Annotated in this window: 229 protein-coding genes, 5 tRNA genes and 16 pseudogenes (2 of these 250 cut by a window edge); 115 read left to right on the top strand and 135 right to left on the bottom strand. The window is 60.1% G+C overall.

The genetic code is table 11. The annotated features are described in order from the left end of the window. The 3 genes and pseudogenes from A4G99_RS15565 to A4G99_RS15575 all read right to left on the bottom strand — a co-directional run. Positions 1 to 153: the 5' portion of an acyl-CoA dehydrogenase family protein gene (locus A4G99_RS15565; RefSeq protein ID WP_066145569.1), read on the bottom strand. 972 nt of this gene lie to the left of the window's left edge; only the first 153 of its 1,125 coding nucleotides appear in the window; it begins with the start codon at positions 151 to 153; its stop codon lies beyond the left edge, outside the window. A gap of 173 nt (positions 154 to 326) precedes the next feature. Beyond that, positions 327 to 529, bottom strand: a pseudogene (locus A4G99_RS29875) (XapX domain-containing protein). Positions 530 to 598: 69 nt separating this feature from the next. Then, positions 599 to 784 carry a hypothetical protein gene (locus A4G99_RS15575; protein WP_066145572.1) on the bottom strand — a complete coding sequence of 62 codons (186 nt, stop codon included), beginning with the start codon at positions 782 to 784 and terminating at the stop codon, positions 599 to 601. A 291-nt stretch (positions 785 to 1,075) separates the two neighbouring features. Here A4G99_RS15575 and A4G99_RS15580 point away from each other — a divergent pair, with 291 nt between their 5' ends. Both A4G99_RS15580 and A4G99_RS15585 read left to right on the top strand, forming a co-directional pair. Continuing rightward, a complete protein-coding gene (locus A4G99_RS15580; protein ID WP_066145575.1) occupies positions 1,076 to 2,095 on the top strand; it encodes a DUF1616 domain-containing protein in 1,020 nt (339 codons plus the stop codon). After that, positions 2,095 to 2,676, top strand: coding sequence for a metal-dependent hydrolase (locus A4G99_RS15585; RefSeq protein ID WP_066145578.1), 582 nt, complete (start codon positions 2,095 to 2,097; stop codon positions 2,674 to 2,676). Before A4G99_RS15580 ends, A4G99_RS15585 begins: the two co-directional genes overlap by 1 nt. A 33-nt stretch (positions 2,677 to 2,709) precedes the next feature. On the opposite strand, the gene A4G99_RS15590 is transcribed toward A4G99_RS15585, so the two are convergent. From A4G99_RS15590 to A4G99_RS15600, 3 genes are read right to left on the bottom strand one after another with little or no spacing between them, the layout of a single operon-like run. Then, a complete protein-coding gene (locus A4G99_RS15590; protein ID WP_066145581.1) occupies positions 2,710 to 2,952 on the bottom strand; it encodes a zinc ribbon domain-containing protein in 243 nt (80 codons plus the stop codon). A 43-nt stretch (positions 2,953 to 2,995) separates the two neighbouring features. Further along, positions 2,996 to 4,012, bottom strand: coding sequence for a GNAT family N-acetyltransferase (locus tag A4G99_RS15595; protein ID WP_066145584.1), 1,017 nt, complete (start codon positions 4,010 to 4,012; stop codon positions 2,996 to 2,998). Next, the gene (locus A4G99_RS15600) at positions 4,009 to 5,622 is read right to left on the bottom strand and encodes an alkaline phosphatase family protein (protein ID WP_190303779.1); all 1,614 of its coding nucleotides are present in this window, start codon (positions 5,620 to 5,622) and stop codon (positions 4,009 to 4,011) included. The genes A4G99_RS15595 and A4G99_RS15600 overlap by 4 nt, the downstream gene beginning before the upstream one ends. Positions 5,623 to 6,213: 591 nt before the next feature. On the opposite strand from A4G99_RS15600, the gene A4G99_RS15605 reads away from it, so the two are divergent. Beyond that, positions 6,214 to 7,647: a hypothetical protein gene (locus A4G99_RS15605; RefSeq protein WP_066145590.1), complete on the top strand. Its 1,434-nt coding sequence runs from the start codon at positions 6,214 to 6,216 to the stop codon at positions 7,645 to 7,647. Beyond that, positions 7,647 to 7,856 carry a hypothetical protein gene (locus tag A4G99_RS15610; protein WP_066145593.1) on the top strand — a complete coding sequence of 70 codons (210 nt, stop codon included), beginning with the start codon at positions 7,647 to 7,649 and terminating at the stop codon, positions 7,854 to 7,856. The genes A4G99_RS15605 and A4G99_RS15610 overlap by 1 nt, the downstream gene beginning before the upstream one ends. Positions 7,857 to 7,896: 40 nt before the next feature. On the opposite strand, the gene A4G99_RS15615 is transcribed toward A4G99_RS15610, so the two are convergent. Next, positions 7,897 to 8,448, bottom strand: coding sequence for a hypothetical protein (locus A4G99_RS15615; protein WP_066145596.1), 552 nt, complete (start codon positions 8,446 to 8,448; stop codon positions 7,897 to 7,899). A 413-nt stretch (positions 8,449 to 8,861) separates the two neighbouring features. On the opposite strand from A4G99_RS15615, the gene A4G99_RS15620 reads away from it, so the two are divergent. From A4G99_RS15620 to A4G99_RS15650, 7 genes and pseudogenes are all read left to right on the top strand, one after another. Beyond that, a complete protein-coding gene (locus A4G99_RS15620; RefSeq protein ID WP_066145598.1) occupies positions 8,862 to 9,440 on the top strand; it encodes an acyltransferase in 579 nt (192 codons plus the stop codon). Then, on the top strand, positions 9,437 to 10,513 hold the full coding sequence (locus tag A4G99_RS15625) for a DegT/DnrJ/EryC1/StrS aminotransferase family protein (RefSeq protein ID WP_066145600.1): 1,077 nt from the start codon (positions 9,437 to 9,439) through the stop codon (positions 10,511 to 10,513). Before A4G99_RS15620 ends, A4G99_RS15625 begins: the two co-directional genes overlap by 4 nt. Next, a pseudogene (locus A4G99_RS15630) lies at positions 10,506 to 11,488 on the top strand (Gfo/Idh/MocA family oxidoreductase). Before A4G99_RS15625 ends, A4G99_RS15630 begins: the two are co-directional and overlap by 8 nt. Beyond that, positions 11,485 to 12,839: pseudogene (locus A4G99_RS15635) on the top strand (nucleotide sugar dehydrogenase). Before A4G99_RS15630 ends, A4G99_RS15635 begins: the two co-directional pseudogenes overlap by 4 nt. Next, on the top strand, positions 12,840 to 13,940 hold the full coding sequence (locus tag A4G99_RS15640; RefSeq protein ID WP_066145603.1) for a glycosyltransferase family 2 protein: 1,101 nt from the start codon (positions 12,840 to 12,842) through the stop codon (positions 13,938 to 13,940). It begins immediately after the preceding pseudogene. A 19-nt stretch (positions 13,941 to 13,959) separates the two neighbouring features. Further along, the gene (gene wecB, locus A4G99_RS15645; protein ID WP_066145606.1) at positions 13,960 to 15,021 is read left to right on the top strand and encodes a non-hydrolyzing UDP-N-acetylglucosamine 2-epimerase; all 1,062 of its coding nucleotides are present in this window, start codon (positions 13,960 to 13,962) and stop codon (positions 15,019 to 15,021) included. Next, on the top strand, positions 15,005 to 15,898 hold the full coding sequence (locus A4G99_RS15650; protein ID WP_066145611.1) for a polysaccharide deacetylase family protein: 894 nt from the start codon (positions 15,005 to 15,007) through the stop codon (positions 15,896 to 15,898). The genes wecB and A4G99_RS15650 overlap by 17 nt, the downstream gene beginning before the upstream one ends. Positions 15,899 to 16,046: 148 nt before the next feature. On the opposite strand, the gene A4G99_RS29880 is transcribed toward A4G99_RS15650, so the two are convergent. Next, on the bottom strand, positions 16,047 to 16,505 hold the full coding sequence (locus tag A4G99_RS29880; protein ID WP_190303780.1) for a helix-turn-helix domain-containing protein: 459 nt from the start codon (positions 16,503 to 16,505) through the stop codon (positions 16,047 to 16,049). A gap of 259 nt (positions 16,506 to 16,764) precedes the next feature. Between A4G99_RS29880 and A4G99_RS15660 the strand changes: the two genes are divergently transcribed. The 7 genes from A4G99_RS15660 to A4G99_RS15690 all read left to right on the top strand — a co-directional run bounded on the left by A4G99_RS15660 (position 16,765) and on the right by A4G99_RS15690 (position 25,833). Continuing rightward, complete coding sequence (locus tag A4G99_RS15660) at positions 16,765 to 17,739, top strand: aldo/keto reductase (RefSeq protein ID WP_066145618.1); 975 nt, start codon at positions 16,765 to 16,767, stop codon at positions 17,737 to 17,739. A gap of 105 nt (positions 17,740 to 17,844) precedes the next feature. Continuing rightward, positions 17,845 to 18,918: a GNAT family N-acetyltransferase gene (locus A4G99_RS15665; protein WP_066146640.1), complete on the top strand. Its 1,074-nt coding sequence runs from the start codon at positions 17,845 to 17,847 to the stop codon at positions 18,916 to 18,918. 2 nt (positions 18,919 to 18,920) lie between these two features. After that, positions 18,921 to 19,994: a DUF354 domain-containing protein gene (locus A4G99_RS15670; RefSeq protein ID WP_066145621.1), complete on the top strand. Its 1,074-nt coding sequence runs from the start codon at positions 18,921 to 18,923 to the stop codon at positions 19,992 to 19,994. A gap of 309 nt (positions 19,995 to 20,303) precedes the next feature. Further along, entirely contained in the window at positions 20,304 to 21,230 is a 927-nt protein-coding gene (locus A4G99_RS15675; RefSeq protein ID WP_066146644.1) for a glycosyltransferase, read from the top strand. Positions 21,231 to 21,343: 113 nt separating this feature from the next. Continuing rightward, a complete protein-coding gene (locus tag A4G99_RS15680; RefSeq protein ID WP_066145623.1) occupies positions 21,344 to 23,137 on the top strand; it encodes a hypothetical protein in 1,794 nt (597 codons plus the stop codon). A 31-nt stretch (positions 23,138 to 23,168) separates the two neighbouring features. Beyond that, positions 23,169 to 24,638: an oligosaccharide flippase family protein gene (locus A4G99_RS15685; RefSeq protein ID WP_066145626.1), complete on the top strand. Its 1,470-nt coding sequence runs from the start codon at positions 23,169 to 23,171 to the stop codon at positions 24,636 to 24,638. Between the two features lie 244 nt (positions 24,639 to 24,882). Beyond that, positions 24,883 to 25,833, top strand: a complete 951-nt coding sequence (locus A4G99_RS15690) for a nitronate monooxygenase family protein (protein ID WP_223301961.1) — start codon at positions 24,883 to 24,885, stop codon at positions 25,831 to 25,833. Positions 25,834 to 25,896: 63 nt separating this feature from the next. On the opposite strand, the gene A4G99_RS15695 is transcribed toward A4G99_RS15690, so the two are convergent. From A4G99_RS15695 to A4G99_RS15720, 6 genes are all read right to left on the bottom strand, one after another. Beyond that, positions 25,897 to 25,981: transfer RNA gene (locus A4G99_RS15695), tRNA-Ile, on the bottom strand. 63 nt (positions 25,982 to 26,044) lie between these two features. Further along, a complete protein-coding gene (locus A4G99_RS15700) occupies positions 26,045 to 26,995 on the bottom strand; it encodes an NAD-dependent epimerase/dehydratase family protein (protein WP_066145632.1) in 951 nt (316 codons plus the stop codon). After that, positions 26,992 to 28,578 (bottom strand): alkaline phosphatase family protein, encoded by a 1,587-nt coding sequence (locus A4G99_RS15705; protein WP_066145635.1) that lies wholly within the window; start codon positions 28,576 to 28,578, stop codon positions 26,992 to 26,994. Before A4G99_RS15705 ends, A4G99_RS15700 begins: the two co-directional genes overlap by 4 nt. 280 nt (positions 28,579 to 28,858) lie before the next feature. Continuing rightward, on the bottom strand, positions 28,859 to 29,818 hold the full coding sequence (locus A4G99_RS15710) for a polysaccharide deacetylase family protein (protein WP_066145638.1): 960 nt from the start codon (positions 29,816 to 29,818) through the stop codon (positions 28,859 to 28,861). An 88-nt stretch (positions 29,819 to 29,906) separates the two neighbouring features. Next, positions 29,907 to 31,727: a glutamine--fructose-6-phosphate transaminase (isomerizing) gene (gene glmS, locus A4G99_RS15715; protein WP_066145641.1), complete on the bottom strand. Its 1,821-nt coding sequence runs from the start codon at positions 31,725 to 31,727 to the stop codon at positions 29,907 to 29,909. 510 nt (positions 31,728 to 32,237) lie between these two features. After that, on the bottom strand, positions 32,238 to 32,621 hold the full coding sequence (locus A4G99_RS15720; protein WP_255359107.1) for a chemotaxis protein CheW: 384 nt from the start codon (positions 32,619 to 32,621) through the stop codon (positions 32,238 to 32,240). Between the two features lie 196 nt (positions 32,622 to 32,817). On the opposite strand from A4G99_RS15720, the gene A4G99_RS15725 reads away from it, so the two are divergent. The 7 genes from A4G99_RS15725 (at position 32,818) to A4G99_RS15750 (ending at position 39,133) form a co-directional block, all read left to right on the top strand. After that, positions 32,818 to 33,159, top strand: coding sequence for a helix-turn-helix domain-containing protein (locus A4G99_RS15725; RefSeq protein WP_066145644.1), 342 nt, complete (start codon positions 32,818 to 32,820; stop codon positions 33,157 to 33,159). A 454-nt stretch (positions 33,160 to 33,613) separates the two neighbouring features. Continuing rightward, positions 33,614 to 34,237, top strand: coding sequence for an archaellin/type IV pilin N-terminal domain-containing protein (locus A4G99_RS15730; protein ID WP_066145647.1), 624 nt, complete (start codon positions 33,614 to 33,616; stop codon positions 34,235 to 34,237). 5 nt (positions 34,238 to 34,242) lie between these two features. Continuing rightward, a complete protein-coding gene (locus tag A4G99_RS15735) occupies positions 34,243 to 34,872 on the top strand; it encodes an archaellin/type IV pilin N-terminal domain-containing protein (RefSeq protein WP_066145650.1) in 630 nt (209 codons plus the stop codon). 100 nt (positions 34,873 to 34,972) lie between these two features. Continuing rightward, the gene (locus tag A4G99_RS15740; protein ID WP_066145653.1) at positions 34,973 to 36,193 is read left to right on the top strand and encodes a HEAT repeat domain-containing protein; all 1,221 of its coding nucleotides are present in this window, start codon (positions 34,973 to 34,975) and stop codon (positions 36,191 to 36,193) included. Between the two features lie 94 nt (positions 36,194 to 36,287). Continuing rightward, a complete protein-coding gene (locus tag A4G99_RS15745) occupies positions 36,288 to 37,664 on the top strand; it encodes a PAS domain-containing protein (protein ID WP_223301919.1) in 1,377 nt (458 codons plus the stop codon). After that, the gene (locus tag A4G99_RS27395; protein WP_223301920.1) at positions 37,568 to 38,239 is read left to right on the top strand and encodes a methyl-accepting chemotaxis protein; all 672 of its coding nucleotides are present in this window, start codon (positions 37,568 to 37,570) and stop codon (positions 38,237 to 38,239) included. The genes A4G99_RS15745 and A4G99_RS27395 overlap by 97 nt, the downstream gene beginning before the upstream one ends. Before the next feature lie 27 nt (positions 38,240 to 38,266). Beyond that, positions 38,267 to 39,133, top strand: coding sequence for a CheF family chemotaxis protein (locus tag A4G99_RS15750; RefSeq protein WP_066145656.1), 867 nt, complete (start codon positions 38,267 to 38,269; stop codon positions 39,131 to 39,133). 30 nt (positions 39,134 to 39,163) lie between these two features. Here A4G99_RS15750 and A4G99_RS15755 read toward each other — a convergent pair whose 3' ends face one another. The 17 genes from A4G99_RS15755 to A4G99_RS15835 all read right to left on the bottom strand — a co-directional run bounded on the left by A4G99_RS15755 (position 39,164) and on the right by A4G99_RS15835 (position 55,163). After that, a complete protein-coding gene (locus A4G99_RS15755) occupies positions 39,164 to 39,700 on the bottom strand; it encodes a metallophosphoesterase family protein (protein ID WP_066145661.1) in 537 nt (178 codons plus the stop codon). Positions 39,701 to 39,777: 77 nt separating this feature from the next. Then, positions 39,778 to 40,647, bottom strand: a complete 870-nt coding sequence (locus A4G99_RS15760) for a CheF family chemotaxis protein (RefSeq protein WP_066145666.1) — start codon at positions 40,645 to 40,647, stop codon at positions 39,778 to 39,780. Between the two features lie 62 nt (positions 40,648 to 40,709). Beyond that, complete coding sequence (flaJ, locus tag A4G99_RS15765) at positions 40,710 to 42,440, bottom strand: archaellar assembly protein FlaJ (protein WP_066145671.1); 1,731 nt, start codon at positions 42,438 to 42,440, stop codon at positions 40,710 to 40,712. A gap of 1 nt (position 42,441) precedes the next feature. Further along, positions 42,442 to 44,256 (bottom strand): type II/IV secretion system ATPase subunit, encoded by a 1,815-nt coding sequence (locus tag A4G99_RS15770; protein WP_066145674.1) that lies wholly within the window; start codon positions 44,254 to 44,256, stop codon positions 42,442 to 42,444. A gap of 3 nt (positions 44,257 to 44,259) precedes the next feature. Further along, positions 44,260 to 45,027, bottom strand: a complete 768-nt coding sequence (locus A4G99_RS15775) for an ATPase domain-containing protein (protein ID WP_066145677.1) — start codon at positions 45,025 to 45,027, stop codon at positions 44,260 to 44,262. Further along, a complete protein-coding gene (locus A4G99_RS15780) occupies positions 45,024 to 45,482 on the bottom strand; it encodes a flagellar protein G (protein WP_066145680.1) in 459 nt (152 codons plus the stop codon). The genes A4G99_RS15775 and A4G99_RS15780 overlap by 4 nt, the downstream gene beginning before the upstream one ends. Next, positions 45,483 to 45,914 (bottom strand): fla cluster protein FlaF, encoded by a 432-nt coding sequence (locus A4G99_RS15785; RefSeq protein WP_066145683.1) that lies wholly within the window; start codon positions 45,912 to 45,914, stop codon positions 45,483 to 45,485. Further along, complete coding sequence (locus tag A4G99_RS15790; protein WP_066145686.1) at positions 45,898 to 47,196, bottom strand: FlaD/FlaE family flagellar protein; 1,299 nt, start codon at positions 47,194 to 47,196, stop codon at positions 45,898 to 45,900. The genes A4G99_RS15785 and A4G99_RS15790 overlap by 17 nt, the downstream gene beginning before the upstream one ends. Positions 47,197 to 47,342: 146 nt before the next feature. Further along, a complete protein-coding gene (locus A4G99_RS15795) occupies positions 47,343 to 48,149 on the bottom strand; it encodes a protein-glutamate O-methyltransferase CheR (protein WP_066145689.1) in 807 nt (268 codons plus the stop codon). After that, positions 48,146 to 48,649, bottom strand: coding sequence for a chemotaxis protein CheD (locus tag A4G99_RS15800; protein WP_066145692.1), 504 nt, complete (start codon positions 48,647 to 48,649; stop codon positions 48,146 to 48,148). Before A4G99_RS15800 ends, A4G99_RS15795 begins: the two co-directional genes overlap by 4 nt. Next, positions 48,646 to 49,767: a chemotaxis protein CheC gene (locus tag A4G99_RS15805; RefSeq protein ID WP_223301921.1), complete on the bottom strand. Its 1,122-nt coding sequence runs from the start codon at positions 49,765 to 49,767 to the stop codon at positions 48,646 to 48,648. Before A4G99_RS15805 ends, A4G99_RS15800 begins: the two co-directional genes overlap by 4 nt. A gap of 40 nt (positions 49,768 to 49,807) precedes the next feature. Next, complete coding sequence (locus tag A4G99_RS15810) at positions 49,808 to 50,404, bottom strand: chemotaxis protein CheC (RefSeq protein ID WP_066145698.1); 597 nt, start codon at positions 50,402 to 50,404, stop codon at positions 49,808 to 49,810. Continuing rightward, positions 50,404 to 52,422 carry a chemotaxis protein CheA gene (cheA, locus tag A4G99_RS15815; protein WP_066145701.1) on the bottom strand — a complete coding sequence of 673 codons (2,019 nt, stop codon included), beginning with the start codon at positions 52,420 to 52,422 and terminating at the stop codon, positions 50,404 to 50,406. Before cheA ends, A4G99_RS15810 begins: the two co-directional genes overlap by 1 nt. Before the next feature lie 6 nt (positions 52,423 to 52,428). Next, on the bottom strand, positions 52,429 to 53,466 hold the full coding sequence (cheB, locus tag A4G99_RS15820) for a chemotaxis-specific protein-glutamate methyltransferase CheB (RefSeq protein WP_066145704.1): 1,038 nt from the start codon (positions 53,464 to 53,466) through the stop codon (positions 52,429 to 52,431). Continuing rightward, positions 53,463 to 53,825: a chemotaxis protein CheY gene (gene cheY / locus A4G99_RS15825; RefSeq protein ID WP_066145707.1), complete on the bottom strand. Its 363-nt coding sequence runs from the start codon at positions 53,823 to 53,825 to the stop codon at positions 53,463 to 53,465. The genes cheB and cheY overlap by 4 nt, the downstream gene beginning before the upstream one ends. Before the next feature lie 85 nt (positions 53,826 to 53,910). Next, on the bottom strand, positions 53,911 to 54,399 hold the full coding sequence (locus tag A4G99_RS15830; protein ID WP_066145710.1) for a chemotaxis protein CheW: 489 nt from the start codon (positions 54,397 to 54,399) through the stop codon (positions 53,911 to 53,913). A 68-nt stretch (positions 54,400 to 54,467) separates the two neighbouring features. Then, complete coding sequence (locus tag A4G99_RS15835; RefSeq protein WP_066145713.1) at positions 54,468 to 55,163, bottom strand: hypothetical protein; 696 nt, start codon at positions 55,161 to 55,163, stop codon at positions 54,468 to 54,470. Positions 55,164 to 55,312: 149 nt separating this feature from the next. Here A4G99_RS15835 and A4G99_RS15840 point away from each other — a divergent pair, with 149 nt between their 5' ends. The 4 genes and pseudogenes from A4G99_RS15840 to A4G99_RS15850 all read left to right on the top strand — a co-directional run bounded on the left by A4G99_RS15840 (position 55,313) and on the right by A4G99_RS15850 (position 56,675). Beyond that, positions 55,313 to 55,534: a helix-turn-helix domain-containing protein gene (locus tag A4G99_RS15840; RefSeq protein ID WP_066145716.1), complete on the top strand. Its 222-nt coding sequence runs from the start codon at positions 55,313 to 55,315 to the stop codon at positions 55,532 to 55,534. A 184-nt stretch (positions 55,535 to 55,718) separates the two neighbouring features. Beyond that, on the top strand, positions 55,719 to 55,889 hold the full coding sequence (locus A4G99_RS26030; RefSeq protein WP_190303781.1) for a hypothetical protein: 171 nt from the start codon (positions 55,719 to 55,721) through the stop codon (positions 55,887 to 55,889). 41 nt (positions 55,890 to 55,930) lie between these two features. Continuing rightward, positions 55,931 to 56,379: pseudogene (gene bcp, locus A4G99_RS15845) on the top strand (thioredoxin-dependent thiol peroxidase). After that, complete coding sequence (locus A4G99_RS15850; RefSeq protein WP_066145719.1) at positions 56,376 to 56,675, top strand: hypothetical protein; 300 nt, start codon at positions 56,376 to 56,378, stop codon at positions 56,673 to 56,675. Before bcp ends, A4G99_RS15850 begins: the two are co-directional and overlap by 4 nt. Here the strand turns inward: A4G99_RS15850 and A4G99_RS26035 are convergent. The 8 genes from A4G99_RS26035 to A4G99_RS15885 form a co-directional block, all read right to left on the bottom strand. Continuing rightward, the gene (locus tag A4G99_RS26035) at positions 56,672 to 56,827 is read right to left on the bottom strand and encodes a hypothetical protein (protein WP_190303782.1); all 156 of its coding nucleotides are present in this window, start codon (positions 56,825 to 56,827) and stop codon (positions 56,672 to 56,674) included. The two genes, A4G99_RS15850 and A4G99_RS26035, sit on opposite strands and share 4 nt — an antisense overlap. 34 nt (positions 56,828 to 56,861) lie before the next feature. Beyond that, on the bottom strand, positions 56,862 to 57,212 hold the full coding sequence (locus A4G99_RS15855) for a YbjQ family protein (protein WP_066145722.1): 351 nt from the start codon (positions 57,210 to 57,212) through the stop codon (positions 56,862 to 56,864). Between the two features lie 37 nt (positions 57,213 to 57,249). Further along, positions 57,250 to 57,759 carry a macro domain-containing protein gene (locus A4G99_RS15860; RefSeq protein ID WP_066145725.1) on the bottom strand — a complete coding sequence of 170 codons (510 nt, stop codon included), beginning with the start codon at positions 57,757 to 57,759 and terminating at the stop codon, positions 57,250 to 57,252. 36 nt (positions 57,760 to 57,795) lie between these two features. Further along, positions 57,796 to 58,185 (bottom strand): hypothetical protein, encoded by a 390-nt coding sequence (locus A4G99_RS15865; RefSeq protein ID WP_223301922.1) that lies wholly within the window; start codon positions 58,183 to 58,185, stop codon positions 57,796 to 57,798. A 234-nt stretch (positions 58,186 to 58,419) separates the two neighbouring features. Continuing rightward, entirely contained in the window at positions 58,420 to 59,883 is a 1,464-nt protein-coding gene (gene dacB / locus A4G99_RS15870) for a D-alanyl-D-alanine carboxypeptidase/D-alanyl-D-alanine-endopeptidase (RefSeq protein WP_066145728.1), read from the bottom strand. A 326-nt stretch (positions 59,884 to 60,209) separates the two neighbouring features. After that, a tRNA-Thr gene (locus A4G99_RS15875) sits at positions 60,210 to 60,283 on the bottom strand. A 17-nt stretch (positions 60,284 to 60,300) separates the two neighbouring features. Next, positions 60,301 to 60,777, bottom strand: a complete 477-nt coding sequence (locus tag A4G99_RS15880) for an N-acetyltransferase (protein WP_066145731.1) — start codon at positions 60,775 to 60,777, stop codon at positions 60,301 to 60,303. Continuing rightward, positions 60,778 to 61,977, bottom strand: a complete 1,200-nt coding sequence (locus A4G99_RS15885) for a phosphoglycerate kinase (RefSeq protein ID WP_066145733.1) — start codon at positions 61,975 to 61,977, stop codon at positions 60,778 to 60,780. It abuts the gene before it with no gap. A gap of 210 nt (positions 61,978 to 62,187) precedes the next feature. On the opposite strand from A4G99_RS15885, the gene A4G99_RS15890 reads away from it, so the two are divergent. From A4G99_RS15890 to A4G99_RS15910, 5 genes are all read left to right on the top strand, one after another. Then, positions 62,188 to 63,303 carry a branched-chain amino acid ABC transporter permease gene (locus A4G99_RS15890; protein ID WP_066145736.1) on the top strand — a complete coding sequence of 372 codons (1,116 nt, stop codon included), beginning with the start codon at positions 62,188 to 62,190 and terminating at the stop codon, positions 63,301 to 63,303. Next, a complete protein-coding gene (locus A4G99_RS15895) occupies positions 63,300 to 64,658 on the top strand; it encodes a branched-chain amino acid ABC transporter permease (RefSeq protein WP_066145738.1) in 1,359 nt (452 codons plus the stop codon). Before A4G99_RS15890 ends, A4G99_RS15895 begins: the two co-directional genes overlap by 4 nt. Next, a complete protein-coding gene (locus A4G99_RS15900) occupies positions 64,655 to 65,497 on the top strand; it encodes an ABC transporter ATP-binding protein (RefSeq protein ID WP_066145741.1) in 843 nt (280 codons plus the stop codon). Before A4G99_RS15895 ends, A4G99_RS15900 begins: the two co-directional genes overlap by 4 nt. Beyond that, positions 65,497 to 66,204, top strand: a complete 708-nt coding sequence (locus tag A4G99_RS15905) for an ABC transporter ATP-binding protein (protein ID WP_066145744.1) — start codon at positions 65,497 to 65,499, stop codon at positions 66,202 to 66,204. The genes A4G99_RS15900 and A4G99_RS15905 overlap by 1 nt, the downstream gene beginning before the upstream one ends. A 99-nt stretch (positions 66,205 to 66,303) precedes the next feature. Continuing rightward, positions 66,304 to 67,209: a right-handed parallel beta-helix repeat-containing protein gene (locus A4G99_RS15910; protein WP_066145747.1), complete on the top strand. Its 906-nt coding sequence runs from the start codon at positions 66,304 to 66,306 to the stop codon at positions 67,207 to 67,209. On the opposite strand, the gene A4G99_RS15915 is transcribed toward A4G99_RS15910, so the two are convergent. The 4 genes from A4G99_RS15915 to A4G99_RS15930 all read right to left on the bottom strand — a co-directional run bounded on the left by A4G99_RS15915 (position 67,206) and on the right by A4G99_RS15930 (position 71,565). Beyond that, complete coding sequence (locus A4G99_RS15915; protein WP_066145750.1) at positions 67,206 to 68,477, bottom strand: ABC transporter substrate-binding protein; 1,272 nt, start codon at positions 68,475 to 68,477, stop codon at positions 67,206 to 67,208. The two genes, A4G99_RS15910 and A4G99_RS15915, sit on opposite strands and share 4 nt — an antisense overlap. Before the next feature lie 137 nt (positions 68,478 to 68,614). Further along, positions 68,615 to 69,967 (bottom strand): ABC transporter substrate-binding protein, encoded by a 1,353-nt coding sequence (locus A4G99_RS15920; protein ID WP_066145753.1) that lies wholly within the window; start codon positions 69,965 to 69,967, stop codon positions 68,615 to 68,617. Between the two features lie 140 nt (positions 69,968 to 70,107). Beyond that, entirely contained in the window at positions 70,108 to 70,668 is a 561-nt protein-coding gene (locus A4G99_RS15925; protein WP_066145755.1) for a cyclic nucleotide-binding/CBS domain-containing protein, read from the bottom strand. A gap of 138 nt (positions 70,669 to 70,806) precedes the next feature. Continuing rightward, positions 70,807 to 71,565, bottom strand: a complete 759-nt coding sequence (locus tag A4G99_RS15930) for a GTP cyclohydrolase III (protein ID WP_066145757.1) — start codon at positions 71,563 to 71,565, stop codon at positions 70,807 to 70,809. Between the two features lie 145 nt (positions 71,566 to 71,710). Between A4G99_RS15930 and udk the strand changes: the two genes are divergently transcribed. Continuing rightward, positions 71,711 to 72,514, top strand: coding sequence for a uridine kinase (udk, locus tag A4G99_RS15935; RefSeq protein ID WP_066145760.1), 804 nt, complete (start codon positions 71,711 to 71,713; stop codon positions 72,512 to 72,514). Between the two features lie 8 nt (positions 72,515 to 72,522). On the opposite strand, the gene A4G99_RS15940 is transcribed toward udk, so the two are convergent. Both A4G99_RS15940 and A4G99_RS15945 read right to left on the bottom strand, forming a co-directional pair. Next, a complete protein-coding gene (locus tag A4G99_RS15940; protein WP_066145763.1) occupies positions 72,523 to 72,843 on the bottom strand; it encodes a DUF5785 family protein in 321 nt (106 codons plus the stop codon). Positions 72,844 to 72,887: 44 nt separating this feature from the next. Further along, positions 72,888 to 73,538 carry a helix-turn-helix domain-containing protein gene (locus tag A4G99_RS15945; protein WP_066145766.1) on the bottom strand — a complete coding sequence of 217 codons (651 nt, stop codon included), beginning with the start codon at positions 73,536 to 73,538 and terminating at the stop codon, positions 72,888 to 72,890. Between the two features lie 184 nt (positions 73,539 to 73,722). On the opposite strand from A4G99_RS15945, the gene A4G99_RS15950 reads away from it, so the two are divergent. Beyond that, positions 73,723 to 74,673, top strand: a complete 951-nt coding sequence (locus A4G99_RS15950) for a malectin domain-containing carbohydrate-binding protein (RefSeq protein ID WP_082837877.1) — start codon at positions 73,723 to 73,725, stop codon at positions 74,671 to 74,673. Between the two features lie 455 nt (positions 74,674 to 75,128). Here A4G99_RS15950 and A4G99_RS15955 read toward each other — a convergent pair. After that, a tRNA-Ser gene (locus A4G99_RS15955) sits at positions 75,129 to 75,211 on the bottom strand. 898 nt (positions 75,212 to 76,109) lie between these two features. Between A4G99_RS15955 and nhaC the strand changes: the two genes are divergently transcribed. Beyond that, positions 76,110 to 77,561 carry a Na+/H+ antiporter NhaC gene (gene nhaC, locus A4G99_RS15960; RefSeq protein ID WP_066145772.1) on the top strand — a complete coding sequence of 484 codons (1,452 nt, stop codon included), beginning with the start codon at positions 76,110 to 76,112 and terminating at the stop codon, positions 77,559 to 77,561. Positions 77,562 to 77,587: 26 nt separating this feature from the next. Here nhaC and A4G99_RS15965 read toward each other — a convergent pair whose 3' ends face one another. Continuing rightward, positions 77,588 to 78,340, bottom strand: coding sequence for a DUF2064 domain-containing protein (locus tag A4G99_RS15965; protein WP_066146653.1), 753 nt, complete (start codon positions 78,338 to 78,340; stop codon positions 77,588 to 77,590). Between the two features lie 68 nt (positions 78,341 to 78,408). Between A4G99_RS15965 and A4G99_RS15970 the strand changes: the two genes are divergently transcribed. After that, complete coding sequence (locus A4G99_RS15970; protein ID WP_066145775.1) at positions 78,409 to 78,609, top strand: hypothetical protein; 201 nt, start codon at positions 78,409 to 78,411, stop codon at positions 78,607 to 78,609. Between the two features lie 32 nt (positions 78,610 to 78,641). Here A4G99_RS15970 and A4G99_RS15975 read toward each other — a convergent pair whose 3' ends face one another. The 4 genes and pseudogenes from A4G99_RS15975 to aroC all read right to left on the bottom strand — a co-directional run bounded on the left by A4G99_RS15975 (position 78,642) and on the right by aroC (position 82,220). Next, positions 78,642 to 79,271, bottom strand: coding sequence for a uracil-DNA glycosylase family protein (locus A4G99_RS15975; protein WP_066145778.1), 630 nt, complete (start codon positions 79,269 to 79,271; stop codon positions 78,642 to 78,644). A 31-nt stretch (positions 79,272 to 79,302) separates the two neighbouring features. Beyond that, positions 79,303 to 80,250, bottom strand: a complete 948-nt coding sequence (locus A4G99_RS15980; protein ID WP_066145781.1) for a hypothetical protein — start codon at positions 80,248 to 80,250, stop codon at positions 79,303 to 79,305. A 424-nt stretch (positions 80,251 to 80,674) separates the two neighbouring features. Beyond that, positions 80,675 to 81,019, bottom strand: a complete 345-nt coding sequence (locus A4G99_RS15985; protein WP_082837854.1) for a HalOD1 output domain-containing protein — start codon at positions 81,017 to 81,019, stop codon at positions 80,675 to 80,677. A gap of 56 nt (positions 81,020 to 81,075) precedes the next feature. After that, positions 81,076 to 82,220, bottom strand: a pseudogene (aroC, locus tag A4G99_RS29885) (chorismate synthase). A 103-nt stretch (positions 82,221 to 82,323) separates the two neighbouring features. Between aroC and A4G99_RS15995 the strand changes: the two are divergent. After that, complete coding sequence (locus A4G99_RS15995) at positions 82,324 to 82,860, top strand: hypothetical protein (protein ID WP_223301923.1); 537 nt, start codon at positions 82,324 to 82,326, stop codon at positions 82,858 to 82,860. On the opposite strand, the pseudogene aroA reads toward A4G99_RS15995, so the two are convergent. Both aroA and A4G99_RS16005 read right to left on the bottom strand, forming a co-directional pair. Then, a pseudogene (gene aroA, locus A4G99_RS16000) lies at positions 82,861 to 84,149 on the bottom strand (3-phosphoshikimate 1-carboxyvinyltransferase). Between the two features lie 93 nt (positions 84,150 to 84,242). Beyond that, entirely contained in the window at positions 84,243 to 84,695 is a 453-nt protein-coding gene (locus A4G99_RS16005; protein WP_066145784.1) for a universal stress protein, read from the bottom strand. A gap of 203 nt (positions 84,696 to 84,898) precedes the next feature. Here A4G99_RS16005 and A4G99_RS16010 point away from each other — a divergent pair, with 203 nt between their 5' ends. From A4G99_RS16010 to A4G99_RS16045, 8 genes and pseudogenes are all read left to right on the top strand, one after another. After that, complete coding sequence (locus A4G99_RS16010) at positions 84,899 to 85,285, top strand: hypothetical protein (protein WP_082837855.1); 387 nt, start codon at positions 84,899 to 84,901, stop codon at positions 85,283 to 85,285. A 113-nt stretch (positions 85,286 to 85,398) separates the two neighbouring features. Continuing rightward, a pseudogene (locus A4G99_RS16015) lies at positions 85,399 to 86,576 on the top strand (M24 family metallopeptidase). Between the two features lie 99 nt (positions 86,577 to 86,675). Continuing rightward, positions 86,676 to 87,907 (top strand): annotated as a pseudogene (locus A4G99_RS16020) (carboxylate--amine ligase). Positions 87,908 to 88,860: 953 nt separating this feature from the next. Beyond that, positions 88,861 to 90,213: an LLM class flavin-dependent oxidoreductase gene (locus A4G99_RS16025; RefSeq protein ID WP_066145787.1), complete on the top strand. Its 1,353-nt coding sequence runs from the start codon at positions 88,861 to 88,863 to the stop codon at positions 90,211 to 90,213. A 132-nt stretch (positions 90,214 to 90,345) separates the two neighbouring features. Further along, a complete protein-coding gene (locus A4G99_RS16030; protein ID WP_066145789.1) occupies positions 90,346 to 90,795 on the top strand; it encodes an ester cyclase in 450 nt (149 codons plus the stop codon). A gap of 161 nt (positions 90,796 to 90,956) precedes the next feature. After that, entirely contained in the window at positions 90,957 to 91,394 is a 438-nt protein-coding gene (locus A4G99_RS16035) for an ester cyclase (RefSeq protein ID WP_190303783.1), read from the top strand. 67 nt (positions 91,395 to 91,461) lie between these two features. Next, positions 91,462 to 92,183: pseudogene (locus A4G99_RS16040) on the top strand (prephenate dehydrogenase/arogenate dehydrogenase family protein); the annotation flags it as partial. Positions 92,184 to 92,229: 46 nt separating this feature from the next. Then, positions 92,230 to 93,984, top strand: coding sequence for a small ribosomal subunit Rsm22 family protein (locus A4G99_RS16045; RefSeq protein ID WP_066145792.1), 1,755 nt, complete (start codon positions 92,230 to 92,232; stop codon positions 93,982 to 93,984). Here A4G99_RS16045 and A4G99_RS16050 read toward each other — a convergent pair. Then, positions 93,981 to 94,193 (bottom strand): hypothetical protein, encoded by a 213-nt coding sequence (locus A4G99_RS16050; RefSeq protein WP_066145796.1) that lies wholly within the window; start codon positions 94,191 to 94,193, stop codon positions 93,981 to 93,983. The genes A4G99_RS16045 and A4G99_RS16050 overlap by 4 nt on opposite strands. Before the next feature lie 314 nt (positions 94,194 to 94,507). Between A4G99_RS16050 and surE the strand changes: the two genes are divergently transcribed. The 6 genes from surE (at position 94,508) to A4G99_RS16075 (ending at position 99,167) form a co-directional block, all read left to right on the top strand. Then, positions 94,508 to 95,284 carry a 5'/3'-nucleotidase SurE gene (gene surE / locus A4G99_RS16055; RefSeq protein WP_066145799.1) on the top strand — a complete coding sequence of 259 codons (777 nt, stop codon included), beginning with the start codon at positions 94,508 to 94,510 and terminating at the stop codon, positions 95,282 to 95,284. 59 nt (positions 95,285 to 95,343) lie between these two features. Next, positions 95,344 to 97,683 carry a bacterio-opsin activator domain-containing protein gene (locus tag A4G99_RS16060; RefSeq protein WP_066145802.1) on the top strand — a complete coding sequence of 780 codons (2,340 nt, stop codon included), beginning with the start codon at positions 95,344 to 95,346 and terminating at the stop codon, positions 97,681 to 97,683. Positions 97,684 to 97,781: 98 nt separating this feature from the next. Further along, a complete protein-coding gene (locus A4G99_RS16065) occupies positions 97,782 to 98,039 on the top strand; it encodes a HalOD1 output domain-containing protein (protein WP_066145805.1) in 258 nt (85 codons plus the stop codon). Positions 98,040 to 98,049: 10 nt separating this feature from the next. Beyond that, entirely contained in the window at positions 98,050 to 98,232 is a 183-nt protein-coding gene (locus tag A4G99_RS16070) for a hypothetical protein (protein WP_066145808.1), read from the top strand. 6 nt (positions 98,233 to 98,238) lie between these two features. Continuing rightward, positions 98,239 to 98,373 (top strand): hypothetical protein, encoded by a 135-nt coding sequence (locus A4G99_RS28830; protein WP_255359110.1) that lies wholly within the window; start codon positions 98,239 to 98,241, stop codon positions 98,371 to 98,373. Between the two features lie 65 nt (positions 98,374 to 98,438). Continuing rightward, positions 98,439 to 99,167, top strand: a complete 729-nt coding sequence (locus A4G99_RS16075) for a cupin domain-containing protein (protein ID WP_082837857.1) — start codon at positions 98,439 to 98,441, stop codon at positions 99,165 to 99,167. Between the two features lie 3 nt (positions 99,168 to 99,170). Here A4G99_RS16075 and A4G99_RS16080 read toward each other — a convergent pair whose 3' ends face one another. Continuing rightward, positions 99,171 to 99,701: a GrpB family protein gene (locus A4G99_RS16080; RefSeq protein WP_066145811.1), complete on the bottom strand. Its 531-nt coding sequence runs from the start codon at positions 99,699 to 99,701 to the stop codon at positions 99,171 to 99,173. A 105-nt stretch (positions 99,702 to 99,806) separates the two neighbouring features. On the opposite strand from A4G99_RS16080, the gene A4G99_RS16085 reads away from it, so the two are divergent. Then, a complete protein-coding gene (locus A4G99_RS16085; protein WP_066145813.1) occupies positions 99,807 to 100,073 on the top strand; it encodes a hypothetical protein in 267 nt (88 codons plus the stop codon). A gap of 28 nt (positions 100,074 to 100,101) precedes the next feature. On the opposite strand, the gene A4G99_RS16090 is transcribed toward A4G99_RS16085, so the two are convergent. The 4 genes and pseudogenes from A4G99_RS16090 to A4G99_RS16105 form a co-directional block, all read right to left on the bottom strand. Beyond that, on the bottom strand, positions 100,102 to 101,235 hold the full coding sequence (locus A4G99_RS16090) for an epoxide hydrolase family protein (protein ID WP_066145815.1): 1,134 nt from the start codon (positions 101,233 to 101,235) through the stop codon (positions 100,102 to 100,104). A 55-nt stretch (positions 101,236 to 101,290) separates the two neighbouring features. Next, the gene (locus A4G99_RS16095; RefSeq protein WP_066145818.1) at positions 101,291 to 101,563 is read right to left on the bottom strand and encodes a hypothetical protein; all 273 of its coding nucleotides are present in this window, start codon (positions 101,561 to 101,563) and stop codon (positions 101,291 to 101,293) included. Between the two features lie 71 nt (positions 101,564 to 101,634). Further along, entirely contained in the window at positions 101,635 to 102,411 is a 777-nt protein-coding gene (locus tag A4G99_RS16100; RefSeq protein ID WP_066146663.1) for a nucleoside phosphorylase, read from the bottom strand. Positions 102,412 to 102,543: 132 nt separating this feature from the next. Then, positions 102,544 to 104,368: pseudogene (locus A4G99_RS16105) on the bottom strand (acetyl-CoA carboxylase biotin carboxylase subunit). A 389-nt stretch (positions 104,369 to 104,757) separates the two neighbouring features. On the opposite strand from A4G99_RS16105, the gene A4G99_RS16110 reads away from it, so the two are divergent. Then, positions 104,758 to 105,579, top strand: coding sequence for a bifunctional 2-polyprenyl-6-hydroxyphenol methylase/3-demethylubiquinol 3-O-methyltransferase UbiG (locus A4G99_RS16110; RefSeq protein ID WP_066145821.1), 822 nt, complete (start codon positions 104,758 to 104,760; stop codon positions 105,577 to 105,579). A gap of 442 nt (positions 105,580 to 106,021) precedes the next feature. Here the strand turns inward: A4G99_RS16110 and A4G99_RS16115 are convergent, their stop codons facing one another. Next, a complete protein-coding gene (locus tag A4G99_RS16115) occupies positions 106,022 to 106,330 on the bottom strand; it encodes a HalOD1 output domain-containing protein (protein ID WP_066146666.1) in 309 nt (102 codons plus the stop codon). Positions 106,331 to 106,899: 569 nt separating this feature from the next. Here A4G99_RS16115 and A4G99_RS24455 point away from each other — a divergent pair. After that, positions 106,900 to 111,585 carry a GAF domain-containing protein gene (locus A4G99_RS24455; RefSeq protein WP_082837858.1) on the top strand — a complete coding sequence of 1,562 codons (4,686 nt, stop codon included), beginning with the start codon at positions 106,900 to 106,902 and terminating at the stop codon, positions 111,583 to 111,585. A gap of 342 nt (positions 111,586 to 111,927) precedes the next feature. Here A4G99_RS24455 and A4G99_RS26040 read toward each other — a convergent pair whose 3' ends face one another. The 10 genes and pseudogenes from A4G99_RS26040 to A4G99_RS16170 all read right to left on the bottom strand — a co-directional run bounded on the left by A4G99_RS26040 (position 111,928) and on the right by A4G99_RS16170 (position 122,335). Then, positions 111,928 to 112,167 carry a hypothetical protein gene (locus A4G99_RS26040; RefSeq protein WP_066145826.1) on the bottom strand — a complete coding sequence of 80 codons (240 nt, stop codon included), beginning with the start codon at positions 112,165 to 112,167 and terminating at the stop codon, positions 111,928 to 111,930. 28 nt (positions 112,168 to 112,195) lie between these two features. Further along, on the bottom strand, positions 112,196 to 112,510 hold the full coding sequence (locus A4G99_RS26045; protein WP_066145829.1) for a hypothetical protein: 315 nt from the start codon (positions 112,508 to 112,510) through the stop codon (positions 112,196 to 112,198). A gap of 519 nt (positions 112,511 to 113,029) precedes the next feature. Then, positions 113,030 to 114,568, bottom strand: a pseudogene (locus A4G99_RS16140) (acyl-CoA carboxylase subunit beta); the annotation flags it as partial. Positions 114,569 to 114,660: 92 nt separating this feature from the next. Beyond that, entirely contained in the window at positions 114,661 to 115,989 is a 1,329-nt protein-coding gene (locus A4G99_RS16145) for a sodium-dependent transporter (RefSeq protein ID WP_066145833.1), read from the bottom strand. Positions 115,990 to 116,196: 207 nt separating this feature from the next. Next, on the bottom strand, positions 116,197 to 117,504 hold the full coding sequence (locus tag A4G99_RS16150; protein WP_066145836.1) for a sodium-dependent transporter: 1,308 nt from the start codon (positions 117,502 to 117,504) through the stop codon (positions 116,197 to 116,199). 214 nt (positions 117,505 to 117,718) lie between these two features. Continuing rightward, positions 117,719 to 118,423, bottom strand: a complete 705-nt coding sequence (locus tag A4G99_RS16155) for an SDR family oxidoreductase (protein ID WP_066145839.1) — start codon at positions 118,421 to 118,423, stop codon at positions 117,719 to 117,721. A gap of 42 nt (positions 118,424 to 118,465) precedes the next feature. Continuing rightward, positions 118,466 to 119,206 (bottom strand): metallophosphoesterase, encoded by a 741-nt coding sequence (locus tag A4G99_RS16160; protein ID WP_066145842.1) that lies wholly within the window; start codon positions 119,204 to 119,206, stop codon positions 118,466 to 118,468. Continuing rightward, complete coding sequence (locus A4G99_RS27410) at positions 119,206 to 119,361, bottom strand: hypothetical protein (protein WP_223301927.1); 156 nt, start codon at positions 119,359 to 119,361, stop codon at positions 119,206 to 119,208. Before A4G99_RS27410 ends, A4G99_RS16160 begins: the two co-directional genes overlap by 1 nt. 17 nt (positions 119,362 to 119,378) lie before the next feature. Beyond that, on the bottom strand, positions 119,379 to 121,067 hold the full coding sequence (locus A4G99_RS16165; protein ID WP_223301928.1) for an RPA family protein: 1,689 nt from the start codon (positions 121,065 to 121,067) through the stop codon (positions 119,379 to 119,381). Further along, positions 121,064 to 122,335: a Single-stranded DNA binding protein gene (locus tag A4G99_RS16170; protein WP_066145845.1), complete on the bottom strand. Its 1,272-nt coding sequence runs from the start codon at positions 122,333 to 122,335 to the stop codon at positions 121,064 to 121,066. The genes A4G99_RS16165 and A4G99_RS16170 overlap by 4 nt, the downstream gene beginning before the upstream one ends. Positions 122,336 to 122,573: 238 nt before the next feature. On the opposite strand from A4G99_RS16170, the gene A4G99_RS16175 reads away from it, so the two are divergent. Beyond that, the gene (locus tag A4G99_RS16175) at positions 122,574 to 123,206 is read left to right on the top strand and encodes a 2,5-diamino-6-(ribosylamino)-4(3H)-pyrimidinone 5'-phosphate reductase (protein ID WP_066145847.1); all 633 of its coding nucleotides are present in this window, start codon (positions 122,574 to 122,576) and stop codon (positions 123,204 to 123,206) included. 10 nt (positions 123,207 to 123,216) lie between these two features. Here A4G99_RS16175 and asd read toward each other — a convergent pair whose 3' ends face one another. The 6 genes from asd to A4G99_RS16205 form a co-directional block, all read right to left on the bottom strand. After that, entirely contained in the window at positions 123,217 to 124,251 is a 1,035-nt protein-coding gene (gene asd, locus A4G99_RS16180; protein WP_066145850.1) for an aspartate-semialdehyde dehydrogenase, read from the bottom strand. 359 nt (positions 124,252 to 124,610) lie between these two features. Beyond that, positions 124,611 to 124,787, bottom strand: coding sequence for a 30S ribosomal protein S17e (locus A4G99_RS16185; protein WP_066145855.1), 177 nt, complete (start codon positions 124,785 to 124,787; stop codon positions 124,611 to 124,613). 77 nt (positions 124,788 to 124,864) lie between these two features. Further along, positions 124,865 to 125,143: an acylphosphatase gene (locus tag A4G99_RS16190; RefSeq protein ID WP_066146674.1), complete on the bottom strand. Its 279-nt coding sequence runs from the start codon at positions 125,141 to 125,143 to the stop codon at positions 124,865 to 124,867. Positions 125,144 to 125,185: 42 nt separating this feature from the next. After that, positions 125,186 to 125,374, bottom strand: coding sequence for a hypothetical protein (locus A4G99_RS16195; RefSeq protein WP_066145858.1), 189 nt, complete (start codon positions 125,372 to 125,374; stop codon positions 125,186 to 125,188). A 66-nt stretch (positions 125,375 to 125,440) separates the two neighbouring features. Continuing rightward, a complete protein-coding gene (locus A4G99_RS16200; RefSeq protein WP_066145861.1) occupies positions 125,441 to 126,319 on the bottom strand; it encodes a DNA-3-methyladenine glycosylase in 879 nt (292 codons plus the stop codon). 40 nt (positions 126,320 to 126,359) lie between these two features. After that, positions 126,360 to 127,397 (bottom strand): dipeptidase, encoded by a 1,038-nt coding sequence (locus tag A4G99_RS16205; protein WP_066145865.1) that lies wholly within the window; start codon positions 127,395 to 127,397, stop codon positions 126,360 to 126,362. A gap of 105 nt (positions 127,398 to 127,502) precedes the next feature. Here A4G99_RS16205 and A4G99_RS16210 point away from each other — a divergent pair, with 105 nt between their 5' ends. Together A4G99_RS16210 and A4G99_RS16215 are read left to right on the top strand one after the other, a co-directional pair. Beyond that, positions 127,503 to 127,964, top strand: coding sequence for a DUF555 domain-containing protein (locus A4G99_RS16210; protein ID WP_066145868.1), 462 nt, complete (start codon positions 127,503 to 127,505; stop codon positions 127,962 to 127,964). Between the two features lie 163 nt (positions 127,965 to 128,127). Beyond that, the gene (locus A4G99_RS16215) at positions 128,128 to 128,337 is read left to right on the top strand and encodes a ribbon-helix-helix domain-containing protein (protein WP_066145871.1); all 210 of its coding nucleotides are present in this window, start codon (positions 128,128 to 128,130) and stop codon (positions 128,335 to 128,337) included. Here A4G99_RS16215 and A4G99_RS16220 read toward each other — a convergent pair. Further along, entirely contained in the window at positions 128,329 to 128,739 is a 411-nt protein-coding gene (locus A4G99_RS16220; protein ID WP_066145874.1) for a hypothetical protein, read from the bottom strand. The two genes, A4G99_RS16215 and A4G99_RS16220, sit on opposite strands and share 9 nt — an antisense overlap. Positions 128,740 to 128,920: 181 nt before the next feature. On the opposite strand from A4G99_RS16220, the gene A4G99_RS28835 reads away from it, so the two are divergent. Then, positions 128,921 to 129,055, top strand: a complete 135-nt coding sequence (locus A4G99_RS28835) for a hypothetical protein (protein ID WP_255359111.1) — start codon at positions 128,921 to 128,923, stop codon at positions 129,053 to 129,055. Positions 129,056 to 129,061: 6 nt separating this feature from the next. On the opposite strand, the gene A4G99_RS29420 is transcribed toward A4G99_RS28835, so the two are convergent. From A4G99_RS29420 to A4G99_RS16245, 6 genes and pseudogenes are all read right to left on the bottom strand, one after another. Further along, positions 129,062 to 129,925: a hypothetical protein gene (locus A4G99_RS29420; protein ID WP_342764493.1), complete on the bottom strand. Its 864-nt coding sequence runs from the start codon at positions 129,923 to 129,925 to the stop codon at positions 129,062 to 129,064. Beyond that, complete coding sequence (locus A4G99_RS29425; protein WP_342764494.1) at positions 129,880 to 130,899, bottom strand: hypothetical protein; 1,020 nt, start codon at positions 130,897 to 130,899, stop codon at positions 129,880 to 129,882. Before A4G99_RS29425 ends, A4G99_RS29420 begins: the two co-directional genes overlap by 46 nt. Before the next feature lie 324 nt (positions 130,900 to 131,223). Then, complete coding sequence (locus A4G99_RS16230; RefSeq protein WP_066145876.1) at positions 131,224 to 131,898, bottom strand: hypothetical protein; 675 nt, start codon at positions 131,896 to 131,898, stop codon at positions 131,224 to 131,226. Between the two features lie 212 nt (positions 131,899 to 132,110). Continuing rightward, on the bottom strand, positions 132,111 to 132,911 hold the full coding sequence (locus A4G99_RS16235) for a winged helix-turn-helix domain-containing protein (protein WP_066145879.1): 801 nt from the start codon (positions 132,909 to 132,911) through the stop codon (positions 132,111 to 132,113). Positions 132,912 to 133,145: 234 nt separating this feature from the next. Next, positions 133,146 to 133,436 (bottom strand): DUF5779 family protein, encoded by a 291-nt coding sequence (locus tag A4G99_RS16240; RefSeq protein ID WP_066145881.1) that lies wholly within the window; start codon positions 133,434 to 133,436, stop codon positions 133,146 to 133,148. Positions 133,437 to 133,485: 49 nt separating this feature from the next. Further along, positions 133,486 to 133,937, bottom strand: a pseudogene (locus tag A4G99_RS16245) (ferritin-like domain-containing protein). Between the two features lie 331 nt (positions 133,938 to 134,268). On the opposite strand from A4G99_RS16245, the gene A4G99_RS26050 reads away from it, so the two are divergent. Then, positions 134,269 to 134,442 (top strand): hypothetical protein, encoded by a 174-nt coding sequence (locus A4G99_RS26050; protein WP_190303784.1) that lies wholly within the window; start codon positions 134,269 to 134,271, stop codon positions 134,440 to 134,442. A gap of 207 nt (positions 134,443 to 134,649) precedes the next feature. Here A4G99_RS26050 and A4G99_RS25235 read toward each other — a convergent pair whose 3' ends face one another. Continuing rightward, entirely contained in the window at positions 134,650 to 134,883 is a 234-nt protein-coding gene (locus A4G99_RS25235; RefSeq protein ID WP_049805629.1) for a hypothetical protein, read from the bottom strand. Positions 134,884 to 135,109: 226 nt separating this feature from the next. Here A4G99_RS25235 and A4G99_RS26055 point away from each other — a divergent pair, with 226 nt between their 5' ends. Continuing rightward, positions 135,110 to 135,265, top strand: a complete 156-nt coding sequence (locus tag A4G99_RS26055) for a hypothetical protein (RefSeq protein WP_190303785.1) — start codon at positions 135,110 to 135,112, stop codon at positions 135,263 to 135,265. Here the strand turns inward: A4G99_RS26055 and A4G99_RS16250 are convergent. The 3 genes from A4G99_RS16250 to A4G99_RS16260 all read right to left on the bottom strand — a co-directional run bounded on the left by A4G99_RS16250 (position 135,262) and on the right by A4G99_RS16260 (position 136,809). Further along, positions 135,262 to 135,864 carry a protein sorting system archaetidylserine decarboxylase gene (locus A4G99_RS16250; RefSeq protein ID WP_066145884.1) on the bottom strand — a complete coding sequence of 201 codons (603 nt, stop codon included), beginning with the start codon at positions 135,862 to 135,864 and terminating at the stop codon, positions 135,262 to 135,264. The genes A4G99_RS26055 and A4G99_RS16250 overlap by 4 nt on opposite strands. Positions 135,865 to 135,895: 31 nt before the next feature. Then, the gene (locus tag A4G99_RS16255; protein WP_066145888.1) at positions 135,896 to 136,342 is read right to left on the bottom strand and encodes a DUF5799 family protein; all 447 of its coding nucleotides are present in this window, start codon (positions 136,340 to 136,342) and stop codon (positions 135,896 to 135,898) included. A 191-nt stretch (positions 136,343 to 136,533) separates the two neighbouring features. Beyond that, entirely contained in the window at positions 136,534 to 136,809 is a 276-nt protein-coding gene (locus A4G99_RS16260) for a ribonuclease P protein component 4 (RefSeq protein WP_066145892.1), read from the bottom strand. A 165-nt stretch (positions 136,810 to 136,974) separates the two neighbouring features. On the opposite strand from A4G99_RS16260, the gene A4G99_RS16265 reads away from it, so the two are divergent. Together A4G99_RS16265 and A4G99_RS16270 are read left to right on the top strand one after the other, a co-directional pair. Next, entirely contained in the window at positions 136,975 to 138,021 is a 1,047-nt protein-coding gene (locus A4G99_RS16265) for a glycosyltransferase family 4 protein (protein WP_066145895.1), read from the top strand. 41 nt (positions 138,022 to 138,062) lie between these two features. Beyond that, positions 138,063 to 139,168, top strand: a pseudogene (locus A4G99_RS16270) (glycosyltransferase). Here the strand turns inward: A4G99_RS16270 and A4G99_RS16275 are convergent. Next, positions 139,165 to 139,989: an HD domain-containing protein gene (locus tag A4G99_RS16275; RefSeq protein WP_066145896.1), complete on the bottom strand. Its 825-nt coding sequence runs from the start codon at positions 139,987 to 139,989 to the stop codon at positions 139,165 to 139,167. The pseudogene A4G99_RS16270 and the gene A4G99_RS16275 sit on opposite strands and share 4 nt — an antisense overlap. Positions 139,990 to 140,339: 350 nt before the next feature. On the opposite strand from A4G99_RS16275, the gene A4G99_RS16280 reads away from it, so the two are divergent. The 6 genes from A4G99_RS16280 (at position 140,340) to A4G99_RS16305 (ending at position 142,767) form a co-directional block, all read left to right on the top strand. Then, positions 140,340 to 140,642: a twin-arginine translocase TatA/TatE family subunit gene (locus tag A4G99_RS16280; RefSeq protein ID WP_394337463.1), complete on the top strand. Its 303-nt coding sequence runs from the start codon at positions 140,340 to 140,342 to the stop codon at positions 140,640 to 140,642. Between the two features lie 24 nt (positions 140,643 to 140,666). Beyond that, a tRNA-Arg gene (locus tag A4G99_RS16285) sits at positions 140,667 to 140,739 on the top strand. Between the two features lie 103 nt (positions 140,740 to 140,842). Further along, positions 140,843 to 141,079, top strand: coding sequence for a hypothetical protein (locus tag A4G99_RS16290; protein WP_066145905.1), 237 nt, complete (start codon positions 140,843 to 140,845; stop codon positions 141,077 to 141,079). Positions 141,080 to 141,425: 346 nt separating this feature from the next. Then, complete coding sequence (locus tag A4G99_RS16295; RefSeq protein ID WP_190303786.1) at positions 141,426 to 141,602, top strand: FmdB family zinc ribbon protein; 177 nt, start codon at positions 141,426 to 141,428, stop codon at positions 141,600 to 141,602. A gap of 88 nt (positions 141,603 to 141,690) precedes the next feature. After that, positions 141,691 to 142,062, top strand: coding sequence for a hypothetical protein (locus A4G99_RS16300; RefSeq protein WP_066145912.1), 372 nt, complete (start codon positions 141,691 to 141,693; stop codon positions 142,060 to 142,062). Positions 142,063 to 142,152: 90 nt separating this feature from the next. Then, positions 142,153 to 142,767 (top strand): DUF106 domain-containing protein, encoded by a 615-nt coding sequence (locus A4G99_RS16305; RefSeq protein WP_066145916.1) that lies wholly within the window; start codon positions 142,153 to 142,155, stop codon positions 142,765 to 142,767. Between the two features lie 25 nt (positions 142,768 to 142,792). Here A4G99_RS16305 and A4G99_RS16310 read toward each other — a convergent pair whose 3' ends face one another. Then, the gene (locus tag A4G99_RS16310; RefSeq protein WP_066145919.1) at positions 142,793 to 143,836 is read right to left on the bottom strand and encodes an NAD(P)-dependent alcohol dehydrogenase; all 1,044 of its coding nucleotides are present in this window, start codon (positions 143,834 to 143,836) and stop codon (positions 142,793 to 142,795) included. Between the two features lie 129 nt (positions 143,837 to 143,965). On the opposite strand from A4G99_RS16310, the gene A4G99_RS16315 reads away from it, so the two are divergent. Further along, on the top strand, positions 143,966 to 145,048 hold the full coding sequence (locus A4G99_RS16315; RefSeq protein WP_066146677.1) for an amidohydrolase family protein: 1,083 nt from the start codon (positions 143,966 to 143,968) through the stop codon (positions 145,046 to 145,048). A gap of 73 nt (positions 145,049 to 145,121) precedes the next feature. Next, positions 145,122 to 145,856 (top strand): iron-sulfur cluster assembly protein, encoded by a 735-nt coding sequence (locus A4G99_RS16320; protein ID WP_066145922.1) that lies wholly within the window; start codon positions 145,122 to 145,124, stop codon positions 145,854 to 145,856. A 310-nt stretch (positions 145,857 to 146,166) separates the two neighbouring features. Here A4G99_RS16320 and A4G99_RS16325 read toward each other — a convergent pair whose 3' ends face one another. Then, on the bottom strand, positions 146,167 to 146,613 hold the full coding sequence (locus tag A4G99_RS16325; protein ID WP_066146680.1) for a methylated-DNA--[protein]-cysteine S-methyltransferase: 447 nt from the start codon (positions 146,611 to 146,613) through the stop codon (positions 146,167 to 146,169). A 433-nt stretch (positions 146,614 to 147,046) separates the two neighbouring features. On the opposite strand from A4G99_RS16325, the pseudogene A4G99_RS16330 reads away from it, so the two are divergent. From A4G99_RS16330 to A4G99_RS16345, 4 genes and pseudogenes are all read left to right on the top strand, one after another. Further along, positions 147,047 to 147,783 (top strand): annotated as a pseudogene (locus tag A4G99_RS16330) (family 16 glycosylhydrolase). Between the two features lie 151 nt (positions 147,784 to 147,934). Continuing rightward, positions 147,935 to 148,903: a hypothetical protein gene (locus A4G99_RS16335; RefSeq protein ID WP_066145925.1), complete on the top strand. Its 969-nt coding sequence runs from the start codon at positions 147,935 to 147,937 to the stop codon at positions 148,901 to 148,903. Positions 148,904 to 149,338: 435 nt separating this feature from the next. Next, positions 149,339 to 149,608 (top strand): winged-helix domain-containing protein, encoded by a 270-nt coding sequence (locus tag A4G99_RS16340; RefSeq protein ID WP_066145927.1) that lies wholly within the window; start codon positions 149,339 to 149,341, stop codon positions 149,606 to 149,608. 291 nt (positions 149,609 to 149,899) lie between these two features. After that, complete coding sequence (locus tag A4G99_RS16345; protein WP_066145929.1) at positions 149,900 to 150,910, top strand: site-specific integrase; 1,011 nt, start codon at positions 149,900 to 149,902, stop codon at positions 150,908 to 150,910. A gap of 23 nt (positions 150,911 to 150,933) precedes the next feature. On the opposite strand, the gene A4G99_RS16350 is transcribed toward A4G99_RS16345, so the two are convergent. Further along, entirely contained in the window at positions 150,934 to 151,716 is a 783-nt protein-coding gene (locus A4G99_RS16350) for a DUF4145 domain-containing protein (protein ID WP_150123130.1), read from the bottom strand. Between the two features lie 1,158 nt (positions 151,717 to 152,874). Between A4G99_RS16350 and A4G99_RS16360 the strand changes: the two genes are divergently transcribed. After that, positions 152,875 to 153,462, top strand: coding sequence for a hypothetical protein (locus A4G99_RS16360; protein ID WP_066145938.1), 588 nt, complete (start codon positions 152,875 to 152,877; stop codon positions 153,460 to 153,462). Positions 153,463 to 154,826: 1,364 nt separating this feature from the next. Here A4G99_RS16360 and A4G99_RS16365 read toward each other — a convergent pair. Beyond that, a complete protein-coding gene (locus tag A4G99_RS16365) occupies positions 154,827 to 155,600 on the bottom strand; it encodes a hypothetical protein (RefSeq protein ID WP_066145941.1) in 774 nt (257 codons plus the stop codon). A 150-nt stretch (positions 155,601 to 155,750) separates the two neighbouring features. Between A4G99_RS16365 and A4G99_RS25240 the strand changes: the two genes are divergently transcribed. Continuing rightward, entirely contained in the window at positions 155,751 to 156,218 is a 468-nt protein-coding gene (locus A4G99_RS25240) for a hypothetical protein (protein WP_190303787.1), read from the top strand. A gap of 495 nt (positions 156,219 to 156,713) precedes the next feature. Further along, positions 156,714 to 157,091 (top strand): hypothetical protein, encoded by a 378-nt coding sequence (locus tag A4G99_RS25245; RefSeq protein ID WP_150123132.1) that lies wholly within the window; start codon positions 156,714 to 156,716, stop codon positions 157,089 to 157,091. A gap of 47 nt (positions 157,092 to 157,138) precedes the next feature. Here the strand turns inward: A4G99_RS25245 and A4G99_RS16375 are convergent, their stop codons facing one another. Beyond that, a complete protein-coding gene (locus A4G99_RS16375) occupies positions 157,139 to 157,666 on the bottom strand; it encodes a hypothetical protein (protein WP_066145946.1) in 528 nt (175 codons plus the stop codon). A gap of 261 nt (positions 157,667 to 157,927) precedes the next feature. Here A4G99_RS16375 and A4G99_RS16380 point away from each other — a divergent pair, with 261 nt between their 5' ends. Then, the gene (locus A4G99_RS16380; RefSeq protein WP_150123133.1) at positions 157,928 to 158,368 is read left to right on the top strand and encodes a hypothetical protein; all 441 of its coding nucleotides are present in this window, start codon (positions 157,928 to 157,930) and stop codon (positions 158,366 to 158,368) included. A gap of 26 nt (positions 158,369 to 158,394) precedes the next feature. Here A4G99_RS16380 and A4G99_RS16385 read toward each other — a convergent pair whose 3' ends face one another. The 3 genes from A4G99_RS16385 to A4G99_RS16400 form a co-directional block, all read right to left on the bottom strand. Next, a complete protein-coding gene (locus A4G99_RS16385) occupies positions 158,395 to 159,612 on the bottom strand; it encodes a hypothetical protein (RefSeq protein WP_150123134.1) in 1,218 nt (405 codons plus the stop codon). A 2,049-nt stretch (positions 159,613 to 161,661) separates the two neighbouring features. Then, on the bottom strand, positions 161,662 to 162,168 hold the full coding sequence (locus A4G99_RS16390) for a hypothetical protein (protein ID WP_066145956.1): 507 nt from the start codon (positions 162,166 to 162,168) through the stop codon (positions 161,662 to 161,664). 693 nt (positions 162,169 to 162,861) lie between these two features. Beyond that, positions 162,862 to 162,933: transfer RNA gene (locus A4G99_RS16400), tRNA-Ala, on the bottom strand. Positions 162,934 to 163,657: 724 nt separating this feature from the next. Between A4G99_RS16400 and A4G99_RS16410 the strand changes: the two genes are divergently transcribed. From A4G99_RS16410 to A4G99_RS16425, 3 genes are all read left to right on the top strand, one after another. Beyond that, positions 163,658 to 164,122: a 30S ribosomal protein S15 gene (locus A4G99_RS16410; protein ID WP_066145966.1), complete on the top strand. Its 465-nt coding sequence runs from the start codon at positions 163,658 to 163,660 to the stop codon at positions 164,120 to 164,122. A gap of 1,210 nt (positions 164,123 to 165,332) precedes the next feature. Beyond that, entirely contained in the window at positions 165,333 to 165,572 is a 240-nt protein-coding gene (locus A4G99_RS16420) for a KEOPS complex subunit Pcc1 (RefSeq protein ID WP_066145968.1), read from the top strand. After that, entirely contained in the window at positions 165,565 to 166,200 is a 636-nt protein-coding gene (locus A4G99_RS16425; protein WP_066145971.1) for a 30S ribosomal protein S3ae, read from the top strand. Before A4G99_RS16420 ends, A4G99_RS16425 begins: the two co-directional genes overlap by 8 nt. Before the next feature lie 51 nt (positions 166,201 to 166,251). Here the strand turns inward: A4G99_RS16425 and A4G99_RS16430 are convergent, their stop codons facing one another. From A4G99_RS16430 to A4G99_RS16440, 3 genes are all read right to left on the bottom strand, one after another. Next, the gene (locus A4G99_RS16430; protein ID WP_066145974.1) at positions 166,252 to 166,689 is read right to left on the bottom strand and encodes a plastocyanin/azurin family copper-binding protein; all 438 of its coding nucleotides are present in this window, start codon (positions 166,687 to 166,689) and stop codon (positions 166,252 to 166,254) included. Positions 166,690 to 166,785: 96 nt separating this feature from the next. Next, on the bottom strand, positions 166,786 to 167,217 hold the full coding sequence (locus A4G99_RS16435) for an adenylyltransferase/cytidyltransferase family protein (RefSeq protein ID WP_066145977.1): 432 nt from the start codon (positions 167,215 to 167,217) through the stop codon (positions 166,786 to 166,788). Further along, positions 167,214 to 167,702 carry a Mov34/MPN/PAD-1 family protein gene (locus A4G99_RS16440; protein WP_066145980.1) on the bottom strand — a complete coding sequence of 163 codons (489 nt, stop codon included), beginning with the start codon at positions 167,700 to 167,702 and terminating at the stop codon, positions 167,214 to 167,216. The genes A4G99_RS16435 and A4G99_RS16440 overlap by 4 nt, the downstream gene beginning before the upstream one ends. A 128-nt stretch (positions 167,703 to 167,830) precedes the next feature. On the opposite strand from A4G99_RS16440, the gene A4G99_RS16445 reads away from it, so the two are divergent. Continuing rightward, entirely contained in the window at positions 167,831 to 169,747 is a 1,917-nt protein-coding gene (locus A4G99_RS16445) for a DHH family phosphoesterase (RefSeq protein ID WP_066145983.1), read from the top strand. Positions 169,748 to 169,771: 24 nt separating this feature from the next. Here A4G99_RS16445 and A4G99_RS16450 read toward each other — a convergent pair whose 3' ends face one another. Beyond that, positions 169,772 to 171,466: a phosphatidylserine/phosphatidylglycerophosphate/cardiolipin synthase family protein gene (locus tag A4G99_RS16450; RefSeq protein ID WP_223301929.1), complete on the bottom strand. Its 1,695-nt coding sequence runs from the start codon at positions 171,464 to 171,466 to the stop codon at positions 169,772 to 169,774. Between the two features lie 76 nt (positions 171,467 to 171,542). On the opposite strand from A4G99_RS16450, the gene A4G99_RS27415 reads away from it, so the two are divergent. After that, positions 171,543 to 171,788 (top strand): hypothetical protein, encoded by a 246-nt coding sequence (locus A4G99_RS27415; protein WP_223301930.1) that lies wholly within the window; start codon positions 171,543 to 171,545, stop codon positions 171,786 to 171,788. Here A4G99_RS27415 and A4G99_RS26060 read toward each other — a convergent pair. From A4G99_RS26060 to cofD, 7 genes and pseudogenes are all read right to left on the bottom strand, one after another. After that, positions 171,782 to 171,934, bottom strand: a complete 153-nt coding sequence (locus A4G99_RS26060) for a hypothetical protein (protein ID WP_190303788.1) — start codon at positions 171,932 to 171,934, stop codon at positions 171,782 to 171,784. The genes A4G99_RS27415 and A4G99_RS26060 overlap by 7 nt on opposite strands. Before the next feature lie 83 nt (positions 171,935 to 172,017). Further along, on the bottom strand, positions 172,018 to 173,292 hold the full coding sequence (locus A4G99_RS16460; protein ID WP_066145990.1) for a HEAT repeat domain-containing protein: 1,275 nt from the start codon (positions 173,290 to 173,292) through the stop codon (positions 172,018 to 172,020). A gap of 167 nt (positions 173,293 to 173,459) precedes the next feature. Beyond that, a complete protein-coding gene (locus A4G99_RS16465; RefSeq protein WP_066145993.1) occupies positions 173,460 to 174,182 on the bottom strand; it encodes a protein sorting system archaetidylserine synthase in 723 nt (240 codons plus the stop codon). 95 nt (positions 174,183 to 174,277) lie between these two features. Beyond that, entirely contained in the window at positions 174,278 to 174,853 is a 576-nt protein-coding gene (locus tag A4G99_RS16470) for a DUF447 domain-containing protein (protein WP_066145996.1), read from the bottom strand. Next, a complete protein-coding gene (locus tag A4G99_RS16475) occupies positions 174,850 to 175,686 on the bottom strand; it encodes a triphosphoribosyl-dephospho-CoA synthase (RefSeq protein WP_066145998.1) in 837 nt (278 codons plus the stop codon). Before A4G99_RS16475 ends, A4G99_RS16470 begins: the two co-directional genes overlap by 4 nt. After that, complete coding sequence (locus tag A4G99_RS16480) at positions 175,683 to 176,285, bottom strand: tRNA-dihydrouridine synthase (protein WP_223301931.1); 603 nt, start codon at positions 176,283 to 176,285, stop codon at positions 175,683 to 175,685. The genes A4G99_RS16475 and A4G99_RS16480 overlap by 4 nt, the downstream gene beginning before the upstream one ends. 150 nt (positions 176,286 to 176,435) lie before the next feature. Further along, positions 176,436 to 177,429, bottom strand: a pseudogene (gene cofD / locus A4G99_RS24470) (2-phospho-L-lactate transferase). Between the two features lie 75 nt (positions 177,430 to 177,504). On the opposite strand from cofD, the gene A4G99_RS16495 reads away from it, so the two are divergent. The 3 genes from A4G99_RS16495 to A4G99_RS16505 all read left to right on the top strand — a co-directional run bounded on the left by A4G99_RS16495 (position 177,505) and on the right by A4G99_RS16505 (position 180,454). Further along, the gene (locus A4G99_RS16495) at positions 177,505 to 178,734 is read left to right on the top strand and encodes an HD domain-containing protein (RefSeq protein ID WP_066146008.1); all 1,230 of its coding nucleotides are present in this window, start codon (positions 177,505 to 177,507) and stop codon (positions 178,732 to 178,734) included. Positions 178,735 to 178,870: 136 nt separating this feature from the next. Next, positions 178,871 to 179,884, top strand: a complete 1,014-nt coding sequence (locus A4G99_RS16500) for an amidohydrolase family protein (protein ID WP_066146011.1) — start codon at positions 178,871 to 178,873, stop codon at positions 179,882 to 179,884. An 84-nt stretch (positions 179,885 to 179,968) separates the two neighbouring features. Further along, positions 179,969 to 180,454, top strand: coding sequence for a universal stress protein (locus tag A4G99_RS16505; protein WP_066146014.1), 486 nt, complete (start codon positions 179,969 to 179,971; stop codon positions 180,452 to 180,454). A gap of 186 nt (positions 180,455 to 180,640) precedes the next feature. Here the strand turns inward: A4G99_RS16505 and A4G99_RS27420 are convergent, their stop codons facing one another. Further along, a complete protein-coding gene (locus A4G99_RS27420; RefSeq protein WP_223301932.1) occupies positions 180,641 to 181,027 on the bottom strand; it encodes a helix-turn-helix domain-containing protein in 387 nt (128 codons plus the stop codon). Between the two features lie 167 nt (positions 181,028 to 181,194). Between A4G99_RS27420 and A4G99_RS25250 the strand changes: the two genes are divergently transcribed. Then, a complete protein-coding gene (locus A4G99_RS25250; protein ID WP_223301933.1) occupies positions 181,195 to 181,356 on the top strand; it encodes a hypothetical protein in 162 nt (53 codons plus the stop codon). Between the two features lie 116 nt (positions 181,357 to 181,472). Continuing rightward, positions 181,473 to 182,405, top strand: a complete 933-nt coding sequence (locus tag A4G99_RS16515; protein WP_066146017.1) for an SDR family NAD(P)-dependent oxidoreductase — start codon at positions 181,473 to 181,475, stop codon at positions 182,403 to 182,405. A 100-nt stretch (positions 182,406 to 182,505) separates the two neighbouring features. Here A4G99_RS16515 and A4G99_RS27425 read toward each other — a convergent pair. Beyond that, positions 182,506 to 183,550, bottom strand: a pseudogene (locus A4G99_RS27425) (biotin--[acetyl-CoA-carboxylase] ligase). Between the two features lie 93 nt (positions 183,551 to 183,643). Between A4G99_RS27425 and A4G99_RS16525 the strand changes: the two are divergent. Then, the gene (locus A4G99_RS16525; protein WP_066146020.1) at positions 183,644 to 184,324 is read left to right on the top strand and encodes a carbonic anhydrase; all 681 of its coding nucleotides are present in this window, start codon (positions 183,644 to 183,646) and stop codon (positions 184,322 to 184,324) included. 215 nt (positions 184,325 to 184,539) lie between these two features. Here A4G99_RS16525 and A4G99_RS16530 read toward each other — a convergent pair whose 3' ends face one another. The 3 genes from A4G99_RS16530 to A4G99_RS16540 are packed head-to-tail and all read right to left on the bottom strand — an operon-like array spanning position 184,540 to position 186,437. Then, on the bottom strand, positions 184,540 to 184,884 hold the full coding sequence (locus A4G99_RS16530) for a HalOD1 output domain-containing protein (RefSeq protein WP_082837862.1): 345 nt from the start codon (positions 184,882 to 184,884) through the stop codon (positions 184,540 to 184,542). A gap of 43 nt (positions 184,885 to 184,927) precedes the next feature. After that, the gene (locus A4G99_RS16535; RefSeq protein ID WP_066146023.1) at positions 184,928 to 185,905 is read right to left on the bottom strand and encodes a bacterio-opsin activator domain-containing protein; all 978 of its coding nucleotides are present in this window, start codon (positions 185,903 to 185,905) and stop codon (positions 184,928 to 184,930) included. A gap of 40 nt (positions 185,906 to 185,945) precedes the next feature. Then, positions 185,946 to 186,437: a cupin domain-containing protein gene (locus A4G99_RS16540; RefSeq protein ID WP_066146025.1), complete on the bottom strand. Its 492-nt coding sequence runs from the start codon at positions 186,435 to 186,437 to the stop codon at positions 185,946 to 185,948. An 84-nt stretch (positions 186,438 to 186,521) separates the two neighbouring features. Here A4G99_RS16540 and A4G99_RS16545 point away from each other — a divergent pair, with 84 nt between their 5' ends. Together A4G99_RS16545 and A4G99_RS16550 are read left to right on the top strand one after the other, a co-directional pair. Next, complete coding sequence (locus A4G99_RS16545; protein WP_223301934.1) at positions 186,522 to 187,187, top strand: O-methyltransferase; 666 nt, start codon at positions 186,522 to 186,524, stop codon at positions 187,185 to 187,187. A 94-nt stretch (positions 187,188 to 187,281) separates the two neighbouring features. Continuing rightward, complete coding sequence (locus A4G99_RS16550; protein ID WP_223301935.1) at positions 187,282 to 187,905, top strand: GNAT family N-acetyltransferase; 624 nt, start codon at positions 187,282 to 187,284, stop codon at positions 187,903 to 187,905. Positions 187,906 to 187,951: 46 nt separating this feature from the next. Here the strand turns inward: A4G99_RS16550 and A4G99_RS16555 are convergent, their stop codons facing one another. The 3 genes from A4G99_RS16555 to A4G99_RS16565 all read right to left on the bottom strand — a co-directional run bounded on the left by A4G99_RS16555 (position 187,952) and on the right by A4G99_RS16565 (position 190,430). After that, a complete protein-coding gene (locus A4G99_RS16555; protein ID WP_066146028.1) occupies positions 187,952 to 188,584 on the bottom strand; it encodes a LysE family translocator in 633 nt (210 codons plus the stop codon). A 185-nt stretch (positions 188,585 to 188,769) separates the two neighbouring features. Then, a complete protein-coding gene (locus A4G99_RS16560; protein WP_223301936.1) occupies positions 188,770 to 189,372 on the bottom strand; it encodes a LysE family translocator in 603 nt (200 codons plus the stop codon). Between the two features lie 143 nt (positions 189,373 to 189,515). Beyond that, a complete protein-coding gene (locus A4G99_RS16565) occupies positions 189,516 to 190,430 on the bottom strand; it encodes a DNA-3-methyladenine glycosylase (protein ID WP_066146030.1) in 915 nt (304 codons plus the stop codon). Positions 190,431 to 190,733: 303 nt separating this feature from the next. Between A4G99_RS16565 and A4G99_RS16570 the strand changes: the two genes are divergently transcribed. The 3 genes from A4G99_RS16570 (at position 190,734) to A4G99_RS16580 (ending at position 192,174) form a co-directional block, all read left to right on the top strand. Beyond that, positions 190,734 to 190,979, top strand: coding sequence for an AbrB/MazE/SpoVT family DNA-binding domain-containing protein (locus tag A4G99_RS16570; protein WP_066146698.1), 246 nt, complete (start codon positions 190,734 to 190,736; stop codon positions 190,977 to 190,979). Beyond that, entirely contained in the window at positions 190,976 to 191,362 is a 387-nt protein-coding gene (locus A4G99_RS16575; protein WP_066146033.1) for a PIN domain-containing protein, read from the top strand. The genes A4G99_RS16570 and A4G99_RS16575 overlap by 4 nt, the downstream gene beginning before the upstream one ends. Before the next feature lie 302 nt (positions 191,363 to 191,664). After that, complete coding sequence (locus A4G99_RS16580) at positions 191,665 to 192,174, top strand: NUDIX domain-containing protein (protein WP_066146036.1); 510 nt, start codon at positions 191,665 to 191,667, stop codon at positions 192,172 to 192,174. Positions 192,175 to 192,276: 102 nt separating this feature from the next. Here A4G99_RS16580 and A4G99_RS28840 read toward each other — a convergent pair whose 3' ends face one another. The 4 genes from A4G99_RS28840 to A4G99_RS16595 form a co-directional block, all read right to left on the bottom strand. After that, positions 192,277 to 192,399, bottom strand: coding sequence for a hypothetical protein (locus A4G99_RS28840; RefSeq protein WP_255359112.1), 123 nt, complete (start codon positions 192,397 to 192,399; stop codon positions 192,277 to 192,279). Then, the gene (locus tag A4G99_RS16585; protein ID WP_150123137.1) at positions 192,396 to 192,635 is read right to left on the bottom strand and encodes a hypothetical protein; all 240 of its coding nucleotides are present in this window, start codon (positions 192,633 to 192,635) and stop codon (positions 192,396 to 192,398) included. The genes A4G99_RS28840 and A4G99_RS16585 overlap by 4 nt, the downstream gene beginning before the upstream one ends. A gap of 81 nt (positions 192,636 to 192,716) precedes the next feature. Beyond that, positions 192,717 to 192,983 carry a chorismate mutase gene (locus A4G99_RS16590; protein WP_066146042.1) on the bottom strand — a complete coding sequence of 89 codons (267 nt, stop codon included), beginning with the start codon at positions 192,981 to 192,983 and terminating at the stop codon, positions 192,717 to 192,719. Next, positions 192,980 to 193,825 carry a shikimate kinase gene (locus A4G99_RS16595; RefSeq protein WP_066146045.1) on the bottom strand — a complete coding sequence of 282 codons (846 nt, stop codon included), beginning with the start codon at positions 193,823 to 193,825 and terminating at the stop codon, positions 192,980 to 192,982. Before A4G99_RS16595 ends, A4G99_RS16590 begins: the two co-directional genes overlap by 4 nt. Before the next feature lie 102 nt (positions 193,826 to 193,927). On the opposite strand from A4G99_RS16595, the gene A4G99_RS16600 reads away from it, so the two are divergent. Together A4G99_RS16600 and A4G99_RS16605 are read left to right on the top strand one after the other, a co-directional pair. Then, positions 193,928 to 194,377 (top strand): DUF5796 family protein, encoded by a 450-nt coding sequence (locus A4G99_RS16600; protein WP_066146701.1) that lies wholly within the window; start codon positions 193,928 to 193,930, stop codon positions 194,375 to 194,377. Further along, positions 194,377 to 194,625, top strand: a complete 249-nt coding sequence (locus tag A4G99_RS16605) for a hypothetical protein (protein WP_066146048.1) — start codon at positions 194,377 to 194,379, stop codon at positions 194,623 to 194,625. The genes A4G99_RS16600 and A4G99_RS16605 overlap by 1 nt, the downstream gene beginning before the upstream one ends. Positions 194,626 to 194,659: 34 nt before the next feature. Here A4G99_RS16605 and A4G99_RS16610 read toward each other — a convergent pair whose 3' ends face one another. The 3 genes from A4G99_RS16610 to A4G99_RS28845 form a co-directional block, all read right to left on the bottom strand. Continuing rightward, positions 194,660 to 195,574, bottom strand: coding sequence for a cation diffusion facilitator family transporter (locus tag A4G99_RS16610; RefSeq protein ID WP_066146050.1), 915 nt, complete (start codon positions 195,572 to 195,574; stop codon positions 194,660 to 194,662). A 115-nt stretch (positions 195,575 to 195,689) separates the two neighbouring features. Further along, a complete protein-coding gene (locus tag A4G99_RS26075; RefSeq protein WP_190303790.1) occupies positions 195,690 to 195,833 on the bottom strand; it encodes a hypothetical protein in 144 nt (47 codons plus the stop codon). A gap of 74 nt (positions 195,834 to 195,907) precedes the next feature. After that, positions 195,908 to 196,042 carry a hypothetical protein gene (locus tag A4G99_RS28845; RefSeq protein ID WP_255359113.1) on the bottom strand — a complete coding sequence of 45 codons (135 nt, stop codon included), beginning with the start codon at positions 196,040 to 196,042 and terminating at the stop codon, positions 195,908 to 195,910. A 77-nt stretch (positions 196,043 to 196,119) separates the two neighbouring features. Between A4G99_RS28845 and A4G99_RS16615 the strand changes: the two genes are divergently transcribed. Next, the gene (locus A4G99_RS16615) at positions 196,120 to 198,264 is read left to right on the top strand and encodes a CDC48 family AAA ATPase (protein ID WP_066146052.1); all 2,145 of its coding nucleotides are present in this window, start codon (positions 196,120 to 196,122) and stop codon (positions 198,262 to 198,264) included. Between the two features lie 18 nt (positions 198,265 to 198,282). On the opposite strand, the gene A4G99_RS16620 is transcribed toward A4G99_RS16615, so the two are convergent. Further along, positions 198,283 to 200,181 (bottom strand): glycosyl hydrolase family 28 protein, encoded by a 1,899-nt coding sequence (locus A4G99_RS16620; protein WP_190303791.1) that lies wholly within the window; start codon positions 200,179 to 200,181, stop codon positions 198,283 to 198,285. Between the two features lie 128 nt (positions 200,182 to 200,309). Between A4G99_RS16620 and A4G99_RS16625 the strand changes: the two genes are divergently transcribed. Further along, entirely contained in the window at positions 200,310 to 200,885 is a 576-nt protein-coding gene (locus A4G99_RS16625) for a type 1 glutamine amidotransferase domain-containing protein (protein ID WP_223301937.1), read from the top strand. An 81-nt stretch (positions 200,886 to 200,966) separates the two neighbouring features. Here the strand turns inward: A4G99_RS16625 and A4G99_RS16630 are convergent, their stop codons facing one another. Further along, the gene (locus tag A4G99_RS16630; protein WP_066146059.1) at positions 200,967 to 201,992 is read right to left on the bottom strand and encodes a hypothetical protein; all 1,026 of its coding nucleotides are present in this window, start codon (positions 201,990 to 201,992) and stop codon (positions 200,967 to 200,969) included. Positions 201,993 to 202,096: 104 nt separating this feature from the next. Beyond that, complete coding sequence (locus tag A4G99_RS16635) at positions 202,097 to 202,738, bottom strand: peptidase (protein ID WP_066146062.1); 642 nt, start codon at positions 202,736 to 202,738, stop codon at positions 202,097 to 202,099. A gap of 129 nt (positions 202,739 to 202,867) precedes the next feature. Here A4G99_RS16635 and A4G99_RS16640 point away from each other — a divergent pair, with 129 nt between their 5' ends. Beyond that, entirely contained in the window at positions 202,868 to 203,941 is a 1,074-nt protein-coding gene (locus A4G99_RS16640) for a sodium:calcium antiporter (RefSeq protein WP_066146065.1), read from the top strand. A 17-nt stretch (positions 203,942 to 203,958) separates the two neighbouring features. On the opposite strand, the gene A4G99_RS16645 is transcribed toward A4G99_RS16640, so the two are convergent. From A4G99_RS16645 to A4G99_RS16655, 3 genes are all read right to left on the bottom strand, one after another. Next, positions 203,959 to 204,990: a sodium:phosphate symporter gene (locus A4G99_RS16645; RefSeq protein ID WP_223301938.1), complete on the bottom strand. Its 1,032-nt coding sequence runs from the start codon at positions 204,988 to 204,990 to the stop codon at positions 203,959 to 203,961. A 227-nt stretch (positions 204,991 to 205,217) separates the two neighbouring features. Next, the gene (locus A4G99_RS16650; RefSeq protein ID WP_066146068.1) at positions 205,218 to 208,055 is read right to left on the bottom strand and encodes a DEAD/DEAH box helicase; all 2,838 of its coding nucleotides are present in this window, start codon (positions 208,053 to 208,055) and stop codon (positions 205,218 to 205,220) included. A gap of 74 nt (positions 208,056 to 208,129) precedes the next feature. After that, complete coding sequence (locus A4G99_RS16655) at positions 208,130 to 209,086, bottom strand: NADPH:quinone reductase (protein WP_066146071.1); 957 nt, start codon at positions 209,084 to 209,086, stop codon at positions 208,130 to 208,132. A gap of 52 nt (positions 209,087 to 209,138) precedes the next feature. Here A4G99_RS16655 and A4G99_RS27430 point away from each other — a divergent pair, with 52 nt between their 5' ends. The 4 genes from A4G99_RS27430 (at position 209,139) to sucD (ending at position 211,980) form a co-directional block, all read left to right on the top strand. After that, entirely contained in the window at positions 209,139 to 209,318 is a 180-nt protein-coding gene (locus A4G99_RS27430) for a hypothetical protein (protein ID WP_223301939.1), read from the top strand. Continuing rightward, entirely contained in the window at positions 209,252 to 209,812 is a 561-nt protein-coding gene (locus tag A4G99_RS16660; protein WP_223301940.1) for a glycerophosphodiester phosphodiesterase, read from the top strand. The genes A4G99_RS27430 and A4G99_RS16660 overlap by 67 nt, the downstream gene beginning before the upstream one ends. Before the next feature lie 159 nt (positions 209,813 to 209,971). Continuing rightward, positions 209,972 to 211,114: an ADP-forming succinate--CoA ligase subunit beta gene (gene sucC / locus A4G99_RS16665; RefSeq protein ID WP_066146074.1), complete on the top strand. Its 1,143-nt coding sequence runs from the start codon at positions 209,972 to 209,974 to the stop codon at positions 211,112 to 211,114. Continuing rightward, a complete protein-coding gene (gene sucD / locus A4G99_RS16670) occupies positions 211,111 to 211,980 on the top strand; it encodes a succinate--CoA ligase subunit alpha (RefSeq protein WP_066146076.1) in 870 nt (289 codons plus the stop codon). The genes sucC and sucD overlap by 4 nt, the downstream gene beginning before the upstream one ends. A 94-nt stretch (positions 211,981 to 212,074) precedes the next feature. Here the strand turns inward: sucD and A4G99_RS25255 are convergent, their stop codons facing one another. Beyond that, complete coding sequence (locus A4G99_RS25255) at positions 212,075 to 212,845, bottom strand: hypothetical protein (RefSeq protein WP_150123138.1); 771 nt, start codon at positions 212,843 to 212,845, stop codon at positions 212,075 to 212,077. Between the two features lie 408 nt (positions 212,846 to 213,253). Here A4G99_RS25255 and A4G99_RS25260 point away from each other — a divergent pair, with 408 nt between their 5' ends. Continuing rightward, positions 213,254 to 214,027, top strand: coding sequence for a hypothetical protein (locus tag A4G99_RS25260; RefSeq protein ID WP_150123139.1), 774 nt, complete (start codon positions 213,254 to 213,256; stop codon positions 214,025 to 214,027). A gap of 566 nt (positions 214,028 to 214,593) precedes the next feature. After that, positions 214,594 to 214,779 carry a hypothetical protein gene (locus A4G99_RS16675; RefSeq protein WP_066146079.1) on the top strand — a complete coding sequence of 62 codons (186 nt, stop codon included), beginning with the start codon at positions 214,594 to 214,596 and terminating at the stop codon, positions 214,777 to 214,779. 528 nt (positions 214,780 to 215,307) lie between these two features. Here the strand turns inward: A4G99_RS16675 and A4G99_RS16680 are convergent. The 4 genes from A4G99_RS16680 to tfe are packed head-to-tail and all read right to left on the bottom strand — an operon-like array spanning position 215,308 to position 218,007. Then, a complete protein-coding gene (locus tag A4G99_RS16680) occupies positions 215,308 to 216,009 on the bottom strand; it encodes a molybdopterin-binding protein (RefSeq protein WP_066146082.1) in 702 nt (233 codons plus the stop codon). A 35-nt stretch (positions 216,010 to 216,044) separates the two neighbouring features. Then, positions 216,045 to 216,812 carry a DUF5803 family protein gene (locus tag A4G99_RS16685; RefSeq protein WP_066146086.1) on the bottom strand — a complete coding sequence of 256 codons (768 nt, stop codon included), beginning with the start codon at positions 216,810 to 216,812 and terminating at the stop codon, positions 216,045 to 216,047. Continuing rightward, entirely contained in the window at positions 216,809 to 217,480 is a 672-nt protein-coding gene (locus A4G99_RS16690; RefSeq protein ID WP_066146089.1) for a DUF2110 family protein, read from the bottom strand. Before A4G99_RS16690 ends, A4G99_RS16685 begins: the two co-directional genes overlap by 4 nt. Further along, entirely contained in the window at positions 217,480 to 218,007 is a 528-nt protein-coding gene (gene tfe / locus A4G99_RS16695) for a transcription factor E (RefSeq protein ID WP_066146092.1), read from the bottom strand. The genes A4G99_RS16690 and tfe overlap by 1 nt, the downstream gene beginning before the upstream one ends. Positions 218,008 to 218,269: 262 nt before the next feature. On the opposite strand from tfe, the gene A4G99_RS16700 reads away from it, so the two are divergent. Continuing rightward, complete coding sequence (locus tag A4G99_RS16700; protein WP_066146095.1) at positions 218,270 to 218,590, top strand: FUN14 domain-containing protein; 321 nt, start codon at positions 218,270 to 218,272, stop codon at positions 218,588 to 218,590. 3 nt (positions 218,591 to 218,593) lie between these two features. On the opposite strand, the gene gvpO (A4G99_RS16705) is transcribed toward A4G99_RS16700, so the two are convergent. Next, positions 218,594 to 219,094, bottom strand: coding sequence for a gas vesicle protein GvpO, halophile-type (gene gvpO, locus A4G99_RS16705; RefSeq protein ID WP_066146098.1), 501 nt, complete (start codon positions 219,092 to 219,094; stop codon positions 218,594 to 218,596). A gap of 17 nt (positions 219,095 to 219,111) precedes the next feature. Next, positions 219,112 to 219,375: a gas vesicle protein GvpA gene (gvpA, locus tag A4G99_RS16710; protein WP_066146101.1), complete on the bottom strand. Its 264-nt coding sequence runs from the start codon at positions 219,373 to 219,375 to the stop codon at positions 219,112 to 219,114. A gap of 154 nt (positions 219,376 to 219,529) precedes the next feature. Here gvpA and gvpO (A4G99_RS16715) point away from each other — a divergent pair, with 154 nt between their 5' ends. The 7 genes from gvpO (A4G99_RS16715) to gvpJ form a co-directional block, all read left to right on the top strand. Then, positions 219,530 to 220,009, top strand: a complete 480-nt coding sequence (gvpO, locus tag A4G99_RS16715) for a gas vesicle protein GvpO (protein ID WP_223301941.1) — start codon at positions 219,530 to 219,532, stop codon at positions 220,007 to 220,009. Between the two features lie 24 nt (positions 220,010 to 220,033). Then, positions 220,034 to 220,690, top strand: a complete 657-nt coding sequence (locus A4G99_RS16720) for a hypothetical protein (RefSeq protein WP_223301942.1) — start codon at positions 220,034 to 220,036, stop codon at positions 220,688 to 220,690. A 152-nt stretch (positions 220,691 to 220,842) separates the two neighbouring features. Beyond that, positions 220,843 to 221,469 carry a GvpL/GvpF family gas vesicle protein gene (locus A4G99_RS16725; RefSeq protein ID WP_066146106.1) on the top strand — a complete coding sequence of 209 codons (627 nt, stop codon included), beginning with the start codon at positions 220,843 to 220,845 and terminating at the stop codon, positions 221,467 to 221,469. Next, complete coding sequence (gene gvpG / locus A4G99_RS16730; protein WP_066146109.1) at positions 221,466 to 221,720, top strand: gas vesicle protein GvpG; 255 nt, start codon at positions 221,466 to 221,468, stop codon at positions 221,718 to 221,720. Before A4G99_RS16725 ends, gvpG begins: the two co-directional genes overlap by 4 nt. Next, positions 221,720 to 222,142 carry a gas vesicle protein GvpH gene (gene gvpH / locus A4G99_RS16735; RefSeq protein WP_066146112.1) on the top strand — a complete coding sequence of 141 codons (423 nt, stop codon included), beginning with the start codon at positions 221,720 to 221,722 and terminating at the stop codon, positions 222,140 to 222,142. Before gvpG ends, gvpH begins: the two co-directional genes overlap by 1 nt. Beyond that, complete coding sequence (locus A4G99_RS16740; protein ID WP_066146115.1) at positions 222,135 to 222,884, top strand: hypothetical protein; 750 nt, start codon at positions 222,135 to 222,137, stop codon at positions 222,882 to 222,884. The genes gvpH and A4G99_RS16740 overlap by 8 nt, the downstream gene beginning before the upstream one ends. Continuing rightward, positions 222,877 to 222,935 carry the start of a gas vesicle protein GvpJ gene (gene gvpJ / locus A4G99_RS16745; RefSeq protein WP_066146118.1) on the top strand. Its footprint extends 364 nt past the window's final position, so only the first 59 of its 423 coding nucleotides appear in the window; the start codon lies at positions 222,877 to 222,879; the stop codon falls past the right edge of the window. The genes A4G99_RS16740 and gvpJ overlap by 8 nt, the downstream gene beginning before the upstream one ends.

The following is a 222,935-nucleotide window of genomic DNA, read 5'->3' on the forward strand; positions in this document are numbered from 1 at the left end:
CATTCCCATCATGTCGAGTTCGGCGAGTCCGTCCCAGACGTCTTCGGGGAACTCCTGCTTCTCGTCGCACTCCCCTGCCGTCGGTCGGATCTCCTCCACGGCGAACTCCCGGACCACGTCCTGAATGGCCCGTTGTTCCGCTGAAAGGTTCATGATGGTTCTTCGAGTGCCGGAGGAAAAAGGTACACGTTCCGCGCTTTCGAGGACCGACCGGTTCGGTGGGATGGGGGGCTTCGGTTGGTGCTGTGAAGGTGGCGGTTACTGGAGCGAGGTTCACGAATCTCACGACCGTTCGAAGCTGACTCGGCTACGTACGCCGTTCGAGGTTATCCCGCGAATCCGAGCGTCGTGAGGACGAGAGTGAGACTCCAGCCTGTCGCATCGACGATTTTGTAGCCGAGGTAAATCCCGATGATGCCCATGATGCCCGGCAGTTCGGGTGGGGCGGGAATCGGAACGCCGACGAACTTGAACAGCGCGCGGTCAACAGACCGGTCAGCAACGCAAGCGCAGTGAGTGTGTAATCCATCGGGTAGGTACTCCGGAGAGTGCGGTGAAAAGTAGTTCGGACTGTGGCGTCGTTCGGGCGAGCTCGCCGTTAGCGACGCTGTGAGAGGGGTTGTGCTACCCCGAGCGGGACCGAGATCCACGCGTCGTCCCGCGTGATGTCCGCGATGATAGCCAACTTACCGCCGTCGTCGTCCTCGTCTACGGCGAACATGACTTCGCCGTCCGGAACCAGTGCATCCGAGTCGTCGGTTGAGCATGTCCAATTCAGAGTCAATCACCGTCGTTCACTTGCCTGCCGTTCGGCAAGTCTGGAGGCATATCTCTCCTTCTCCCCCTTTGTTATGGACCCCCTTCGGCGTTACAAGAACCCCTTACCGGGCCGGAAACCCGGTTTACGGCGAGTTGGACTGTCGGTATGGTCGGTACAACCGACCGGTGGGGCGGTACGCGCAGGATAACAAAGTACCATCCGGGAATACGCTGGTCACGGACTGATTTCCATGCCGCTTCTAGAACGACAGACGGCCCAGCATCGCGCGACGACCGCCAGCGAACAATTACGCGTATGAGCCACGAGACGAACGAATCGTGGTGGACACGGATCACGCGTCCCGTGTTGGAGTTTCCGATCGATTTGGCCATCCTCGGTATTGCAGTCATACTCCTCTCCCTCGCGCTGCTGCAACCGGGGGTGTACGGAACGCCACTCGCAGTCGCGTTGGGGATTCCACTCGTGTTCTTCGCTCCGGGGTACGCCCTCGTCGCGTTGTTGTTCCCGCAGGCCGGAAAACAAACGTCGAGATGGTCGAGTCCGGGGCGGTTCCGGCAGGACGGTGTGACGGCGGGTGAACGGTGTGCGCTCTCGTTCGGCGTCAGCGTGTCGTTGCTGACGACGCTCGGCGTCATCTTCTCGCTCGCTCAACTGTCGTTCGCGCCGCTGCACGTTCTCGGTGCGATCGTCGGGTTCACGCTCGTAGTCTCGCTTTTCGCTGTGATTCGGCGGTTCTACGTGCCGAAACAGAATCGACTGTCGATCTCGGTTCGGAGCGGTTCCGCTCGGTTGTATCGTGCGCTCTTCGACGAGGAATCGGCGACCGACGTGGTGCTCAACCTCGCGCTCATGCTCTCGGTCGTGATCGCACTGACGTCCGTCGGGTTCGCCGTCGCCGCCCCGCAGGACGGCGATCACTTCTCCAACCTCTCCCTGCTCACGAAGGGATCCGACGGGAAGTACGTCGCCGAGAACTACCCGGAGAACATCACGGCGGGCGAGTCCAAGCCCGTGTTCGTCGCCGTCAACAATCACGAGGATACAGCGGTTCACTACACCGTCGTCGTCGAACTCCAGCGCGTTGAACAGCAGTCGAACGGTGCGGGTCGCGTCACTAAACAGGAGGAGTTGGGGCGGTTCGACCATCGACTCAACGCGGGCGATACGTGGCGCTTCCGCCACGATATCGCGCCGACGATGACCGGGGAGGACCTCCGCGTCGAGTACCTGCTTTACAAGGGCACTCCGCCCGGCAATCCGACGGTGGACAACGCCGACCAACACGCCCAATTCTGGATCAACGTGACCGGATAATGTGGCCGTGGGAACACCTCGCGTTCGGCTACCTTGTGTACTCCTCGTATCGTCACTTCCGCACCGGGCGGCCGCCGAGGGGCGACGCCGTCATCGTCCTCGTCGTCGCGACACAACTGCCGGACCTCGTGGACAAACCGCTCGCGTGGACGCTTGCAATCCTCCCGAGCGGTCACTCACTGGCCCACTCGCTCGTCACGGCGGTTCCGCTGTCCGTGGCCGCGCTCGTGCTCGCACGTCGGGCGAACCGAACGGACATCGGCGTCGCGTTCACCGTGGGCTACCTCTCGCATCTCGCCGGGGACATCATCTATCCGCTGGCCATCGGCAAGGAGGCCTCGTTCTCCTTCCTGCTCTGGCCGCTCGTTCCCGTTCCCCCCGACAGTTCGAGTCTCGGCTTTCTGGCACGATTTCACGAGTACTTCGGCGACTACCTCGCACACCTCGGCGATCCGGCAGTTACCGGCTACATCGCGCTCGAACTCGGTCTCCTGCTCGGTGCGGCCTGCCTCTGGCTGTTCGACGGGTTACCGGGACTTCCGCGGGCAATCACCCGTTACGCACCCGTCGTCGGACGGTAACGGGCCGATAATCGGTGCGAATGCCGACGTGACTTATTTTCCGGAGAGAACCGTTCCGCAGTGATGACAGACGTCGTTCTCGCGTTCGTTTCTCGCGCCACACGATGGACAGTTGGTTTTCTTGGTCGGGTTCGCGCTCTCCCCGTCCGATCGTCCGGACGAGATGCCGACTCCGACCAATAGGACCCCCGCGACGATGATTCCAAGCGATCCGAACATCGAGCCGATGCCGAGGAAAATGAGTGTGAGGCCTCCGGCAACGAGAGTATTTTCCATACGTTCGGCAGCGAACCGTGGATAAAAAGTCTTGTCGTGTTTCTTACCGGAACCGCTTGTACACGTCGGACAGCAGGTTCATCATCCGCGTGCCGCGCTCCATGCTGTGATAGCGGACGAGTTCGGGGTTGAATTTCGCCTTGTAGCCACAGAGTCTGCGCTCGTTCGCGCCGACGAGGTCGTAGCGTTCGATTCCCTCGTCCATCGCGTCGCGCATGATGGCCCAGTCAACGAGGTCGTTGATGGGAACGTCGTGGTTGTGCTTCGCGCCGCCCTGCCAGCGGTACACGCGCTCGTCGTCGGCGAGGGCGATCATCCCGCCCGCGAACTCTCCGTCAACGTCACAGACGTACGGGCGAACCGCGCCCTCCGGCAGCCGTCGGTGGAGGTCCACGACGAACTCCGGGGAGAGGCTGTAGGGTTCGTCCTGTTCGTCGTGCCGGGCTTTCACCTGCCCGATTATCCGGCGGATCGCTTCCGGGCCGCGAACGTCGATCTCGTAGCGATTCTCGTCGGTTCGGGTGTTGCTCCGGGCGTCGCCGCTGAAACTGGCCAGCACGTCGTCCTCGCCGGGCGTGAGATCGACCTCGTAGGTGTGTCGCGGCTGGATTTCGAACTCGTTCCACTCGAACGGGCGGACGTCCGTGTAGCCCGCACCCGTGCGGACGTGGACGTACTTCGGCGCGAACTCGTGGTCGAGCCACTTGAGACAGCCGTCGATGAACCGGCGGTGTCGGCGTTCGGCTTTCCGCCGCTTCAGCTTCCCCATGTTCAGCAGGGCCGGGCCGAGGCTGGGGAGCCAGATGCCCGGCGGCGGCGAAAACACAGTCGTCATCCCGCCCTTCGATATCGTGAAGACGGGGAACAGTCCCACGGGTTCCTGTCCCTTGTACCCCATGAGGGGATGGAACTCCGAACCGGTGTGTTCGGCCTGCACTTCCAGCGACTCCAGTCGGTGGAAGACCGACCCCTGTGGCGACCGTTCGACGAGGTCGTTCCAGCGATCCAGATCGTTCGTCCGCTCTATCCTGATGCCGTCTTTTTCGATGGTAATACTCATTCGAGATATCCGAGGTCCGCAAGTCGCGTTTCCACGCGCTCGTCGTCCGTTTCGACCGTCTCGCCCGCTTCGAACGCGGGGTAGCTCTGCTGGCCGACCGATTCGACGACCGGGAGAACCCGGCCGTCCATCCGGTCGCTCGCCGGGAGTCCGAACGTCGCCAGAATCGTCGGTGCCACGTCGAAGAGATGGGCACCGGCACAGTTCGCGTCCGGGTCGATGCCGTCACCCGCCGCGGCGAAGATGCCGTCTCGCTTGTGGTTCCACGGCTCGCTCGGTTTGCCGAACTGCTGGCCCCTGAGTTGGGCCGAGAGGAACTGATCGAACTCCGCGGGGACACAGACGATGTCCACGGCGTCCGCGCTGTACGGCCCGGTGAAGTACTCCTCGCGCGGGGCGACCGTCTCGAACACGAGGTCGCCGTCCGGCGTCCTGACGTCGCGCAGTTTCTCGATTATCTCCGCGCGAACCCCTTCGTACTCGTCGGGAGAAACGACGCCGCTCGGGTCGCGTCCCTCGACGTTGAGTCGAACGCCGCACTCGATCCTGTCGCGCATGTACGCGACGGAGTTGGGGAAATCGACCTGTTCCGTTGCCGCGCGGATGAACTGCTCGGGGACGTGTTCCGCGACGACGGTGTCCAACCCGACGCGTTCGAGTACGGTTCCGATCCGTTGGCTCGTGATGCCGACCCGCGCGGCGAGCGCGAGTCCCCGTTCGGCCATCCCCTGCTCGTGGGAGGAACTCTCCTCGCCCTGCTGTAACTGGTTGCCCGCGATGGTTGACCACGAGGGCATGCCTTCGCCGCCGCGGGCGGTTTCGACGTAGCCCTCTTCGTGCAGGAAATCGTTGACGCGGAACTCGTAGCCGTTGTACTCGCCGATGCCGTGGTCGCTGGCGACGACGACGGTGTCCGGGTCACACGTATCGAGGATTTTCCCGACCTGCTCGTCCACCGCTTCGTACACTGCTCTGGCGACTGCCTCGTCGCCCGGGTGTTCGTGAAAGAGCGTGTCCGTGCTCTGGAACTGGACGAAGCCGAAGTCGGGGTCGAAGCGACCTACGAGATATCTAAATGCGTCACCGCGCATGCGTGCGAGGCGACGATACCATTCGACGGATTGCTCCTCCGGGAGGTTCCGCGGCGGATACACCCGGTAGCCGCCGATCTCGTCCCGAACTTCGTCGAGGAGTCCTTCGGGGTGACACGTCGGGTTTTCCGGTGCGGTGTACCCCGGCAGTATCGCGCCGTCGATTTCGCGCGGCGGGTGTGTGACGGGTGCGTTGACGACGACGCTCGACAAGTCGTGTTGGTCCAGTAGTTCCCAGAGCGTGTACTCGCGGACACGGCTGGCGTTCACCACGTCCCAATCGTAGCCGTCGAAGTGGAGAAAGCCGAACACGCCGTGCTTTCCGGGATTAACGCCGGTGTACAACGAGGGCCACGCGCTGGGGGTCCAGGGCGGTAGTTGCGATTCCAGTGGCCCGGTCGACCCCTCATCGAAGATCGAGGCGAGGTTCGGGAGCGCCCCCTTCTCGAACAGCGGTTCGAGGACGCTCCGACACCCCGCGTCGATTCCGACGAGGAGGGTCTGCATCTGACAGTCCATGCTGTTTTCGCGAACCCCTCGTTCGTCCTTTGTTATGCGTCAGTTTCCAGCCGTTTAGAGGGGTCGTACTGGCCGAATCTCCGTCAAACGTCGTCAGTCGGGGAGCGTGTGACTCAATACCACCTTTCTCCAGTTCGACGGCGATTACTCTCGATCCGGCATTTTAGCGGGAGTCCCTGGACGCGATACGCGTCCCATCGGCGGCCCAGCCGTTCTCTCGACGCAATCGACCATCAAATATTTCAAACGGCACAGTGGCCCCAAACCGATACATACATAAAATAGGAGAAAAACATTGAATCTGCAATGGCACGCGACACGACGACAGGCGAGCGATATCCTTCCTGAAAGGGCAGGTGTAGCATCGACGGTTACATCTTGACCGATGTCACGGATGCTCACTTCGCGACGAAACGTAATCGAAGTCATTCTCAGGGCCAAATGGACGACGACTCGGTGGTAATGTGGCGTTTCCATCGGAAATGACATCTTTCTCCCCTCGGATGCCTGTCATTAGATCGTCTTAAATAATGAGGATTGCATTGAGACGGGATCGTAATCTACTTAAATTGGTAATGCGGCATTGAAACCATGGCACGCGACGAAACGGCACGCGATTCGACAGACAGCGGTCTGTTAAACCGACGTTCGTATCTGAAATTCGCCGGAGCGACGGCAGCAGCCTTCGCTACGGCCGGGGTAGCGAACGCAGAAGACTATCGAACCATCACCGTCCCTGCTGGCCAACAGAAATCGATCCACGTTGGGGACGGAGTGACGTTCGAGAACGTCCTCATCGACATCACCGCATCCGGTGCTGGGGTGGCGATCACGACCAGCGGAAACGGATGGACGATTCGAAACGTCGGTATCAAAGGACAGCACAGCGGTGAGAGCTTCATGATCATGCCCGGCGTCGAATCGCCGGACGGTCACGGTCTCATCGAAAACGTCTACATGGGCGACGGTACCAAGGCAAGAAAACACGGCGGCGGGGTCTGGGTCAACGCCAACCTCCCTCACCGCGGTACCATCACCTTCCGCCGGACTCACATCGCGAACACGGTCAACAACGGCCTGTACGCCTCCGGTCCGGGTAGTAAAGGCGCGAACGGGATCACGAACGTCGAGGATTCGTACTTCCACTCGAACAACATCTCCAACATCCGCCTGAACGCGAAGGGCCCCCGAACCCCGTACGTCAAGAACACCGTGGTGAAGGTCGATGAAAGTACGCCCCCGTGTGGCGAGAACTGTTCGGCACCCGGTACGGTCAACAACCGCGGTGTCTGGTCCTGGTACGGTACGACGAAAGTCATCAACTCCGACATCCAGGGTGGATTGGTGACCGCACACGGCGGTAACGTGCAAACGGAAAACACCCGAACCGGCGACAACGCGGACCTGACGCCACCGAAAGGCGTCCCGATGACCGCGGAGCAGGCGGCGAGCGGTGCGGCCAAGAGTCACGGAAATCGCAAGCGAGCGGCGAAGAAAAAGCAGTCGAAAGCGAAGGGACTGCCGAACGTCATCAGCATTTCGAGCAACTCGTCCTCGAAGGCCGCGTCCTACGAGTTCGAGGTCGCCGGAAAGATCCGAAAATCGACCGATCACGGAGCCTCGAAGGACGACGACGACACGCTCAACAACGGTACCGCAACCGGCTCCGTCGCAGGCGGCACCGACAGCTACGAGTTCTCGGGCCCGCTCGTGAGCTTCAGTCTCGACGGCAAGGCGACGGTGTCCCTCAACGGCGAGCAGGTCACGGCGGGCAAACTCGGTCTGCCGAAAACAATCGTCATCGACGGCCACAAAACCGCCGGGTCGAGCAGCTACTCCTTCGACGTCGGCGGGTCGGTCGCCAAATCCGACGCCCTCGGTTCGATCAACAAGATGGACACCGTCGAAGGCACCCGCGTCACGGGGAAGGTCTTCAACGGTAAGGACGGCTATCGATTCTCGGGCGACTTGAAACGGCTCCAGGTCGACGGCAAGGCGCGCATCTCGATCGGAGCGGGGAAATAATGAGCCGGTCCCGCTGGGAGCGACTTCCCGCCAACCCCGACCTCGAAGGGGACCTCGGCTACGAAATCGACGAGTGGGACGTTATCCGCGCCCGCCGAGACGGGCGCGGCCGACTCATGTTCCTTCCGAAGGACAAGGACATGCTCCGCGACGATGCGTTCATCCTCGCTGACGCGGACGCCGTTTGTAACGTCGAAAAGAAGCAGTAGCTCCTCCATCGGACCCCTTCGAGGGCCGTTCTTCTTCCACCTACTGCCCTTCGGCCCGCCGCAGTTCGGGCGGCAATCCCTGCACGGTTCGCCGCCGATAGTAGAGATACTGGGCGATGGCCGAAACCCCGTACGCGACGAGAATGATGACGGCAGTGGCGATGCCGGAAATCAGCGTGAACGGGTATATTTCGAACCAGACGCCGAGCACGAGCAGGATGCTCCCGAGCGAGAGCGCGAGGTAGTATCTGTCCCACGGAATCTCGGGTCGAGAGACGTCGCCGAGGTACGTATCGAGTTCACGTGCGCGTCGCGAGAGGGAAATCTCGCCCTCGTCCCTGTCGTACTCCACGATTCCGGCGTCGTCGAGTTTGGGAAGATGGGTCTGATAGAGCGAGATGTAGACGCGCTTGCGCTGCTCGCTCGTCAACCCCGAGAGCGTGGTGTCGTTCTCCCACACTGCGACTTGATCGGTCAGGTCGGACAGCTCGACGATTCCACCCTCACGTCGCAGGTAGTAGAGCGCATAGCGTCGTCGTGGACTCTTGAGAACCTCGAACACCTGGTCCTGTGAGAGTCCGGAACTAGCCATCGTATGGGGAGAGAGGCCGCTCGCTCATCGAAACCAATACACCTCCGTTTGCGTACGCGACCAGCCTGTGGTCACGGCTTCCACCACCGCATACACCGGCAATCACCGCTTCCCCACTTTGTTACCACGGTGCTGTTCTCGGGTAACGTCGCCATACACCCCGTCCATTCGGCCGTATTCCTCGTTCCCGGTCGGGTAACGCCGATTTCGGCGGGTAAACGGCTCGTAGCGGGGCTAGTCCGGAGCTACCCGCCGCCAAGGAGCGTATAACAAAGAGGACAGGTAGGGCATGGGGAATAACGCCCAGTCCGTCGCACGCACGGCGGAATCGGGCGATTCATGACCCAAGCTATGAACTCACTACCATCCACTGACACGCCCTGTGATTCGTGTCCCCGCTGGGGTGGTCGGCCGTGACCGAACCACAGAGTCGAGACCGGACCATTCACCCGGATGCGACGGTTGGATACGCCTACACGGCGGATTCGACACCACCAACTATCGGTGACGGTGCGACCATCCGGTCCGGAACGGTTATCTACGACGACGTAACCATCGGGAGCGATTTCACGACCGGCCACGGTGCCCTCGTGCGGGAGAAGACGACCATCGGCGACGACGTTATCGTCGGCACGAACACGGTTATCGACGGGCAAACGACCATCGGCTCGCACGTGAGCATGCAGACGAACGTTTACGTCCCGACCAACACCACGGTCGGGAACCGAGTGTTCGTCGGACCGGCCGCGACGTTCACGAACGACCCGTATCCCATCCGCCAATCGACGGACCTCGAAGGGCCGACGCTCGAAGACGACGTTTCCATCGGCGCGAACGTAACCCTCCTCCCCGGCATCACCGTCGGCGAGGGGGCCTTCGTCGCCGCCGGTGCCGTCGTGACTGACGACGTGCCACCCGAAACGCTCGCCGTCGGTACGCCCGCCGAGATACGTCCGCTTCCGGAATCGCTCTCGGGAGGGAACGACATATGATTCCCATCGCGAACCCCGAACTGGGGCGCGAGGAAATCGAGGCGACCGTCGCCTGTATCGAGGAGGGGCAACTCGCCGACGGGCCGGAAGTACGCCGGTTCGAGGACGAGTTCGCCGCCTTCTGCGGGACGGAGTTCGGCGTCGCGACGAGCAACGGAACGACGGCCCTCCACGCCGCGTTCGAGGCCCTCGATATCGGCCCGGGTGACCGCGTGGTCACCTCGCCGTTCTCGTTCGTCGCCAGCGCGAACGCGATTCGGCTCGCCGGGGCGGAACCCGTCTTCGCCGACATCGACTCGGACACGTACACGCTCGATCCGTACGCGACCGAGCAGGCGGTCCGAAAACACGAGGCTGACGCGATTCTCGCGGTGCACCTCTACGGACTGGCGGCGGAGATGAACCATCTGCAGGACATCGCCGAAACGCACGACATTGCACTGATCGAGGACGCCGCACAGGCACACGGTGCCGAGTACGACGGCAGACCGGTCGGATCGTTCGGCGACGCGGCCTGTTTCTCCTTCTACCCGACGAAGAACATGACGACGGGGGAGGGGGGAATGGTGACGAGCGACCGCCGCGACGTGGCCGAACGCGCGGCGAGTTTCGTCAACCACGGTCGCACCGCGGACGGCGGCTACGACCACGTTCGTCTCGGTCACAACTTCCGGATGACGAGCATGGCCGCGGCCATCGGTCGGGTGCAGTTGTCGCGGCTTCCGAAGTACAACGAGGCGCGGCGGGCCAACGCGGCCTATCTCACCGACCGCCTCCGTGACGCGACCGTCAAACCGCCCGTCGAACCCGACGACTGTCGCCACGTCTATCACCAGTACACGATTCGCACGGAGGACAGAGATGGGTTGCAAAACCACCTCGAATCGCACGGCATCGGGACGGGCGTCTACTACCCGACGCCGATTCACGAACAACCAGCATACCAGCACGTCGAACACGACGCCCCGGTTTCGGAACGGATGGCGGACGAAGTCCTCTCGCTTCCCGTCCATCCCGGACTGACGGGCGAAGACGTGCGAACGATTGCAACCGCTATCATAGATTATGAGTGAACCAACGAACGCGGTCGTCATCGGCGTCGGAAGCATGGGTCGCCATCACGCCCGCGTCTACAGCGAACTACCCGAAGTGAATCTCGTCGGGATTCACGACGTGGACGAAGCGAACGCGGCCGAAGTCGCCAGAAATCACGGCACACAGGCCGTCGATATGGAAACCGCCCTCCAAATCGCGGACGTCGCTTCCATCGCCGTTCCGACGCCGTACCACTACGAGATGGCGAAGAAGTGTATCGATGCGGGGGTTCACGTCCTCGTCGAAAAGCCGTTCGTCGGCGATCCAGACGAAGGGGTGGATCTGATCTCCCGCGCGAAGAGCGCGGACGTGGTGATTCAAGTCGGCCACATCGAACGGTTCAATCCGGCGATCCGGACGCTCTCTGAGATCGTCTCGGAACTCGATATCATCGCCATCGATGCACAGCGACTCGGCCCGCCACCGGAGGGGCGAGCGGTGGACGTGAGCGCCGTGATGGATTTGATGATTCACGACATCGACGTACTGCTCTCCATCGTGGACGACGATATCAACTCGATTGCGGCGGCCGGACGCGGGATAACCGCTATGCGAGTGCGAGCATCCAGTTCGACGGCGGAATCGTCGCCGGACTCACGGCGAGTCGGGTGACACAGGAGAAGGTCCGGAAGCTGTCGATCACGGCGGCCGACTGTCGGGTGAACGTCGATTACACGAACCAGTCGGTCGAGATTCACCGCCACTCGCTGCCGGAGTACATCGAGGACAACGGCGACCTGCGCTACCGGCACGAGAGCATCATCGAGCGCCCGACCGTGGAGAACGGCGAACCGCTGAAGAACGAACTCCGGTCGTTCGTCCGGAGCGCGACGACCGGTTCGACGCCGGTCGTCACCGGCGAGGACGGACTTCGCGTGCTCGAAGTCGCTCGAAAGATCGACGGATTGGCGTCCGGACCGAAGGAGCAGGAACAGGAGGTGCATCTCGGGTGAGCCTGCGGCGACCCGAAAGGCTCTACGCGAACGACGCATCCACGGACGAGCAGCGGGAAGCGTTCCTGTCCGGCGAGATTCCCGTGGCGGTGTACGGCCTCGGAAAGATGGGCCTCCCGCTCGCGGCGGTGTACGCCGAGACTTGCAGTAACGTCGTCGGAGCGGACATCGATCCGGACGTGGTCGAAGGAATCAACCGCGGCGAGTGTCACGTCCAGCGCGAACCCGGCCTCGCGGAACTCGTCTCGGAAACGGTCGAGTCGGGTTCCCTCCGGGCAGTCGAATCGCCGACGGAGGCGGCGCGGGACGCCGCGATTCACGTCGTCATCGTTCCGACGCCGATAACCGACGACGACGAACCCGACCTCGCCATCCTCCAGTCGGTGATGGAGAGCGTCGCCGAGGGACTCGCTCCCGGCGACCTCGTCGTGGTCGAGTGCACCGTCCCGCCGCGGACGACCCGCGACGTCTTGCTCCCGATGTTGGAACGCGAGAGCGACCTCACGCGTGAGGAGTTCGGGGTCGCGGTCTGCCCGGAGCGAACCTCCAGCGGTCGCGCGTTGGAAGACATTCGGGGAGCCTACCCCAAAGTCGTCGGCGGCGTTGATGATGAGAGCACGCGCGTCGCGGAACTCGTCTATGGCGAACTGACCAGCAACGAGGTCATCGCGGTGCCGAGCGCGACGACCGCTGAAGCCGTGAAGGTGTTCGAGGGCGTCTACCGCGACGTCAACATCGCGCTGGCGAACGAACTCGCCACGATAGCCGACGCGGCGGATATCAGCGTCAACCGGGCCATCGAGACGGCGAACACCCAGCCGTTCTGTGACATTCACCGGCCGGGACCGGGCGTCGGCGGGCACTGTATCCCGTACTACCCGTACTTCCTCATCCGGCAGTTCGAGATGGACTTCCCGCTGTTGAGTACCGCACGCGAGGTGAACGACTCGATGCCCGCGTTCACGGTCGGAAAGGTCGGGGAACTGTTGGAAGAAGTGGGCAAATCGCTCGCGGACTCGCGGGTGCTCGTCCTCGGTCTAACCTACCGACCCGGCGTCGAGGAGACGCGGGCCGCCCCGGCGCGTCCCATCTGTGCCGACCTGACCGAGCGCGGTGCGGACGTGTTCGCGGTGGACCCGGTGCTCCCGACCGCGGACGGATTCGAGGCGACGAAACTCCCGCTCGAAACCGTTGGAGAGTACGACTTCGATGCGGCAGTGATGGTCACGAACCACGACGATTTCGCGGACATCGACTGGGACGGGTTCGATCCGATGGTCGTCGTCGACGGCCGGAACTGTCTGGACCTGTCCCGGTCGACCACCGCGTCTACACCATCGGAGGTGACTGAATGTACGAGGGCAAATCCGTCGCGGTCGTGGTCCCGGCGTACAACGAGGAAGGACTCGTCGGCGGCGTCATCGACACTGTCCCCGAGTTCGCCGACCGGGTGTACGTCATCGACGACTGCTCGACCGACGGAACGTGGGCCGAGATTCAGTCGCACGCCGAACGCGCCGAAGCGGTCGCGGACGGTACGACGATGGGCGACGGCGGAGCGATGGACGACGGCGGTCGAACGGGCGACGGCGGAGCGATGGACGACGGCGGTCGAACGGGCGACGGCGGAGCGATGAGCGGCGGTGGCAGGATGAACGACGGTGGCAGGATGAACGACGCTCGGGCGAACTTCGACCGGCGTATCGTGCCGATCCGTCACTCCGAAAATCGGGGCGTCGGCGCGGCCATCAAAACCGGCTACTGTCGTGCGCACGAGGAGAACATCGACGTGACGGCGGTGATGGCCGGTGACGGCCAGATGCGTCCCGAGATGTTGGCTCGAATCATCCAACCCATCGTGGACGGCCGGGCCGACTACACGAAGGGAAACCGCCTCTCGACGCCGGGATTCCGCGAGGGAATGTCGGCGTGGCGGAGTTTCGGCAACTGGCTGTTGACGTTCCTCACGAAGGTCGCAAGCGGCTACTGGGGGATGGTGGACCCGCAAAACGGCTATACGGCGATTTCGAGCAGGGCGCTGTCGAAGCTCGCAATCGAGGACGTGTACGACGATTACGGCTTCGCGAACGCCCTTCTCGTTCGGCTGAACGTCCACGACATGCGCGTCGCCGACGTGACCATGCCCGCGGTGTACGGCGACGAACAGAGCACGATCCGGTACTCGACGTTCATCCCGAAGCTCTCCGCGCTGCTGCTGTGGAGTTTCCTGTGGCGGATCAAGACGAAATATCTCGTCCGGGACTTCCACCCGCTCGCGTTCCTGTACGGACTCGGAGCACTGGGAACCGCCGCCGGGTTGCTCTCGTTGGCTCGGCGCAAGCGGGGGTCGTCGGACGGACTCACGGCGATGCTCCTCGGCGGCATCTGTTTCGTGCTGGCGATGGCGTTCGACCGGGAGGAAACCGCGGAACTGGAGGTACGCAACGAATGAAATCGGAGGAATACGATAGATGAAGGTACTGACCGTCGTCGGCGCACGGCCGCAGTTCGTGAAAGCCGCCGCAGTCTCCCGGGTTCTCAGACAGGATCACGAGGAGGTGCTCGTCCACACCGGCCAGCACTACGACGAAGGAATGTCGGACGTGTTCTTCGAGGAACTGTCCATCCCGTATCCGGACACCAACCTCGGCGTCGGTTCGGACACCCACGGTCGGCAGACCGGTGCGATGCTCTCCGGCTTGGAGGCCGAAATCGAGGCCGAGGAACCGGACGCGGTGCTCGTCTACGGCGACACCAACTCGACGCTCGCGGCGGCCATCGTCACGTCGAAGATGGACCCGCCGTTGGCGCACGTCGAGGCCGGAATGCGCAGCGGGAGCGAGATTCCCGAGGAGACGAACCGCATCCTGACCGATCACGCCGCCGACCTGTTGTTCGTCCCGTCCACCGACGCCGCGGCCAACCTCGCACGCGAGGGGATCACGGAGGGGGTCCACAACTCCGGCGACGTGGGCTACGACGCCCTGCTCTGGGCGCGCGACCGGGCGGACACGAGCGTTCTCTCGGACCTCGGCGTGGGGTCCGGGGAGTTCGTCCTCGCCACGGTCCACCGGGATACGAACGCGGACGACCCCGAAAAACTGGAGAAGATCGTGGACGCGTTGGTCGAGGACCCGCGTCCGGTCGTCCTCCCCGCCCATCCGCGGACGGTGGCCCGACTCGAAGAGTTCGGCCTCTACGGCCGGGCCGAACGCGGGTTGATACTGACCGAACCGGTCGGATACCGGCAGTTCGTCGCCCTGCTCGACGCCGCGGCGGTCGTCGCCACCGATTCGGGCGGCGTCCAGAAGGAGGCGTTCTTCCTCGACACGCCCTGTGTCACGCTCCGCGAGGAGACCGAGTGGGTCGAGACCGTCGAAAGCGGCTGGAACCGGTTGGTCGGCGCGGACGGCGGGGCGATTCGAAGCGCCCTGTCGGACGTGACGATGCCGAACGAGAAGCCCACGCCGTACGGCGATGGGACCGCGGCCGAGCGGATCGTGGAGGTGCTTTCCGATGTTACCCGGCTATGAATTCGAACTGTGTTTGACCCACGACGTGGATAGACCCTACAAACGACTGCAAGCCCCGTACTACGCGCTCAAGGACCGAAACTTGGGCCATCTCTCGGCGCTCGCCCCCGGCGTCAATCCGTGGTGGCAGTTCGAGGAGATCATGGAACTGGAGGATTCCTTGGGCGTTCGCTCGGCGTTCTACTTCCTGCAGGAGGAATCGGTCTTCCAGAAGCCGCCGAACGAGTGGTTCACGCCGCGCTACTGGATCGAACACCTCGGTCGCTACGACCTGTTCGACACGGCCATCCTGGACGTGCTCCACGAGTTGGACGACGGAGGGTGGGAGGTCGGACTCCACGGCTCCTACGATTCCTACGACGATCCGGATGCCCTCCGCGAGCAGAAGACCGCGCTGGAGGCCGCCCTCGGTCACCGGGTCCGCGGCGGTCGCCAACACCATCTGAACCGGGGCGATTTCACCTGGAAACACCACCGCGACATCGGACTGGAGTACGATGCGTCCCTCGGGTCGAGTTCGACGTACGGCTTCCAGCACGGCTACGGCGTGCAGCGTCCGTTCGACGACGACTTCGTCGTCTTCCCGCTCACCATGATGGACATCGCCATCCCTGACCCCGGAGACGATTTCGAGGCGGCGTGGGCGGCCTGCGAGGAACTGCTGGCCGAAGCCGCCGAGAACGACGCCGTGATGACCGTCCTCTGGCACCCCCGCCTGTTCTCCGACGAGTTCCCCGGCCACCGCCGCCTCTACCGCCGCCTCATCGAGTCGGCCCTCGACCGCGGTGCGTGGGTCGGCCCCCCGGGCGACCTCGCTGATCGGATCGGAACCGTCTCGCGGACCTCGACGAGTCGCGCGAGCATGCACAGCAAATAACGCGTTCCCGGCGATTTTCGTACGCCTCGAAGCCTCTCAATCCCGCAAACGTACACGTTCGTCGACGGCGTTCACCGGGTTCGTGAACGCATCGGATTTCCACGGGACGACCGAGAAGTCAAAACGCGCTTCACTCCGTTTTCGAATCTTACGACCGAGTTGCAACAAATTCAGCAATTATCCTGCTTTCCGCTCGGTGAAGCGTTTCACTCGCAGTGGTCTTATGCACGTCCATTATCGACGCGAGATCCGTCAAAGAACAGTTTCGAGGCGTCTCATAGTAGCCGTGGGTCATCGCCTTCTCGATAAACTGACTCTGACGAGACGTGAGAAGATCGTCCGAAGTTGGAGTTTGGACGAGGGAGCGAACGACGTACTCGATTCCCGTCGAGTCGAACATGCTCGTGAGCGTCGAGACACGTTCTTGTGATACGGTCAGGGTAGCGATAACCCTCCCGTCGCGTAGCACGGTGGGATACTGTGGCGCGATTCCCGAAGCGGACATGAGCCGCGCGACTTCCGACTCCGGACCCCGGCATTCGACCAGGAGAACCTCCTCATCGGTGCCGATCTCCCGAAACGAACGTAACTGTTCGATCCCCCTCATTTCTTTCACGGTCCGCTCCTGATCCTGCGTTTTTACTTCTATAATCCATACGCTTGCCTCTCCGTCCGGGTACGACGCTAGCACTCGAAATTCGTCATCCGGGCGTGTTTCCGAGAAATCGATGAGCCATTGAGTCGGAGGGTGGACTTCGATCTGAATTCGTGGCACGGGCGTTCTAACGGCGGGTTCGATTTAACGATGCCGAGAGAACCCTACATGTAGGGGCAAATCTCACCCGTGTTGTACGCGATGTAATCGTGTGGAGTATACAACACTCGGCGACACCGGAACGACCGTGAGCAAGATCTGTCTCGGCTGCATGGGCTTCGGCGGCTTGGGCGGAGGCGAGATGTTCGATTGGACAGTGGGGGAGGAGCAGGCCACCGACGTCATCGACCGCGCCATCGACCTCGGAATCAACTTCTTCGACACTGCGAACTTCTACTCGGCGGGAGAGAGCGAGGAGATCCTCGGCAGTGCACTCTCCGAGTACGACCGCGACGAGATGGTCGTAGCCTCGAAGGTTTTCCTCCCGATGCGCGAGGACGACCCGAACTCGGGCGGTCTCTCGCGGAAGACCGTCGAACAGGAGCTGGAGAACTCACTCGATAGATTGGGCATGGATACCCTCGACCTCTATCAGATCCATCGTTGGGACCCTCAGACCCCAATCGAGCAGACTCTGCGGGCACTCGACGACGCGGTGCGACGCGGCAAGGTTAGATACATCGGCGCGAGTTCGATGTGGGCGTACCAGTTCGCGAAAGCGTTGTACACCAGCGACTCGCTGGACCTCGAACGCTTCGTGACGATGCAGAACCATTACAACCTCGTGTATCGCGAGGAAGAACGAGAAATGAACCCGCTCGCGAGGACGGAGGGGGTGGGCCTCATTCCGTGGAGTCCCCTCGCCGGGGGCTACGTCGCCCGTCCGCACGAGGAGCAGGATCAATTGCGGCCTTCCCCCGGGGAGGGTTCACTCTACGACTCCGAAGCGAGCCGCGAGATCAACGAGCGCGTGCAGGAACTCGCGGACGAAAAGGGAGTCTCGATGGCCCAGATCGGCCTCGCGTGGCAGCTTTCGAAGGAAGGAGTCACGGCTCCGATCTACGGCACCACGAGCGTCGAACACCTCGAAGACGCTGTCGAAGCCGTCGAACTCGATCTCTCCGACAGCGACGTCGAATACCTCGAAGAACCTTACGAACCGGTCGAGGTCGCAGGACACGAGTAGACGCCGGAGTAGACACCACCTGAACCCCTTTCGGACGATCATTCGTCGCGGCAGGCGGGGGATAACAAAGTGAAAACCGCCGTTATCGTCGGACGAGACGAACGAATGAGAGTCGAACGTTTATCTATCGAAGAGTGGGCTGACGCGCTCCCCAACGACGGGTTCGAGGTGTTTCACCGTCCGGCGGCGCTCGCGGCGATTGAGCGGCACGCACCGGGCGAACTCCGATTGTACGGGGGCTTCAAGGGACAACAGGCTATCGCCCTGCTTCCCGTCGTCGTACGGAACGGGCCGCTCGGAACCGCCGCGTTCTCGCCACCGCCAGGGATGGGGATTCCGCGGCTGGGACCGATTCTGATGCCGACGAGTCCGAAACGACGGAAGCAGGAGAAGGTCAACCGCGAGTTCACCGAGACGGTGCTCGACCGGATCCGAACCGACTACACGGCGCGACTCGCCGAGGTCGGCTTCGATTCGCCGGTCGCACAGCGCGTGGGTGAACAGATGGAGTCCGGACTGACCCTGTTCCGCATGCTCTGTGGCACCGACTACGGCGACCCGCGACCGTATTCCTGGGGAGACCTGAGCGTCGAACCGTACTTCACCTACGAACTTGACCTCGCATCGACCACGGCCGACGCCGTGAAGAAATCCTTCAGCAAGAGCCTCCGCCGGGAGATTCGTGACGCGGAGGACCTCGACGTCACCGTCACCCGCGAGGGAATCGACGGGGCGCGCGACGTGTTCGAGCACACCGTCGAACGGTACGACGAACAGGACGAGACGCTCGGCCTCTCGTGGGAGTACGTTCGGGACCTCTGGGAGGGACTCGACGACGCCGCCCAGACCTACGTCGCTCGGGACGACGAGGGGAACTACCTGACCGGAATCACCGCGCTCTACTCGAACGACGCGGCGTACTTCTGGCAGGGCGGTGCCCGCTCGGTGTACGAGGGGACGAGCGTGAACAGCCTCGTCCACTGGAACATCATTCAGGACATCGTCGAGGAACCGCCGGTCGATTCGGTGACGAGGTACGACCTGATGGGGGCCAACACGGAGCGGCTCTGCCGATACAAGGCGAAGTTCGGGGCCGACTTGGTCCCGTACTACCTGGTCGAATCGAACGGGACGACGATGAGTGCCGCGAAACGGGCCTACCAGTTCGTGAGGGGATGAGAATGCGATACCTCTTCTTCACCAACACGCCCGCCCACGTCCACCTCTATCGCCACGCGATAGAGCGACTGCAAGCGGAAGGCCACGACGTGCTCGTCCTCGGTCGGGATTACGGTTGTACCCATGCACTGTTGGACTATCACGACCTGCCGTATCGAATCTACGGCAAGTGCGAGACGACGATGTTTTCGCTCTTCCGCGAACTGCCGGGGCAGTACCTCGAAATCTTCCGGCAGACGCGCCGCTACGATCCGGATCTCATCTTCGGCGTCGGCTCCTACGCGGCCCACGCCGGGGCGATGTCGCGCACGCCGGTCGTCGTCGTCGCCGACTCGGAACCGACGACGTTCGACCACGTCGCGTCCCGGCCGTTCGTGGACACGTTCCTCACGCCGCACACCTTCGGCAAGGACCTCGGCGCGAACCACTACGAGTTCCGCGGGTTCAAGGAACTCGCCTATCTCCACCCGGACGTGTACGAACCCGACCCGACGATTCGGGACCGACTCGGCGTCGAGCAGGACGAGGAGTACGCCATCGTCCGGTTCAACGCGTTCGGCTCGCACCACGACGTGGGCCACTCGGGTTTCTCGCCGGAAAAGCGTCGGAAACTCATCGCCGCGCTCTCCGAGCACGTCACTGTGTTCGTCTCCGACGAGGGCGGCAACCCGGCCCCCGGAGACTCCTACGAGTTCGACCTCCATCCAGCCCTACTCCACGACGCGCTGGCCGAGGCGTCCCTGCTCGTCGCCGACACCCAGACGATGGTGACGGAGGCGGCACTCTTGGGCACGCCCGCGATCCGGTCGAACTCCTTCGTCGGCGAGTCGGACATGGGCAACTTCATCGAACTCGAACGCGAGGGGCTCATCTACAACTTCCGGGAGTTCGACGACGTGCTCTCACAGGCGCTCACCACCATCTCGGACGACTCGGCGAAACGCCGTCTCCGCGAGCGACGGGACGAGTATCTCGCCGACAAGGTGAACCTCACCGACGTCATCGTGGACGTGGCGAGAACGGCCGTGGTCCCACAGCAGCGTATCGAACGAACGGTCGCGGTATCGCACCGATAGCGGATCTCGAACGGTCACGGTATCGCACCGATATCGAATTCGGTTTTTCGTACTTTTTCTCGTTCCGGTCGCTTCGAATCCGTCGCCGACCGACTCACGACGCTCGTCGCGCGAATCATCAGGGACGATATATTTTCTCGGCCGACCCGTGGGACGAATCGCAACGTTCGGGGGCGAAATTGGGCGATTTTCGGTACGCCGAACCTGCCCCCGGGAAAGCCACGGATAACAAAGGCCGACACTACCATCGGGTTCAGCAACGTGTCGAGAGGAACCTCACAGCCGAGCGCCAGCGTCCAGCAGCGACCGCTGCGGGTGCTGAACCTCGTGACGAACGTCGAAGCCCGATTTTACAACGAACAACTACGGGTTCTCGAAGCGCGCGGCGTCCACGAAGAGACACTCGCGCCGCCCGGAACCCATCGTACCCACGAATCGGTCACCGAACGACGGCCGACCGACTACCTCCGCTTTTTCCCGACAGTCCTCAAAAATTCCTTAGACGGCTACGACCTGGTTCACGCGAACTACGGACTCACAGCACCGATGGCGCTGGCACAGGTTCGCTTGCCGGTCGTCCTTTCGCTATGGGGGTCAGACCTCCTCGGCGAGTACGGCTGGTTGAGCAAATTCTGTGCCCGCCACTGCGATGCCGTCATCGTCATGTCCGACGGGATGGCGGCGGAACTCGACTCTCCGTGCCACGTCATCCCGCACGGAATCGACCTCGAACGGTTTTCCCCGCAACCGACGGGTGAAGCCCGCGACGCGGTCGGGTGGTCCCGAAACGCCAAACACGTCCTCTTTCCCTATCCGCCGATGCGGGAGGTAAAGGACTTCCCGCGAGCGGAGCGGGTGGTCACGGCCGCCGCGAAGCAGGTCGATGGGCCGGTGGAACTCCAGAGCGTCTACGGGGTACCACACGACGAGATGGCCTCCTACTACAACGCGGCGGACGTACTCCTGTTGCCCTCGAAGAGCGAGGGGTCGCCGAACTCCGTCAAGGAGGCGATGGCGTGTAACCTGCCGGTCGTGACGACCGACGTCGGCGACGTCGAGGACCGTTTGGCGGACGTCTCCCCGTCGCACGTCTGTCGGTCCGACGACGAACTCGTGGACGGGTTGGTGGACGTGCTTTCGTCCCCCCGTCCGTCGAACGGACGCGAGAACGTCCGCGATGTCGGACTCGAACGAATGGGTGATCGGATCCGTGCCGTCTACGAGTCCGTCCTCTGATGTGCCCTCACACATCGAATCAGGTTCGGCCGCCGTCACCCGGTTCGTCACGACATCGACGAATCAGGTGGTCTATAACAAAGGGCCGTTCCGGCGACGAGGGTGACGATTAAATGGCACGGACCTACGCACACCGACTGGAGAAGCTAACGCTGGTCGCCGGGTTCTGTGCGCTCGCAGCGGGGGTTTTCATCGCACACAGATCGCCAGCGCACGGTTACGAACTCTCGATCTACCGATCGACGCCGCTCCTCTTCTGGGTCGGGGCGGGCCTCGCGCTCCTCCTCGGCACCGCGGTTGCGGTGTCCGCACCCGACTGGTATCGCACGCTCGGTCTCGTACTCGGCGGGGGGACGGTGCTGACCATCGCATCGCTCCCCCTCGTCAGGGGGTATTACTTCTACGGGCCGGGCGACTCGCTGACACATCTCGGATGGGCGAAGGACATCATCTCGGGGAACATGCCCGCCTACGATCTGTTGTACCCCGGTACGCATACCATCGCCATCGTGGTTCACGAAGCGACCGGCATGGCGCTCACGCAGGCGATGCTCGTCATGGTCTCCGCGTTCGTCCTCGTCTATCTGCTGTTCGTTCCGCTCACCGTCGGTGCCGTGGTGGACGACGACAGGGCGGTGACGTACGCGGCGATTTCGGGATTCCTGCTCCTGCCGATAAACACGATCAGCGTCTTCGTCATGCCCCACCCGACATCGCAAGCCATCCTGTTCCTCCCGCTCATACTCTACCTCGTGGCGAAGTACGTCACCCTATCGAACCCTCGACGGGTGCCGATTCTGGGAACCGGGGCGGGGGCGCTACTCGCCCTCGCGTCGATCGCCGTCGTGTTCGTTCATCCCCAACAAGCAGCCAACGTCATCCTGTTGTTCGGTGGCGTCATCGTCGTCCAGTTCATCTATCGCCTGTTCCGCAAGGAACACGCCATCGCACACCACCGGGCGCTGTACTCACAGACGTTCTTCCTCGGGGCGATGTTTCTCGCGTGGTCACCGTTTCATCAACGGTCGGGCGGGGCGGTGCACGCGCTCATCAACAGCCTGCTCTCCGATCCGACTGCGGGCGCGGATTCCGCACACGCGGCCGCGAGCCTCTCCCAACTCGGCGGCAGCATCCGTCTGCTCTTTTTGAAACTGTTTCTCGTCAGTTTCGTCTTCCTCCTCCTGGCGGGCATCCTGATGCTCGGCGGCCTCCTCGGCCGCGTTCGTGGAACGGACGCGAACGCGTTCAGCAAGTATCTCGCCATCGGCACCGTTCCGTTGTTCGTCCTCTTCGTCGCCTTCTTCATCGCCAGTTACGCTCAGTTTCACTTTCGGATACTGGGATTCCTCATGGTCCCCGTTACGATGCTTGGCGCCATCGCGCTCGCCCGTGGGGTGGACGCGGCGGGAAGAAGACTACCGAACGACGGCCCGGTGTCCGGGTTCATCGTGATACTCTTCGCCATCATGCTCGTCCTCTCGCTGGTGACAATCTTCCACTCCCCCTATATGTACCAGACGTCCGGACAGGTTTCGGACGGCGAGATGACGGGATTCTCGACTGCGCTCGCACATCGAGGTGACGTGAAATTCACCGGACTTCGAGCGTCCGGCAAGCGGTACTCGGACGGAATTCTCGGCTACGAGGCGAGCAGGCGCGCCGATTTCCGTGGCGAAGGGATTTACGGCAACTACAACGCTACCGAGAAGAACTTCACCGCCGGACGGTTGGAGCACGTCTTCGATGGGCCGCGATACCTCCCGATAACCGACGCCGCCAGAGCGCGGGAACTCTCCGTGTATCGCGGGCTTCGATTCCCGGAGCGCGGATTCAGAACGCTCGAAAGTCAGCCCGGCGTGGACAGGGTACAATCGGGTGGCGGCTTCGACCTCTACTACATCAAATGACGGGATTCAGATCGCAGAATTTCATCCGATAATGGACACGAAAACCTTCGCACGCGGGTTCAAGGCATCGTTGGGTGCTCGTGCGGTTCACATGGTTGCGAGCGGGTTGTTAGTCCTCGTCCTCACCCGATTTTTGCTCACACCTGCCCAGTACGGACTCCTCGGGAGCGCGCTCGCCGTGTTCGGCGTCGCCGGACTGTTCGCCGACCTCGGCACTTCGAAATCGGCGGCCAGATACGTCACCGAATATCGGGAACGCGATCCGGGACAGGTCCCCTACGTTCTCCGTGCGGCGCTTCGCTATCGGGTCATCGCTATCGTCGTCGTGTCCGGGGCGTTTACCCTGTTTTCGGGGACTATCGCCCGTCTCATCCACCAACCCGAACTCGCTCCGCTGATGGTGTTCGGCGGGGCGTACATCGCATGCTACTCGCTCTCCACGTTCGCAGTCGTCGTGTTTCAAGGATTCAATCGGGTGACGTGGAGCGCCGTGACGAGGGCGACGGGAAGCGTAAGTCTACTGGTGTTCGTCGTCATCGGCGTCGTCGTCCTCGGCGGTGCTGGCGGCGCGCTCCTCGGCTACGTGGTTAGCTATGCGGTGGCGACGGTCGTCGGGTTCGCCGTCCTCTACTGGAAGTTCTACTCGACCATCGACGACGCGGACGAACCCGAGGACGGACTCTCTCGGCGCGTCCTCAGGTACAGCATTCCGCTCACGGCGACGCAGGGTGCGAACGTCCTCGACAAGCGCATCGACACCATCCTCGTCGGGGCCATCGTCGGTCCGGTCGCGGTGAGTTCCTACTACCTCGCCAAGAACATCGCCACGTTCCTTCAGGCCCCCGCGGCCTCCCTCGGATTCACCATCTCGCCGACCTACGGCGAGCAGAAGGCCGACGACGCACGCGACGCGGCCGCGAGTCTCTACGGGACGACGTTACGACACACGCTCCTGCTCTACGTTCCCGCCGCCGCCGGATTGGCACTCCTCGCCGGTCCCGCCGTGAGGCAGGTGTTCGGCGCGAAATACGCCGGGGCCATCCCCGTCGTGCAGGTGTTCTCGGGGTACGTCGTCCTCAGCGCCGTATCGTTGATCACCAGCGACGCGCTCGACTACCTCGGCAGAGCGCGGGAACGGGCGTGGGCCAAGGGCGCGACCTCCGCCGCGAACTTCGTCCTCAACCTCGTTCTCATCCCGTCGTTCGGTGCCGTCGGCGCGGCCTGGGCCACCGTCGCGACCTTTTCCGTCTACGTCGCCGTCAACGTGCTCGTCGTCCACCACGAATTGGAACTCCCTGTTTCGCGCCTGTTCCGACACGCCGCCTTCGTCCTCGCCATCACGTTCGCCATGTCCGCCGTCGTGTACCTCGCCCTCCCGTTCGTCTCGGGACCGATATCGCTCGCCGGGGTGGTGCTGCTCGGCGGCGCTGTCTGGGCCGGTCTGGCGACGATGAGCGGCCTGCTCGACATCGGTCGCGTCGCGAACGTGCTGGAGTCCTAACGGAGTCGGTCGGCACGACCGGACTCCGACTCGACCGACCGAATTACGACTCGACCGACTGGACTCCGACTCGACCGACCAGATTACGACTGCGTGATGGTGGGGAGCGGACTTCGATCGCTTGACGGTGATTTCGAATTCCACACCCCTAGAACCAAAGGTCCGTACGGCGCATCTCTAATCGATCAATCGTGTCCACAGTAGCGACGACGCTCACGGGGACGCTCTCGGCCTCGACGTCCCCATCGTTCAAGCGCCCATCGGAAGCGCGACCTGTCCCGAACTGGCGGCCGCCGTCGCGGACGCCGGTGCGCTCGGAATGTTGGCCATCACGTGGCGGGACGCGGCGACGACCCGTCGGCTATTGGCCGAAACCGACCAGCGAACCGACGGCGTGTTCGGCGTGAACATCGTCGAGGATCCGAGCGCGAAGGACGTTCCGACGGAAACACATCTCGAAGCCTGTCTCGACGCCGGTGTCGAGGTGTTCTCGTTCTCGTTCGGGACCGCCGCACCGTACGTCGAACGGATTCACGACCGCGACGGTACCGTTCTCCAATCCGTCGGCAGCGCCGAGGAGGCGGAGAATGCCGTCGATGCGGGCGTGGACGTCCTCGTCGCACAGGGATGGGAAGCGGGCGGTCACGTACAGAGCGAGGTCGCTACCCTGCCGTTAGTCCCGCGTATCGTCGATACCGTTCCCGACACGCCCGTTATCGCGGCCGGTGGAATCGCGGACGGTCGCGGAATCGCCGCCGTCCTTACCCTCGGCGCAGCAGGTGCGTGGCTCGGGACGCGATTCCTTGCAACCGAGGAAGCCAACGTTCACCGTCGCTATCGACGGCGAGTGATCGAAGCGAACGAGACCGAGACGGTCTACTCGAACCTCTTCGACGAGGGATGGCCGGAGGTGCCACATCGAGTGATCGAAAACGCGACTGTCTCGGACTGGAACGCTGCGGGACGACCCGAAAGCCATCGACCGGGGGAGGGGGAGGTCGTCGCGGAAACTGACGCTGGGGACCCCGTTCACAGATACGAAGATTCGCTCGCCGTTCCCGGGATGAACGGGGACGTGGAGGAACTGCCGCTGTACGCCGGGCAGAGCGCGGGATTGACCGACACGATACGACCGGCGGGATGTGTCGTCGAAACGCTCACCGAGGAGACGCTCGAAGCGTTGCAAAAGAGATGACTGACGAGTATAGAACGATCGGTGATCCTTCGTTTCCACTCCTCACGTTCGTTCGTCGGAAAACGGAAGGGGCGGGATTCGAACCACGCGAAGCCTATCAAGCTCCCACCAACAAGTTGGTGGTGCTCTACCACTGAGCCACCCTTCCTCGTTTTCCCCTTGGGGCGGGACTACCTTTGTTATGGTGGCCCTGAAGGGGGGAAGAATTCGATCAGACCGTGAGTTCGCCGACGAGCGAATCGAGGCCTTCGGAGAGCGAGACGGTCGGTTCGTAACCGAGTCCCTCCCTCGCCCGCGTGATGTCCGCCCTGCTGTCGTCGATGTCGCCCGGGCGCGGGTCGACGTGAACGACCTCCGAATCGGAGTCGGCCACGCGGCGGATCGCTTCTGCGAGGCCGCGAACCGTGACGCTCGAACCGGTGCCGATGTTGAACGCTTCTCCGACCTTGTCGGTCGTGGCGGCGCGGCAGTTGGCCTGCACCACGTCGTCGACGTGGACGAAATCGCGGGTCTGGGTTCCGTCACCTTCGATGGCGATGTCCTCGCCCTCGTTCGCACGGTCGAAGAAGGTACGGACGACGGCGCTGTACTCTGGGTTCTGCCGCGGTCCATAGATGTTGAAATACCGAAGGACGACCGTTTCGAGCCCGTAGAGGTCGGAAAATCGGCGAGCGTACAGATCGGCGGTCAGTTTGTCGATGCCGTAGGGGGAGGTCGGTTGCTTTCCCGCCGATTCGTGAATCGGCACGGATTCGGGATGGCCGTACACCGCGGCGCTGGAGGCGAGGACGACCCGCGCGTCCTCCCGCCGAGCGCAGTCGAGGACGAGCAGGCTCCCGTCGCCGGTGACGGCGTGGCTCCGGAGCGGTCGTTCGACCGACTTCGAGACGCTGACCATCGCGGCCTCGTGAAAGACGAGATCGACGCCGGACATGGCCTCATCGACGACCGCCGGGTCGCGTACGTCGCCCTCGATGACGGTGACGTCCGACGGGAGATTACCGCGCTTTCCGGCGGAGAAATCGTCGAGGATTCGAACGTCGTTGTGATCCACGAGCGCTTCGGCGAGGTGGCTACCGACGAACCCCGCACCACCCGTGATGAGAACCGTTTGTCCGCGTGGAACGACCGAGTCGTCGACCGATCGTCGTCCACCGGTCATTCCATGTACCCCAGACCGCGGAGCCGATCTTCCACGCCGTCGAAGTCAGCTTCGACGGCTTCGGTCTCCCCGGATTTACCGTAATCACGCTGTGAGACGGCCCGACGTCCCGGTTTGGAGTGGGGATGGAAAATCTCCTTCAACACGCGACCGTCGGCGTCGGAGGGGACCGCCTCGTCCAACGCGTGAAGCAGGGTCGGGGCGACGTCCGTGACGGTCGCTTCGTTCGCCGTCGATTCCGCTTCGATACTGGCCCCCCACGCGAAGAAGATTCCCTCGGGGCGATGACTGGCGACCTTGCTCCCGCTGTCCCTGAACACCGAACGGGTGAGCGACACGGCCGTTTCGTACCCCTCGATGCCCTTGACCACGAGGTCGGGTGAATAGGGGTCCGTCGGAAACACCTCGTCCCCGTCGTGGACGTTCAGTGGGGCGTCGTCCGTTTCCGGGTCGGTCACCCCTTCGAACAGCGTTCGGAGTTCTTCCTTGAGCGCGGGTACGTCGGCGGGCGCGACGACGCCGGGGTCGAAGCGCATGGTGTCGTTGATGTAGACGTTACCCGACCCGTGGGCGAAGGCGACTGTTTCCTCGAAATTCACGTCGTAGAGGCTGTGGTTCCCGGGAACGTGCGTGGCGACGGAATCGACCAATCCCCGTGGAAGATGCTCGATGAGCGACTTTTCGTTGATGCCGAGGCGGGCCATTACTCCCTCGACCCGGTCCTTCGTTAGCCCCATCTTGGCGAGCGTCCCCCGCGTGCCGTTGCCGCTCTTTCGCGTCAGGAGGTTCTCGCGTTCGAGCAGCGTGTTGAGGAAGGCGAACCGAGAAATCGGACCGAAACCGTGGTCGGAGACGACGAACAGTACCGCATCACGGGATTCGATGTACTCCATCACCTCCCCCAGAATCTCGTCCAGTTGCTGGTAGTGTTCGAGAAGCACGTCGTCCTCCCAGATGAGGTGCTGAAGGCGGTCGGGGGCGGTGTAGACGAAAAAGAACAGCCGCCACTGTTCCTCCATCAACCGTTGCATCAGGGTTCGACGCGTCGAGAGGAGCTTCGCCAGTTCCTCGCGGAACTCCTCGGGTCGGTCCCGGTACTCGTCCCACGACAGGCCTATCTGGTAGTCCGGAATCTCGTCCGCGATTTCGTCGGCCAGTTCCGGCGGTTGGGTGAACCCGTCGTCCATCTCCGGGGTCATCATCCCGGTGACGAGCGACCCGTCGATGTCGCTCGCCGGGTACGTCATCGGAACGTTGCCGACGACGGCGGGCGAGATGATGTCCCACAGTTCCGGACGGCGAACGTCCGCGCTGGTGTTCATCCGGTGGGTGTACCCCCGCTCCAGGTGTTGGAAGCCGTACAGTCCGTGCTTATCGGGCCAGACGCCGGTCGCGATCGTCGGCCATGCTAGCGGTGTCGAATCCGGTGTCGTACTCGTTAGCGGGCCGGACGCACCCTCCTCCAGCAACCGAGAGAAGTTCGGTAGCTGTCCTTCCCCTGTCCATCGCCGAATCAAATCCCATGGGACGCCGTCCAATCCGAGGACGAACGCCCGTTCCGGGCTCTCAGTTTCCATCGACATAAGTTATCGTTGCCGGGGCAGTCCACCTGCCCGTGGCTCTATCGGTTTCACCATCGGGGTTCGCTTTGTTATGGGCTTGTTTCGAGGGGTCTGGGTGTGTCTACTCGGCGTATTTGGGACTGTTTCCGACGGTTCCACTCGAATACCGGCTGGAACACGAAAAATCGTCCCGTGGCACTCCGACCGGTCGGGAATGTATCCCGATGGGGGGACCAGCAACAGCCTACTCTATCGAAACGCCGAGCGACGACGAGAAAAATCGATTCGAGAGAACCGCCCGCTACCGCGGACCGATGGGCGTTCGGGTCGTCGCGGGATCGGTTCCCCGAATCGCGCCCGCGATTTCGCCCATCGTCCGGACCTGAAGCCTCGCCTCGTCGCGGCGGGTTGCGAGATGTTCGAGGATCGTTCGCAATCGCTCGAAATCCCGTTCCTCCGTGAAGTTGTTCGGGTGCATCCAGAGATGAAATACCCCCTCGTCGGCGTCCGCGGCGCGGTCGATGCCGCGCTTCGCCGAGCGAATGAGCGGGTCTCCCCAAAGCCGTTCGGTGACGGTTCGCGCCCGTCCCTCGTAACCGAACAGGAACATCGATGCCGGGATGTTCACCAGTCCGTACTCGTCGACTTCGGGTGTGACGAGCGGCGGACTCGTCCTGCTCACGAGCAAATCGATGAGCTTTCCGAGCGACTGGAAGCGCGACCCGTCGTACCAGAGTTCCGGCCGTTGGCCGCGATAGCAGGTGAGTCCGTAGGCGGCGAGCACGTCCCGATGCCCGATCTTGTTTCGTGGGAAGACGAACGATTCGAGGGTGTACCCCGCGTCGTCCGCGGTTTCGATACTTCGTCGTGTCTCCGCGACTGCGACCTCCCGATCCGTCGCCTCGTCGCCGAGTTCGACGTGTGAAAACGTATGGCAGCCGAGTTCGTGCCGTGCGTCGGCGTCGATGATGGCATCGATCAGGCCGTCACCGAACCAGAACGGGTTCTCCGACGCACTGCCACCGGGGTCGCGGTCGAACCAGTCGTCCGTCGGTGTCGGATGGTTCGCATGCGTCCCGTCACACGATTCGAGAAAGAGATGACCGACGACTGCCCACGTCGCCGGGATGTTGAACTCGTCGAACAGAGCGAGAAGCCGAGACCACGATGTTCGTGCGGTCTCGACGTTCTCCTTGACCTCCGAGAGGTCGTGATAGCCCCATGCGAGTTCGGCGTCGAGCGAGAGGACGACGGCGTTCATGTCTGTCGAAAACCCGGTCGGAACGCGATTAAACCGCGCCGACCGTTCAGTTTCGTTCGGGTGGGTAAGCGAGGATTACCCGGGCGATTCATTCGACAGTCACGCTCTTCGCCAGATTACGTGGCTTGTCGATGGGTCGGTCGAGGAGGGCGGCGGCGTGATACGAGAGCAGTTGCAACTGGACGTTGGCGAGGATTCCCGCCGCATCGGGGTGCGTGTCGGGAATCGTCAACACGTCGTCCGCGTGCTGGAAGATCGCCTCGTTCGAATCGCTCGCCACCGCGACGACCGGCGCACCGCGAGCGTCGACTTCCTTGACGTTGTTCAGGGTCTTCTCGTCGTGACGGCCGTCGAACACGGCGAACACCGGGGTTGCCGGCGTCACCAGCGCGAGCGGTCCGTGTTTCAGTTCGCCCGCCGCGAAGCCTTCCGCGTGCTCGTACGAAATCTCCTTGAACTTGAGTGCCCCTTCCAGCGCGACCGGGAACATCGTTCCCCGCCCGATGAAGAAGTAGGACTCGCTGTCGTGGTAGCGTTTTGCGACGCGGTGAGCTTTCGTGTAATCGAGGATCTGTTGGATGTGGTCGGGCAGGTCGCCAAAGGCGGACAGCACTTCCTCGATGCCGTCGCTTCGCGTGCCGACCGTATCCCGGACGATTCGCTCGCCGAGGAGGGACAGCGAGGCGACTTGTGAGGAGAACGTCTTCGTGGCGGCCACACCGATTTCCGGACCGGCCCGGATGAACAGCGCGTCGTCACACTCGCGTGCGGCGGTGGATCCGACGACGTTCGTCACCGCGAGCGTCCGTGCACCGCTCGCGTTCGCCCGTCGCAAGGCCGAGAGGGTGTCCGCCGTTTCGCCGCTCTGGGTGACACCGACGACGAGCGTCTCCTCGTCCACCGGTGGCGGGGAGACGGCGTACTCGCTTGCGAGGAACGTCTGGGCAGGGACGCCGCGACGTTCCACGAAGCTGTTTCCGGCGAGACCCGCGTGGTACGACGTCCCGCAGGCGACGAACTGAACGCGTCGAACGTCCTCGAACGTCCCCGCCGGGAAATCCTCCAGCGAGATATCGCCGGTCGTTTGGTCGACACGCCCACGGAGCGTTTGACGGAGCGACGTTGGTTGTTCGTGAATCTCCTTCAGCATGTAGTGGTCGTAGCCACCCTTCCCGGCATCCTGTGGGTCCCAATCGAACGTCTGACTGGTGCGCTCGACCGGCGTTCCATCGAGTTTCGTTATCTCGTGCTGGCCGGGTTCGATGACGACGACATCACCATCGTCGAGGAAGATCACCTCGTCGGTGAAATCCAAGAAGGCGGGGACGTCGCTGGCGAGGAAGTGGGTTCCTTCCCTGACACCGAGGACGAGCGGCGACCCCGACCGAGTCGCGTACACGGCATCGCTTCCTTCGACCAACATCGCGACGGCATAACTCCCCGAGAGCTGTCGGATCGTCCGCCGGAACGCCTCTTCCGGCGTCGCACCGCGTTCGAGATGATCCTCGACCAGATGCGGGATCACCTCGGTATCGGTGTCGCTTTCGAACGTGTGACCACGTTCGGTGAGCTCCGTTCGGAGCGCTTCGTAGTTCTCGATGATGCCGTTGTGAACGACGGCGACCTTTTCGTCACACCCGGTGTGCGGATGGGCGTTTTCGTCGGTCGGTGGTCCGTGCGTACTCCATCGGGTGTGTCCGATGCCGAGGCCGCCGGACGGGACTTCGTCTATCAACATCTCCTTCAGGTGAGATATCTGGCCTTCACGTTTGAAGACCGCTGGGCCTCCCCCGTTTTTGACGGCGAGTCCGGCCGAATCGTAGCCTCGATATTCGAGGTTTTCGAGACCGACGAGCAACTCGTCTACCGCGTCTTGCGTTTCGCCAACTCGGGCGATGATACCACACATTAGTCGAATACCTCCCTGTTGTCACTCATTGCCGACGAAGCGTTCGCAGGTGGTTCCATTGGACGGTACGACTTCCGATATCTGTTCGTCTATCGTTCGGGAATCTCATAGGCAACTCCGCTATGTCCAGTACCCCGATGTCTCCAATTCGGGGGTGAACGGTAATTACGAATACCCGGATTACCTCTTTGTTATACGCCCTCTGACCGGTCCGAAGGCCGGTCTTAGGTCCTTCCAATGGTGTCGTACTCGTCTCCGCTAGATGGGTGCCGAGAAGGCATTTTGCAGGCAGTACGCTCGGTACCACTCGGTACGGACCGGCTACTTTCGTTCCGTTACTGACGGAAGCGAACGGATGTCGAACTGGACCTGACAACACAGGATACAGACGTCCTACGGGGACCCTCATCGGCGTGAACGAGTTCGATGGACGGCCGTTACAAGAAAAAGTTCGATGGACGACCGTGACAAGAAAATATGAGAGCTGAATTTTCGCCGTGTCCTGTGGGCTCAGATGTTGATGGCGGATGGCTTGACCCAAATGACGAACTCATCGTCTTGTCGAACGACGCCGTGGACGGACTTGCTCTCGACCGACTCGTCCACGTCGGCATCGTCGAGGCTGACGACTTGATTCACCTCGTCGATTACCCACCCGATGCTTCGCTCGTCTTCCGTCTCGAAAACGATCACCCGGTCACCTGCCCCGGATCCGGTCTGCCCGAGGACGGTTTTCGGGTTGACGATGGTCGTCGTCGTCCCCCGAAGGTCCATGACCCCTTCGACGTGGGGTTTCGAATCGGGTAGTTTCGTCAACTCGTGACGGTCCACGATCTCGTCGATGTGCGCGATATCGATGCAGTACTGTTTGTCTTCGAGACGAAAAACTAACACCTGTAATTCAGAAACGCTTTTTGACATGAGTGGTTCTCCTTTGGGGATCCACTTTACTGTTCCGCTGAAGGCCATCTCACGAAAATTCCGTTTCACTTCGGCGCGACCTCTCTACAATTCTAATACTTTCAAATTAAGTTTCTGTGACGAGAGTGACGGTATCTTTTTATGCTCTTGTTATCAAAGTCGATAACCGATGGGGTCTGTGGAACTGCTGCGGGTGCTCGGTAACAAATACAACGCCGAAATACTCGACGCAACACACGAACCGAAATCCGCACAGGAGCTAAGCGAGGAGCTTGGTATCCCGATAGCGACCAGCTATCGCCGAATAGAAGAACTCACCGAGGCGAACCTGCTCGAACTGATCGGGCGCGAGTTCTCGAACGAAGGCCGCCGAACGAAAGTGTATCGGCGTGACATCGATAGCGTGTCGATCTCGTTTCAGAGTGATGGTATCGACGTGTCCGTCGGTGACCGTCCCGAAGTCGAGAACGCATTGGTAGACGTGTGGCGCGACCTGAAGGAGCAACGGTAACCGTACCGCCAATAAGCACGTGTTCTTCGGCGTCATACCTGCCATCTCGGAGTTCTCGATGGTTACGTTCGCCGTCAGTGGTATTCCCGGGCCGAACGATGAACGCTGTTCTAGCTCTTCATCGGCTTTCCCTTCGTCGTTCTTACGGCCATCGCGATGACCGTCAGTGCGTTCATGTACGGGTTCGAAGGTGATCTCCTCTCCTCAGATTAGACGAAAACTTGCCATTGATGAATATATGACTGCTTAGGCAGTGTTAATTATATACGGATAAGCGACCAGAACGAATTTTCTCCGTTGATGGCCTCATTTTGGATTATATTGCCATTATTGGCCGTCTAAGAACGATATCACACCTGATAATTGGATACGTAGATTTAATACAATCCTTTGATTCGTTCCGCATAGAGTCCGAACCGTGATACATTTCGGTTCGGACATGAAGTGAGAAATCATGAAAGACGCAATTCAACAGCGCCTCAATAACAGAGGTCAGGTCGGTATCGGAACGCTCATCGTGTTCATCGCGATGGTGCTGGTCGCGGCAATCGCGGCCGGTGTGCTCATCAACACGGCGGGTTTCCTCCAGTCGAAGTCCCAGCAGACGGGCCAAGACAGCACGGCACAGGTCTCCAACCGCGTCGAAGTCGTCTCCGGCTTCGGTAACGTGACGTCGAGTGAACAGGTTGACTACATCAACCTGACCGTCATGCGCGGGTCGGGTTCCGATGACATCAACCTCTCGACGGCCACCATCGAGTGGATCGGTCCGAACAAGGCAAAGACGCTCGTGGCAGGAAACCTGTCCGCGACGAATGCGAAATCCGCAGGCATGACGCCCGGTGACAGCCACTACTTCAACGTCTCGGACATAAAGGACGAGGACGACTCCGCACCGGTCCTCAACAGTCAGGACGACCGCTTCACGATCTCGATGAACGCGACGGCAATCGGCGCGAAAGCGCTCGGCGAGGGCCAGACGGTCGACCTCAAACTCACTACGCAGTACGGTGCAGTCACGCTCTACCGCGCGAACATCCCACAGTCGCTCTCCCAGGAGAGCGCGGTGACGGTCTAATAAAAATGAAAGACGCAATTCAACAGCGCCTCAATAACAGAGGTCAGGTCGGTATCGGAACGCTCATCGTGTTCATCGCAATGGTGCTGGTCGCGGCGATCGCGGCCGGTGTGCTCATCAACACGGCGGGCTTCCTCCAGTCGAAATCCGAGCAGACGGGCCAAGACAGCACGGCACAGGTCTCCAACCGCGTTCAGGTCGTCTCCGGCTTCGGTAACGTGACGACGCTGGACGGCACCGGTACTTACGATCCGAACGGAAAGGAGTACGTCGATACGGTCAATTTGACGGTCATGCGCGGATCGGGGTCGGACGACATCAATCTCTCCACGGCCACCATCGAGTGGATCGGCCCGAACAAGGCAGTGACGCTCGTGAACGGCAGCAACGCGAACGGTACCCAATTCACCGTCTCGGCGATCAAGGACGGCGACAAATCGGTTCCCGTTCTCAACAGCCAGGACGACCGCTTCACGATCTCCCTGAACGCGTCGGGAATCGCTGGTAGCAACGTCTACGGACTCTCCGAGGGTCAGACGGCCGAACTTCGACTCACCACGCAGTACGGTGCAGTCACGCTCTACCGTGTGAACGTCCCGCAATCGCTCTCCCAGGAGAGCGCGGTGACGGTCTAACCAGGTACTCTCTTCCTTTTTAGTGCAACCTTCCCCAATCATGAGTCACCACGTTTCTTTGAAAAGGTAGATTTTTCATCCCCTACAATAATTCCAATCCGTGACATCGCTGTTTACCCTCGAAAAAGAGGCCGACGCTGAACGCCTCGTCACGGTGCTCGGCGAAAGCAACAACGACACCATTCGACAGCGAGCCGCAGAAATCCTCGGCGACCTCGACGTCCCGGACGACGAGGTCGTGGACTCACTGACGACGGCCGCACAGGACGATCCGAACGCTGCGGTTCGAGCAGCCGCCATCGACGCCCTCGACCAACGGGAAGCGGTCGAACAGCTCATCGCTGCCATCGTTGGCGAGGAGATCAGCGGAAGTAGAGCTGAGTGGGCGCGAGCGGAGGAACTCACGGACGCGCTCACGTCCGATCAACCGGAGCTTCGAATGGCGGCCGCGAACGTTCTCGGACGGATCGGGAGCCGCTCCGCGACCGAGGATCTGATTCGCCAGTTGTCGGACCCGGATCCCCGAGTTCGCTCGCGTATCGCGCGTGCACTGGGACGGCTTGAGGACAAACGAGCAGTGTCCCACCTCGCCGAGCGACGAACCGACGAGGAAGTCGAAGTCCGTCGGGAGACGGCTGAAGCGCTCGGTCGGATGCAAGGGGACGAGGCGCTTTCCGCTCTGCTCGGTATGCTCAACGACCCTGCCGAAGCGGTGCGACGAATCGCCGCTGGATCGCTCGGGACCTTCGGTAGTGAGAGACCTCTCGACGCCCTCATCGAACTGCTAGGGGATAAATCGGATGCGGTTCGAAAGGCGGCCGTGTTCTCCCTCATCGAGTTGCTCTCGAACGTACCACCGGAGAAGAGCCACGAGCTCCGGGAGACGATGGTCGAAAAGCTCAGTACGAGCGAGCATCGCGTCGTCGTCACGTCGCTCGTCGAGATCATCGAAGAGGGATCACAGGCACACCAGCGCCGCAACGCGACTTGGTTGCTTGGTCGGGTGACAGGTACCCAAAACCGGTGGGAAGCGATCGAGACACTCGTGGGAGTGCTGGACGCCGACGACGGTATGACGGCACAGTTCGCCGTCACTAGTCTCGCAGAGATCGGCGGTAAATCGGTCGAAACCGCGCTCCTGGAGGTGCTCTCCGACTCCGAAGCGACGACGGATGCACAAGCGATGGCCGCGTTCGGTCTCGGGAAGGTCGGGGGTGAACGCTCACGGGAACGACTCGATGATCTCGTAGATACGACCGACGACGAGGAGGTCCGAAAGCGTGCCTTCTCCGCACTTTCGAAACTCGGTGGGAGGGCGTAGTGTAAGAAATAGTATCTACATATTGACGGCATCATTATCTATTCTGAGATTTTACTAAAGTTTTATATTCGGCTAGTGTCTTGATTCGCCAACAATGGTTACGGACTCGCTCATCCGGGTTTTAAAGGACGTTCTCCGGGATACGGATACCTCTGGAGAGTCCCAAAAACGCATCAAGTTCGATGGAGGGGCACAAACTAGTAAGGTTACTGTCTCAAGGAATGACAATATTTCGACAAATTCTGTAGCGGACGTATACAGTGGGACGGGTGCCAGCGACGAACTGCAACAGGCACAAGCCCACCATCTGAACGGACTGTTTTCGAACAGTGAGGCGACTATTGCGGAAGCGCCTCGTCTCGGACGTGAACACGCGGAGGCGGGTGTTCCGGGGGCGACGTTCGCCGCGACGTACGGTGCCGCGTTCGAAACGATGGTAGAAGCGACCTTCGACCGGCTCGATCACCGACTCGGCGACGGAAACGAAGCGGTTTCCGACGAACTCACACGAGCGGAGTCCGAACTCATAGACGCGATATGGGCAGGCGTTTCCGGCATGCAATCCGGACTGGAGGCACACGAGTCCCTGCTCCCGGCCGAGGAAGACGAGGATGAGGACGAACTCAACGTCGACGACGAAGCGCTTCTCGACGGGATCGGTCTTCCGGTGTTCATGCTCAACGCGGACCACGAAGTCGTGGCGTGGAACAGTTCCCTCGAAGAACTGACCGGCACGCCGCGCCAGGAAGCCATCGGGTCGACACGGGCGAGTACCGCGTTCTATCCCGACGGCCGCCGGAGTAAGACGCTCGCGGACAAAATCCTCGACGCTCCGGAGAACACACATCTCGAATTCGATGTCGACCGGGACGCCGACGATAATCAACTCTACCGCGACGAGAGTCAGATGATGGCACAGGGCGGAGAAGAGCGGCAGATCGCCTTCGCAGCCAAACCGCTCTATCAGGACGGAAAACTGATCGCTGTGGTTGAGACTGTGCACGACCGTACCGAGGACGTCCGTCGCCACGATAGCGTGAGGGGATTGGTCGAGGAACTCGGGAGCACCCTGTCCGCCATGCGAGATGGTGACCTCTCGGCTCGCGCCAACTACACCGACGAGTACGACGTGATCGACGATCGGCTCATCTCGGTGGTCGATCAAGTGAACGACATGGGTGAGCGGTTCGAACTGCTCACGACCGAGTGGACGAGCAGGCGTCCGAACTCGCCGAATCGGTCGATAAAGCCTCGGGTTCAGCTCACACCATCGAGGAGCGTGTGGAGGAACAGACGTCACTCCTTACCATCGTCGCCAACGAGATGGAGAATTTCAGCGCGAGCATGCAAGAGGTCGCCGCGAGCTCCGACCAAGTGGCTTCCGCCGCGGAGCAGGCGCAAGCGGCGGCCGACACAGGTCTCGATTCCAGCGAGGGTGCGCGCGAGGCGACGGACGACGTCATCGAGATGAGCGACGACCTCGTGGAGACCGTCACCGAACTCGAATCACAGATGGCCGAGATCGAAGGCGTCATCGAGGTAATCGCCGAAGTAGCGGACCAGACGAACCTCCTCGCACTGAACGCCAACATCGAGGCTGCCCGTGCCGGAGACGCCGGGAGCGGGTTCGAAGTCGTCGCGGACGAGGTCAAGGAACTGGCGAATCAGACGCGCGAACACACCGAGGAAATCGCCGGTCGGATCGAGGATATCCAGTCCCAAGCCAACGAGACCGTCGTCGCCGTCGAGGAATCGAACCAACAGGTTCGGTACGCGGGCGAGGAAATCGAGGACGCCCTCATCGCCCTCGAAGAGATCGCGGACGCCGTGGACGAGGCCGCGGTCGGCGTGACCGAAGTCGCGGAGGCGAACGATGAACAGGCCGCTAACGTCGAACAAGTGATGGCGACCGTCGAGGACGTGCGCGATACGACCGAACAGGTCGAAGCCGCCACCGAGGACATCGTCGGGGCCAGCATGGAACAGACGACAGCGATCAGCGAACTCGCGGACCGCGTCGGCGACCTCACTGCGGGATCGAACTAACGACGACGATTTCCATCTCTCTCACTCATGAGTGAAGGCGAATACAAGATTACAGATACGCGAGGAAAGTTCCTCCAAGCGATGAAAGGCGGCCAAAAGCTGAAGGACGCCGCTTGGACGAGCGGACGCATTCTGCTCTCCAATCGACGGCTCGTTCTCGCCGGAAACGGGGGGAAACGATCGATTCCGCTTTCGAAAGTCAGCGGCATGAGCGGCCGGTACGACGTGAACCAGTCGGTCGCCAGTGTGTCCGACTACATCAGCTTGGAGTTCGACGGCGACGTGTTTCTCGTCTCTTCACAGCTCGAAATCGACGAGTTCGAGGCGAAACTGTACGGCGCGATGTTGAACCAGTCGATGATCCTCGTCAAGCACCCGGCGGTCAAAGGGGGCGTGGTGCAGAACACGGACTGGGAGCGTGCACGGGTAAAAATCGAAGTCGGCGAGGTCGGAATCGCGGTGGCCAGCGGCATCTTCGTCCAACTCGAACTCGACGATATCGGGCAGGTCGATACCGCAAAGCGAACCGTCGAAGGACAGACCAGAACCGTCCTCGAAGTCGAACATTCGGAGGGAAGCACGAGCGTTCAGACGTACATCTCCGGGCAGTCACGTCGCTGTTCGCTCCTCGGATCGCTCTTCCAGAAGGGCGAACAACAGAGCAAATCGGGAGCCGAGCTATCGGAGACCGAAAAAGAAGTTCTGATGGCGCTGTACACCGGCGTCTCATCGTTCGAGATTCCCGATTTCCTCGGCATGGACGTGGACAAAGTCGAGGAAATCTTCGAGCGACTCATCGAACTCGAAGTACTGGACGAGGTCAGAAAGCGCCGTGAAGTAAGCTTGAAGACACGCGGGCGGAACATTGCCAGCGAGTCCATCAGCGAGAAATAACGGCCGTCCGAGCCTGCTGTTTATGCTTTTTTATGCCTCGTGTAGCGTGACGTCGAGGTCTCCGTCGGTGACTTCGACGGTCATCATCGTCGCGTCGATGTCCGGCCCGACACCGGTCGCGGACCCCGGGTTCAACAGGCGAATCCCGTCGTGAACCGTGTCCTCGACCTCGTGGGTGTGGCCACCGATGCCGACCGTGGGTTCGTCGGCCCGCGCTCGCGTCGTGTCGGCGATAGCGTCCAGCCAATCGTCGCGGTTCATGACGACACCCTCCGAACTGGACACCGCTCGCTCGACGGGGTTGATAATGCCGTGGAGCACGACGAACGTCAGGCCATCGACTTCGACGGATGCGACCGGAGGGAGGTCGATGTCGTTCGGGTCGGCGTTGCCGTAGACGGCCGTCAGATCGGACGTCAGCGACCGTACGTCGGCGAGTGCCTCCTCGGAGCCGAAGTCGCCAGCGTGGATGACGTGGTCCGCTACCTCGATGTGCTCGCGGAACGCGTCGGGAATCCGCTCTTTTTGGCCGGGGATGTGCATGTCCGAGAGGATTGCGACTTCCATACGGCCACAGACGAATCGATCTATTACTACTCTGTGGGATGGAGGGAGAAATAAGGATCCAGTGTCCGCCACTGCTCTCACGTGTTCACTTTCTCGATACGGTCGCTGACGATCATCTTCGCCGGGGGGGTCAGCGAGAGGCCGTCGTTGGCCGGGTTCACCAGCCCTTTCTTCTCGATTTCGGTGAGCACCATCGATGCGCTTCCGGCGTCGATGCCGAGCGCGCCAGCGAGGTTGCCGCTGTTCGCGCCGGAGTAGATGGCGACGAGGGCTTCCATCTCCTGTTCGGTAACGTCGATCCGCTCCGCTTGTTGGGAGATCTCGGCGTATTCGAGACGCAGATATCGTCCGAGCAGGTTGAGTTTGCGGTCGGCGGCGACGACGAATTCCGAGGTGACTGTCTGCCCGTTGTCGGCGTGGCGGATCGCGACGACGGTTCGTGTGGTTCCGCCCACGTCGCGGTCCTGTTTCTGGAAGTAACTCACGCCCGAGAGGTCGACCGCGAACGGGTCGGGGATTCCGATAAATTCTACCGTTCCGGACTGGATTCGAAGCTTTCCGGTCTCGAACCGCTGGTCGGTGACGCGCCCACCGACGCGTGCCGGGTGTTTCACCGTGACGGGCGTGCCGCTCAGGATGGCCTTGAAAAGGAAGACCTTGAACTTCCCGACGTTGTCGTTTTTGGCTTCGATGACGGCCGTGTGGCGACCATCGTCCGCTTCGTATGCGACGGTGACGGTATCCTGAAAGAACCCTTCGAGGTCGGACGGGACGTGACCGACAGAGATGTCGAAGATCGAACGTAACGGTATCGTCGTCTTCGATCCGCTCTCGGCCAACACGAGTCGTTTCTGGCTGAGGACAATTCGTCCACGAACCGGTTCCAGCGACTCCCGCGTGTCGAGGCTGAATCTTGCGACGAAATCGGCGATAACTGTTTCAGACATGGCTTTGCTCCACGATTCGCTTTCTCTTTCGTTTTCTGTGTGCTGGACTCATAAGTAATTTCTCATACATTTAAGAACGTTTGCACGACGACGCGAGTCACCCACGCGATGAGCGCACTCACCCACGTGAGCAACACGAAGTGCATGTACGCGTTCACTTTGTGCCCCCCATCGACGATACGAATCATGAGCGAGGAGAGCACCGAATTAAGCAGGATGATGATGACGAGCAGGTACTCTATCATCGGAATGTTGTACACTCCGGTGTGAATTATGGTCCCGATATTGAGTTGCGAGGTGTTCAGGTCGACGGACATCCCGGAGAGGATGGTGACGATTTCGAGACCGATGAAGAAGGCGAACGTCGACGCGGCGGTAATCCCGTAGAGGACACCGATGAGCGTCATCGTGGACTGTTGGCGCTGTTCGCGCAACTGCATCACTTCGTTCATGTTGCCGCTGATGAGTTCCCCGAGGTGCTTCGGTTCACCACCCATCTGTCTGCCGATGAGATACATCTCGCTGAACTTCTGGATGAGATACGAACGGGCATCGGCGGTGAAATGCCGCCACGCGAGTTCCGACTCGATTCGCATGCTCAATCGTATGTACAGGTCGTTGATATCGGGCGTAAGTGCGCCGAAATCCTTCTTTCGGAGCGTTTCGAGCACGTTGGTGGTGGTGCTCTGTTTCGCCGTCTCGCTCGCACCCAACGCGCGGATGAAGTTCGTGAACTCGTCGTCGCGTTCCTTGACCTTGCCCTCCTCACGCCGGACGACCAAGCCGGGCAGTATGAGCGGCGTCGTCGGCAGCGCCGCGAAGATGGGGAGTGGAATCGAACTGGGATCGACGGACGTGCGTCCGAGGAGGATGAGTAGGCAAATAGCGATGGAGATGACGGTCAGAACGATTCCGGCGATGACGCTGAGACGAACCTTCCGCTCGGACGCCGTCCGATCCTTCTGTTCCGGATGGTACCAGACGGGGTCGTACGGTGCGGTCGTTTGGATCATGAACAGAAATCCCATCTGTACGAACGCGAACATGACGACGACCGCGCTGACCGTCATCGTCGGGTTCGTCCCCGACAGGATGGGAAGCACCGTCGCGAACACGAGTGCGAAGGTGACGGAGAGGATCATCGAGAGGTAGAGGTCCTTCATCACTTCGAGGTTCTGCAACGCGCCTTCGTAGATGGTGACGTAGTTCTGAATGACCACGTCCTGTTCGGAGGCCAGGAAATCCTGAATCGTCCCGCCCGCACCGATGGTGTAGGCGAGACGGTCGAAGAAGTCCGACAGCGGCTTGCTCGGGACTTTTCTTGCCCGGATTCGGAGCGCATCGTCCAAACTCTGGTTCCACGTGTCGACCAATTGGACGATCCGTTGCATCTCCAATGCAAGCTCCTTGTACTCCTTTTCCTCCGAGAGGACGCGAAACACCTGCACCCGGTCCATGTTCGCCGTCGAGAGGACGGTCATGTGGGTGATGAATAGGTGTAGTCTGTCCTCGATCTGTTTTTTCCGTCGGTCCCGCAGTAGCTTCGGGTAGATGACTGCCGTCGTCAACCCGAGGATTCCAAGCAACGGGATCGGCAGAGCGACGAGAACCGGCAGGTGAACGGTGAAGACGATGGTGAGGCTGATGACGAAAAACACCGCTGCCGGAACGATGACGAGACCGATGTATCGGAACATCGGCATCTCCATCTGCTGGTAGGCCTCGATGGTCGAGGAAGCCGCGGAGCTGAGGAGTTGCTTCGCGTCCGTAGGCTGTACTTCTGCCTCCGCCATGTCAAATCGACCGATGGACGTCGAACGGAAGGCCATCGACGCCGTCGCGATGGAAGGCTTCGATGACTTCGTTCACCTCGTGGTAGCCGAGGACGTTTTCTTCTATCATTCGTTCCATGATTCGTGCGCGAAAGTCCAGTTCCTCGTAGATGTCTCGCGTGTTCTCGTAGCCCAGCAGCGTCGCGATCTGTTCTTCCAACACGTAGGAGTTGTTCATCCCCTGAAAGACGATTTCGTCCTCGACGGGATCCCAGTAGAACGCTTGGCGCGTCACCACGCCGCCCATGTCCTTCGAGTACCCCTCGATTTCCTGGACGCTCGTCACGCGACGGAGGACTTTGTCGCCCTGCTTGACCCGATTCTGGAACAGCGCCACGTCGGCGTTGTCCATGAACGTCTCGGGGACGTTGATCGGGTCGCCGGTAAACCGCTGAATCATCGAAACGATATCGCTCGCGTGGAAGGTGAGCATCACGGGGTGGCCGGTCTGGGCCGCCTGAAACGCCATCCGACCCTCCGCACCACGAACCTCACCCACGATGATGTAATCGGGGCGGGAACGCAGTGCCGCTGCGACGAGGTCGAACATGTCCACATCGGCGCTGGCTTCGCTCTTCCCTTCTCGGGTGAGCAGTTGCTGCCACGTGTTGTGTGGCGGCAGCACCTCGGCGGTGTCCTCCGCGGTGTAAATCTTGTTGTCCCGGGGGATGAACGACAGGATGCAGTTGAGCGTCGTCGTCTTCCCGGACGCCGTCTCTCCCACGACGAACACCGTCTGTTCGTTCTCCAGACAGAGCCACAGGTAGGCCGCCAGTTGCGGCGACAGCGTTCCCCAATTCGTAATCTGGGCAACCGACAGTGGCGTACCTTCGTTCTGACGGATTGTGAGGCTCGGTCCCTTGATGCTCACGTCGTCGCTGTAGATGATGTTGATACGCGACCCGTCCGGAAGCGTCGAGTCCACGATGGGGTCCGAATCGGAAACCGGGTCCCCGATTCGTTCGCCCATGTTACGAAGCCAATTGTCGAAGTGGCCGTTCGTCCCGAAATCGACAGTCGTCCCGAGCATGCCGTAGGTTCCGTGATCGACGTACGTCTCGTGGGGACCGATGACGTGAATGTCCTCGTTCGACGGGTCACGCATGATGGGTTCCAGTGGACCGAACCCGACGATATCCCGGTTTAGTCGATAGCGAATATTCTCGTAGGTTTGACCGGAAACCTGGTACTTACCGATCCCGGAGAAATTTCGCAACTCATCGACCACGTTGTTTTCACGGAGCCCCTGAATTCCGGCCTTCACGTCGTCGTAGGAGATACTGCTGACGCGTCGTGCGAGGTCCTGGGGCGAGACGTTCTGAATCCGCTTTTGAATGTCCCGTGCGGAAACGCCGCTGATTCGTGTTCCGATGGTGTCGTTCGCTTCGCCGATTCGAACCGTCTCTTGGAGGAGTTCCTCGATCCTGTCGTCGTACTCCGATTCGCTCTCGGGCGCTGGTTTCGTGACGCTCTTTTCGAGAATCTTGTTCCGGACGTTCCAGAACAGGTCCTGTTCGGTGTCGCTCAAATCCGGTTCGATGGCGTAGTACTTCGTATCCCGACCGATATCCCCGTAGATGTGACAGTAGATGGGACCGCCCGCCGGATAGATGACGTTCGGTTTGTCCGCTTCCCATTCGCCCGACGGTTCTTCGATGAGTTTCGGGAATTCACCCGTGAACTGCTTGAAACGTTTCAAGTAGTCACGGAGGTGCGGACGGCGCATCGCGACCTCACGGAGGTTGTCTTCGATTTGGGTGGACCCATGCTCGGTCATTTTTTATGCGACGCTACGACTCTCGATGACGATACCAGCATCGGCGCGAACCGAGTATCCGATACTATCACCGACCTGTTCTCCCATCCCGGCGAACCGCTTGACCGAGATGTTTCGACGCACGTCGTTTCCGACTTCGACCATCTGGAGTTCCATGAACACGTCCGCGATGGCCCGGAACGGTCCGATTGCATCCTCGTCAACCGTCGAAGGGTCGACGGTCAGAACGACGACCTTGCCCTGACTGACGAGGTCACGAAAGAACGAGATGATTTCGAGTGCGGCCTGTCGTTCCTCGTTCTGTCGGACCAACGCCTCGAACGTCGGATCGTTGCGGAGAATCGCGTCGAATGTGTCGATGATGACCACGTCCGCGTCCCACATGGCCTCCGCTTTCATCAACCGGTTTAGCAACTCCTTTCGCTGTCCGTCGTCCGTGTTCTCGCTCGGTGCTGTTATCTGGCGCGTTCCGGTATCCACGTCGGCGTGCAGGAACAGCAGTCGCTCGTTCAAGAGATGCTCCTCGATGCCGTAGGATAGCGAGTGCATCTGATCGATGAACCCACGCACCGTCAGTTCCGTCGAGAGCAACGTCACGCTGTGGTCGGTCTCACAGAGACCGTAACTGAACCGCTGGCTCAGTGCGCTCTTACCTGCGCCGTAGTCCCCTTCCATGAGGACGATGGACCCTCGCGGGATGCCACCTCCGAGTTCGTTGTTCAGGCGGTCGTGATCTTGCAAGCCGAGCGAGTAGAGATTGTTCGAACTCATGATCTAAACTCCAGCACCTCCGAGTCGCCGTTGACGATGAGCTTCACGCGATGATCGTTTCCGGGCGGCAATTGAGTGCTTGGTGTGATTATAACGCGTGCTACATTTCCGACGTCCCAGTAGGTGCCGTCGACGACTTCTACCGAGACATTCGATTGATACTTTCCGTCTAGTAGTACATCAATCTGGTCGCTTGACCCCTTTAAATTCTCTGACCCAGTGTTCTTTATCAGCAGGGTAATATTTTCGTTGCCGCTTGCGTTATAAACGGCCCCACTGGCAGGGTCACTGATGATCTCGATATCCGTCCTGACGTTGTGACTGATGTCGATACTCCTGTCACCTAACGCACCGGACAGTCGTTGGATGCCCGTGCTGAACGTCCCGGCGACGCTCGCCGCGATGATGAGACTCGCGATGAACAGGATGAGGTGGGACGTGGAGACGCTCGCCACTCAGACCACCACCGTATCCGCCGGTCCGGGACCGGTCACGACTTTCACACGCTTCGGACCGGTCGAGACGTTGATCCTGTAATGGAGGGACTCACCGGGGAGCCACAGTTCGGTGCCGTTGTTGCCGTCAACGTCACGTGCGGCGACTGATTTTTCGGAGATGTATACACCATCGACCAACAAGTCGGTATCACTTACATCGAGCGTGGTCGTTCCGGTGTTGTTCACGGTTACGTTCAGGTATCCTGCGGAATAGTTCACTGTTGTTATATTTAGTCCGGTGTTTTGCTGTTCGAGGACGTGCTCAGACTGGGACGTTTGGGCGTCGTTGACCCGCTCGAAACCGTTGTAGGCCGACGAGTAGAACATTCCAAAGCTGAGGAACATCGCCAGGAAGATGATGGCAGTGGAACCACTAACGCTGAAGCCCATTGCCCTCTCCCCGTATCCCTGCACAGTGGTCAACGACTTTTTGCTCGATTGCGTCTCCGGTGAGTTGGCTCATGAACGAGAGACTCCGAATGTGGTCGTCCACACTGAGGGTGGCCGGTGTCGCGTCGGCGTCCACGTCCGTCACGTCGGCGATCCCGCGAGCGAACCCGAGTAGTTGCTCCTCGACGGGTTCGCTGATCCAATCGATGTCTTCGTAGTATCCGATGGTCCGAACGGCGTCCTCGGAGCCGAACTCCTCGACGAGGAATTCCAACCACTCCATCACGACGAGGTCCACGATGTAGCCCGCGGGGAGGGTGGCGAGATACGGCTTTTGCATGCCGTTTCGCATCGCCATCGTCGTCTCCGCCGCTTGGGATTCGTCCGTTTGAGCCGGTTCCTCGAATTCGAACTCGCCCGTATCGAGCGCTTCCGATGTTCCTGGTTCATGATCGGGTTCCGTCTCCGGCACCTCCTCGGGTTCGACGTCGAACTCGATTTCCGACTCCGCTTCGTCGGAATCTCCCTCTTCGGCCCACTCGGCTTCCCCGGATTCGTACTCGTCTTTGAGTTCTTGGAATGTCGAACCGCCCGCCTGTCCGTCGCTTTCGTCGTCTTCCATCCCTTCGTCCGCTTCCATCTCGTCCATATCGTCCATCCCGAGGTCGTCCATGTCGTCGTCCTCGATGTCGTCGAACGTATCATCGAAGAAGCTCTCGGCGTCGGCATCGGCGACATCGTCGTCGAGGTCATCATCGTCGTCCTCTTCCTCTTCGTCGAAGAGGCCAAACCCGTCGTTACCGCCGCCACCGAACGCGTCGCCGCCGAGGCCGCCGTTGGGGACGTCGTCAACGAACGGATTGACGCCGCGCGTGACCATCTCGTAGATTTCGAGCAGTTTACGGACGTTCTCCTCGACGTCGTCCACTTTCTCGCTTATCTGCTCGTTTTCACTCCGAACGGTGCTGACCGTCGAGGCGATGTCTCCGACCTCGTTTTCGAGGTCTTGGAGGCGATTTTCGAGTTCCTGTGTCGAACCGCCACCCATGTCGCCGAACCCGTCACCGCCCCCGTCGCCCCAGTCGTCCATACCGCCGTCCATGCTGTCGTCCAAATCACCGAAGTCGTCACCACCGAGGTCATCATCGAACAGGTCGTCGCCGTTCGACTCCCCCTCGGCACTCTCGTCATCCTCCATGAAGTCCATGATTCCCATGGCACCCATGGCTACCGACCCACTCAGGAGCGGAGCGAGGTTGGGAGCAAGAGTTATAAGTCTCATTATGCACACCACCGAACGCCAGCACATTAATCTTCTGCCTGAGTTATCAAAATTGATACCATGATGGATAGAACACATTTCGGGGATGGAGGGACGAGGTATGGCGCAGAATAATCGTTAAATGCCCTATAAATGAGGTTTAGAGATCACTCTACTTCTATTGTTTTCTTATATATACGGAGACGTTTGTCTATCGAGTCATATCCTTCCTTCAGAACATCGGGTAGCGTTTCCGTTTTCCCGATAACGAGATACCCGCCCGTTCGAAGCGAGTCGGTGATCGTTTGGAGCATCGGCAGTTTGTGCTCGGCGTTGATGTAGATGAACAGGTTTCTGCACGAAACGAAATCGAAATCCGACTTCGAACGACCGTGAATCAGGTCGTGCCGCTCGAACTCGACCAACCGTTTCACCCGATCCGGCACCCGAAACTCGGTATCGTCCCGCTGCACGAACCGCTCGTAACCGTCGAGCGGTTCGAGTTGCTCCGCGATGTCCGTCGTTCGAGTGCTCCGGTACACTCCGTGGCGTGCCTTCGCCAGCACTTCGCGGTCGATATCGGTCGCCGTTATCCGTATCTTCGTCTCGTCGATCTCCGAATCCGCGAACGCGAGCAGCGCCAGCGAGTACGGTTCCCGTCCGTCCGAACACGCCGCACTCCAGAGTTTTACGTGACGCCCGGACTCGGTCAGCGATCGCAGGACACGTCGAACTTCCGCCCACACGTCCGGGTTTCGGAAGAAACTCGTCACGTTGACGGATAGCGCATCGAGGAGTGCGGTTCGTTCGTCCGCGTCCGTTTCGAGTCGCTGTCGATAGCGATCGTAGGTTTCGATTCCCGTCCGACGCATACGCGAGGATATCCGCCGATCGAGATACGAGGAATCGTAGTGGCTCGTCGCGAAGCCGAGTTCCGACTCGATGAACGAGAGCAGGGTGTCGAACGAGTTCAAATTCGGTTCACCCCTCGGTGGGTACTCTTGACCACGAGGACGGCCGTCCCCGTGTGCAGTTCGAGCGAGCGTCCGTGGTTTCCTCCCGTGTCCTCGCCGACGATGGGTATCTCCCGGTCGGCGAGCAGTTCCTTGCTCGCCTCGACGTTTCGCGCTCCGACGTCCCGTCCGATTCCGGACAGATCGAGCATGTTGCTCCCGCCCGCGATCTTCGCCTCGATGGAGTCGGCGTTCGCTCCTTCATCGATCATCTCCGTGAGCATCCTCTCGATGGCCGTATCCACGAACTTCGCGTCGTCCCCGCCGGATTCGGGTGCGGAAGGGAGCATGACGTGTGCGAGACCGGCGACGCCGCTGGACCGTTCGGACAGCGCGATGCCGAGACAGGATCCGAGTCCGGTCGTCGTGAGTCGTGTTTCGTGGGGTGTGACGGCGTAATCCGCGACACCGACCTTTATCGGACCACCCCCCCGATGCGACTCGCTGCGATACACCTTCATAATCGTCCTGCGCTGGTTTTTCGCTCCGCAGTCGCGTCGGAATCGAGCGACATGAGTACGTCCTGGAGTTCCGATTCGTCCGGAAGCACGTACAGCGAACAGTCGAACGGCTGGTCCGCCGCACGAATGGTCGCATCGGAAACGAACGCGAACTCCTGATTCTGCCCGAGGTGGGCGACCAACGGGTCCGCGATTGCACTGCCCATGTCGTAGGCGAACGTCGGCGGCGAGATGTCGATGGTCGTTTCGAGCGCGTTCGCCCACCCATCGATGAAACTGCTCGCCATGATGTTGCCGAGTTCCTGAATTGCGTTTTGCTCCGCCTCGCTCAACTCACCATCCTCCCCGTCGCCGGGAACCAACGCGCTAGCGACGCCGTGTGCGGACGATTCGTCGAACAGCATCAGGACGAACCCACCGGGGGCGTTTTCGAGTTGGATGACGACACCGACGTACGTCCTATCTCCCAGTGACTCCGGCACTTCCTGGACGGGAACGAAGCTGACGTGTGTGATATCGACCGTCGTTTCGATACCCGTCATCGCCGTGATGTTCTCCGCGACGGTCGTCGCACCGCTTCGCGTCATCTCGTCGAAGTGCGAGAGGTTCTCCACGGAAACGGGTTCGCCTTCGGCGGCGAGCAGGGTATCGTACTCCCCCACTCCCGGCGAGAGGTGAACGCGGAACGAAATCGATTCGTCCACCGCACAGATCGAACTCGCAAAGACGAACGTTTCGTCGTCGTCGAGGAGCAGCGTCGGGTCGCCGTCCACGTACGTCGGCGGCGAGATGTCGATGGTCGTTCCGAGGTAGTCGGCCCATCCATCCACGAACCCGCCAGCCATCACGTTTCCGAGTTCCCGAAGGATGCTCTCGTCCATGTCCTCCATTCCGGGTGCGAGCGCGTCACGCATCCGCTCGACGCTTTTCGCAGGGAACGTGAACGCCGTCCGTCCACACAGTCCGCCGTCCAGTTCGATGACGACGCCGACACATCCGCCACCCTCGTTCGTCTCGGTGTCCGAGCGAACGTACGTCCGCGTAACGTCCACGAACGTCTCTATTTCGGCCATCGCCGACAGGTGTGCGGCCGCCCGCTCTGCCCCCTCGTGTGCCATTCTGTTTACCGCTTCGAGCTTTCTGATATCGACTTCCATCTCAAACCTCTATCTTGCGCATCATCCGAACCAGTTGTTCGAGTTCGGGGAACGTGTACACCTTCACTTCCACGTTCGAATCCGGTACCCGTACCCGCGAGTCGAGCACCATCGCCACGTCGTCGTCTCGATGGCCGACCAGCGACTCGACGGTTCGACTCGCCGGGCCGTACGTGAACGTCGGCGTCGAAAAGTCGATGGTCGTCCGGAGAACGTTCGCCCAGCCATCGATGAATCCGCTGGTCATGATGTTGCCGATCTCCTGAACGGCGGACTTTTCCATGTCGCTGAACCCCTTCTCCGCGGGGTCACCCATGCCACCCATCATGCCGTGTGCGAGCTTTTTTGCGCTCCCGACCGAAAACAGAAACAGGATGTATCCGTAGGGCTGCTCGACGAGTTCGATGTGAATCCCGACTTGCTTCTCGTGGCCCATGTGGTTGCGGATATCGCGGATATCGATGAAGTTCGTCTTGGTTATCTCCATCTCCGTCTGCATTCCCGTCATCTGATTCAGGTGGTTTGCCACCGTGTTCGCACCCTGCTTTGCCATCCTGTTGAACAGGCTCAATTTCCGAATGTCTATCTGCAAACTCATTATAAACTCTCCACGTCGAGGATGGTCACCACGTCGCCTTCACCGAGCACCGCCGCCCCGGAGAGACCCGGAATTCCGGACAGGATTCCTTCGAACGGCTTGACGACGACCTCTTCCTGTCTGCTCACGGCATCGCAGTGAATCGCGACCTGTCGTTCAGACTCGTTGACCCGGACGAGCATCCCGTCCCCGTTTTTGGTTTCGCCGGGAACGTCGAGCGCTTGTCCGAGGCGGATGAGCGGATACACCGTGTCGTCGTGCGTAACGACCTCCTCGCCTTCGATGTGTTTTACTGCACCCATCCGTCGAATCTCGTCCACGTTCTTGATGGGGATTCCGTACTCCTCCTCACCCGACTCCACGAACAGCACTTTGACGATGGCGACCGTGACGGGAAGCGAGAGGCTGATGGTCGTGCCGCCACCGAGTTCACTCTCGACGCTGAGGTCACCGTCGAGGCGCTTGATGGTGTTTTTGACGACGTCCATACCGACGCCGCGACCGCTCACGTCGGTAATCTCCTCGTTCGTCGAGAAGCCCGCGTGGAAGATGAGTTCGTAGGCCTCCTCGTCCGAAAGCGCGTCCGCCTCACCCCGCGTCAGGATGTTCTTGCTCACCGCCTTCGACCGAATGGTGTCGGCGTCGATACCGGCACCGTCGTCCGCCACTTCGATAGTGACGCGGTCGCGTTCGCGCATGCCGCGCAGGTGAATCGTCCCGGTGCGCGATTTCCCGTTCGCCTCACGCTCCTCCGGGGGTTCGATGCCGTGGTCGACGGCGTTCCGGAGGAGGTGCATGAGCGGGTCGCTGATCTCGTTCAGGATGGTGCGGTCGAGTTCGATGCTCTTCCCTTCCATCACGAAGTCGATCTCCTTCTCCTGGGTGCGCGAGAGGTCGCGCACCAGTCGCGGGAACTTGTCCACGATCTTCTTGAGCGGCACGAGCCGCATGTCCATGACCGTGTCCTGCAGGCTGGTCGTTATCTTGTCGAGTTCGTCCAGGTTGTCCGATGCGCTACCTAGTTCTCCCTGTTCGATCGACCGTCGAAGTTTGATACGGCTGGTGACGAGTTGTTCGACGAGCCCGTGCAGGTCGTCCAACTGGTCCACGTTGACGCGAATCGACTGGATTTCGTCCACCGGTGTGGCGGTATCCGACTCGTCGGCTCCGGTTGCGGGTTCCGTCCCCGTCGGTTCACCCGCCGATTCGGATACCCCGGCCGGTTCGGACTCGGACGCCGAATCGACCGACTTCCCCACCGCTCCGGCAGGGTCGGGCACCGCGTGGGTCACGTCGGTGACCGTAGTGGATTCGACCTTCGACGCACCGTCGATGACCTCCGAGACGTGTTCCTCCTCGCCGTCCGTAACGAACAGGTCGAAACCGTCGTCGTACTCGCCTTCGTCGATGGCTTCGACGGGCGGGACCGCACCGAGCAGATCGAGTTTCTCGGTCACCTCGCCGAGAACGAACATCGCATCGACGCCTTTCATCTGCGAGTCACCCATTTCCACTCGGGCGTGGAACACCGGGTCGACTCCGGCCAGCACCGACGGGTCGTCGAGTCGTTCGAGGATCGTTTCGGCACCGGTTTCTGCTGCCTCGTCGGTCGACTCAGGTTTTTCCTCGTCGGAGACGGTACTCGCCCCCTCCAACGTCGTGCGAATGTCTTGGATGGTCGCGCTCGGATCGGTTTTCGATTCGCCGTGTGCCTCGATTTCGGCGAGAATGACCTCGATTTTGTCCACGCCTGCGAAGACGTGGTCCATGATTTCCGGCGTGACTTCCATCCTCCCCTGTCGAATTTCGTCCAGCAGGTCCTCGATGGCGTGAGCCAGGTCGCTTCCACTCTGGAATCCCATCGCCGCGAAGTTTCCTTTCAGCGTGTGTGCTGTCCGGAAGATGGAATCCATCGCCTCCTCGTCGTTCGGGTCGTTCTCCAGTTCGAGCAGCGAGTTGTTCAGTTCCGTTATGTTCTCTTCGCTTTCACGAATGAAATCCTGTATGTATTCATCCATATCGAATCACGTCGGTTTGCGTACGGTCGAAAGTATTCCACGGGCGACTTCGTCGGCCGGAAGCACCGTATCGACACACCCGGTTTCGATCGCCCGTGCGGGGATGCCGAACACGGAACAGGTCGCTTCGTCCTGTGCGATGGTCCGTCCACCGGCCGCTTTGATGGCTTCCACGCCGACCGCACCGTCCGCACCCATGCCGGTGAGGACGACGGCGGTCAGCGGGTCGGTAATCGTCGCGGCGGCGGACTCCATCGTCACGTCGATTGCCGGACGGACGCCGTGTCGCACCTCGTCCTGCGTGAGTCGAACGCGGAGCCTCCCTTTCGCGTAGTTCGAGACCTCCATGTGGTAGTCCCCCCGCGCGACGAGTGCCTGTCCGGCGCCGATTCGGTCGCCGTCGGTCGCCTCCTTCACGTCGTACTCGGTTCGGTTGTCGAGTCGCTTTGCGAATCGGGTGGTAAAGCTGTCCGGCATGTGCTGGACGATGAGGACCCGGAGTTGTGCCGAGCGGGGAAGTCCGGCGAGAACGCTTTCGACGACTCGTGGTCCTCCCGTCGATGCGCCGATGATGACCGTCGCGTTCTCGACGTACGAATCGTCCATATTCGCCGGGGAGGCCATCGTGTTGTCCGGTACGCTGACGGAGACATCCGCCTTAACGACGGACCGGACCTTCGCGACGAGGGCGTCCTTGTGTGCGGAGATTCCGGTGGACACTTCTCCACCGGGTTTCGCCAACACGTCGATCGCCCCTCGATCGAGGGCTTCGAACGTCGCTTCCGCCCCCTCCTCGGTATGTGCCGAAAGCATGAGAATCGGGGTCGGCGTCCGTTCCATGATCTTCTCGGCGGCCTCGATACCGTTCATCTTCGGCATCTCGACGTCCATCGTCACCACGTCGGGTTCGTGTTCGGCGACGACCGAGACGGCCTCCTCGCCGTTCGACGCCTGTGCGACGACGTCGATGCCGTCCGATTCGAGAACGTCGGTGATAACCGTCCGCATGAAATGGGAGTCGTCGACGACGACCGCCTGCGTCATGCTGAGATTACGTCGTCGATTGCTTCCATCACGCTGGGCTTCTGAAACGGTTTCGTGATGTAGCCATCCGCGCCCGCCTTGATCGCCTTCTTCATCTTCTCTTCCTGCCCGATACTCGTACACATGATGACGTTCGCGCCCGAATCGTACTGCTTGATTTCGGTCGTCGCCTCGATGCCGTCTCGAATCGGCATCACGATGTCCATCATCACGAAGTCCGGCTGTTTTTCCTTGTACAGTTCGACCGCTTCGACGCCGTTTTCGGCTTCGTCCGCGATCTCGAAATTCTCTTCCAGAATCTCACGCAGGAGGTTCCGCATGAATTCTGAATCGTCGACAATTAGTACGTCATTCACCATTCAATTTTCACTATCGAGAGTTTTTGAAAGGGGGCAAAATAAATGCTCCCCTGTGATTATCACAGTTGAGGATTTCTTCAGAAAGTTAATTTAGGCTGTTAATCATTTTGTCAACATCCACCCATATCACGAGATCCAGCGCGTCATCGTCGTCGCCGTTCGGCTTTTTGATGATCCCACGTGAGATCTGATCACGGATTCCACGCGTGTCGAGATTCTCCAATTCGTCGTTGGCGTCTATCCTTTCCGGCGCGTGTGTGGTCACGTCGAGCACCTCGTCCACTCGAATTCCGATTTTCTGTTTGTCGTCGGGGCGGTCCAGGACGAGAACGTCGTCACCTCGCTCGCCGGTTTCGACGCTGAGAAACTCCTTCGGGTCGATGATGGCCGTCGTCTCGCCGCGGAGGTCCATGACGCCCTCGATGGAGTTCGGCGTTCGTGGAATCCGCGTCACCTTCTTCACTTCGACGATGCTGTCTACCTGTTCGATATCGATAGCGCAAACGTCCTCGCCGAGTCGAAATTCGACGACTTGGGTCTCCTCGTCCGATGGTTCCTGTTCCTGAACGCTCATAGTCAGTTATTGGATACATCGGACGATACAACATAAAACCCACTCCTCGCTATCACGGCGGAGAATGACTACTCGACGTCCGGTGGAAAGACGACGCCGTTCGCGTCCTGAATCGCCTGAAAGAGGTCCGCGATACTGTCGTCCGGCGAGAGGTCGTGTGTATCGAGCAGACCACGAAGACAGCGTGGCGAGTAGCGAACCCGGATGTTCGACTCCATCAGGAGGATTCCGAGGACGTCCTCGACGGCTGTCCCCTTATCGACCTGTTGAGCGTACCACAGGAGGAGGCTGTCGAAGACGGTCCCAACGTCGTCCGAAAACATCTGTTGGTGGCTGATGGAATCTTCCGATTTCGCGCTGATGTGAAACCCGTATCGGGACGTCACGTCCGACAGATCAGCTTCCAGCCATCGACGAACGTCGCGCGAGTCGATTTCCGGAGTCGTGGTCGATGACGAGGGGTCCGCGTTCGATGCCGTCGACCCATCCTCGACGTCCGGTTCGGGTTCGAGGGCGGGCGGGGCATCCGTGGAGGGCGATGATTCGGCCGACGGTGACGGATCGACTGTTGGAGTCGTATCGCTATTCGCGTTTCCGGTCGTCGCTTCCGTCGGTTCGTCGGGGACCGATGGGCGTCCGGATGCACCGATGACGAACCGTCCATCGTCCAGCGTAACGACGTTCTCGCTCCCCTCGATGTCGAGTTCCTCCGGCGAGATGACCTTCCTCGACTCGCGGTTGGATTCGTCTCGCGCTGGATTCATTGGTCAAGACTACCACCGCTCTTCACATAAAATCACCGGGAATTCCCGGCAGTGAGAACACATCTCTTCAAACGGACTCCTCCAACGGGTTTCGACAATCGTCGTGAGGTAATTTTATTATCGTCGAATGTTTCGAACCGGATACTACCATGAGCATCGAAACGACACCGCTCTCACCGTTGCCCGACGAACTCGACTCACCGCGTTCAAAGCTCGTTTACCTCTCGCTTGCGACGACGGGTGGCGCGACCCTGGACGAACTACAGAACGGCCTCGACCTGCCGAAAATCACGCTGTACACGGTCATCCGGTCGCTCCGCGAACGTGGCCTCGTGAACCAAGACGGCGAGTCGCTGACGCTCGCCTCCTGAACGGTCGTTCGAACGGTCTTCGCATCGACCCCGAACTGACTTTAGACGACCTTCGAACTGCCTTCAAACTGTCTTCGAACCAACTTCGAACCGACTTCGAACCGTCGTCTTCCGGTTTTCCCGACTACTTTCACTTTCGCTCCGCTAGGCGGTCTTTCATTATCCGATCGGACATGGTGAGCATATGAACATCGAAGTCGGAACGGAAGAGTCGGCGGAACGACCGTGGAATTCGGCGGACGTATCCGGACTGTCCGCCAGCGAAGTCGAGGAGTACGTTCAAACTGCAACCGAGGACGATGCCGTTCATTTCGAGCGAAAGGGCGGTCGAACGTTCGTCGTCATCGGCGAGTAGTTCCACAACGCAGTTGCTCGTTCGCTTCGAACTCGACCCATATGCTCGAATCCGGCCAAACAGCACCATCGTTCGAACTGCCGAATCAGGACGGAGATCAGGTCTCGCTTGCGGATTTCGATACCACCGTCGTCGTGTATTTTTACCCCCGCGCGACACGCCGGGATGCACCACCGAGGCCTGTGGCTTCCGCGATTCGTGGGAGGAGTTCGAAGCGCGCGACGTGCCGGTTCTCGGTATCAGCGACGACCCCGTCTCGGACCTCGCGAAGTTCCGGGAGAAGTACGACCTGCCGTTCGACCTCCTGAGCGACGAGTCCGGCGACGTCGCCTCGGCGTACGATTCGTACGGCGAGAAGCGGATGTTCGGGAACACGTTCGATGGCGTCTTCCGCAACACGTTCGTCGTCGGTTCCGACGGCACCGTCGAGGCCGTTTTCGAGGACGTTTCGCCCGACGGACACGCCGACGAGATACTTGCCGCCCTATGACCTACGTATCCCATCCCGTCCGTGGCATGCGCGACGACCCGTTCCCCGACGAATCGGCGACGCTCCTGCTTCGACTCGCCGAGGGAGCAGATTCCGAGTCGGTCGCCGCTCGCGTCACGGACCTCGGTGGCGAGGTCGATGCGGAACTGGAATTCGAAACGCTTCGTGTCGTCGTTCCGGAACCGATCGTGGCGGACATCTGTGAACTCGACGGCCTCGATGCGGTCGAAACGGACGCAACAATTCAAATCGGGGGAGGGGACGCTGGTGAAGACGTAGAGTTAAACGATTCCTAAGCGTCTGAATAGACGACCGCCGTTCGATGACCCTTGTCATCTTCCGGAGGACTTTCGGGAAGCGTCTCGAAGTTCCCCTTCGATTTCTTCGCTGTGAGGGCGAGTGCGACCCAGTATTTCGACGCCCAATCGACGCCGACGTATGTCGTCATACCTCGACAACCGAACCGGCCGTTACAATATTTGTCAGTCGAGCGAAACGGCGGTTCCGAACGCTTTGATCTTTATCATGCCGCCCTGTCCGCCGAGCGCTTCGTCGGTGACGTCGAGCGCGACGACCGCATCCGCACCGACCGATTTCGCTTCTTCGACCAACTCGTCGAGGGCGGTTTCCTGATTTGCTTCGAGCGTCTTCTCCCACGAACCGGAGCGCCCGCCGACGATGTCGCGGAGGCCACCCGCGATGTCCTTTCCGATGTTTCGCCCCGGCGTCACGTCCGCGACGACCACGCCGTGATGGGCCGTGATTTCACGTCCCGGCACCTCGTGACTCGTCGTGAGCAATACCTCGTCGTCGCTGTAACTGAACGCTGTCATCGACGGTGATTTTCAGCCGCTATTCATAACTTTTCTGCTATGTATCCGACGCTTCGGCCGCCACCTCTCGGAGGGTTTCGTACTCCTCGTCGCTGTAGGCGATGAGACGAACGTCTTCGAGGGAGTTCGGGTCGAATCGCCGGATTTCCTCGCAGATGATCGCACCGCCCTCCTCCAAGCTAAATCCCGCGATGCCACATCCGAGGGCCGGAAGTACCATCGATTTGGCTCCCCGCTCGTCGGCTTCACGGAGCGCGTTCCGCGTCGCATCACGGATGCTCTCCCGTGTGGCCTCACCGTCTCCATAGTGGGGCATGGCCGCGGCGTGGACGACGAACTCCGCGTCGAGTTCGTACGCGTCGGTGACCGCGACGGCACCGAGTTCGACCGGACCTTTCCGCATCGCTTCGTCGTTTATCGGCCCGTCGGCACCGCGCCGGAGCGCTCCGGCGACGCCGCTCCCCATTCGAAGGCTGGTTCCGGCGGCGTTGACGAGTGCATCCGCTCGCTGTGCTGCGATGTCTCCTCGAATGACGGTGAACTCCATACCCCCGGTAGGACGGGGACGAACAAAATTATCGGGTCAGTCGTCCTGCTCTTCGAGATACGTCACTTCGACCATCAGATCCGGATGGTCAGCGTTCGGGTAGCGAAACGACCACGCTCGGTCGAACTCGATACCTCGTCGGTAACCTTTCAGCAGCAGATCGCCGAGCACGTCGCGGAAATCCTTGAGCACGGCTTGCTCCGGTGGTTTCGTCGGCTCGGGTGGATTCATAACCTCCTCGGTCCCCCCCTTTTCGAGATGTGTGATTTCGGCCATCAGATTCGGCGTCTCGTCGGGGTATCGGAACGTCCACGCTCGGTCGAATCGGCGGTCGTTTTTGTACGCCGTACTGAGCACCATCTTGAGCGTGCTCCTGAACTCCTCGGGTTCGGCCATCCAGAGGGGGACACTCTGGGTGCGGCTCATGAAAGGGAATCAAGCGTGCTGCCAGTATAAAACCGTCCGATAATTATTCTGGTAGAAACGGCGAGCAACAGTTCACAATGCGGAATACGGCGTTAAGCGATAGCTAATCCTGTCCGCGGACATTCGTATCACCGAAGCAGTCAGACCGAAGCGGGATTACCCCGTGAAACCGACTGCCCCGTTTCCCGCCGTTCCGCCACCGTTCGACCCACGTGATACGATGTGCCCGAGCGCTCAGGCGTCCACGAGCGCTCTCACTAGGTCGTCCTGATAGTCCCGGGCGTCGCCGAGGCCCACGGTCACGTTGGACATGAGAATCGAGAACAACACGTCGGGTTTGCCCGTTCGGCGAATCGCACCGGACAGCGACCGCGTCCCCCGAACCGTTCCGGTTTTCGCTTGGACGGGTACGTCCACGTCCCGTAATCGGTAGGCGAGCGTACCGTGTCCCGGCGTCGGGAGCGACCCGAACAGCGTTTCGGACCACGGTTTCCGGCCAATCCATTCGAGCATGAAAACCATGTCGGCGGCCGAAATCAGATCGAACTGCGAGAGTCCGGACCCGTCGCGGAAAACCGTCGCAGGCGCTCCCAAACTCTCGAAGTAGGCCCCGGTTAGGTCCGTCCACGCGTCGAACGACCCCTCCCCCGTCGCACGGCGGGCGGTCATCAGGGCCAGTTGATCGGCGTCGACGTTGTTCGAGTACAGCAACATCGGCCCGATGGTCTCGTGGAGTGGCTCCGACCGGATGCTCGTCCGGAACGCCGCCGTTCGGTCTTTCTCCTCCGTCTGCAATGTCACGTCGCCGTTCACCGTCACGCCTGCGTCTTCGAGGAACCCCGCGAACACGGCGGCGGCGTGCTCGTCGGGGCGCATCACGGGTGACAAGTCGGTCTCCTCGTACCCCGGCGGGAGTTCGCCGATGGCGTAGATGGTCCCGTTCACCCGGTCGAGGTAGGTGTAGAAGTAGCCGTCCGACCCGGCGGGCGCTTCCGAGAGGTGGGACTCGACGGGGACGAACTCCGAATTCGGTTCGACCGAGAGGTCGATTCCGTCGTCGGTTCGCTTGGCCGTGACGGCGACCTTGTTCCAGTACAGCGCGAGCGTCGAACTCGGCGCGCCGTAGGAGTACTGCGGGTCCTCCCACGTCCATCCCTCCGGATAACCGGGACCGCGAACCGAAAAGACGGGGCCGTACCCGGACGTGTCGAACGCGGTGATGTCCGCGACGACGTCGCCGTGAACCGCCTCGATTCCCTCGTCGGCGACTTGCCCCGCCAACGTCTTCAGGTTGTCCTGCGACAGCACGTCCCCGTTTCCGCGAATCACGAGGTCCCCGTGGAACTGCGTCCCCGACTTCGAACCGTCGCCGATCACGCTGGTTTCGAACCGCTCGTCGGGTCCGAGATGTTCGAGGGCGAGCGCCGTCGTGAGCAGTTTCGTGTTCGACGCGGGTTTGACGACCTTTTCCGACTCGTGGGTCGCCAACACCTCACCGTGCGGTCCGGCCTCCTTGGCGTACACCGAGACGATTCCGCCGGGGAACTTCTCCGGCGCCTGTGCCAGCAGTTTTTCGACGGCCGAGTCGCCCGACCGACACGATTCGTCCCGTCCGTCGTGTTTTTTGTGCGATTCCTTTGCGAGCGCACCCTCGCTGAACAGCGTTCCGGCACCGACCATGCCGGTCGCTCCGAGCATCGTTCTCCTGTTTATCTTCAAGCTTTTATCTTTCGCCACAACGTTGTATTTTCACGAACCGGTCAAGTACACATCCCCTTTCGTGCTAGGGTATCTCTCCCACCATGACGTGTCGGATCGAACGCCGTCGTGAAGTAACGGGAATTACCGTCGGCGAGGAGGGGGTTAACGGACGGTTTCCAATGGTATTGTGAACGCCCTGTCAAACGCTGTAGCTCCCAATCGAAACTCCCGATTCCGAGCAATACCAGTGTGGTACTCCGTGCAAAAACCTCGGGTTCTTTCGACCCGCTACACCTATCGGTGCCAGAACGAACCACGAAGGAAGCCAAGGGTGGGATTTGAACCCACGTAGTCTCGATTACAAATCGAGTGCTTGAACCACCCAAGCTCCCTTGGCGCATCTGCCAGTTATCACTACTCCTTTGAGTGGTTATCGCTTTCGTCCGATTTTTCCATCTCGATTCGATGCGGTTCGTAGCCCCGGTTTTCGTACAGTCTGCGGGCATTTTCGTTCCTCGCCATCACGTCGAGGGAGAACACCTCGGCACCCCGCTCCGCGAGCAGGGCTTCGGCCTCGTCCAGCAACGCGGATCCGACACCCTCGTTCCTGTGCGACGGTGCGACGTAGACGTTCTGGATGAGCCCCCGGGTGGTCGTCTGCTGATAGAGTCCCGTCTGTAGCTCGAACATGACGAACCCGACGATGCCCGAATCGCGAGCGACGAGCAAGCCGTCTTCGATGATGTGTCGGGCGATCGAATCCCGAACTGCCCCCCGATTCTCGTCGGCGAGGATGTGGGAATCGTACGTGCGCTGGTCCTGTGCAAGTTCCACCCATCGCTCCACGACCGGGTTGATGTCGGCGCTCGTCGCCGCCTCGATGACCACCATCTATTGGGAGAGTGCCTGTAACGCCGGAAGGGGTTCGCCGGTGAGCATTCGGAGACACGCTCCGCCGCCGGTGCTGACGTGGTCGAACCCGTCGAGGTCGAACTTCCGAATCGCGGCGGCGGTGTCACCACCGCCGACGATACTGAACTCGGCGTTCCCGGCCTCGATGTATAGCTCCCGAGTGCCGTCCGCGAACGTCTCGTCCTCGAACACGCCCGCCGGTCCGTTGAGGATGACCGTCCCCGAGTTTTGGAGGATGTTCGAATAGGAGCATATCGTCTCCTCGCCGATGTCCATCGCGGCCTCGCCTTCCTTCGGTGGGAACTCCTCCCGGGTGAGTTCGACGCGTTCGCCGTCCCGTTCGACGGCGGCGTCCTCGGGGAGGTGAATCCTGTCGCCGTAGGTTTCGAGCAGGTCGGCGGCGTCGTCGATGTAATCGATGTACCCCTGGTCGTGGATGAACTCCTTGCTGGCCTCGCCGAGGTCCGCGCCGTCGGCGAACAGGAAGACGTTCCCGACGACTCCGGCCGTCAGGATGTGATCCGCGAGGTCGCGTTCCAGTACGTTTCTGGCCACGGCGATGGAATCAGAGACCTTCGCGCCGCCGACCACGTACGTACGCGGGCGTGGCGTTCCTTCGATATCGCCAAGCACGTCCACTTCACGCTCCATAACTCGACCGGCGTATCCCGGTAACCGGGTCGGAAAACCAACGAGTGAGGGCTGTGAGCGGTGTGCCGCCGCGAACGCGTCGTTGACGTAGACGTCGAGTTCGGGGGAGAGTCGGTCGACGAGATGGGTTTCGGCGGCCTTCTCCGCCGGGAACTCCATGTACTCCTCGCTGTAAAAACGGGTGTTTTCGAGAACCACCGCTTCGCCCTCGCGGAGGTTCGACACGGCTCGACGTGCCTCCGCGGAGAACGTTCCGTCACAATAGGAAACCGGATAGGAGAGCAACTCGTCCAACCGCTCTGCGTGTGCCGAGAGACCCGCGAAATCGTCGCTCCCGGGTCTCCCTTGGTGGGCGAGAATGGCGACCTTCCCACCGCGCTCCAACAGTTCCGAGAGCGTATCGACGTGTGCCACGAGCCGCGCATCGTCGGCGAGGCTGCCGGATTCGGTCAACGGACTGTTGATGTCGATACGCACGCCGAGCGTCGTCCCTTGAACCGCGAGGTCATCAAGGGTCAGTATGGACATACGTGTGCCTGCAACACCGCTCGGCATATGTGTGTCGGTAGTTGGGCCTCGAAATAAACACGGTTTCGAGTAAATAGTCGGGTTATTTGCTTTCTGCACATTCCTCTTCGGACCTTGTCAGTATGCCGCCGTTACCGGAATCCGATGGGAGGCTCTGTCGGAAAGGTTTAATAGCCTGACTGGAACCGGTTATCATGTGGAGAGTTATCAATGGACGATGCAACTGAGACCTATTCACGTGGACGCCGCCTCATCGTCGAACGACCACTGCTCGTGGTCGTCGGCGTATTCGCGGTGCTCCTCGTCTTCGATTTCATCCAACGCTTGGTAACCGGCAACCTTCGTGTCTCCTACGTCGGGTCACTCATCTGGACTGGCCTCATGCGGGGACTCATAATCGGCCTCGCCGGAATCGGGCTTTCGATGACGTACAGTATTCTGAACTTCGCTAATTTCTCGCACGGGGACTACATCACGAGCGGCGCGTTCTCGGGATGGGCAGTCACGTACCTCATCGCGGGACTCGGAAGCAACAACATCGCGGGATTGTTGCTCGTCGGCGCGGGCGGAACCGTATACGCGAGCAGTCTCGGTATCACGATTGCGACGACGCCGGTAGCCGTCATCCTCGGAATGCTGTTCGCCGGAGCGTTCACCGTCGTGTTGGCGCTTCTTATCGACCGGATCGTGTATCGGCCGATGCGTGATGCGGAGGGTATCTCCCTGCTCATCACGAGCATCGGCGTCGCGTTCGTGCTTCGCTACCTCGTCGTCTTCGTCTTCTCGGCCGAAAGCCGCGGGACGACGGCGATTCAGGACATTCCGTCGTGGAACCTCCTGCTGTGGGACGGGACGGTACGGGTCACGGCACACGACCTGACGATACTCGTCTGTACGGTGGGATTGATGCTCGGCGTGCACGTGCTGCTCCAGCGGACGAAGCTCGGGAAGGCGATGCGCGCGATGGCCGACAACGAGGACCTCGCTCGCGTTACCGGGATTCCGACCGAACAAGTCATCCGCTGGACGTGGATAATCGGCGGCGCCCTGACCGGCATCTCGGGCTTCCTGCTGGTGCTGTGGCGCGGAACCATCGTCTTCCAGTTCGGATGGCTCCTCCTGTTGCCCATCTTCGCCGCGGTCATCCTCGGCGGCATCGGGTCGATTTACGGCGCGATCCTCGGCGGATTGGTCATCGGTCTGACGTGGAACCTCGCCATCATCTGGATTCCCAGTGACTTCGGCCGTGCCGCCGCGTTCGGCATGATGATCCTCATCCTGCTGTTCAAGCCACAGGGACTGTTCGCAGGGAGGACGACGGCATGAGTTCGAGCGTCCGCGATTTCGAGATCAACGACACGATGCTCATCCTGGGCGCTCTGTTGGCCATCTACGTGCTGTATCTCGTGGGAGGCACACTGCTCGGCTACTCGCTTCGCGGCCAGTTGAACTCCCTCGCACGGCTCACGTTCCTCATCGGCGTGTACGGGATGTTGGCGCTCGCGTTGAACCTCCACTGGGGGTACACCGGGCTGTTCAACATCGGTATCGCGGGGTTCATGGCCGTCGGATTGTACACGATGGCGATGATCTCGAAACCGCCAGCGAGTGCGAGTGCCGGTGCCGCGACCGTTTCCGGTCTCGGCCTCCCGCTGTGGGTCGGTATCCTCGGTGGAATGCTCGCCGCGGCGATTCTCGGCCTGTTGGTGGCGCTTCCGGCGCTTCGGTTGCGCGCCGACTATCTCGCGATCGTTACCATCGCGACGTCCGAAATCATCCGCTTCATCGTGACGTCGAACCAGTTCCAGACGTTTACGATTCCAGGGAAGCTTCACTACCTGGGAATAACGATTCCCCTGCCGTGGAACGCGGTTCAGCTCGGAACCGGCGGCGGTCGCGGACTGTTGTTGAATTTCACCGACCCTCTCGACCCGCTGTTCAACAGCGGCCCGTACAAGGCGATAGAACACGCACTCGATCCGCTCGTCGGCGGTTCGTCCGGTCCGGTTCTGGACTCGCTGACGTACGCGATCATCCTGTTGCTGTTCGTCGTGGCCTACTACTGGCTGATGAAGCGAACCGGCGAATCGCCGTTCGGGCGCGTGCTCAAGGCCATCCGTGAGGACGAACAGGTCGCGAACTCCCTCGGGAAGGACACCAACCAGTTCAAGATCAAGTCGTTCATGCTCGGATGTGCGCTGATGGGGCTCGCGGGTATCCTCTGGCAGATGCGCCAAGGTGCCATCACGCCTACCTCGTTCAAGCCGCAGGTGACGTTCTTCGTGTGGTTGGCTCTCATCATCGGCGGTGCCGGGTCGAACACCGGGAGCGTCCTCGGCGCGGCGATATTCGCCGGGTTGCTGTATCAGGGACCGCTTTACCTGAAGAACATCATCAGGGGATCGATTCAGGTTCCCACCGCTCCGAACTCCTTTGCCGGTGCGGTCGGCCCGATATTCCACGGCAACATCATGCCGTTCATCTCCTACATGATGGGTAACATCAACGCGCTCCAGTTGGTCCTCATGGGTTGTGTCCTCATCTGGATCATGCACCACCGGCCGGAGGGCGTCCTCGGCCACCGCAAGGAGGAAGCGGCGAGCATTCCGCTCCTGCGCCCCGGTGGTGGCTCCGGCGGTCCGAAACCGGATGCAGCGACGGACGGAGGTGAGGAGCAATGACCGCGAGCGAAACCGAAGACACCGACGATGCGAACTCGCTCGACATCGGAAACGAGGTCGCCGACCTGAGCGAGACGCCGCTCAGGGTCGAGAACCTCCGGAAAACGTTCGGCGGCATCACCGCCGTCGATGGAGCGACGTTCTCGGTCGAACAGGGCTCGTTCACCGGCCTCATCGGCCCGAACGGGGCCGGGAAGTCCACGACGTTCAACCTCATCACAGGGGTCTATCAGCCGGATAGCGGTTCGGTGTACTTCAACGACCGCGACATCACGGGAATGCAACCGTACCAAATCGCGGACCGTGGCATGGTCAGAACGTTCCAGATCGCCCGCGAACTCTCCGAGATGACCGTCTTGGAGAACATGATGCTCGCGCCGAAGGGACAGGAGGGCGAAGCGCTCTGGCGGTCCGTGACGCCGGGGATGCGAAGCGACGTCCGCAAACAGGAAGAAGACGTGCTCGAACGAGCGTGGCAGATGCTGGAGTTCTTCGAGATCGACCACCTCGCGGGCGAGTACGCGGGCAACCTCTCCGGCGGCCAGCGGAAACTGCTGGAGATGGCGCGGGCGCTCATGACCGACCCGCAGATGGTTCTGTTGGACGAACCGCTCGCGGGTGTCAACCCGTCGCTGGAGAAGAAACTGCTCAAACACGTTCACGAACTCCGTGAACGCGGCTACACGTTCCTGCTCGTCGAACACGACATGGACGTCATCATGAACAACTGCGAACACGTCATCGTCATGCACCAAGGAAAAGTACTCGCCGAGGGTGAACCCGCGGCGATCCGTTCGAACGATCAAGTCATCGACGCCTACCTCGGGGAGGAGATCTGATGGCGCTGCTCGACATCGACGGACTGGACGCGGGGTACGGCGAGGACTTACAGATCCTCTCTGACGTCGATATGCGCGTCGAGGACGGCGAATACGTCACCATCGTCGGCCCGAACGGTGCGGGGAAATCGACCGTGATGAAATCCGTCTTCGGGTTGACGACGTACATGGGCGGCAGCATCACGTTCGCCGGTACGGAGATTCACGGCGACGCACCCGAGGACATCATCCACCTCGGACTGGGGTACGTGCCCCAGAACGACAACGTGTTCTCGTCGCTCACCGTGGAAGAGAACCTGGAGATGGGGGCGTACATCCTGGACGAAGTCCCGGAGGACGCCATGCAGGAGGTGTTCGACCGCTTCCCGATACTGGACGAGCGCCGGGAGCAGAAAGCGGGAACGATGTCCGGCGGCCAACAGCAGATGTTGGCGATGGGTCGGGCGCTCATGCTCGACCCCGACCTGCTGATGCTGGACGAACCGAGTGCAGGGTTGGCTCCCGACCTCGTCGCCGAGATGTTCGACAAGGTGGACGAGATCAACGACCACGGGACTGCCATCCTGATGGTCGAACAGAACGCGAAGGAGGCGCTCCGACGCTGTGACCGCGGCTACGTGCTCGTGCAGGGTCAAAACCGCTTCATGGATTCCGGCGACGCGCTGCTGGCGGACGACGAGGTCCGACAGGAGTTCCTCGGCGGATAATCTCGTCGGGAAGTCCGGGCGTTTTCCCCGCGGATACTCCCACACCTTCTCGTTTCACCGTGCCACAATTGCCAAGGACCAGCACCGCGTGTCATCGTCATGATTCGCTCACGGCGGAGCGGTTCGGCCGTCGCACTCGTGGCCGTCCTCGTGCTCGCTCCCGTTCTCGTTTCCGGCGCACCCGTGCCGACGACATCGGCTTCCGCGTCCCAATCCGCCGAGACCGCGTCCCAGTCCGCCGACGCTGCTCCGACGTCCCTCGATTCCTGTACGCGAATAACTCGCTCCGGCCACTACGTCCTCTCCGACGACATCGAAACCCGTCAGCGGGCGTGTCTTCGGATCGAGGCCGACGACGTGACCCTCGACGGAGCGGGGCACGTCGTGGACGGACGGGTGTTTCGGGATGGAACTGCGGGCATCGCCGTGACGGGTCGGAACGTCACGGTTCGAAACGTCACGGCCATCAACTGGACGTTCGGCATCGAATACGAGAACGCCAGCGCCGGAACGGTAGCGAACGTGACGACGTGGCGAACCGCGGACGGGGTCTCGGTGTTACGCTCCCCGGAGACGTGTCTCCGGCGGGTGACAGCGACGAACGGGTTCACGGGAATCGCGATGAGCGACTCGAACGGGAGCCGAATTTCGGACAGCGATGTCCGCGATACGAGTTCGTCGGGCGTGTTCGTCTCCGACTCCGAAGACGTGTCGCTGGCGAACGTCTCGGTCGTGCGAAGTAAGATCGGCGTGGCGCTGGCCGGGGTCCGAAACGGAAGCGTGACGGACGTGGTCGTTCGCTCGACCGAGGACGGTATTCTGCTGGTCGATTCACACGACAACACGATACGGAACGCGACGCTGACGAACCCGGACGGCAGCGCAGTCGTGACGCGTTCGAACGCGAACGCGAACGACAATCCGATCGTCGGTAGCCGTGGGAACTGGACGACACGCGACGCGTCGAGGACGCACGCGAAAAACGGGCGAGACCGTGGCGCTTAGCTCAGCGCTTGCTGGATGACGGCCGTGTACGACGATTCGCCCTTGTTGAACGCGACCTGTTTGCTCACCGAACCGCCTTGGCTCGACGTGAATTTCTTCGTGAACTGATTCGATAGCTGCTGGCCGTAATCGTTGTTCACGTACAGCGTCGCGGCGGTTTTCGCCCCGAGTCGTTCCGCCGCAATCTGCGCCATTATCGCACCCTGAAGCAAGTCACTCGGTGCGGTTCGGAAGATGAAGTCGTTATCCTTCAGGTTCGTGACGGTGACCGCCGTGCTCGACGGCGAACAGCCCACGATCTGATTCGGGACGAACACCTCGGTCGCGACCGGGATGTAGTTCCCCGAGGACGCCGGGCCGGAGATGGCCGGGAAACCGGCGTTGACGAGCGCGTTCGCGCCGCTGAGCGACGCCTGTCGGTCGGTCTGTGTGTCCTCGACCTGCGTTTGAACTTCGAGGTCGACGTTCCCGTCGTTCACCTGCTTGATCGGAATTTGCGACGCCTGCACCATCGGTCCACCGACCGACGCGAGGTCCCCGGTCTGCGGGAGCAGGATTCCGACTTTGATCGTTCGGCCCATTCCACCCGGGGCGCTGTTCGCCTCGGGTCCACCCGGTTTGCTCGTGAACTCCCGCGTGTTGACGACTTTGATGCCGTCCGGCGTCTGCGGTGCGAACTTCCAGACGTCGTAGGCGGCGGACGCCGGACCGCCGTGTACGTCGAAGTTCGTCGAACTCGATGCGCCTTGGTAGTTGATATCGTCCCCGTTCGCTGCGGCTTTGACGGCGTCCACGAAGTTCGCTGGACCGAACTCCTTTCCGGGTGGGTTGGCGACCCGACGCATCTGGTCGCGGATTTTGGTCCCGTCATTCGCCCCCGCCGCCGCGTTGGCGAGGACGAGGATGGCGACGGAGTCGTACGATTGGGCCGTGAAGACGCTCGGTGGTGCGTTGTACTGCTCTTGAAAGAGCTTCGTGAACGCCTGCTGGTTCGGCCCGGCGGCGGCGGGTGCCGTCCCGGTGACGTTTTTCATGTCGTTGCCGACTTCCTTCGGTAGACTGGCGCTCTGTAACCCGTCCGGAACGAGGACGGGCACGGATTGTCCGGTCCCGTAGAAGTCGCGGAATAGCTGAATCCCGCTTTCCGGATAGCCGATGACGGTGAGCATGTCCGGCCCACCCCCCTGTTGCAGGGTTCCCATCAACCCGACGGTACTCGTTGCACCTACCGCTCGGAGGTAGGTGCGGCGGTCGATTTTGTGACTCATACCCGGTGGGAGTCTCAACGTTCCGAGGCAAAAATGTATCTTAAACTATCATTATAGATGTCGCTCGATTCATCGGATGCCGACCGATACAGTAGGGGCGACGGTTTCCATCGAAAACGGTCGAACGAGAGGGGAGCTTAGCTCGAACCGGTCGCCTTTTTGATGACGGACGTGTAGGAAGATTCACCCTTGTTGAACGACACCTTCTGTAGCACCTCCCCGTCGTACTTGTCGGTGAACGTTTTGGAGAACTTGTCCGACAGTTGTTGGCCGTAACTGTTGTTCACGAACAGCGTCGAGGCGGTCTTGCCACTGAGCTTCTTGGATGCGACTTGCGCCATCACCTTGCCTTGCAGCAGGTCGCTCGGTGCGGTCCGGAAGACGAAGTCGTTGTCGTCCAAGTTCGTCACGGTCAGCGCCGTACTGGACGGCGAACAACCGACGACGCCCTGTTTGATGTACACCTGCTGGCTCACCGGGATGTTGTTCCCTGAGGATGCCGGGCCACAGATGGCCGGGAAACCGGCGCTAACGAGCGCGTTCGCGCCGCTGAGCGATGCCTGTTTCTTGGTCTGTGAGTCCTCGACCTGGGATTTGACCTTGATGCTGATGCCCGCGTCGTTCACTTGCTTTACCGGCATCTTCGCGGCTTTGATCATCAGGCTCCCGGTCGAACCGAGGTCACCTGTTTGTGGAAGCAGGATACCGACCTTGGCGGTTCGGTTCTTCCCACCGGGTGAGCTATCGGCCATCTTGCCGCTCGGTTCTCCCTCGAAGGTGATGGTGTCCTCCGTCTTGATCCCGCCGTCGGCGCTCGAATCGAACTTCCAGACGTCGTAGGCCGCGGACGCCGGGTCGCCCTTCTTATCGAAGTCTACGACGCTGGACGCGCCTTGGTAGTTGATGTCTTCGCCGCGTGCGGCAGCTTTGACGGCGTCCACGAAGTTCTCCGGTCCGTACTTCTGTCCGCCGGGATTGGCGACCCGTCGCATCTGGTCGCGGATCTTGCCCCCGTCGTTCGCCCCCGCCGCCACGTTGGCGAGGATGAGGACGGCGACCGCGTCGTAGGAGTGGGAGTTGAACACGCCCGGTTCGCGGTTGTACTCGTCCTTGTACATCTGATTGAACGCCTTCTGATTCGGCCCGGACGCCGCAGGGGCCGTTCCAGTGAGGTTCGCCATATCGTTGCCGACGTTTTTGGGCAGCGTCGAATCCCGCAACCCGTCGGGGACGATTATCTTTTGGTTTCCGTCGGTGCTCTGGTAGTAGTCGCGGAACAGTTGAATTCCGCTTTCAGGGTAGCCGATGACGTTGAGAACGTCGGGACCACCGCTGTTGTCGCCGCCTCCGCCGCCGTTTCCGTCACTACTGCTCTTGCTGGTACTGCTGTCGTCGCCGGCACCGCCACCGCCGATACAGCCTGCGAGACCGGCAATTCCGGTTGCACCCAGTCCCTTCAGCACGTCACGTCGATCGATATCATATCGCATGGACAGCCATGGGTCTCGACTCAGGCGATATAAATCTACCTTTCCAGATTATTAACACTCGCAGATATTGACTATAAATATTAATAATTAATAATTTTAATAGGTCCCGGAGTGATTCGGGTTTCGGAAAACTCGAATCGCTAAAATTCGCGACAGTCGGCACAGACCAACTGGCCGTTGACGTTCGTCAGATCGTGCGTCAGCGCGCCACAGACCTCACAGATGCTTTGACCCTCGTATTCGGTCCCGCCGTTCGTTCCCATCCGGTTTCCGAGGTCCCCTTGGTCGATTTCCCGTTCCTGTGTTCGCGAGATGCTCGACGGGGACGTCGAAGCCGAAATCACGTCCCGTTCGGTGAGCACCCCGAGCAGTTCGTCGTCGACGGTGACGATGATCCGGCGAATCCCCTGTTGAGCCATCATCCCCGCGGCGTCGGCTACACTCCGGTCGGGTTGCACAGAGAGCACGGGTTTCGACATCGCTTCCGAAACCGTCGTTTCCATCGGGTCGTCTTCGTTCGCGACGAGGGCGATCACGTCCGATTCGGTCATGATACCGACCGGTTCGTGACCCCTGAGAACGACGACGCTCCCGACTCCTTCGTCGTGCATGAGACGAACCGCTCCGAGAACCGAATCTGATTCACTGACGCCGACGTATTCCCGCGTCATCACGTCCCGCACGATAACTTCCGCATCCATGTGTGAACAGTTGACATGGTCGTTCTAAAAAGTATCCCCGGCACCTTTATTCCCACGTCCAGCGAAAGGTACTAGCCGATTTTTCGCCGACGAACGATGCGATTCGAATCCGATTCGAATCGATTTATCAGAGTCCGACTACTCGAATTCGATCCTGCTTCCGGTCGCTCGACACGTCTCCAAGGCGTGCTTCGCGTCCATTCCGGCGGTTTGCGGGACTCGCCCCGTGCCGACGCCGACTTTCAGTTCGACTTCGACCGTCTCCTCGACGTGCTCGATGACGTCCTCGTAGTCCGATTCGTCCATGTTCGGGCAGACCGCGATGACGTTGTCGCCGCCGACGAAGAACGACAGGGCGTCGTGTGCCTCGCGCATGTATCGCATCAGTTCCGCGTAGCCCTGTTCGATGTGGATGAAGGAGTCGAAGGCGTTCACCTCGTCGGTGTAGTTGCCCGTCATGTCGTTGACGTCGAAGTGAGCGAGCTGCACGTCGTCGTCGGTTCTGAACTCCTCGTCGATCGTCCGCCCGTCGAGGATTTCGCGGCGCGAATGATCCTGCGCGCTCCCGGCGTCCTGCAGCAGTTCCGTCGCATCTTCGAGCGCCTGAATCGGACTCGTTCCGGTGGCGACGCTCAAACTGACGGTTACGGGGTAGCGATTTCCGACCGATTCCTGCACGAGCGCGTGATCGGACAACGAGAGACCGTTCGTCACGGCCACCATGTTGTCGAAACGGGTGAAGAAGACGTACCCGTCCCGGTTACCGATGAGTTGGGAGAGGTCGGCGTACAATCGCGATTGAAGCGTTTGGAGGTCGACTTCCCGACGCGGTTCCGGCGTCACGGTCCACGGCCCGTAGTTGTCGATTTGTATCAACGTGAGTTGGGCGTTCGTCACTGTTGGTCGGGAGTTGGGCACACGGTATTATAAGCGAACCTAATCGTGATTTGCGTCTCAAAAATGAGACTCGACCGAACCGATCAGATTCCACACTAATCCCGAAGTCGGGGGATTCAAATCGTCGTTTCCCCTGCACCCCACAATGAGTATTCCGTCGTTCGTCATCGGTATCGCCGGGGGTACCGGCGCGGGGAAGACGACAGTCGCCCGTGAAGTCACGGAATCCCGGAGCGATTCGGTTACCCGGATTCCGTTGGACAACTACTACAAGGACCTCTCGCACCTCGATTTCGAGGAACGCGCCGAGGTGAACTACGATCATCCGTCGGCGTTCGAGTGGGAACTGCTGCGTGAACACCTCGATTCGCTCCTTTCCGGACAGGCCATCGAGATGCCCCAATACGATTTCAGCGTTCACAACCGGAAGGACGAACGCGTCACCGTCGAACCGACGGACGTGGTCGTGCTCGAAGGAATCCTCGCGCTGTACGACACCGACGTCAACGAGATGCTCGATTTGCAGGTATACGTCGAAACCGACGCCGACGTTCGAATTCTCCGCCGAATCGAGCGGGACGTGGTGGACCGCGGCCGCGACCTCGAAGGCGTCATGGACCAGTATCTTTCCACGGTAAAACCGATGCACGAGCAGTTCGTCGAACCGACGAAAAAACACGCCGACCTCATCATTCCCGAGGGGGCAAACCGGGTCGCGGTCAACCTCCTCGAAGAGAAGGTCCGTGCGGAGACGCGTTCGGAACGCGCGTGGGAAGTCGAGGAGGAACTCCGTCTGCCGGACCGTGACGTGGAACGAATCGATCAGACCGACCGACCCGAGCGAGATAGCCGTCCGGAACGAAGCGGCCGAAGTGACGCGAACGAGCCACCCGCTGCGACACCCAACGGTGGCGGCGAACGATGGCGCTCGTCGAAAGAATCGAAGTGAGTTACGCGTTACGCTCGTTTCTTTTCGGGGTTCTCTCCGACCGGGTGGTAGTCCCAGAACCCGCCGGATCGCATTCCTTTGCCGACTGCTTTGTGGAAATCTGTGATCGTCTCGTACTCGTCTTCCTCGACGTGGTCGAAGATGTCGGCGACGCTGACGACCTTCTCGTAGTTGATTCGGATCGGTTCGTCGGCGTGTGCTTCGACGAACTCCTCGCGTTCGAGCGGGAAATCCTCGTCTTCGTCTACTTTCTTCGCGAGGATAGCCATACCGTACTTCCGTCCTCCCTCGCTCCCTTCTTCACCGTCAGGGTCGTGGGGCCAGTCCATGCTCGCACGTTTCGTTGAGGGGGCAAAAAGGATTGCTTTCTGTCCTACTCGCTCGGCGCGGTAAGCCCCGTCTCGACCAAACTACGATGTCCGCGGCGCAGTCGTTCGGACACGGCTTGGTGTGAAACACCCAACTCCTCGGCGAGGTCCTTCGTCGTCGCGTTTCGCGGTATCTCGTAGTACCCCCTGTCCATCGCGCTTCGCAACGTTTCGTACTGCTGTTCGGTAAGCTTGTGTGACTCGTCCAGCAGCGTCGTTCGCTTGTGAACGTTCTGTACTTCGATCGGTATGCCGGTGTCTTGGCAGGATTCGTACACTGTCGAAAGCGTGTCGCGGTCCACAAACTGGATACGGAAACTCCACCGATTGTTCGCGGCACGTGCGGTAAGGACGGTCGTATCGCCCATCGAAATCACGGAAAGCGTTTCGGCAACGTCGGCACCCCACCGCATGGAAAACAACCCCCTACCGTTCAACTTCGTCAATAGTTTGGCGTCGGTGACGGTTCCATCGTCGTCGAACGCCGTCTCCACGGTCGAAATATCGGTCGCGGTCGCGCGCAACTGTGGCATCACGTATTCCGCTTGGTGTGCGACGACTCCCACGACTTCGAACCTCGCACCGGGCACCTGCGAAAACGTTTCGCGGAGTGCAAACTCGCTGGTCGGGAGTGCAATCTCTGCAATCGTACTCACCCGAGTGAGAAGCAACAGTATCCAGTTCGCTGTTCTGCTTGCTAATTCATGCTGCTTTAAGAAACGCGGGATACGTCACATAACTAATTTCGTGTGGATTTCACTTTAGCTGGTGTATAATTAACTGGATAGGGTCCTGACCTTCTGGATATATGGTGCGGCACATACGGGGGAGATGAGAATCATGTCAGGCTCTTCATCCGGCGGTTTTATCCAGGGAATACTCATCGGCGGCGGCGTCGTTTTCTTCGTTGCTGGTCTCATCATCGTCGCGGGGATTCCCGGCGGAATCCTCGGACCAGCAGGTAGTACGAACGGTGGCGCGAACGCTTCACCGGGAACCTCGCCAGCCACGACCAGCGTGGAGGCGACGTCCACCGCGGCGACGACCACCCAAACGACGAAATCAGCCACCACTACGCCGAAAACCACGGCGACACCGACGAGTACGACGAGTACAACGACGTCGACCACTTCGACCACCCAGACGACACAACTGCAGAAGACGGTCCGCTATCGTGTCAACGTCGGTGGCCCACAGCTCAAATCCTCCGACGGCGGTCGGTATTGGCTCGCGGACACCGAGGATAGCCCGTCGCGATTCAACAACGCGCGTATCAGTGGTAGCCACACGAACAGCACGAACGATTACATCTCGATGACGTCCGCCGTCCCGTCCGGAACGCCCAAAGCCATGTTCCAGAGTCGGCGGTACGACGCCGACGTCGATGGAAAGCCGAGCGACGACACCGAGATGCAGTATCGGTTCCCGGTGCAGAACGGCCGGTACGAGGTCCGGTTGTACTTCGTCGAGAGCTACTTCGACAAACAGAGCTACAAGAAGAAAGGCCCGCGTAAGTTCGACGTCGAAATCGAGGGCAAGCGCGTCCTCAAAAACTACGACATGTTCAAGGAACTCGGTCACAACCGCGGCACGATGAAGTCGTACACGGTGACCGTCCGCGACGGCGTGGCCAACGTGAAGTTCATCCACGAGAAGGAGGACCCGATGCTCTCGGGCATCGAAATCGTCCGCGTTCAGGGCGGCAAGCAGAAAGGTGGCAAACAAAACGACCGTCAGTCGAACGACGTGAATTCGGCCCAGAAACTCGCCCCCGCTTCCAAGTCGAACTGACCCGCCGGTTTCCCCTGATTTTCCCGTACGCCGACCGTTTCAGAACTGTTGTAAACTCCCGTCCGACCCGTTCATCGACCTGTGTTCCGCACGTCGTGCGAAATCTCCGGTCCATTCCGAACATGACTCCTGTTCCGTGTCTCCACTAATCGTGCGAGATACCGTGAGACCAATAGTTGAACAGATGAACAACTGTTCAACTATCCGCTCGATCCCGGTGAGACGTTTCGTGTCGCCGTCGGTCCGTGACGGCTCCCGAATTACGGATTTGGATGCCGCTTTCCCGCTCTGCCGAGACGAGCACCGGGATGCGGCGCTCGTCGGGTAATCGCGTAAAAAGCGGTGGGAACCCGATTCGAACAACGTCCGAGAACCTGTGCAGTGCGCAGGTTCTCGGTCTAATTCAAAATCCCATTCGTCGTACTCAACGCTCACGGATTTGTTCGCGTTGAGAACGGTGGGAATGGGATTTGAACCCATGAGGCATGACGCCACCTGCTTTCAAGGCAGGCGCAATAGGCCGCTCTGCCATCCCACCGCGAGAGTGTCGATTTACCCCAATGCCCTGCTGCGATTTTACGCCTTCAGGACGTGAAGCGAGAGATAACGGTTCGCAGTACCGAAGCCCGACTGAACGAACTCGGAAACCACGAAACCGCCGTTCGTGGGGTGTATCACCAAGTGTGAGGTGGAGAAAGTTGAAGGTATCGTTCTCATTCCCGAACCAACCCGACGACAGCACGATGACCGGAGGCTAATCGCGGACAAAAACGACCGGAAACGACCCGCCAAATGGATCACTCGGGGGGATGATCGACTTCCATCTGCTCCCCATCTCCGTACAGTCCCCCCGGTTGGTTATCGGGTTTCCCGGTAGAATTATTGTCCGCGAACGAGAATTTCGACCATGTCCTCCAAGAAAGCAGTCGGCGTCGCACCACTCGTTACTGGACTTCTACTTGCAAGCCAGTCATTCGATCAATCAGTCCTGAGTCATCCGTCTCTGTCGTCAGTGAGCGGGATGGTAGGGAGCCTCGCAGCTATCTTCGTCGGTATCGGTATTCTATCCGGTAGGTGGGGCTTCGATGTCGAAACGGATTCGTCCAGTCAAACGGTTTCTACCGTTCTCGTTCTGATTGCCTTGGTAGCCTTTATTCTCGGGTTCGCACTGACTGTGGCCTGATTTTTCGGCGAGAGGTCGTATCAGCTACCCATCTTCGAAATCTCCGGCTAGAATCCAACTGACCTGTTTTCGGTCCGGGCACAATAGGCCGCTCTGCCATCCCACCACGGTTCGCTCTACTCGGCACCGCTTCTACGTACAGCCTGTCTCGGGTCAACGACGTATCCGACGCAACGAATTGCGCGGCTGAAATATTATCCCAAGACATCGTACCATAAGCGTTTAATTCCCCAGGTGCATTTCCCGGAGTACGATGCCATCATTGGATTTCGAGCCGATGACGTACGAGGAGTTGCCGGAGGAGCGGCGACCCACGTTCAAACAGGCGCTTTTACCCGTCCTTGCGACCATCGTCTTTCTCGCGGTTGGGTCGGCGTTGCTGGGGATGGACCCGCACATGCCGTTGCTCTGGGCCATCACGTTCACCGGCCTCGTCGGGTACTACGTCTTCGGCTACTCCTGGGAGGAACTGTACGATGGACTCGCCAACAGCCTGATGATGGGCTTGCAAGCGATTCTCATCCTGTTCTCGATTTACGCGCTGATCGCCACGTGGATCAGTTCCGGCACGATTCCGGGGCTGATGTACTACGGACTGCAACTGCTCTCCCCGTCCGTCTTCCTGCCCATAACGGCGATACTGTCGGGACTCGTGGCCTTCTCCATCGGGTCGTCGTGGACGACGGTGGGGACGCTCGGCGTGGCGTTCATCGGTATCGGGTCAGGGCTCGGGATTCCCGCGCCGATGACCGCCGGAGCGATTCTCTCCGGCGCGTACGCGGGTGACAAACAGTCGCCGCTCTCGGACACGACGAACCTCGCGGCGGCGGTGACGAACACCAAACTGTACGACCACATCAACCGGATGCGAACCGGGACGCTGCTGGCGTTCGGCCTGTCGGTCGTCCTCTTCGCGTTCTTCGGTCTCCAAGCGAGCGGTGGCACCGAGGGCGGCAAGGCCGCCGCCATCCAGCACGCGCTCTTGGGAACGTACTCCATCTCGCCGCTGGTGTTCGTCCCGCTGGTCGTCACCTTCGGACTCGCGCTCTACGGCTATCCCGCCCTCCCGTCGCTCATCGCGGGCATCTTCTCCGGCGCTGGGACGGCCATCCTCGTGCAGGGGATGTCGTTCACCGCCGCGTGGAACGTCGCTCTGAGCGGAACCGCCCCAAAAACGGGGATGAAACTGGTCAATAACCTGCTCGCCAACAGCGGCATCAGCGGGTCCGCGTGGACCATTGCAGTCGTCGTGCTCGCGCTCGCGCTCGGCGGACTGCTGGAGAAGACCGGCGTCCTCGCCACCCTCGCGTACTACCTCTCCCGGGGGCTCAACAGCACGGGCTGGTTGGTCTTCGGAACCGGAATCTCGGCCACGTTGACGAACCTGCTCACGGCCCAGCAGTACATGAGCATCGTCGTCCCCGGCATGACGCTCCGGAACGTCTACGACGAACACGGGCTAGATAGCAGCGAACTCTCGCGGGCCGTCGAGGCCGCCGGAACGCCGACGGGTGCGCTCATCCCGTGGCACGCCGGAGCCATCTACATGGCAGCAGCGCTCGGCGTGCCCACGCTCAGCTACGCGCCGTTTTACTTCTTCGGCTTCCTCTCGCCGATCATCCTGTTCGTGATGGCGGCCACTGGCTGGCGCATCGGATCGGAGGATTCGAGCGAAAAACCGAGTGCCGTCGCGTCGGCCGACTAACGAACCTGCACCTTCTCCTGCTCCCGCTACCGAACTACCGTCCGTTTTCCGTTCCTCTCCTCGACGCGAACGCCGAGTTCGTGGAGATACGACGCCGTGTTCACCGGGACGATTCGCTCGGCGGCGATGCGCGAATTGAGAAGTGGAATCAACGAACACAAATCCGCCCCCGTCTCGACGCTCGTCATCGCTGGCAGGTAGTCCACGTCGTGACCGGCATCAACGGCGCGCCGGGTCGCGGTTTCGAGCTCAGGCGGCGTGTACACGTCCGCGAAGTCGATGGTGTCCGTCGCGCCGAGATAGTAGAGGCGTCCGTCCGCGGCGGGGCCGAGGACGACCTCGCTCCGCCGGAGTTTCATCGCCGCGCTGTCGATCTCCTTTCGCGTGAGCATCGGCGCGGTACCGTCCACGATAGCGACCGAAGCCACCTCTTCCTCTTCGAGCAAGTGCGTCGCCGTGTTTCCGGCGCGTCCGGAGAGCGTCTCCCCGACCTGTACCTCGAAACGCACGTCGTCCGTCCCTTCCAGCGCCTCGTCGGCAAGTGCACGTAGCTCCTCCTCGGAACTTTCGTCGCCCGCATACTCGTCCGGAATCGCCTCGTCGGGTCGGTAGTTGACGAGCAGTTCGCCGCCGCTGTTCGCCACGGCGACGAAGGTGTCCTTCAACATGGCGGCGTACAGTTCGGCCGCCTCGCTCGCGGAGAGCGGCGACGTTTCGGCGAGTTCCGGGAGGACGAACCCTTCGCGTGGCGGGTCGGCCAACACGGCGATGGTGGTCATACCCGCCCGTCGGTTCGGGAGCGCCTTGAAAGGCACCATTTTATGCCTCCACCGACCCGATTTCGACCATGGACTGGACGAAACCCCTCGGTCTGCTCGGCGTCGCCGTTCTCGCGCTACTCGTCGTCGGCGCGCTCGTCTCCCTCGTCATCAACACGCTTTCGGGCACTGCAGCAATCGTAACGGTCGCGCTGCTCGCCGTCCTCATCGCCGGGGTCGCACACGTCGGCGGTCGGTCGAAGCGCTGGCGGCAGAACCCGTACTGGTAACCGATTCGGTCCGTTTTTCGATTCCCCCTCGATTATCGACCCTGTCGTCCCTTCGTCTGGCGATAATCCGTGTCCATCAACTCGTGGAAATGCTGGACGAACGCTTCGGTCTGTTCTTCGGTCTGGTTTTCCGGCCGAATCATCGGGACGAGTTCGAACCCGCGTCCGCGAATCGTCGTCGCGTGGTCCGCTACGATGTCGATGTCGGCCGCCGGTTTCGTCGTGTATTCGGTCGCGATTTCCGCGAGCGCGCCCTCCCCGATGGGGACGAGGATTTCCGGGTTTATCATCCGTATTTCGGCGTTCAGATACGGCTCGCAGGTCATGATTTCTCCGTCCGTCGGTCCCCGCTCGGGATGACGACAGCGGGTCACGTAGGTGAGAAACGCGTTCTCGATCTCCGGTTCCTCGGCGTCCGGCGGGGATTCGTTCAATCCGAGTCGTCCGAGAATCTCCTGTAGTCGCTCCCCCGCCGCGTCGCCGGTGAAGGGAACGCCGGTTTCGTCCGCACCGTCGCCGGGCATCTCGCCGACGAACAGAAAATGGGCGTCCACGTCGCCGTAGCCGTGGACGACCTGCTCGCGTGTTTCACACAGGTCGCAGTTCGTGCAGGCTTCATCCATCCCAAACGGGTTCGAGCGTTCCTCCTGCTTCGCGTTCATACCCCCGATTGTGCCGCGAGCCTAAAAGGGGCTACTCCTTGACGAGCGCGAGAAACGACTCCGCCCATCGTGCACCGTCCCGAACCGAGACGCGATGGTTTCGCTCGTCGTAGTCGATGAGGCCCGCTGAGTCGAGTTTCGGGAGGTGAAGCTGATACAGCGTCGAGTAGTACTTGCGGTGTTGGTTATGCGTCGATCCTCCGCCCGGTCCGAGGCGTGCGACTGCAGTCGCCAATTCGTTGATGTCGACCGCATCCTCGGTGTCGAGGAGGTACCGAAGCACGTCACGTCTGCGTCTCGAACTGAGTGCCTCGAATAGGGTATCGAGCGGCGGTCCGTCCCGGGGCGCAGGCTGTGGACTTGCCGCGTCGTTCGCGTCGTTCGTGCCGTTCAGTTCGACCGTCTGGTCCACGAGCGCCCGAAACGGGGCGACAGCCGAGATATCGACCGCCGAAATCTCCGACGGTTCCTCACAGTAGAAGTAGCCGACTGCGTCGGCATCCGTGAGAAGGTTCGAAACGTCGTGGAAGAATGGAATCATCTCGTGGAGCGAAACGTGTTCGGTCGGGGTTGTGAGCGAGTCGAAGACGAGCACCGTCTCGCCGTCCGACGCCGCCAGTGCGGATGCAATCGCCTCCCGAACCCCGTCGAGGTCGTTCGGCCGTTCGACGGTTTCGACGACTCGCGCGGATCGCTCGTCGGGCGGGGTATCCGCCGTCGAGTCGTCCATCGTCGATCCGTCCGCCGTCGAGCGCATCGTTCGCCCGACTTCGATGATCCGAACGAACTCCGGAACCGTTCCGGTACGTCGTCGCCACGCACGCAGGAACGAATCGGCGGATCGGTCGTACGTCACCGCGACCAAGGCGTCCGCTTCGTCGTGGAGGGGTGAGAGACCGTTCGTCCGTTCGCAGTCGGCGGCAGACGTATCGACGAGGACGCTACTTCCGGTCTCGAAATCGTGATCTGTGTCGGTCATGGACGATACGTTCGACGATTGTTCGACTCGTCCGATACCCGTTGGAGGTGGGATACGATGTGGTATATCATTACTATGGGTCATATTGGGGCGGCAGATGTTTTTCGGCCGTTCACAACGCCGTCTTCGGCGTTATGGACGGCGATTCTCTCCGTCCGCGAATTCGGGTGACATCGGTGATTTCATGGATATTTACAGCGACATTGCTATAACAATGTTTCCCATGTTACCGTAGTACCAATGCTATCCGTACGCGCCATACGCATCAATTCGTAATAAAGTTGTCCGTGAATAAATCTAGGCGGACCGAATCTGGCTTCGTGCGCGAGCGGACGATTGCTCGGTCCGTCTTTCGAGTCGTACATCGGTTATCGTTTCCCGAGTCGTCGCTTCCGATACTGTGTTCGTGGAATGGGACCCGGTATCAGTGTCTCACCGTGTTGGGAGTTTCACGAACGAAGACGTGTCCGTTCGAATGAGCGAACACGGTGAGTCCGTCGAAGGGTAACACGATGTGACCGTCTGCTCGTTCCTCCCCTTGGTAGGTATCGGCGAAGAGTGCGTCGAGCGCATCCGGATCGACCACCTCCATCAACGGGATTCGGGTGGCGGTCGGGTCCACGTTTCGAATCGCGGCAATCGATTCGATGACGACTTCGCTGAGCGCTCTCGATGTGGTATCATAACAGGTGTGGTATCCACGAGGATTCGATGTGACGAGCGTCGGCCCTCGTTCTCCGTTGTCACCGCCCGCATTCGTTCTGTTCATCTACGATACGATGATATTCTCTCCCTCAAACGTTATAAAATTACGTCCCGGGACGACTACTCGGGGCGACTGGGATGGTAGTCGGTATCGTACTCGCCGGGTTGTGCGTCCAGTCGGTCGGGGTTGATTCGGCCACCGAGGAGCATGAAGTCCACGAGCGTCAACGCGAGCATGGCTTCGACGACGGGCACGCCGCGCGGCGGAAGGACGGGGTCGTGTCGGCCGATGACTTGTACTTCCTTCTCCTCGCCAGTCTCCCAATCGACCGTGGTCTGGGTCTTCGGAATGGACGTCGGTGCGTGAAGCGTGACCTCGCCGTAAATCGGTTCGCCGGACGTGATGCCGCCCTGAATCCCGCCGTGACGGTTCTCCATGGGTTTCGGATCCTCGTTCTCGTCGAACTCCCATTCGTCGTTTCTGTCGTGGCCTGCCCATTCGCGCGACTCCCGCCCGAGTCCGAACTCGAAGGCGGTGGACGCGGGAACCGACATCATGGCCTGTCCGAGTCGTGCTTCGACAGAGTCGAAGCGCGGTGCGCCCAATCCACGCGGGACGCCACGGGCCTCGAAGTAGATCGACCCGCCGATGGAGTCTCCCTGTTCCTGATAGTCGTCGATCAACTCGCGCATCTCCTCGGCGGCGTCAGGGTCGGCACAGCGGACCTCGTTTTCCTCGCTGTGTTCGAGCATCTCCTCGAACGTCACGTCGGGCCCGAACGTCGCCGATCTGGTTGACGTGGGCTTTCAGTTCGACGCCGACCGACGAGAGGATTTTCTTGGCGACCGCTCCGGCCGCGACCCAGTTCACCGTCTCGCGCGCGGACGAACCGACCGCCGCCGCCCCAGTTTCGCGTGCCGAACTTCGCGGAGTAGGTAAAATCGCCGTGGCTCGGGCGCGGCGCGGTGATGAAGGGTTCGTACTTCCCGGACTGGGCGTCCTTGTTCTGGATGACCATACCGATGGGCGTCCCGGTGGTGTAGCCGTCCTGAACCCCGCTGTTGATCGTTACTGCGTCGGGTTCGTTTCGACTGGTGGTTATCATCGACTGGCCGGGTTTGCGCCGGTCCAAGTCGGCCTGTACATCCTCCGTCGAGAGTTCGAGACCGGCGGGACAACCGCTGATCGTGACTCCCATCGCCTCGCCGTGGCTCTCGCCGTACGTCGTCACCTGAAAGAGGCGTCCGAATCGGTTTCCGTTCATAACCGTGTCTGTGTGACCGGGGCATTTAGAGGTTACAGACCGCGGAACGTTTCGCCACGGCGGCCGAAAGAAAATTTATACCCGGAACCCCAACACGGAGGCGATGAATCGGCGTCGCTTCCTCGCTTTGACGGGGTTCGCTGGCAGCCTCGCGGGCTGCATTGGCCGCCTCCCGTTCGATGACGAGGACGCCTCGAAACCGGTGAGCCTGCGCGTTCGTAACTACTTCGAAGAACGGCGGGTCGTCACGGTGACGATAAAAGGAAAACGGGGGAAGAAACGATACAAATCCGATTTCTATCTCTTTCCTGGCTGGGTCGCGAACAGACGAAACATCCTCGAAGCGGGCACGTACAAAGTGAACGTTCAACTCGACAACGGAATGTGGCGCACCGCGGAGTGGACGATGGAGGGCTGTGACACGAACGTCATTCTGGTCGATGCCGGTCAGGACGGTGTCGGTATCACCTCGACGTGTCAGAAGCACACGACCACCGAGACGGAGACGTCCTCCGGAAACGAGACGTCCTCCGGAAACGAGACGACGTCCGGGAACGAACCGGTCACCGAGACGGAGATGCCCGTCGGAAACGAGACGACCAGTGAAACGGGAACGTCCGAATCGGAAACGACCTTCTGATTAGCGCTGCACGTCGCCGCCGAGGTCGTAGAGCACCTCGAAGAAGTCGGGAAACGACACGTCGACGTGTTCGGCGTCCGCTATCATCGTCGTCCCGTCGGCCGCGAGACCGGCGACGGCGAGCGCCATCACGATCCGATGATCCGCGTGGCCGTCCACGACGGACCCGACGAGGTCGGACTCGCCGCCGTACACGGTGAGCGCGTCGTCTTCTTCCTCGACTTTCGCTCCCAAGTTCGAGAGTTCCTTCGCCATCACGGTCACGCGGTCGGTCTCCTTGTAGCGGACGTGCTCGCAGTTCTCGATGCGCGTCTCACCGTCCGCGGCGGCACCGAGCGCCGCGATGGTCGGGAGCAGGTCGGGCGTGTCCCCGACGTCCACCGTCGTCCCCGAGAGCGACGACTGTTTGACCGTCAGCACGCCGTCGTTCCGGTTCCAATCGACGTCCCCGCCCATGTCCGCCAGCACGTCCACGATGTATGTGTCGCCCTGTGCACTCGGATACGCGCCCTCGACTTGGACGCTCTCGCCGTCCTCGGCGGCGATAGCACCCGCGGCGAGCAGGTAAGAGATGGACGAGAAGTCGCCGGGGACGTGATACTCCCCGTCGCTCGGTTCGTAGAACTGACCGCCAGCGACCGAGTAGCCGTCCGCTTGCTCCTTCGCGGTGACGCCGAAGTCGGAAAGCAGTTCCAGCGTGATGTCCACGTACGGTGCCGACTTGAGTTCGGTCTCCAGTTCGATTTCCACCCCGTCCTCGGTCAGCGCCCCCGCCATCAGAAGGGACGAGACGTACTGGGAGGACACGTCGCCGGGAATCGAGACCGTCCCGCCCGACACCGGGCCCTTGATGACGAGCGGTGCCTTCCCGTTTCCGCGGCTACTTTCGGCCCGCCCGCCGAGTTGCTCTATCGCCGAGAGCATCGGCCCCTGCGGCCGCGAGCGGAGCGAGGCGTCGCCCGTCAACACGGTGATGCCATCGACCAGCGCCGCGGTCCCCGAGACGAGTCGCGTGGTTGTCCCGCTGTTCCCGCAGTCGAGCACGTCCGCTGGCGTCCCCGGTTCGCCGCCGAAGCCGTCGATTTCGATCGCTTCGCCGGTATCCGTCACGTCGCCGCCGAAGCTTCGACGGCGCGCATGGTCGCCTTCGTGTCCGCACTGATCAGCGGGTCGAACACCAGCGCGCCGCCGGAACAGCCCGCCGCGAGAATCGCTCTATGCGTGTAACTCTTCGACGGCGGTGCGCGCGCCGTCCCCGTGAGGTCCGATTGGGAGATTTCGACATCCATGTGCGGGTCGTCTACCCGAACGGGTATCAGAATACCGCTCCGGAAAATATTTTCCTGAATTTATCGAACGGATGTCATCAGCTGACGGTACCGCTACCTGACGATGGTTACCGGAACCGTCGCCCGCCCCGCCACGTTCTTCGCGACGCTGCCGAACAGCGTTTCGAACCGCTCGGACGCGCCGCGGTGGCCGACGAAGATGGCGTCGTAACCGTTGTCGTCGGCGTACTCCGTGATCTCCTGTACCGGTTCGCCGTACAGCAATCCGGTATCGAGGTTCGTCCCCTCGCGCTCGGCGGCCGCCGCCGCATCGTCCAGCAGTTCCTGTCCGTGCGTTTCGGCGTCCTCGACGTTCGACAGGATGAGATCGCGGTTCGCCTCGGCGAAACTCGTCGGCGGTACGTCGTCCGCCGCGACGATTTCCTCGGGAACGACGACGTGAACCGCCGTCACCGATTGTCCCGTACTCCGTGCGAGGTCGAGTGCGTACCGGAGCGCGTCCATGCTCGCCCCCGACCCGTCGATTGCGACCAGATATCCCCCCATGGTGACTGGTAGTTCGTCGTGTAGGAGGATGTGAATTTCGGTGATACGATTTCGGGAACCGAAATCAAAGCTAGTAGATTTTGCGCAATCGTAATAATTATTTATATTCAACCAGAAACTCGGATTTCGAACATGAAACGCTCGAAGTGGGTAACCTACGGGTTGTTTTTCCTCGGTGTATTCCTCATCGTCGGGGGGGGGTCGTGGCCTGTATCGGGGCGTTCGACCACCAGTTCGCGCTCGATTCCTCGGCGAAGAGCCAGCCCAGTTCGGGTCAGCACGTCTTTCACTACGAGAATTTGAACGAGGATCAAAAACACGTGGTCGATGGTGCAATCGGTGGGAAACAGTACACGCTGGACACTGCCACCACGATTCCGGGTCACGGGCAATCGCTCACCGGCGGGAAGGTGACCGTAGTCAAAGGGGACACGTACTACACCTTCAGCCACGAGACGTACTTCGCCGCGACGAAGCCTCCGGGACTGGCGGTGATTGCGCTAGTTCTCGGTGGAATCGTAGCAATCATCGAGGGGATACGCCGACAGCACTTTTCGCACCGCCGACTTCCGTGGCAGGTCGGCGGATAGGCTCCCATCGTTTTCTATCGTAACGCCGTCTCACAGCCGATTTCCGGGCGATGTTGCCGGAAAGGCGTTCGTTCTCCGACATCGTTTTGGTCGTTGCCTCTGTGACGAAGGACATGGAACAGGACCTCTCGGCACTGGATTCCGCGCTCGATACGATGGACGTCGATGGCTTCCTCATCGACGCCGACTCGACGGATTCCGACCAACTGTATCTCTCGGGTTTCGACGCGCCGGACCCGTTCACGACGCTGTACGCGGACGGCGTTCACCTCCTCGTCTCCAGTTTGGAGTACGGGCGGGCCAAAAAGGAGAGCAACGCGGAAAGCGTCTCCCGCATGTCCGACTACGACTACTTCTCGAAGGTCGCGGAGTACGGTTCCGAGGAGGCGGAGTACCACGTTCTCGCCGAATTCCTCGCCGACGAGGGCGTCGAATCGGTCGCGGTACCCAGTCGGTTCCCGGTCGGCATCGCGGACGGCCTGCGCGAACACGGCGTGACGGTGACGCCCGACGAAACCGCGGTCGTCGAGGGAATCCGTTCGACGAAGACCGACGACGAGGTCGAACACATCCGCGTCGCACAGAAGGCCAACGAGGCGTCCATGCACGCGGCCGAGGACCTGATCGCCGCGGCGACGGTCGAGGACGGCGTGCTCCACTACGAGGGCGAACCGCTGACCAGCGAGCGCGTGAAGGAGGAGATAGAGGTCACGCTGCTGCGCCACGGGGCCGCGCTGGACGAGACCATCGTGGCGTGTGGCTCCGCGGCGCCGACCCGCACAACCGTGGGAGCGGACCGCTCGCCGCCGACGAGGCCATCATCATCGACATCTTCCCGAAGGACAAGTCCTCGAAGTATCACGCCGACATGACCCGGACGTTCGTCAATGGCGAGCCTTCGGCGGAGATTCGGGAGTACTACGAACTCACCCACGAGGCGTTCGACGCCGCCTTCGACGCCCTCGAACCCGGCGCGACGGGCGAGGAGGTTCACGCGGCCGTCTGCGACGTGTACGAGGACGCGGGCTACGACACGCTCCGAAGCAACCCGAACGCCGAGACGGGATTCATCCACAGTACGGGACACGGTGTCGGCCTCGACGTGCACGAACTCCCGAAGGTCAGCCCTAGCGGCGGCGAACTGAAACCCGGCCACATCGTCACCATCGAACCCGGACTCTACGACCCGGCGGTCGGCGGCGTCCGCATCGAGGACATCGCCGTCGTCACCGAGGACGGCTACGAGAACCTGACCGACTACCCGATTCAACTCGTCGTGGACGACGAGTAGGTCGACCACTGTCCAGCCGTTTTCGTTTCTCCCCTACGAGATAGCGGCGGGTTTCTCCCGGTCGAACACGCTTTAGCCCGCGCTCCGAAAAGCGGAACCATGGCCGACGAATTTCGTTCCTTCGAGGGGCTTCGGCGAGCGCTCGCCGAGACCACGTTCGACACCCCACCGGCAATCGTCTGCAACGCACATGTAACCGGTTTGAGCGTCGCCCGCGCGCTCGCCGCACACGACGTTCCCGTCATCGCCATCGACCGAAACGGGAAGGGCGTCGCACCGTACTCCGACACCGTGGACTTCGCCGGGCAGGTGACCTACCCGCTCGACGATTCGGACGGTTTCCGCGAGGACGTGGAAGCATTCGCCGCCGAACTGGGTCACGAACCCGTTGCGTTCCCCTGCATGGACGAGTGGGTCCACGCCTTCGCCGGAACCGAACCCGAGGGCGTTCGATTGCCGTTCGCCGGGCGGGAGACCATCGACGCCGTGCTCGACAAGGAATCCCTGTACGCGAAGGCCGAGCAGTTGGGCGTCCCGTACCCCGAAACGTACCGCCTCTCCGAGACGAGTACCGACGACGCGGCCGACGCCCTTGGCTTCCCGCTGGTCGTCAAACCGGCGCTCAAACGCGAGTTCGAGGAGGCCGTCGGCACCAACGTCATCGAAGTCGCGACCGCGAGGAACTGGCCGACGTGGCCGCGATGGCCGAGGACGCCGGGATCAACGTCATGGCACAGGAGAAGGTGGACATCGCCGTCGGGAAGGACTGCTCGCTCGCCTCCTACGTTCCCGAATCGGGTTCCCCAGTTACCTTCGTCGGCAACGCGCGGGTTCGCTACCCGCAGGCGTTCGGCACGTCGTGTCTCGTTCGCGAGGCCGACCACCCCAAAATCGAGGAGCGCGCGCTGACGGTGTTGGAGGAGACGGGCTACCACGGCATCAGCGAATCCGAGTTCGTCTACGACCGGAACCGGGAGGAGTACGTCCTCCTCGACATCAACACCCGCCCGTGGAAGTGGATCTCGCTTCCCGTTCAGGCCGGTGCGGACCTTCCGGGAGCCGCCTACGCCGAAGCCACTGGGAAGGAATTCGAATTCGACGGCACGCACGACGCCACGTGGGTCTACCTCGCCGATTACCTGAAACTGCTGGCAAGCGATTCCGGTTTCTCGGACGTTCTCTCGGACAACCAGTGGGAGTCGTTGCTCTCCGGTCGGTTCGAACGGGAGCGAGATTTGACCACCGGCGTGTATCGGCCGAGCGACGTGGGGCCGGTGCGTCGTCTGATGAAAACCGAGTTCGGTGGCACCGAGTACTACTGTTCCTGCTAGCGCAATTTTTGGATCTGGTTTTTTCGCAATTTTGGCGTTCACAGCCGTTGGCTGGCGCGTTTGCGGTCGATTGGCGTGCCACGGCTAAGTGGTGTTTTTTCGAGCGACCAGCGGCAGTGAGATACTGAACCATACTGATTTGAACTGAATCGTACTGCTCTGGACTGGTGGCTGAAGCGTTATTTTCTCGTCCGGCGTCGAACGTTCTCGTTCGTTACGCAGAGCGGTGTTTGGTGAGGTTATCAGTGCAGTTTCTGGAAGGTAGACCGCCTCGAAAGCTCCCGCTGGTCGCTCGTCCCTCGCGCGGGCGCACTGGCGTGCGCCACCGTCAGAGCTCTGCTCTGACGAGCCATTCGCTCGCTCCTTCTCACTCACGAAGACATCGTGCGCCGTGCGGTTGGCCCGTATCGGCCCGCCTGTCCAACCGGGTGGCGCGCGCTGGCGGGACGGGTCGGCCGAACTGCTGGCCGACCCGTCCCGCTGACAGCGTGCGAGGGATGACGGAGGGAGCGACAGCGACCGGAGGAATCGGCTGGGGAGGGTGTGGCTGTCGCGGTGCGGTCGGGGTGGGACTGAAAGGGGCCGGCCGTTCGCGCTCGCTTGTTGCTGTGCAGGCCCTATCCGCGGCGGGTGTTGCGGAGAGCGCGGATATCCTGCACAGCAACCGCGAGCGGACGGGGGCTTTCGGGGTCGTCGTCCCAACGGCTGCAATCACAAAGCAACGAAATCAACGTCGTAGCGGACGGACGGGGGCTTTCGAGGTCTGCTTCTCAGTTACTGCGACCGTAAAACCAGCAGATACGTCTTGCCGTACTCCAATCGGGAACTCACAATCGAACTACTCTACAAACTTCCATCGTTCTCCCCGTCGCTGTCGTATGAGATGACGGTGAAGTTGGCCGGGTCCCGCCTACATTTGCCCCGACGTTCCGACTACCACGTACCGAATCACAATGAGCGACGAAACCATCCACTTCAACCTGTTCACGATGAATTCGGTGGAGCACGTGACGGCGGGCAACTGGCGCACGCCGGGCGACCAGTCACACCGCTACACCGAGATGAGCTACTGGCAGGAGGTGGCTCGACTCGCGGAGAAGGGCGGCTTCGACGCCGTGTTCTTCGCCGACGTGCGGGGGATTTACGACGTGTACGGCGGGGAACGAACAACGGCCATCGAGAAGGCGATCCAAACGCCAGCGAACGATCCGGAACTGGTGATTCCGGCGATGGCGAGCGTCACCGACGACCTCGGCTTCGCGGTGACGCGCTCGACCACCTATGTCCATCCGTACCAACTCGCTCGCGAGCTTTCGACGCTGGACCACCTCACGGACGGCCGACTCGCGTTCAACGTCGTCACGTCGTACCTCGAAAGCGCGGCCGAAAACCTCGGTCTCGACGGGCGAATGGAACACGACGCGCGCTACGACCGCGCCGAGGAGTTCATGCAGGTCTGCTATCGCCTATGGGAGGACAGTTGGGAGGACGACGCGGTAGTTCGGGACCGAGAGGCGGGGCGGTACACCGACCCCGAGAAGGTCCACGCCATCGACTACGAGGGCGAGCACTTCTCGGTGCCCGGCCCGCACTCCTGCGAGCCGTCACCACAGCGGACACCCGTCCTGTATCAGGCCGGGTCCTCGGAGCGCGGTCGGGGGTTCGCGGCGAACAACGCGGAGGCGCTGTTCGTCAGCCAACCCACCAAGGATGCCGTCGCAAATTACGTCGAGGACGTGCGGGCGCGCGCCGACGCGGCCGGGAGAAACGGCGAGGACCTCGCCTTCTTCGCTGGCATCGCGCCCATTGTGGGCGAGACGGAAGAAGTCGCGCGGGCGAAGTACGATAAATATCGGAAAAACGTCGATACGGATGCGACGCTGACCCTGCTCGGCGGTTTCATGGACATCGATTTCTCGGAACTCGAACCCGACCAGCGAGTCGAACACATCGAAACCGACGCGATGCAAGGCGCGGTCAACGCCCTGACCAAGCATGCGCCGGAACAGGACTGGACGGTTCGCGACGTGGCGGAATTTTGTGGTCTGGGTTCCACCTCGCCCCTCGTCGTCGGATCCCCGGAAACCGTCGCCGACGAACTGGAGGCGTGGCGCGCGGAGACGGGTGTCTCCGGCTTCAATCTGAAGGAAATCGTCCGCCCCGGGACGCTCCGGGATTTCGTCGAACTGGTCGTACCGGAACTCAGGGAGCGCGGCCTCGTTCGCGAGGAGTACGAAGGCGAAACCCTCAGGCAGAACATGCTCGGTCGCCGGTATCTGTCCGAGGACCACCCGGCGAAACGATAGCGTGGAGCGTCCGGAAATCCGGGCTATCCACCGAACCACCCCGCGTTACGGCACGTCCTCCCTTCGTTTCCGGTTGAACGATAGCGCGCTTTATTCCCGTACTCGCCGTAGTTCGATTGCGGGGGAACCACCATGAGCATCGGAACAACAGACAACGAGACGGTCGTCCGCCGCGACATCGAGGAGGTATGGAGCAGCGACGGCGACTTGAACGCCATCGACGACACCGTGACGGACGACTTCGTCTATCACACGTCGATGATGGAGATCAACGGTCCGGCGGAGTACCGCGAGATGGCCGAGGAGACCCGAAAGATGTTTTCGGACTTCGACATGGACATCGAGGACGTCATCTCGTCGGACGACGAGGTGGTCGTTCGGTACACGATGCGGGGGACCAACACCGGCGGGATGATGGGCAAGGAACCGACCAACGAACGCATCGAGATGACGGGCATCATCATCGACCGACTGGAGGACGGGAAGATACGCGAACGATACGAGAACGCCGACGAACTCGGCATGCTCGTCCAACTCGGCGTGATCGAACTGCCGCCCGAGATGCGGGAGATAGAGGAGTAATCGGGACGGCGGAACCGACCCCGACCTGTTTTTTGACTCACGAAACGAGGTTCCCGCTGTCGGATCACGCGACGTTTCCCGCCGTTCAACGGCCGAATTCGAGCGAACGATGTGTTCGGCTTATGCTCGCTCCCACCGTCCGGGCGTGGAGGGGAGATAATATGAGTATCAAAACGGCGGACAATGAAGCGCTCGTCCGGCGGGAGATTCAGCACGTGTGGGACAGCGAAGGCGACCTCGACGCGATTCCCGACCTCGTGACCGACGACTTCGTCTTTCACAATCCGATGCTCGACGAACCGGCACGCGGCCCCGCCGAGTATCGAGCGTTAGTGGCGGGGTTCCACGACGCCTTCTCGGGGATGAAACACCACGTCGAGGAGATGCACGCGGTGGACGACGTCGTGGTGACACGGTACAGGACGCGGGCGACGAACGACGGAGAACTGATGGGTAACGAACCGACGGGGAAGGAGATAGACGTCACCGGTATCGTCGTGGACCACCTGCGGGACGACAAACTGGCGGAACGCTACGTCAACGACGACGCGCTGACTGCTCGAACAACTCGGTATCGTCGAACTCCCGCGACGACCTGATCGCTCGGAGTGAACCGAACCCGAGCAAACGAACCCCTTTTGGGCGAACCGTCCCAACCCGAAGCCAATGAACGTACTCGTCGTCGGGGCGGGCGCGATGGGTCGCTGGTTCGCCGAGTCGATACCGGCCGACCTCGCGTTCGCGACGCGGAGCCGAGGGTGGCGGAGGACGCCGCGAAGGCGGTCGGTGGGCGAGCGGTCGCGCTGGACACCGACGAAACCTTCGACGCTGTCTGTCTCGCCGTCCCGATACCCGCAGTCGCGGAAGCAATTGTTGACCACGCACCGAAGGCCAAGCGGGCCATCATCGACGTGACGGGCATCATGGCCACCCCGCTCGACGCGATGGCCGAACACGCACCGGCGTTGGAACGGGTGAGCCTCCACCCGCTCTTCGGTGCCGACACCGCGCCGGGGAACGTCGCGGTCGTGACCGACGAATCCGGGTCGGTCACCGACACCCTCCTCGCGGCCATCGACTCCCGCGGAAACACGCTGGTCGAGACGACGGCGGCGGAACACGACGACGCGATGACGACGGTGCAGGCGGGGACGCACGCGGCCATCCTCGCGTTCGCGCTGTCGGCGAATTCGGTTCCCGATGGTCTTCGGACGCCCGTCTACGACGAGTTGTCCGCCCTGGCGGACCACGTCACCGACGGGGAATCGCGCGTCTACGCCGACATTCAGGCCAGCTTCGACGGCGCGACGGACGTGGCGAACGCCGCCGAGCGACTGGCCGACGCCGACCCGGCCGAGTTCGAGCGCCTATATCGGGAAGCGGCGAAGCTCCGCGACGGCAGACGGATCGAGGGAGCGAGACGGAGGCCGACGAATGAACCCGGACCAGCGCGAGCAGGTGCTCTCGAATGCCAAGTACCTCCAAGACGTGCGACCCGTGGACCCGGACGAGATCGCGGAGTACGTCGAAGGCACGCCCCATCCGGCGGTCGTTCGGCAGGTGCTCCGTGAGGAGTTGGAACCGCTCGGGTTCGTGGAGCGCGAGGACGGCACCTTCGAACCCGCCTCGGACGACCCGGTTCGTCCGGAGTTTCGTGGCGTCGAATCGTTCCCCGAGACGTACGGCAGAAAACTGGAGGACCTGTTGGTCGCGGAGTTCGGTGCGGGCTGGCCGGACGGTGAGTCGGGCGACGAACTGCGGCGGACGATTCAGCGCCTCAAGGAGGACTACTTCGCGCAAAACCCGGTCGAGTACGATTATCGCGTCGCGCTCGGCTACGCCATCTACCACCTGCCGGACTACTACGCCGTGGCGCAGTACGTCCTCTCGGAACTCGCGGGACGAGGGTTGTTGCCCGGAAAACTGCGCGTGCTTGACGTCGGCGCTGGCGTCGGCGGTCCGGCGCTCGGCCTGCACGATTTCCTCCCGTCCGAGACGTTCGTGGAGTACCACGCCGTCGAACCGAGCGAGGCCGCAGAGGTCCTCTCGGCGATGCTGGAGGAGACGGGGGAGAACTTCCACCCGACGGTGCACCGCGAGACGGCGGAGGCGTTCGAACCCCCGGAAGGGAGCTTCGACCTCGTCCTGTTCGGCAACGTGCTGAGCGAACTCGACGACCCGGAAGCGGTCGTCCGGAAGTATCTGGATTTCCTCGCGCCGGACGGGGCGATGGTCGCCATCGCCCCGGCGGACAAGAACGCCAGTATCGGTCTCCGAGAAGTCGAGCGGAGCGTTTCCGACCGAACGACGGTGTTCTCGCCGACGCTGCGCCTGTGGTCCGGCGAGGAGCCGAGCGACGACTGCTGGTCGTTCGACGTGAAACCCGAGTTGGCGGTGCCGCCGTTTCAGCGGCGGCTGGACGGCGGAAGCAGCGGAACTGGGACGGAAGACGAACCGGCGAGCACGGCGGATGCGGCGAGTGCAGCGGACGGAACGAACGCGACGACCACGACGGACGTCTCGAACCGGGACGGCATCGACGCCAGCGAGTACGAGTTCGACGCGGACCCGGACGAAGACACGGATTCGCGCGCCGCCGACGTGAGTTCGCGCGGCATCGACGCGAGCGGGTACGACGTGGACGGGGCCAAGAGCTCTGGCGACGGCGACGGGTCGGAAAGCGGACCCGACGCCACCGAGGACGGACTCGATGCGGATGCGTACGAATCGAACGGGGTACGGGAAACCGAGTCGGACTCGTCGCCGAAGGTAGTGACGGCCGACGAACTCGACAGCGACGGCGAGTTCGTCAACGTGGACGTGCAGTACTCACACGTCATCCTGCGAACCGACGACGTCAGGCGGCGGGAGTTCACGTCGAACCGGTCGGTGTCCGCGAAGATGGCCGAAATGGACCGACACGTCACCGAGCGGGTGAACCTCGTGGCGGTGAAGCTCAGCCACTCGCTGTCGGAGGAGGGGGAAAATCCGGTGTTCAAAGTGAGCGACGGAAGCGAGTCGGTCGGGAACTTCGCCGTGGTAACGAGGGAGACGTCGCTCAATCGAACGCTTCGTGAAGCGGCCTACGGTAGCCTTCTCGCCTTCGAGGACGTGCTAGTGCTCTGGAACGATGACGAAAAATCGTACAACCTCGTCGTGGACGAGCGGACGGTCGTGGACCGCCGCTAGTTCGCTTCCACGCACTCCCGAACGAAGTTGTAATACGAGCCGAACTTACCCTCGTCGTTCGGCGACAGCGGTATCCCGTTTTCTGCTAGCAGTTCCACCGTCTTCCGTGGCTCGCACTCGAACCAGATCGACAGCACGTCAACGTTGTGTTGCGCGTACTCGTAGTTGAGTTCGAGTGTGTGAGCGTCTGTGACATTTCCCTCCGCCATGTCCGTTTGGATACTGTGAGTGTCAGAGCATAAATCCATGTGGTTCGTTAACCATCAATACTGTATTATAATATCTCATAAATGCGCCAGTACTAACGAGACACGACAGTAGAGCAAATGATTCCCCGGGTATCGTGGGGTCGTTCGGTGTGGATACGTTCAGTTATCAGATTTCGAAGATCAAAAACCCTCCCTCGCCACAGTCGTTTCTCCGACGGTTCTGTCCTCTTTTTCCGACGGTTCCGTCCTGATCGACGGCGGTCTCACTGCGGCCGAGCGGAGTACTTTTGCGTTCCCGTTCCTACCACCACTTCATGGGCGATTCGCTGGAGATTCTTCTGACGAACGACGACGGCATCGACAGTCCCGGTATCCGCGCGTTGTACGAGAGCCTACAGGAGGTCGGAAACGTGACCACCGTCGCACCCGCGACGGACCAGAGCGCGGTCGGGCGGGCGATGTCCTACGAGGTCGAAGTCGAGGAGCACGAAATCGGCTACGCGATCACGGGAACCCCGACCGACTGCGTGGTCGCCGGATTGACCGAAATCGGGCCGTACCCCGACCTCGTCGTTTCGGGATGTAACAACGGGGCGAACCTCGGGGCCTACGTCCTCGGGCGTTCCGGCACCGTCAGCGCCGCAGTCGAGGCCGCCTTCTTCGACGTGCCGTCCATCGCCGTCTCGCTTCACGTTCCCAACGACCTCTGGCCCTACGATACGAGCATCGAGGAGTACGACGTGGCGGCCGACGCCGCGACCTATCTCGCCGAACATGCGCTCGAATCCGGCGTGTTCGAAGGGGCGGAGTACCTGAACGTCAACGCACCCATGCCGAACGGCGAGTCGGTCCCGATGGAAGTCACGCGACCGTCGCACGTCTACGACATGGACACGACCAACGAGGCGGGCGTCATTACGCTCCACGACCGGACGTGGGAGCAGATGAACGACGAGACGCTCCCCGACGCCGAAGGAACCGACCGCCGTGCAGTGTTCGAGGGGAAAGTCAGCGTCTCTCCACTGACCGCACCGCACACGACGCATCGACACGAATCGCTAGACGAGTTGGTGACGGAGTACCGTTTCTAGCGCCACCGTTTTACCCGCAGAAGCCTAATTTGGCATGATGAGCGGGGGGTGAGAATACCGTGAGTCGTACCGATATCGATCAACTCGCACTCGACATACTCCCGGTGAACGTCGCGGTTCTCGACGGGGATGGCACGATCATCGCCACGAACGAGGCGTGGGAGGAGTTCGGCCGAGGAAACGGTCTCACGGACACGACGCTCGACGTCAACTATCTCGACGTGTGTGACGTGGCCGACGACCGGACCGCAGACGAGGTAGCGGCAGGTATCCGTGCCATCCTGGCGGGTGACCGATCCGAGTTCAGCCTCGAATATCCGTGCCATTCGCCCGACGAACGCCGGTGGTTCGTGATGCGCGCCGTCGACGTGACCGAGGGCGAGGACACGTACGTCGTGGTCGCTCACATGAACGTGACCGAGCGCCACGAACGGGAGTCGGAAGTCGAACGCTACGAGATGATCGTCCGCAACGTTCCCGTGATCTTCTTCGTCATCGATACCGACGGGACGTTCCAACTCGCGGAGGGACGCGGGGTGGAGACCGCAGGATTGGACTCCGAGGAACTCGTCGGCCAATCGATCGACGACCGATACGAGGACCACCCCGACATCCTCGAAAACTGCCGTCGTGCGCTCTCGGGCGAGTTGGTGTGTGCGACCAGCGAAATGGAGGGTACGATCTACGACATCGTGTATCAACCCGTGTTCGACGCGGCGGGGGCGGTCGAACGCGTTATCGGCGTTGCGACGGACGTAACCCGACGGAAACGACACGAAGACGCCCTCGCCGCGCTCTCGGACGTCACGCGGGAACTGTTGGATTCGGAAACGTCGGACGAAGTGTGTACCGTCGCTGTCGAGGCGGCCGAGCGGTCGTTACACCTTCCGAAGACGACCATCGCGCTGTACGACGACTCCACGGGCGCGCTCCTCCCGGAGGCGGAGACGAGCGATGGTGGCCCGCTGCCGGACGAGGTGTTGGACGGGGACGGCATCGCGTGGACCTCGTTTACCGAGAACGAGGCCCGTTTCGACGGCGAACTGGTTTCGCTGCCGCTCGGGACACACGGGGTGTTCATAACGTCGATCACCGGCGACGCGGCGCTCGATATCGCCGAACTCTGTGCCGCCGCCGTCGAGTCGGCCCTCGGGCGGGCAAAGCGCCAGCGTCGACTGCAGGAACAGGAGACGACGCTCCGCCGACAGAACGCGGCGCTCGAACGACTCAACGAACTGAACGAAGGGATTCGGCGCATCGACCGGGCGCTCGTGGAGGCGAGAACGCGGGAGGAAATCGAAGTCGCCGTCTGTAGCCGCCTGACCAGTGGCGGACCGTATCGGTTCGCCTGGATCGGGATGGATGATCCGGCGACGGCAACCGTCGTTCCACACGAATCGGCGGGCGTCGAACGGGGATACCTCGACGCGATTACCATCAACACGAACGACGAAACGGCCGACCCCGCGGGGACCGCGCTTCGAACCGGGCGCGCACAGGTCGTTCAGGACGTCCTCCGTGGATCGCTCTCCGAACAGTGGCAGAGCGAGGCGCTGAAACGAGGATACCGGTCGTCCTGTGCGCTCCCGCTCCGCTACGGTGACGCGGTGTACGGCGTGCTTTCGGTCTACTCGGACCAGCCACGGACGTTCGACGAACTGGAACGGGCCGTCCTCGAAGACGTGAGCCAAACGATCGCGTACGCGATCAACGCCGTCGAGACGAAAAAGGCGTTGACGAGCGGCGAGGTCGTCGAACTCGAATTCGAAATCGGCGACCCCGGAGTGTTCTTCGTGGAACTCGCGACGGAGTTGGATTGCCGCGTCGAATTCACGGGTATCGTCTCGACGTCGGACGGCACGGTGACGACGTTCTTTACCGTCCGCGACGTCCCGGCCGACGACGTGTCGACCGTCGCGGCCCAATCGCTTGAAGTGATCGACATAGAGCAGGTGAGTAGCCGAAACGGCGCGTCGCTGTTCGCCGCGACGCTGACGGATTCGAGTTTCATCGGGACGCTCCTCGACCACGGTGCGGTTCCCGAGGCGTTCGTGGTCGGTCCCCTTCCCGGAACCATGGTCGTCAGGCTCCCGACGAACGCGGACGTTCGGACGTTCGTCGAGGTACTCAAAACACGGTTCCCCGACGTCACCCTTCGAAGTCGGCGACATCGGGAGAAGCCGGTCGTGTCCGACGACCTGAATACCACGCTCGCGGAGACGCTGACCGACCGCCAGCGGGAGGTGCTGGAGACGGCCTACTACAGCGGCTTCTTCGACTCGCCACGGAAGAGCACGGGTGAGGAGGTCGGTCGGTCGCTCGATATCTCACAGCCGACGTTCCAACACCATCTGCGAGCGGCCGAACGGAAACTGCTTCAGCGATTGTTACAATCGTAACCCGGCGGCGACCGTGTCTAGATAGATAGCCTCCCGCGTAATACCTCACGTTCAATCTAGCTGGAAGTGCCTTTACATAGTACACCTTCCGAGCAAGTATGGAAACGGAAGTAAAACGACAACCCTTGCGAGACGACGACCGGCTGAGTCTCGACGTGCTTTCGGCGGTAATGGAGAAGGCAGGGTACGAGGACGCGACCGAGTTCTCGACCTGTTTGTACGACGTGATCGATCCGGATGCGCTCGATTCGCTCTTTCATCGGCAGACGAAAGGAGGCCGTGTCGAGTTCGTGCTCGACGGCTATGAAGTTCGAGTCCACAGCAACGGGTTGGTGGAGGTAACCGAAGAGAACTGATGGACGAACTGTGATAGAACGAAACAAAGCGGTAGGCGACCAGCAAAACTGTGCTGTCTGTGGGGACGCCATCGATATCGAAGCGTGGCATCCGGTTCTCGCCGACACGGACTCGAACGGAACGCTTCGATTGTATCCGTTCTGTACGCCCGCCTGCCGAAACGAGTGGAATAGACACCGAAACGACCGATAACAGAGAATGAACGAAACACCCCCCAACGAGATAGAATACAGCGAATACGAGGACGAATACGGTACCGTGGCGATGTTCTACGACCCGGAGAATCACCAGGCGTGGATTCGTTCGAGCACGACGGTTTCCGTGCAACGGTAGCGGCTTTTCTGTGGGTTGATTTCGTGCGTGGATATGAATATATAGATCGTTGACCATCCTGCGGTATGGATCGAATCGTGTTCGGGCGGACGCTCGTCGACGGAACGCCGGACGATTCCGGGCCGAGGATCGAGGTGGATTCAGACTGCCCGACGTTGGCGAAACTCCGCGAAGCGACGGGACCGCTCAGGTCGAACCCGGTGACGGGTGAGTGGGGCGCAGGGCTCGTCTCCGCCGACGAAACCGACGGCGAGTACAGCATCAGTCTCGGAATCGTTCCCGCCGGTGCTGGCGGCCCGGACGAACACGTCCATCCGAACTGCGCCGAGCGGTTCGTCGTGGTCGAAGGGGAAGTCGTGTTCTCCGTCGACGGCGAGGACCGAACCCTGACCGCTGGCAACGGCGTGACGGTCTCCCCCGGCACGCCACACACGTTCCGGAACGATTCGGACTCGCTCGCGTCGTTCACCGTCGAAATCCGCCCGTCGGACCAAACGCGCGGCGTCATCACGACCCTGTTCGGGTTGGCCCACGAGGGAACGGTGCGGGACGACGGCCAGCCAAAGTTCCTGCGGGGGATGGTGCTCGCCGACTCGACCGCCGAGGACACCTACTTTACCTCGCCACCTCGCCCCGTCATGAAGGTTCTCACGACGATTTTCGCACCCATCGGTCGGGCGCTCGGCTATCGAGCCATAGAACCGAAATACGCCGAGGAGTCCTTTTGGCGGGAGCACGTCGAACAACCCGACTGGGACGAAATCGACGCAACTCGTTCGACAGCCGACGACTGAGAATCAGTACGTTCCTTCTTTCCTCGCACGTTCGAGCACGTACCGAACGAACGGCTCTTTCTTCGCCGTGTACGTCGCCCTGTCGTCGCCGTGTTCGTCGGCCAACTCCCGCTTCAGTCGGTCGTACTCCGCCGCGACGGGGGGATGGTCCCGGAGATAGTCCCGAAAGACGACCGATTCACGATAACAGTCGCTTCCCGCTTCGGTCAGCGAGAGATAGTGGGTTCGCTCCGTCCGCGGACCCTTTGCGAGAAAGGCGCGGTCGGGGACGCCGTCGTTCGGTCGATACTCGTAGCCGTGGCCCTCCAGCACGGAAACGAGTCGCGCGGCGTGAGACGCGTCCTCGACGACGGCGAGGACGTCGATGATGGGTTTTGCGACGATGCCCGGAATCGCGGTGCTGCCGACGTGTTCGAACGCGAGAACGTCGTTCCCGGCAACCGAACGAAGCCGTTCGATTTCCGCCTCGTACTCCCGTCGCCACTCGTCCCTGTGCGGTTCGAGTTCGACGGTGCCGCGCTCCAGACCGACCATACGCTGTCCATGGGTGATCCGGAAAATAAACGTTCGCACCGGATTCGATGCTCGCCCGAGCGTGGCTCACGGAATATTTATCCCGAATCGTGACGAATTAGAATCATGAACCGTCCCCTCCTCTACCACGCGGCGACGGGTCTTCTCGGCCTCTCGTTCGCCGTACGCTCCGTCCCCGACATCCTGTCCGGTGAGTCCAGCATCGTGCTTTGGATGGCCGCAATCGCTGGCGTCGGACTGGTACTCGGAAGCATCTACGAAATCCTGACCGGCGGTCGCGAGGACTTCGAACCCAGTCGTCGTATTACGCTGATCGTCGTTGCTGGTGCGGTGATTTCGGCTCTCGGTGTGGTCGTTTCCTCTCTCGGGTAGTCCGCCGAACGACCGCGATATCGCCGCACTACAGCGACCCGAAGAACGCCCGAATGTCCTCGGCGGTCAGTTCGGGTTCCTCCCATTCGAGGAAGTGTCCGCCGCGCTCCGTTTCTGTCCAGCGGTCGATGCGGTAGAACCGCTCGGCCCACTCGCGCGGCGTGGGAAACATGTCCGCCGGGGCCATCAACAGCGCCGTCGGCACGTCCGGACGGCCCCATTCGCCCGCGTCGCGGACGGACTCGTAGTACAACCGCATCGAGGAGTTGATGGTCTCGGTCGCCCAGTAGATGGTCAGATTCGTCAACAGGTCGTCGCGCGCGAACGCTTCCTCCACGTCGCCGTCGTTGTCGCTCCACGTACGAAACTTTTCGAGTATCCACGCCGCCAACCCCGCCGGAGAGTCGTTCAGGCCGTAGGCGAGCGTCTGCGGTTTCGTGGACTGCTCCATCGCGTAGGCCGCTTCCTCCCATCCCCAGCGTTCCGCGTTCTCGATGAACTCCGTTTCGGCCTCCGTCGGGTCGTCCGGTATCATCTCCGCCTCGACGCGCGGGTTGGTCCCGCTGAGGTGCAGACCGATAATCGATTCTGGATACTTGAGTCCGAGTTGCAGGAGGACGCCCGCCCCGATGTCGCTCCCGCGTCCAGCGTAGCGGTCGTAGCCGAGTTCGTCGGTCATCAAGGTATGGAATAGGTCGGCGATTCGGGGGACGCTCATCCCCCGTTCAGTCGGCCGGTCGGAGAATCCGTAACCGGGCAGGGACGGGACCACCACGTCGAACGATTCGTCCGGGTTCCCGCCGAACTCGGAGGGCGTCGTCAACATCGGTACGATGTCCAGCATCTGGACGAACGTGCTCGGCCACCCGTGTAGGAGCAACAACGGCGTCGGGTTCTCCCCTTCCCCTCGCTCGTGAACGAAGTGGATGCCGACTCCATCGGTGTCGCCCCGATACTGGTCGAACTCGTTCAAGCGTGCTTCCTGTTCTCCCCAATCGAACTCGTCTTTCCAGTACGCGACGAGTTTCCGAAGATAATCGAGATTCGTCCCGTACTCCCACCCTGCACCCGCTACTTCGTCCGGCCACCGCGTTCGGGCCAATCGGTCACGCAAATCCGCGAGCGTCACGTCGTCGATGGATATCGTCGTTGCTTCTGGCATGGTCTCCCCCCGAATGACGTTGGTCGGGAATCCGCAAAAACGTCGCTCTCGACGGTCAGAAAAACCGTCGGAAACTCCAGTACAACCCGGATAGCACGTTCTTCAGGTCCGCTACGGGCGTGAGTCCCGCGTCGGGGTTTCCGGCCGGTTCCCAGTCGGTTTCGAGCGCGTCCCGCGAACAGTGACGTAACTCGCCGGAGTGGATTCGGGTCCCATCGGCGTCGGTGAGTCGCAACAGCACAACGTCGTCTCCCGTTCCGACGACGCGGTAGACGTCGCTCCCGTCGCCGTCGGCCGTCGGTCGGTAGTGGTCGCCAACGTCTATCATGATTCTCCGCCGTCCGGGGTTCGACTTCGATTATGTACCGGGGTGGTATGAATTGATCGCCGAACCTCGACTCAGTGCGGACTCGCGGCGAGAACGTCCTTCGCCGTGTCCCCGAGATGTTGCATGTCCTCCCGCGTCAGATGGAACTTCGGCTCCCAGTCCGAGGGGCCGAGGTAGTCGCTGACGACGAACATCGACGCTGCCTCCACGCCGCGGTGGGCGGCGACGGCGAACACCGCGGACGCCTCCATTTCTACGGTGAGGACGCCCTCCTCGGCGTACTGTTGGACTTCTTCCTTGGTCTCCCGATACATCGCGTCGGTTGTCCACGACGGCCCGACGTGGAACGCCTCTTTGCGCTCGCGGAGCAGTTCAATCGTGGCTTCGGTGAGCAAGTCGCTCGCGTGGGCGTACTTCGCGGATTCGACGTAGTGGTGGGACGTACCCTCGTCGCGGATGGCCTCGTCACAGACGATGAACTCGCCCATCTCGATGGTCTCGTCCAGACAGCCAGCGAATCCGACGGAGAAGAACTTCCCGACACCGTCGGCAATCAGTTCGTCCATCAGCATCGCCGTAGCAGGAGCGCCGATTCCGAAATTCCCGAGGACGCCGACGGAGTAGTCGGCGTCCGCGAAGGCGTACAAGTCGCCGTAGTAGTTGCCGACGTGCTGGCCGTCGTAGCTCTCGGTGAGGTAGTCCATCAGCGTGCGACTGTAGCAGAGAACGACTGCCGCAGGCAGTCGTTCGCGCCCCGACTCGCCCTCCGTGTGTCTGTACTCGGAGTGCTCTGCGGGCGTGACCAATGGTTCGGCGTCCTGCTTTCCAGCGAGGTTCGGAAACGGCATCTCCTCGTGAAGAAACACGATTCCGTAATGTGTGTTGTGCAGGTGTGTGTAATGTGGTCACTCGACACGGATCGATAGCAACGGCTCGAACGACTCGAAAAATCCGAAAATCCGGTTCCAGTTAGACCGTCTTCAGTCCACGACGACGAGCACGTCGCCCATATCGACGCTGTCGCCCTCACTGACGGCGATTTGCGTAACGGTACCTCCCCGAGAAGCGACGACGTCGTTTTCCATCTTCATGGCTTCGAGGACGCAGACGACGTCACCGGACTCGATTTCGTCGCCCTCTTCGACTTTCACGTCGAGGATGGTGCCCTGCATCTCGGCGGCCACCGTCTCACCCTCCGCATCGACGACGGTCTCGCCGCCGTCGCTGCTGCCGCCCGCTGGCTTGGGTTTCTGGCCGCCGCCGCCGTTGTTCGCGGGAACCGCGGCGACGCCGCCGCGGTCTTCGAGGTTGACTTCGAAGCGCTTGCCGTTGACTTCGACGGTGAACTCGCGTTCGACGACCTCCTCGTCGTCGTCCGACGATTCGGTCGTTCCCCACTTCTCCTGTGCCTCCTCGATTTTCTCCGCGTCGAGGTGGTGGTCGAGGTACTTCGTGGTGTGGGTCCCGGCGACGAACTCCTCGTCGTCGAGCATCAGGCGATGGAACGGAATGATGGTCGGGATTCCCTCGATGTCGTACTCGGCGAGCGCGCGCTTGGAGCGGGTGATACACTCCTCGCGGTCGCCGCCGTGAACGATGAGTTTCGCGATCATCGAGTCGTAATCGGTGACGAGGTCGTCACCCTGTCGAAGCGCATCGTCGAGACGGACGCCGATTCCTCCCGGCGGGTCGTAGGTCGTCAGTTTCCCGCCGTCGCGGGCGCGAAGTCCTTCGCGGCGTTCTCGGCGTTGATGCGGAACTCCATCGCGTGGCCTTCGAGTTCCACGTCGTCCTGTTCGAAGCCGAGGGGTTCGTCGGCGGCGACGCGAATCTGCCACTTCACGATGTCGACGTCGTCAACCACTCCGTGACGCAGTGTTCGACCTGAATCCGGGTGTTGACTTCGAGGAAGTAGAAGTCCGTGCCCACGTCGAGGAGTTCGCCGGGACCGCGCGTCTCGTCCTCCTCCACGAGGAACTCGAAGGTTCCCGCGTTGTAGTAACCGGCGGCGGCCGCACCGTCGCGGGCCGATTCGGCAATTTCCTCCCGAAGTTCGTCCGAGAGCGCGGGCGACGGCCCCTCTTCGATGACCTTCTGGTGACGTCGCTGCAGCGAGCAGTCGCGCTCGCCGAGGTGGCGCACGTTGCCGTGGTGGTCGGCGATGATCTGGATCTCGATGTGACGCGGGTTTTCGAGGTAGCGTTCGAGGTAGACGTTGGCGTTGTCGAAGTACGCCTCACCCTCGCGTTGGGCGGATTCGAGTTGATCCTCGGCTTCCTCGGGACCGCGAACGACCTTCATCCCGCGGCCGCCACCGCCACCCTCCGCCTTGATGGCGACGGGGTAGCCGTACTCGTCGCCGAACTCCGTGACCTCCGACACGTCCTCGACAGGGTCGGTCGTCCCGGGAACGATGGGCACGTCGGCTTCCTGCATCGTTTTGCGGGCCTTCGTCTTCTCTCCGAGTTGTTCCATCGACTCGCTCTTCGGGCCGATCCACGTCACGCCGTCCGTGGCTTCGACCAGCGCGGCGAAGTCGGCGTTCTCCGCGAGGAACCCGTAGCCCGGGTGAATCGCGTCCGCGCCCGCCTTCTTCGCGGCATCGATGATGGCCTCTTGGTCGAGGTAGGACTCCGCGGCACGGGCCGGGCCGACGTTGTAGGCTTCGTCGGCGTAGCGGACGTGACCGGAGTTTCGGTCGGCATCGCTGTAGATGGCGACCGTGTCGATTCCGAGTTCCTCGCAGGCGCGCATCACGCGGACCGCGATTTCCCCGCGATTTGCGACCAGAACTGTATCGAACATTCTTGTGAGAACGTATTCGGGTGGGTAACCTCATTCTGTCGGTTCAGGGTCGCCCACGAGTGTCAACGGGAGCGTCACACACGGGTTGACGGGTGGTGATTCCGTCCCACGACCCCTCGAAGCGGTAGCTTTTTCTCATTACGCGCTGACATCTCGGGCGTGCAACGACCGACTCCACCCGCCGCTGGGCCGAATCACGGACCAGCACCTGCTTTTCGCCGGGTGGAGTCCCGATTTCGCCGCTGACGCGGCCTCGGGGTGAAACCGGGCGATTCGATGACTCGTCTTCGATCAGCAACCACCCCACAGCGACAAATGTACACCAGCACCCGAACAGGCCGACGTATCGACAGTAACGCCAACCGACGATCAACCATCGAGGGTCGCCGATGAGCGACATGAACCCTCGAAACTACTACGACGAGTACGGCGAAAACGAGTGGGAGCGACTGGGGCGCGACCCCGTCACCCGAATGGAGTTCGAGAACACGGTGGACTACCTCGACAACCATCTTCCCGAATCGGGCCGCGTTCTCGACGTCGGCGGCGCGGCGGGGCGCTACGCGGTTTGGCTCGCCGAACGGGAGTACGACGTGACGCTCGTGGACGTGAGCGAGACGCAGGTCGAACTCGCCCGCGAGAACGCCGCCGAGAGCGGCCTCGAAGACAGAATCTCTGCGGAGCAAGGCGACGTCCGCGACTTGCGTTTCGAAGACGATGAATTCGACGCCGTCTGCTGTCTCGGTGGTCCCCTGAGCCACGTCGTGGATGATACCGAACGCGCACGCGCGATGGCCGAACTCCGACGGGTCGCGGGTGGCGACGCACCCGTCTTCGTCTCGGTCATCAGCAGGTTTGCGCCCATCCGCGACATCCTCAAGTTCAACCTCGACTGGTCGCACGGCCTCCTCGTTCCCATCGCCGAGGACGGCAAATACACCGAAGAACGAGTGGACGAGTATGCAAACGGCGAAGGCTGGGCTGAGTGTCACTTCTTCCGCGCCGACGAGTTCGAAGCGGAGTTGGAGGACGCCGGTTTCGAAGTCGAGCAACTGGTCGGTCTTGAGGGCGTTGCCAACCGCATGAAACCGGAGTTAGCGGAGGCGAGCGACGAGGCCGTCGAGGACGTTCGGCGACTCGTCAAGTTGCTCCGGGAGGACCGTGCGGTGGTCGATTTCTCGGAGCACATGCTGGCGGTGTGTCGAGTATAGTATCTGGAAGTGCTTCTCGTCCTGCGGTGTGTTTCGCCACTGCCGTTCACGTACGTGGGAGTGGACATGTCCCGATATCCCTCTCAATTCCTGAATCGTTCGTGGTGCATTGGTTAGTTCAACTCTCGTTGAAATCGGTGGTCGGTCCGATTGCTCCGAACGATTGGATACAAAGCAGTCCGATTTCTGGGATTTCGCCCCGTTTCGAGATGAACGATTGGTTCGATAACCGAAGTAGAACGTGCGACGACAGCGAGGTCGGTTTCTTGAATTTGGCCGGTTTGGGTGATTTACTTCCTGTGGGCAGTATAAGCGGCAGTAGAATCCAGAAGTCGTCTCTCTCCGTAAACCATTCTTTGTCTAATCGAGTAATCAGCCGCTTCCACGCTCTGAGTATCGAAGACAGTGAAAATTAATCAACGGAGGCACCGTTCGTTCCCACTCACTCTTCGTCTGTCTTAACGAGGATAGTAATACTCCCGTTACTCCTGATGATCACGCGATGGCCAGAGACAGAAAACTTGACTATCACACCCCCATCTTTCTCCCCAATGATCGGCGTCCCGAACAGTGCATCGAGTGCCTCAGGATCAATCGACTCATACAGTAACGTAAGCTCCGTTGGGACAACTCCCTCGGCGACTGAGAGTGCTCGGACAATTGCCTCACTCGGCGGTTCATCGCTCGAAAAGCGTGTGTGAAACACATCTTCGAACCCCTCCGGCAGTGAATCATCCTCGTCGTCGGTCATCTCCCTTTGTTCCTTGACCGGGTTCTCTGCTGTGGTGAGTCCTTCGAGGCGAGAGTTACTTCCGAATTCGCCTCGCGTCAAAAGAGCAGTATAACTGTGCCACCCTGATCGTGAGTAGCTTCGTCAGCGTCGGTTAAATCGCTTTTTGTGGATCATGACCTGTCTGCTTCGGTTGACCGAATCCTTTTGCTTGCGCCACGCCAACACGACGCTATGAATTCATCGGCACCCTCACCCGCTGCCGTCCTCGAAGTGTTCGACACTCTCGGTCCCCCCGGCACACCATTCACAACACCCGAGGTCGCAGAAGAATTCGACTGTACCGACCGCACGATCTACAACAAACTCAACGCGCTCGTTGAGGACGACGCTATCAACACTAAGAAGGTCGGCGCGAAGGGCCGGGTCTTTTGGCGACCTGTCGACGATGCCATCCAACAAAACGGTGGCGTGTCGGATCTGACTGCCCCCGTTTCACTTCGTGATGGACAGTCGCCTGTATTTCTCTCCAACAGCGAGATGACCGAGCGCATCCGCGAATTTGACTGGGTCGAGACGTCACTCGGCCGATGGCGGAGTGGCCCACTGAATTGCGGGTGGCGGTCGACCTCATGCTGGGTGCGGACGAGGCCATCGGGATCTACTGGGGCGAGGATCTCGTACTGCTCTACAACGACGCCGCACGAGAACAGATCGGAAAGAAACACCCAAACGCGCTCGGACGGCCAGCTCGCGACGTGTTTCCGGAAGCGTGGGAGTTTCTTGGTCCGATGCACGAGCAGGTCATGGCTGGAAAGGGACCAGTTCGAGTCGAAGACCAATACCTCCCAATCGAACGTGGTGACGCGATAGAAGACGTCTGGTGGGATTCCAGTTTCAACCCGATCCCGCTCGCGGATGGCTCGGTTGGTGGCGTGTTCAACATCTCTGTCGATATCACCGACCGGGTACAAATCGAGGCGGCTCTCCGCGAGTCGAACGAGCGATTACAGGTCGCCCTGAATGCTGCGGAGATGGGGACCTGGGAGTGGGATCTCGAGGCCCGAACGGTGGACGGCGACGACACGATGCTGTCGCTATTCGACTTGCCACCGACAGACGAGCCAGTTCCAGTCGAGCAGTTCTTGGTGAAGGAATCAGACGAGGGCACAGACCAGGCCGAGGACACGATGGAGTTCTCGTTCGAGCCGGGTGAAGAGATTCAAGACGAGGTCGAACTCGAAGGAGTCGACACGCCTCGCTGGATTTCCTGGCGCGGCCGAGCGTCCGCGGACGATCCGACAGTCCTCCGTGGTGTCAGTTTCGATATCACCGATCGAAAGCAGGCCGAGATCGAACGCGAACAGGCCATAGAAGAGCTCCGCGAGAGCGAGGAACGCTATCGCACGCTGTTCGATTCGATCAACGAGTCCATCCAGGAGGGCTTTTGCATCGTCGAACTGCCCGAGGAGGGCGAGGCCGCCGACGAAGCTTCGACGGGCGGCACCGTCGGTGGGCGGAGGGAGCCGGATGACTACCGCTTCGTGGAGGCCAATCCTACGTTCGAGGAACTGACCGGGGTGACCGACGTGGTCGGTGCCCGTTGGTCCGATATGGATGTGGATGGCGACTTCCCCGGGTTCGACGTCTGTGCCGAGGTCGCTCGGACGGGCGAGTCCCAGCGGGTCGAAACGACCGGCGAGCCACTCATCGACGGGTGGTTCGACGTCCGTGTGTTCCCGTATGGCAGCTCGGACAGTCGGCAGGTCGCGGTTCTCATTGAGGACATCACTGAACAAAAGGAGACCGAAGCAGCGTTGCGTGAGAACGAAAAACGGCTTCGACTCGCGGCCGACATCGGGAACATCGCCGTCTTCGAGTGGGACCTCGAGACGGATCGGGTGAGAGGAAACGAGCGAATGAACGAGTTGTTCGGATACGACAAGCACGAGATCATCGTCGGCGCGGAGTTGCTCGAAGAGCGCATCCATCCGGACGACCTCGACTCTGTCGTCGGCCGGCTGGAGGAGGTGTTCGAGTCCGCATCCGACGGGAACTACGAGTTCGAGTTCAGAGCGATGCGTCCCGACGGGAGCGACCGGTGGGTGCTCACGAACGGTGAGGTGTTCTTCGAGGAAGATGGGGACGACCGGCGGGCGGTTCGCGTTTTCGGGACTGGTATCGACATCACCGAGCAGAAGCAGCGCGAGGAGCGACAGGAGTTCCTGCTCCGGTTCAGCGATGCTCTGCGGGCGCAGCCCGATGCGGAGTCGATCAAAGACCGGGCCGTTGAAATGCTCGCTGAGAATCTGGATCTCGACCGCTGCTGGATCAGCGAGGTGTTCGAGCAGCGAGGAATCTCTACGGTTGGCCCGGAGCAAATTCGCCCGGACCTTCCGGAGATGGCGGGTGTGTTCCAGCTCTCGGAGTATCCCGAAACGATGCGTCAGCTCGCGACGCAACCAATGGTCGTCCAGGACGCGGACAACGATCCGCACTTCTCGGACTCCGAGAAGGAGCTGCTGGCCGGATATGACCTGCGGTCCCTGTTGGTCGCACCGCTACGGGAGGGTGAGGACGACGTCATCTGGGCGCTCGCAGCCGCCATGGCCAAGCCACGCCACTGGACTAACGGTGAGCGGGCACTGCTAGAGGATGCCGCCGAGCGGACCTGGGCGGCCGTTGAGCGTACCCGCGCCGAGCAGGAACTCGCCGACGAACTGGCGGCCACCCGAGAGTTACAGGACATCAGTACCACACTGATCGGAGAGGACGACATCGAGACTCTCTCCCAGCACGTTCTCGATGCCGCGAGCGAAATGATGGACGCCGACTTCGGGAGCGTCCAGCTGTACGACCCCGACCGGCACGACCTTGAACTCGTCGCTAACCGGGGGTTCACCGCGGAGACCGAAGCAGCGTGGCAACGAGTCACTCCCGAACATGGAACCGCCTGTGGCAAGGCACTCAAAACCGGCGAGCGCGTTATCGTATCGGATGTTGAATCAAGCGAATTCATAGCTGGAACGGGGGATTTGGAGACCTTCCGTCAAAATGGAATCCAGGCGGTCCAGACCACCCCGTTCGTCTCGCGGAGCGGGGACATGATTGGGATGTTCTCCACCCACTGGGAGACCCCACGCGACCTCTCGGAATCAGACCTCGGTCGCCTCGACGTCCTGGCCCGCCAGGCCGCCGACCTCATCGAGCACCGTCAAATCACAGAAGCCCTACGCGAGAGCGAGGAGCGCTACCGCATGCTCTTCGAGTCGATCATCGAAGGCTTCTGCATTATCGAGGTACTGTTCGACGAGGAGGACGAGCCGGTGGACTACCGCTTCCTAGAGACGAACCCGGCGTTCGAGGATCAGACGGGACTCATCGACGCAGAGGGCAAGCGGATGAAGGAACTCGAACCGAACCACGAGGACCACTGGTTCGAAACCTACGGGCGCATCGCGAAGACGGGCGAACCGGAGCGGTTCACGAACCCGGCGAAGCACCTCAACGACCGATGGTACGACGTGAATGCGTTTCGCGTCGGCGATCCGGAAGAGCGGAAGGTTGCCATCGCGTTCAAGGATATCAGCGATTCCAAACGCTTCCAGATCGCCCTCGAACGACTCAACGACGCGAGCCAAGAATTGATCGATGCAAATCCAGAGGGGGTCAAGGATCGGACCGCCGACATCGTTCGAGACGTCCTCAACGTCGAGTACGCTGCGCTCTGGCGCTACGACAAAACGGTCGGCGAACTCGACGAATATGCCAGTCAGACAGCCCCCGAAATGCCCGAAAATTCAGTACGTTTACCTGCGGAGTTCTCCGAGCGGGTCTGGCAGACGTTCATCGGCGACGATATTGATGTTGTCAATGACACCGACATCCCCGAGAACGAGCCAGTGGCGCCACCACTCCGAAGTCGTGTCCTCATACCATTGGGGAGACATGGCGTCATCTGTGCTGGCTCGACACGGGCCGAGATATTCGACGACCAGAAGCTCGACCTCCTGGAGACGGTTTCCACGACCATCGAGACCGCATGGGACCGCGCCGACGGCCAAGAAGAGTTAACACGGCAGAACAAGGAATTGACGCACCTCGACGGGCTCAACACGCTCATTCGAAAGATTGATCAGGCGCTCGTGGAGGCCGAGACAGTCGATGTAATCGATGAGGCTGTCTGTGAGCGATTGGCCCACTCCGAACTCTTCGAGTTTGCGTGGATCGGTGAATTCGATGCAGACGACAACGCGGTCAACCCACGTGCGTGGGCGGGCGTCGATAGTCGCTCGCTGGACGACCTGACGACGGAAGTTGACGGACCGGTGTCCGAGAGGCGTCCGTTTACGGCTGCAATCCAAACCAAAAAGAGACAGGTTGTAAACGACATTGCGACCGATGCAGAAGCTGCTCCCTGGCGTGAGGTCGCGCTTGACCTTGGTGCACGCTCATGTCTCTGTCTCCCACTCGTGTATGATGACTTCGTGTACGGCATCGTGACTGTCTACAACGGGACCCCCCAACACGACGAGCGCGATATCGATGTGCTCGTCGAACTCGGCCGGACGATCGCCAATGCGATTCATGCTGTTGAGACGAGAGAAGCCCATCACATGAATCGCGTCGTCGAACTCACATTCCGCTCGACAGCAGCGGACACACCCCTGTGCCAGCTCGCCCAGGAAACAGGGTGTGTGATGGAGATTACGGGTCTCGTGCCGGGAGCAGACGGTGAGACAACCGTGTTTTTCACTGCAACGGACGTTTCGTCCGGTGCGCTGGTGACTGCTGGTGAACAATCACTCGCCATCGGAGAGCTGATCTGTCTCTCCGAGCGTGAAGACGAGAGCTTGTTCAAAGCGCGTCTGGCTGAATCGACGCTTACCTCGTGGTTCCGCAATCGAGATGCAATGATGCGCTCGCTCACCATAGATAATGGGACCGCAACGCTTGTTCTCGACGTTCCCACGTCGGTTGATATCCGCAGGTTCTTTGAGACGGGACAACAGGCGATTCCCGATCTTGAACTACTTGCTCGACGAACACACACTCGATCGTCTAACACGACTCACACGCTTCAGACGGCATTCACCGAGCGACTTACCGATCGCCAGCAGGAGATTCTCCAGTTGGCCTATCGCAGTGGATTTTTCGAATCACCTCGACTCCAAACCGGCAACGAACTCTCCACAGCGCTGGACCTCTCGCAGTCAACCTTCAATTATCACCTTCGCGGTGCTGAACGCAGGCTCTTGGAGGTCGTCTTCGACTAGGGACGAAGTACTAAAGCCGCCTTCTTATCCGTCGAGGTGTCCGTTCACATTATTGCGACCGGTGACTCTCATATTTACATTTCATACGTGCCACTCACTCCCCCACCTGGTCGAGATGTAGCCACTGCCGGTACCGACATAGTCACTGTGTGATGGGTTTCTGTCTCTGAGTCGCAATAGTTCGAAATTTTCTGCCGTGTGTTCGCATTCCTGCGTGGTGATTCTTTCTTAACTGCGTGACGAATTGTAGATATGGACTCTGATGGGTCTCGAAACGATTCACGCAGTTACTCATCGTCGAGCCAGGCTTCCGCTTCAGACGACACTGTGGCGTTAGCTGAGTTACTCACTCTCCTCAGCCAGCGCCCCAACCGCCAGATTCTGCTCCACCTCTTTCAAAACGATGGGCCGGTCTCTGTCGATGAACTCGCTGCACACGTCGAACCACTGGCTACCACTGTTTCCGTAGACAAGAGCACTGAACCACCCGAGAAATACGATCGAAGCCATTCCAACTATGACTGAATCCTCAACTTCATCGCCCGCATCCCTGGATAGTGTGTTAGACGCGATCGCAAACAAATACCGTCGACGACTGCTTGTCGCGTTGTTAGAACATAATCCACAGGATGACGATGACCCACAGATTCCAGCTAACGTCAAGTTTGAAGATGAAGACCTGGAATCGCTCCAGATCCAAATGACGCATACCCACCTGCCGAAACTGGAAGATGCAGGGTTCATCGAGTGGGATCAAGAAACGAATACGGTGCGAAAGGGCCCACGCTTCGACGAGATTCAGCCCCTCCTGGAATTGATGCACAATCATGCCGACGAACTTCCCGATGAGTGGCTCTAAGCCGGATGCAGTGTCTGTCTCTTCTCCTCGATACAGGTCCTGGAACGGCGACTTCTTGCCATCCAAGACCGTGACCGTTGCCTCCGCTGTCGATCATTCGGGATCCAGTATATCTACTCTCGCTTAGTGCAATATGGAGCAGTGAGACAAAGAGATATCGACCAGTTCTCCCTTCCTGTACAAGTGAATCCAGTTATTGTCTCCTGAAATCATACCGGAAGTGAAACCGGTCGGGTCGCCGTCCCCAGAGAGCAGATCACGTTCGTTCACACCACAAAAAAAGGCTCCAAATCAGCGGTTTACTCGGGTGACTCTTCGACAGCGTCGAAGATCAGAACCGCGTCGTCCGCCCCGCCGCGCTCCACGCGTCCGTGGGCGCGTTCATCGGGACACGCACATCACGGTTCTGCAATCCGGCCATCCGTCCGGCGAACTGCCAACGCTCGCCGTCCCAGTCGGGTTCCCCGTCCTCCGCCGCCGCGGCCGCTTCCCGTTCGCGGAGGATGACGTTGATGGCCGCCATGATCGCGGCGGCTTCCTCCTCGGAGGCGTCCGGCGGAATCGAGAGGGAGACGTCCTCAGAGGTGGGATATTTCCATGTTTCTTTTCGGGTTGGGATTTGCGCTTGCTCATCAGCATGTCGAGGTCGTCGATGAGGCGCGGGCGGGTCTCCTGCGGTTCGATGACGTCGTCCACGAAGCCGCGGTCGGCGGCGGTGTACGGGTTGGCGAACTGCTCGCGGTACTCCTCGATGAGTTCGTCGCGGCGTGCGTCGGGGTCGTCGGCCTCTTCGAGTTCCGAACTGTAGAGGACGTTGACCGCACCCTGCGGACCCATCACCGCGATTTCGGAGGTCGGCCAGGCGTAGTTCACGTCCGCGCCGATGTGCTTGCTCGCCATCACGTCGTACGCGCCGCCGTAGGCTTTGCGGGTGATGACGGTCAACAACGGCACCGTCGCCTCCGAGTAGGCGTACAGCAGCTTCGCACCGTGACGGATGATACCGCCGTGTTCTTGGTCGGTGCCGGGCATGAAGCCGGGCACGTCCTCGAACGTCACGATGGGGATGTTGAACGAATCACAGAAGCGCACGAACCGCGACCCCTTCTCGCTGGCTTCGATGTCGAGGGTTCCCGCGTTGACGCGGGGTTGGTTGGCAACGATACCGACCGAGCGACCGTCGAGGCGGCCGAAGCCGACGACGAGGTTCTTCGCGTAGTCTTCCTGTACCTCGAAGAACGAATCCTCGTCCACGACGCCGTCGATGACGCGCGTGATGTCGTACGGCTTGCGCGGTTGGTCGGGCACGACGGATTTCAGTTCCTCGTCGCGGCGCTCCGGGTCGTCCCACGGTTCCATTCGAGGGGGGTCCTCGACGTTGTTCTGCGGGAGATACGAGAGCAGGCGGCGGATGTCGTCGAGCGCTTCCTCCTCGCTGTTCTCGGCGAAGTGGGCGACGCCGCTCTTGCCGGTGTGGGTCGTCGCGCCGCCGAGTTCCTCGAAGGTGACCTCCTCGCCCGTGACCGTCTCGATGACGTCCGGACCGGTGATGAACATGTGGCTCGTGTCCTTCACCATGAAGATGAAGTCGGTGATGGCGGGCGAATAAACTGCACCACCGGCACACGGCCCCATGATGGCCGAAATCTGGGGCACGACGCCGGAGGCCTGCTGATTGCGGTGGAAGATGTCCGCGTAGCCAGCCAGGGATTCGACACCTTCCTGAATCCGCGCACCGGCCGAATCGTTCAGTCCGATGATGGGCGCGCCGACTTCCATCGCCTTGTCCATGACTTTCGTCACTTTCTGGGCGAACACTTCGCCGAGCGAGCCACCGAAGACGGTGAAGTCGTGGGCGAACACGAACACCTTTCGGCCGTTGACCTCGCCGTAGCCCGTCACGACGCCGTCGCCGGGCACCTGCTTTTCCTCCATGCCGAAGTTGTGGCTTCGGTGGGTTCGCAGTTGGTCGAACTCGTTGAAGGTGTCGTCGTCGAGGAAGTAGTCGATGCGCTCGCGCGCCGTCATCTTACCCCGCTCGTGCTGTTTCTCGATGCGCTCTTCACCGCCGCCCTGCTCCGCCTCGCGGCGTTTTTCGCGTAGTTCGTCGATGCGCTCGTCCATCGTCATCGCTGAACACCCGGACGCATTGTCATTGCCGAATTGCAGTACCAGCGGGCGCAAAAGGTTTCCGTACTGTGCCGGGGAAGGATTCGTCAGCCTGACAACAACGAGTAGAGGTTCAGCGCAAGCGTGACGAGCAAGAACAGCGGTAGAATCGTCCTGACGCCCCACAGCCACGGCGTTCCGAGCGACCGCGCGATCCCACCCGCGCCGGAGTCGAACTCCGCGAGGGCGTTCTTGCCGAGGATCCACCCTGTGAAGACGAGGAATCCGGCGAGTCCGGCCGTCAGCATCAGATCGACCAGCGTTCCCGCGACGAAGGTGAACACGGACGGGGTGAGCGCACAGACCGCACCCGTGACGAGCACCAGCGCGGTGAGGCCGAGCGTCGCGTTCCGCCGGGAGACGTCCTGTTCGTCCACGAGATACGCGACGGGTATTTCGAGCATGCTGATGGAACTCGACAGGGCGGCGAACAGAATGGCGGCGAAGAAGCCGACGGCGACGACCTCACCGTACGGCATCTCCCGGAACGCCCCGGCGACGCCCATAAAAATCGCGCCGGACTCGCCGCCTCTCGTGACTTCCGTGAGACCGCCTTGAAACGCGAACAGGAGCGGAAAGACGACGAGTCCCGCGAGGACACCGACCGCGGTGTTCAGCACGGCGATGACGCTCCCGTCGAACGGGAGGCTGTTGTCCTCGCCCAGATACGAGGCGTAGGTGATCATCGTCCCGACGCCGAGCGAGAGCGTGAACAGCGCCTGTCCGGCCGCGGCGCGGAGCATCCCGATGGGATCGTTCTTGATCGGTGCCGGGTCGAAGTGGAGGTAGAACGACAGCCCCGCTCCCGCACCGGGTCGGGTGACCGCCCACCCCGCCAGTACCGCGAGGAGAACGACGATGAGCGGCATCATCACCTTTGTCGCGGCCTCGATGCCGCGGCGGACCCCGCCGAGGACGACCAGCGCGGTCAGCGCGAGGAACGCGACTTGGAACGCGACGGCTTCCCAGCCGAAGCTGATGGTGCCGAAGTAACCGGAGGGGTCGGCGAAGTACGACCCCGAAAAGCTGGCGAGGAAGTATCGCACGATCCATCCGCCGACGACGCTGTAGAACGACAAGAGGATGAGCGCCGTGACGACGCCGAACAGGCCGACGTACCCCCACGATTTGGTTCCGGGCGCGAGACGCGCCAGCGCCCCCGCCGGGTTTCGGTTCGAGCGGCGACCGATGACGAACTCCGCGAGGAGTCCGGGGACGCCGACGAGCAAGACGATACAGAGGTAGACCACGAGAAACGCGCTTCCGCCGTATTCTGCCGTCATCCACGGAAAGCGCCAGACGTTGCCGAGGCCGACCGCGCTCCCCACCGCCGCGAGGATGAAGCCGACTCGACTCGCCCACGATTCACGTACCATTGCTATGCACTCGCTTGCCCAGGGGATATGAGACTTTCGAGGTTAGAAACCATCAAGACGCTATTAACACACGTGATGGGGCATCAGAAATCGATTTTCAGATTCGAATGGACATGAAATCAGGACTGTCGTCTACGGTTCGTCGATTTTACCCGCCGCTGTTTAAGTACTCGACAAAAAAGAATCAGTGCCGGTGCCGGACGACGCTCAGAAGAACGACATCAGGCTCAGTGCGAGCGTTCCGATGACGGCGATGAGCACGACCACTCTGAGGTGCGTGAGCCAAATCGTGCCGATGTTGCCGCGGGTCTTACCGAGGCCACGTCGGAGTTCCTGAACCGCTCCCGCGCTGTACACCCATCCGACGAAGATGACGGTCAGCACGACGCCGAGGGGGAGGAGGAGGTTCGACGCGATATTGTCGAACATGGTGAACGTGTCGAGACTCAGCGCCGACGGGACACCGAGGGCGAACACGATGACGCCGACGATGACTGTGATGACCGGCCGACTGAGCGAGTAGTTATCCACGAAGTACGAGACGACCACTTCGAGGAGGCTAATCGCCGACGAAAGCGCCGCGATGAGCAGGATGACGAAGAACACGAGACCGACTATCTTCCCCGCCGGTAGTTTCGCGAACGCCTTTGCGAGGGTGATGAACACCGCACCCGCACCGGCCTCGCCGGGGTCGATACTCTGTGCGAACAGGAGCGGGAAGACGACGAATCCGGCGAGAACGCCGATGAAGGAGTTCAAGCCGACGATGCTGAGTCCGTCGGTGAGAAGGTTGTCGTCACCGTCCAAGTAGGACGCGTAGGTGACCATCGCCCCCATCCCGAGCGAGAGCGAGAACAACGCCTGTCCCACGGCGGCGGGGATGATGGACTGGTAATTGTCCACGATGACGCCGAAGTCGGGGGAGAGGAAGTAGTCGTACCCCGCCGCAGCGCCGTCGAGGGTGAACGCCCACAGGGCGAGTCCGACCATCAGGATGGCGATGGACGGAACCATGATTTTTGTCCCCATCTCGATGCCTTTCTCGACACCCAGCGCGACGATACCCACGACGAGTATCATGAACACGAAGTGGAACAGTATCGTTCCAGTACCCGCCGAAATCTGTCCGAAGTACTGGGAGGGGTCGCCGAAGTACGCGCCGGTCCAACTCCCGATGATGTACTGGATGACCCATCCACCGACGACGCTGTAGTAGGACAGAATCCAGAACCCGGTGAACAGGCCGAGGAGTCCGATGATTCCTGCGACTGGACCACCGAGGTTTCTGAACGCGTCCACGATGTTCTTCTTGGTCTCGCGCCCGATGACGAACTCCGCGAGGATGGCGGGCAGTCCGATGAGAACCGCCGCGACGAGGTAGACCACGAGGAAGGCTGCCCCACCGTTCTGTGCAGACATATACGGGAATCGCCAAATGTTACCGAGTCCAACTGCGCTTCCGACAGCGGCCAGAATGAACCCCATTCGGGATGTCCACGTTTCTCGTTGTGACATGTGTATGCCTGCCATTCTTAACTGATGCGTATAAACTGCACGATGTCAATTAATCACTCGAATAAATGATTATCTCATATTATATTCGTGTAAGAAAATGACTCGTCAATCCACCAAACAGCTGAATCCGAAATCAAAGCGGCGTGATATCGTACCACTGAGAGACTAATTGACACCGAAAAACCTCAAACGTAATGACGTTTTCGAGGTCGGATCAGGCTTCGCCGTACACCGGAACCGCCGCCCCGCTGGTCACGCTCGTGGCGTCGCTACAGAGGACACACATCACCGACGCGATATCTTCTGGGGAAACCCACTCGTCGTGGTCGGCGTCGGGCATCATCTCCCGGTTCGCGGGCGTGTCGATGACGCTCGGCATTACGGCGTTCGCTCGAACCACTCCTGAATTCTCCTCGGCGATCGTCTCGGTGAGCAGTCTGACTCCCGCTTTGGACGCCCGATACGGCCCGTCCCCTTCCCCACCTTCGAGCGACGCTCGGGCGCTGACGCTGACGATCGCACCCTCGCTCTTCTGGAGATGCGGCAGCGCGTGCTTGGCAGCCAGGAACATCGTCTTCAGGTTCACGTCGAACAGCAGGTCGAACGTCCCCACGTCCGTCTCCTCGATGGGTGAACCGCCCTTCCACGTCCCCGCGATGTTGACGAGCGCGTCGAGGCTATCGTGGTCGTCGACGACCGCCGAAACGACGGTCTCGACGGCCGACTCGTCGGTGAAGTCGGCCTCGTAGAAATCGACTCGCTCGCCGTCGAGCGGGGAATCCTCGTCCGGTTCGACCACGTCGGTCGCACACACCGTCGCCCCGGCGTCCGCGAACGCGGTACAGACCGCGCTGCCGAGCGCGCCGCTCGCACCCGTGACCAGGACGACATCGTCGCTGAAGTCGAAGCTCACGTCCATGGATCGTCACACAGCGTGAGCCATGAAAACACACACGGCCGTTCAAACCTCGTCGTACGCTCCCAATCGCGTTCCGTCCAACAGGTACGCCTCGCCGTCCGAGAGTCCGTCGGGCAGGAACGGCGCGAGGAATCCCTGCCCCGCGACGTTCACCCACGTCCCGCCCGTCAGGTCGTTGAACGCGGGAAAGACGACGAGTTGGGCGTCGATGGAGAACTCCCCGTCGTACCGTTCCACGAACGGTTCCGGATTCACGCGGCCGCGCAACCAGACGCGTTCGATTCGGCTGCCGCCGACCGAGTCCTCCAATCGCACGCAGGGATGTTCGTGGCCGACGCAGACCACATCTGCCGAGAGCACGTCCTCGCTCGGCCACGTGTGGCCGTGGACGAATCCGACGTCGCCGAGGCGAATCCCATCTCCCGGCGTCACCGCACAGTCGACCCACGACTCGATATCCCCGTCGTGATTCCCCTTCACCAGCGTCACCGGTTGGTCGATGGATTCGAGCAGCACCTCGATTTCGCCGCGCTCGGCCCCACCCGGTCCGGCGATGGAGTGCATGAAGTCGCCGAGGACGACGACCCTGTCCGGGTCGGTTCGCCGGACGAGCGACGCCATTCGCTCGCGGCGCTCGTCCGCACGGCTGTCGAGGTTGATCCCCTGCTCGTAGCGGAGTCCGTCCTCGATTCCGGCGTGGTAATCCGCCACCACGAGCGCCCGTTCGTCGCCGAGCGTCGCGGTCGCGGCCGGTTCGCCGGGAACCGGTTCGACCAGCGCCATCAGATGGGTTTTAGGGTGTCCTCGCCGGATTCGTAACACCGTCCGGCCATCAGCGCGTCCTGCAGTGCGTCCTCCACCTCGGCGGGCGTCGTGTCGTAGGAGTTCACGATGTTCGCCATGAGGCGCTCGCTCTCGACGCCGTCGCCGTCGTTCATGTCACGCATGACCTCCATCACGGTGTTTTCGAGGTTCTCGGGCGCGGATTTCTCGCCATCCTCGTCCGCCGCTTCGGACTCGGATTCGGATTCCGCCGATTCGGATTCTGATTCCGCTCCTTCGGTCGGTGTCGGTTCCGGTTCGGTCGCTTCAGTCTGTTCGGGCTGTGCCGTCCCGGCCTCCGGCCCGGCCGCTTCCGCCGGTTCGGCGGCGGTGTCGGTATCCGGTTCGGATTCCGATTCCGTCGCCATCTCCTGGGCTGGTTCCGGCGTTTCGATGTCGGCCTCACCGGCCGCGTCGACTTCCGCACCGCTGGTGAACTCCGTGCCGAACTCCTCCTCGATCTGTTCGCGTTCACCCTCGTCAACTCGTACATCTCGCCGCTCACGTCCTCGCCCATCGGCTGGTCGTCGAAGTCGCCGAGGTCGTCCTCGTCGGACGTTCCCGAATCGAAATCGCCGAGTTCGTCGGTGGAGTCGTCCGCGGATTCGCTCCCCGTGTCGAACTCCTCGACACCGGTTTCACCGATCGGTTCTCCCTCTCCCGGTTCCGAATCGGCCAATTCGGCGTCCGTCGGTTCCGGTTCGGCCGGTTCCTCGAACTCATCCGGTTCGCGGGCTTGCGCCGGCGGCGTTTCGGGTTCCGGATCGACGTCCGGAGCCGTGGTTTCCGTCGCCGATTCGGGTTCGGTTGCCGATTCGCGTTCGGTCGCGGTTTCGGATTCGGACACCGTTCCAGCGTCGAACTCCGACTCGGCTTCCGTCGTCGATTCGCCCCCCGCTGCCGGTTCCGAACCCACCGCCGATTCGCTCTCTGCTGCCGGTTCCGACTCGAACGTCGATTCCGCTTCGGATTCGGATCCGGATTCGAACGTCGATTCCGCTTCGGCGGATTCGGTCGTCTCCGAGTTCGACGGTTCGGCGTCGAACTCGGTCGCGGGTTCCGTTTCCGTCCCGGCTTCCGTCTCGACGTCGGGCGTTTCGAGCGACACGTCCACGTCGAGCGTCGCGTCGCCGGGTTCGTCCGGCGACGCATCGACCGTTCCGACCTCGTCCTGTTCGCCCGCGACGACGCGGGCCGCATCGAGCGCCACGTCCTGCAACTCGGCGAGGTACGGCGTCGACGTCCGATAGTGGTCGAGCGCCAGCGGGACACCGGCGGCGAGGCCGGTGTCCACGTCGGCGGCTTCGAGCGCCTGGCGCAGGTCCTCCCCGCGCTGGCCGGAGTCGAGCGCACCGGCGAACGTGCGAACCCTGTCGAGGGTCTGTTGTGCCGTTTGGACCGTCCAGCGGTCGCGGGTTTCGGCGTCGACCGCGTTCATGCTCTCCGGTCGGATCGAGGTGTACACCAAGTCCGAGTCATCGGGCTGGAACGTCCGCGCCTTGCCCGTCACGGCGACGAACATCGGCGCTTCGGCGCGTTCGAGGAACGCGAGCGCGTCAGGCTGGTACTGGCCAGCGTAGACGACGAACCCGCCGGTCGGGTCCACGATTCGGGCGCGGAGCACCTCGTCGCCGACCTGCTCGATTTCGGTCAGCACCCCGACGACGAACAGACGGTTGATTCGTGCACCCGTCGGCGTGACGACGTAGTTCGGCGCGCGCTCCTCGTCGCTGTCGGAGTGTTCGAGCGATGACCCGTCGTACTCGGCGGCGAAGATTCGCCACGCGACTTCCCGGCGGCCGACGCCACCCTGCGAACTCATGCGTCCACCTCCGCGAGGAAGGCCTTCGCACGGTCGGCCGGGTTGTCGTCCGTCTCGGCGAACTCGGTCGCTTCGAGGTTCGCGCCGTAATCGTCCACCGAGAGGTTACCCCGGACGCGGTACTCGTGGCCGACGACCTCCTCGCGGATGCTGTCCGCGACGACTTCCTGATCCATCGCGTCGCGGGCCTGCTGGCGGGCCTTCTCCAGACCGCCGCCGTACACTTCCGCGGTGAGGTCGGCGTCCAGAATCGCGGTGACGGTTCCCGTCCCGTCGTCCACGATGGCCTTCACGCGCAGGTCGTCCTCGCCGTCCACCTGTCCGTGGCTTCGGCACTGGCCCTTCTGCACCACACGTCCACACTCGGGACAACGCTGAATGAGACCGGAGCCGTCACGAACGGCCACGATGTTGCCGAGGACTTCCACGTCGAACGCGCCGCCCGTCTCGACCGCTTCGCGGACGGACATGCGCGTCGCGCTGTCGTTTACGTCCACCTCGCGTTCGAGGGGTGAAACGGTCGTGAACTCCGAGAAGTTGATCGACGGCACGCCGCGGAACTCGCGCACGTAGACGTTGTCCACGCGAATCTCCGCGCCCTCCGTCACCTCGTCGCGCGCTTCCCAGTCGGTGAACGGGAGTCGCGCCGACTCGTCGGCGACGATACCGCTCTTGATCTCGGTGTCGCCGTCGCGTCCGTCGATGACTTTGCTCTCGGCTTCGAGAACCGTCACCTCCAGCGCGACGCCGCGGTCGCCGGGTCGGACCTCGGCCAACGTCGCGTCGCCGCCCACTTTGTAGGATACGTCGAGTTCGGTGTTCTCGCGCGCGATGTTGGTGCTATCCCCGAGGTTGAGTTCGGGGTTGCCCTCCCACTCTCGCACGCCCGCGTTGCCCGCGGTGATGACCTCGCCCGGACTGAGGCTGAAGTCGTTCCACGCCGTGTAGGAGATTTTTCCGGTTTCGTCGGCCAGTTCCCCCTCGAAAATCGTCTGCTCGTTGCCCTGATAGCGAATCGAGCGCTGGCCGACGGTGAGCACCTTCGCGGTGATCGTGACGTTGCCCATGTCGGTCGTCACGTCGTCGATGTCGGCCGTGGAGGGCGAGGAACTGCTCGAACTGCCGTCGCCGTACTTTCGTCGAAGGCTCTGTTTGGCTTCGTCTACCGGCACACTGTACTCGATGAGGTTCTGCAGGTCTGCTTTGACCTCCTCTTTGTCTACGCCGAGGTCGGAGGCGAGCGCCTCGGCATGGTCGTCAACGTTCATCACCCGAAGTTGGGACGGGATGGATTAAAAGTGTTCGTCGTCGCTAGAAGTGTGAGCGGGAATGGAGGTGGAATCGAAATCGACCGAAATCCGCTATCGCCCGGCAAATCCCCACGCGAAGACCAACCCGATCAGCATGACCGGATTCTCACCAAGACCGAACTCATTCCGACAAAGCGACCGTTCTTCCTTCCGAGACACCGAAAACGGTTTTCTCCCGTGAGCCGTACTCCGGAGCATGCACGTGGTCGTCAACGCCGCGATGAGCGCCGACGGAAAGCTCTCCTCCCGCCAGCGCGAGCAGGTCGCCATCAGCGGCGCGAACGACTTCGACCGGGTAGACGACCTTCGGGTGGAAAGCGACGCCATCGTCGTCGGCGTCGGAACCGTCCTCGCGGACGACCCCTCCCTGACCGCCGACGATGGAGCAAACCCGACACGCATCATCGCGGATTCGCGGGCGCGAACCCCGCTCGACGCGCAGGTGTTGGACGACCGGGCGGATACCCTCATTTTCGTCGCCGAAAGCGCGCCGACCCGGAACGTCCGAGCGCTGCGCGGGGCCGGTGCGGACGTCGTCGTCGCCGGAAACGGTCGCGTCTCGCTCCACCGGGCGTTTTCGGAACTCGAATCGCGCGGCACCGAACAGGTCATGGTCGAGGGCGGCGGCGAACTCATCTTCTCGATGTTCGACTGTGGGTTGGTGAACGAACTCCGCCTCTACGTCGGGTCGCTGGTCATCGGCGGCCGGGACGCGCCGACGCTCGCGGACGGCGAGGGCTTCGTGGAGAGAAACTCGTTTCCGGACCTCGAACTCGATTCGGTCGATACGATGGACGACGGCGTTCTGCTTCGCTATCTCGTCTCCTGACTGGTTCGTCTCAGATCCAGCCTTCCTGCGCGAGCAGTTCGCCGTTCAGCACGCTCGCACCGGCGGCGCCGCGAATCGTGTTGTGGGCGAGGCAGTTGTACTGAATCCCCGTCGAAGTCTCCTGTACGTCACCGACCGCAATCTGCATGCCGCCGCCGAGGGTGCGGTCGAGGCGGGGTTGCGGGCGGTCGGGGGCCTCGAACACTTTGATGAGCGGGTCCGGCGCGCTCGGGAGGTCGAGCGTGGTGGCGTTTTCGAGGGCTTCCTCGGCGCTCGCCTTCGTTATCTCCTCGGCCGTCTCCGCCCACACGTTTTCGAGGTGGCCGTCCAGCGTCGGGACGCGATTACACGAGGCCGCCACGTCCACGTCGTGAAGCGAGATTTCGCTGCCGTCGAAGGTGCCGAGCAGTTTTCGTGGCTCGTCCACCATCTTCTCCTCCTCGCCGCCGATGTGCGGGATGACGTTGTCGATAATCTCCATCGACGTGACGCCGTCGTAGCCCGCGCCGGAGACGGCTTGCAGGGTGGAGACGTGCACGCGCTCCAAGCCGAACGAATCGAGCGCGGCGAGCGTCGGCACCATCGTGATGGTCGAGCAGTTCGGGTTCTTGACGAGCGCGCCGTCCCAGCCCCGTTCGTCGCGCTGGACTTCGATGAGGTCCAGATGCTCCGCGTTGACTTCCGGGATGACGAGCGGAACGTCCTCGGCCATTCGGTCGTTCGAGGAGTTCGAGGAGACGACGTACCCCGCCTCGGTGAACTTCGGTTCCACTTCGGCCGCGACGCCGGACGGAAGCGACGAAAAGAGGAGGTCCACGTCGTCCGGGACGTCGCTCGGGTCGGTCGCGCGTACTTCGATGTCGCCAACGTACTCCGGGATGGGCGAATCGATCCGCCACTTCGCCGCTTCGCGGTAGAGTTTCCCCGCGCTGTTCTCGCTCGCGGTTATCGTCGTCAGTTCGAAGTCCGGATGACCGTCGAGGAGTTGAATGAATCGCTGTCCGACCGCTCCGGTTCCGCCGAGAATTCCGACGTTAACACTCATGTGAAACTCGATAGCAGGAGTGTGCAAGTAGCTTTCGACGGTGTCGGTGTTTGCCGTGAGGCCGATAGCCGTCCGTCGATTCTCGCGGCGATACGTGTCCCATGTCTGAACACTATGCTAATATATCGGTTGAAGCCTCTGGGAGAGCATGGAGAGGGATGTTGTCACATGTCAGGGGTGCGGCCGTGCATACTCGGCCCGCGTTCGAGACGACGGCACGTACGTCCTCCCGACGGACACGGGTACGTGTGAGCGATGTGGAAGCGTCGAGTTCGATAGAGTCTCCAAGGAGATAGTCGAAAACGATTGAACCGCTCGGCTCCGCAGAATCGATGAACAGTGCGACAGCACTGAGAAAATTACTCTTTCTTGCGCGTGACGTAGCCGGCGATGCGGTTGCGGACGCCCTTCGAGCCGATGTTGGTCAGCTTTTCGACGCTGTCCTTGTTCTGGTTGAAGTCCTTCGTGAATGCGGTCGGATATCGCTCCAACAGGATGTTCCCTGTCTTCTTGACGTAGTCGGGTTTGATTGCCATACCGAACTCTTTCCGATAGCGGGCCTTAAAAGCATTCGTTCGCGTCGGCCGCGACGAAGCTATCGGCGACCCCGGAACTATCGTCTGACTCGAAACCCGTCTTCCCCGTTCGGGTCGTCGTACTCGACGTCCACGTCGTCAACGTCCGCGGCCGGACTCCCCGTGTGACACCACTCGACCATCTCCTCGACCGTGGATTCGGGGCCCTCGAAGACGGCTTCGACGCGCCCGTCGGAGAGGTTCTGCACCCAGCCGTCGATTCCCTTCGATTCCGCCGTGTCCCGGGTGTTCGCCCGATAGAAGACGCCCTGTACCTTGCCGGAGACGAAGACGTGTGCGCGAGTACGATCCGTCATATGCGAAAATTCGAAGTCGAACCACAAAATCCTCGGGGCCGTTCACCCTTCGGTTCCCTCCTCCGGTGGCATCCGTTCGTACGAGAGGTGTTTCACCGCCGTTCGGATTTCCTCCTTCGTGAGGTCCAGTTCGTTGTACACGAACGACCTGAGCGCGAGGTACGCGCCGATACCGGAGACGGCGACGCCGATGACGAAGCCGAACAGGAGGGCGGGGAGTCCAGTAACCATATCTTCACTTTCGATAGCCCCACGAAATAACCATCGAATGAACTGTTTCGAATTCCGAACGATCTCTCAGCTTCGAAGATAGTGGAACACGTACGTCTGTGCGTACCCGGCGTACTCGCCGAACTGTTCCCGAATCGCGCGTGACGTGGCCTCGTACGATCCCTGTTCGCAGTGCGGGTAGTGGTCCTCGATGGCGCTCTGAATCCACGTATCGAGCGGAACTGCCTCCAGGTAGTCGAGCGCGAACAGGAGCACGCAGTCGGCGACCTTGTCGCCGACGCCGACGAAGGCCTGCATGGCGTCGCGGGCGTCCTCGTAGGATTTCCCGCGAACGTCGTCCGGTGAGGCCTCGCCGGACGCCAACAACTCGGCGGACTTCTTGACGTACGGGGCACGGTAGCCCAGGTTCAGGTCCCGTAGCGCCCCTTCCGACGCTTCGGCCAAGGCTTCCGGCGTCGGGAACTCGTAGTACGTCTTTCCGTCGAACTCGATGGGGGTTCCGAACTCGCGGGCCAGCGCGGTCTGCATGCCGTAGATTCGGCTCACGCGCATCTGTGCCGAGCAGATGAAGGAGACGAGACACGGGAAAAAGGGATCGCGGACGATTCGCATGCCGCGATATTCGTCGTAGGCCGACTCGACCAGCGAATCCGCGGGCGTGGCGTCGATTATCGCGTCCAAGTCGTCGTCGAGGCGCAAAAGCGAGAACAGGTGAGGTTCGGCGTCGGTCGTCGCCTCCCACTCCAGCAGTCCGTCCCGTTGCCGGGCGCGGACGACGTTCCCGTCGAGGACAGTGTAGTACCACGCCGACCCGCCGTAGGCGTGGGTCGTCTCGTACATCCGTCCGTCCTCGCGCCGCCAGAGGTAACTCTGGCCGCTCTCGACGGTCGATTGGAGATCGAACCCACCCGGTAACTCTTCGACGGGTATCGAACCGGTTTCCATCGCCCGAGAATGGGTATCGGGGACAAGCAACTCTTTCGATTCACCACGTCGCGGCCAGCACCCGCCGCCAGTTCCCGTGGGCGACCTTCGAAACTTCGTCCTCGCCGAACCCGCGCTCCCGAAGTTCCTCGAACACGGCGGGAAGACCGGTCACGTCGCCCACGTCGTCGGGTATCGGTGCGCCGTCGAAGTCGGATCCTAACACCACGTGGTCGATACCTGCGCGGTCGGCGACGTATTCGATATGGTCCACGAGGTCGGACAGGGTCGCATCGGCGCCCGGGTCCGAGTCGTCGGCCAAAATCGGTTCGAGGAAGCCGATGCCGACGACGCCGTCGGCGTCGGCCACGGCGTCTATCTGCTCGTCCGTCAGGTTTCGGGAGTGCGGACAGAGGCTGTACGCACCGGTGTGCGAGGCGACGAGCGGGGCGCCGCTCGTCTCGGCGACGTCCCAGAATCCCCGTTCGGTCAGGTGTGCACAGTCGACCACGATGCCACGCCGTTCGCACGCCCGGACGAGGTCTCGCCCCGCGTCGGTCAGTCCGTCGCCGGTATCCGGACTCCCGGGGTAGCGCGAGACGACGCCCTGCCCGAAGGCGTTCGGACGGCTCCATACCGGGCCGATGGAGCGCACGCCCGCGGCGTACAGGAAGTCGAGGTTGGCGAGGTCGGGAGCGACGCCAGCAGCGCCTTCGATGTGCGGGACCGCGCCGAGTTCACTCGATTCGAGGCAGGCGTCGAAGTCGTCGAGCGAGTCCACGACGCGAAAGCCGTCGACGGTGGCGTCGAGCCTGTGGAGCAGTTCGAGGTATCGGTACGTCACGGACCGCGCGTCGGCGTGGTCGAGTTCCTCGGGGAGGGGGAACTCGTAGCCCTCGTCGGTCCGTCGAACCTCGTGTTCGTCGTCGCTCAGGACGAAGGTGGCGAAGAATCCGACGCCGAGTCCCGCCTCGCGGGCACGCGGGAGATCGATATGTGTGCTCCCGATTCCCTCCGCGAACGCCGATACGGGGTCGTCGGTCGAACCCAACCGGAGCAGCGTATCGTTGTGGCCGTCCACGACCGGCATGTGAGTCATTGCTCGTGATGTGTTGGAAACGGACATAAGTGCTGTCGTGACCTGTCACGATACCCCAAAAGGGCGAAAATTCATACTGCTGGCCCTGTAATTACCGTTGGGATTATGAACTGTAGAGTTGTCGTCGAAGCCGCAATCCCGGTCTACGACGTGCAGACGCCGGACGAGGCGGTGCGAATCGCCATCTCAAAGACCGGCGAGATGCTCAATCCCGACCTAAACTACGTCGAAATAAACATGGGTTCGCGGACATCGCCATCCGGAGAGGAACTCCCGCCAGCGTTCATCGCCGCCGACGAGGCACTCGTCGCGCTGGAGTTGGAGATGACGGTGTTCAACGTCGAGCGAGAGGAACACGCATCGCGTATCGCCCGGAAGGAAATCGGCCAACGGTTGGAAAACATTCCGCTCACCGTCCTCGACGTCGAGGTCATCGAGGACGAGGACAGCGATTCGGACGAGACGGACGAAACCGACGAAACCGACACCAGCGCCGACGATTCGGACGACGATGACGGAAGCGATACGGACGACGTGTTGCCCGAATTCGAGGATCTCATCGACTGATCGGTCACCGGGAACGGCTTCATCGCGGCGGGCTTGCCGCAGTAGGAGTGAGTTGTAGGTCATTTTCATCGCTTCTCGCGCCGTGATACGGTCTTTCGTCTCAAACTGCCCTGCTTGGACGGCGGTCACAAACCCTAACCGGCGGGACGACCAACGGAGGGATATGACGAAGTACACCACTGTTTCCATTCCGAAGGATCTAGCCGATCGCGTGGAGGAGACGATCGAGGGAACGAGCTTTTCGAACACGAGCGATCTCGTCCGGTTTCTGCTCCGGAGTATCGTCATTCAGCACCAACGGCAGGGAAAGCTCACGGAATCGGAGTTCAGCGAGATAACCGACCAACTGCGTGAGTTGGGGTATTTAGAGTAGTTCCGCTGGCGGTTCGGCATCGAGGACGACCAGTTCCTGTTTTCGCCCGGAACGGTCGAACGCGGCGACCGTTTCCCGTGTCCACGGTGGGACGGCAACGACGACGACTTCCCGTAGGTCGTCCGTCTGCGTGACTTCGAGTGGGCCTTGCGGGTGTGAGATGAACTGGCCCTGCGTCTGTCGTGGTGGTATCGAGAGATCCATCCCGAAGACCGCGGTCACGGATTTTCCCGTATCCGGCGGATAGAAGTGGGTAAATACGGGTGTTTCCGGTTCGAGATCGTCCGCGCCGTCCAGGTCCTCCGCAGGGGTAACCGCTAGCGGAACGGTCACTTTCTTCGGTTCGGCGTCCGCCGCCAGTTCGAGAAGCGCGTCGTTCAGTCCACGAGTGATGTAGACCACACGCCCCTCTTCGTGTCGTATTTAGATAATACCGTCGCCCGCCGCTTGTCACAGAGGTATCCCGTTTCGCGATGTATTTCTTTATAGCATCCGGATAATTAATATCTCCTCTGTATTTCCACTATATTTTCATATTTTTATAATAGTTAATTTAATATTGGTCCGAGTGGGTGGTTATGATATGGCAAATCGAGACCTCACGACCTATCTGGCTGAAAATCCGCGGATGATCGGCGTACTGTTCACGATCGTGTTGCTACTGACGCAGGCAGGGAGCGTGGCTGGTGCGTGGGCCGGGCATGTTCGTGGTCCGTAGAAGCGTTCAGAGCGAACTCACATCGATCTCGTAGCTCCACGTGAACTGTCCGTCGAGGTAAACCGGCACGTTCTCCAACGCGAGATTTCGTTCCAGTTCGGTTTTGGTAAGCGTGACCGATGGTAACGCTCCCGATGAGAGATACGTCTCGTTTTGGTCCGAGAGACGCGGTATGACGAGACCGCCGATGCCACCGCTGCTGGAATTGTACGTTCTCGGCGTCAGCTCAAACGAGTTCCCTTCGGATTCGATCTCGAAGAACACCGCAACGTCGCTTTCCGCTTGGACGATATTGATGGTGCCATCTCCGACGAGGGTGTATTGGCCGCCGATGATGCTCCGGTCGCGGGCGATGTTCAATGCCGCTGAGAGCGGAAATCCACGGTTGAGTAGTTGCGCCATCGCCTTCCCAACCCGAACTGCCCCGCTATTTATTACATCACTCAACGTGACGACGCCGCCGATCGCACCCGCTTCGATGAGCGCCATCCCCTGCTGGTACGACTGGCAGGCGTTGAGTAGAAACGCTTCGATGCCGACGGAGTCGAGGTCAGTGGCATCGAGCGTTCCATCGACACATTTGAACCCGCTCTCGTCGATGTGACCGATGTAGTGGAGGAACTGTGCTTCGGATTCGAGGAGGGCACGGAGTTCCTCCGTGGTCAACTCGTGCTGAACGGTCACATCGAACGGTAGATCCCGTCCCGACCCGTATACCTCGTCGGCGAGGTCTCTCTCTTCGTCCATTTCGGCGTCGTTACAAACGACCGTGATACCGATATCCCCTTCCGTTGCGGTGCGTTCGAGTTTGTTTCGAAACGCGGTCACCGTCGCCTTGCTCGCTCCGATTGGCGCCTCGTCGCGACCCACACTTCTTCGAGCGAGTCCGACGGTTCGGGTTCGATGAACGAACGCGGGTTGGTAGCCGTTTCGGACAGACTTCTCGTCTTCCCGCGAACGAACTGCTCGACTGCGGGTACCTGTATCGAGGATGCGGACACCTCCTTCGCGTGTGGCGTCCGTATGATCGCGAGGTCGTTGACGAGGAACGGGAGCATCTCGACGTTATCGGACGTAGGTGATACGTGGGTGGTCAACTGCCAGTCCGGAACGAACTCCTCTATTAGATTGTACGGAACCGAGAGATACGCCTCCAGGCGTTTGGCAAACGGAGTATCGTACAGCGTTGCGAAGTCCAAATCGACCATCGATTCGACTTCTCTACGTTCGTATAGGTTGACCGGATACAACCCCTCGGTACGGGCGATACAGTCGAAGAGGAACGTCTGTTTCAGTACCCGTTCTACCTCCTTTTCGAAGCCGAGGGACGTGTCGAGCGGGTGTTCGAATTCGTCCGTGACGATTCGTGGCGTGTTTCCGGGTACGAGTTCCGCCCCGAGATAGTATGCGAGTGGTGCGACGGGGAAAATCGAACCGTACTCGGGTGGAACCTCGACGGTGATGCCCGTTTCCGGCGGTTTCAATCCGTCCGGAACGTGGAGTTCCTCGCCGAGTTCGACTGTCGGGGGATGGCCCCGAAGTGTCGGGAACGACCGTTCGGGACTGGTCGTCTTCAGCGCCGACCCGAACGTCGAAATCGCTGCCATCATGTCTGCCGGGTCAGTCGTCGTCGTCACCGTTCCCGCCGGACGTCGGTGAAGCGACCGCCCGCCGATGTTCACGTCCACTACCGAGCCGAAATCGATAGTCACGTCCTCGAACGAAGCGCCGATACTGACCGTCCCTTCGACGTGCAAGTATAGTTTGATCGGCGGGCAGAGTTCGATGGTGTACGTCCCGCTCGGAAGCTCCTCGCGTTGAATTCCTTCGATACTCGTCAACATCTCACCGGACTCATCGCGAACGTAGACCGCCGTCGGGATTGGAAGGCGAAGCCCGGAAGTCCGAACGCGAACTGCGCGGTCGACCGGAAAACAAAACGAATCGGTGTCGACAGCAACGGGGTGAACCGCGTCGAACGTATGGAGGGAGAACGTGCGCCGCTCGATTGGGTCCTGGATTACGATTCCGTCTGCGTGGGAATCGAACGAAATCGTCACCGGATTACCTCCGTCTCTGGAGGGGTTTGATTCCGGCTCTCAAGGCACATACGTCGTAGGTATCAATCGGATGTTAAAAAACTATCGGCAGTTTGTAATTCTTCAGTATCACATCGATACGAATCCACGAACGGTCTCCAGCAGCAAGGAGGGATATCGACGACGAGACCCGTTCAGCGCGTCGGCGAGCGCTACCGGCGCGTCGTCGAAGACGCCGGGACCGTGTCCGACGAGGATACGTTTCGGTGTCAACCCTCGCAGTTCGTCCGGCGGGAAGAGTCGGATCATCGGGTGGACTCCCAACCGTTCGTGGCCGGTTCGGAAGTAGTCCGCAGTGCCGACGGATTCGGGGACGACGAGCGTCCCATCCGTTTCGTCGTACAGTGCGGCCTCCTGCCACGCCGGGTTGTCGAACAACTTCAACACCCGTAGTTCCGTATCGGCGAGCGTCGTGCCGAACCGACGGACGGGAACGCCGCTGACGCTCCGGCGAACCCACGTGGGTAGGTACAGCGGCACGTCGTGTCGCCGGGCGACAGCCTCGGCATCACGCATGTGGCGGTCGAGGAGGACGACCACACCGGCGACCGTGCCGAACTCCGCGAACAACTCGTCTATCTCCGGGGCATCGACCGGGTCGATAACCCACACATCACCGTCGATGGATAGCGCGTGACTCGCCCGCTCCATCGTTTCGTCCGGATGTGCCAGCCAACCGACGCCACCGTCCCATCGGTCGATCTCTCGATACGTGTTCGACGCATCCGTCTCTTTCAAGGGCATACCCCGACTACCGTCGGAGAACGCATAAATCGACGGGGGAACAGGTCGTGTGCGGACGGCCCGTCGGCGGCGTACGTGCTCGGGGCTGGACCGGTCGGAACTCGAAGGGAAACCTCGATCGGGTGGGATCGATTCGGTCGAAAAATCGGGAACCGGGTGTGTCACGTCGAATCGCTCGATACAGGTGGCCGAATTCGGGATTCGGACGGCCGCTACGCGACGGTGTCGTCGAGCGACTCGATGTAGTCGGCGACCGGTTCGGCGTCGTTCCAGACGTGCTCGAACAACTTCGTTCCCCGCCGATGTGCCCGTTCGGAGTCGGCGATGAGTTCCGTCCCCGCGTCGTAAGACCCATCGAGCAGTGGAAGCGAGAGCAACAGGCTGTCGTCGGTCACCGTCAAGGCGAACGAGACGTTCGCCACTCGGACCTCCAACTCGTCGTTCATGGGGATCGACGGTTCTTCGAGGAGGGAGTCGAGGACGTTCGTTCCCAGAATCAGTCGCGATTTCCCGCTGTCGTCGAGGCCATCGAGGAGGGCGTCCGAAAATCGTTCGTTGAAGATGGGTGCGATGACCGACGCGGATGTCGTGGTTTCGAGTCGGCGTTCGATCTCCCGTACCGCCTGTGACGGGCGAGTGTCGGTCGCTCGGACGACGGTAGCGTCGACGAGGTCGGCGATACGAAACACGTCGGTGGAGGGGAGCGCGGCGGTGTCGTGTCGCTGCCAGTAGTCGGCGTCGATCGCGAGTGCTTGTTCCGTTTCCCGTTGTTCACGGACGAGGTCACAGACGACCGACCCTGTTCCCGTCGGTGCCCAGCGCTTCGCCCGGGGGGAGTAGATCAATCCACGATTTTCCAACTCCGTGAGTGCGTTGTACACGGCGGATTCGCTCGCGAGGTTCCGATTCAGCAGTGCCTGTGTCGTCTCGTCGCCATCGACGATGGCCTGCAACACTGCCGTTCGTGCCCCGGAGCGAAGCACGTACTTGATGAGGGACTGGTGTTGTTCCATGGCGGCGGGTGTCAGTACATCGGAGCGATTCTTTTCACTATCGCTCTCAACCAGCCAGATATCAAATTCCATACGAATAGGTATTTTCTACGAGTAGCTCAAATTTGTGCGCTCTAGAATGGAATTTTTATATACTACTACTGTATTTTTACCGCTTGGGCCACCCTGTGGTCCTCGTTGACGCAATCCGGGCAGTGGTTTTCTACTGTCTACCTCCATCGGCGCGGGCGTTTCTCAGAGTTCGCTCGTATCGATGTCGATGTCGGGCGGTGAGATGATGAGAAACTTCCGGAAATGCACCAAATTCCCGCCGCCTTTTTTCACGGCCGGTGCGAGATCGGCCGCCAATTCGGTCAGGTCGCCGTCGATGGCGAGGACGAGCGTGTGTCCCCGCTCTATCGCCTCGACTCGTTCCTCGACGGCGGTCGTTCCGTCGAGGACGCCGAGGATGACACGGGCATCCTCGTCGAAGTCGATATCCTGTTCGGCCGCCTGAAGGTCCAAATCGAACCCGGAATCGTTCATGGCGGTATCTCTCATCGCCCCGAGAAAAATCCTTGCCTTGGTGTGTCAATCAGTTTTCGTACTCTCGCTTGAACCCGCGGAACTCCGTCCGGTGGGCCTCCTCGTCGGCGAGGATGGTGACTCCGAGGTCCTCGGTAACGGGGTCGTCCGCGTCCGTCGCTGCCGATATGACCGACCGATAGGTCTCGATGGCGTCCTCTTCGGCTTCGAGAACCCCTTCGATGACCGAGAGCACGTCGGTGCTGTCCTCAGGCGGTTGCAGTCCTTCCTGTCGCGCCTCGAAGTCGTAGGATGCGGGCGGCCGCTCGTCCAACTGCTTGAGTCGCTGCCCGATTCGCTCTGCGTGACCCAACTCCTCCTGAATGTCTTCTTCGAGGCTCTCACGCACCTCTTCGGCGTCACTCCTTCGAGGACGATGGAGTTCGTGAGGTAGTTCATCACGGTTTCGATTTCGTCGCTGTACGCCTTTTTGAGTAGGTCCGTTACTTCCTCGCTCGTCATCGTCCGACGATACGACGTGAACCCTCCTTACGATTGTGGCGGTTCATCCGGACTCGTTCGAAACCGTCCGCTACCGACCGGCAATCGTTGCCTCGCGCACAACGGTTATATATCTGTGTCACACATACACATGCTAACGATGAAACAGCAAGTCAATGTCTCGCACACCGATGCGAGCGACGCTGTTGTCGGCCCGATTCTCATCGTAGGGGTCTGATTCCCCTGCCTACTCACACCAGAAAACGACCGAATCGACACGAAACTGAGCCGACAGTGCATCGTGGCAAGCTAAACCACCGCATAGAGACGACGTGACCAACGCACACAAACAATGACAGACGACAACCAACACCGAGAACCGACGACGGATGGCGGACGATCGAATCGAGAGAAACGAACGATGGCGGAAATCAGCCACACACCGCCGTACGAAGCACCAGATGCAAGCCGCGTGTTCGAGCGCGGTGGCGAACTGCTGACCGAACCGACGGCCGACGCGGACTGACGGGATTTCACCCGTCGATCGTTTCTCCGTATCCTCTCACCATTGAGCGACAACTCTGAACGATAACTCCGAGCGACGCCGACGCTTGCCATTTCCGTCTCATCCGAAAAAGAACCGCAAACGGTTTTTCCTCCCTCGCTTCCGGAAACCGACCCCACTTTCGACCGTACCCCCCAGTACGGTTCCGAGACGAACTGCCGGTTCGACTCAGCGAATCGGCTCTCGACCGCCGACGAGTTTCGAGGTGTCCACGAACTCCGCGCGCGCACCTCCCTTCTTCACTTCAGTCGCGGTCATACATTCGAGACAGCCGAAGACCTCGTTCTCGTTGTTGCCAAACACGCGTGCGAAATCGCGTGTCACGAAGGAACCGCAGCTTCGGCATCGGTTTTCGGCGACTGTGTCACTGCCACTTGCAATCTGACTGTTTGTCGTTGTCATGCTAAGCCTCGTCGGTACGACTAACATCAGTGTGGGTACTTTGTTATCCGGTGGCTGTCGGGGAGAAACCAACCACTATCGAACGGAAAGACAACTCTACGATTCCGGTAACGACCCCTTACTCGGCGGATAAGTCGGTTTCCAGTCGGAATTGGGGGAATGACACCATCCCCAAAATCTCCCCCGGCCTATGCTTTAATGAACGTCGGGGCGGTATGGGGCACTGATGCCCAAGATAACACTCGACGAGGAGACCGTCTCGCGACTCGACAGCCTGCGTGTCGAGGACGAATCCTACGACGAAATCATCACCGAACTCGTCAACATCTACGAGGCAGAGGAACTGACGCTCTTCCACGGCGGCGACTATTCGAGCGACTAGTCGCTCCGCACCTCGGAACGAGTCAACACCGTCTCCCCTGCGCGCACGCGTTGTCCCTTTCTTACTTCGATGTCCGTCACGTCGACCGATGGTGGCAGGAGTACGTCCGCCCTGCTACCGAACGCGATGTGGCCCAACCGTTCCCCGCGTTCCAGTTCGTCGCCCGACTTGACGTACGGATGGATCCGCCGCGCGAACGCGCCCGCGATGAGCGTCACGTCGTAGGACGGAAACCCGATGTGGACCTTTTCGTTGTTGTCCGAATCCTTGCTGAACGCCGGACGGTGTTTTCCCGGTTCGTGTTCGACCGACTCGACGCGTCCGCCCACCGGCGCGCGGTTGACGTGTACGTCCGTGACGTTCATGAACACGCCGACGCGAACGCGGTCTCCTTCCTTCCGAATCACGGAGACGCGCCCGTCCGCGGGCGAGAGGATTCCCTCCACTGGTGGGTTCCGCTCCGGGTCGCGGAAGAAGTGCAGGATTGCACCACCCGTCGCCAGCGCGAGCAGCGTCCCAACGGGCGAGAGGAATCCCAGCGGTCCGGCCAACAACAGCGGCGGCGCGGCGTATCGCCACGCGTCCGGAACGATCTTCATCGGTTCGACCCCCCATGCCGTGACCCGCCCATCAGTCCTGAACCGCGGTCCTGACGCGCGCCCACTTCCCCTTCGATTCGAGGCGGGCCTGTAGTTCGTCGGCGTACTGCTGTGCCAACGCCTCGGCCGCCGAGAGTCGGTCCTGGTCGACGCCGGAGTCGCCGCCGCCCAACCCGAGCGCGCTTTTGACGGAGCTAAACACGCCTTTACTGTCCTTTTTCGATGATTGGCCCGACATCGAGTTCATCTGCGACTGGATGTTGTCCATCTCGGGCATCACCTGCTCGACCTTGCTCGTGTCCGCCACGAGTTTCGCGCGCTCGTCGTCCTCGGGGTGTTCTATCTCGAATTCCACGGCCGTCATCACCAATCCCCACTCCTGCCGTGAAAACTGGGAGTTCGTCACTTCCTCCATGAACTCCCTATCGACAGCCATCCTGTCCCCCACGATCATGTCCGTCCACCGTTGTCCGCTCATACCCCACATTGATGTGGCACGAGACTTGGTGTTTTCGTCTACACTTGTGGAAAACAAGCGGTGAAGTTGCAACCGTGGTGTCGAGAATCCCGCAGTAGGGGGTTCCTACGGCGGGCGAAAGAGGGTGTAATCACTCCTTTCCGGGGAGAATATCGCCGGAATCAAAAACCGCTGGAGGAGGATGATAGCGGTCAGTCGTACGGGTAGCGCGCCTGGTCACCACAGTCGCAGGTAACCACGACGTGGCCGTCCTGGAGTCTGACGCGCGCGTTCTTTCCGGGGCGGAGGTAGGCGTCGCAGGCATCGCAGGTGAATCGCTTGAACTGTCTCGGGAGGGACAACCGCTGGCGTTCGGCGATTCGTCTGGCGAGGCGGACGTATTCGCGCGCTCGGTCGTCGTTACACTCTGCGGTGGCGTCCCGTGCGAGTACGGTGAGACGCTCTATTCGCTCTTGAGCTACTGTCATTCGGAATGGGGGGGTGGGGGGTTTCCGGGGCGAGACAGGACAAGGATAGAAATCGTTCCTGTATTGCCCCATGCGAGTCATGCTCGTACGGGAACAAATACTTTGCGGTCGATCAATGACTCCTTTCCGAAAGGAGTAATGGGTCACTGTGCCATCTCCCCCGCAGTGCGCGTACTCAACTACCTCGAACTCGAATCCGAGTTGGCCCGTAGCGGCATCGGAACCTCCACAAAGCAGCAACGCAAGGCTCTCGCGGGGACGAGCGTGGACGTCGTCACGTCGCCGTGGAACGGAAAAACTCCCCTCCATGCACTCCCATCGGGGGCGGTAGGGAGTGGTTTCTTCGCCGATTTCGACCTCGCTCACTGCAACGTCATCGGGCCGGGGTCAATCGCCGTCGCACGCCACGCCAAGCGCAACGACATCCCGCTCGTCCTCCACGCGCACGTCACGAGCGAGGACTTCGCCGAGAGCTTTCGCGGGTCGAGCATCGCCGCGCGCCCCCTCGGTCGCTATCTGAAGTGGTTCTATTCGCAGGCCGACCTCGTGCTCTGTCCGAGCGAATACACGAAATCCGTCCTCGAACGCTATCCCGTCGATGCGCCGATTCAGCCGATTTCGAACGGTGTTGACGCCGAATCGCTGGAGAGATTCCAGTCGTTCCGTGACGAGTACCGCGCGCGCTACGACCTGGACGGGATGGTGGTCTTCGCGCTCGGCAACGTCTTCGAGCGCAAGGGTCTCACGACGTTCTGCCGAGTGGCACAACAGACGGAGTTCGACTTCGTGTGGTTCGGAACCGTGGACGACGGCCCGCACGCCAGTTCGACGGTCAAGCGCTGGACCGAAAACCCGCCGGACAACGTCACGTTCTCGGGGTGGGTGGAGGACAAACGCGGTGCGTTCGCGGCAGGCGACGTGTTCTGCTTCCCGGCGAAGGTCGAAAATCAGGGAATCGTCGTCCTCGAAGCGATGGCCTGCGGCAAGGCTGTCGTCCTCCGGGACATCCCCGTCTTCGACGAGTTCTTCACGCACGGCGTGGACTGCCTGAAATGCGAGACGGAGACGGAGTTCCGCCGCGCGCTCGAACTGCTCCACCGGGATCCCGAACTACGGGAACGTCTCGGGGAGAACGCCCGTGAAACCGCGGCCGAGCACAGTTTGGAGCGGGTCGGCGAGGAACTTGTCGAGACGTATTCAAAACTGGTCTGAAGTCACAAGTCCTTAACACCCCGTCCTCCAATTCTCGACTAATGAGCCGATGGGTCGCCGCTTTCACGGACACATATCTACCGACCATCAACGGTGTCACCTACACGATACGGACGTGGCGCGACTTCTGGGAGAAGAACGGCGGTCGAATGGACGTGGTGTATCCCCAATCCGACGGCTACACGCCGGAGCAAGGCGAACATCCCATCGGAAGCCTGCCGTTCCCGTTTTACGAGGGGTATCGACTCGGAACGCCCCGCATCCCGAAGGCCGTCCTCGACGCCGAAATCGTTCACGCGCACACCCCCTTCGCCATCGGCGTCGGCGGCCTTCGCCTCGCCCGAAAACACGACCGGCCGTTCGTGACTTCGTATCACACACCGACCGGCGAGTACGCGGATTACCTCGTCCCGAACGACTCCGTCGCGGATTACGTCGAACGGGCCGCAGGTGCGTACGAACGGTGGTTCTTCGGGCGCTCCGATGCGGTTCTCACGCCGAGCGAGGCGACCAAACGGCACGTCGTCGAAACGGTCGGCGTCGATGCGCCGGTTCACGTCGTCCCGAACGGCGTGGACATCGAGCGGTTTCACCCGGTCGAAACCGGTGCGTTCGTCCGGAAGTACGACCTCGACGTCGACACTCCGATCATCGGCTACACCGGCCGCCACGGCTACGAAAAACGCCTCTCGGAAGTCATCGAGGCGGCGACGGGATGGACGTCACCCTCCTCTTCGGCGGCGATGGTCCCGCCCGAAAGTCGCTCGAAAAGCAGGCGGCTGACTGTGACGCGGACGTTCGGTTCCTCGGCTTTCTCGAACGCGACGAGATGGCGGCGTTTTACACCGCCCTCGACGTGTTCGCGTTTCCGAGTCCGGTCGAAACGCAGGGGTTGGTCGCGCTCGAAGCGAACGCCTGTGGGACACCCGTCGTCGGTGCGAACGCGGGCGCGCTGTCGAACACCATCGTCGCGGGAGAAACAGGGTATCACTTCGAGAGCGGCGACATCGAGGGAATCCGTGCCGCGATTCGCCGTGCGCTGGCGGAGCACGACGAACTTCGGGAAACGTGTCTCGCCCGGAGAAATCAGGTCAGTGTCGAACGGGCCGTCGAGCAGTTGGCGGCCGTGTACGAGAACGTCCGTTAGAGTTCGACGCGCTCGACGATGTGGTCGCTTCCTTCGCGGACGTTCAGGGCGACGATACGGATGTCGTCTTCGAGTCCGGAGCCGTGGAGTTTCGCCTTCAGCAGGTTATCGACCTGATACACACCCGCGGCGTTCAGCATCTCGATTTCCACGAGGACGGGGACGGTGTCCCCTTGCCGGAGCGTGACCTTCTTGATGGCCTGACTGGAGACGGTGTTGATACCGCGGCCACCTTTCTCGTACGGGATGCGCGAGCGGCCGTGTTCCATATCGAGCGCGTCCGAAACGCGGATGACACCCGCTTCGGTCGTGAGCGGGTCCTCTTCCGTGTGGTGACAGAGAATCGCGTGGAGGATTTCGCCCTTCATCCGCACCGTGTTTTCGACGTCGTAGAAGTTCGGCAGAACCCGGTCGAGGAGGTCGGCCGCGAGCGGAATCGAGTAGTAGGAGTGATCGTCGCGGTGGACGATGTGACCGATGTCGTGGAGCGTCGACGCGAAGGCGATGATGACGCTCTCGTCGGATTCGTCCAGTCCCTCGTCGGCCGCACCGTTGAACTCGACGTTGCCGCGTTTCAGGAGGTCATAGAGGAGGAGCGCACGATTTCGAACGATTTCGATGTGTTTTCGCCCGTGATCGTTGTATCCCTTGCGCGTAACCGCGTTGACGTTCTGGGCGTCGAGATACGCTTGAATCTCCTCGTCGTTCGCGATGAATTCGAGCACCTCGTTCAGCTTTTCGTCGGGGAAGGCGTGTTCGGCATCCGGGTCGTAGGCATGCCGCCCGTCATCGATTTCACTTTCGGCTGGTTCCGTATCCATGCCGACCCTATTCTCGTTCTGGAGGGAAAAGCTCTCGGGGAGCGTTCCTGATTATTTACGCACGGGTAGCCGCCACGCCGACGTTCCGTCAGCCGTTTTCGTCCATCTAGTAGGGTGTCCGACCCTCTCGGCTACGTTTGCGTCCCGACTGCCCGTGGCAACGTACGCCGTCAGGGCGGATTACTGGCAGGCATCCGATGTCATCGTTCTGTGAGATGAGACGGGAGAGAAACGACGAGCGGGATGTTTTCGAGCAACGAAGGCGATTCGTTGCGTCGTGGTCTCGACCCTGAGAAGAGCAAAAAGCCTATAGTTGGCAATGGGTAAGAAACTGGTAGAGGATGTTCGAAATGATACCACTATTCGGGCCGATTCCCGGCGGAGCAGAACTCGTCGTGATTCTGCTCATCGCGGTTCTCCTGTTCGGTGCAAACAAGATTCCGGAACTCGCACGCTCCACGGGAGAGGCGATGGGTGAGTTCAAGAAAGGTCGTGAAGAAGTCGAGCAGGAACTCCAAGACATGCAGAGCTCCGGCACGTCCAGTCCTGCACAGGAAGTCGAGAGCGAACCCGTTTCCCCCACGGAAACCGAGACGGAGATGGAGACGGAGACGGAAACCAGCACCAACACGAAAACCGAAACCGACTCGTAGACGTTTTTCTTCGAAATTATATGAGGGCGTGTGGCCTAGCGGATAGGGCGAGAGGTTCCTAACCTCTCGACCGCGGGTTCGAATCCCGCCACGCCCGTTGACTACGCTTACGCTCCGTCAACGGGCGTGGCTTACTCCCCCTCGCTCGTTCCTCGCTCGCGGGAGTCCCGCCACGCCCGTTTTCCAGCGAACGAAGTGATGTGAAAACGGGCAAGGGATTCGAATCCTACGAGTCACAGCCCGGAACGGCGCGACTACGAGGCGCGAAGCGCCTCGATGCGAACGGCAACGCCGTGAGCAAAGCGCCGCATGCCCGGAATATCTCGTTTCACTCGCTCCCGCCACGCCCGGACTGCCTTTTCGACGTACGCTCCCGCGGCGTCTGTGTCGCGAACGAAGTGAGCAAATCGGCACCGAACGATGTGGATCGTGTGTGATCTTCGTAAAATCCCGAAGTCATGGTGAAAGATTTATTGCTCGACAACGGTGAGCGAGAAACGCGGCGTCTTCCGATGCCGCTCAAACAGCCAAGTCAGGCAAGACCGAGCCGTCGTGGACCGGTTCTCTTCTTACCGTTCGTGACGGTCTCGGTTCTCTCTCCCTTCCGAAGGACGGTCGGAACGACGAAATCGAGGACGTGCTCGTCGTTCGCATCGAATGTGACCCGACTCGGTCTGAAATCCATCTCGCGTATCGCGTACTCCGGGTTGTGATCCCCGACCGACGGGTCTCGCGGACGAACGACGACCGAACGTTATGTGGTTTCGTGGTGAAGGTTCCTCGATGGGTCTCCTCGACGCGGTCAGACGACTCTTCACGATAGCGGGCGACGAGTATCGGTGTGACTACTGCGGTCGCACGTTCCGGTATTCGACGGCGCTGGCGGACCTTCCCGATCTGAACTGCCCGTACTGCGGTTCGACCGATATCGAGCGTGTAGGGGAGTCGAACGGCGGTTGACCCGGAGGACGATCGGTCGTCTAGTCGTTCGATTTCGATGCAAATCGCACCAAACCTTGATGGCTCCGGTGATCGAACTTCCTCTACCGTGTTCGAGTCAGACGAAGCGTTCGTCGCCGCCCTCCAATCGAAACTCGGGTCGGCGTTGTTGGTGGTCGCCGATGCGCGACCCGACGGGTACGAACTCCTGTTCACCCGTGCCGACATCGATGGGCGATTTCGACCCGACGATTTCGAGCGACTTCACGACGAGTCGCTACTCCAAACCGAAGCGCGCGAGGACGCCGAAAACGTGTTCCGCACCGGCGCGCTGGATTTCGCCCTCTACACGTTCGACGAAGCGGTCGTCGTCCACTTCCCGGACGAGGACGGGGCGCTGTTCGTCGCGCTCAGCGACAGCGACGTCCCGTTGCTCCCGACGATCGAACTGTGTGCGGAGTGGGTCGGGACGAGCGCGTAGCGGATTCTCCGGAATTCGCCGCCCGGCGAATGTGTCCGATGGAACTATATTCTGCAGAAGATTGATCAGTAGAGACACGAATTCACGGTCATGGTCCTCGAAACCAGTTGGACGGTGTACGACAAATTCGCTGGACTCCTCGCGCTGGCGCTGCTGTCCGGATACTATCTGGCACCGGTGCAAGGATCGATAGCGATGGCGGTGAACCTCGTTCTCAGCCCGCTTGCGACACTCCTGCCCGTCTCGGTCTTCCTGTTCGGGTTGGCCGGGACGACCGGTCTGTACTCGACGACGCTCCGACTCCTCTTGGGTGACTCCGAGAGGATGGAGCGACTACAGGAACGCATCGAGACCCTCCAGAAACGAATCTCGTCCTCGACCGAGGAGGATGGAGACGGAACCGATTCGATTGCCGACGAGCAGACGGAACTGCTGCGGAGTTGGCTTGCGATGCTGAAACTCCAGTTCCGCCCGCTGGCGTGGAGCATGCTCCTCACGGTGCCGGTGTTCCTCTGGATTCGGTGGGCAATGGCGAACCCGGCGGCGGCGACGGTTCCGCTCGCCCTCTCGCTCCCGGTCGTTGGCCACATCGCGCTGACCGCGACGCTCATCGGGCCGGTCAAGGTGTGGCTCGTGTGGTACGTCGGCGGATCGATCTCGACCAGTTTCGTCTCGCGCCGCGTGTTGTCGCGCGTTCTCGCCTAGAATCGGTCGAACGCTCACCGTACCGTCACGGCGGCGTGATGACCGCCCGACCCTCTATTTCTCCGTGTTCGAGTTTTTCCGCGACGGTGTTGATGTCGCCGAGATCGTAGCGGGAGGTTCGGAGGGAGACGTCGCCGCGTTCGACTAGCGTGACGAGTTCCTGGAGTTCGGTGTAGCGGCCGACGAGCGTGCCGCGGTAGGAGAACTCGCCGTTCACGAGCGATTGGGAGGGTTCGTGGATGTGGCCGCCGTAGCCGACGATGTGGTGATCGCCGCCGGGGGCGACGATATCCGGGGCGTAGGCGGTCGTTTCGTCCCGCCCGACGAAGTCGATGACTTGCTCGGCACCCGCGCCATCGGTGATGTCCCCGATGACCGTCGCCACGTCCTCGGTCGTCGGATCGACCGTGTGGTGTGCGCCGAGGCTGTCGGCCAGATCGCGGGCCTCCTCCTTCACGTCGAGCGCCGTGATTTCGGCGGCGCTCATCGCGTCGAGACACTGGAGGCCGATGTGTCCGAGTCCGCCGACCCCGATGACGACGGCGTGGTCGCCGGGGTTCAACACTCGGGTCGCTTTCTTGACCGCGTGGTAGGCCGTGATTCCGGCGTCGGCGTGGGGAGCGATCTCCACGGGGTCCACGCCGTCGGGGAGCGGGATGACCGAGCGCTCGCTGGTGAGCAAATATTCGGCGAACCCGCCGTCCGTCGTCAGTCCGGGGAACCGGACGTTTTCGCAGTACATGTCCTCGCCGAGACGGCACTGGCGGCACTGTCCGCAGGTCATCACGGGGTGGCAGATGACCGTATCACCGACGCTCACCGTTTTCACCTCGTCGCCGACTTCGACGATTTCCCCGGCGTTCTCGTGGCCGAGGGTCATCGGGAGGGTCTGTTCGACGTAGTCCGTCCACAACCCCTCGATGATGTGGTTGTCCGTCTGGCACCATCCGGCCCCCTGTACTTCGACGACGACGTGGTCCGACTGTTCGGGTTCCGGCCTGTCGATTTCATCGATGCTGAGGCCGTTTTCCATGTCGTCGGTGTACGCGTGCAGGCGTGCGGCTTCCATGACGTCTAAACCACTCCTGCTTCAGTCATAAATATTCGTGAATGAGTCACCGGGCATATGATTTGGGACACACATATTGCATGATTATACATGAAGATTATGTGAGTTCGGCCCATTACTTAGATGGACATGTACAGAGGAACTGGGGACGGTCGATGGGAGAACGAGGAGGACGTATTCGTCATCGACTCGCACATCCACTTTTGGGATGCAAGCGAGGAGAACATCATCCACGAAGGAGGCGAGCAGTTCATCCGGTGTTTTTACGATTATCACACCGGATTCACGCCCGCCGAGCGCGAGTGGACGCTGGAGGAGTACCGAAAGTATCCGCAGGAACGAATGCTCGAAGACCTGTTCGGTAACGGTGCCGTGGACATGGGAATCTTCCAACCCACCCATCTGGAGGAGTTCTACGAGGAGGGGTTCAACACGGTGGACACCAACGCGGATTTCGCCGCCGAGAACCCGGAGCGCTTCATCGTCAACGGGCGGTTCGACCCCCGGGAGGGCGAGGAAGGGCTACGCGAACTCGAACGCCAGAAGGAGGAGTACGACATCCAGGGCGTCAAACTCTACACCGCCGAGTGGCTGGACGATTCGAAAGGGTGGCGGCTCGACAGCGAGGAAGCCTTCGAGTATCTCGAAAAGTGTGCCGAGTTGGGAATCGAGAACATCCATCCACACAAGGGGCCGACCATTCGGCCGCTGAACAAGGACGCCTTCGACGTGAAGGACGTGGACGACGCCGCGACTTCGTTCACCGAACTCAACTTCGTCGTGGAACACGTCGGGCTTCCCCGACTGGACGACTTCTGCTGGTTGGCCGCCCAAGAGCCGAACGTGTACGGAGGACTCGCGGTGGCCGCCCCGATGGCGCAAAACCGCCCGCGTAAGTTCGGGGAAATCATGGGCGAACTGCTCTACTGGCTCGGCGAGGACCGCCTGCTGTTCGGGAGCGACTACGCGCTGTGGAACCCCGATTGGCTGGTCGAAACCGTGATGAACGCCGAACTCACCGACGACCAGAAGGACGAGTACGGCATCGAACTCACCCCGGAGGTCATGCGGAAGATAATGGGCGAGAACGCCGCTCGCCTGTACGACATCGACATCGAGGAGAAGAAAAGACAGTTCCGCGACGACGGCATCACCGACGAGTTCGGCTTGCAAACGCATTACGAAGAGGGTGGCGCGACCGCCGACGACTGACCATGTCGGGGGACAGCTTGGACATCGGAAACGACGAAACGGCCGTATCGGAGAACCCCGGCGACGTGCCGACGTGCGCGGCGATTCTGTCGGCGCTCGACGCGTGACCGACCCCGAACTCGACCGCTCCATCGTCGAACTCGAATACATCGACGACATCGAAGTCGAAGCCGAGGAGGGCGGTGCACACGTCGACGTGTCGTTCACGCTCCCGACGGCGTGGTGTTCGCCGGCGTTCGCGTGGATGATGGCGCTCGACGGCCGGGAAGCAGTCGAGGGACTTTCGGGCGTCGCTCGCTGCTCGATGCGACTCCGTGAGCACATGCACGCCCGGGAGGTCACCGTGGGCGTCAACAACGACCACTCCTTCGATGCGACGTTTCCCGACGCCGACGGTGGCATCGCGGAGGTACGCTCGACGCTCGACGCGAAAGCTCGACTCGCGCGTCAGTACGACGCGGTCGAAACGCTGTTGGCGGCGGGCGTGACCCACGAACAAATCGCGTTGTTGACCCGCGACGACTGCCGGTTCTTCGACGAGTACGTGGCCGTCGGGGTTCGTGAGGGGGCGGTCGAAATCGTCGTGGACGTCGAACCGCTCCGGCGGTATCTCGACAAAGCGATGCAAACCGGACGAGTCGCCGAAAATGATCGGCTCTTTCGAACGCCGGAGGGGGACGATATCGACCCGGACGAGGCTGAACTCGTCCACCGGAGGGCACGTCTCGCGCACGTCAACATGAGCGGACAGGGTGGCGTCTGCGATGCGCTCCACGAGTCCCGTCGGGCCGAACTCGCTCGACAGTAGGGGACGAAGGGGATGGACGACGACGCCTTCCCTCGAACTCACGGTTCCCGCCACGATCATCTCGTTTTGACAACCGTAATTTGGATAGAGACGAATACTGTTTTAATTTCGAAAATCACCACAAAGCATTTACTTGACCATGGTAATGAATAGCATGTGGCGAGGTAGTCCCGAATCCCCCTGACGGACGGTCCTGGTCTGGCGCCATCACTCCAGCCCATATCCCCGCCCCGCCACTCTCTCCTATCGTGACGCTCGCCTCGTAGTGGATCGTATCAGTATCGCTCCGTACTGGTCATTTCTGTCGGGATTATTGCTGTGTCTCGTGCATCTCGTTCGTCGCTAGTCGGGTTTGCCGTGAATGGCCACTCCGCTCGGCTTCGAGGTCCAGCAGACGTCGTTTCGTCGTGACTCCGTCGGCCGCCGAGTAGCCTTTCAACGCGCCGTCGCTCCCGACGACGCGATGGCAGGGGACGACCAGCGGGACGGGGTTCCGAGCACACGCCTGTCCGATGGCGATGGGCGTCGTATCGAGCGCCGCGGCGAGGTCGCCGTACGTTCGCGTCTCGCCGTACGGAATGGCGTTCATCGCGTTCATCACCGCTCCGGTCACCCCCTCCGGAACCGTGACCTGAAGGTCGAAGGTCGTGCGGTCACCGGACTCGTATTCGGCTACCTGTTTTCGAATCTCGTCACTCGATTCGGCGATTCGGCCGTCATCGATTTCGATGGTCGTTTCGAAGATATCTACGTTCATGAATCGGGTCATAGCCGTTCGAGACCGGCTTTTTCTCCGTGTTCTACGAACGCCTTCCGTCGGTATAACCGATCACCACGGACTGAAACTGATCGTCGGGACGAACCTGTTAAATATTCTTCTTGTAGTGGCCAAAACAATCCGCCGATAAATAATTACAATAGCTAGAATAAATAATTAAATATTGTTAGGTGGTGGTAATTGGTGTCATCGGTGGACTACCGAAACCTCCCACTCGTGGTGGATGGAGGAGGTAGCGACCGATGCCGTGAGAACTATGGATTCCGATAACGCATCCGATTTGACGGACGGTAAACCGACGGACGACAAACCGACCGGTGACGGCTTTCACCGTCGAAGGTTCCTGAGCACGGCGGCGGTCACGCTCGGTGGCGGCGCGTTCGCCACTTCGACCGCGAGCGCGGGACCGGGAATGATTCACACCGAATCGTTCGACAACAACGACTGGACGCTCAGTTGGCGCGACGAGTTCGATACCATCGATACCAGTATCTGGAACTTCGAAACCGGCAACAACAACGGTTGGGGCAACAACGAACTCGAATACTATCGGGCAAACAACGCGTGGACCGAGAACGGCCACCTCGTCATCGAGGCCCGCGAGGAGCAGTACGGCGGCTGTGATTACACCTCGGCCCGGATGACCACCCAAGGGAAGTACAACAAACAGTACGGCCGCGTGGACGTACGCGCCAAACTCCCCTACGGACAGGGTATCTGGCCCGCCATCTGGATGCTCGGCTCCAACATCGGATCGGTCGGCTGGCCGGACTGCGGCGAAATCGACATCATGGAACTCATCGGTTCGACCCCGACACCGTCCACGGAACCGTCCACGGTCCCGACTCCGGCGGTGCCGGTGTCGGCGGTTCCTACAGCCAGAGCAATTGGTTCTCGGACGCCTACCACACGTTCACGTTGACGTGGTACCCCGACGCGATCAAGTTCTTCGTGGACGGCCAGCAGTTCTTCGTGACCACGCTGTACGACGCACAGAACGCCGGTCGCGAGTGGGTGTTCGACGACGGCCCGTTCTTCTTCCTGCTCAACGTCGCCGTCGGCGGCAACTGGCCCGGTGCACCCGACGCCAGCACGCAGTTCCCCCAGCGCATGGAAGTGGACTACATCCGCGTCTACGATTGGGTCTGAACGGCGGAACCGAACGGCTCACCGACTCGATTTTTTCGCCGACCGTCACCGTTCCGAACTGAATGATAATTCGGTAAAATCGCCAGACAGAGGCGAGGTTTGCGGCGGGAAAACCGCAACTAACTACTATCCGTTTCGACCAGTGGTACCCATGGACAAGTTGGTCCGTGACGCCGGTTCTTTCGCGTTGGTCGTGACGCCGTTTGCACTGCTCGCGAGCGCGTTTCTCTCCCCCGCAGATATTCCCGTGGATGTCACCACCCTCGAAGGCGGCATCGTCCTCGTGGGCGGGGTTACCACCGTCGTCAGACGTGATCGCGGATTCGGGGACGCCGACCTCCCCGGATTCTCGCGGTCGGACGTCGCCGACTGGGCCGCAGTCCTCGTGGCGAGCGTCGCCACCTACCTCCTCAGCGTTCAGGTCGGATTCGGGCCGGTCGTCGCGTCCGCCCTCGTCGGTCTGTTCGTCGGCGTCGGGAAACCGGAAGTCGCTGTCCCGGCCTACTGCGGGTCGTTCGTCGGGATGGCGTCGCCAGCGCTGTTCCCGTCCGCCAACTACCTCCTCGTTGCCGGAACGGTCGCGGGCCTCGCGTACGTCGCGACGACGGAGGTGTTCCACGGGTTCGGCGGGAAACTCGGTACGCTCGCCCTGTTCGGCTGTGCCACCACGGCCACGTTCACGGACGCCAGCTACGCCGCCGCGACGCTTCCACAGTGGTCGAACGCCGTGGTCGTCGTCCCGGTGGCGATACTGGCCGCCATCGCCACGGTGGTGCTGAGCGTCCGCCTGGAACTCGGCGCGGTAGTCGGCTCCGCACTGGTCGGCCTCGTCGCGGGCGTGGCGTTCCCCCTCGCCCTTCCGGCCATGGGTTCGACGCTCGCCACCGTCGCGTTCTGTGCGTCCTTCGTCGGCATGTCCACCACGGACCGACTGGGCCACGAAGGGCACGTCGCGCTGGCGGGCACGCTCTGCGGAATCGTCTTCGTCGCCGTCGCCCCTTCGTTCGTCGGCGCTGGCGGCAAGTTGGGCACCGTCGCGTTCGTCTCCTGTCTGGCCGTGTTCGGTGCCGTCGAACTGGTCGATTCGATGGGCGGGTCCGTGGTGGCGTGGTCGCGGTAGTTGAAGGTGGAGTCGTGTGGTTCGGATTTCGCTACTTCTCGGAAAGCTTCCGTATGGTCTTCTCCGTGATCGGGCACCCGCAAGGCTGGCAGTTGTGGGTCCACGGCCCGCTCGTCACGACCATGATGACCGGCGTGTCACAGTGCGGGCAGCGAGGAAATGTCGTTTCACGCGTGTCGTCCGGCTGTTCTCGGGGCATGGTACGGATACGGAAGCCAGCACGACCCTCGACGCTTCGACTCTCCAAATGGGGCTTCTGTGGTGAGTTGGCCGTTGGTAGCTTCCGTACCATTCAGTTGACTCACCGTGATAATAAAACTTGACCAAAAATATAGTCATTATGAACCAATATTTGTTCAATCAATTACATATTCGGTGTCGTTAAGATTCTGGTCTTGTGAGCCACTTCCAATGCGACGCCGACCATCATCGTGGATGACGGGAAACGATGACCGAATTCTAGAGCTTCTCAGCGCGAGCGGCGTCGCTCTGAACAAGAAAGCACTCGAAGTCAACTTCGAGCTGGAGGGTACGGGTATTTCGTATTCAACCATCAAACGACGGCTTCCTCTCTTGGAGAGTGTCGGTCTCGTTGACGAAGTCCGTGAGACGGGGTCGTACTATCGGATCACGGACAAGGGTGAGGCGTATCTGGCTGGCGAGTTGGATGCCAGTGAGTTGGAGTTAAACGAGGAGTCGCTGTGAGTGAGTGGGAGAATAGTGCTACTCGGCCTGTTCTAAACGATACTGAATGCCCTTGGGCGAGTGATTGGGTAAAATCGGCTGCCTATTGCTCCATGCGAATCGAGTGAAAGAGAAGTGGACTCGCCGGGATTTGCCATTACAGGTCGTTTCGCAGCCGCTCACGACCTGCACCGAACCTCCGCGCACGCTTCCGTTGTCGCGTGCCGCGAGGCAACCGCGGGGCCTCTCAACCGCCATTGCATGCCACTGGACACCTGCTCTCATCTTTGAAGGCGACAGGACATCGCCACGATGACAACAGAGCTTACACCCGAATCCGCGTTAGAACAGTACTTACAATCACGCCACGACGCTACAACCAGCACTGTCGAAAATCATCGATATCGGCTAAATTACTTTGTCCAATGGTTCGACGAGGAGAGCGACTTGGACAAGTTGTCTTCGCTCAACGGAATGCACTGCGAGCAGTTCAAAAACTGGAGAATGGAAAACTTCGATTTGAATATCGTCACTCTCCAGTATCACATCCAGACTCTCCGCGTGTTCATCAGGTGGTGCGAAAGTGTCGGAGCAGTTCAGGAGGGAATCCCGGAGAGAATCATTGTCCCAACAGTCTCTGATTCTGAAAAGGCGCGTGACGTCCATATTAGCCACGAGAGGGCAATGCAAATCATTGACTACCTTTGCCGGTACGAGTGGGCTTCAACGGCTCATATCGTCTTTCACGTCCTGTATCATACCGGTATGCGACGGTCTTCCCTTCACTCGCTTGATGTAGAAGATTGGCACCCTGACGAGCAGTACTTGGCCGTACGACATCGGCCAACACAGGGAACGGCACTCAAGCTCAAGGGCGAAGGGGAGCGCAACGTCAGCGTAACCGACTCTCGACTGGTACAAGCCCTCGATGACTGGTTTGATACCCAACGCCCGGACGTGAAGGATGAACACGGTAGAGACCCGCTCCTCGCCTCAAAACATGGACGACTCCACTACAAAACAATCTCCAAAATCTCCTACAAAGTTACTCGACCGTGCTACTTCGCCGGGAGTTGTCCGCATAACAGAGACATGGATGAATGCGAGGGTACCTCCTACAAGGGTTATTCAAAATGCCCTGATTCGGTGAGCAGCCATCCACTCAGACGAAGTGCAATCACACATCACCTTGACTCGGATGTGCCGAAGGCCATTGTCTCCGAGCGAATGAATGTCTCCGAGAAGGTTCTTGACCAACATTACGATGCTCGGGATAAGGAGCAGAAACGTCAGAATCGGAGTAAGTATTTAGACGGAATTTAACTCACCATAGGCAGTAAATCGTTTTATTCTGGGTCTTCCCATTCCACTATATGTACATACTTTTCTCGGGGACCGTTACACCATTCACGTTCATCAGGGTCCCAATCAAACTCAAATTCTTCTTCAATTACTCTTAGGGCGTTTTCTATGCTAATACGAGATTCTACATGCCATTTTGTGACACCTATCTGATGAAGGAGCTTCTCAAGGAACGTAATTGAGGATATAGCCGCAAAGTCATGGATTGCATAGCTCATCTCTGTTTCAATCCAAAAATTATGGCTAGCATCATTTCGAACATCTCTAATGAATTGTGCTAGTTTCTCTTGTTCCTCTGTAAACAGTTCTTCATCTGACGCAGTCTGGATTCGATAATATAGTTTACTATCGCTCTCGTTATTTTCCTCTTTTAGAAGATTATCCAGGTATGAGCAGAACCGGATAATGGCCTCTAGAGGTCGTCTGTTATCAGTATGTTCTTCTACTTCACTTATTTCGACCATAGTTAACACCTTATGGCGATTCTCGTAGCCAATTAAGTGATACATCTGTCCCAAGATAGCAGTAAGCACAAATTTTCTCCCTTTTGTTTTCAATTCCCATTGGATGTGTTCCTTAATTTCGCTAAATGTACCAGAAACAGCCATGGCTTCTCCTCTTGCTATATCGAATTGTTTCTCGGCATCCTCTAAATCTTCTTCATCATATTCATAACAATACCGTAATATATGGGTGAAGAATTCTTTCTGATTGCCTTCAATTTTCTCTCTTAACATCTCTCTTGATTCACTTTCATTGGTGGACATCGTGTTTATGAACGGATTGTTTGGTGTTAGCTACATCTTGGTTATATACTCTTTCATTAATTCCTAACAATCACGTCCACTCCGTATGAGTGGGAGTGGAGAAGAATGCATATTTGTTATTTCTCTTGTGAGAGTTGTTGAACACAGAGAGCCGCAGCAACTACCGCGCACGACGTATTTCATGTCAGCGAATTCTCGGCACTGGCATGAGTGGAGTGTGTCTTTGACTTAAAGAGACAACCACTGGCATGGCTGGTTCCGGGTGGTAAATCTAACCATTTTGATATTTTGTGCCGTTAAACTCCAAGATAGTCATCTCTTGAGAGTAATGGTAGAGACAGGTTTGACCCCATCTCAACCCACCGCTGTCAAGGCGTGAAGGCAGGCAGCAACATGGTCGAGACAAATCGCCAGTCGCCGCTATTCCACTCCCGACAGCATCATACAAAAACAATCGCCAACGGTTTAAGCGATTTGCTGGATAAATCCCGGCTCAACAAAGTTTGACGGGAGGTTCATCAGGATATATAATATTAATGCCATTCCTATTAGTTCCTGGCACTGGCATGAGTGGAGTGTGTGCCTCACTTAAAGAAATGGGCACTGGAAGCGGTGGTCCCCCAGTGGGGCGGGTGGTTCCGGAACTATTTTCCGGTATTTTTGGCTTCCTCGAAGAGTAGCCCCAGGATAATTATCAAATCAATTCCCATGGTCGGTTAAAAGCAAAGTGCGGCGTGGAGTCCTGCTCCCCCACTGTGTTAAACACACGCGCCGCCAACTCGCTTCGCCACCACCCAACATCGTCATGTTCTGATGATGCCATCCCCGAGAGAAACCATTTCATGCAGTTTTTTTATAACGCGCCGGTCCCGTCCATATAATATCAGGGGGCCGAGTGACTCCAGAAATATCTCCAGTCTGAGCGCAGTTTTCCGGAAAATCACCCGACGGCATAAAGGGAACTTACCCAAAATTTTTGTGAGCACTAAAAATAGCTGGAGAATAGTATTCATTATGGTTTTCCATATATTATTACTGGTAGAGGACAAGTTTAAACTTATTTTAAATATAATTTGGATTTTCATAAATGTAACGATTCTTTCCACCTCATGTCAGCTGATGCTAGTGATTAAATAGTAGAATGAGATATAAAATCCTATGGTCAATGAGTATCTCGCAAAAACCCTTAAACGTCTTTTCGATGAGTGCCAATCCGCCCAGAACCGAGGCGATACTCACAATGTAGGAACGATATTAGTAAAGGAATTCAATGAGCTTTTGGAACAATATCAACAAGAATATCCAGAAAACACTGTGATTCAATCAATCTCGGTCGTTGAGATGTCTGGAAGGCATAGTAGTATTCATCCTCAAGATGTGCAACAAGTGAAACAAAACTGCCTAAAAATAGCCGACGTTTTGAGTATGGACACCAACGATTTTCGAGAGCCTGCCAATTCAGACAGCTTTGCCACGATTCATCTACAGCAAAATCAACAAGTTGAGCAATCTGTTGGTATTGAGAATATCATTGAGATGGTTGATATGCAACCCATGATGGATGATGAGAAGGAAGAGTTGCGAGACCTAGTTGAACAATATCAAGACGAAATGGAAGAGGACAATCCGGATGCCTCTCGATTGCAGGAATTATATGAAAGGGCCAAAGGATACAGTGAGCAAATCGCCCTGCAGCTTGGAGCTTATGCACTAAAACGTGGAATAGATATTATCCTGCCTCCTTGAACTGACTTAGTTTGGCTACTTTTTGTTAGCTTAAACACACGGAGACCACAACGGGCCACTAATACGACGTTGCCACGAGATTAATTACAGCTCTAATTTAATTTCCCACATCAATACGTAGGTCTTGGTTTCTTTTTGAAATTATAACCAGTAGATGGCACACTAATATTAGTTTCTCCCCGATATTTATCTAAAATGATAAAGAATACTCCGGTGCTTAGCACCATATCTCTCGCCGGGAGAAAATAACTCTTGGTAATGTTCTATCCAGTCATTTCTCGACATTATGATTCAAAAGGAATATGCTGTCTAAACTGGTGGATATTAAATTACATCTGATGTAGTGTCCTCTGGTTGCTGGAGACTGCCACCGCCACCTTCCCCAATGAGATGAAAGAGGAAGGAACCTTTTGGGGTATTACATACCTTTTGGAGGTAGGTGATAGCAGAGAGCTGTAGCTGTATAGCTGTAGCTGTGTTGCTGTGCTGTTCGCTGTGGCGTTACTGTAGCTGTGCTGTGATACTGCTGCTCTCTGTGTTCAATAACCAATACTGTATCATGCCACTTGGTTATGTAATGGCTGTTATACTCTGTTGAGTGTGTTCAAAAATCAACAATGTAATGGAACAGCCTCCATAACCTATAATATGGGCTGCTGTAACTCTTTAGTGGTGAACACTGGAATGTAGTGTCAGCTATACTGCCTCATTCATCATATAGTCCATTTTAATTAGACGGCTCTGTGCGCTATCCTAAGTGGAATTATATCGTGAGATGATGCATACCTCTCACAGTGATACAAATCGCCACAGCACGCAAGCTAGCCACCTTAGAATTGAAACTGGACTGCATCCAGAGCGACAACATCCTCATTTCGTCAAAATAGCAGTGTGAGTCAGGCAATGCTGTCACTGAAGGATATTAACCAAAATCTGTTTGTGCTTAATAATCCAAAATCACTAGTGGCAGGCATAGCTTTCCAAAGACAATATTATATAACTAAAGTACATATTTTCACGCGGACTCAACCAGGCCAATGTCGTGCACACTCCGATGATAAAATCGCATCCCCGATTGATGCATGTTTATGCCATCTTTTTTATAAACGCATTCGACTTTTCAGCATATATAAAAAGGGCCGACTGAGACTGACGATATCACCATTCTACGCGTGGATTTCCGGGATTTTAGTGGTTGTAAACACCTCCGTCTCAAAAAATATATGAGCCAAAAATGGCCTGGATTAAAGATTTGATTTTTCTGACATCATGCACAGGGTGCTGGAGGATAGCAATATCAAAACAGTTGGTAGAGTAAATTCCTGGTAGGAGTGATTGGATGTGTTACTTGATAACGTGCTATTTCAATTGATGTTTCCTAAGATTTCCTCCGTAGCATTGTATATTCGCTCTGCTTGTCCTTCGTGGTCAAGGTCATCGGGATAAGTGATAGTGAGGCGTCCCTGTCGGCTGAGCTTCCTCACGTTCCCTTCTGCATCCTTTGCACTAACTTTGTCTAGGTTGGATACTTCTGCAAGGGCATCAATTATTGTAGTACCTCGCAAATTATTATCTCGACCTGACGTGCTGAATTGAACAAGTCTTGTTGGTTCACTTATTCCATCAACTAATTCAATGATTTCTTCGTCGAGACCATCAGTGTCGTTTTCACCAATACCCTTGAGCTTAATTTTCCGAATAAGATGAGTATTATAGTAGAACGACTGCATCCACTCTGGGGGGAATGTCTCTTGTCTCGAACAATTGAGATTGATTATATCTGTGTCATGGAGAATGTGGTCAATTGCATCTTCCCCATATACACCTTGCCTTGACTGGAAGGCGTAGTATCCATCATCACGAAGGAGGAACTGCATGTCTCGTGCAAAGTAGGCATCTCCCACCTGGACAATGTCTTCCCCATCTTCGCCTTCAGTGAACTGCTGCCTCTCCTCTGCCACCTCTTTCGTAAAGTAGAAATAGAGATAGTCGTCGGTCTTGTGGATGTGTTGGGCATATCGTCTGTTACCCCTACCGCCTTGTATCTCCGCATTCTCAACTTTCTGCTCCATAGCATCAAGATTAGGCAGTGATTCGTCGGCTTCAATTTCTCCCATCCGCAACTTTACCTGAACCATTTCTTCAGTAAGAATAGCATTTCCATGAGTGATAACCTTTTGGGAAATTCTGAGAAGATTTCATCATGGATGTGAACGATAGAATGAATGTAGTTTTACTTCCAGTAAATACGATACACTGTCATGAATAGGAGAACACTCCTCAATTCGATGGCTCTCGGGACGATAACTACTGGACTCGCGGGATGCACTGGGGTTCTTAGCGGAGAGGAGAGCAATGAAGGAAACGGAAAGTGGGGGCTTCCCTCTTGTGAGAATAGTGAGCGCCCAATAGACGTGCGTGGTGCAACTATCGTTGACTCAAATTATGTTGGCTCACGTGATGCGTACAATACTAAAGCTCGTGTTGTCGTGGAGGTTCTCGGAGCAAAAGAGCAAGTAGTGCGTGTCAAGAGTCTAACCATATTGGATAAAGACGGTAATGAGGCCGGTAAGGTAGGTAAAAGCGACAATCTACAACTCAAACCAGGGAGCACGAAAAGTTTTGAGTTTGAATCTCTCATCGGGAAACAGCCTGCCGAAGTTGGGAGTGTAGTTATCCAAGCTCTACCTGTTGGTGAATGGGACGCATCTAGTTTATCTGAATGGCAAAGCGTCGAAAACAAGGGTTGCTCATGAGCAGAAAATTCCATACAGTGGCCAATTGAAGTCACTATTTCAGTGTGTGTGTGTGTGATGGGAGTCTAACTAGCGTACGGAAACGGTCGGGTGTTTCGCATTCCCATGTCTGTTGGATGGGGGTGTGATACCTTAAGGTCCTCTTGAACACAGTGCGGCAACGGCAACCACCACCCAACCATCCTCACGTTGTGGTCATACCATCCCCGATGGATACGGGTTTATGTCAATGTTTTTTATAACGCGCCGAATCGAAATCGCATATAGCTAGGGCCGACTGAGACTGACGATATTACCATTCTACGCGTGGAATAAACTCATCAATTAGATTATATATTATTTGTCCGTGGGGAAAGGATGTTATTTCGATTTTAAAATTTGGCTGAAAAATAGCTTAGACTTCCGGAAATATAGAATACACTATATGACAGATAATATAGACGAACCCACACAAATTTCCACAATGCTTTTTAAATAGATTGTTGATGTTAGTATGTGGCTGAATTTGACCCAACTCTCGGACAAGAGAATAACAAAGAAGATGTCTCGAAATTGGAGTCCCTTTTGGATTTCGAAGAAACGACTGACCCATACCTCAAACGTATCAAAGACCCCGGAACCCCAAAACAGAAAGAGTGCGTCCCAGTGCTCGAAGAACATGCTACCATCGATGAATCTGGCGAAGTTGACGTAACACCAGCACTAACGCACCTACGTGACAAACACGGACAATCATACACACAGAAGGGGTATCTCCACCAAATGCTAGGCCAATTCCTCGTTGTTGTGGACGAAAAGCGTGATACTGAGGATATTGCCAAACGAGTGCTCACGGCATACCAACTCGGCGTTAAAGACGCCGCCCAAACGTAGGCGAAGATTTTTCACCCAGCCTTATACCACATGGTGATATCTAAGCGTTAAAATGGCTGTTTCTTGATTGCATCAAGTGGTACCTCCTTTATCACATATCGAATATATTCCGGCACCTCTTCCAAACTCTCACGAACATCCTTACTGTTCACTGATTTAATCCAGATGTCTGATGCCGTTTGGAAATCACCAATTGGCTTTGTACCCTCATGTTTGAGGACAGGTGTTTCACCGTCGAAAAAGTCGCCTGACTCCATATACTCCCACATCTCTGTGAAAGGCATTTTTTGGGAGTGAATTCGTACAATAGTCCACCCGTTTAACTCTCGATGCCATGGACTCCACATCTTTGCTTTCCCTTTCCACCCTTTTGGTGGGATTTGTTGGGTGGAAATAGAGTGCACCTCGAATAGAGCAGCTCCCTCACCAAATTGTCTCCCCACAAACTCGTCTCTAAGTGCTGCTCCACGGTCTTGGATAGAATCCTGCTCCCAGAGCCATTTAAAATACCCACCAATGAGGATACCAAGCAGGGGAATAGCTATGGCAGATAGAATCTGAAACCAGGTAGTCATTATTGTATCATATTATCTCAAGCATCGTCAAAAAGATATGGTGAGTTGCTGTGTCGCAGTGTGTTTAATCAAATCCCACTGAGATTAAGTGGGACAGCCAACAAGCAATGACAAATGTATCATCTTTCACTTCGGAAAATAATTGTTACGTGGATAGTTGTTGCTCTCATTAGTAGCGGTATTCTCTGGGGAGATTGTAGCTTGTGGGGGAATTGCTCACCTCCGCTTATATTTTCGTTGCTCACCATCGGACTCAGTGTAGTGGGAACGCTTACACTCGCCATTCCCTCAATAATTCCGAGCTTTGGGACAAACAATTGTCTTGAGAATCCAGAAATGTTTAAGGAGCAAATTGGGACCCCTATTAGTCGTCTGAGGGATGGGGAAACCATTCGAAAAGGAGACCCATCGTATAAACTAATCGTGAACTTCATCAAACATTATATTGAGTATCACGGAGAACCGTCCACTATCTCCAAAGGTCGGCGTGGTGCTGGGACTAATCAAATAGAATTCGATGGAGAAGAGATTCATGTCACAATAGAGGGACTCATACGTAAGATTGACCCGTACACAAACTACCTAGATAAGCAACAGGAGAGAAGAGATGCAAAGCAAAAACGGTATTATAGTGTATTGGGCATTGGAATATATCTGCTAGCTATCATTTTTCAAATTGCTAAAGTCGTCATTCCTTCCTAATTACTCTCAATTTCCCGTTGCTTAGCCTAGGGTCTATCTTCAACAAGAACGATAGGGTTCCCCGTAATGAGTACGTCATAATCCACGATTTGCTCAAGCAACTGTTCATCACGTAGGTCATTCACATGCACCTGTTTCGATGTTTCGGGATTCAGTTCGATATAGTCACTAGACACAAAAACAACAGTATCAGATTCATCATAAAACTTGATGTTGACAAAGCAATGGCACGTAGTCATCGAATAGTCATTTGATACCGTTAGTTCTAACGGCGTAGCTGGCTTACCCACTCCATCCCAGTCATTTAATATCCAGTCGGTATCTATGTCGTATGTTACATCATCTAACTTTTCCTTATTCCCACAGGATGTGTCCTGTTCTATAGAGTATTTCACATCATGTATGTTCCTATCGCCGATATTGAGGGGTAATATAATTTGATGCCTCTCCCCAGGCTCCAACATCTTGCACGCATATTCATAACTGTCAAACTGTTTCTCAGGAGCTATCGCATCTTCATATAGTGAAATGGTCAAATCAGCAATGTCAATTCGCTGATTTCCCTTGCATTTCGCAAATGCAGTAAAAACAACGCCGTTTTCGAAAACATGCAATTCATCGCCAAAGAGATACACATATGGCTCCGAAGAGAACATATCTTTGATTTTTCTTTTGAGATATTTGGTGACTTGTGGGCGATTTGAGTAGGGATGATGCTCCACAGTCGCGCTGTTGTTTGTCGTTTTGATGTCAATGTAGCCCGTTTTTGGACGTTGCCCTTTACAAGCCACGATATATTTGGCGGCGTATGTTCTATTTTTCTCAAACGCTGCCTTCGCAAGGTGGATATGAAACTTATCTTTTCTGGATAGGACATTATTTATCGCTATTTCATGCTTTGTTCTGTCGGAGGCCATATATGGGGTCATATTATAACGAATTTCACGATTTGATTCTGGTTCAATCGGTTCTTCATCCGAATGAAACCTCCAATCTTCTGTAATAAGTGTGACATGCGTATCCTCTGCCTGAGAGTAGCCTTTGTTGATTATTTGTAATCGTGGAACAACGTTTATCACATCTCGATATTCTCGTGCCTTATCCCACTCCATCTCCACGACTACTTTAGGTTTGGCAACTCTTTTATATATGCTACCTACTAACGCAATTAGCCCCGAAAGAGAGACAAACGACGCTATAAAGGATATATTGTTTAGAATTAGCTCTTTTAGAGAGTCGAGCATATCCAATTCAATGGTCTCTGGGGAATTAAATCCTAGCTATTATATTGAGCAGTAAACAGAATGAGGCCCAAAACCAGCCCACCGGAGCAACTCATCAGTATAATAAGATTCCTCACGTTTTTGGTTGCCGCAATTGTGCACAGTCGAGAGGATGAATTGACTGTAAAACCCTTTGCCGCAATCATCGCAATGATATGGGTGTTCTAGGCCGAAATCGGAGAGAGACGTTTGCTCGCTCGATACAGTAGACATATGATTAATTACTATTCCTTGCCATAAAAACTTATCGGTGAATTATTCATATAATTTGATGGAGTAACCATCGAACTGTAAAGCCATTACAGCTTCCTCGATGTATCGCAATATGAGTGTTAGTTATATCTCCTAAAATCGACAGAGGGGTGGCTTAAAAAGTCACTACTTCGGTGAGTGGTGGGTGTCTAACTCGTGTCTGTGGACGGTTGGGTGTGCCGCATTTCCATGTCTGTTGGGTGAGGGTGTGATGCTCTCTTGGTCTTTTTTTGAACACAGTGCGGCCCAGCAACGGGACATCATCACAGTCCTTGTGTGGTCTGTCGGCCAACTGTCGGGGTTCACTTCATCCGACTGCTCACAGGAGGATGTCGCGGCATCTAACTTGACCATGGGTGATGCGGTCTCATATCATCGCCTTGGTCTCTCACTGGGTGCCGTTTTGGGTGGCGGAGCACCACCAAGGCGTCTATCGGGGCGGTGGTCTCGGGGGATGTCCTTGATGTGGTCTGCTGGAGAATAAGCCGCTCTCTGTGTTCACCAAAGACCCCGTGTTTTGGGCTGCTGTCATCCACCGCGCGATGGGTTGCTGTCCACCACGGAGCAATGCTCGCTGCCATATCGTCGCTGAGATGCTGCCAACTCCGATATGAGCCATCCAACATACCACAGCGGTGATGCTGCCATCGAGGGTCTGTGATTCACGCGGTCCTCGTCGTGGAGGATGATGCGTTCATAACGCCGCGGTGGTTGTCGTCACGCGCACGTCCTGATGCTGCCAACTGGCGCATGTCTCGTGTGTGCTCTCTCTTCGTTTAGAGAAATGCTGTCATGGTCACTGTCCTGCCTGTCCTTGCTTCTTTATGTTATTTTTCGAGAGTGTCACCACTTGTACCCGGCCCTAGTTATGCTCACTATAGCGTGCTTTCGCCGCATTCACCCTCGGTGAGACAGGTTCGTTTCTGTGTGCCTCCCACAGTTGTCCCCTGTCTCGGGAAATCAACTTCAGAATAGTTGTCAGGCCAATGAAAAGGCCCGTTCACCCTTTCGAGTGACCTTGATTCGCTGCATCTTTCCCCCTCAATTGAGAGGTACTCTCGGAGGAACACCATTCCTCCATCTCCATTCTGCCGTTTATCGACAAGATGGCTTTTCCGTAATAATGCCGGAATGCTAACTTGCTTTGGCGAAGCACAAAGTTATTTTCGCCAAACCGAAACTTTTTTATAGTTCGGGCACCAAGAAAGAAATGTAACATCCTTTCTTGGGTGTGCTTTCCAAAGCCACCTTTCTTAGTTCCCGACAGCGACGCGTGTCGATTGCCGGGAGCGAAAAGTTTAATATTATCTTCGTATGAATGCACTTAATAGCTACGGGTACTTAAAAGTTTGGGTTTCTGCACAGATATATGGCCAGATATCCGAAATGGGATTTGTGACTATTCATGTTATCATGTGTCATACTAAATGATGTAGCTATGGCTATGGAGTTGTTATGATTTTATATAAAATTAATAATAGAAAGCCGTATCAGCTACTTCTGGTGATTGCGCATGAACTCATCACGAGCAATTCTACCCTCTCGGGAGATACGACTTGAGATTTGGCAATTTCCCCCCGGCGCGCTTCGAAAAAATTATCCTCAGTCATATATAGGAAATAAACCCCATGGAGCAGTAGACACATCGCCGCCCTCTGGCGATTATTAGCGACAACCACCACCTCCTTGATTCTGTCCGAATTTTAGAGAATTACCGATATGGCCTGATTCACCCGAGAAAACGGCAGAAGCGCTAGGTCAAATTGCAGAAATAATATAATGGGCTATTTCCTTAAATAAGGAGTTTGGAAGTGAACTCACTATCTGAAATATAAACCCAGTCACTAGAAATATAACGCCGAAAATACCGTCCGCAGTATTAAGCATCTCAACTGTTATTGACATGCTATCGTACCTTTGTTCGGCAATTTCCGCTTTTGGACCTAGATTTTTCTCTTGTATATCAAAGATGATTTCTTGCTCACCTCGAAATAGACCGCGGGCGAGAATAGTAGCACCAACAACATCATAAACGAGACCATAAGTCTGTAGGAATCTTGAGGAATGGTTCAAAAAATCAATTACTATAAAGATAATCAGAACACCGTATACCACAGAGTACCAACTGTATAGACGGTCTTTTAGAGCCTTTGCTAAAAAGTGTTCCAAATTATTTTGATATTCCACTTCAACAATGTTTATCTCCTCTCCATAATCTTTGTCAGAGGAGAACCACCTCAATAACCGTTTCACACAATCATCCATTATTTCTAATATTTTCCCACCAGCATTTGAATGATTTGATTCATATCTGGGATGTACTAGTATCTCACCGTGCTCAAACTCAACGCCTGCTCATCACGGCGGCAAGTTGTGCTGCCGATATCCCAGTATTAACCGACATGATGATGATTGAAAGATTATTGACAATCACCCACCCAATTTGTTGCCAAATTAGGAGAGCGGTGAGTAGTGCGTTTGTTACGAGCAGCATAGCCGTAGCTATTGAGATGTGGTTTGTGCTAATCCTCATTGTTACCCTCTTCCTCGCTGTTTTGAGCGAGTTTGGTACATCCCTTTAGATACTGTTCTCCGAGATAAATGTTATTGTTCTGTCATCTGTATCGGTATGAATACTGGCGTATTCAAGCAGGAGCCAGTACAGGAGGCGAGTTTTTCTGGTGGTGAGTGGCTGGCTCACTGTGTTCAAATACCCTCCCTGCTATGACAACCACTCCCCTTCCCAGCGTTGGCGGGCAACTTCGCCGAGCCGTGCTATCTACAGGCACAAGAACTAACACGCAAAAACTAGTAATGACTACTGTTCGCCTTCAAAGAGTGCGAGTGAAAAATCCAGCTAAGTGCGAGTGAAAGTCACTCCGACACGAGATGCGCATGGACGCGTTATAGGCTAAAATCGGCTGCCTGCTGCTCCTTGTGTATGGAGTGAAAGAGAAGTGGACTCGCCGGGATTTGAACCCGGGGCCTCTCCCATGCCAAGGGAGTGATCTACCACTGATCTACGAGCCCGCGTCTGCATTCACTACTTCCGTGCGACCATTGATAAACCTCTCGAAATCAATGCCACCCCGCGGCGGTGTGACACACCACTCGCTACGAGAAAACGTTGAGACTACTTCGACTGCAACTGCTGAGAGGCAGACTTCGAAAGCCTCCGCCCGCTCGCGGCCCCTTTCATCCCCGCGAGGAACGAGCAGGGAGTTGAAAGACGAAGTCTTTCAGAAGTCCCACCCCACACCGCCACCGCAACCGTCCACATGCCTCCCCAACCGATTCTTCCCTCGTCGCTAGCGCTCCTCAGTCGTCATCCCTCGCACGATTCTGACGAGGCGGCTCGGATGACCGCTGGCTCGCGGGCGTCGCCAGACCCTGTCTGGCTGCCTGCCGAGCAACGCTCGGCAACGTTGCCGCTCGCTTCGAGGTTTCTGCGAAACCTCGCTATCCTCGCCACCTCGTCAGCGCGCGCCATCCGGCTGGACGGACTGGACGAAATCTATCCTTTCCTCGTCGTCCCAATCCTCGCGCCGAAAGTCGTATTCGAAACCCTTTAACCCATAAAAACGAAAATGACCCGTAGGGAACGGCACAGCCGCAAATCCGACGCGTCGTGAGATTTCACGGCTTGGGATTGCGGACGTGCAAGGTGACAAGCGTCACGGTTTGTGATTGCTGTCACATCTGGCGGTACCCATCGCCAGCACTCTCGCGGCTCGTGCAGTTCCTATCCTCAACTATGGCACGAATGCACACGCGACGCCGTGGGTCGTCCGGTTCGGACCGACCTGTGGCAGACGAACCACCGGAGTGGAGCGACGTAGATGCCGACGACGTGGAAGACCGCGTCGTCGAACTCGCGGAGGACGGTTTCAGCCCGAGTCAGATCGGGGGGAAACTCCGCGACGAGGGTGTGACCGGCACGCCCGTCCCCAACGTGAAGCTCGTCACGGGCAAGAAAGTGACCGAGATTCTCGAAGAGAACGACGCAGGTAGCGACCTGCCGGAAGACCTCGAAAACCTGATGGAGCGCGCCGTTCGGCTGCGCGAGCACGTCGACGAGAACCCACAGGACAAACAGAACAAGCGCGCACTGCAGAACACCGAGTCGAAGGTTCGCCGCCTCGTCAACTACTACCGCGGCGACAAGCTCGACGAGGACTTCACGTACACCTACGACTACCAAGTGGAACTCCTCGAATAGATGTCCACGTCCGGCCGAACCGCAGGCGAGGACGCCCTCTCCGCGAGCGACATCGCCGCCACGCTCCGCGACGCCGACTTCGTTCGGATCGTCGCGCACGCGGACGGTGACGCGCTCGCGGCAGGCGGTCTCCTCGCACGTGCCTGCGCGACTGCCGGTATCCCGTTCCAGGTGAGTGCAACCTCGTTCCCCGCCCATCGCGCCGACGCCGGTGACGACGAACTCGTCGTGACGGTCGGCGCACCGGGTGGGAACGTCACGCTCCCCGAACACACGCGACCGACGAGCGTCGTCGCGTTCGACATCGCGACCGAACTCGGTGGGTCGCCCGACCCGGTGCTGGCACTCGCCGGTGCCGTGGCCGCTGGCGTCTCGCCCGGCGCGGGTGACACCGCACGGTTGCTCGACAGGGCGGACCTCACGCGACGGCCCGGCGTTTCGACGCCGACCGAAGACGTCGCCGACGGGGTGGCCCATTCGACGCTCCTGCACGCCGGATTTTCCGGCAACGCCGGGGCGGTGCAAGCCGAACTCGCCGAACTCGACTTACCGGTCGAACTGGACGACGACGCCCACCGAAAGATAGCCTCGCTCGTCGCGCTCTCGGTCGCCGGACCGGAGGGCGCGACGCCGCGAGCGGGCGAGACCGTCCAACGGGCGCTTCGCCCGTACGAACTCGGTGACGACTACCCGTTCGCGACGCTCGGCGGTTACGCCGACGTTCTCGACGCGGTTGCCCAGGAGCAGCCCGGAACCGGCATCGCGCTGGCATTGGGTCACGACGCCCGTGCGCCCGCGCTCGACGCGTGGCGCACGCACTCGACGGCGGCCCACGCGGTGCTCCGGAACGCGACGACGGGTCGGTACGACGGCCTGTTCGTCGCCCGAACGGACGACGTACCGGTCGTGACGGCGGCGCGACTGCTCGGCGATTTCAGATCGCCGGAGCCGATCGCGCTGGTCGTCACCGACGACGAAGCCGCCGCGGTTGCGGTCGGTGACCGCGGCATCGACGATTCGGATTCGCAATCCAATTCGCAGTCGAATTCGACCGCGGGTTCGATTCGAATCCGGACCTCGTCGATCTCGGGAACGCCATGCGAACGGTTGGCTCCCGGCTCGGCGGCGACGGAACGGGAAGCAGACGGCGCGGCTATGCGCGGTTCGACGCGGACGCGAAGGAGTTCCTTTCGGCGTTCCGGGAGGCAGTATGAGACGAGCGACGATCCACACGGAACTGGAGGACGCCGAGCACATCGCGGCGGCGGTCGTCCCCGACAACACGCCCGAAATCGACACGAGCGTGGAGGACGGAACGATTACGACGACCATCGAACGCGAGACGACCGGCGGTCTCCAGACGACCATCGACGATTACGTCGTGAACCTCTCGGTGGCAGCACAGGTAGTACAAACGGCAAACCAACACACTAACACCAACTATGAGTGAACGATCAGTCTCGAAGAAATCACAGGAAAAGCGGTGGTACTCCGTTCTCGCTCCCGAGCAGTTCGATCGAGAGGAGCTTGGAACGACCCCCGCAGACGAACCGGACAAGGTGCTCGGCCGCACCATCGAAACGACGCTTGGCGAACTGACGAACAACGCCAGCGAAAACAACACGAAGTTGACCTTCAAGATCAACGACGTGGGTAGCGACTCCGCGTACACGGAGTTCGTCCGACACGAACTCACCCGCGACTACCTGCGTAGCCTCGTGCGACGCGGTGCCTCGAAAGTCGAGGCGTACATCACGGTGCTGACCTCGGACGACTACCGCGTCCAGATCCAGCCAGTCGCGTTCACGACGAAGAAGGCGGACCACAGCCAGGAGAAGGCCATCCGCCGCACGATGATCGACATCGTGCAGGAGACCGCACAGGAACACACCTTCCAGGACCTCCTCGACGGCGTCGTCGAGGGTCGCCTGTCCAGCGCGATTTACGGCGAGGCGAAGACGATTTACCCGCTCCGCCGCGTCGAAATCCAGAAGGCGACGTTGGAAGCCCACCCCGAAGAGGTTGCCGAGGAAGAGGAAACCTCCGTGGACGTGGACGAAGAAGAAGCCGAAGTCTAAACGCGACGGTTCGATTTTCGTTTTTTGAAAATACAGCGAGACGGGACGGAGTTACTTCTCTTTCACGACGATAGTACCGACCATCCCCCTCGACTCGTGGGGGATACAGAGGTAGGGATACTCTCCGGGAACCTCGAACGTGTGTTCGTACGTCCGGCCTTGAAGAATTCCGCCTTTGCCGTTGTTCCACCCGTCGCGGGCGGCCTGCTCGGAATCGAACCCGCCGGAGGCGAAGTACTCGGTATCGTCCGGAATGAGGTTCTCGTAGGCGGTGACGGTGTGCTGGCGCATCCCCGTGTTCTTCCAGACGACGGTGTCCCCGACCGTCGCCGTGAATTTTTCCGGATGGAAGTCCATCGAACTCGTTCCGATGTCGAAGTCACCGCCCATCGACCGCGATTCGGAACCCATGTTCAGGACGCTCGAACACCCTGCCAAGGTGACTGATGTCGCGCCGACGACCCCGGCTAAAAACGCTCGGCGGTTCATACAGTGGGTTCGGATTGCCCGGCGTATATGTCTCTCGAAACGTCGCTCATCGTCGTCGTACTATCAATAGGGAAACATTCCGCCCGAACCACCCTGTCAGCAGCGTTCTTCGCAAATCCGGTCGATAATGCGTCCGGTCGAGAGGAGTTCATCGTCGTCGTTGTCGGGGTCGAGCGGCGACGCACGCCGAACCACGCAGTCGATGCCACGCCGATCCAGTTCCGCCTCGATGGCCGCATCGTCGTGATGCTGGTCGTATCCCAACACGATGATGTCGGGGTTGAGTTCCTCGATGGGAGCGAAGATGTCCTCGGGATGACCGACGAGCGCATCGTCTACGACACCGAGCGCGTCGATCATGTCCCGCCGCTGTCGGTTGGAAAGGATCGGTCGTTGTTTGTGTGTTACGTTCTCCCGGCGTGCGATAATGACCGATAGTCTGTCGCCCATCCCCGCGGCGTCGCGGAGGTAGTGAACGTGGCCGGGGTGTAGAATGTCGAAGGTTCCTTGTGCGAGTACGTGTGTCACTGGTCTCTCAACTCCTCGTCGATGTCCGCCTGCGTAAAGTCGAAGAACGATTCCGCCTCCGGAAGTTCGACGTCGAGAACGTCGAGTTTCTGGGGGTTCCCCTCCCTGTCGAACGCTTGCCAGTCGTTTCGCTCGTACGGTGCGCCGATGATGATGTGAACGGTACCTTTCTGAAACGTCCCCAGATCGGTATCGCTCGGGCGGAGCACGCCGTTCGGGTGTGAGTGTACCGATCCGACCGCCCTGATGTCGTTCGGGATGGTGCTCGTCTTCACCGTCGCGCTGACGCTGTTCGATTCGGTGCCGGGCATGACGAGTACGTCGGTGATGACCAATCCGTCGCGATCGAGACCGAGGTTTCTCGCCTCCTCGCCACGGAGATAGCCCATGTACTCGTTCGGATAGGCATCGCGGGACGCTTCGAGTGCGAACGTCAACGCACCTTCCGCGATACCAAGAATTTCGTTCGACCGGAACAACCGCATACGCTACACTCCGACCGCCCGCGTTCTAAGCGTTACGAAGGACCGGAGGCCGGACGGTCACGGGCGATCTTCCGAAGGGAAGCCAGTTGCAAAGCGTTAAAAATAGTGCGGCCGAAGAGACGCACAAGATGAATCCCGCTGATACTGACCCCGGTGATGGACCGGGTAATCCCGTCGTTTACGAACTCGCGGCGGATTGCACCCTCTCTGATATTTCCGAGGGCGAACGATACCACGCCGTCGTCAACGGCGTCGTCGATTATGGTGTGTTCGTCGACCTTTCGGACTCTGTCTCGGGTCTCGTTCACGAATCGAACCTCTCTACTGACTACGATGTCGATGACAGTCTCGTCGTCGAACTCCTCGAAGTGCGTGAGAACGGCGACTTGAGTTTCACGCCGGTCGACGTAGACGTAGACGACGCCGAAACCGTCGCCGTCGCTCACGAGTACGAAGTCGCCGAAACGGGGAACCTCGCCGACCAAGTCGGCGATACCGTTCACCTCGAAGGCGAAGTCGTCCAGATCAAACAGACCGGCGGTCCGACCATCTTCCACGTCAGCGACCCCACGGGCGTCGTCCCGTGTGCCGCCTTCGAGGAAGCGGGCGTCCGCGCACATCCCGAAATCGAAATCGAGGACATCGTTCACCTCGTCGGCGTCGTCGAAGAACGCGAAGGCTCCCTCCAAGTCGAAGTCACGTCACTCACCGCGTTGGAAGGCGACGAAAAGGCCGTCGTCAGCGACCGGATCGAAACGGCGCTGGACGAACGTGCGGAACCCCACGAGACCGAACCCCTCATCGAGTGGCCCGCCCTCGAACAGTTGTTCCCCGACCTCCGAGAGATCGCAAAACAGCTCCGCCGAACGGTGCTCGAAAGCCGCCCGATTCGAGTCCGTCACCACGCCGACGGCGACGGCATGTGTGCCAGCCTCCCGGTCGAACTCGCGCTGAAGCGGTTCATCGAGGAGACCCACCAAGCGCCCGAGGCCAAGCGCCACCTCTTCAAGCGCCTGCCGAGCAAGGCACCGTTCTACGAGATGGAGGACGTGACCCGTGACCTGAACTTCGCGCTCGAAGACCAGGCACGACACGGACAGAAACTCCCCCTCTTGCTCATGCTCGACAACGGGAGCACCGAGGAGGACGTTCCGGCCTACGCGAACCTCGCCCACTACGATATCCCGATTCTCGTGGTCGACCACCACCACCCCGACCCGGAAGCGGTGGACCCGTACATCGACGGCCACGTCAACCCGTACCTCTACGACGAGGATTACCGCATCACGACGGGTATGATGTGCGTCGAACTCGCGCGGATGATCTCGCCGGACATCACGGACGAACTCCGTCACGTTCCCGCCGTCGCCGGAATCTCGGACCGCTCCAAGGCGGACGCGATGACCGACTACGTCGAACTGGCCGAATCGGAGGGCTACTCCGAGGAGTTCCTCACCGACATGGGCGAGGCGCTCGATTACGGCGCGTTCTGGCTCAAGTACGACCCCGGACGCAACCTCATCAACGACGTTCTGAACGTCGATTGTGACGACGAGGAGCGCCACCGCGAACTCGTCACGTTCCTCTCCGAGCGCGCCGAGGCGGACACCGAAAAACAACTCGACGCCGCGATGCCCCACGTCAAACACGAACGACTGGCGAGCGAGGCACATCTGTACCGCGTGGACGTCGAAAACCACGCGTACCGATTCACCTACCCGCCACCGGGGAAGACGACCGGCGAAATCCACGACCGCAAGGTGAAGGAGACGGGCGAACCCGTCATCACCATCGGCTACGGACCGGATTTCGCCGTCCTCCGCAGTGACGGCGTCCGACTCGACATCCCCGAAATGGTCACCGAACTCAACGAGGAAGTCGTCGGCGGTGGCGTCAGCGGTGGCGGCCACCTCGTCGTCGGGAGCATCAAGTTCGTCAAGGGAATGCGAGAGCAGGTGCTCGACGCGCTCGTCGAGAAGATGGCCGACGCGGAACTCGACGAGGAACTCCAGAGCACGACGGTCGGACACCAGCAGGACGACTGAAACCGAACTGAGATCACCTCGGTTCTACGACTCGAACCGAATCTCCCGTTTTGCGATCCAAACCGCGCCAGCGATGGCTATCGTCACGAACGCGGCGAGACCCACCGGGAATCGGTCCTCCCTCCTTCCCCAATCGGCTTCGAAGGCGTGGCTGTAATATTTCCCTGCTGCCTTCCCGTGGAGCACGATTGCGACTTCCCGGTTTTCCCGAGCGGAGTTGTTGTTCCAGTTGAGACTCCCGACGACGACGTGTCGCCGGTCCACGATGACGCCCTTCGCGTGAATCTTCTCGTAGTCGTGTGGTGATGCGAGTTCGGCTTCCAGCGGCAGTCCCTCGGCGTCGGCCCGCTCGTTCAACCAGCGTACGACCCGCTGGTTGTCGTCGTGGACGTACCATGCGTTGCTGAGGAGCACTCGTACCGCCACGCCCCGTCGCGCCGCGGCGAGCGTCGCCCGGATGAACGGTTGGTGGATACTCCCGACGGTCATCTGTTGGACGTCGATGGAATCGTTCGCGGAGCGGAGCAACGAGAGAACACCGCTTTCCGCGTCGTCCGGTGCGGCGAGCACGCTCACGGCGTCGACACGCTTCGCCGGAAATTTCGTCGGGTAGCTCTCGTTCGCCGCCGTCGTCGGATTGAACGACCGCCCCTCCCTGAACGACTGCCACGGCGTCGTGACGTACCACGACGTGTCGGCGTCGAATATCGCTTCGAGATTGTCGACGGCCTCACCACCGACGACTGCTCCCCACCCACGGCTGGAGTGCCCGCCGACACCCGCGGGTTTCCAGTTCTCGGTCATCACGATTGCCTCGTCGTCGGCGATGGCGTACTTCGCGTGGTGGAAGTCATAGCGCCCTCGTTCTCCGCCGATGACATCGACGGTGACGCCGTGGTTGGTGAGTCTATCGAGCACCGCCGCTTCCCGAGTGGAAATGCCGCCTACGGGGGCATCGTCCACGAGAACGTGAACCTTCACGCCTCGATTCGCTGCCGCAATGAGGAGGTCCGTAATTCGTCGTGAAGTGAACGAGTAGCCCGCGAGGAGGAGCCGTCGTTTGGCCGAACGGAGCGTTTCGACGGGAACGTTCGGGTCGTCCGGAAGCACGAACACGCGAGCGGTCGCGGCGTCGGAGCGGGTAACCGTGAAGTTCGTCGCACCCAACGGCCGCCACGACTGCGTGAACGGCCGCCAGCACTCCGACTCCGGCGCATCGACGTAGGTGACCGAATCGACGTCCGTTTCCGAACCGTCGCCGGTCGTTCGCCCAAGCGTCACCGTCTCGCCCGAATTCGCGAGGGAGAGGTTTTCGAGCGGGAGGACGCGAAACGACGTGAGATTCTCGGTGCGATTCGGTGCAGTGGAGAACGCGACCGTACCCGAAACGGTTCGATTGGATAGGGAGGACGTCGATTGTTCGTCCGACAGCGTCCACGCCGAGAGGGTCGTCTTTCGCGGGAAGGTGACGACGACGAACTCCCCGGCGTCGTCCATCGCCACCGGGTTTGGGTACACGGCGACGATGTGCGGTGAGGCAGATGAGTGGTTCGTCGTTCCGGAGGAGGAGGTACTTGTTCCGGATGGAGTCGTCGTACTCGTCGTGCCGGTTGCCGTTGCGCTCGTGCCGGTTGCCGTGGTGGTCGTCGCAACACCCGTTGCTGAAACTGGCAGGAGAGCGAGCACCAGGAGGACGGCGAGCGCGACTCTGGCGAACACGGGGAGGAGTGGTTTCGCCTTCTGATATAAACGCTCGGAACGGTGGATTTTTGTCCACCACCTTCGCCTTGTCTATATGATGGACGTTCCGATTATACTCGAATTGGCGGGCTATGCTCTCGGTGCTCTGGGTGCCGTTCTCGTCTTCTTCGAGTTCTTCCAGATTCCGGACTACATCGAGTACGACCCGGATTACAACGATTACACCATCGACATGTCGCCGATGGAAGTGAGACAGTACACGTGGGTCGGCCGCGTCGGCGCGTTCTGTATCGCACTCGCGTTCGCGCTCGAATTCTTTGCCACGTTCCTCGCTCAGTGAACCGGGTGAACGATTTCGCGGCAGTCGGGGCATTCGGCGAAGCGCTCCGAACCCTCTTCGGTGTCGTATTCGATGAGAAGATACCCTCTAGTGATGTCGCTCCCGCAGTTCGGACACATCCCGAGTGGCGCGGATTCGGTCGCCATTTTGACCTCTTGGGAAGAGAACGGTCATCGATGGTCTTTGTTATTGACCGATTACTCGGGAGTAAGCGGTCCTTACCGGCAGACTACAACGCCTTCTCGGCTTCGCTCTGGACGATGTACGCCCGGTCGTCGGAGTACTCCCGGACCGCGTCGAGCGCCGTTTCCGTGCCGATCTGGTTCAGCGCCCACGCGGCACTGGCACGAACCGAATCGGACTCGTCGTCCGCCAGCGTCTCCGAGAGCGGTTTGATCGCACGTGTGTCGCCGATGAGACCGAGTGAACGGGCGGCGTAGCTTCGAACTTCCTCGTCCTCGACCACGAGTTGGTCGGCAACGTCCTGCGTGACTTCCTCGCTGCCGATTTCGCCGAGCGCCTTGATGACGGTCTTCGCCATTCCGGGGTCGGCATCGACGTAGTCGATGATCGAATCGATGGCTTCCTCGCTGCCGATCTTCCCGAGGATACGGATGGCGTCCTTGTCACGGCGACCGGCGCGCTGGAGCATGGGTTCGACGGCTTCCTCGTTGCCCATCCGTTCGAGCGCTTCGAGGCAGTGTCGTTCCATGTAGTTCGACTGCAAGGAATCGAGCGCGAGGAGCACCATGTCGACGCGGTCGCGTTTCTCCCAGATTTTGAGCGCGTGCCACTCCGGCGGGTAGTCCTTGCGGTAGTTGAGAACGTCGTAGTAGCCTTCACGCCTGAGTTGCTCCCGGGTGCTCAGGTCGCTCCATTCCTCGGCGTCGTCGATGCCCGACTGCAGTTCGTCGGTCGCATCGAGAAGCGTATCGATGGTTTCCGCGTCCTCGTCCGGATCGAGTTCCGCCTCCTCGACGGCGCTCGCCGTGTCTCCGAGCACTTCCGCGAGGTCGTCCGAATTACGGGTGAGGGTAACGCTGAAATCCGTTCCGATCGCCTCCTGTACCGTATCGACGAACGACTCGACGACCTCCACGAGTTCCGCGCTCCCGTCGACCGTCCAGCGGGTGTCCTCGACGGTCGAGATAGCGTCCTCGATGTCGCCGATAACGTCCTCGGCGTACGGACCGCGTTGGTCTTCGAGTTCGTCACGAAGGTCCGAGAGGAACATCTCCAGTTCCTCGCGCGGGTCCTCCACGTCCTCGTCTTCGTCTTCCTCTTCGTCCGGTTCGTCCGGTTCGGGGAGGTCCGCCGCTTCGAGTTCCTCCTCGATGTCGTCCAGTTCTTCTTCGACGACGTCGAGGTCGGCTTCCGTCTCGGCGTCTTCGAGGTCGGCTTCCGCGCTTTCGAGCCGATTTTCGATGGATTCCGCCGTCTCCTCCGGCGTTTCCTCTTCAGATTCTTCCTCGGATTCTTCGATTTCTTCGGTTTCGGACTCCACTTCGGCTCGGACTCTTCGGTTTCCTCGACTTCGGAATCCTGTGGCCCCTCGGCTTGAATTTCGTCCTCGGATTCGGCATCCTGCGTTTCCTCGGCACCATCGTCGCTCATGCGTCCACCCCCGGCTGTGCCGTTTTACTCATATGCGAAAAATTCGGCCCGTAGCCATCAAGAGCGTTTCCCTTCTGTCGTCTTCGCAGGTGTCGGTTTTCCTTCCGTCTTCCGCCAGTAGAATCCCGGCGAGAGGACGAGATACGCCAGTGCAAGCGACACCAGCGCGTACGGGAACGTCCGGCCTTTGAAATTGGGAATGAGGACCGCGAGCGAGTGGACGACGCCCATGATGAGCGCATCACGCGCCAGCAGGTCGGGATACGTGATCGTCGAGACCATCAACCCGGAGAGGACGACGGTGAGCGCGACGAGGACGGTGGGGTCGGTGAACCCCGCGAGGACGCCAGCAGCGAGGATGATGGACGCGAGCGTCGTCGGGATTCCCTCCGTCACGTCGTCGTCGGTGTCGTAGGCCGTATACAACCCGAGTCTGACGATCGCCATGGCGACGAACAGCGCCCCGGCGAGCATCGATACTCCCACGCGAAGCGTGTCGAATCCCCACGTCTCGCGCACGACGGCGACGACCAACACCGCCGGGGCGACCGAAAACGACGCGACGTCGGCCAACGAATCCAGATACGGCCCGGCCGCCGAACTCCCATAGCGGCGGGCGAGCACGCCGTCCAATCCGTCCGCCACCGCCCCCAGTAGGACGAGGCGCGCCGCCAGTCGCGGGTTCGTGGCTGCGAGCGAAATCGCCAGAAAGCCGAGCGCGGCGTTCGAAACCGTCACCGCGTCGGCGAGCGAAAGACGACCCACGAACCGAGGCTTCATACTCGGCGGGTAGTGCGAGCGTGAGTGATACCTCTTTTGAAATCACCCCGGACTGTCGAACGATAGAACGGTCGAAAATAAATGACGAACCGCGATTACCACTCGACCAATTCCCGAATTCGATCGAATGCGGCACGCTCGCGCTCGCCGCCACAGGTCCGCGTGACCTCCTCGAAATACTCCAACCGACCCCGGAGTTCCGCTGTATCGTAGCCGTCCACGTCCAACCGGGAGGCCGCCACGGTCGCCTCCACGACGGCCGCGAAACCCCGATTCGTCGGCGGAATTCGCCGTTCCCGGATTTCCGATTCGACGGGCATCAGTTCCCACTCCTCCCAGTGGGTTCCGTCGGTCTCCCCGGAATCGACCTGTTCCACCTCGATTTCGACCCACGCATCCGCGGAGTCGAGCACCGGTTCCGCTTCCTCCCGGATCGACAGCGCGGCCTCCACGAAGTCCACGGGGTCGCGGGTGAACTGGACGACGCCGCCGCCCTGTCGGTGGAAGTTCCGCCGGGTTCTGGTGTTGCCCCACGTGCGAGCGGTCACGGGGTCGGTGGAATGGAGGCCGAGAACCGCCACGTTCCACAGGTCGTTCGGCCCGAGCGTCGTGACGACGGACTCGGTCACACCGCGAAGTTCGACCGGCCAACTCGTCCTCGTCCCGGTCACGGAGAAACGCCCCGCTCCAGCGCGACGAACAGGCCGCCCGCGACGATGTCCGCGGTAGTACCGGGGTTGATACCGTCGTCCACCAGCGATTCGGCGAACGCCGTCACGAGTTCCGGGTTGCCCTCGCGCGCTTCCTGAAGGGCCTCCTGTGCCCGAACGAGGACGCTTTCGGCCGTTTTCTTGCCGTGCCGTTTCGCCACGAAGGTGTCCGGCTCGTGGGCCAGTTGTTCGAGATACACCTGCGCCGCGCGGGCCGAAATCCCGCCGTCGAGTTCCTCGATTCGCTCGGCCACGGTGAAGGTTCGCTCGAAGCCGTGTGTCCACTCGTAGGCGATTCCGTCCTCGTCCGCGCCGAGTTCCATCACGTCGTACAGCGTGAGTCCGGCTTCTTCCAGTGCGGGTATCGCGTCGCTTCCTCGTCGAACGTCGAACTCGTCGGTCCCTTCCGGCGGGTCCGAAACCGCCACATCGACGTGTTCGAACGCGCGGTAGAACCCCGCCGCGTCCTCCACGGTCGTCGCTTCGACGACCTCCGTGACGGCTTCCGGCGAGCGGTCGTCGGCCTTCACCAACGGAACCAGCAGCAACAGCGCACCGAACTGGGTGTTGCCGCCCCCCTGCTGGCTCATCCCGGCGACGGCTTCTTCGAAGGCTTCACCGACAGGTGCATCCGCCTCGGCCGCTCGAAGTCCCGCGCCGGAACCGACCGCTCCGGCGAGGAAGTGTTCGAATCGAAGGTCGGGGAAATCGCGCTCCCTGTCCACGTTTCCGGGTTTCGGCGTCCCGGCGACTTCCAGCAACAGCGCGAGTTGCGCGTGTTCCGCGGGCGTCATGCCACCACCTCCGTGAACCACGCGTCCGTCGCACGGCGAACGCGAGAGAGCACCTCGGGGCGGTCACTCGGCCGTCCGACGCTGACCGCGTCCGCACCGTACTCCAGATACTCCTCGACCGTCGCCTCGTCGCGGACGCCGTTGTTCGCAACGAGGAAACAACCCGTGGCCTCCGCCACCTCCTGCACCATCCGCTCGGAGTCCATCGCGTCCAGGTGGACGATGTTCGCGCCCGCGTCCACCGCTTTCCGAGCGACTTCGGGAAGGTTCACGCCGGGCACCTCGGCTCTGACCTTGACGCTCACTGCGGCACCCGTTTCGGCCGCGACGCGAACCTGCTCGGCGAGGCGGTCCGGGTCCCGAAGGAGCGACTGTCCGGCACCGGCCGCACACATCTCCTCCTGTCGGCAGTGTGCGTTGAGTTCCAGTATCGCCTCGTGGCGCTGGCAGACGTCTCCCATCGCTCGAATCGGGGGGAGCGTCGCGGAGCGGACGTTGATTCCGGGACGAAGTTGGGTATCGGAAAGCGCGGCGAGTTGGTCGTCCACGAACGTGATCGGATCGTCCGGCAGGAATTCGGTTCGTTCGCGTGCGACCAACTTCCGGGCCGCCGCTCGCGTTTTTTCGTCCAGCGCGATTCCGCCCAGAAATGCCGCCCCTGCGTGATCGGCGGCGTTTCGCGCCCATTCGGCGTCCGCTTCCCCGCTGAGGCTGGCGAGCGCGACTCGCGGTTCGAACGGTTCGACCCATCACGCCACCTCCAGTGCGTCCCGCACGGCACTGGACGACGCGCGCCGCGTCCGGTTCGTCGTCCATCTCCGTATCGGTCCGCACCGTCGGACGGTCGAGTTCCGTCCGGTCCTCGTCGTCCAGCACGAACGCGTCGGCGAAGGGGTACGCCTCCGCCACGCCCGCCGTGCTCGGTTGATAGCCGACCGCGTCCATCAGTTTCCCCGCTGGCCCGGAGAAAACGCGGTCCTCCACGAACGGCGACACTGCGACCACGGTGGTCGATTCGAGCGCCTCGCGGAACGCGTCCATCGCGAGCATCGGCCCGATGCTCGTCACGGGGTTCGACGGGCCGATGACGACCGGTCCGTCGGTCAGCGCCGAAAGTGCGGCGGGCGACGGTTCCGCGTCTTCCGCACCCCTGAACTCGACGCCCGTGACGTCGGGTTCGCCGCCGCGTGCGACCCAGAACTCCTGAAAGTGCATCTCGCCCTCGGGCGTGTGGATGATGCTCGCGACCGGGTCGTCGCTCATCGGGACGACGTCGAGCGGGGAGTCGAACGCGTCCGCCAAGGTTCGCGTCGTCTCGGTGAGCGTGTTGCCTTCGTCCAGCAGTCCCGTCCGAGTGACGTGCACTGCCCTATCGCGGTCGCCGAGGAGCATGAACTCCGCGACGCCGGAAAAGCGCCGCCAGCGGGCGATTTTCCGCCCGTCTGTCTGGCGTTCGTCGGGGAGGTATCGCGGGCCAGTCGAGAGGTCGGCCGATTCGGCGAGACGATGGAGTTCGTCGTGCGTCTCGGTCGTGTCGTCGGAGATTCCCCACCACGTCTCGCGGTTCAGCACGCCCCCTTGCTGGAACAACACCGTGTCGATGTCGGGGCAGACGAGGAGGCCGCCGAGTTCGACGTCGTCACCGGTGTTACCGATAACCGTCGTCTCGGCGGGCGAAAAGACCCCTTCCGCGCCCTCCAACAATTTGGGGGTGCCCGTCCCCCCTGAGAGAAACGTGACCATGGTTCGTTTCCTGCGAGAGAGGACATAAAGCCTCGTCCTTCAGTTTTTATACCGTGACGGGACAACGTTCCGACAATGAAGACCATCAAGGATAGCGTCCACGACCACATCCAAGTCGTCGGCGTTGCGAACGAGTTGCTCGACACGCATGCAGTCCAGCGACTTCGACACATCACGCAACTCGGAACCGCCCGTCTCGTCTACCCCTCCGCGAATCACACCCGATTCGAACACAGCCTCGGCGTCTATCATCTGGCCTGCGAAGCGCTCGAAAACCTCGGCATCGAGGGGAGACAAGCGGAGCGCGTTCGCGCGGCCGCACTCCTCCACGACGTTGGGCACTCCCCCTTCAGCCACACCATCGAGGAGCTAATCCACCGACGCACGGGGAAATATCACGACGACGTTCTCGACCTGCTCACGGACTCGACGGTCGGCGACATCCTCCGCGACCACGACTTGGATCCGACCACCATCGCGGGACTCATCGCGGGAGAAGGGGAACTGGGACAACTCATCTCCGGTGAACTCGACGTGGACCGGATGGACTACCTCGTCCGGGACGCCCATCACACCGGTGTCCCCTACGGCACCATCGACCACGAGCGACTGACACACGAGTTGACGTTCGCGGACGGGAGGCTCGTGCTCGCCGAGGGGAACGTCCAAACGGCGGAGAGCCTGCTCGTCGCCCGTGCGCTGATGAACCCGACGGTGTACAACCACCACGTCACGCGAATCAGCAAGTCGATGCTCCAGCGGGCGAGCGAGCGCCTGCTCGACTCGCCGGACATCGACGCCGAGCAACTACGACGCATGGACGACCACGACTTGATCGTCGCGCTTCGCATGAACCCGGAAACCGCCGAACTCGCTCGCCGTCTTACCGACCGCGACCTCTACAAGCGTGCCGTCTGGGCGGAGATGGGGGACGTTCCCGACGAAATCATCGATGCCGACCACGAGACGATTCGTCGGTACGAGAACGAAATCGCCGAGAGCGCGGGCGTCGATTCCGAGCACGTTACCCTCGACGTGCCGAGTCGACCGGCGATGACCGAATCGTCGTCGCGCGTCGTCGTCAACAACGAAGTTCGACCGCTCGCTCGGCAATCCACGCTGGTTCGGGCGCTGCAGCAGGTCCAGCGCGACCAGTGGCGCCTCGGCGTGTACACGCCAGCGGACGAGACGGCGGCCGCCGGACACGCGGCGGAGCGAATCCTCGGCTTGGAAACCGACGGTGCACTCGTCAGCGACGTTAGAACCGGCGTTCGGACGACGCTGACGGACTTCGAGGAGAAATAGGTGGCGGCAGAATAGGTAGCGGCGGAATAGATAGCGGTGAAATAGGGGAAATAGGAAGGGTAGGAGGGGAAGATGGAGTAAGGGAAATACTTCCGACGACGAGGCGTTTAAGGTCGGGTACTGACAACCGCCACGTATGCTCGTGGAGGGAACCATCCTTTCCGGACCGAACTTCGACCCCGTCGAGGGTCGCGTGGTCGTCGAGGATGGGACGATTACCGCTATCGAAGAGGAGTCCGTCTCGTCGTCGAAGGTCGTCTGTCCGGCGTTCGTCAACGCACACACCCACATCGGCGATTCCATCGCCAAGGAAGCCGGGGCCGGACTCTCGTTGGAGGAACTCGTCGCGCCGCCGGACGGGCTCAAACACCGGCTCCTTCGGGAAACGTCCCGCGCCGAGAAGGTCGATGCGATGCGGCGGTCGCTCCAGTTCATGCAATCGACGGGGACCGCGTCGTTCCTCGAATTCCGCGAGGGCGGCGTCGAGGGCGTGTTCGCCCTCCGAGAAGCCGCGGAGGGGCTCGACATCGACCCGTTCATTCTCGGTCGGGAGACGGTCGATGCGATGGAAGCCGCGGACGGGTTCGGGGCGAGCGGCGCGAACGACGCCGATTTCGGCCGTGAGCGCACCGCGACCGACCGGGCGGGGAAGACCTTCGGTATTCACGCGGGCGAGGCCGATTCGAGCGACCTCAATCCGGCGCTCGACCTCTCGCCGGACTTCCTCGTTCACGTCGTCCACCCCGAACCGATCCATCTCGACCGCATCGAACACAGCGAGATTCCCATCGCCGTCTGCCCGCGTTCGAACCTCGTCACGGGCGTTGGCTTGCCGCCGATGAAGGAACTGCTCGACCGGACGACGGTCGCACTCGGGACGGACAACGTGATGTTGAACAGCCCGTCGATGTTCCGCGAGATGGAGTTCACGGAGAAACTGACGGACATCTCTCCCCGTGAAGTACTCCGGATGGCCACCCAAAACGGGGCGCGAATCGCGGGCCTGAACTGTGGGCTCCTCGAACCGGGGAGGGATGCGAAGCTACTCGTTCTCGACGGCGACTCCGACAACCTCTGCGGAAACAAGGACGTGGTTCGGTCGGTCGTCCGACGGGCGGGTGCGAGCGACGTGATCGACGTTCTGTTGTGATTTCCCGGAATACCTTTCGATTCGAAGGTGATCGTCACCAAATGAGTTAAGACAACACGGGCCGTGCCACTCGGTAACACTTCCATGTACGACCGAATTCTCGTGCCGACCGATGGTTCGGAGGAAATGCGATGCGTCCTCGCGCACGCCGCCGAACTAGCCGAGGCGCATGGTGCGGAATTACACGCGGTGTACGTCGTCAACTCCTCGACGTACGCCAGCCTACCGATGGAAACGTCCTGGGAAGGCGTCTCGGGCATGCTGGAGGAGGAGGGAGAGTCGGCACTCGAAGACGCCCGCCGTATCGTGGGTGAGTACGACGTTTCGCTCACGACACATCTGCTCGAAGGGCCACCGAACAAGGAAATCGTCCGCTACGCCGAACTGGACGATTTCGATCTCATCGTGATGGGAACCCACGGTCGTGGCGGCATCGACCGACTCCTCCTCGGCAGCGTCGCCGAGCGCGTCGTCCGTGCGTCGACCGTGCCCGTGCTCACGGTCCGCGTCGGACGGGAGGACGATACTCCGGACGTGAGCGCGACCGGAAAAGCCCACACCAGCGGGTGAACTCACAGTTTCGGAGGATGGACTAGCTCCACGTGTTTTTTGGGCAATCGTGGCTCAATCGACCAACTCTGGTGGAATCGCCGTTACTTTTCTCGGTGTGAGTCGAATTCTCGTTATGCCCAAGAGATGACGATGGTGTCTCTCGATCAGAAGCGGGTTTTAGCGGTGGAAGCGCTAATGCACGTATCAATCGATTTCTTGCCACCATGCGAGAAGGTCTTTGAAAATCGGCCCGAAATTTCGAAGTTTCTGCGTCGCCTCGTACTCGACGCGCGGAGGAATCTCATCGTACGAACGACGAACGATGAGGTTCTCTTCGACGAGTTCGGTAAGCCGAGTCGAGAGCGTCGTCTGAGAGAGTTCGGTCTCATCCCTTATTTCGTTGAATCTCCACGGGGACTGTGACTTGGCAAACATCCCTCCAAGCATCATCATATGCGATTTGCCGAAGAAGTCGAACATCTGTTGTCCCTCTTTGATCGAGTGCATGTGCTTTTGATGTCTCATTTTATCACTCGATTCGGTTGCCGTGGTAGACCCTTTTTGATTGGATTGCTGTTCCGTCTCCTCCATGATTTCTCGGTCCGTTTTCTGTACTCATAGGCTTTATCCCGCATCGAAGCTTTCAGCACGCTCCTTTCAAAGGTGTAGATAACTGAGTTAGTGTCGAACGGGATACTTAGTATTATGTATGGTACTCAACATTATTTGTCGCTTGCTCCCCCATGAGCGAATGCAAAATGGAGTACACAACACTCGGCGACACCGGGGTAACGGTGAGCAAAATATGTCCGGGTTGCATGGATTTCGGCAACTCTTGGGGCGGCGAAACGTTCGATTGGACCGTCGGCGAAGAACCCTCCGAACCGGTCGAAATGATCGGCAAAGAGGTGAGTCTGTAATGCATCTCGTTGGCGCTCCTATTCGTGTCTCAAAAATCAGTTTTATAGAACCACAGGATGGTCGGAACGTATGATACTTCAACCGCAAAAACCGAATCAAAAGGAGAATCACCAGCATGAATGAACCGACACCCGAACGAATCGTCGTGATGACGGGTGCTACCTCCGGAATCGGTGAGCACGCCGTACGCCGAATCGCGGCCCAGCCCGACACACAAGTCATAATTGGTGCTCGCGGAAGTGGGCGAATCGTACCAGAAGGCAGTACGGTGATCCAGCTTGACCTCGCCTCGCTTGAGAGTGTCCGGTCCTTCTCGGACGCAGTGAAACAGCGCCTGGCTGACGATCGGATCGACATGCTCGTGCTCAATGCCGGTATACAATATCCGAACGCGGACCAGCGCAGCGACGACGGTTTCGAGAAGACGTTCGCGGTCAACCATCTCGGCCATTACCTGCTCGCACGTGAACTTCTGCCAAGTATGGCAGAAGAGTCACGGCTAGTGATTACCACAAGCGACACCCACGATCCGACGAACTTTCCCTTTGCACCAACTGGGCTCGACACGCAGGCGCTAGCACATCCCAGTAACGGCGGCCTTGACGCTGGTATACGCGCTTATTCGGCATCGAAGCTCTGTAACCTCCTGACCGCGCAAGCCTTCGCCGAGCTTGATGAGGTAAACGCACGCGACATCCAAATTATCGCCTATAACCCGGGTCTCACACCCGACACCTCGCTAATGCGCAACGTGTCCGGCTTAAGTGGAGTCATCATCGGCCTGATGACATCCGGTTTCCTCGGACGGATGGTGTTTGGCTTTCTCAGCAGGTTCAACGAAAATCTCTACCCGGAAACATCCGAACGTGCAGGGGTGGCTCTGGCTCAGTTGGCGTTGGGCGCGGTCACCCCACCGTCCGGCAGCATCTATGCTTCGCTGGTCAAGGGCAAAATCACGTTTCCAGACCCCTCGGAACTTGCGCGTAGCGACGAGGCGCGTGACCGATTGTGGCGCGACAGTGCGGAAATGGTCGGCGTTATGGAGTAGCAGTTTCGAGGTTCGGTCGGGTTGAGAAGCGCGCAGTTCGGCGAGTGACCCAACTTCGCTGATGGCATGGCCTCCGAGATCGTGAAAACGACTGATCCCCTCAGTTCACCGGCCGAAGGTGTTCACAGTCGCCCGCGTGAATCCGCACCGTTCCCTCCTCGGTTTCGACCACCAGCGCCCCCGGCATGACGATATCGACCGCAGTACCGACCACGTCGCCGTCCGGCGTTTCGACCCGAACTCGCTGGCCGAGCGTCGCCGATAGTTCGCGCCACGCCGGAAGGATGGCGTCCGTGTCGTTCCGAAGCGCGTCGAACTCCTCCAGCAGTCGCTGGACGAACAACCGTCGATTCACCGCGCCGACCTCCGCTTGGACGCTCGTCGCCCCGTCCGGCAGGTCGTCCGCCGCGACGTTGACGTTGATGCCGATACCGGCGATGACCCACGAGACGCGGTTCGCCTCGCCCTCCATCTCGGTGAGGATGCCCGAGAGTTTGTCGTACTCGTTCACTCGTTCCTCGTTCACAAGGACATCGTCAGAACTTCGTTCTGACTGGCGCTCTTCGTTCCTTCGTCACTCACGAGAACATCGTCGGAGTTTCGCTCCGACTGGCGCTCTTCGCTTCGCTCACAAGGACATCGTTCGGCCACTTGATTTCCGCCGGGACGCCCGCCTCCCGTGCCGCCCGCGTCACGGCCACGGCGGCCGCGAGCGTCAAGAGCGGGGCGTGCGCTGGCGGTATCGTCGGAACGAGTGCGAGACTCATCCAGACGCCGCCCGAGGGGCCGACCCACGTCCGTTTCAGGCGGCCGCGGCCGCCCACCTGCTCGTCGGCCAGCACGACCACGTCCTCCGCCCCGTCCCCGGCTAGTTCCCGTGCCCGGTCGTTCGTGCTCCCGATGGAGTCGTGATATTCGATGGAAAACGGTGCCTCCAGTCCGTATTCGACTGCCGGTCCGAATTCGGGGACCTCCCCGAGCAGGTAGCCATCCGCAGTGCTCTCGACCTCGAATCCGTCGGTACGGAGCGCCTCGACGTGTTTCCACACCGCGTTCCGCGAGATGTCGAGGGCGTCGGCGAGGTCAGGCCCGGAGACCGGGCCGTCAGCGAGCGCGTCCAAGACGGCCCGACGTGTCTCGTTCATGGTTTCGAGTACGGGCAGTCCCGACAAGAGTCGTTTCGTTTGGCCGCGGCAAAAGGGAAAATCGTTCCTCGTTCGAATACGAACAGCACGATCATGCACCGGACGTTCATCGAGTTGTTGGAACAGAACGCGGAACACGCCGAAGAGTTCGACTCCCGTTTCGACGACGTACAGGATTCACAGCATCCCGACGTCGTCACCGTCTGCTGTTCGGATTCCCGCGTCCTGCAGGACCACATTTGGGGCAACGACGAACCGGGACGGATCTTCACCTGCGGCAACATCGGCAACCGCGTCGTCCAGCGGACGGATTCGGGCGAAGTCGTCTCGGGCGACGTGCTCTACCCCGTCGAACACACGGGAACCGACACCGTCGTGGTCATGGGGCACACCGGTTGTGGGGCCGTCACGGCGACGTACGACGCGCTGACGGGCGAGGTGTCCGAGCCTGCTGGCATCGAACACTGTCTCTCGTTGCTGAAACCGAAGTTGGAAGCGGGCGTCGAGTCGCTCCCGGACGACGTGAGTCGAGCGGGGGCGATCAACCGACTCGTGGAGTACAACGTCGATCGGCAGGTCGAATCCCTCATCGAGAGCGACGACATCGACGGGGATGTCGATATCATCGGCGTCGTGTACGACTTCCAGGACGTGTACTCTGGGCGGCGCGGCCAAGTCCACGTCATCAACGTGAACGGTGAGACGAGCGTCGAGACGCTGAAAGACGATCACCCTGACATCGACGCACGGATCGAACGGCTCTGGGAGTACTGAGTCGTCGAGCGAGTTCATCGCGGTCGGTTTCGCGCCGCTTACTCTGTCCCGTTCGTCTCATCGGCGAGCCACGCGGATTTGCAGATCTCATCGCAGAAGATGTAGAGATGGACACCATCGTCTGTCGGCACTGTGTGCGTCGGGTAGCGCACGTTGGCTCGAATCGGGGTTCCACAGTACGCACATTCGGATAGCGATACCGACTCGTCCATCCTTCACGTGGTCAGTCGAACGATGATTTCCCCGCTACTGGAGACGGTTATCGGATACCCTTCGTAGGTAAACGAGACCTTGATATCGTTCCCTCGTGCGGTCGTCAGTACCGAGAGCAGCGATTCCGCGTCGATAACGTCGTAGAGCGGAGTTATCGAGTACGGTTCCTGCCCACTCACCGCAGCGACTATCCCCACGATACTGAGGAGTATCGATTCCTCATCGTCAGTAGCGTAGCGAACGCGGAGCGTTCCAGTGATTGGGTCGTACCCGTCGTACTCTTTTATGTCGCCATGCTCGAATGCTTGCCGACCTATTTCCTCGGTTGTCGTATCGAAGGTGTCCATCCGTGTAAACTGAGAGCGATTCGGTGATAAGACTCGGCTCTTACTAGTTCGACTCCCCTATGCCGTCGTCGTGAGCCTCGAACAGGTGATACAATATCGTGTCCTGTGCGTGGCGGAGGTGGTAGTTGAAGGTCTGGCGGGTGATGTCCATCCGTTCCGCGATCTCATCTCCTTCGCTCTGTCGAGGGACCTTGAAATACCCCGCGTAGTACGCGATTTGGAGGGCCGTCCATTGGCGTTCGGTGAGGTCGTCCTTCACGAGCGTCTTGAACAGCCGAGGCGTGTACACCAGCTTTTGTGACGCCAATTCGAAATCCCGAGCGGCGACATCACGAATCGCGTCCAGGACGGCCGCCACATCGACCGTCGCCGGGAACTGTACCAAGTTCCTGATTTTACCGTCTTCTAGCGCGGTCGTGACCGACTCACCATCGAGCTCGTCGTAGGTCGAAACCAGCGACGATGCGGCACCACGAACCTCGACGCGATAGCTATCGCCCTCCTTCTTGAGGAGGCGAACGTCCTCGTTCGTGGGAAAGAGTTCCGGGAGAGTCATCACCGTCTCGCCGGAGATTCCAGTGACCGTCCAGTACTGGACGTGCGACCCGTCGGGAAGCCGTACGAATCCGTCGATTCGGAGGTCCATGTCCTCGTGGCCGAGTTCGAGAAACGGGCGAGCCAACTGCTCGGAAACGAATTCGAGTTCGAGAACTTCGTCGGCGGTCAACTCGGGAGGGAATTCATCCTCCGAATCGTCCACGGAGCGGTTCGTCTCCGGTGCTGGCGCATCGCTGGCCGTCGGTCGTGCGGCGGGTCGCCACCACGCACGGGCTTGTGCGCCGATCGTCTTCGTTTCGAGTTTCCCCTCGTCGGCAAGACGGCGGAGTTTATCGTACGCCGTGCGCCGGGCACAGCCCACCGCCTCGGCAACCTCGCTCGTCGCAAGGGGTTCGGACGGATCGTCTAGTCTCTCGAAAACTCCGAGGATTTCGTCCCCACCGATGTCGTTCGCGGTCCCCATTAACTGAGATACGGGTTCGATGCAAAGGGAGCTTTCGGCACTATCCACTCACCGAGTCGTCGATGTCGAATGGCGTCGTCGCGTCGAACGTGAGGCCGTCACGGGGAAGTCCCGATGCCGGACCTCCTACGACGTGTAGTTTTCCCGAATCCGGATAGACGACGATGTCCGGTTCGTCCATCGTCGAGAAGAAGAGGCATTTGAGGGGTTCGCTCGACGTGTTCTCGACGGCGTGGCATCCGGACTCCCCGACCGGAAAGGAAACGTAGTCCCCTGATTCGATCCCGGTCTCTCCGGCAGGCGTTCGGAGCGTTCCGGTCCCGCCCATCACGAACAGCGCCTCCTCGTTCGTCGTGTGGTAGTGATACTGGGCCGGTTGGCCACCGGGCGAAATCTCCTCGTACGTACAGCCGAGCCGCGTTCCACCCGCTTCCTCGGCGATGCGTTTCCAGCCACCGCCGTCCCCGTCGGTCCCCGTCCAGTCGAGTCCGTTCACGTTGACGATTCGGTGACCGTCGGTACCTGTAGCCATACCACGCCGACGCCGGGAAACGACAAAAGAACAGCTATGACCGTTTCCGCTCGCTTTATTTCGACGTTCGCCGTGTCCAGAACCGTGCCACCATTACATTCAGAAGCCGTCGGGAGACTGGTCGAATGGGCGGGACCGCCGGAAGACGACGTGCTACGGGCGATGGAAGCGCGCGCCGAGCGTGACGGATTTCCGACGGTCGGTCCGGAAGTCGGTCGGACAGTGGCACTCTGTACGAGGCTCACGGGTGCCCGGACCGTACTGGAATTGGGTTCCGGTTTCGGCTACTCCGCATACTGGATCGCCCGTGCCCTCCCTGCCGACGGGTCGGTGACGCTGACCGAACGGGACGAGGGATTGTTGGACGCCGCCCGCTCGTACTTCGAGCGGGGCGACCTCCTCGACAAGGCGATTTTCGAGCACGGGGATGCCCTCGAAATCGCCGAAGCACAGGATGGGCCCTTCGACCTCGTCGTCCTCGACCACGACACGGCCGATTACGTGCGAGGGTTCGAGACGGTTCGGAAACTGCTCGCACCCGGCGGGACCATCGTAACGGACAACGTCGCCGTCTACGACGACGTTCACACGCCGGAGAACGTGCTCGCCACGCTCGACGGCGAACCCGCGCCGAACGACCGAGTGCGAGTCGTCGCGGCGTTCCTCGAACGCGTCCACGCCGACCCCGAATTCGAGACGTACGTTCTCCCGGTGGACGAAGGAGTAGCGATTTCTTCGCACGTCGGGTGACCTCCGCGACGTTTCGGTCCGACCGGTCGTCACACGACGGAATCCGTACTGACTTCGCGTTCGACGCGAAACAGCCGTCAAACAGAGCCGAACCATGTCCACGACCCTGTTCCCGACCCACATCGAAAGCGAACGGTTGCGATACGAACCGTTACACGAGTCGACCGAACCCCTCGACATCTACGAGTATCACCGTTCCGGCGAGATGGATCCCGTCATGCGCCCCCTCGGCGAGCGACCGCACGCGACGCCCAAGGAGACGATGGACGAAGTAACCGAAGCGGCGGACGCGTGGGAGTCCGGCGAGCGAGCGACCTACGCCATCACGACGAAATCCGACGGCGAATTCGTCGGCGTCGCCGAACTGTGGCTCGAATGGGAGAAGCGTTCGACCTCGTTCGGGATGTGGGTTCGCGAGCCGTTTTGGGGGCGTGGCTACTCGGGGGAACGGGCCGGTGCGATGTCGTACGTCGCGTTCGAGCGACTCGACCTCGAACTCGTGAGCGTCGGCCACGACCCGGAAAACGAGCAGTCGAAACGCGCCATCGAGAAGTACGTCGATTCCTACGGCGGGCAGTTCGACGCGATGCTTCGAAATTGGTTCCCTCCGGACGACTCCGGCGAACCAGTGGACCTCCAGACCTACAGCATCTCGCAGGAACAGTGGCGCGAGAACGTCACGGAAGCGGAGCTATCGACGATTCGAATCGTTCGGTGATCTTCACGAATAACGCCTTTTGAGCCGTGGTAACGGTCGAAATCACCTACGAAGAAACGCGCCGTGAGAGCGCCAGTTTGGCCCCGAAACCGACGAGCACGCTCCCGCTCGCCGTGCGAAGTATCCGCCGGAGGAGGTCGCGTTCGGTAACGACCCGCCGCGCTCGCGCGGAGAACACCGCAAGCAGTGCCTGATAGCAGAATCCGAGCGTGGCGAACAGCACCCCGAAGAGGAAAATCTGCGGAGCGGCGGGACTCCCCGGCCGAACGAACTGCGGGAGGAACGCGAGGAAGAACAGGGCCACTTTCGGGTTCGAGACGTTGATGAACAGCGCGCTTCGGAAGGACTCGACCGGGGTGTATCCCGTCCCCTCCGGCGTGATTTCGAACTCCTCTTCGCCGCGGAACGTCTGCACGCCGAGGTAGACGAGGTACGCCGCGCCGACGAGTTTGACGGCGGTGAACGCCACCGCGGACGTTCGCAGAATCGCCGACAGACCGAGGACGGCCGCCGTCGTGTGGACGATGCTTCCCGTCGAAGAACCGAGCGCGGCGGTGACACCGGTCGTCCGCCCGTCGCTGACGCTCCGGGTCAGCGTGTAGAGGCTGTCCGGGCCGGGAGCGACGATGAGCACGAGCGCGGCGGGGATGAAGGCGATGATAGTCTGTACTGCGACCATGAATCCACCGTCACGGGCGGGTACGATAAAACTACGAGCCGATTTCTTCGCCTCACGTTTTCACGTTCGATTCTGTGCTCCTTCGAAATCGACCTCTGGTTGCCGTGATATCGACCGTGATCGGTTCGGCCGGTTGTAGCGTCAGGGGCGCAGCAAGCCACGTTCGTCGTGAAAACGCGCGTTCGTCACAGGGCGCTCCAGAGAGCGAACACGCCGAACCCGACGATGACGACTCCTGCCAATCGGTTCACCCGCCGCATGATCGAGCGGGTGAATCGTGCGCGGAATACGCTCACGGCGGTGCTGAGGACGAACCACCAGAGTGCCGACCCGAGGAAGACGCCGCCGACCAACACGGCGGCGTGGGTGTAGTTTCCGGACGCTCCGACACCCAATCCCGTGAAGATGCCGACGAAGGCGATGATCGTCACCGGATTTGAGATAGTCAACAGGAACGTCGAACCGTAATCTCTGGCAAGGCCATGCACATCCGTGGAGGATACCGGCGTCTCCGCCGGTTCCGCTCGAAACGACTGGATGCCGAGATACAGGAGGAGGATACCACCGCCGATGCGGATACCCACTCGGTAGTCGAGCAGGAGCGACGACACGGCCGTAATCCCGAACCCCGCGATAGCTCCGTACACGGCGTCCGCCGACGCCGCTCCGAGACCGCTCACGAAGCCCGAACGTCGGCCCTTAGAAAGCGTTCGCTGGATACACAACACTCCGATCGGGCCGACGGGGGCCGCGATCGAAAACCCGAGAACGATACCGCGAATCAGCACCTCGATTGTCGCTGTCGTTAATAGCGGTCACCTCTCGTCAGCCCAAACGCAGCAGTCGTAGATGTACCTTGTGCGTCTGCGTTGAATGCTATCCATCATCACGAAACACAACATCGTTCGGGTGGACAACGAGAACGGTTCAACTACTCGTCGAGGGATTCTCGGAACGCCCACACCCGGACGTAATGTGCCCAGTACCCCTCAAGCGGTTCGTATGGTTCGCTCAGTCGGTCGAGGTCCGCATCCGTCGCCACTTCAGTGCCGAGTTCGTACAATTCAGCGACAGCTTCGCGGAGTCTCCGCTCGGTGCGGGGGATTCCCGAGAGCCGTCCGAATCCCCTCAGCGCGATGAACTCGCTCGACCACTCGCCGAATCCCCAGACGTCCGCCAACCGCTCCCGGATGGTCGCGTCGTCCAGTGTGGACAGGTCTTCGTTCGCGAACGCGTCGGCGGCGGCGAGAACCGTCTTCGCCTTTCGCTCGTCGTCGATGGCGTCGTGGACGGCGAGCGCGTCGTCGCGAACCATCTCCGGCGTCGGAAACAGCAGTATCTCTTCACCCTCTACTTCCACGATTCGACCACACGCTTCGACGAGTACCCGTTTCGACTTCTTTGCGACCTGCATGGGTGTTCGCTGGCTGAGCGCGGCCCAGCACGCGGCTTCGAACGGGGTCGAGAAGCAAACGTGGTGGTAGCCATAGAGGCCGTCAACGACGCGCTCGAAGGCCGGGTCACCCTTCGACGCCTCGTACAGTACGGTCAGGTCGTCGTCGAGCGAAAGAAACGCTCGGAGCCAGTCGCCCACTGCATCGAGGTCACCCGTGTTTTCGAGCCAATCGACCTCCACCGATAGTGTGCCCTCGTCGCCTTCGGTAACCGAAGCCACGAACGGGTGGTCTTCGACGTATCCACCGGTCGTGAGCGAACGCGTCGAACAGAGGTGGTCACCCGAGCACGGAACGAATCCACGAAGGAACGCCAACGATTGCTCGAACTCGAACGGTTCGACCGGATCGATAGTCAGCTTGGTTTCTCCGACGCGTTCCGTGGTAGCCATACGAGTCATAGGAGTGATTTATTTATAAGTTGGCCGATTGGCCAGTTCGATAGATTCGAATCGAGGATGCACGCATATCATCTTTCGAAAAGCCGCGGGGTTTTGCGGAAAATGGGGAAGCATCGCTACGTCAGACGGGAGAAACGAAATCGGTAGAAAATCTCGTCCTCACCGATTCTCGCGCTGTTCGACCGTGTTCAGACAGGTAGAATCCATCAGACAGGGTGGTAAAACGATGCTATCCATACCACGAATATCGAAATGATGGTAAGATTCTTTGTCTATGGTACTATAGTTTCTTCTATGTCAACAGAGACGGATAGACAGGGGCGGTTGTACATCCCCAAAGAGGTGCGTGAGAAGTACGGCGAGAAGTACCATATCGTGACGTACGAGGATAGAATCGAACTCATTCCAGTCGCGGACGATCCTCTCGCCGCCGTCCGTGAGGCGACAGGCGACCTTCGTGATGCGTCCATCGAGGAGATTCGAGAGGACATCGAGGCAGAGGGAAGAGCCAAAGCCCGCGACAAGGACGCCGATAGATGACGGTGTACGTCGAGACCGATTTTTTGCTCGCGCTAGCAAAAGATTCCGACTGGTTACAGGGGTCGGCGGAGAATGCGCTGACCGAATACGAGGTCGAAACGTCGGCGTTCTCGTATCTCGAACTCGTCCTCGCCAGGGAACGCTACGAGTTCGACTACGTTCCGCTGATAGCAAATCTGCTCGAACTCGTCCCCGTTCGAGACGAGGAAGAGAAGCAGGTGGTTCTGAAGGCGGTCAACTATTACGACGAGGGAATGACGCCGTTCGACGCATTCCATGCGGCGACTACGGAAACTAGGGGAATGGACGTACTATCGTCCGAGAAAGACTACGAGGACATCGAGGTATCGAGAATCGGCCTCGAACCGACCGACGAGGGGTGAACGTTAACGAAGTGGACTTCATTCTCGCTACGACAGCGACGAACTCGCTGAACAGTAACCGGAATACCTTCCACTCGGATCGCACGCTGAATCGTCCAAAAACGTTGTTTCCGACCTCAGATTGCTTTGTTGTTCACTTTGTTTAGGTCTCAAACTGACGTCACAGATTTCTCCCACTTTGGTGCATTTCCCTCAACGGGCGTTTGGTGTCTGATATATTACCAATCCCGTCCAACAGTCGAATCCAACTAACAGCCGAACTCAACCAAACTACCAAGTTCAACGGCCAGCGAGACACGGGCATGGATTCGCTCTCCGATCCGAGTTCCCTCCGTGGTCGGACGGCCATCGAGTTCCGGGAGGAGCAGAGCGTGGACGAGCAGGGAGAGTTCGAGTACTTCGCGTCCGTCGATGGGATGGTCGCGGTCGGTATCACCAACGGGGCCGGAGCAGTACTGCTGATGAACGGCCCGCACGGATGGAGGTTACCGTACGGCCCCGTCGATACGGACGAGGACTGGACGGCCGCCGGGCGATCCGTCGGCGAGGAACTGGCCGGAGTCAGCCTCACCATCACCTGCGCGGAACGCGTCGCTCGGATAACCCACCGTGAAGCGGGTAACGAGGAGCGTAAAACGACGAGCTATGACGTCGTACTGCGTACGATTCCCGTAACGGGTGAACCGATCGATGACGACCCTCGTTTCGGCCCTTGGGACGAACTGGAGGTAAGGTGGTTCGACAGCGTTCCCGAGGACGCCTACTGGAATCACGGGGATGCCGTGGATGACATCCGTCTGTTCGTCGGGTGAGGGACGGAAATTCGGGAAACCACTCGATAGCGACCTCATTTCGGTCTCGAACTGACGTTACAGATCCCATCCACTTTGCAGCTATTTTCAGCATGGAACGAGCTACGGAGTTCCGACGAACCGATGTCGGCGGGCCAGATAGAGGCTCGCAATCGGCACGTTCAGCAGCGGAACCAAGACGAACAAGTAGAGGAGGGTTGGCGTCCACTGCGACCGCTCGCTCACGTACGCTCGGTCGTAGTAGAGTGCGAACGGGCGAACGGGGAGAGCGCGTAACTCACGACGAGTAACACTGCCGCGATCTCGCCGAGATACCCTGAAACCTGTAGTCCGACGTACCGTGCGAACGCAGTGTTCAGGAGCGTTACCGAGAGCCAAAGGAGGAACGAGATGGGTATTGCCAATATCGGAACCCACCAACTGCCGGGGAACAGCACTCTGCGGCTTTGTTTTGTGGCCATGTACATTCGTCCATGGCAGGGATGCACGCAATCAGTAATAGCTCTTCGTAGGGATTTCCGACCCGTGTTCCGTGTTAATTACTACCGATTCTCGCGCTGTTCGACCTTGTTCAGTTCGATGAGCAACCGGAAAATCGCCTTCACCAGATTCGAATCCACTTCGAACTTCTCGGCGTTCTCGCCCGCTCGGTCCATCACGCGCTGTTCCTGTGCCTCGTCGGTCGTCGGGATGTCCTCGACGGACTTCACCTCCGCGACCGTATCGGCGACGTAGGTTCGTCGGGCGATGAGTTCCACCAGTTCGCGGTCGATGGATTCGATCTCTTCGCGCAGTTCGTCCAGGCTCATATCGTTCGGGTTCCGCCCGTCTGTGTTGTCGTTAGCCATGTCGTTCCCTCCAATGAATTCCACTTTTCCCGCACGTCCTCTAAAACCTCCCGCCCGCCGACGGCGACGAAGCTCGGTCCCGTCCCGGAAAGCGAGACGCCGTCCACGTCCGGCATGGCGTCCACCATGGGGTCGGCCGAAAAACCGAGCGCGCCACAGAAGGCGAAGCCGTTCACCGTCATCGCCCGGCCGTACTCGCCGTCGAGAGCGAGGTCGGCGACGAGGTCGGCCATCGGCGCGACCTGCCGACAGCGGGAGACGTCGGCATCGGCGGAAAAGGACTGCTCCGGCGGCGACCACACCAGCACGTCCCAGTCCACCTCGTCGCGGGCGAGCAGTTCGTCCTCGGCGTTGTCCGTGACGGTGACGCCGCCGAGCATGCTCGCGCTGGCGTCGTCGAACGCGCCGGTCACGGTGACGCCGACGTCACGGGCCGCTTGCACGCCGATTCGGCAGGCGTCCTCCCGTCGCATCTCGACGTCGAGTGCGGACAGGGTCGCCAGCACCGTCGCGTTCGCCGCGGCGCTCGAACTCTTCAGGCCCGCGGCCATCGGGATGTCGCTCTCGGTTCGTACCGTCGCGCCGAATTCCGAATCTTCCGTTTCGAGGACGAGTTCGACACAGCGTTCGATGAGTCGAGCGTCCGCGTCCGGATTCTCCGCGATTTCCCCGCGAATCTCGCCGGAGTCGTCCAGTTCGACGGTGGCGGTGGTTTCGGTGTCGATGGCGAACGCCGACCCGACTCCAGTGGCGAGGGCGTTGAGTATCGTCCCGGCGGCGGGTGCTTTCGCGCGGCCGTGCATGGTCGGCTTTCGCAGGTGGCCGTCTTCAGGGTGGCGGTGGGGGCAACGTTTTGATTGATCCGGAACGCGGGTCTTTTCCCCCTCTCCGACCAACCGTTGGACATGAGTGTCCGCAACGACGTTTCCCCCGACACGCTCGGCGTCGAACTCACCGAGGACGGTATCGTCGTCGAATACAAGGACGGTCGTGAGACCTTCTACCACGGCGTTCCGAGGAAGGTGGACGGAACGCTCCGAACCCAACCGGGCAAACTGGTGCAGGTGCTCGTCACCGCTCCGACGGAGACGGAGGGCGTCATGACCTACGTCAACGACCGGGATACCCACGACGACATCCTCGAAGAGACCGGCGTCGGCCGAGTCATACTGGAACCCGGAGAGGAGGCGGAACTGTTCCCCGGGGTGTCGGTTCGCTCTGACGGCTACGCCGTCGAAGTCGAGGCCAGTCCCGAGATTGCGCGCGGTCGCGTGTTCCTCTTCGAGGAAGACGCGATGGGCGAACGGTCGTTCGAGTTCGTGGAAGAGGACGAGTCGGCGGACGGAAACGAATAATGCCGCTCGCGAAGCGCTGGCAAGCACTCGACAGGGGAACGGTCGCGGGCACGCCGGAACGGTGGGCGATGTACGAACTGGGGACCGACGGCGAAGTCGTGGAAATCGGTGTCGGCGTCCTGCGCGACGAACTGAAGACGGCGCTGACCTATAGCGACGCGACACAGGTTCGCTGGGAGACGTGTCAGTCGCAGGCGCAAGCCGAGGAGTTGGCCGCCGAGCATCGGGAACGAGCGGAATTGGACTGATTCGGCGGTTTGCAGAAGCGGTGCGGTTTTCCGGTCAGTTGATGGGAGAAGACCCGTGTCGTTCCTCGGCGTCCTTCCACTCGCCCAATCCCTCCGGGTCCAAGTGGATGTGGACGTCGCCGACGTCGTCGCGCGAGACGAGGTCGTTTCTGAGTTCGGTTTCGATGTCGTGGGCTTCGATGAACGTGTGGTCGGCCGCGACTTCGGCGTGGAATTCTACCTCGTAGACGGTTCCGGCGTGATACGCGGTGAAATCGTGCAGTCCGTGAACGTCCTCGTGGGAGAGGATTTCGTCCCGGATATCGTCGCGAACCGGCTTCGGTGCGGCGGTGTCCACGAGGTAGTTGACGTTTTCCCGCGAAATTTCGACGCCTTGGTGGATGACGAGCAGGCTGACCAGTCCCCCGGCCAGCGGGTCGAGGACGGGGAATCCACCGGCCATTCCAGCCACGCCGATGACCGCCGCGCCCGTGGTGTAGAGGTCGTTTTTGCTGTCGGCGGCGAGCGCGGCGAGACCGGCCGACTCGACGTTGCGATTGACCCGCTTCGTGTACCAGTAACAGAACGCGCGGTCACAAAAGGCGAAGGCGAGACCGGCGACGAGGGCGATGCTGTAGGTAGATTCGGGTGCCGAAAGGATGGTCTGACCGGCGTCGTAGAGCAGTTTCAGTCCGAGAAGGACGAGCGTGCCGCCGACGAACAGGGCGGTCAGCGGTTCGACCCGGTCGTGGCCGTGGGGATGGTTGGTGTCCGGGCCCTCGAACGAGAGGCGACCCCAGACGAGCACCACCGCACTCGCCAGCAGGTCGGCCACTGAGTGAGCGGCGTCGGCGACGAGCGCGAGGCTTCCGAAGGTGAGGCCGACGCCACCTTCCACCACGATTTTGAGGACGTTCGTCAGGACGTTGGCCCACGACGCTTTGAGAAACTCCTTCCGGTGGTCACCCATTCGTTCTTCCGTGGGGAGCGCGAGGTTAAGAATATATGGGTTAGAGCTGACAAATAACTATTTTAGATCGAGTCTAAATCACATGCCTACACGTGACATGGGCGTCGAACCCTCGCTACAGTCGGCGAGCCATCACCACGATACCGAGGACGATGAGGGCGATTCCCCAGTAGAGCGAGTCGAAGGGGAGGACCTTCAACAGGAGCGTGACGACGCCGGAGGTGAACAGCGACCAACCGATGGTAGTGTTGTATCCCATAGAAGCTACACGATGACGAATCGTTTCAAGCTATCGGCAGTGAGAAAATCAGTTCGACTGGTACGTTCGTTACCCTACTGGATGTAGGAAGGGTCTTCCGCATCGCAGTTCTCCTCGTGTTGTTCGGCGTCGCTCTGGTCGTCGAACATCAGTCCGCACTGCTCGCACTGGTACCATGTCGTGTCGTCTCGCTCGGTTCGAGCAACCATAATTGTACACTCGGTAGCATCGGACAAAGGGGTTTCTGCGGGAAACCCTGAAGACGGTCCGGTGACGAGTAGGGAATATGACGAAAAAACCGACGGTTGCGCTCACCGTCAGGGGCGCGGAAAAGCGCGACGGCGGACGGGGTATCGCCCGGATCGCCGACGCGGCGCGACAGAAACTCGGCGTGCTAAGCGGCGATACGGTCGTGGTCGAAGGCGACGGGACGACCGTGGTGAAGGTGTGGCCCGCTTCGAGCACGGTGCCGGAGAACACCATCCAGATAGACGCCGAGACGCGGGCGAACGCGGGGGTCAGAATCGGGGACGAAGTGTCGGTGTCCCCGATTTCGGTCTCGGACGCGGACTCCATCACCGTCGTTCCGAAGGCCAACTTCTCGATGGACGACGTGGACACGCTGGAGCGAGCGGTGAAACAGGAACTGCTCGACCGGCCCGTTCAGTCCGGGGAGCGGGCGCGAATCGAACGACTCGGCGACGCCGGACTGTTCGTCGTGTCGCGGACGAACCCCGGCGGAACCGTCCGCGTGACGAACGACACGGACGTGAAGGTCTCGCTCTCGAAACTGACCGAATCCGTCTCGACTGCCGCGTCTAACTCCAACGATTCGACGGACGTGACCGGCGCGGCCTACGAGGACATCGGCGGACTGGACGAGGAACTCCGCCGCGTCCGCGAGATGGTCGAACTACCGCTGTCGAACCCGGAACTGTTCCGGCGGTTGGGCATCGACCCGCCGAAAGGCGTCCTGCTCTACGGCCCGCCGGGAACCGGAAAGACGCTCATCGCCAAGGCCGTCGCAAACGAGGTCAACGCCCACTTCGTCTCCATCTCCGGGCCGGAAGTGATGAGCAAGTACAAGGGTGAGAGCGAGGAGCGACTCCGCGAGATTTTCACCGAAGCCAGCGAGAACGCACCCTCGATAATCTTCTTCGACGAGGTGGACAGCCTCGGCGGGAAACGCGACGAGGAGAGCGACATGGAGAATCGGTTAGTCGCCCAGATGCTCTCGCTGATGGACGGGTTGGAATCCCGCGGCGAAGTCGTCGTCATCGGCGCGACGAACCGCGTGGACGCCATCGACCCCGCGCTCCGCCGTGGCGGCCGGTTCGACCGCGAGATCGAGATCGGCGCGCCGGACGAGGGCGGCCGACGCGAAATCCTCGAAGTCCACACCCGCGGCATGCCGCTGGCCGACGACGTGGCCGTCGAACGACTCGCCGCGACGACACACGGGTTCGTCGGTGCCGACCTGCACACGCTCGTCACGGAGGCGGCCATGGCGGCGCTCCGTCGGGCACGTGACGACGGCGCTGACGACGAGGCACTGCTTTCCGTCGAGGTGACCCGCGGCGACTTCAACACCGCACTGGCGAGCGTCGAACCGTCCGCGATGCGCGAGTTCGTCGCCGAAGCACCCGAAATCTCGTTCGAGGACGTTGGCGGACTGAACGAGGCCAAGCGAACGCTCATCGAGGCCGTCGAGTGGCCGCTCTCGTACTCCAACCTGTTCGAGGCGACGAGGACGGAACCGCCGAGCGGCGTCCTGCTCTACGGCCCGCCGGGTACCGGAAAGACGCTTCTCGCCCGTGCACTCGCCGGTGAGAGCGACGTGAACTTCGTCTCCGTCGCCGGGCCGGAACTGCTCGACAGGTACGTCGGCGAGAGCGAGAAATCGGTTCGCGAGGTGTTCGACAGGGCGAGACAGGCCTCCCCAGCGATCGTGTTCTTCGACGAGATCGACGCGCTCGCGAGCCAGCGCGACGACTCACACGAGGTCACCGAACGCGTCGTCTCCCAACTGCTGACCGAACTGGACGGGTTGACCGAAAACCCGAACCTCGTCGTCCTCGCGGCGACGAACCGCCGCGAGGCCATCGACCCCGCGCTGTTGCGTCCCGGGCGACTCGAATCCCACATCGAGATTCCGGGGCCGGACGAGGAGGCCCGTCGCAAGATTCTGTCGGTGCACGCGGGGGACAAACCGCTCGCGGACGACGTCGACCTCGATGCGCTCGCGGCGGAGTTGGACGGGTTCACCGGTGCGGACATCGAAGCGCTCGTCCGGGGTGCCTCGATGCGGGCCATCCGCGAGGCCGCGGACGAGTGGACGCCCGAAGAGGCGAACGAACGGGCGGACGAAATCGTCATCGAGGAGCGCCACTTCGACATGGCCCGCGAGTTCGTCCAACCGACGCTCGGATAGCCACTTCGACTGGTTTTCTCAGCTGAACAGGTTGTTCGCCACGCTCTTGTGCGTGGCCGAGAGGGACGTGTTCGTGCTCCCGTTGTTGTATCCTTGGTTGCTCGTCAGAACCCAGTAGTCGGACGTTCCCGTCCCGTACACCGGACGCCCCGAGAGGTCGGACAGGACGCACCCCGTCACCGTGATGTGGTCGCTATCGATACCGGTGATGCCGTTGCCATCTACGTCCCGGACGACGAGGCCCAAACTCGCGTTCGTCACCCCGTTTTCGAGGAGCACACCGTTCGTCCCGCCGCCGTCGCCGTCGATGACGCCCGAGACGATGACGTTCTCGACCGAGTCGAGCCTGATTCCTGCCTGCCCTTGGTCGTAGACGGTCGCGTCGAGTCGAACGTCCTTCCCACCGTCGTCGATGTTGATGCCGTGGTTTCCGGGGTCGTCCACCTGTACGTCGAGCGTGGCCGTCTGGAGGGGAACGACGGAAAGCACCCCGTCGCCGCCGATGTCCGCGATTCTGACGTTCATCACGACGTTCTCGACCACCTCGTCGGGCTGTCCGTTCCCCTCGATTCGGATACCCGCGTCGGTGAACGAGGTGACGTTCGCGCGGACGGTCAGGTCCGTGACGGAAACGAGCAGAACTCCGGCCGTTCCGACCCCCATTCCGTCGTAGCTTCCCGAAACGACTACCTCGTCGTACTCGTTGATTCGACAGCCGGTGGCCGCTTGCGCGACGGTGCCGTCGTGCGTTCCGGTGACGCAAACGCTGGCGTTCTCGCCGCCGCCGTCGAGGTTGACCATGTGGTTCGCCGAGTCCGAGACCTGTAGCTTCACATCGACGCTGTTGCACGTCGCGCCGAGGTACACGCCGTCCAACCCGACGCCCGTGACGAGTCCCTTGATGACGACTTCTTCGACGGGATTTCCGGTATTTCCGTCGTCCACGATGGTCACGCCGTGGCCGTAGGTATCGTACACTTGGCAGTCGATCACGGCAGTCTCGATGGCCGCGATCGGATCGGCGTCATACTCGGTGTGAAGTTTGACGCCGTTCGCGTGAATCGGTGAACTGACGGTCCCGCCCCTGATATTGACGTGTTTCGTGAGCGCGGTTCGCGCGCCGACCGCGATGGCGTCGTCGCCTGCCCTGATGTCGGGATTAACCATCAATACGGAGTGCGAATCGAAGACGTGGAAACCGTCGAGACCGCCCGCGTCGTCCGGGTCCGTGATGTCCTCTGGATGGGTTCGCTGGACGTAGTCGCTCGCCAGCACGCCCATCCAACTCGTGGCGCGAATCGAGAAGTTCGTGTTGTCGATGACCGACAGGCTGTCGATGAAGAGGAAGTCGGTGCCGTCGTTCGTGAGGACGACCTCGTCGTGTTTCTCCGCCGGGAAATTCTGTCCCGCCCGATTCCCGTCGATGATACCGCCCTCTATCCAAACGTTCGCGGAGGCGGTGATGTCGAGCATGGTCGCGTTCATTCCGTCGTCCCGGCGAATCGTGTACGGTCGCAAAATCAACCAGAGATCGTCGGCCACGGTCGCCTCGACGGTGTCGGTCAGCGTGATATCGTTACAGAGGACGATGATGCCACCGGACGGAATGGCGGCTTCCAGTTCCGCCCCGGTCGAGACGTACTGAACGCAGTCGGTAGCCGTTGCATCAACCGCCGCAGCCGAAGCGTCCGCGAGCTCCCACTCCTCCCCAGTGCCGTTGTAAATCCGTCCCGTATCCGTCGCACGGAACGCCCCTCGCTCGTATGGCCGGTACTCGAAACGGTTGGCGTCCTCGTCTCGCACCGTCAGCAGTCGGTCTATCGTTTCGACGTTCTCGTTCCACCGTTTTCGAATGTCGTCCGTCGTATTTCCGTTCGGAAATCGGTACAACTCGTGGTTTCGAGTTTCATCTCCCATCGCAGATTTCTTACGCAATATATTGTATTGAACGATTCCCGCGTAGTGAAAGTGTAGCTGTGTCGGATTTCGGTCGCTCGGTGGCTTCGGTCCGTTATACGGTACCGTGAACTCGTCCGACATCATCCATGTTAGCCATCACTCTTACCCGACACCGTGACGGAGAGCCGTGTGCCATGCGCGCACTCATCATCACCGGAAACGGCGTCGAGGACAGCGAGTTCAGCTATCCGTACTACCGACTGCAGGAGGAGGGGATGGACGTGGACGTGGCGACTCCTGACGGTGGGTCCTTCGAGAGCAAGCACGGGCAGGAGTTCGAAGCCGCGGACATCTCCATCAACGACGTCCGGTCCGACCGGTACGACCTGCTCGTCCTCCCCGGCGGGCGCGCACCGGAGAACATCCGACTCGAATCATCGGGAGTGGGTGACATCATCCGCGGGTTCGACGACGAGAACAAACCCATCGCGTCCATCTGCCACGGTGCACAACTGCTCATCACCGCCGACGTCCTCGACGGCCGCGAAGCGACCGGTTACTGGTCGATCCGCGACGACATCGAAAACGCGGGCGCGGCGTTCGTGGACGAGGAGGTCGTCGTGGACGGCAACCTCGTCTGCTCGCGAAACCCCGGCGACCTCCCGGCGTTCATGCGGGAAACGCTCGCGAACATCGACAAACTGACCGACGCACCCGCGTGAAGTCGAGTCGGCACCAGCACGTCACACCAGCACGAGCATATCACGCGCCACACGAGTTGGAAGGGTGACGGCGAACGAAAATCAGGGCTGCCAGCGGATTTCGGTCGCTCGATGGCGGTCGTCGTAGGCCCTCATCCCTCTCCCAAGCAACCAACGGAGATGGAGGTCGTCGTACAGTGTCGAGTGGGTGTAATCCACGAACGTCATCGGGATGACCAGCTTTCCGTTCCGTCGAACTACACTTGCGACGCCGGTGTAGACGTGCTTGTGGCGGTCGTCGTATACCATCGCGCCCATCACCGGTACACGCTGTTGATAGGCCGGAACGGAATGCAGTGCTTCGATGGAGCGCCACGTGAACTCGTAACAGAACATACCTGCGTTCTCCCCGGATTCGAGCGCCTCGTACGTGATCGGTGATTTGAAATATTGCCGCAAATCGACCGTTCCGAAGAGGACGTTGTCCTCGACTGATCCGGCTACGTACCGCGGAATGTCGTAGTACGTGTGCTTGCGGAATCCGGACACGAGTCCTTCGAGTACCGATTTCGGTCGTTTCGGGGACGCTCCCGAGAACTCCTCGATTGCGGATGGGGAGACCTGTGAAAACCGATTTCCGCGGAGTGCCTCGACGGTGAACGGATGGTTCTCCCCGGTTCTGACGCGGTCGAAGAAGGGTTCGAAATCCATGAATTCGAACTCGAAACTTCCCGCCTTCACGTCTTTGAGGTCGGTAACAAGGTTCTCGACTGGGTGGCCGTCGATCTCGAGATCGGCATCCGCCTTTGTCGCCACGTCCGACGATGTTGAGAGGGGAACTGTTCGCTGGTCGTTACCGTTGCTGACACGAACGGCGTCGTCCGTCAACCGAATCCGCGTCCCTGAAATAGTCGTGTCAAATGGGGATGAATTGAGTCGTGCACGTGCGAGCTTTTCGAGGTCTTGATCGTGTAAGTTGGTGCCGACGAGGACGCCGTATCCGATAAACACGTTATCCACCGCCTTTCCGCCGCCCACAACAACGCCACCACCTCCGAGAAGAGAAAGCAATTGCCGCCGAGTCAGGTCTTTTTCGGTCGCTGATGACAACCGACTCGCCCAGTCCATGGCGGAGCGTTTGAGTGAGTTGTGATAAGTCTTCTATCTTTCATCCGAAGTGCTGAATTCTTTCGCAGCATCGTCACCTCTTGAAAATCGACCGTGGAGACGGCTCACCTCGAAAGCGTCACGTCGAAAACTCGCCGAATCGCATCGACCTGCATCGGGAGCGGCAAGCTCGGTTGCACCAATGCACCACTCGTCCCGTCCCCGTCCCGTGCGTGCGTGGCCGCCTGCTCCGGCGTGCAGGGCAGGTGGACGAATCCCATCGGCACGTCCCGACCCTCCCGCTCCAGATACGCCCGTGTCGAGTACAGCGCGTTGTTACAGAGGTGTGTTCCGGCCGTGTTCGAGACGGCCGCCGGAATCCCGGCGTCGAGCAGGGAGTCGACGGCGGGAACGACGGGGAGCGTGGCGAAGTAGGCCGCGCGGTCGTCGCCGTCGATCCGTTCGTTTCGTGGCTCCACGCCCGCGTTGTCCGGCGTGCTCCCGCTGTCGTTGACGTTGATGCCCACGCGTTCGACCGTGATTCCCGCCCGTCCCGCCGCGAGTCCGGTGGCGACGATGGCGTCCGGGTCGTGGTCCTCGATGTGTGCCTGCATTTCCTCGGCGGCGGATCCGAACTCGACCGGGAGGATTTTCCCGACGACTTCGTGGCCCGCGATTTCCTCGCCGTCGAGTTCGCTCGCGACCATCTCGCTCGGGTTCTCGTCGTCGCCACCGAACGGTTCGTAGCCGGTCAGGAGGAGTGTCATGAGAGGGGGTTTTCGCGGGAGCGGCTTAGTTGGTCACTTCGCGGAAACGGAGGCATCCCGTCCGTTCGTCGCTCCGACCGTCTGGCACACAGCGCTTATGCGACGCTGGGTCGACACTCATCCCGTCAAATGCCGTTCGGTGAGATGACCGGGTACGCGGTCGTCGGGTTCATTGCCATCGTCTCCCTGATACTCTCGGCGCAGGTCGTCGTCCGAAAGCTAGTGCGGGTAGCGAAGTACTACCAGCTATCGGAGGTCGTCATCGGGATGACGGTCGTGTCTATCGGGACGAGCCTTCCGGAAATCGCGTCACATCTCGTCGCGTCGTATCGGATCGTCTCCGGGGTCGGGCAACCGAAACCGGTCTCCGCGGCCGTCCTCGGCGGTAACATCGGGTCGGACGTCGTCCAACAGACGTTGGTGCTGGGACTGGTCGTCCTAACGGTCGGCGGACTTCGATTTTCGCGTACGTTCCTGCTTCGGGATTACCTCCCGATGATCGGGACGACGCTGATCACGTTGGCGCTCGCGTGGGACGGTATGTTCACGCGAGTGGACGGCGCGCTGTTGGTCGGGTTGTTCGTCCTCTACATGTACTTCCTGTACACGACGCGGAACGAGATCATACAAGAGCAGGGTACCGGTCCGCCGTCCGAGAATCCGTACCGGGACCTGTTCGTCGCCTTCGTCGGGCTGTTGGGCCTCGTCACCTCGGCACACTTCCTGTTCCGAAGCGTCGAGTTTTTCGTCAGCCGAACCGCGCTCGCGGGGTCGCTCATCGGCGTGCTCGTGCTCGGTATCGGTGCGGCGTCCCCCGAGATGACGACCGCGATAACGGGATTGCGAGAAGGCGCGGAGGGTATCTCGCTGGGAACGCTGATCGGAAGCAACATCACGAACCCGTTGCTGGGTATCGGTCTCGGCGCGCTCATCTCGACGTATCAGGTTCCGAAACCGCTGATATACTGGGACCTTCCCATGGAGACGGTGACGGCGGGTATCCTGCTCACGTATCTACTGTTGAAGGACGACCTCGGGAAACGGTTGGGAACCGTCGCCAGAAAACTCGGCATGGACCGAGCGGCAATTCCGTTCGAATCGGTCGAGGAGCGCCATCTGGGACGCGTCGGTGCCCTGCTGTTGATCCTCCTCTACTTCGTCTACCTCTACGTCAGAATCGTCCACTTCCCCCGCGATTTCTGACCCCGGAAGGGGTGTCGTCATCCAAGGAGGATGAGCAACAGCGGAACGAGGAGCAGGGAGACGAGAAAGCCGATGAAGTACGCGACCGTTCCGACGAGTTCGTCCTGCATCGTATCGATGAACGAGGTGTAGATCGGATACGTCACGAGCGAGAGGAGCGTTACGACGAGACCGATGCTCAACAACAGCACGACGGTCATCACGCCGGTCGCGGTATGGAGGGCAAACGCGACGATGAGGGTATCGAGCAGGGTACCGATGTTCGCCCCGAGGATGTACGGGATGATCTCGTCGCGTTTGATGTGTCCGCGGTTGTAGAGCGGGACGATAACGCCGAGTGAGAAGGCGATGCTCGTCGTCAGTCCGGTGATGACGAGTCCGATTCCGAACGAGACCCACTTGTTCCCCAAACGGGAGAGGTATCGTCTCCGGAGTCGCTGCTTGTCGAAATCCTTCAGTATCCGGTCGAACAGCCGCAAACTCAGGAGGATACAGGCGATCGCCACGAGGAAGGCGACACCCGCCCCCAGAACCTCGATGAGCCCCTCGGTTACGATCGAGAAGAGGGAGGGGTTCGATAGCTGCGTCGCGGAAACGTCTCGGCTTACCGGGGCCGCGGTGCTAACGAGCGGCATCGAGAGATAGCCGAGAACCATCACCGGGAGGTAGATGGTGTACGTGAGCAGGAAGGTGAGCAACCCCATCCGCACGGAGTCTCGGAGCGAGTCGCTCTCCGTATTGAGGTAATCGAACGCCCCGATGAAGATGACGATGGCGGCCGCTCCGAGTCTCGATCCGATTATCATCAGGTACAGTTGCGAGGGAACGATGACGTTCGAATTGAACAGCGTGAGGGCGAGCGCGGCGACGATCGAACCGTTCGCGAGGACGTACGAGGCGAACCAACTGGCACCGAGAGCCGGCACGTCTCCGACGACGAATCGATCCAGATTTTGCCGTAGAAACGGTGCCAGCGCGTCGGTCGTCGCACCCAACAATCGAACGGCGAATAGGAACAGTACGACCGTTGCGAGCACTTTCAACGACAATACGACTCTGGACTGTCCGGCAAGCCGGTCAGAAATGGCATCCCTGCTAATGGTCCCCACCGCTAGAATCTACTTCCCGTATCGTCTAAACGATTTTCTCACGTTTCTGGTGGGAAAGCTGACAAAATAACTCTCTCCCCTGAGGAGAGATTTCCACCGCGGGGAGACGATTCACGAACGAGCGTTCGGTGTCGGGGGGTTCCGGCGTGACCGGCAGAAAAGCCCGGTCAGTCCCAGAACGCCTGCGTCCGGGCGTACTGCCGTTCCCGGGCCAGAATATCGCGGTAGAAGTCGTCCTCGTCCTCACGCAGTTTGGCGATGATTCGCGCCGCGTTCTGCGGGCCGACGCCCCGGGCGGCCAGCGCGATGACGGCCTGCTTGCCGTGACTCTGAACCAGATTCGCCGCGTTGTACGCCCGCCGCGTCATCTTCTCCTGTTCGTCGTCCTTGTCCTCGGCTCGAACCGCCGTGACCACCTCGTCGGCCCACGGGTTGAGCGCGGCGACGCGGGTCGAACCACAGCCGACGCATTTTGGCTGGTCGTTCACCTTCTCGACCGTCGTCTTGCGTTTCCAGTCCTGACAGTGCAGGCAGAACAGGAGGACGCGGTCGTTTCGAATCCGCTCCTTGACGGTCTTGATGACGCTCGCGTCGGCGTTCTCGGGCGCGAGCAGTTCCCGACCCGAGGAGCGCCCGCCGCTTCCGACCGGGGTTCGCCCGCCGGTCGTGACGACGTCGATGTCACCCGCGTGAATTCCGCGCAGGATTTCCTCGGTCGCATCGACGGCGAGGTCGTCGTGGAACACCTCCCGCACCGCTTCGTCGTACATCGGCGTGTCCTCCAGCGCGCCGAGGAGACGGCCCATCGACACCGGGCCTCTCCCCTCCCAACGGTTCAGCGACCCGAACTTCGCGGCGACCTGCGCGAGCGTGAACTTCAGCGTGTCCGAGTGCTTCAGAGAGAGTTCGATGAGTGGGCCGACGTGCTCGGGGTCCGTCTCGTGGAGGACTTCCACGACTTCGTGACCATCGACCGTCCCGGGCACGTCCAACTCGATCCGATACGGGTCGATCTCCATCCCGACCGAGGACCCGGTTCGCTGGCCGACCAGCGACGAGAGCATGCGTCCGAGCGTCTCGTTCACCTTGTGGCCGTAACAGGCGTTGACGACTATCTTCCCGGCGGCGAACTCCACGACGACTCGGTCGGCCGTCGGAATCGGGGATTCCGTTTCGGCCTGCCGATCGAGTTGTGACAGCGCGGATTCGGCGGTGTGCTGGTCGGTCGGATAGCGGTTCGTGAACTCGCGGGCGACCCCCTCCATCGGTGCGTCGCGTTCGAACTGCGGCCCCGCCACGGCGCGCATCTCGCCGACCTCCTGTGCAACCTCGAACGGCACCGGAATCTCCTCGCCGACCCACGACGGGACTTCACCGCCGGGGTCCTCGATGGGCGAGACGTTGACGCGACTCTCGTCGTCGTCGATTTCGGCGATGCGCCACATCTCGCCGCGCTGGATGAACACCTCGCCGGGTTCCGCGAAGTTGACGACGAACCGCTCATCGAGGGTTCCGATTTGCGACCCGCTGGCGATGTCGTGAACGGTGTAGGTCTCCTCGTCGGGAATCATCGACAGGTTGGCGTAGAAGTACTGCCACGTCTTGCCCGACTTCTCGATTTGGTCGTCCTCCTCGTTCAGCCAGACCAACCGGTTGCGCTGGACCTCCCGCACGACGCCCTTGAACGTCTCCTCGTCCAAATTCCTGAAGGGGTAGGCCCGCGTGACGATATCGTACGCTCTCCGGGCGTCGATTTCCCCGAAGTCCATGACGAGGCCGACGATTTGGTTGGCCACGGTGTCCAGACTCGCGTGATGGATATGGGCCGGTTCCACGTCGCCGTCGGTCGCCCGCCGTGCGATTGCCATCGCCTCCAGCGCGTCGTCTGAATTCGACGTGACGATGGTTCCGTTCGACACCTCGTCCATGCGGTGGCCCGCGCGGCCCACGCGCTGGAGCAGTCGAGCGACTTCACGCGGGCTTTGATACTGGACGACGTGGTCGATCCGACCCACGTCGATGCCGAGTTCCATCGAGGAGGTACAAAGCAGTGCGTCGAGTTTTCCGGCCTTGAAGCGGTCCTCCACGTCGATTCTGGCCTCCTTCGAGAGGCTACCGTGGTGGACGCCGATGTTCGTCCCGAGTTCCTTGAACCGCGACCCGAGCGCCTCGGCGGTCTGGCGCGTGTTGACGAAGACGAGCGTCGAATCGTGGGTCTCCACGATGTCACGAATCGCCCGGACGTGGCTGGCGATGTCCGGATTCGTCATCAACTCGCCCGCCAGTCGCTCGTCCTCCTCGGTGATCTCGGGTTCGTGCACCCGGAACGCCACCTTGCTCCCGGCGTCCACCTCGATGATTTCACAGCCCCGATTTCCGGTGAGGAACTTGCCGACCTCCTTCGGATCACCGACGGTCGCCGAGAGGCCGATTCGCTGAAAGTCGCCCGACAGTTCGTGTAGACGCTCCAGTCCGATGGTCAACTGCGCGCCGCGCTTCGCGCTAGCGAGTTCGTGCACCTCGTCCACGACGACGTGATGGACGTCCTCCAGTGCCGTCCGCAACTTCGACCCCGTCAGCATCGCTTGCAGGGTTTCGGGCGTCGTCACCAGCACGTCCGGCGGATCGTTCGCCTGCTTCTGGCGCTGGTAATCCGTCGTGTCGCCATGGCGCACGTCGATGTCGATGTCGAGCGCGTCCCCCCACCACTCCAGTCGCTCGCGCATGTCGCGGTTCAGCGCCCGGAGCGGCGTGATGTAGAGTACAGAAATTCCGAATCGCGGGTCGGCTTCCGCCACAGCGTCAAATACTGGCAACATCGCCGTCTCGGTCTTGCCGGTCCCGGTCGGCGCGATGACGAGTCCGTGTTTCCCCTCGGCGAGGGGCGGAATCGCGCGCTTCTGTGGTTCGGTCGGCGTGGAGAAACCTCTCTCCGAGAGCGCCGCCCGCACCTCGTCGCCGAGTCGCGCGAAGGCCGCAGAACCCGCGGCCCGCCTGTCCTGCATCGTATTTCGGTTAGGGAGCGAAGCGAATTAAGCGCGTTGCCCGCCCCGTTCTATTTCCGGATTTTCGTCGATTTCTATACTTCGACGACCAACTTTCCGAGGAAGCTCTTTTCGAGCACGTCGCGCTGTGCCTCGTCCACCTCGGATAGCGAGTACGTCCCGGCGATTTCGGGGACGACCTCGCCGTCCGCGACGAGGCGGGCCAGTCGCTCAAGCACCGCCGAGATGTCGGGGGTGTTGAACATGCTCATCAGCGTTATCGTCAACTCCTTCGAGCGAGCGGCGGAGACGTTCTCGAATCCGGCCTCGGCGTCGGTATTGCCGATGCCGACGATGCGCGCGCCCAGCGCCGCCACGTCCGCGTCGAACTGGAGGTAGTCGTCCAGTCGGTGGTCGAGGATCACGTCCATTTGGCCTTTCTCCTCGACGGCGTCCGCAAGGTCGTCCCGGTGGTAGTCGAGGACCGTATCCGCGCCGACGGCTTCGAGGCGTTCGTGGTACTCCTCGCTCGCGGTGGTGACGACGCGCGCCCCGGTGGCGGCCGCGAGTTGTACCGCGACGTGGCCGACGCCGCCGCTCCCACCGTGAACGAGGCAGGATTCGGCCGGTTCGAGGTTTCCGTGGTCGATGAGCGCTCGCCACGCCGTGACGCCGACGAGGGCGACCGCCGCACCCTCGTCGAACCCGACGCCGTCGGGGAGACGGGCGACCGTGTCGGTCGGCGTCGTGACGTACTCGGCACAGGTTCCCTGTCGGCTATTTCCGAGACCGGTTCCGAAGACGCGGTCGCCGACGTCGAACGCCTCGACCTCGTCGCCGACGGCTTCGACCTCGCCCGCGAAATCCGACCCCGGAATCCACGGGAGGTCGCCGGGGCGATACGATCCCTCGCGGAAGTACGTGTCGACGGGGTTGACCGTCGCGGCGCGAACCGCCACGAGGAGTTCGTCTTTCTCCGGTTCGGGTCGGTCGATCTCTTCCACCTGTAGCACGTCCGGGCCGCCGTGTTCGTGATAGCGTACTGCTCGCATGTGAAGGGCAACGAAGGGAAGGAAAATAAGTCCGCAGGGACGAGTTGTTGGTATGTCAACATCGGATTCACCACAGCACATCGCCCATCGTGGTTTCGCCGACGACTACCCGGAGAACACGCCCCTCGCGTTCGAGAACGCGGCGGCGCACGCGGACGCATCGAGATGGACGTCCAGCGTTGCGGATCGGGCGAACTCGTGGTTTTCCACGATTCGAGGCTCGGGCGGTTGACGGACGGTTACGGGGCGGTTCAGGACACCCCGTGGTCCGAGCTTCGGGAACTGACGATACTCGATTCCGACGAGACCGTTCCGCGACTCGAAACCGCGCTCGACGCGGTTCCGGACGGGACGGAAATCAACTTGGAGCTGAAACACGGCGGGATGGCGGAGCGGGTGTTGGACGCCGTTGCGAGCGTGGACAACGACGTTCTCCTGTCGTCGTTCTATTCGCAGGTACTTCGGAACCTCCGAACCTTCGACTCCGAGGTCCGACTGGCGTACATCAATCAGCGCGGTCCGAACTGCATCGACACGGCCGTCGACCTGGACTGTGCCTGTGTCCATCCAAAGTTGGACATCTGCGATTCGGAATTCGTGGACCGAGCACACGACGCCGGACTGGCGGTGAACTCGTGGACGGTGCGTGAGGAAGCGGAGGCGAACGCGCTCGCCGAGGCGGGTGTGGACGGAATCGTTTCGGATACGCGGAGCGTCTTCCGATAGCTACCACGGGAACCGGACCCTCGAATGTGACAATGTCACATGGGGTGGGTCACATAGAATTGCCTGCAGTTCTGTATGCGATTAAAAATGTGGTTTCGGACGTAACCTTGGGTGTGAACCGTCGGGATTTAAGCGGCGTGGCAACTCCCTTTCGAGTGCATGAGGCTACACGAGTACCAGGCGAAGGAGGTGTTCTCCGACGCGGGAATCCCGACGCCGGATTCAGCGCTTGCGGAGAGCGTTGACGAAGTCGTCGAAGCGGCGGAGGACATCGGCTACCCTGTCGCGGTAAAGGCGCAAGTACACGTCGGCGGTCGCGGAAAGGCCGGCGGCATCAAACTCGCCGAGGACCGCGAAGAGGCCGAAGAGGCCGCAGAGGACATTCTCGGAATGGACCTCAAAGGGTACACAGTTGAACAGGTGTTGGTCGAAGGGGCCGTCGATTTCGTCAACGAACTCTACGTCGGCGTGACGATGGACCGCGGCGAGGGCAAACCGGTCGCCATGGTCTCCACCAAAGGTGGCGTGGACATCGAGTCCGTCGCCGAGGAGACGCCGGAGGCCATCGCACGGGAGCACATCGACCCGGCGTTCGGGATGCATCCGTACCAGGCCCGCAAGGCAGTGTTCGACGCAGGCGTCGACAAGGAAATCGCGATGGACGTCGCGAGCGTCCTCACGACGCTGTACGACCTCTGGGCGGACAAGGACGCGAGCGACGCGGAGATCAACCCGCTGATGGTTACCTCGGACGACGAGGTCATCGCGGCCGACGCCGTGATGAACATCGACAACGACGCGCTGTTCCGTCACCCCGACCTCTCCGAGATGGAGGAGGACGCCTACGAGGACGACCTCGAACGCAAGGCGGGCGAGTACGGCTTCGACTACGTCCGACTCGATGGCAACGTCGGTATCATCGGCAACGGTGCCGGACTGGTCATGACCACGCTCGACCTCGTGGACTACTACGGCGGCACGCCCGCCAACTTCCTCGACATCGGTGGCGGTGCGAAGGCCGAGCGCGTGACGAACGCGCTGGACATGGTGTTCTCGGACGAGAACGTCGATTCGGTCGTCTTCAACATCTTCGGCGGCATCACGCGCGGTGACGAGGTTGCCAAAGGTATCAACGAGGCGCTCGAATCGCTCGACGAGATTCCGAAACCCGTCGTCGTTCGACTCGCCGGGACCAACGCGGAGGAAGGAATGGAAATCCTGAACACCGACCTCGTTCAGGTCGAAGCGACGCTCGAAGACGCGGTTCAGCGTGCTGTCGAAAACGCGGAGGACAAACAATGAGCATTCTCGTAGACGACGACACCCGAGTGGTCGTCCAAGGTATCACCGGCGGCGAGGGTAGTTTCCACGCCGAACAGATGATGGAGTACGGAACGAACGTCGTGGCCGGTGCGGTCCCCGGCAAAGGCGGGCAGGAAGCACACGGCGTGCCCGTTTACGACACCGTGCACGAAGCGGTCGAGGAAGAGGACGCCGACGCCTCGGTTATCTTCGTCCCACCGGCGTTCGCGGCCGACGCCATCTTCGAGGCGCTCGACACGGACCTCGACCTCGCGGTCGCCATCACGGAAGGCGTCCCCACACAGGACATGTCGAAGGTGTACAAGCGCCTCTCGGAGACCGACACGCGACTGCTCGGTCCGAACTGCCCCGGCATCATCACGCCGGGCGAATCGAAACTCGGTATCCTCCCCGGCAACATCTTCGAGTCGGGTAACGTCGGTCTCGTCTCCCGCTCGGGGACGTTGACCTACCAAGTCGTGGACAGCCTCACCCAGCGCGGCATCGGGCAGACCACCGCCATCGGCATCGGCGGCGACCCGATCATCGGCACGGACTTCATCGACGCCCTCTCGCTGTTCGAGGACGACGACGACACGGACGCCGTCGTCATGTGCGGTGAAATCGGTGGCGAGGACGAGGAAGAGGCCGCCGCGTTCATCGCGGAGAACATGGACACGCCGGTCGCTGGCTTCATCGCAGGCCGCACGGCCCCGCCAGGAAAGCGCATGGGCCACGCCGGTGCCATCGTCTCCGGCAGCGGAACCGGTACCGCGGAGTCCAAGATCAACGCGCTCAACGACGCGGGCGTCCCCGTCGGCGACACTCCGGAAGAAGTCGCTGACAACATCGAAGACTTCCTGTAAACAGGGAGTTTTCGGGGAAGTTTTATTTTTCCATAATTAAAAATAGAGAAATCAAATATATCTCCCAGGGAGTCAAGTGAGTTTTAGTTTCAAGCTATATATTAGGTAGAGATGATTCAAGTCTATGTGTACTATATATGTTTTCAGCCCAATTAAGGCTCTCTTCGCAATCTGCCTCGACAAGAACCTCTAATCGACCGATATTGTCACAAGCTGCGAGCAGAATCTTCTCGTCGAGGATAAAGAGACTATATGGAAAATCATTTTCGAATATCCGAATATCGGGATAATTCGAATTGGAGACCCATTTGGGAGTGCTTGTCGTTTTTTCCATAAGTGAAGAATATGCACGCTCTGTAAGAATGAACTCTTCATTGTCAAACGATTCTGGGGATAGGTCGAAAAATCGGTCAACTATTATTTTCGGCATGAAGGAAACAACACCACGTATGTACTCCGACGCATTGATGCTCTCTCGCAGGTGATTTGCGGGCCGATACGGAGAAGAACAGTCCGGAACGATTACATTGAAATTATTTAACCGCCGGATATTGATTTCTGATGAAGATGGAATTAACTCTATTAACGGTCTTATCTCGTGGATTTTCTCTACTACTTTGTTTGTCTTCTTCGCTTCTCGAAGTAGAAAGCTCCCAGTCGTCGTCGTCGTATACCCAGTAGGAGATTCATCAATCCAGCCTCGTTCAATAAGTAGAGATAGATTTCGTTGGAGAGTTGTCCGAGGGCTCCCTGTGATGTCCATTAAATCGCGTAAATCCAGCGGTTCAGAATCAATAACATCTAGTATCTCCAATCTGACTTCAGATTTACTCAAATATCCTATTGTATTAATTAGGCATTCCATACTACTAATATGGGTTGTAGAGATAAAAATTTAACTTTCATATCATTATATGTTGCCATTTTGATCGAGTTGACCAATTACTTAAATTCATCAATTCGTTCAATAACGGGTATACATAAACGACACTGGCAATCGCGACGGTTCCCACTTTGTATAGGATACGAGATAGAGTAATTAGCTCTTGCATACTTGAGTAAGTCAATTCAATAAACAATTGATATTGAAGTACCTATCAACTTCCCCCCCCTCTGATTTAATTGTTAACTGTCAATATTGACCTCATCTATACAATATGTGTATCTCAGACAATAGTCTGCCAGATGCCTGGAGAATAATCAGATGCCCACACAAAGATCAGTTGCCCACCCAATAAAGTTAAAAACAAAAAGAGCATAGAGTAGATTGAAGATGTTCGAAAAAAAGCCTGCAAACACATCGGACGAAGGAACGAACTCAATCAAACGACGTGGCCTTTTGAAGACAATTGGTGCTTCAAGTGGTGCTGTTGGGTTCGGTATTTTGGGAACCAGTACTGCATCTGCGGATCAAGCAGATACCGAAATCAGTTCCGCTGAGATTGAAAAAGTGAATGAAGCAAAACAGAGATACGCTACTTCAGAGGCCGCTAAAGGAGCGATTCATATGCACGGAGAGCAGCTACTAGAGGAACTAAAGAAGCGAGACATTCTTGAATCAGAAACGGAGCTACATACGGCTGACTTCACCCCCAAGAAAGAATATTCCGAGACATCGGAAGGGATGGGGATGACGAGCTTCTTGTTCAACGATACCCCGACTGCGCATATTTACACCTCAAAAAAGCTTCGGGATCAACACCTCACAGTTGTAGTACAACCACAAGTGCAGCGGAGTTATGCGATATTGCGCCCCGACGCTACTGATCACCGCAATGCAGTAACAATTGATACATCTACGGATAATTCCTTCTCAGTACAAGCTACGTGTCACGATTACTTCTGTCTATATGATGACTCTACCGATGATCCAACTCCTGGGGACAATTGTTGGCTAGATAAGGAACTATACAATAGATATATGAATGCGGATGGAAGTTGTTACCTCGGAGACTTCAGTACGTGCTGTGATGTGTCTGCAAAAAGTTGTAATACAGCTATTCATTGCGGAACCTCCGATGCCTGCAATGATAATCCATGTACATAAAATGATGATTCGAATTAGTTAATGGTTGACCAGTGAAGAATATTTTATTTGCGAACAGAATTTCCGTTTACAGAGCCATATATAGTAACCTGGTGCCCGGGTTACTGTCGTCCACTGATTTCATTGGATCTTGATAAAAGGATCGGTCTTACGGAAGCAGCTTACAACATCGGATACGTCCTGTATGAAGAGAGTTTCTGTTTTGACCTCACATCATAATGGAAGTTGGAAATCAGCTCAATATCCCTAAGTAACCTTGGGACCCGAAATTAGCGAGGAAACAGAACTGAAGATAGCCAAGTTCTATTATCAAATCAGATGTAGTGTTATTACTTTATTCAAGCGCTCGGTGACGACTGCACAATCAAAAGATAGTATCTGGCTAACTCCTATGCCACAAACTCACTTCTATCCTCAGACCATTTAACACACGCAAATCTCCCACCCCACCGAACCAATAGAATTAACTCCCCATGTAGTGACACATCAGATGAAGCAACAGGGTTTCGCTGAAAGGCCAGTGGTGATGACACTGACCCTGCTTGCTTCGGGACGTACCCAGAAGCATGTCGAACAACGAACCTTCTCCGGAAAAACGTATCGCCAACGGACGGACCGTCTTTCGCGTCAACGGAATCGACGCCGACGACGTGACGACCGAACTGCTGGTCGAGATGCACGACCTCTTCGAACGGCACGATTTGCCGCTGCGCAGTATTTCGGTCGAGTGGGAGGTGACCCCGGATACGTAGCGGTCGCTTGGATTAGGTAGAATCGCGTTCGTTACTCACCACTCATTTTCGAGAATGCGAAATCGGCAGAGGTTTGATTGGTTTTCTATCTTCGCTACTGAGAAGACGACCCAGAAAGCCTTCGCCCGGCTCACGAAGAATTCGCACGAATCTTTCGAGGCGGTTCGACCGACCGCTGGTTCACGGTTTCACCGGACTCCGTCCGGTTGACCGCCAAGCAACGCTTGGCAATTTCGCCGGATTTCGTCCGGCTGACTGCCGAGCTTTGCTCGGCAATTACACCGTTCACCCAGAGGTTTCCTCGAAACCTCGCTGGTCGAACGTCGATCGAAAACTATCGCTCACCGAGAAAATCCGAACGGAAACGACTCGCCGCGGGCGCGAGGGGTAATTCTCAAATCTTAAGAGACAGGGACGACAACCGGCGAGTATGATTCCACTCGAAGCGGTTCCCGCAAACTCGGCAGGCATCGTCGTTCTCGTCGTCGGACTGGCAATCACGATTGCGTGGATCGCCTACTTCTACCGTTAGGCGTCCGTCTCGTCCGGCGCTTGGACTCGCTCGCGTAACCACTCGACTGCGTTTTGGACGGTCGCTTCGTCCGTCCCCTCGATTTTGACGCGCACGTAGTCGCCCGGATAGCTCCCGACTTTCACGTCGAACCGCTCGCGGAGTTCCCCGAATCGGTCGATGAGCGCGCTCTCGGGTTCGCCCGCCGCGACGGTGCCGGTGAAGTAGGGGTCGCCGTCGAACTCGTCGGCGATTCGCTCGAACATGGCGTGCATCTCGTCCGGCACGCCGGGCAGGACGTAGACGTCCTCTATCTCCGCGCCGGGAGCGACGCCGACTTCGTTCGGGAGCATGCGCGCCCCCTTGGGAAGGTGGGCCGTTCCGGTCGTCAGATCGGCGTGTGAGTAATCCGAGTGCTCCTCGATCCACTGGACGGCTTCCTCGTGTTCCTCGACGGGGACGCCGACGGCCGCCGCGATGCCCTCCATCGTCAGGTCGTCGTGGGTCGGCCCCAGTCCACCGGTGACGATCACGGCGTCGTACTCGGCGCGGGCCTCGTTCACGACGCGGGCGATGTCGGCCACGCGGTCGGGGATGACGAACACCCGTTCGACGGTCACGCCGCGCTCGGTCAGTTGCTCACCGATCCAGGCGGCGTTCGTGTTGACAGTGTCTCCGGAGAGGATTTCATCTCCGACGGTTACCAACGCAACTCGCATACCCGAATCGTAGGCGGCGGTGAAGAAAAGTGCTCTTACATTCCGGGCGGCGGCCCGTCGCCCATATCGTCGTCGGAGATGTCCATGTTGAGGCCCATCTCCTCGCGTTCTCGTTCGAGTTGCCGAATCTGGTAGCGGTAGTAGGCCAGACCGGCGAGTCCGACGAGCAACGCCAGCGCGACGATTCCGGCGAATATCCACTTGTCCCGGACCAGGTAGTATCGCACCGAGATGCTGTCGGATTTCACGGGTTGGGACCAGACGATATGCTCGCGTCCGTCCTGCATGCTCGTCTCGTAGCTACCGGGGCGCACGTCGCTCAGCAGGAACGTATCGACGCGCATGCCGCGCGGGATGGTCACTTCGTACGTTCGGTCTTCGAGGTAGGTCGGGACGTAGAACGTCTTCCCCTGTCTCGATACCGTGTACGCGAGTTTTCCGGGGCCCTTGGGCGGTCGGATGATGGTCGAGGATTTGGTCTTGTGCACCGAAATCTGATCGGCACCGACGACGGTCCCGTTCGGATACTGAAACTGCACGCCCGAAATCTCGACGGGGGCTTCCTCGCCGAAGGATTCCTCCTGATGGATTTCGAGCGTGTCCTTCTTGTCGAGGTTGTAGACCGCTTGATACTGCCCGCTCGTGACGTTGTAGGTCACGTCCTCCGATGTTTTCCAGTCGTACGTCGCGCTCTTGTTGAGTTGCTGCTGGCTGATGTCCCCTGGGCCGAACACGGAGGAACACCCGGCGCTGGCCGCGAGGAGGGCGAGCAGGGCGAACGCGAGAACGAACCGTTTTCTCATGGAATTACACAGCGGATTTCGGCCGGGATGTAGCCGCCGATGCTGGCGAGCAGTCCCGGCGGGTCGGTGTTTTCCGTACAGATAATGCTCTGTTCCAACACGCCGAGTCGTTCGACGGTGACGATGTCGTGGGCGTGGCCCGCACGGTTGACCGTCGCTCGAACTTCGCCGCGTGTCGCGCTGTTGACGTTCACCCGTCCGGTGCCACGCGACCAGTCGAACAGGCGGTCACGCTCGGCGTCTGAGAGGCGTGACGTGCCGTCCTCCGCGTAGACGAATCCCATCGGCATGTGCTGAACGAGGCCGAACCGTTCGATCACCTGCTCGGGTTTGCCGGGACCGAGTCCGAGTTCGGACGCCGGAATCCGAACGTCCTGTCCGGCGTCGAGGACGAACCCGTCGTCGTCCCACGATTCGAGCGTGCCGACGTACGTTTCGCCGTCGCGCAGGTTGGGCGTGATTTCGCCCCACTCCTCGCCGAGGATGTTCCGGGCGACGACTTCGTCCTCGCCCTCCACGGTAACCGAGACGAAATCGTCGTGCCTGACGCCGATGTCGAACTCCACGTCGAGGTCGCCGAGTGCGTTTCCGACCAGCGATTCGAGACCGTCCAGCGCGCGGTGCTTTGCGTCGCCGGTAACGTACACTTTTGTTGCGAGAACGACCATTATGCACCGAGTGTTTCGACGTTGAGTACGTCTTCGAGGTTGTGGATTCGCTCCTCCATCGAGTCGACGAGCATCGAGTTCTCCATGGATTCGAGCGGCGACCCACATTCGGGACATTCGAAACCGAAGTCCATCGCCTCGCCGAATTCGAAGCGAAGCGAGCAGATTTCACAGAGATAGAACTCGTGGGTGCGCTCGTACTCCTGGCGCTGTTTCAGCGCGTCGAGCAGGCGGTACATCTCCTCTTCGAGGTTCTCCGGGATCTTGTCGTACTCGAACGTCCAGAGGTAGGTGAGCCATCCCGAATCCTCGTCGCGGAGGCGTCGGTAGGTCGCCAAGTCGTTCTCGTAGAGGATGAACAGCGCACGTCGAACGTCGTTGAGTTCGAGGTCGAGTTCCTCCGCGAGTTCCTCGTCGGTCACCTCACCGTCCGGCGGCGCGGCCGCGACGGGCATTCCTTTCGGTCCGACCAGTTCGTGAAGATATTTCTGAATCACCGGGTCGCTCAGTAAGTCCTCGAAAGCCATTGATACGTTATACCGGGTTGTTCATCTGTTTAAAACCATCGGGAGAGGGTTGCGGGGTTGCGTTGACATCATCATCTCGACAGCCGAAATCGGGACCCGAATGTTCGTCCGCTCGAACGTAATTCACAGATCGAAAGATATGTGTCCCTATTGTTGCGACGAATTGAAACCCGCGTACGGTATCGATTTTACATCGGTAGAGAACGTTCAACATCGACCAAAACCACAAGAAACTTAACCTATCAGTGTTCTGAGTGGGACGATGCAAGTCGGGATAGACCCTCAACAACTCGGACTCCAACTGGGAAGCGGTGCCGTCATCGGCGGCGTCATCGGGTTCGCCGCGAAGAAAGTCGCGAAGCTCGTCGCGGTCATCATCGGCCTCGAACTCGCCCTGTTCAAATTCCTCGAATCGCGCGGTATACTCTCGGTTGACTGGAACAAACTCTCCGCAGGAGTAGTGAAAACCGGTCAGGCCGCCGGAAGTAGTCAGCCTCCCTCGTGGGTGACGACCCTCCTCTCGACGCTCTCGGTTAGCGCCGGGTTCGTCGGCGGGTTCATGGTCGGGTTCCGCAAAGGGTAATCCCTACCACTCCTGACTGTCGCCGCGCCTGTATCGCTCCCGCAATCGATAGCCGGTTACGTCGCCCGACTCCGACAGCGCGATAGCGTACTGTCCGAGGATGTCCTGGGTGTCCGGAACTGCGCTCCGTTCTACCATTTCGACGACGACCTGCCAGCCGTCGTCGTCCTCGGTTATCTCGATGATGCCGTCGAGCGGATGCCCGACCAAATCGTTGGCGACGTCCTCTACCGTCTTCCGGACGGCCATCACGTCGAACTCGCCGTCCCCGCTTTCGTCCGATTCGTCGCTCTCCGAGCTATCCTCCGCTTCCTCCTCGTCCGGGGAATTATCGCTCACGTCTTCGTCCTCGTCTCCGTTTTCGGACCCGGCTTCTTCCTCGTTTTGGCCGTCTATCGTCTCGTCGTCCGAATCGTGTTGATAACAAAAACCGTCGTCCTGTGCCGGACGGGTGCACCGCTCGCCGTCGTCGGTGAGCGCCCGACATTGGTCTGCTTCGGACATCGTTCGTCACACTGTGCTTACGACGAACTGGCCTCGGGGGACGCGACTTCGACCTGTTCGAAGTCCACCTCGTCCTCCGAGGATGCTCGTTCTAACTTCGCCATCTCCTTTGCGTAGTGGAGGAACGTGTCGACCGATGCGACGACGACACGCGCCTCGACGGTCAGTACTTCGATACCGACCACGGAGATACGCGCCCACACGTCGATAACGACGCCTTTGTCGAGAATGCGGTCGAGAACGTCCGCGAGACTCGAAGAGTTCGGGTTTGCTTCTACCATAGTTGATCACGGGAACCGAATCCCTACGGTGGAAACTCCAGGCGAACGCTATTTTAGGATTCGGGCCGAGCCTGCAAGTTACTTTTAAGCAGGTTCGTTTCTGCTACCGATTTCGGTTACGAAGCCGTACGCACTCGTTACGGGCGCATGAGTTATGCAACTCGATGACGACACGTTTGGGGAGGGAACGATGACCGAACGAACGAGCGACTCCGAAAGTGGCGAGTTCGACGACGTGCTCACTCGACTGTCCGAAGCCGTCGGCAATGATGGTTCGTCGGAGCGCACCGAAGCGAACGAGTCCGACGAGATCGGAGAGATCAGTGAAATCGTCGAAAGCGACGACGAAATCGGCCTGTACGAAGCGCGGGACGTTGGTCGTGCCATCGCGAGCGACCTCATCGGGTCGCCGCTCGACGGTATCATCGAAGTGGGGGAGCGAGATGACGACGGTTGGCGAGTCGTTGCGGAGGTGGTCGAACGAAACTCGATTCCGGACACCCAAGACGTTCTCGGACGGTACGTCATCAGTCTCGGACCGAGCGGCACCGTCCAGGGGTACGGGCGGGCGGGACGGTATCGTCGCGGCGATACCGGCACGCAGACGGAAATCTTCGAAGCCGAGGAACGCTAACGCCGACGCCGAATGGGGGACATCATGACTGAAGAAAACACGGTACGAAAGCTAGTCGAAGGGGACATGGGGAAGGAACTGAACGCGGAACGAGTCGTGAACGCACTCACCGAGATGGAGGGCGAGGACGGCCGAGCTATCGGTCGGGACCTCGGACGGGTCGTCGGCTGTGGGCTGGGGATGCTCGTCGGGCGAAGGGTCGGGGCGTCGCTCGGTGACCGCCTCGAACATCGACTGGAGGCCCCGGAGGCGTCCGAGGAGGAATCGGAAGCGGAGCCCACACGGGAACAACTCGTCCTCCAGCGAGTCCAAGAGGTTCTGGAGGTGAGCAAGGAGGAAGCCCAAGAGATACTCGCCACCGCGAGCAGCCTCGGCATGGAGAGTGCGGACGGTGAAGGCGAGTCCACGGAAGACGAGAGACAGGCGGAAACGGCCGACGATGAGGCCGAAGCCGACGAGGCCGATAGATCCGAGGAAGACGAATCGAAGGAGAGCCAGTCGAAAGACGAATCGGGTGAGCAAGAAGTGACGGACGACTCCGGCGACGAAAACGAAGCCGAAGACGACTCCGATGAAGAAGCTGAGCCGTCGGTCGAACTCGACCAACTCTCGAACGACGACCTTCAGATGTTGGCGAACGACCTGATGGACGAACTCGACCGTCGGAAGGCCGCCCAGTGAGCCATCGACGTTCGTTATCTCCAGCAGTCGGCGAGCGGGTGGAAAATGCACGAGACGCCACAATGCGGTGCGTGCTTGCATTCTCCGCCACACGACTTATTAAGGCACGTCTCGTCGGTTTCCAGTCGTAGGAGCACCGTCTCCATGAAACGATGAGTTCGAACCGATACGTCTACGGGGTCGTCGAGAAAAACGATTTCGAGTTCGACACTGACGCTGTCGCCGGTGGTGACCGAGTGTACACGGTAACGTACCGGACGCTCTCGGCCGTCGTCTCGGACATCGACACGACCGAACCCGAACGAACCGACGAGGATAGCAAACGCCACGACGAGGTACTCCGCGAGGTACTCGAACGCGACGACGTGGACGCAGTCGTGCCGATGCAGTTCGGCATGGCGTTCAAGGATAACCGCACGCTGAAGTCCGTCCTCCGTGGTGCACGGAGAGCGTTCACGAAGGCGCTCAACGAGGTCGATGGGCACGTCGAACTCGGCGTCAAAATCGTGGTCGGGGAGGATGACGAGGTGGACCGCGAGGCGATCCGGGAGGACGTCGGCGAACGACTGTCCGACATCGCCGAGAGCGAGACCGAGGACGACCTGTTCAGCGACAGGCTCGCCCTCAACCGCTCGTATCTCGTGCCGACCGACGACCGCGAGGCGTTCGCCGAAGAAGTCGGCGAGCTACGCGAGGAGTACGACGAGTTGACCGTCCAGTACACGGGGCCGTGGGCACCGTACAACTTCGTAGACATCCACATCGGAGCACAGGGATGATCGTCGTCGACGACCTGTTGTTCAGACCGTTGGTGTCGATGGTGGACGTTCTCCACTCGCTGGCGGTCGACGAGATGTACGACATCGCGGGCATACAGGACGAACTCAAGGAGACGCACATGCTGTACGATCTGGGCGAGTTGTCCGACGAGGAGTACGCGCAACGAAAAGCCGACCTCGAAGCGCGACTCGACGCTGCGGAAACGGCCCACGAACGGCTGCGAAACGGGAAAGTCGAGGTGAAACGATAATGGGAATCATCGAACGGTTGGTCAGATTGGCGAACGAACTCTCGGACGACGAGAAACGAACGTACGCTGGCGAACACGGTAGCTCGGGGGGACGAATCAACTACGGGATTTCGTTCGACTCCGTCACGTCGGGTCAGCCCCGAAAGCAGCGGAGTCAGCCCCGGACACAACCGCAGCAACGATATCTAACGAACACGCGGGAGGAGGACGGCGAACTCGTCGTCACCATGGACGTCCCCGGCGTTCCGAAGGACGACCTCGGGGTCACGTTCGACGGCGAGACGAACGTGATCGAGATCCGGGACGACGAGCAGCCGATCAAGCGATTCGGCATCGAATGGGACGATGCGGAGATCAGGAACGCATCGTACAACAACTACATCCTCGAACTGCGGATCGGACGGGAGTCACCCGATGGCTAACGACGAAATCGAACCGTTCCTCGACGAGGTGCAGTCGGGACTCGACGGACTCGTCTCGGCGCTCGGGTCGTCGGACTCGTTCGATTCGGTTGCGACGGAAGCCGAGAACCTCTGGAACGTGTTGGACGAGGGCGAGGACGTGCTGGACGAACTCGACCTGACCGACCTTCCGGACGTACTCGAACTGTCCGAACTTCCGGACGTGATCGAGTTGGAGGACACGGACGACGCCATCGACGAAGGTGACGCCGGGGAGGTCATCGACGTTCGGAGCCTCATCAGCGCCATCAAGTTCCGGGAGCTATGGTCGTCCACGGACGTTCGAAGCCTGTGGGAGGAGAGCGACGAGTTCACCGACGCCCTCGAAGAAATCGGCGTCGGAAACGACGAGTCGGACGACGACATGATCGAAATGGACGACGACCTCGAAGACGAGATGCAGTCCGAACTGTACGAGTCGAAACTCCAGTCGCAGCTCCAGGAGAGCGTGGACGAGTTCCGCGACGGCCTCATCGACACCCGGAACGACCTGAAGGAGGCCAAGGAGGAAAACGAGTCGAGGGGGACCACCGGACAGCCGTCGTCCGGCAATCCGTCGGCGTACTCCACGATGGCCGCATCCGGATCCACCGAGGCCAGCGTCGCGCGCTATTCGACGGTTCCGAAGAGCGGTTGGCACTCGTCCGGGTCGAAGAACAAGCGAATCTACGGCCGTCGATTCGAGGAGGAAGAGGATGGGTGAGACCGGACCCACCCGGAGCCAGTCCGACCTCGCCGAGATGCTGGAACTGCT

Origin of the sequence: Haladaptatus sp. R4 (genome assembly GCF_001625445.1) — an archaeon.
Lineage (GTDB): Archaea > Halobacteriota > Halobacteria > Halobacteriales > Haladaptataceae > Haladaptatus.

Bases quoted from the DNA above. Each gene is read 5' to 3' on its own strand.
- A4G99_RS16165 (WP_223301928.1), bottom strand. From the start codon at position 121,067: ATGAGTTCGCAGGGTGGCGTCGGCCGCCGGGAAGTCGCGTGGCGAATC.
- A4G99_RS27430 (WP_223301939.1), top strand. From the start codon at position 209,139: ATGTCAACATCGGATTCACCACAGCACATCGCCCATCGTGGTTTCGCC.
- A4G99_RS16535 (WP_066146023.1), bottom strand. From the start codon at position 185,905: ATGGGGACCGCGAACGACATCGGTGGGGACGAAATCCTCGGAGTTTTC.
- asd (WP_066145850.1), bottom strand. From the start codon at position 124,251: ATGAGTGTTAACGTCGGAATTCTCGGCGGAACCGGAGCGGTCGGACAG.
- A4G99_RS15595 (WP_066145584.1), bottom strand. From the start codon at position 4,012: ATGAGTATTACCATCGAAAAAGACGGCATCAGGATAGAGCGGACGAAC.
- A4G99_RS16235 (WP_066145879.1), bottom strand. From the start codon at position 132,911: ATGGAACAACACCAGTCCCTCATCAAGTACGTGCTTCGCTCCGGGGCA.
- A4G99_RS16445 (WP_066145983.1), top strand. From the start codon at position 167,831: ATGAATCCCGCTGATACTGACCCCGGTGATGGACCGGGTAATCCCGTC.
- A4G99_RS16590 (WP_066146042.1), bottom strand. From the start codon at position 192,983: ATGAGCCTGGACGAACTGCGCGAAGAGATCGAATCCATCGACCGCGAA.
- A4G99_RS15600 (WP_190303779.1), bottom strand. From the start codon at position 5,622: ATGGACTGTCAGATGCAGACCCTCCTCGTCGGAATCGACGCGGGGTGT.
- A4G99_RS16690 (WP_066146089.1), bottom strand. From the start codon at position 217,480: ATGGTCGTTCTCGCAACAAAAGTGTACGTTACCGGCGACGCAAAGCAC.
- A4G99_RS16620 (WP_190303791.1), bottom strand. From the start codon at position 200,181: ATGGGAGATGAAACTCGAAACCACGAGTTGTACCGATTTCCGAACGGA.
- surE (WP_066145799.1), top strand. From the start codon at position 94,508: ATGGGCGATTCGCTGGAGATTCTTCTGACGAACGACGACGGCATCGAC.
- A4G99_RS15625 (WP_066145600.1), top strand. From the start codon at position 9,437: ATGATTCCCATCGCGAACCCCGAACTGGGGCGCGAGGAAATCGAGGCG.
- A4G99_RS16505 (WP_066146014.1), top strand. From the start codon at position 179,969: ATGTACGACCGAATTCTCGTGCCGACCGATGGTTCGGAGGAAATGCGA.
- A4G99_RS16045 (WP_066145792.1), top strand. From the start codon at position 92,230: ATGAACCCGGACCAGCGCGAGCAGGTGCTCTCGAATGCCAAGTACCTC.
- cheA (WP_066145701.1), bottom strand. From the start codon at position 52,422: ATGGATGAATACATACAGGATTTCATTCGTGAAAGCGAAGAGAACATA.
- A4G99_RS16580 (WP_066146036.1), top strand. From the start codon at position 191,665: ATGGATTCGCTCTCCGATCCGAGTTCCCTCCGTGGTCGGACGGCCATC.
- A4G99_RS16550 (WP_223301935.1), top strand. From the start codon at position 187,282: ATGTCCACGACCCTGTTCCCGACCCACATCGAAAGCGAACGGTTGCGA.
- A4G99_RS16005 (WP_066145784.1), bottom strand. From the start codon at position 84,695: ATGGGGGGATATCTGGTCGCAATCGACGGGTCGGGGGCGAGCATGGAC.
- A4G99_RS16160 (WP_066145842.1), bottom strand. From the start codon at position 119,206: ATGGCGCTGGTCGAACCGGTTCCCGGCGAACCGGCCGCGACCGCGACG.
- A4G99_RS15980 (WP_066145781.1), bottom strand. From the start codon at position 80,250: ATGACCGACACAGATCACGATTTCGAGACCGGAAGTAGCGTCCTCGTC.
- A4G99_RS26075 (WP_190303790.1), bottom strand. From the start codon at position 195,833: ATGGGATACAACACTACCATCGGTTGGTCGCTGTTCACCTCCGGCGTC.
- A4G99_RS16250 (WP_066145884.1), bottom strand. From the start codon at position 135,864: ATGAAGATCGTTCCGGACGCGTGGCGATACGCCGCGCCGCCGCTGTTG.
- A4G99_RS16065 (WP_066145805.1), top strand. From the start codon at position 97,782: ATGGAAACGGAAGTAAAACGACAACCCTTGCGAGACGACGACCGGCTG.
- A4G99_RS15735 (WP_066145650.1), top strand. From the start codon at position 34,243: ATGAAAGACGCAATTCAACAGCGCCTCAATAACAGAGGTCAGGTCGGT.
- A4G99_RS16420 (WP_066145968.1), top strand. From the start codon at position 165,333: ATGAGACGAGCGACGATCCACACGGAACTGGAGGACGCCGAGCACATC.
- A4G99_RS15800 (WP_066145692.1), bottom strand. From the start codon at position 48,649: ATGAAGGTGTATCGCAGCGAGTCGCATCGGGGGGGTGGTCCGATAAAG.
- A4G99_RS15865 (WP_223301922.1), bottom strand. From the start codon at position 58,185: ATGAGCCGCACCCAGAGTGTCCCCCTCTGGATGGCCGAACCCGAGGAG.
- A4G99_RS26035 (WP_190303782.1), bottom strand. From the start codon at position 56,827: ATGACGACATACGTCGGCGTCGATTGGGCGTCGAAATACTGGGTCGCA.
- A4G99_RS16310 (WP_066145919.1), bottom strand. From the start codon at position 143,836: ATGGAAGCCGCACGCCTGCACGCGTACACCGACGACATGGAAAACGGC.
- A4G99_RS16540 (WP_066146025.1), bottom strand. From the start codon at position 186,437: ATGGCTACAGGTACCGACGGTCACCGAATCGTCAACGTGAACGGACTC.
- A4G99_RS15915 (WP_066145750.1), bottom strand. From the start codon at position 68,477: ATGAGTCACAAAATCGACCGCCGCACCTACCTCCGAGCGGTAGGTGCA.
- A4G99_RS16500 (WP_066146011.1), top strand. From the start codon at position 178,871: ATGCTCGTGGAGGGAACCATCCTTTCCGGACCGAACTTCGACCCCGTC.
- A4G99_RS16525 (WP_066146020.1), top strand. From the start codon at position 183,644: ATGCACCGGACGTTCATCGAGTTGTTGGAACAGAACGCGGAACACGCC.
- udk (WP_066145760.1), top strand. From the start codon at position 71,711: ATGAGTATTCCGTCGTTCGTCATCGGTATCGCCGGGGGTACCGGCGCG.
- A4G99_RS16655 (WP_066146071.1), bottom strand. From the start codon at position 209,086: ATGCGAGCAGTACGCTATCACGAACACGGCGGCCCGGACGTGCTACAG.
- A4G99_RS16475 (WP_066145998.1), bottom strand. From the start codon at position 175,686: ATGACGCCCGCGGAACACGCGCAACTCGCGCTGTTGCTGGAAGTCGCC.
- A4G99_RS16640 (WP_066146065.1), top strand. From the start codon at position 202,868: ATGCCGTTCGGTGAGATGACCGGGTACGCGGTCGTCGGGTTCATTGCC.
- A4G99_RS16325 (WP_066146680.1), bottom strand. From the start codon at position 146,613: ATGAACGTAGATATCTTCGAAACGACCATCGAAATCGATGACGGCCGA.
- A4G99_RS16110 (WP_066145821.1), top strand. From the start codon at position 104,758: ATGAGCGACATGAACCCTCGAAACTACTACGACGAGTACGGCGAAAAC.
- A4G99_RS15755 (WP_066145661.1), bottom strand. From the start codon at position 39,700: ATGGAAGTCGCAATCCTCTCGGACATGCACATCCCCGGCCAAAAAGAG.
- A4G99_RS16425 (WP_066145971.1), top strand. From the start codon at position 165,565: ATGAGTGAACGATCAGTCTCGAAGAAATCACAGGAAAAGCGGTGGTAC.
- A4G99_RS15685 (WP_066145626.1), top strand. From the start codon at position 23,169: ATGGACACGAAAACCTTCGCACGCGGGTTCAAGGCATCGTTGGGTGCT.
- A4G99_RS15665 (WP_066146640.1), top strand. From the start codon at position 17,845: ATGAGAGTCGAACGTTTATCTATCGAAGAGTGGGCTGACGCGCTCCCC.
- A4G99_RS29880 (WP_190303780.1), bottom strand. From the start codon at position 16,505: ATGAGGGGGATCGAACAGTTACGTTCGTTTCGGGAGATCGGCACCGAT.
- A4G99_RS15900 (WP_066145741.1), top strand. From the start codon at position 64,655: ATGACCGCGAGCGAAACCGAAGACACCGACGATGCGAACTCGCTCGAC.
- A4G99_RS15805 (WP_223301921.1), bottom strand. From the start codon at position 49,767: ATGGCACACGAGGGGGCAGAGCGGGCGGCCGCACACCTGTCGGCGATG.
- A4G99_RS16685 (WP_066146086.1), bottom strand. From the start codon at position 216,812: ATGAGAAAACGGTTCGTTCTCGCGTTCGCCCTGCTCGCCCTCCTCGCG.
- A4G99_RS16275 (WP_066145896.1), bottom strand. From the start codon at position 139,989: ATGGATACGGAACCAGCCGAAAGTGAAATCGATGACGGGCGGCATGCC.
- nhaC (WP_066145772.1), top strand. From the start codon at position 76,110: ATGCCATCATTGGATTTCGAGCCGATGACGTACGAGGAGTTGCCGGAG.
- A4G99_RS16255 (WP_066145888.1), bottom strand. From the start codon at position 136,342: ATGAGCGGACAACGGTGGACGGACATGATCGTGGGGGACAGGATGGCT.
- A4G99_RS16570 (WP_066146698.1), top strand. From the start codon at position 190,734: ATGTCAACAGAGACGGATAGACAGGGGCGGTTGTACATCCCCAAAGAG.
- A4G99_RS15890 (WP_066145736.1), top strand. From the start codon at position 62,188: ATGGACGATGCAACTGAGACCTATTCACGTGGACGCCGCCTCATCGTC.
- A4G99_RS26060 (WP_190303788.1), bottom strand. From the start codon at position 171,934: ATGGCGACCGAATCCGCGCCACTCGGGATGTGTCCGAACTGCGGGAGC.
- A4G99_RS15835 (WP_066145713.1), bottom strand. From the start codon at position 55,163: ATGAATCCAGCGCGAGACGAATCCAACCGCGAGTCGAGGAAGGTCATC.
- A4G99_RS16205 (WP_066145865.1), bottom strand. From the start codon at position 127,397: ATGACTCACATGCCGGTCGTGGACGGCCACAACGATACGCTGCTCCGG.
- A4G99_RS25255 (WP_150123138.1), bottom strand. From the start codon at position 212,845: ATGGAATGCCTAATTAATACAATAGGATATTTGAGTAAATCTGAAGTC.
- A4G99_RS26055 (WP_190303785.1), top strand. From the start codon at position 135,110: ATGCCCAAGATAACACTCGACGAGGAGACCGTCTCGCGACTCGACAGC.
- A4G99_RS15910 (WP_066145747.1), top strand. From the start codon at position 66,304: ATGATTCGCTCACGGCGGAGCGGTTCGGCCGTCGCACTCGTGGCCGTC.
- A4G99_RS16305 (WP_066145916.1), top strand. From the start codon at position 142,153: ATGGTCCTCGAAACCAGTTGGACGGTGTACGACAAATTCGCTGGACTC.
- A4G99_RS16350 (WP_150123130.1), bottom strand. From the start codon at position 151,716: ATGTCCACCAATGAAAGTGAATCAAGAGAGATGTTAAGAGAGAAAATT.
- A4G99_RS16410 (WP_066145966.1), top strand. From the start codon at position 163,658: ATGGCACGAATGCACACGCGACGCCGTGGGTCGTCCGGTTCGGACCGA.
- A4G99_RS15605 (WP_066145590.1), top strand. From the start codon at position 6,214: ATGGCACGCGACGAAACGGCACGCGATTCGACAGACAGCGGTCTGTTA.
- A4G99_RS16515 (WP_066146017.1), top strand. From the start codon at position 181,473: ATGAATGAACCGACACCCGAACGAATCGTCGTGATGACGGGTGCTACC.
- A4G99_RS15920 (WP_066145753.1), bottom strand. From the start codon at position 69,967: ATGCGATATGATATCGATCGACGTGACGTGCTGAAGGGACTGGGTGCA.
- gvpG (WP_066146109.1), top strand. From the start codon at position 221,466: ATGATCGTCGTCGACGACCTGTTGTTCAGACCGTTGGTGTCGATGGTG.
- wecB (WP_066145606.1), top strand. From the start codon at position 13,960: ATGAAGGTACTGACCGTCGTCGGCGCACGGCCGCAGTTCGTGAAAGCC.
- A4G99_RS25240 (WP_190303787.1), top strand. From the start codon at position 155,751: ATGGCTCTCGGGACGATAACTACTGGACTCGCGGGATGCACTGGGGTT.
- A4G99_RS16030 (WP_066145789.1), top strand. From the start codon at position 90,346: ATGAGCATCGGAACAACAGACAACGAGACGGTCGTCCGCCGCGACATC.
- A4G99_RS15965 (WP_066146653.1), bottom strand. From the start codon at position 78,340: ATGACCACCATCGCCGTGTTGGCCGACCCGCCACGCGAAGGGTTCGTC.
- A4G99_RS16170 (WP_066145845.1), bottom strand. From the start codon at position 122,335: ATGAACGTTGACGACCATGCCGAGGCGCTCGCCTCCGACCTCGGCGTA.
- A4G99_RS28835 (WP_255359111.1), top strand. From the start codon at position 128,921: ATGGCAAATCGAGACCTCACGACCTATCTGGCTGAAAATCCGCGGATG.
- A4G99_RS15585 (WP_066145578.1), top strand. From the start codon at position 2,095: ATGTGGCCGTGGGAACACCTCGCGTTCGGCTACCTTGTGTACTCCTCG.
- A4G99_RS16605 (WP_066146048.1), top strand. From the start codon at position 194,377: ATGCCGCTCGCGAAGCGCTGGCAAGCACTCGACAGGGGAACGGTCGCG.
- A4G99_RS15940 (WP_066145763.1), bottom strand. From the start codon at position 72,843: ATGGACTGGCCCCACGACCCTGACGGTGAAGAAGGGAGCGAGGGAGGA.
- A4G99_RS25260 (WP_150123139.1), top strand. From the start codon at position 213,254: ATGTTCGAAAAAAAGCCTGCAAACACATCGGACGAAGGAACGAACTCA.
- A4G99_RS16295 (WP_190303786.1), top strand. From the start codon at position 141,426: ATGGGTCTCCTCGACGCGGTCAGACGACTCTTCACGATAGCGGGCGAC.
- A4G99_RS28830 (WP_255359110.1), top strand. From the start codon at position 98,239: ATGAACGAAACACCCCCCAACGAGATAGAATACAGCGAATACGAGGAC.
- A4G99_RS16315 (WP_066146677.1), top strand. From the start codon at position 143,966: ATGTACAGAGGAACTGGGGACGGTCGATGGGAGAACGAGGAGGACGTA.
- gvpA (WP_066146101.1), bottom strand. From the start codon at position 219,375: ATGGTAGAAGCAAACCCGAACTCTTCGAGTCTCGCGGACGTTCTCGAC.
- A4G99_RS16365 (WP_066145941.1), bottom strand. From the start codon at position 155,600: ATGGTTCAGGTAAAGTTGCGGATGGGAGAAATTGAAGCCGACGAATCA.
- A4G99_RS16150 (WP_066145836.1), bottom strand. From the start codon at position 117,504: ATGTCACAACGAGAAACGTGGACATCCCGAATGGGGTTCATTCTGGCC.
- A4G99_RS16195 (WP_066145858.1), bottom strand. From the start codon at position 125,374: ATGGTTACTGGACTCCCCGCCCTCCTGTTCGGCTTCGTCATCGGCGTC.
- A4G99_RS16260 (WP_066145892.1), bottom strand. From the start codon at position 136,809: ATGACAGTAGCTCAAGAGCGAATAGAGCGTCTCACCGTACTCGCACGG.
- A4G99_RS15895 (WP_066145738.1), top strand. From the start codon at position 63,300: ATGAGTTCGAGCGTCCGCGATTTCGAGATCAACGACACGATGCTCATC.
- A4G99_RS16115 (WP_066146666.1), bottom strand. From the start codon at position 106,330: ATGACCGACGACGAGGATGATTCACTGCCGGAGGGGTTCGAAGATGTG.
- A4G99_RS16185 (WP_066145855.1), bottom strand. From the start codon at position 124,787: ATGGCAATCAAACCCGACTACGTCAAGAAGACAGGGAACATCCTGTTG.
- A4G99_RS15590 (WP_066145581.1), bottom strand. From the start codon at position 2,952: ATGGAAAATACTCTCGTTGCCGGAGGCCTCACACTCATTTTCCTCGGC.
- A4G99_RS16675 (WP_066146079.1), top strand. From the start codon at position 214,594: ATGTCGAACAACGAACCTTCTCCGGAAAAACGTATCGCCAACGGACGG.
- A4G99_RS27415 (WP_223301930.1), top strand. From the start codon at position 171,543: ATGATGGACGTTCCGATTATACTCGAATTGGCGGGCTATGCTCTCGGT.
- A4G99_RS16720 (WP_223301942.1), top strand. From the start codon at position 220,034: ATGACTGAAGAAAACACGGTACGAAAGCTAGTCGAAGGGGACATGGGG.
- tfe (WP_066146092.1), bottom strand. From the start codon at position 218,007: ATGGCTTTCGAGGACTTACTGAGCGACCCGGTGATTCAGAAATATCTT.
- A4G99_RS15995 (WP_223301923.1), top strand. From the start codon at position 82,324: ATGAATCGGCGTCGCTTCCTCGCTTTGACGGGGTTCGCTGGCAGCCTC.
- A4G99_RS26030 (WP_190303781.1), top strand. From the start codon at position 55,719: ATGAACATCGAAGTCGGAACGGAAGAGTCGGCGGAACGACCGTGGAAT.
- A4G99_RS16440 (WP_066145980.1), bottom strand. From the start codon at position 167,702: ATGCGGTTGTTCCGGTCGAACGAAATTCTTGGTATCGCGGAAGGTGCG.
- A4G99_RS15885 (WP_066145733.1), bottom strand. From the start codon at position 61,977: ATGTCCATACTGACCCTTGATGACCTCGCGGTTCAAGGGACGACGCTC.
- A4G99_RS15950 (WP_082837877.1), top strand. From the start codon at position 73,723: ATGTCAGGCTCTTCATCCGGCGGTTTTATCCAGGGAATACTCATCGGC.
- gvpO (WP_066146098.1), bottom strand. From the start codon at position 219,094: ATGTCCGAAGCAGACCAATGTCGGGCGCTCACCGACGACGGCGAGCGG.
- A4G99_RS15840 (WP_066145716.1), top strand. From the start codon at position 55,313: ATGAGCATCGAAACGACACCGCTCTCACCGTTGCCCGACGAACTCGAC.
- A4G99_RS15760 (WP_066145666.1), bottom strand. From the start codon at position 40,647: ATGTCTGAAACAGTTATCGCCGATTTCGTCGCAAGATTCAGCCTCGAC.
- A4G99_RS16615 (WP_066146052.1), top strand. From the start codon at position 196,120: ATGACGAAAAAACCGACGGTTGCGCTCACCGTCAGGGGCGCGGAAAAG.
- cheB (WP_066145704.1), bottom strand. From the start codon at position 53,466: ATGACGCAGGCGGTCGTCGTCGACGACTCCCATTTCATGCGGACGGTT.
- A4G99_RS16740 (WP_066146115.1), top strand. From the start codon at position 222,135: ATGGCTAACGACGAAATCGAACCGTTCCTCGACGAGGTGCAGTCGGGA.
- A4G99_RS16280 (WP_394337463.1), top strand. From the start codon at position 140,340: ATGATACCACTATTCGGGCCGATTCCCGGCGGAGCAGAACTCGTCGTG.
- A4G99_RS15860 (WP_066145725.1), bottom strand. From the start codon at position 57,759: ATGGAGTTCACCGTCATTCGAGGAGACATCGCAGCACAGCGAGCGGAT.
- A4G99_RS16085 (WP_066145813.1), top strand. From the start codon at position 99,807: ATGAACCGTCCCCTCCTCTACCACGCGGCGACGGGTCTTCTCGGCCTC.
- A4G99_RS16095 (WP_066145818.1), bottom strand. From the start codon at position 101,563: ATGATAGACGTTGGCGACCACTACCGACCGACGGCCGACGGCGACGGG.
- A4G99_RS16210 (WP_066145868.1), top strand. From the start codon at position 127,503: ATGAACTGTAGAGTTGTCGTCGAAGCCGCAATCCCGGTCTACGACGTG.
- A4G99_RS16025 (WP_066145787.1), top strand. From the start codon at position 88,861: ATGAGCGACGAAACCATCCACTTCAACCTGTTCACGATGAATTCGGTG.
- A4G99_RS16650 (WP_066146068.1), bottom strand. From the start codon at position 208,055: ATGCAGGACAGGCGGGCCGCGGGTTCTGCGGCCTTCGCGCGACTCGGC.
- A4G99_RS15650 (WP_066145611.1), top strand. From the start codon at position 15,005: ATGTTACCCGGCTATGAATTCGAACTGTGTTTGACCCACGACGTGGAT.
- A4G99_RS16680 (WP_066146082.1), bottom strand. From the start codon at position 216,009: ATGCGAGTTGCGTTGGTAACCGTCGGAGATGAAATCCTCTCCGGAGAC.
- A4G99_RS15615 (WP_066145596.1), bottom strand. From the start codon at position 8,448: ATGGCTAGTTCCGGACTCTCACAGGACCAGGTGTTCGAGGTTCTCAAG.
- A4G99_RS15730 (WP_066145647.1), top strand. From the start codon at position 33,614: ATGAAAGACGCAATTCAACAGCGCCTCAATAACAGAGGTCAGGTCGGT.
- A4G99_RS16360 (WP_066145938.1), top strand. From the start codon at position 152,875: ATGGTCAATGAGTATCTCGCAAAAACCCTTAAACGTCTTTTCGATGAG.
- A4G99_RS16175 (WP_066145847.1), top strand. From the start codon at position 122,574: ATGCACGTGGTCGTCAACGCCGCGATGAGCGCCGACGGAAAGCTCTCC.
- A4G99_RS25235 (WP_049805629.1), bottom strand. From the start codon at position 134,883: ATGACAACGACAAACAGTCAGATTGCAAGTGGCAGTGACACAGTCGCC.
- A4G99_RS16215 (WP_066145871.1), top strand. From the start codon at position 128,128: ATGACGAAGTACACCACTGTTTCCATTCCGAAGGATCTAGCCGATCGC.
- A4G99_RS16625 (WP_223301937.1), top strand. From the start codon at position 200,310: ATGTTAGCCATCACTCTTACCCGACACCGTGACGGAGAGCCGTGTGCC.
- A4G99_RS15850 (WP_066145719.1), top strand. From the start codon at position 56,376: ATGACCTACGTATCCCATCCCGTCCGTGGCATGCGCGACGACCCGTTC.
- A4G99_RS16465 (WP_066145993.1), bottom strand. From the start codon at position 174,182: ATGAAGCCTCGGTTCGTGGGTCGTCTTTCGCTCGCCGACGCGGTGACG.
- dacB (WP_066145728.1), bottom strand. From the start codon at position 59,883: ATGCTCGGAGCGACCGGCATGGTCGGTGCCGGAACGCTGTTCAGCGAG.
- A4G99_RS15750 (WP_066145656.1), top strand. From the start codon at position 38,267: ATGAGTGAAGGCGAATACAAGATTACAGATACGCGAGGAAAGTTCCTC.
- sucD (WP_066146076.1), top strand. From the start codon at position 211,111: ATGAGCATTCTCGTAGACGACGACACCCGAGTGGTCGTCCAAGGTATC.
- A4G99_RS16335 (WP_066145925.1), top strand. From the start codon at position 147,935: ATGGACAAGTTGGTCCGTGACGCCGGTTCTTTCGCGTTGGTCGTGACG.
- A4G99_RS16340 (WP_066145927.1), top strand. From the start codon at position 149,339: ATGACGGGAAACGATGACCGAATTCTAGAGCTTCTCAGCGCGAGCGGC.
- A4G99_RS15705 (WP_066145635.1), bottom strand. From the start codon at position 28,578: ATGTCGATGGAAACTGAGAGCCCGGAACGGGCGTTCGTCCTCGGATTG.
- A4G99_RS16555 (WP_066146028.1), bottom strand. From the start codon at position 188,584: ATGGTCGCAGTACAGACTATCATCGCCTTCATCCCCGCCGCGCTCGTG.
- A4G99_RS16155 (WP_066145839.1), bottom strand. From the start codon at position 118,423: ATGGACGTGAGCTTCGACTTCAGCGACGATGTCGTCCTGGTCACGGGT.
- A4G99_RS16200 (WP_066145861.1), bottom strand. From the start codon at position 126,319: ATGGAAACCGGTTCGATACCCGTCGAAGAGTTACCGGGTGGGTTCGAT.
- A4G99_RS16145 (WP_066145833.1), bottom strand. From the start codon at position 115,989: ATGGTACGTGAATCGTGGGCGAGTCGAGTCGGCTTCATCCTCGCGGCG.
- A4G99_RS28845 (WP_255359113.1), bottom strand. From the start codon at position 196,042: ATGGTTGCTCGAACCGAGCGAGACGACACGACATGGTACCAGTGCGAG.
- A4G99_RS15985 (WP_082837854.1), bottom strand. From the start codon at position 81,019: ATGAACAGAACGAATGCGGGCGGTGACAACGGAGAACGAGGGCCGACG.
- A4G99_RS16630 (WP_066146059.1), bottom strand. From the start codon at position 201,992: ATGGACTGGGCGAGTCGGTTGTCATCAGCGACCGAAAAAGACCTGACT.
- A4G99_RS16430 (WP_066145974.1), bottom strand. From the start codon at position 166,689: ATGAACCGCCGAGCGTTTTTAGCCGGGGTCGTCGGCGCGACATCAGTC.
- A4G99_RS15855 (WP_066145722.1), bottom strand. From the start codon at position 57,212: ATGACAGCGTTCAGTTACAGCGACGACGAGGTATTGCTCACGACGAGT.
- A4G99_RS16035 (WP_190303783.1), top strand. From the start codon at position 90,957: ATGAGTATCAAAACGGCGGACAATGAAGCGCTCGTCCGGCGGGAGATT.
- A4G99_RS15680 (WP_066145623.1), top strand. From the start codon at position 21,344: ATGGCACGGACCTACGCACACCGACTGGAGAAGCTAACGCTGGTCGCC.
- glmS (WP_066145641.1), bottom strand. From the start codon at position 31,727: ATGTGTGGTATCATCGCCCGAGTTGGCGAAACGCAAGACGCGGTAGAC.
- A4G99_RS15725 (WP_066145644.1), top strand. From the start codon at position 32,818: ATGGGGTCTGTGGAACTGCTGCGGGTGCTCGGTAACAAATACAACGCC.
- A4G99_RS16100 (WP_066146663.1), bottom strand. From the start codon at position 102,411: ATGCCGTTTCCGAACCTCGCTGGAAAGCAGGACGCCGAACCATTGGTC.
- A4G99_RS16635 (WP_066146062.1), bottom strand. From the start codon at position 202,738: ATGACACTCCTCCTGACCGGCTACGAACCGTTCGGTGGCGACGACGAG.
- A4G99_RS15745 (WP_223301919.1), top strand. From the start codon at position 36,288: ATGGTTACGGACTCGCTCATCCGGGTTTTAAAGGACGTTCTCCGGGAT.
- A4G99_RS15775 (WP_066145677.1), bottom strand. From the start codon at position 45,027: ATGAGTTCGAACAATCTCTACTCGCTCGGCTTGCAAGATCACGACCGC.
- A4G99_RS27410 (WP_223301927.1), bottom strand. From the start codon at position 119,361: ATGAACGACGGCGACGGCGTCGAGAGCGAGCGCCTCATGGCGAACATC.
- A4G99_RS16595 (WP_066146045.1), bottom strand. From the start codon at position 193,825: ATGCACGGCCGCGCGAAAGCACCCGCCGCCGGGACGATACTCAACGCC.
- A4G99_RS16575 (WP_066146033.1), top strand. From the start codon at position 190,976: ATGACGGTGTACGTCGAGACCGATTTTTTGCTCGCGCTAGCAAAAGAT.
- A4G99_RS29425 (WP_342764494.1), bottom strand. From the start codon at position 130,899: ATGTTGACGAGTATCGAAGGAATTCAACGCGAGGAGCTTCCGAGCGGG.
- cheY (WP_066145707.1), bottom strand. From the start codon at position 53,825: ATGGTGAATGACGTACTAATTGTCGACGATTCAGAATTCATGCGGAAC.
- flaJ (WP_066145671.1), bottom strand. From the start codon at position 42,440: ATGGCGGAGGCAGAAGTACAGCCTACGGACGCGAAGCAACTCCTCAGC.
- A4G99_RS15770 (WP_066145674.1), bottom strand. From the start codon at position 44,256: ATGACCGAGCATGGGTCCACCCAAATCGAAGACAACCTCCGTGAGGTC.
- A4G99_RS15810 (WP_066145698.1), bottom strand. From the start codon at position 50,404: ATGAGTTTGCAGATAGACATTCGGAAATTGAGCCTGTTCAACAGGATG.
- A4G99_RS16050 (WP_066145796.1), bottom strand. From the start codon at position 94,193: ATGGCGGAGGGAAATGTCACAGACGCTCACACACTCGAACTCAACTAC.
- gvpO (WP_223301941.1), top strand. From the start codon at position 219,530: ATGCAACTCGATGACGACACGTTTGGGGAGGGAACGATGACCGAACGA.
- A4G99_RS16190 (WP_066146674.1), bottom strand. From the start codon at position 125,143: ATGACGGATCGTACTCGCGCACACGTCTTCGTCTCCGGCAAGGTACAG.
- A4G99_RS16725 (WP_066146106.1), top strand. From the start codon at position 220,843: ATGAGTTCGAACCGATACGTCTACGGGGTCGTCGAGAAAAACGATTTC.
- A4G99_RS16610 (WP_066146050.1), bottom strand. From the start codon at position 195,574: ATGGGTGACCACCGGAAGGAGTTTCTCAAAGCGTCGTGGGCCAACGTC.
- A4G99_RS25250 (WP_223301933.1), top strand. From the start codon at position 181,195: ATGGAGTACACAACACTCGGCGACACCGGGGTAACGGTGAGCAAAATA.
- A4G99_RS27420 (WP_223301932.1), bottom strand. From the start codon at position 181,027: ATGGAGGAGACGGAACAGCAATCCAATCAAAAAGGGTCTACCACGGCA.
- A4G99_RS15700 (WP_066145632.1), bottom strand. From the start codon at position 26,995: ATGACCGGTGGACGACGATCGGTCGACGACTCGGTCGTTCCACGCGGA.
- A4G99_RS16075 (WP_082837857.1), top strand. From the start codon at position 98,439: ATGGATCGAATCGTGTTCGGGCGGACGCTCGTCGACGGAACGCCGGAC.
- A4G99_RS16090 (WP_066145815.1), bottom strand. From the start codon at position 101,235: ATGCCAGAAGCAACGACGATATCCATCGACGACGTGACGCTCGCGGAT.
- A4G99_RS16230 (WP_066145876.1), bottom strand. From the start codon at position 131,898: ATGCCCTTGAAAGAGACGGATGCGTCGAACACGTATCGAGAGATCGAC.
- A4G99_RS26050 (WP_190303784.1), top strand. From the start codon at position 134,269: ATGACAGACGACAACCAACACCGAGAACCGACGACGGATGGCGGACGA.
- A4G99_RS16565 (WP_066146030.1), bottom strand. From the start codon at position 190,430: ATGGCTACCACGGAACGCGTCGGAGAAACCAAGCTGACTATCGATCCG.
- A4G99_RS16375 (WP_066145946.1), bottom strand. From the start codon at position 157,666: ATGACTACCTGGTTTCAGATTCTATCTGCCATAGCTATTCCCCTGCTT.
- A4G99_RS15710 (WP_066145638.1), bottom strand. From the start codon at position 29,818: ATGAACGCCGTCGTCCTCTCGCTCGACGCCGAACTCGCATGGGGCTAT.
- A4G99_RS15830 (WP_066145710.1), bottom strand. From the start codon at position 54,399: ATGAGCGTTCAGGAACAGGAACCATCGGACGAGGAGACCCAAGTCGTC.
- A4G99_RS16345 (WP_066145929.1), top strand. From the start codon at position 149,900: ATGACAACAGAGCTTACACCCGAATCCGCGTTAGAACAGTACTTACAA.
- A4G99_RS16585 (WP_150123137.1), bottom strand. From the start codon at position 192,635: ATGGCCACAAAACAAAGCCGCAGAGTGCTGTTCCCCGGCAGTTGGTGG.
- A4G99_RS16495 (WP_066146008.1), top strand. From the start codon at position 177,505: ATGAAGACCATCAAGGATAGCGTCCACGACCACATCCAAGTCGTCGGC.
- A4G99_RS16600 (WP_066146701.1), top strand. From the start codon at position 193,928: ATGAGTGTCCGCAACGACGTTTCCCCCGACACGCTCGGCGTCGAACTC.
- A4G99_RS15970 (WP_066145775.1), top strand. From the start codon at position 78,409: ATGGACTGGACGAAACCCCTCGGTCTGCTCGGCGTCGCCGTTCTCGCG.
- A4G99_RS15670 (WP_066145621.1), top strand. From the start codon at position 18,921: ATGCGATACCTCTTCTTCACCAACACGCCCGCCCACGTCCACCTCTAT.
- A4G99_RS15640 (WP_066145603.1), top strand. From the start codon at position 12,840: ATGTACGAGGGCAAATCCGTCGCGGTCGTGGTCCCGGCGTACAACGAG.
- A4G99_RS15925 (WP_066145755.1), bottom strand. From the start codon at position 70,668: ATGGATGCGGAAGTTATCGTGCGGGACGTGATGACGCGGGAATACGTC.
- A4G99_RS16385 (WP_150123134.1), bottom strand. From the start codon at position 159,612: ATGCTCGACTCTCTAAAAGAGCTAATTCTAAACAATATATCCTTTATA.
- A4G99_RS16240 (WP_066145881.1), bottom strand. From the start codon at position 133,436: ATGAACGATTCCGGGTTCGATTTGGACCTTCAGGCGGCCGAACAGGAT.
- A4G99_RS15975 (WP_066145778.1), bottom strand. From the start codon at position 79,271: ATGAACGCGAAGCAGGAGGAACGCTCGAACCCGTTTGGGATGGATGAA.
- A4G99_RS16390 (WP_066145956.1), bottom strand. From the start codon at position 162,168: ATGGATGATTGTGTGAAACGGTTATTGAGGTGGTTCTCCTCTGACAAA.
- A4G99_RS15580 (WP_066145575.1), top strand. From the start codon at position 1,076: ATGAGCCACGAGACGAACGAATCGTGGTGGACACGGATCACGCGTCCC.
- sucC (WP_066146074.1), top strand. From the start codon at position 209,972: ATGAGGCTACACGAGTACCAGGCGAAGGAGGTGTTCTCCGACGCGGGA.
- A4G99_RS16530 (WP_082837862.1), bottom strand. From the start codon at position 184,884: ATGGACACCTTCGATACGACAACCGAGGAAATAGGTCGGCAAGCATTC.
- A4G99_RS16080 (WP_066145811.1), bottom strand. From the start codon at position 99,701: ATGGTCGGTCTGGAGCGCGGCACCGTCGAACTCGAACCGCACAGGGAC.
- gvpH (WP_066146112.1), top strand. From the start codon at position 221,720: ATGGGAATCATCGAACGGTTGGTCAGATTGGCGAACGAACTCTCGGAC.
- A4G99_RS15790 (WP_066145686.1), bottom strand. From the start codon at position 47,196: ATGAGACTTATAACTCTTGCTCCCAACCTCGCTCCGCTCCTGAGTGGG.
- A4G99_RS24455 (WP_082837858.1), top strand. From the start codon at position 106,900: ATGGCGGAGTGGCCCACTGAATTGCGGGTGGCGGTCGACCTCATGCTG.
- A4G99_RS15785 (WP_066145683.1), bottom strand. From the start codon at position 45,914: ATGGGCTTCAGCGTTAGTGGTTCCACTGCCATCATCTTCCTGGCGATG.
- A4G99_RS16660 (WP_223301940.1), top strand. From the start codon at position 209,252: ATGGACGTCCAGCGTTGCGGATCGGGCGAACTCGTGGTTTTCCACGAT.
- A4G99_RS16700 (WP_066146095.1), top strand. From the start codon at position 218,270: ATGCAAGTCGGGATAGACCCTCAACAACTCGGACTCCAACTGGGAAGC.
- A4G99_RS15610 (WP_066145593.1), top strand. From the start codon at position 7,647: ATGAGCCGGTCCCGCTGGGAGCGACTTCCCGCCAACCCCGACCTCGAA.
- A4G99_RS15880 (WP_066145731.1), bottom strand. From the start codon at position 60,777: ATGGTGGTCATCGAGGCGGCGACGAGCGCCGACATCAACCCGGTCGTG.
- A4G99_RS15905 (WP_066145744.1), top strand. From the start codon at position 65,497: ATGGCGCTGCTCGACATCGACGGACTGGACGCGGGGTACGGCGAGGAC.